The organism is Salinivibrio sp. YCSC6 (assembly GCF_004916735.1).
Taxonomy (GTDB): domain Bacteria; phylum Pseudomonadota; class Gammaproteobacteria; order Enterobacterales; family Vibrionaceae; genus Salinivibrio; species Salinivibrio proteolyticus.
In genome coordinates, this window is the sequence record NZ_CP039517.1 from 288,357 (window position 1) to 519,042 (window position 230,686).

At 49.3% G+C, this 230,686-nt stretch carries 201 protein-coding genes, 1 tRNA gene, 8 pseudogenes and 1 riboswitch (2 of these 211 only partly in view); of the genes and pseudogenes, 106 read left to right on the plus strand and 104 right to left on the minus strand.

The features are described from left to right. From E8E00_RS15165 to E8E00_RS15185, 5 genes are all read left to right on the plus strand, one after another. On the plus strand, positions 1-355 hold the 3' portion of the coding sequence (locus E8E00_RS15165) for an ABC transporter substrate-binding protein (protein ID WP_136588403.1). Its footprint begins 425 nt before the window's first position; the window shows 355 of its 780 coding nt (coding positions 426-780); its start codon lies beyond the left edge, outside the window; the stop codon is at positions 353-355. 361 nt (positions 356-716) lie between these two features. Next, positions 717-974 carry a hypothetical protein gene (locus E8E00_RS15170; RefSeq protein ID WP_096632180.1) on the plus strand — a complete coding sequence of 86 codons (258 nt, stop codon included), beginning with the start codon at positions 717-719 and terminating at the stop codon, positions 972-974. Beyond that, positions 950-1,453 carry an ABC transporter substrate-binding protein gene (locus tag E8E00_RS15175; protein ID WP_096632177.1) on the plus strand — a complete coding sequence of 168 codons (504 nt, stop codon included), beginning with the start codon at positions 950-952 and terminating at the stop codon, positions 1,451-1,453. Before E8E00_RS15170 ends, E8E00_RS15175 begins: the two co-directional genes overlap by 25 nt. 224 nt (positions 1,454-1,677) lie before the next feature. Continuing rightward, positions 1,678-2,454 (plus strand): ABC transporter substrate-binding protein, encoded by a 777-nt coding sequence (locus E8E00_RS15180; protein WP_136588404.1) that lies wholly within the window; start codon positions 1,678-1,680, stop codon positions 2,452-2,454. 112 nt (positions 2,455-2,566) lie between these two features. Further along, positions 2,567-2,974: a hypothetical protein gene (locus tag E8E00_RS15185; RefSeq protein WP_069587525.1), complete on the plus strand. Its 408-nt coding sequence runs from the start codon at positions 2,567-2,569 to the stop codon at positions 2,972-2,974. 86 nt (positions 2,975-3,060) lie between these two features. Here E8E00_RS15185 and E8E00_RS15190 read toward each other — a convergent pair whose 3' ends face one another. Next, positions 3,061-4,713, minus strand: a complete 1,653-nt coding sequence (locus tag E8E00_RS15190; RefSeq protein ID WP_096632172.1) for a phosphoethanolamine transferase — start codon at positions 4,711-4,713, stop codon at positions 3,061-3,063. Further along, positions 4,710-5,075 carry a diacylglycerol kinase gene (locus E8E00_RS15195; protein WP_096632170.1) on the minus strand — a complete coding sequence of 122 codons (366 nt, stop codon included), beginning with the start codon at positions 5,073-5,075 and terminating at the stop codon, positions 4,710-4,712. Before E8E00_RS15195 ends, E8E00_RS15190 begins: the two co-directional genes overlap by 4 nt. A 291-nt stretch (positions 5,076-5,366) precedes the next feature. Here E8E00_RS15195 and E8E00_RS15200 point away from each other — a divergent pair, with 291 nt between their 5' ends. Next, positions 5,367-5,540: a DUF6435 family protein gene (locus E8E00_RS15200; protein WP_136588405.1), complete on the plus strand. Its 174-nt coding sequence runs from the start codon at positions 5,367-5,369 to the stop codon at positions 5,538-5,540. Here the strand turns inward: E8E00_RS15200 and E8E00_RS15205 are convergent. Next, positions 5,537-7,348 carry an ABC transporter transmembrane domain-containing protein gene (locus tag E8E00_RS15205; protein WP_096632167.1) on the minus strand — a complete coding sequence of 604 codons (1,812 nt, stop codon included), beginning with the start codon at positions 7,346-7,348 and terminating at the stop codon, positions 5,537-5,539. The two genes, E8E00_RS15200 and E8E00_RS15205, sit on opposite strands and share 4 nt — an antisense overlap. A 29-nt stretch (positions 7,349-7,377) precedes the next feature. Continuing rightward, positions 7,378-7,803 carry a nitric oxide-sensing transcriptional repressor NsrR gene (gene nsrR / locus E8E00_RS15210; protein WP_046075700.1) on the minus strand — a complete coding sequence of 142 codons (426 nt, stop codon included), beginning with the start codon at positions 7,801-7,803 and terminating at the stop codon, positions 7,378-7,380. Between the two features lie 108 nt (positions 7,804-7,911). On the opposite strand from nsrR, the gene hmpA reads away from it, so the two are divergent. The 3 genes from hmpA (at position 7,912) to arfB (ending at position 10,443) form a co-directional block, all read left to right on the plus strand. Beyond that, the gene (gene hmpA / locus E8E00_RS15215; RefSeq protein WP_096632164.1) at positions 7,912-9,096 is read left to right on the plus strand and encodes an NO-inducible flavohemoprotein; all 1,185 of its coding nucleotides are present in this window, start codon (positions 7,912-7,914) and stop codon (positions 9,094-9,096) included. Between the two features lie 143 nt (positions 9,097-9,239). Then, positions 9,240-9,935 (plus strand): pirin family protein, encoded by a 696-nt coding sequence (locus tag E8E00_RS15220; protein ID WP_096632161.1) that lies wholly within the window; start codon positions 9,240-9,242, stop codon positions 9,933-9,935. A gap of 94 nt (positions 9,936-10,029) precedes the next feature. Further along, complete coding sequence (arfB, locus tag E8E00_RS15225; RefSeq protein WP_096632158.1) at positions 10,030-10,443, plus strand: alternative ribosome rescue aminoacyl-tRNA hydrolase ArfB; 414 nt, start codon at positions 10,030-10,032, stop codon at positions 10,441-10,443. A 5-nt stretch (positions 10,444-10,448) separates the two neighbouring features. Here arfB and E8E00_RS15230 read toward each other — a convergent pair whose 3' ends face one another. Further along, positions 10,449-11,546: a GGDEF domain-containing protein gene (locus E8E00_RS15230; RefSeq protein ID WP_240788877.1), complete on the minus strand. Its 1,098-nt coding sequence runs from the start codon at positions 11,544-11,546 to the stop codon at positions 10,449-10,451. Positions 11,547-11,854: 308 nt separating this feature from the next. Here E8E00_RS15230 and E8E00_RS15235 point away from each other — a divergent pair, with 308 nt between their 5' ends. After that, positions 11,855-12,856 (plus strand): substrate-binding domain-containing protein, encoded by a 1,002-nt coding sequence (locus tag E8E00_RS15235; protein ID WP_096632152.1) that lies wholly within the window; start codon positions 11,855-11,857, stop codon positions 12,854-12,856. Positions 12,857-12,877: 21 nt separating this feature from the next. Here the strand turns inward: E8E00_RS15235 and edd are convergent, their stop codons facing one another. Together edd and E8E00_RS15245 are read right to left on the minus strand one after the other, a co-directional pair. Further along, the gene (gene edd, locus E8E00_RS15240) at positions 12,878-14,671 is read right to left on the minus strand and encodes a phosphogluconate dehydratase (protein ID WP_096632149.1); all 1,794 of its coding nucleotides are present in this window, start codon (positions 14,669-14,671) and stop codon (positions 12,878-12,880) included. Next, positions 14,668-15,189, minus strand: coding sequence for a gluconokinase (locus tag E8E00_RS15245; protein WP_069587515.1), 522 nt, complete (start codon positions 15,187-15,189; stop codon positions 14,668-14,670). The genes edd and E8E00_RS15245 overlap by 4 nt, the downstream gene beginning before the upstream one ends. Before the next feature lie 152 nt (positions 15,190-15,341). On the opposite strand from E8E00_RS15245, the gene E8E00_RS15250 reads away from it, so the two are divergent. From E8E00_RS15250 to E8E00_RS15260, 3 genes are all read left to right on the plus strand, one after another. Continuing rightward, positions 15,342-16,721 carry a GntP family permease gene (locus tag E8E00_RS15250; protein WP_096632146.1) on the plus strand — a complete coding sequence of 460 codons (1,380 nt, stop codon included), beginning with the start codon at positions 15,342-15,344 and terminating at the stop codon, positions 16,719-16,721. A 9-nt stretch (positions 16,722-16,730) separates the two neighbouring features. Then, positions 16,731-17,345: a bifunctional 4-hydroxy-2-oxoglutarate aldolase/2-dehydro-3-deoxy-phosphogluconate aldolase gene (locus tag E8E00_RS15255; protein WP_096632143.1), complete on the plus strand. Its 615-nt coding sequence runs from the start codon at positions 16,731-16,733 to the stop codon at positions 17,343-17,345. Positions 17,346-17,538: 193 nt separating this feature from the next. Continuing rightward, positions 17,539-18,960, plus strand: a complete 1,422-nt coding sequence (locus E8E00_RS15260) for a diguanylate cyclase domain-containing protein (RefSeq protein ID WP_096632140.1) — start codon at positions 17,539-17,541, stop codon at positions 18,958-18,960. Between the two features lie 111 nt (positions 18,961-19,071). Here the strand turns inward: E8E00_RS15260 and E8E00_RS15265 are convergent, their stop codons facing one another. From E8E00_RS15265 to E8E00_RS15285, 5 genes are all read right to left on the minus strand, one after another. Next, on the minus strand, positions 19,072-20,208 hold the full coding sequence (locus tag E8E00_RS15265; RefSeq protein ID WP_096632137.1) for a M20 family metallopeptidase: 1,137 nt from the start codon (positions 20,206-20,208) through the stop codon (positions 19,072-19,074). A gap of 8 nt (positions 20,209-20,216) precedes the next feature. Continuing rightward, entirely contained in the window at positions 20,217-20,684 is a 468-nt protein-coding gene (locus E8E00_RS15270; RefSeq protein WP_077454942.1) for a YjiG family protein, read from the minus strand. Beyond that, positions 20,681-21,418: a nucleoside recognition domain-containing protein gene (locus E8E00_RS15275; protein ID WP_096632134.1), complete on the minus strand. Its 738-nt coding sequence runs from the start codon at positions 21,416-21,418 to the stop codon at positions 20,681-20,683. The genes E8E00_RS15270 and E8E00_RS15275 overlap by 4 nt, the downstream gene beginning before the upstream one ends. Positions 21,419-21,731: 313 nt before the next feature. Beyond that, entirely contained in the window at positions 21,732-22,979 is a 1,248-nt protein-coding gene (locus E8E00_RS15280) for an HAAAP family serine/threonine permease (RefSeq protein ID WP_096632131.1), read from the minus strand. 192 nt (positions 22,980-23,171) lie between these two features. Continuing rightward, positions 23,172-23,411 (minus strand): hypothetical protein, encoded by a 240-nt coding sequence (locus E8E00_RS15285; RefSeq protein ID WP_136588406.1) that lies wholly within the window; start codon positions 23,409-23,411, stop codon positions 23,172-23,174. A 57-nt stretch (positions 23,412-23,468) separates the two neighbouring features. On the opposite strand from E8E00_RS15285, the gene rihA reads away from it, so the two are divergent. Beyond that, positions 23,469-24,407, plus strand: a complete 939-nt coding sequence (gene rihA / locus E8E00_RS15290) for a pyrimidine-specific ribonucleoside hydrolase RihA (RefSeq protein WP_096632125.1) — start codon at positions 23,469-23,471, stop codon at positions 24,405-24,407. Positions 24,408-24,491: 84 nt separating this feature from the next. On the opposite strand, the gene E8E00_RS15295 is transcribed toward rihA, so the two are convergent. The 3 genes from E8E00_RS15295 to E8E00_RS15305 form a co-directional block, all read right to left on the minus strand. Further along, positions 24,492-26,075 (minus strand): S8 family peptidase, encoded by a 1,584-nt coding sequence (locus tag E8E00_RS15295; protein WP_096632123.1) that lies wholly within the window; start codon positions 26,073-26,075, stop codon positions 24,492-24,494. A 377-nt stretch (positions 26,076-26,452) separates the two neighbouring features. Next, the gene (locus E8E00_RS15300; RefSeq protein ID WP_077639747.1) at positions 26,453-26,956 is read right to left on the minus strand and encodes a hypothetical protein; all 504 of its coding nucleotides are present in this window, start codon (positions 26,954-26,956) and stop codon (positions 26,453-26,455) included. Between the two features lie 149 nt (positions 26,957-27,105). Beyond that, positions 27,106-28,542 (minus strand): coniferyl aldehyde dehydrogenase, encoded by a 1,437-nt coding sequence (locus E8E00_RS15305; protein ID WP_096632118.1) that lies wholly within the window; start codon positions 28,540-28,542, stop codon positions 27,106-27,108. A gap of 336 nt (positions 28,543-28,878) precedes the next feature. On the opposite strand from E8E00_RS15305, the gene E8E00_RS15310 reads away from it, so the two are divergent. The 5 genes from E8E00_RS15310 to E8E00_RS15330 all read left to right on the plus strand — a co-directional run bounded on the left by E8E00_RS15310 (position 28,879) and on the right by E8E00_RS15330 (position 34,547). Next, positions 28,879-29,220, plus strand: coding sequence for a (2Fe-2S)-binding protein (locus E8E00_RS15310; RefSeq protein WP_096632115.1), 342 nt, complete (start codon positions 28,879-28,881; stop codon positions 29,218-29,220). After that, the gene (locus E8E00_RS15315; RefSeq protein ID WP_096632112.1) at positions 29,213-30,592 is read left to right on the plus strand and encodes an NAD(P)/FAD-dependent oxidoreductase; all 1,380 of its coding nucleotides are present in this window, start codon (positions 29,213-29,215) and stop codon (positions 30,590-30,592) included. Before E8E00_RS15310 ends, E8E00_RS15315 begins: the two co-directional genes overlap by 8 nt. Continuing rightward, entirely contained in the window at positions 30,589-31,845 is a 1,257-nt protein-coding gene (locus E8E00_RS15320; protein WP_096632109.1) for an FAD-binding oxidoreductase, read from the plus strand. Before E8E00_RS15315 ends, E8E00_RS15320 begins: the two co-directional genes overlap by 4 nt. A 227-nt stretch (positions 31,846-32,072) precedes the next feature. Then, positions 32,073-33,068, plus strand: coding sequence for a chemotaxis protein (locus E8E00_RS15325; protein ID WP_069587499.1), 996 nt, complete (start codon positions 32,073-32,075; stop codon positions 33,066-33,068). A 156-nt stretch (positions 33,069-33,224) separates the two neighbouring features. Next, positions 33,225-34,547: an IS4 family transposase gene (locus E8E00_RS15330; RefSeq protein WP_096629381.1), complete on the plus strand. Its 1,323-nt coding sequence runs from the start codon at positions 33,225-33,227 to the stop codon at positions 34,545-34,547. 48 nt (positions 34,548-34,595) lie between these two features. Here the strand turns inward: E8E00_RS15330 and E8E00_RS15335 are convergent, their stop codons facing one another. Then, positions 34,596-35,978, minus strand: a complete 1,383-nt coding sequence (locus E8E00_RS15335; protein ID WP_205907458.1) for a sodium:alanine symporter family protein — start codon at positions 35,976-35,978, stop codon at positions 34,596-34,598. A gap of 411 nt (positions 35,979-36,389) precedes the next feature. Here E8E00_RS15335 and E8E00_RS15340 point away from each other — a divergent pair, with 411 nt between their 5' ends. Beyond that, the gene (locus E8E00_RS15340) at positions 36,390-37,370 is read left to right on the plus strand and encodes a rhodanese-related sulfurtransferase (protein WP_096632107.1); all 981 of its coding nucleotides are present in this window, start codon (positions 36,390-36,392) and stop codon (positions 37,368-37,370) included. Here the strand turns inward: E8E00_RS15340 and E8E00_RS17250 are convergent. Further along, complete coding sequence (locus E8E00_RS17250) at positions 37,367-37,522, minus strand: hypothetical protein (protein ID WP_158011236.1); 156 nt, start codon at positions 37,520-37,522, stop codon at positions 37,367-37,369. The two genes, E8E00_RS15340 and E8E00_RS17250, sit on opposite strands and share 4 nt — an antisense overlap. Here E8E00_RS17250 and E8E00_RS15345 point away from each other — a divergent pair, their 5' ends adjacent. Then, the gene (locus tag E8E00_RS15345) at positions 37,523-39,163 is read left to right on the plus strand and encodes a diacylglycerol kinase family protein (RefSeq protein ID WP_168174087.1); all 1,641 of its coding nucleotides are present in this window, start codon (positions 37,523-37,525) and stop codon (positions 39,161-39,163) included. On the opposite strand, the gene E8E00_RS15350 is transcribed toward E8E00_RS15345, so the two are convergent. Continuing rightward, positions 39,106-40,488: a sigma-54-dependent Fis family transcriptional regulator gene (locus E8E00_RS15350; RefSeq protein ID WP_096632102.1), complete on the minus strand. Its 1,383-nt coding sequence runs from the start codon at positions 40,486-40,488 to the stop codon at positions 39,106-39,108. The genes E8E00_RS15345 and E8E00_RS15350 overlap by 58 nt on opposite strands. A gap of 238 nt (positions 40,489-40,726) precedes the next feature. On the opposite strand from E8E00_RS15350, the gene E8E00_RS15355 reads away from it, so the two are divergent. The 3 genes from E8E00_RS15355 (at position 40,727) to E8E00_RS15365 (ending at position 42,591) form a co-directional block, all read left to right on the plus strand. After that, positions 40,727-41,302: a BON domain-containing protein gene (locus E8E00_RS15355; RefSeq protein WP_205907456.1), complete on the plus strand. Its 576-nt coding sequence runs from the start codon at positions 40,727-40,729 to the stop codon at positions 41,300-41,302. A gap of 51 nt (positions 41,303-41,353) precedes the next feature. After that, positions 41,354-41,635: a hypothetical protein gene (locus E8E00_RS15360; protein WP_069587494.1), complete on the plus strand. Its 282-nt coding sequence runs from the start codon at positions 41,354-41,356 to the stop codon at positions 41,633-41,635. A 95-nt stretch (positions 41,636-41,730) separates the two neighbouring features. Then, complete coding sequence (locus E8E00_RS15365; RefSeq protein ID WP_069587493.1) at positions 41,731-42,591, plus strand: DMT family transporter; 861 nt, start codon at positions 41,731-41,733, stop codon at positions 42,589-42,591. A 94-nt stretch (positions 42,592-42,685) separates the two neighbouring features. Here E8E00_RS15365 and glpD read toward each other — a convergent pair whose 3' ends face one another. The 4 genes from glpD to E8E00_RS15385 form a co-directional block, all read right to left on the minus strand. Continuing rightward, a complete protein-coding gene (glpD, locus tag E8E00_RS15370; RefSeq protein WP_096632099.1) occupies positions 42,686-44,227 on the minus strand; it encodes a glycerol-3-phosphate dehydrogenase in 1,542 nt (513 codons plus the stop codon). 312 nt (positions 44,228-44,539) lie between these two features. After that, a complete protein-coding gene (gene glpK, locus E8E00_RS15375) occupies positions 44,540-46,060 on the minus strand; it encodes a glycerol kinase GlpK (RefSeq protein WP_069587491.1) in 1,521 nt (506 codons plus the stop codon). 65 nt (positions 46,061-46,125) lie between these two features. Next, positions 46,126-47,004 (minus strand): MIP/aquaporin family protein, encoded by an 879-nt coding sequence (locus tag E8E00_RS15380; protein ID WP_069587490.1) that lies wholly within the window; start codon positions 47,002-47,004, stop codon positions 46,126-46,128. A 293-nt stretch (positions 47,005-47,297) separates the two neighbouring features. Continuing rightward, positions 47,298-48,020 (minus strand): riboflavin synthase subunit alpha, encoded by a 723-nt coding sequence (locus E8E00_RS15385; RefSeq protein ID WP_096632097.1) that lies wholly within the window; start codon positions 48,018-48,020, stop codon positions 47,298-47,300. A 153-nt stretch (positions 48,021-48,173) separates the two neighbouring features. Between E8E00_RS15385 and E8E00_RS15390 the strand changes: the two genes are divergently transcribed. The 3 genes from E8E00_RS15390 (at position 48,174) to E8E00_RS15400 (ending at position 51,531) form a co-directional block, all read left to right on the plus strand. Further along, a complete protein-coding gene (locus E8E00_RS15390) occupies positions 48,174-48,926 on the plus strand; it encodes a TonB-dependent receptor plug domain-containing protein (RefSeq protein WP_168174086.1) in 753 nt (250 codons plus the stop codon). 40 nt (positions 48,927-48,966) lie between these two features. Further along, complete coding sequence (locus E8E00_RS15395) at positions 48,967-50,349, plus strand: TonB-dependent receptor domain-containing protein (protein ID WP_096632093.1); 1,383 nt, start codon at positions 48,967-48,969, stop codon at positions 50,347-50,349. A gap of 168 nt (positions 50,350-50,517) precedes the next feature. Further along, positions 50,518-51,531 (plus strand): 2-hydroxyacid dehydrogenase, encoded by a 1,014-nt coding sequence (locus E8E00_RS15400; protein ID WP_096632091.1) that lies wholly within the window; start codon positions 50,518-50,520, stop codon positions 51,529-51,531. A gap of 82 nt (positions 51,532-51,613) precedes the next feature. On the opposite strand, the gene yiaY is transcribed toward E8E00_RS15400, so the two are convergent. After that, positions 51,614-52,762: an L-threonine dehydrogenase gene (gene yiaY / locus E8E00_RS15405; RefSeq protein WP_069586531.1), complete on the minus strand. Its 1,149-nt coding sequence runs from the start codon at positions 52,760-52,762 to the stop codon at positions 51,614-51,616. Between the two features lie 285 nt (positions 52,763-53,047). On the opposite strand from yiaY, the gene E8E00_RS15410 reads away from it, so the two are divergent. Next, positions 53,048-53,680: an OmpA family protein gene (locus E8E00_RS15410; RefSeq protein WP_096632774.1), complete on the plus strand. Its 633-nt coding sequence runs from the start codon at positions 53,048-53,050 to the stop codon at positions 53,678-53,680. A 56-nt stretch (positions 53,681-53,736) separates the two neighbouring features. Here E8E00_RS15410 and E8E00_RS15415 read toward each other — a convergent pair whose 3' ends face one another. Then, positions 53,737-55,293, minus strand: coding sequence for a cryptochrome/photolyase family protein (locus E8E00_RS15415; RefSeq protein ID WP_205907454.1), 1,557 nt, complete (start codon positions 55,291-55,293; stop codon positions 53,737-53,739). Between the two features lie 143 nt (positions 55,294-55,436). Between E8E00_RS15415 and E8E00_RS15420 the strand changes: the two genes are divergently transcribed. After that, complete coding sequence (locus tag E8E00_RS15420) at positions 55,437-56,015, plus strand: hypothetical protein (RefSeq protein WP_240531973.1); 579 nt, start codon at positions 55,437-55,439, stop codon at positions 56,013-56,015. 85 nt (positions 56,016-56,100) lie between these two features. Beyond that, positions 56,101-56,763, plus strand: a complete 663-nt coding sequence (locus E8E00_RS15425) for a glutathione S-transferase family protein (protein ID WP_069586533.1) — start codon at positions 56,101-56,103, stop codon at positions 56,761-56,763. A 38-nt stretch (positions 56,764-56,801) separates the two neighbouring features. Here E8E00_RS15425 and E8E00_RS15430 read toward each other — a convergent pair whose 3' ends face one another. Both E8E00_RS15430 and E8E00_RS15435 read right to left on the minus strand, forming a co-directional pair. Further along, complete coding sequence (locus E8E00_RS15430) at positions 56,802-57,413, minus strand: glutathione S-transferase family protein (protein WP_167315288.1); 612 nt, start codon at positions 57,411-57,413, stop codon at positions 56,802-56,804. A 183-nt stretch (positions 57,414-57,596) separates the two neighbouring features. Continuing rightward, positions 57,597-58,094 (minus strand): GNAT family N-acetyltransferase, encoded by a 498-nt coding sequence (locus E8E00_RS15435; RefSeq protein WP_096632083.1) that lies wholly within the window; start codon positions 58,092-58,094, stop codon positions 57,597-57,599. A 268-nt stretch (positions 58,095-58,362) separates the two neighbouring features. Between E8E00_RS15435 and E8E00_RS15440 the strand changes: the two genes are divergently transcribed. After that, a complete protein-coding gene (locus E8E00_RS15440) occupies positions 58,363-59,970 on the plus strand; it encodes an ABC transporter substrate-binding protein (protein WP_077454918.1) in 1,608 nt (535 codons plus the stop codon). Positions 59,971-60,544: 574 nt separating this feature from the next. On the opposite strand, the gene E8E00_RS15445 is transcribed toward E8E00_RS15440, so the two are convergent. Next, positions 60,545-60,620, minus strand: a tRNA-Asn gene (locus E8E00_RS15445). A 236-nt stretch (positions 60,621-60,856) separates the two neighbouring features. On the opposite strand from E8E00_RS15445, the gene E8E00_RS15450 reads away from it, so the two are divergent. The 3 genes from E8E00_RS15450 (at position 60,857) to E8E00_RS15460 (ending at position 64,210) form a co-directional block, all read left to right on the plus strand. Continuing rightward, positions 60,857-62,770 carry a hypothetical protein gene (locus tag E8E00_RS15450; RefSeq protein WP_096632772.1) on the plus strand — a complete coding sequence of 638 codons (1,914 nt, stop codon included), beginning with the start codon at positions 60,857-60,859 and terminating at the stop codon, positions 62,768-62,770. Between the two features lie 64 nt (positions 62,771-62,834). Next, complete coding sequence (locus tag E8E00_RS15455) at positions 62,835-63,074, plus strand: YdcH family protein (RefSeq protein ID WP_069586641.1); 240 nt, start codon at positions 62,835-62,837, stop codon at positions 63,072-63,074. Positions 63,075-63,088: 14 nt separating this feature from the next. Then, positions 63,089-64,210 carry a PQQ-dependent sugar dehydrogenase gene (locus E8E00_RS15460; RefSeq protein ID WP_096632077.1) on the plus strand — a complete coding sequence of 374 codons (1,122 nt, stop codon included), beginning with the start codon at positions 63,089-63,091 and terminating at the stop codon, positions 64,208-64,210. Positions 64,211-64,215: 5 nt separating this feature from the next. Here the strand turns inward: E8E00_RS15460 and E8E00_RS15465 are convergent, their stop codons facing one another. Then, a complete protein-coding gene (locus E8E00_RS15465; RefSeq protein WP_069586639.1) occupies positions 64,216-64,968 on the minus strand; it encodes a PilZ domain-containing protein in 753 nt (250 codons plus the stop codon). Between the two features lie 233 nt (positions 64,969-65,201). On the opposite strand from E8E00_RS15465, the gene E8E00_RS15470 reads away from it, so the two are divergent. After that, a complete protein-coding gene (locus E8E00_RS15470; RefSeq protein WP_096632074.1) occupies positions 65,202-66,215 on the plus strand; it encodes a glycine betaine ABC transporter substrate-binding protein in 1,014 nt (337 codons plus the stop codon). 67 nt (positions 66,216-66,282) lie between these two features. On the opposite strand, the gene E8E00_RS15475 is transcribed toward E8E00_RS15470, so the two are convergent. Further along, a complete protein-coding gene (locus tag E8E00_RS15475) occupies positions 66,283-67,122 on the minus strand; it encodes an isopenicillin N synthase family oxygenase (protein ID WP_069586637.1) in 840 nt (279 codons plus the stop codon). A 191-nt stretch (positions 67,123-67,313) separates the two neighbouring features. On the opposite strand from E8E00_RS15475, the gene E8E00_RS15480 reads away from it, so the two are divergent. Continuing rightward, positions 67,314-67,688, plus strand: a complete 375-nt coding sequence (locus tag E8E00_RS15480) for a glutathione S-transferase N-terminal domain-containing protein (RefSeq protein ID WP_069586636.1) — start codon at positions 67,314-67,316, stop codon at positions 67,686-67,688. A gap of 171 nt (positions 67,689-67,859) precedes the next feature. Here E8E00_RS15480 and E8E00_RS15485 read toward each other — a convergent pair whose 3' ends face one another. Then, entirely contained in the window at positions 67,860-69,275 is a 1,416-nt protein-coding gene (locus E8E00_RS15485) for a Na+/H+ antiporter NhaC family protein (protein ID WP_096632071.1), read from the minus strand. After that, positions 69,272-70,432, minus strand: a complete 1,161-nt coding sequence (locus tag E8E00_RS15490) for a PLP-dependent aspartate aminotransferase family protein (RefSeq protein ID WP_096632069.1) — start codon at positions 70,430-70,432, stop codon at positions 69,272-69,274. Before E8E00_RS15490 ends, E8E00_RS15485 begins: the two co-directional genes overlap by 4 nt. A 319-nt stretch (positions 70,433-70,751) precedes the next feature. Here E8E00_RS15490 and E8E00_RS15495 point away from each other — a divergent pair, with 319 nt between their 5' ends. Both E8E00_RS15495 and E8E00_RS15500 read left to right on the plus strand, forming a co-directional pair. Next, positions 70,752-71,183, plus strand: a complete 432-nt coding sequence (locus E8E00_RS15495) for an oxidoreductase (protein WP_371414256.1) — start codon at positions 70,752-70,754, stop codon at positions 71,181-71,183. A gap of 15 nt (positions 71,184-71,198) precedes the next feature. After that, positions 71,199-73,124 carry a bifunctional diguanylate cyclase/phosphodiesterase gene (locus E8E00_RS15500; RefSeq protein WP_096632066.1) on the plus strand — a complete coding sequence of 642 codons (1,926 nt, stop codon included), beginning with the start codon at positions 71,199-71,201 and terminating at the stop codon, positions 73,122-73,124. On the opposite strand, the gene E8E00_RS15505 is transcribed toward E8E00_RS15500, so the two are convergent. The 3 genes from E8E00_RS15505 to E8E00_RS15515 form a co-directional block, all read right to left on the minus strand. Next, entirely contained in the window at positions 73,121-74,479 is a 1,359-nt protein-coding gene (locus tag E8E00_RS15505; protein ID WP_069586633.1) for a hypothetical protein, read from the minus strand. The genes E8E00_RS15500 and E8E00_RS15505 overlap by 4 nt on opposite strands. 301 nt (positions 74,480-74,780) lie before the next feature. Beyond that, positions 74,781-75,272: a histidine phosphatase family protein gene (locus E8E00_RS15510; protein WP_069586632.1), complete on the minus strand. Its 492-nt coding sequence runs from the start codon at positions 75,270-75,272 to the stop codon at positions 74,781-74,783. Positions 75,273-75,399: 127 nt separating this feature from the next. Further along, entirely contained in the window at positions 75,400-76,344 is a 945-nt protein-coding gene (locus E8E00_RS15515) for a chemotaxis protein CheV (RefSeq protein ID WP_069586693.1), read from the minus strand. A gap of 402 nt (positions 76,345-76,746) precedes the next feature. Between E8E00_RS15515 and E8E00_RS15520 the strand changes: the two genes are divergently transcribed. Together E8E00_RS15520 and E8E00_RS15525 are read left to right on the plus strand one after the other, a co-directional pair. Beyond that, positions 76,747-77,676: a chemotaxis protein gene (locus tag E8E00_RS15520; protein WP_069586694.1), complete on the plus strand. Its 930-nt coding sequence runs from the start codon at positions 76,747-76,749 to the stop codon at positions 77,674-77,676. A gap of 276 nt (positions 77,677-77,952) precedes the next feature. After that, entirely contained in the window at positions 77,953-78,258 is a 306-nt protein-coding gene (locus E8E00_RS15525) for a DUF496 family protein (protein WP_069586695.1), read from the plus strand. A gap of 70 nt (positions 78,259-78,328) precedes the next feature. Here E8E00_RS15525 and E8E00_RS15530 read toward each other — a convergent pair whose 3' ends face one another. Continuing rightward, positions 78,329-80,050: an IucA/IucC family siderophore biosynthesis protein gene (locus E8E00_RS15530; protein ID WP_096632063.1), complete on the minus strand. Its 1,722-nt coding sequence runs from the start codon at positions 80,048-80,050 to the stop codon at positions 78,329-78,331. Positions 80,051-80,256: 206 nt separating this feature from the next. Between E8E00_RS15530 and E8E00_RS15535 the strand changes: the two genes are divergently transcribed. The 6 genes from E8E00_RS15535 to E8E00_RS15560 all read left to right on the plus strand — a co-directional run bounded on the left by E8E00_RS15535 (position 80,257) and on the right by E8E00_RS15560 (position 90,433). Further along, positions 80,257-82,419: a TonB-dependent receptor gene (locus E8E00_RS15535; protein WP_069586697.1), complete on the plus strand. Its 2,163-nt coding sequence runs from the start codon at positions 80,257-80,259 to the stop codon at positions 82,417-82,419. Positions 82,420-82,531: 112 nt separating this feature from the next. Then, positions 82,532-85,198 (plus strand): GNAT family N-acetyltransferase, encoded by a 2,667-nt coding sequence (locus E8E00_RS15540; RefSeq protein WP_096632061.1) that lies wholly within the window; start codon positions 82,532-82,534, stop codon positions 85,196-85,198. Positions 85,199-85,208: 10 nt separating this feature from the next. Further along, a complete protein-coding gene (locus E8E00_RS15545; RefSeq protein WP_240531971.1) occupies positions 85,209-86,528 on the plus strand; it encodes a lysine N(6)-hydroxylase/L-ornithine N(5)-oxygenase family protein in 1,320 nt (439 codons plus the stop codon). Further along, positions 86,528-87,733 carry an MFS transporter gene (locus E8E00_RS15550; protein ID WP_096632056.1) on the plus strand — a complete coding sequence of 402 codons (1,206 nt, stop codon included), beginning with the start codon at positions 86,528-86,530 and terminating at the stop codon, positions 87,731-87,733. The genes E8E00_RS15545 and E8E00_RS15550 overlap by 1 nt, the downstream gene beginning before the upstream one ends. A gap of 240 nt (positions 87,734-87,973) precedes the next feature. After that, complete coding sequence (locus E8E00_RS15555; RefSeq protein ID WP_069586701.1) at positions 87,974-88,792, plus strand: phosphate/phosphite/phosphonate ABC transporter substrate-binding protein; 819 nt, start codon at positions 87,974-87,976, stop codon at positions 88,790-88,792. A gap of 3 nt (positions 88,793-88,795) precedes the next feature. Then, the gene (locus E8E00_RS15560; RefSeq protein WP_096632054.1) at positions 88,796-90,433 is read left to right on the plus strand and encodes an ATP-binding protein; all 1,638 of its coding nucleotides are present in this window, start codon (positions 88,796-88,798) and stop codon (positions 90,431-90,433) included. 12 nt (positions 90,434-90,445) lie between these two features. Here the strand turns inward: E8E00_RS15560 and E8E00_RS15565 are convergent, their stop codons facing one another. The 7 genes from E8E00_RS15565 to E8E00_RS15595 all read right to left on the minus strand — a co-directional run bounded on the left by E8E00_RS15565 (position 90,446) and on the right by E8E00_RS15595 (position 100,183). Next, positions 90,446-92,056 carry an EAL domain-containing protein gene (locus tag E8E00_RS15565; protein ID WP_069586703.1) on the minus strand — a complete coding sequence of 537 codons (1,611 nt, stop codon included), beginning with the start codon at positions 92,054-92,056 and terminating at the stop codon, positions 90,446-90,448. After that, complete coding sequence (locus tag E8E00_RS15570) at positions 92,053-93,384, minus strand: ATP-binding protein (protein ID WP_240531970.1); 1,332 nt, start codon at positions 93,382-93,384, stop codon at positions 92,053-92,055. Before E8E00_RS15570 ends, E8E00_RS15565 begins: the two co-directional genes overlap by 4 nt. Before the next feature lie 64 nt (positions 93,385-93,448). Further along, positions 93,449-94,591 (minus strand): HDOD domain-containing protein, encoded by a 1,143-nt coding sequence (locus tag E8E00_RS15575; protein WP_096632049.1) that lies wholly within the window; start codon positions 94,589-94,591, stop codon positions 93,449-93,451. Positions 94,592-94,860: 269 nt separating this feature from the next. After that, complete coding sequence (locus tag E8E00_RS15580) at positions 94,861-95,868, minus strand: sphingomyelin phosphodiesterase (RefSeq protein WP_069586706.1); 1,008 nt, start codon at positions 95,866-95,868, stop codon at positions 94,861-94,863. Between the two features lie 164 nt (positions 95,869-96,032). Next, the gene (locus E8E00_RS15585; RefSeq protein ID WP_096632046.1) at positions 96,033-98,306 is read right to left on the minus strand and encodes a response regulator; all 2,274 of its coding nucleotides are present in this window, start codon (positions 98,304-98,306) and stop codon (positions 96,033-96,035) included. Between the two features lie 141 nt (positions 98,307-98,447). Next, positions 98,448-99,533 carry a 4-hydroxyphenylpyruvate dioxygenase gene (gene hppD / locus E8E00_RS15590; RefSeq protein ID WP_069586708.1) on the minus strand — a complete coding sequence of 362 codons (1,086 nt, stop codon included), beginning with the start codon at positions 99,531-99,533 and terminating at the stop codon, positions 98,448-98,450. Between the two features lie 305 nt (positions 99,534-99,838). Next, positions 99,839-100,183: a hypothetical protein gene (locus E8E00_RS15595; protein ID WP_069586709.1), complete on the minus strand. Its 345-nt coding sequence runs from the start codon at positions 100,181-100,183 to the stop codon at positions 99,839-99,841. 233 nt (positions 100,184-100,416) lie between these two features. Between E8E00_RS15595 and fabG the strand changes: the two genes are divergently transcribed. Further along, a complete protein-coding gene (fabG, locus tag E8E00_RS15600; protein ID WP_096632044.1) occupies positions 100,417-101,148 on the plus strand; it encodes a 3-oxoacyl-ACP reductase FabG in 732 nt (243 codons plus the stop codon). A gap of 31 nt (positions 101,149-101,179) precedes the next feature. Next, positions 101,180-101,887 carry an SDR family oxidoreductase gene (locus E8E00_RS15605; RefSeq protein ID WP_096632769.1) on the plus strand — a complete coding sequence of 236 codons (708 nt, stop codon included), beginning with the start codon at positions 101,180-101,182 and terminating at the stop codon, positions 101,885-101,887. Between the two features lie 38 nt (positions 101,888-101,925). Here the strand turns inward: E8E00_RS15605 and E8E00_RS15610 are convergent, their stop codons facing one another. Continuing rightward, on the minus strand, positions 101,926-102,615 hold the full coding sequence (locus tag E8E00_RS15610; RefSeq protein ID WP_096632766.1) for a hypothetical protein: 690 nt from the start codon (positions 102,613-102,615) through the stop codon (positions 101,926-101,928). A gap of 224 nt (positions 102,616-102,839) precedes the next feature. Between E8E00_RS15610 and E8E00_RS15615 the strand changes: the two genes are divergently transcribed. Beyond that, positions 102,840-103,592 (plus strand): ABC transporter substrate-binding protein, encoded by a 753-nt coding sequence (locus tag E8E00_RS15615; protein WP_069586711.1) that lies wholly within the window; start codon positions 102,840-102,842, stop codon positions 103,590-103,592. Here E8E00_RS15615 and E8E00_RS15620 read toward each other — a convergent pair. From E8E00_RS15620 to E8E00_RS15635, 4 genes are all read right to left on the minus strand, one after another. Then, on the minus strand, positions 103,582-104,790 hold the full coding sequence (locus E8E00_RS15620; RefSeq protein ID WP_069586712.1) for an acetate/propionate family kinase: 1,209 nt from the start codon (positions 104,788-104,790) through the stop codon (positions 103,582-103,584). The two genes, E8E00_RS15615 and E8E00_RS15620, sit on opposite strands and share 11 nt — an antisense overlap. A gap of 8 nt (positions 104,791-104,798) precedes the next feature. Then, positions 104,799-106,217, minus strand: coding sequence for a bifunctional enoyl-CoA hydratase/phosphate acetyltransferase (locus E8E00_RS15625; RefSeq protein WP_069586713.1), 1,419 nt, complete (start codon positions 106,215-106,217; stop codon positions 104,799-104,801). A 46-nt stretch (positions 106,218-106,263) separates the two neighbouring features. Then, complete coding sequence (gene fabI / locus E8E00_RS15630; RefSeq protein WP_096632042.1) at positions 106,264-107,037, minus strand: enoyl-ACP reductase FabI; 774 nt, start codon at positions 107,035-107,037, stop codon at positions 106,264-106,266. Positions 107,038-107,362: 325 nt separating this feature from the next. Next, complete coding sequence (locus E8E00_RS15635) at positions 107,363-107,950, minus strand: nucleoside triphosphate pyrophosphohydrolase family protein (RefSeq protein ID WP_069586715.1); 588 nt, start codon at positions 107,948-107,950, stop codon at positions 107,363-107,365. A 224-nt stretch (positions 107,951-108,174) separates the two neighbouring features. Here E8E00_RS15635 and E8E00_RS15640 point away from each other — a divergent pair, with 224 nt between their 5' ends. Continuing rightward, on the plus strand, positions 108,175-108,684 hold the full coding sequence (locus tag E8E00_RS15640) for an outer membrane beta-barrel protein (protein WP_096632040.1): 510 nt from the start codon (positions 108,175-108,177) through the stop codon (positions 108,682-108,684). Here E8E00_RS15640 and E8E00_RS15645 read toward each other — a convergent pair. The 6 genes from E8E00_RS15645 to E8E00_RS15670 all read right to left on the minus strand — a co-directional run bounded on the left by E8E00_RS15645 (position 108,652) and on the right by E8E00_RS15670 (position 114,139). After that, positions 108,652-109,428 carry an NRDE family protein gene (locus E8E00_RS15645; RefSeq protein WP_096632038.1) on the minus strand — a complete coding sequence of 259 codons (777 nt, stop codon included), beginning with the start codon at positions 109,426-109,428 and terminating at the stop codon, positions 108,652-108,654. The genes E8E00_RS15640 and E8E00_RS15645 overlap by 33 nt on opposite strands. Then, positions 109,416-109,964: a hypothetical protein gene (locus tag E8E00_RS15650; protein ID WP_077454887.1), complete on the minus strand. Its 549-nt coding sequence runs from the start codon at positions 109,962-109,964 to the stop codon at positions 109,416-109,418. Before E8E00_RS15650 ends, E8E00_RS15645 begins: the two co-directional genes overlap by 13 nt. 90 nt (positions 109,965-110,054) lie before the next feature. Beyond that, entirely contained in the window at positions 110,055-111,167 is a 1,113-nt protein-coding gene (locus E8E00_RS15655; RefSeq protein WP_096632035.1) for a D-alanine--D-alanine ligase, read from the minus strand. Beyond that, entirely contained in the window at positions 111,154-111,750 is a 597-nt protein-coding gene (locus E8E00_RS15660) for a DedA family protein (protein ID WP_096632033.1), read from the minus strand. Before E8E00_RS15660 ends, E8E00_RS15655 begins: the two co-directional genes overlap by 14 nt. 72 nt (positions 111,751-111,822) lie before the next feature. Continuing rightward, positions 111,823-112,569 carry an SDR family oxidoreductase gene (locus E8E00_RS15665; protein ID WP_069586721.1) on the minus strand — a complete coding sequence of 249 codons (747 nt, stop codon included), beginning with the start codon at positions 112,567-112,569 and terminating at the stop codon, positions 111,823-111,825. A gap of 16 nt (positions 112,570-112,585) precedes the next feature. Further along, positions 112,586-114,139, minus strand: coding sequence for a methyl-accepting chemotaxis protein (locus tag E8E00_RS15670; RefSeq protein ID WP_168174084.1), 1,554 nt, complete (start codon positions 114,137-114,139; stop codon positions 112,586-112,588). Between the two features lie 324 nt (positions 114,140-114,463). Here E8E00_RS15670 and E8E00_RS15675 point away from each other — a divergent pair, with 324 nt between their 5' ends. From E8E00_RS15675 to yddG, 4 genes and pseudogenes are all read left to right on the plus strand, one after another. Continuing rightward, positions 114,464-117,310 (plus strand): PAS domain S-box protein, encoded by a 2,847-nt coding sequence (locus tag E8E00_RS15675; RefSeq protein ID WP_136588407.1) that lies wholly within the window; start codon positions 114,464-114,466, stop codon positions 117,308-117,310. A gap of 234 nt (positions 117,311-117,544) precedes the next feature. Then, positions 117,545-118,008: pseudogene (locus tag E8E00_RS17510) on the plus strand (EAL domain-containing protein). 5 nt (positions 118,009-118,013) lie between these two features. Next, positions 118,014-118,142, plus strand: a complete 129-nt coding sequence (locus E8E00_RS17420; RefSeq protein WP_168189244.1) for an EAL domain-containing protein — start codon at positions 118,014-118,016, stop codon at positions 118,140-118,142. A gap of 326 nt (positions 118,143-118,468) precedes the next feature. After that, entirely contained in the window at positions 118,469-119,176 is a 708-nt protein-coding gene (gene yddG, locus E8E00_RS15690; RefSeq protein WP_305794217.1) for an aromatic amino acid DMT transporter YddG, read from the plus strand. Positions 119,177-119,243: 67 nt separating this feature from the next. Here the strand turns inward: yddG and E8E00_RS15695 are convergent. The 5 genes and pseudogenes from E8E00_RS15695 to E8E00_RS17380 form a co-directional block, all read right to left on the minus strand. After that, positions 119,244-120,004 (minus strand): annotated as a pseudogene (locus tag E8E00_RS15695) (ABC transporter ATP-binding protein); the annotation flags it as partial. A gap of 157 nt (positions 120,005-120,161) precedes the next feature. Beyond that, a pseudogene (locus E8E00_RS15700) lies at positions 120,162-120,955 on the minus strand (iron chelate uptake ABC transporter family permease subunit). Beyond that, positions 120,948-121,860: pseudogene (locus E8E00_RS15705) on the minus strand (ABC transporter permease). Before E8E00_RS15705 ends, E8E00_RS15700 begins: the two co-directional pseudogenes overlap by 8 nt. A 103-nt stretch (positions 121,861-121,963) precedes the next feature. Continuing rightward, positions 121,964-122,383, minus strand: coding sequence for an ABC transporter substrate-binding protein (locus E8E00_RS17375; RefSeq protein ID WP_240788874.1), 420 nt, complete (start codon positions 122,381-122,383; stop codon positions 121,964-121,966). Next, positions 122,349-122,879: an ABC transporter substrate-binding protein gene (locus tag E8E00_RS17380; protein ID WP_240788875.1), complete on the minus strand. Its 531-nt coding sequence runs from the start codon at positions 122,877-122,879 to the stop codon at positions 122,349-122,351. Before E8E00_RS17380 ends, E8E00_RS17375 begins: the two co-directional genes overlap by 35 nt. Positions 122,880-123,395: 516 nt before the next feature. On the opposite strand from E8E00_RS17380, the gene E8E00_RS15715 reads away from it, so the two are divergent. From E8E00_RS15715 to E8E00_RS17185, 5 genes and pseudogenes are all read left to right on the plus strand, one after another. Then, positions 123,396-123,566, plus strand: coding sequence for a XapX domain-containing protein (locus E8E00_RS15715; RefSeq protein ID WP_069586728.1), 171 nt, complete (start codon positions 123,396-123,398; stop codon positions 123,564-123,566). A gap of 22 nt (positions 123,567-123,588) precedes the next feature. After that, positions 123,589-124,298, plus strand: a pseudogene (deoD, locus tag E8E00_RS15720) (purine-nucleoside phosphorylase). An 18-nt stretch (positions 124,299-124,316) separates the two neighbouring features. Further along, positions 124,317-125,780: pseudogene (locus E8E00_RS15725) on the plus strand (lactate dehydrogenase). Between the two features lie 105 nt (positions 125,781-125,885). Further along, the gene (locus E8E00_RS15730) at positions 125,886-126,488 is read left to right on the plus strand and encodes a LysR family transcriptional regulator (protein ID WP_371414242.1); all 603 of its coding nucleotides are present in this window, start codon (positions 125,886-125,888) and stop codon (positions 126,486-126,488) included. Positions 126,489-126,887: 399 nt separating this feature from the next. Next, the gene (locus E8E00_RS17185; protein ID WP_157893189.1) at positions 126,888-127,064 is read left to right on the plus strand and encodes a hypothetical protein; all 177 of its coding nucleotides are present in this window, start codon (positions 126,888-126,890) and stop codon (positions 127,062-127,064) included. A 200-nt stretch (positions 127,065-127,264) separates the two neighbouring features. Here E8E00_RS17185 and nagZ read toward each other — a convergent pair whose 3' ends face one another. Beyond that, on the minus strand, positions 127,265-128,269 hold the full coding sequence (nagZ, locus tag E8E00_RS15735; protein ID WP_096632020.1) for a beta-N-acetylhexosaminidase: 1,005 nt from the start codon (positions 128,267-128,269) through the stop codon (positions 127,265-127,267). Between the two features lie 314 nt (positions 128,270-128,583). Here nagZ and E8E00_RS15740 point away from each other — a divergent pair, with 314 nt between their 5' ends. Next, positions 128,584-129,696: an anhydro-N-acetylmuramic acid kinase gene (locus tag E8E00_RS15740; protein WP_096632017.1), complete on the plus strand. Its 1,113-nt coding sequence runs from the start codon at positions 128,584-128,586 to the stop codon at positions 129,694-129,696. 49 nt (positions 129,697-129,745) lie between these two features. Here E8E00_RS15740 and E8E00_RS15745 read toward each other — a convergent pair whose 3' ends face one another. Further along, positions 129,746-132,322 (minus strand): EAL domain-containing protein, encoded by a 2,577-nt coding sequence (locus tag E8E00_RS15745; RefSeq protein WP_096632015.1) that lies wholly within the window; start codon positions 132,320-132,322, stop codon positions 129,746-129,748. A gap of 283 nt (positions 132,323-132,605) precedes the next feature. Here E8E00_RS15745 and E8E00_RS15750 point away from each other — a divergent pair, with 283 nt between their 5' ends. The 3 genes from E8E00_RS15750 to tkt all read left to right on the plus strand — a co-directional run bounded on the left by E8E00_RS15750 (position 132,606) and on the right by tkt (position 136,833). Next, positions 132,606-133,622 carry a sugar-binding transcriptional regulator gene (locus tag E8E00_RS15750; protein WP_371414243.1) on the plus strand — a complete coding sequence of 339 codons (1,017 nt, stop codon included), beginning with the start codon at positions 132,606-132,608 and terminating at the stop codon, positions 133,620-133,622. Positions 133,623-133,804: 182 nt separating this feature from the next. Next, complete coding sequence (gene tal / locus E8E00_RS15755) at positions 133,805-134,755, plus strand: transaldolase (RefSeq protein WP_069586735.1); 951 nt, start codon at positions 133,805-133,807, stop codon at positions 134,753-134,755. A gap of 83 nt (positions 134,756-134,838) precedes the next feature. Continuing rightward, the gene (tkt, locus tag E8E00_RS15760; RefSeq protein WP_077640904.1) at positions 134,839-136,833 is read left to right on the plus strand and encodes a transketolase; all 1,995 of its coding nucleotides are present in this window, start codon (positions 134,839-134,841) and stop codon (positions 136,831-136,833) included. A 91-nt stretch (positions 136,834-136,924) separates the two neighbouring features. On the opposite strand, the gene E8E00_RS15765 is transcribed toward tkt, so the two are convergent. Continuing rightward, on the minus strand, positions 136,925-137,113 hold the full coding sequence (locus E8E00_RS15765) for a hypothetical protein (protein ID WP_136588410.1): 189 nt from the start codon (positions 137,111-137,113) through the stop codon (positions 136,925-136,927). A gap of 97 nt (positions 137,114-137,210) precedes the next feature. On the opposite strand from E8E00_RS15765, the gene soxR reads away from it, so the two are divergent. After that, entirely contained in the window at positions 137,211-137,687 is a 477-nt protein-coding gene (gene soxR, locus E8E00_RS15770) for a redox-sensitive transcriptional activator SoxR (RefSeq protein WP_069586738.1), read from the plus strand. 205 nt (positions 137,688-137,892) lie between these two features. Continuing rightward, positions 137,893-138,105 carry a cold-shock protein gene (locus tag E8E00_RS15775; protein ID WP_069586739.1) on the plus strand — a complete coding sequence of 71 codons (213 nt, stop codon included), beginning with the start codon at positions 137,893-137,895 and terminating at the stop codon, positions 138,103-138,105. 138 nt (positions 138,106-138,243) lie between these two features. On the opposite strand, the gene E8E00_RS15780 is transcribed toward E8E00_RS15775, so the two are convergent. The 7 genes from E8E00_RS15780 to E8E00_RS15810 all read right to left on the minus strand — a co-directional run bounded on the left by E8E00_RS15780 (position 138,244) and on the right by E8E00_RS15810 (position 144,767). Next, on the minus strand, positions 138,244-139,416 hold the full coding sequence (locus E8E00_RS15780) for a tetratricopeptide repeat protein (protein ID WP_096632010.1): 1,173 nt from the start codon (positions 139,414-139,416) through the stop codon (positions 138,244-138,246). Further along, positions 139,416-140,042, minus strand: a complete 627-nt coding sequence (locus E8E00_RS15785) for an energy transducer TonB (RefSeq protein ID WP_077481514.1) — start codon at positions 140,040-140,042, stop codon at positions 139,416-139,418. The genes E8E00_RS15780 and E8E00_RS15785 overlap by 1 nt, the downstream gene beginning before the upstream one ends. Continuing rightward, complete coding sequence (locus E8E00_RS15790; protein ID WP_069586742.1) at positions 140,042-140,446, minus strand: biopolymer transporter ExbD; 405 nt, start codon at positions 140,444-140,446, stop codon at positions 140,042-140,044. The genes E8E00_RS15785 and E8E00_RS15790 overlap by 1 nt, the downstream gene beginning before the upstream one ends. Then, positions 140,446-140,991 carry a MotA/TolQ/ExbB proton channel family protein gene (locus tag E8E00_RS15795; RefSeq protein ID WP_069586743.1) on the minus strand — a complete coding sequence of 182 codons (546 nt, stop codon included), beginning with the start codon at positions 140,989-140,991 and terminating at the stop codon, positions 140,446-140,448. The genes E8E00_RS15790 and E8E00_RS15795 overlap by 1 nt, the downstream gene beginning before the upstream one ends. Beyond that, on the minus strand, positions 140,991-142,340 hold the full coding sequence (locus E8E00_RS15800) for a MotA/TolQ/ExbB proton channel family protein (protein WP_069586744.1): 1,350 nt from the start codon (positions 142,338-142,340) through the stop codon (positions 140,991-140,993). Before E8E00_RS15800 ends, E8E00_RS15795 begins: the two co-directional genes overlap by 1 nt. Beyond that, positions 142,337-143,119 carry a DUF3450 domain-containing protein gene (locus E8E00_RS15805; protein ID WP_371414257.1) on the minus strand — a complete coding sequence of 261 codons (783 nt, stop codon included), beginning with the start codon at positions 143,117-143,119 and terminating at the stop codon, positions 142,337-142,339. The genes E8E00_RS15800 and E8E00_RS15805 overlap by 4 nt, the downstream gene beginning before the upstream one ends. A 286-nt stretch (positions 143,120-143,405) precedes the next feature. Next, positions 143,406-144,767, minus strand: coding sequence for an amidohydrolase family protein (locus E8E00_RS15810; protein WP_205907450.1), 1,362 nt, complete (start codon positions 144,765-144,767; stop codon positions 143,406-143,408). Positions 144,768-144,989: 222 nt separating this feature from the next. Here E8E00_RS15810 and E8E00_RS15815 point away from each other — a divergent pair, with 222 nt between their 5' ends. Then, positions 144,990-145,799, plus strand: a complete 810-nt coding sequence (locus tag E8E00_RS15815) for an alpha/beta fold hydrolase (protein ID WP_096632003.1) — start codon at positions 144,990-144,992, stop codon at positions 145,797-145,799. Positions 145,800-145,874: 75 nt separating this feature from the next. Here E8E00_RS15815 and E8E00_RS15820 read toward each other — a convergent pair whose 3' ends face one another. The 6 genes from E8E00_RS15820 to E8E00_RS15845 all read right to left on the minus strand — a co-directional run bounded on the left by E8E00_RS15820 (position 145,875) and on the right by E8E00_RS15845 (position 147,630). Then, positions 145,875-146,201, minus strand: a complete 327-nt coding sequence (locus E8E00_RS15820) for a hypothetical protein (RefSeq protein WP_077640911.1) — start codon at positions 146,199-146,201, stop codon at positions 145,875-145,877. Further along, positions 146,194-146,424 (minus strand): hypothetical protein, encoded by a 231-nt coding sequence (locus E8E00_RS15825; protein WP_077640912.1) that lies wholly within the window; start codon positions 146,422-146,424, stop codon positions 146,194-146,196. The genes E8E00_RS15820 and E8E00_RS15825 overlap by 8 nt, the downstream gene beginning before the upstream one ends. An 8-nt stretch (positions 146,425-146,432) precedes the next feature. Then, the gene (locus tag E8E00_RS15830; RefSeq protein WP_096631998.1) at positions 146,433-146,684 is read right to left on the minus strand and encodes a hypothetical protein; all 252 of its coding nucleotides are present in this window, start codon (positions 146,682-146,684) and stop codon (positions 146,433-146,435) included. Between the two features lie 6 nt (positions 146,685-146,690). Next, positions 146,691-146,888 carry a hypothetical protein gene (locus tag E8E00_RS15835; protein WP_077640914.1) on the minus strand — a complete coding sequence of 66 codons (198 nt, stop codon included), beginning with the start codon at positions 146,886-146,888 and terminating at the stop codon, positions 146,691-146,693. A 79-nt stretch (positions 146,889-146,967) separates the two neighbouring features. Next, positions 146,968-147,225 (minus strand): hypothetical protein, encoded by a 258-nt coding sequence (locus tag E8E00_RS15840; protein WP_077640915.1) that lies wholly within the window; start codon positions 147,223-147,225, stop codon positions 146,968-146,970. Between the two features lie 99 nt (positions 147,226-147,324). Continuing rightward, positions 147,325-147,630, minus strand: coding sequence for a hypothetical protein (locus E8E00_RS15845; RefSeq protein ID WP_096631995.1), 306 nt, complete (start codon positions 147,628-147,630; stop codon positions 147,325-147,327). Positions 147,631-147,778: 148 nt separating this feature from the next. Here E8E00_RS15845 and E8E00_RS15850 point away from each other — a divergent pair, with 148 nt between their 5' ends. Both E8E00_RS15850 and E8E00_RS15855 read left to right on the plus strand, forming a co-directional pair. Beyond that, complete coding sequence (locus E8E00_RS15850; RefSeq protein ID WP_096631992.1) at positions 147,779-149,221, plus strand: transglycosylase SLT domain-containing protein; 1,443 nt, start codon at positions 147,779-147,781, stop codon at positions 149,219-149,221. A 28-nt stretch (positions 149,222-149,249) separates the two neighbouring features. Next, positions 149,250-149,606 (plus strand): DUF805 domain-containing protein, encoded by a 357-nt coding sequence (locus tag E8E00_RS15855; protein ID WP_096631990.1) that lies wholly within the window; start codon positions 149,250-149,252, stop codon positions 149,604-149,606. A 19-nt stretch (positions 149,607-149,625) separates the two neighbouring features. Here the strand turns inward: E8E00_RS15855 and E8E00_RS15860 are convergent, their stop codons facing one another. Further along, positions 149,626-150,003: a hypothetical protein gene (locus tag E8E00_RS15860; RefSeq protein WP_096631987.1), complete on the minus strand. Its 378-nt coding sequence runs from the start codon at positions 150,001-150,003 to the stop codon at positions 149,626-149,628. Between the two features lie 137 nt (positions 150,004-150,140). On the opposite strand from E8E00_RS15860, the gene E8E00_RS15865 reads away from it, so the two are divergent. From E8E00_RS15865 to E8E00_RS15885, 6 genes and pseudogenes are all read left to right on the plus strand, one after another. After that, a complete protein-coding gene (locus tag E8E00_RS15865; RefSeq protein WP_096631984.1) occupies positions 150,141-150,536 on the plus strand; it encodes a helix-turn-helix domain-containing protein in 396 nt (131 codons plus the stop codon). A gap of 76 nt (positions 150,537-150,612) precedes the next feature. Next, on the plus strand, positions 150,613-150,759 hold the full coding sequence (locus tag E8E00_RS17190; protein WP_168174083.1) for a hypothetical protein: 147 nt from the start codon (positions 150,613-150,615) through the stop codon (positions 150,757-150,759). A 49-nt stretch (positions 150,760-150,808) separates the two neighbouring features. Further along, entirely contained in the window at positions 150,809-151,282 is a 474-nt protein-coding gene (locus E8E00_RS15870; protein ID WP_136588411.1) for a hypothetical protein, read from the plus strand. Between the two features lie 128 nt (positions 151,283-151,410). Further along, a pseudogene (locus E8E00_RS15875) lies at positions 151,411-151,575 on the plus strand (recombinase family protein); the annotation flags it as partial. A 272-nt stretch (positions 151,576-151,847) separates the two neighbouring features. Next, positions 151,848-152,237, plus strand: coding sequence for a Mor transcription activator family protein (locus tag E8E00_RS15880; RefSeq protein ID WP_167315342.1), 390 nt, complete (start codon positions 151,848-151,850; stop codon positions 152,235-152,237). Between the two features lie 95 nt (positions 152,238-152,332). After that, a complete protein-coding gene (locus E8E00_RS15885; RefSeq protein WP_096631976.1) occupies positions 152,333-152,620 on the plus strand; it encodes a hypothetical protein in 288 nt (95 codons plus the stop codon). Positions 152,621-152,926: 306 nt separating this feature from the next. Here E8E00_RS15885 and E8E00_RS15890 read toward each other — a convergent pair whose 3' ends face one another. The 3 genes and pseudogenes from E8E00_RS15890 to E8E00_RS17520 form a co-directional block, all read right to left on the minus strand. Continuing rightward, positions 152,927-153,826, minus strand: a complete 900-nt coding sequence (locus E8E00_RS15890; RefSeq protein WP_096631973.1) for a homocysteine S-methyltransferase family protein — start codon at positions 153,824-153,826, stop codon at positions 152,927-152,929. An 81-nt stretch (positions 153,827-153,907) separates the two neighbouring features. Continuing rightward, on the minus strand, positions 153,908-154,327 hold the full coding sequence (locus tag E8E00_RS17515) for a CZB domain-containing protein (RefSeq protein WP_371414258.1): 420 nt from the start codon (positions 154,325-154,327) through the stop codon (positions 153,908-153,910). Between the two features lie 18 nt (positions 154,328-154,345). After that, positions 154,346-155,008 (minus strand): annotated as a pseudogene (locus E8E00_RS17520) (methyl-accepting chemotaxis protein); the annotation flags it as partial. Between the two features lie 167 nt (positions 155,009-155,175). Between E8E00_RS17520 and E8E00_RS15900 the strand changes: the two are divergent. Then, complete coding sequence (locus E8E00_RS15900) at positions 155,176-156,201, plus strand: potassium channel family protein (protein ID WP_096631968.1); 1,026 nt, start codon at positions 155,176-155,178, stop codon at positions 156,199-156,201. 131 nt (positions 156,202-156,332) lie between these two features. Here E8E00_RS15900 and thiD read toward each other — a convergent pair whose 3' ends face one another. Then, positions 156,333-157,190 (minus strand): bifunctional hydroxymethylpyrimidine kinase/phosphomethylpyrimidine kinase, encoded by an 858-nt coding sequence (gene thiD, locus E8E00_RS15905; RefSeq protein WP_096631965.1) that lies wholly within the window; start codon positions 157,188-157,190, stop codon positions 156,333-156,335. Between the two features lie 61 nt (positions 157,191-157,251). Continuing rightward, positions 157,252-157,352: riboswitch (TPP riboswitch) on the minus strand. Between the two features lie 173 nt (positions 157,353-157,525). On the opposite strand from thiD, the gene E8E00_RS15910 reads away from it, so the two are divergent. Beyond that, a complete protein-coding gene (locus E8E00_RS15910; RefSeq protein ID WP_096631962.1) occupies positions 157,526-158,047 on the plus strand; it encodes an NADPH-dependent FMN reductase in 522 nt (173 codons plus the stop codon). A gap of 35 nt (positions 158,048-158,082) precedes the next feature. Here E8E00_RS15910 and E8E00_RS15915 read toward each other — a convergent pair whose 3' ends face one another. The 4 genes from E8E00_RS15915 to E8E00_RS15930 all read right to left on the minus strand — a co-directional run bounded on the left by E8E00_RS15915 (position 158,083) and on the right by E8E00_RS15930 (position 162,870). Further along, on the minus strand, positions 158,083-159,843 hold the full coding sequence (locus E8E00_RS15915; RefSeq protein ID WP_096631960.1) for a bifunctional diguanylate cyclase/phosphodiesterase: 1,761 nt from the start codon (positions 159,841-159,843) through the stop codon (positions 158,083-158,085). Further along, positions 159,840-161,735, minus strand: a complete 1,896-nt coding sequence (locus tag E8E00_RS15920) for a PAS domain-containing sensor histidine kinase (RefSeq protein ID WP_096631957.1) — start codon at positions 161,733-161,735, stop codon at positions 159,840-159,842. Before E8E00_RS15920 ends, E8E00_RS15915 begins: the two co-directional genes overlap by 4 nt. 62 nt (positions 161,736-161,797) lie before the next feature. Continuing rightward, positions 161,798-162,064 (minus strand): DUF3081 domain-containing protein, encoded by a 267-nt coding sequence (locus E8E00_RS15925; protein ID WP_069586758.1) that lies wholly within the window; start codon positions 162,062-162,064, stop codon positions 161,798-161,800. Between the two features lie 17 nt (positions 162,065-162,081). Continuing rightward, positions 162,082-162,870 carry an HAD family hydrolase gene (locus E8E00_RS15930; protein WP_096631955.1) on the minus strand — a complete coding sequence of 263 codons (789 nt, stop codon included), beginning with the start codon at positions 162,868-162,870 and terminating at the stop codon, positions 162,082-162,084. Positions 162,871-163,293: 423 nt separating this feature from the next. On the opposite strand from E8E00_RS15930, the gene E8E00_RS15935 reads away from it, so the two are divergent. After that, the gene (locus E8E00_RS15935; RefSeq protein WP_096631952.1) at positions 163,294-165,600 is read left to right on the plus strand and encodes a bifunctional diguanylate cyclase/phosphodiesterase; all 2,307 of its coding nucleotides are present in this window, start codon (positions 163,294-163,296) and stop codon (positions 165,598-165,600) included. Here the strand turns inward: E8E00_RS15935 and E8E00_RS15940 are convergent. The 3 genes from E8E00_RS15940 to E8E00_RS15950 all read right to left on the minus strand — a co-directional run bounded on the left by E8E00_RS15940 (position 165,568) and on the right by E8E00_RS15950 (position 169,527). Then, positions 165,568-166,212: a GNAT family N-acetyltransferase gene (locus E8E00_RS15940; protein ID WP_240531968.1), complete on the minus strand. Its 645-nt coding sequence runs from the start codon at positions 166,210-166,212 to the stop codon at positions 165,568-165,570. The genes E8E00_RS15935 and E8E00_RS15940 overlap by 33 nt on opposite strands. Before the next feature lie 182 nt (positions 166,213-166,394). Further along, positions 166,395-167,267, minus strand: coding sequence for a DMT family transporter (locus E8E00_RS15945; RefSeq protein WP_096631950.1), 873 nt, complete (start codon positions 167,265-167,267; stop codon positions 166,395-166,397). A gap of 283 nt (positions 167,268-167,550) precedes the next feature. Next, positions 167,551-169,527, minus strand: a complete 1,977-nt coding sequence (locus E8E00_RS15950; protein WP_069586763.1) for a replication initiator protein RctB domain-containing protein — start codon at positions 169,525-169,527, stop codon at positions 167,551-167,553. A 1,341-nt stretch (positions 169,528-170,868) separates the two neighbouring features. On the opposite strand from E8E00_RS15950, the gene E8E00_RS15955 reads away from it, so the two are divergent. The 4 genes from E8E00_RS15955 to E8E00_RS15970 all read left to right on the plus strand — a co-directional run bounded on the left by E8E00_RS15955 (position 170,869) and on the right by E8E00_RS15970 (position 177,269). Further along, the gene (locus E8E00_RS15955) at positions 170,869-172,077 is read left to right on the plus strand and encodes a ParA family protein (protein WP_069586764.1); all 1,209 of its coding nucleotides are present in this window, start codon (positions 170,869-170,871) and stop codon (positions 172,075-172,077) included. Positions 172,078-172,086: 9 nt separating this feature from the next. After that, positions 172,087-173,061 carry a ParB/RepB/Spo0J family partition protein gene (locus tag E8E00_RS15960; protein ID WP_096631947.1) on the plus strand — a complete coding sequence of 325 codons (975 nt, stop codon included), beginning with the start codon at positions 172,087-172,089 and terminating at the stop codon, positions 173,059-173,061. 98 nt (positions 173,062-173,159) lie between these two features. Continuing rightward, entirely contained in the window at positions 173,160-175,184 is a 2,025-nt protein-coding gene (locus E8E00_RS15965; RefSeq protein WP_136588412.1) for a GNAT family N-acetyltransferase, read from the plus strand. Between the two features lie 423 nt (positions 175,185-175,607). Then, the gene (locus tag E8E00_RS15970) at positions 175,608-177,269 is read left to right on the plus strand and encodes a DUF342 domain-containing protein (RefSeq protein WP_096631941.1); all 1,662 of its coding nucleotides are present in this window, start codon (positions 175,608-175,610) and stop codon (positions 177,267-177,269) included. 24 nt (positions 177,270-177,293) lie between these two features. On the opposite strand, the gene E8E00_RS15975 is transcribed toward E8E00_RS15970, so the two are convergent. The 8 genes from E8E00_RS15975 to E8E00_RS16010 form a co-directional block, all read right to left on the minus strand. Beyond that, positions 177,294-179,411, minus strand: a complete 2,118-nt coding sequence (locus E8E00_RS15975) for a type I secretion system permease/ATPase (protein WP_096631938.1) — start codon at positions 179,409-179,411, stop codon at positions 177,294-177,296. Then, entirely contained in the window at positions 179,404-181,338 is a 1,935-nt protein-coding gene (locus E8E00_RS15980; RefSeq protein WP_069586769.1) for an EAL domain-containing protein, read from the minus strand. Before E8E00_RS15980 ends, E8E00_RS15975 begins: the two co-directional genes overlap by 8 nt. A gap of 6 nt (positions 181,339-181,344) precedes the next feature. Continuing rightward, positions 181,345-182,010, minus strand: a complete 666-nt coding sequence (locus E8E00_RS15985) for a transglutaminase-like cysteine peptidase (RefSeq protein ID WP_069586770.1) — start codon at positions 182,008-182,010, stop codon at positions 181,345-181,347. Between the two features lie 19 nt (positions 182,011-182,029). Beyond that, positions 182,030-182,638 (minus strand): OmpA family protein, encoded by a 609-nt coding sequence (locus tag E8E00_RS15990; protein WP_069586771.1) that lies wholly within the window; start codon positions 182,636-182,638, stop codon positions 182,030-182,032. Continuing rightward, complete coding sequence (locus E8E00_RS15995) at positions 182,635-183,957, minus strand: TolC family outer membrane protein (protein ID WP_084781193.1); 1,323 nt, start codon at positions 183,955-183,957, stop codon at positions 182,635-182,637. Before E8E00_RS15995 ends, E8E00_RS15990 begins: the two co-directional genes overlap by 4 nt. 16 nt (positions 183,958-183,973) lie before the next feature. Continuing rightward, positions 183,974-185,374: an HlyD family type I secretion periplasmic adaptor subunit gene (locus E8E00_RS16000; protein WP_096631935.1), complete on the minus strand. Its 1,401-nt coding sequence runs from the start codon at positions 185,372-185,374 to the stop codon at positions 183,974-183,976. Positions 185,375-185,495: 121 nt separating this feature from the next. Further along, positions 185,496-186,827, minus strand: a complete 1,332-nt coding sequence (locus E8E00_RS16005) for a sigma-54 dependent transcriptional regulator (RefSeq protein WP_096631932.1) — start codon at positions 186,825-186,827, stop codon at positions 185,496-185,498. After that, positions 186,827-188,632, minus strand: a complete 1,806-nt coding sequence (locus E8E00_RS16010; protein WP_096631929.1) for an ATP-binding protein — start codon at positions 188,630-188,632, stop codon at positions 186,827-186,829. The genes E8E00_RS16005 and E8E00_RS16010 overlap by 1 nt, the downstream gene beginning before the upstream one ends. A gap of 115 nt (positions 188,633-188,747) precedes the next feature. Here E8E00_RS16010 and pdxH point away from each other — a divergent pair, with 115 nt between their 5' ends. Beyond that, positions 188,748-189,386, plus strand: coding sequence for a pyridoxamine 5'-phosphate oxidase (pdxH, locus tag E8E00_RS16015; protein ID WP_077479657.1), 639 nt, complete (start codon positions 188,748-188,750; stop codon positions 189,384-189,386). A gap of 58 nt (positions 189,387-189,444) precedes the next feature. Here the strand turns inward: pdxH and E8E00_RS16020 are convergent, their stop codons facing one another. Further along, positions 189,445-190,152 carry a PAS domain-containing protein gene (locus E8E00_RS16020; protein WP_096632761.1) on the minus strand — a complete coding sequence of 236 codons (708 nt, stop codon included), beginning with the start codon at positions 190,150-190,152 and terminating at the stop codon, positions 189,445-189,447. Positions 190,153-190,729: 577 nt separating this feature from the next. Further along, positions 190,730-192,574 (minus strand): SUMF1/EgtB/PvdO family nonheme iron enzyme, encoded by a 1,845-nt coding sequence (locus E8E00_RS16025; protein ID WP_096631927.1) that lies wholly within the window; start codon positions 192,572-192,574, stop codon positions 190,730-190,732. Between the two features lie 540 nt (positions 192,575-193,114). On the opposite strand from E8E00_RS16025, the gene E8E00_RS16030 reads away from it, so the two are divergent. The 4 genes from E8E00_RS16030 to putP all read left to right on the plus strand — a co-directional run bounded on the left by E8E00_RS16030 (position 193,115) and on the right by putP (position 199,516). Further along, positions 193,115-193,888 (plus strand): AraC family transcriptional regulator, encoded by a 774-nt coding sequence (locus E8E00_RS16030; protein ID WP_096631925.1) that lies wholly within the window; start codon positions 193,115-193,117, stop codon positions 193,886-193,888. A 232-nt stretch (positions 193,889-194,120) separates the two neighbouring features. Beyond that, positions 194,121-197,234, plus strand: a complete 3,114-nt coding sequence (gene putA / locus E8E00_RS16035) for a bifunctional proline dehydrogenase/L-glutamate gamma-semialdehyde dehydrogenase PutA (RefSeq protein WP_096631922.1) — start codon at positions 194,121-194,123, stop codon at positions 197,232-197,234. A 27-nt stretch (positions 197,235-197,261) separates the two neighbouring features. After that, positions 197,262-197,972 carry an aldehyde dehydrogenase family protein gene (locus E8E00_RS16040; RefSeq protein ID WP_096631920.1) on the plus strand — a complete coding sequence of 237 codons (711 nt, stop codon included), beginning with the start codon at positions 197,262-197,264 and terminating at the stop codon, positions 197,970-197,972. 47 nt (positions 197,973-198,019) lie between these two features. Next, positions 198,020-199,516 carry a sodium/proline symporter PutP gene (gene putP, locus E8E00_RS16045; protein WP_069586781.1) on the plus strand — a complete coding sequence of 499 codons (1,497 nt, stop codon included), beginning with the start codon at positions 198,020-198,022 and terminating at the stop codon, positions 199,514-199,516. A gap of 74 nt (positions 199,517-199,590) precedes the next feature. On the opposite strand, the gene E8E00_RS16050 is transcribed toward putP, so the two are convergent. After that, the gene (locus E8E00_RS16050; protein ID WP_096632758.1) at positions 199,591-202,431 is read right to left on the minus strand and encodes a two-component regulator propeller domain-containing protein; all 2,841 of its coding nucleotides are present in this window, start codon (positions 202,429-202,431) and stop codon (positions 199,591-199,593) included. Positions 202,432-202,672: 241 nt separating this feature from the next. On the opposite strand from E8E00_RS16050, the gene E8E00_RS16055 reads away from it, so the two are divergent. After that, positions 202,673-203,356, plus strand: a complete 684-nt coding sequence (locus tag E8E00_RS16055; protein WP_096631917.1) for a GntR family transcriptional regulator — start codon at positions 202,673-202,675, stop codon at positions 203,354-203,356. On the opposite strand, the gene E8E00_RS16060 is transcribed toward E8E00_RS16055, so the two are convergent. Next, on the minus strand, positions 203,348-204,040 hold the full coding sequence (locus E8E00_RS16060; protein ID WP_096631915.1) for an HAD-IA family hydrolase: 693 nt from the start codon (positions 204,038-204,040) through the stop codon (positions 203,348-203,350). The two genes, E8E00_RS16055 and E8E00_RS16060, sit on opposite strands and share 9 nt — an antisense overlap. Positions 204,041-204,197: 157 nt before the next feature. On the opposite strand from E8E00_RS16060, the gene E8E00_RS16065 reads away from it, so the two are divergent. Further along, on the plus strand, positions 204,198-204,899 hold the full coding sequence (locus E8E00_RS16065; protein ID WP_096631912.1) for a fumarylacetoacetate hydrolase family protein: 702 nt from the start codon (positions 204,198-204,200) through the stop codon (positions 204,897-204,899). On the opposite strand, the gene E8E00_RS16070 is transcribed toward E8E00_RS16065, so the two are convergent. The 4 genes from E8E00_RS16070 to E8E00_RS16085 form a co-directional block, all read right to left on the minus strand. Continuing rightward, positions 204,851-205,417, minus strand: coding sequence for a DUF1415 domain-containing protein (locus E8E00_RS16070; protein ID WP_240531967.1), 567 nt, complete (start codon positions 205,415-205,417; stop codon positions 204,851-204,853). The genes E8E00_RS16065 and E8E00_RS16070 overlap by 49 nt on opposite strands. 46 nt (positions 205,418-205,463) lie before the next feature. Next, positions 205,464-205,931, minus strand: coding sequence for a CreA family protein (locus E8E00_RS16075; RefSeq protein ID WP_077454832.1), 468 nt, complete (start codon positions 205,929-205,931; stop codon positions 205,464-205,466). Positions 205,932-206,032: 101 nt separating this feature from the next. Continuing rightward, positions 206,033-206,368 (minus strand): hypothetical protein, encoded by a 336-nt coding sequence (locus E8E00_RS16080; protein ID WP_096631908.1) that lies wholly within the window; start codon positions 206,366-206,368, stop codon positions 206,033-206,035. Between the two features lie 172 nt (positions 206,369-206,540). Further along, a complete protein-coding gene (locus E8E00_RS16085) occupies positions 206,541-207,218 on the minus strand; it encodes a hypothetical protein (RefSeq protein ID WP_136588413.1) in 678 nt (225 codons plus the stop codon). A gap of 345 nt (positions 207,219-207,563) precedes the next feature. Between E8E00_RS16085 and E8E00_RS16090 the strand changes: the two genes are divergently transcribed. The 18 genes from E8E00_RS16090 to E8E00_RS16175 all read left to right on the plus strand — a co-directional run bounded on the left by E8E00_RS16090 (position 207,564) and on the right by E8E00_RS16175 (position 228,543). Beyond that, positions 207,564-207,965, plus strand: a complete 402-nt coding sequence (locus E8E00_RS16090; RefSeq protein WP_069586789.1) for a GFA family protein — start codon at positions 207,564-207,566, stop codon at positions 207,963-207,965. An 11-nt stretch (positions 207,966-207,976) separates the two neighbouring features. Next, a complete protein-coding gene (locus E8E00_RS16095; protein WP_168174081.1) occupies positions 207,977-208,489 on the plus strand; it encodes a GNAT family N-acetyltransferase in 513 nt (170 codons plus the stop codon). A gap of 305 nt (positions 208,490-208,794) precedes the next feature. After that, positions 208,795-210,552 (plus strand): PAS domain S-box protein, encoded by a 1,758-nt coding sequence (locus E8E00_RS16100; RefSeq protein ID WP_096631899.1) that lies wholly within the window; start codon positions 208,795-208,797, stop codon positions 210,550-210,552. A 95-nt stretch (positions 210,553-210,647) separates the two neighbouring features. Further along, complete coding sequence (locus E8E00_RS16105) at positions 210,648-210,908, plus strand: glutathione S-transferase N-terminal domain-containing protein (protein WP_240531966.1); 261 nt, start codon at positions 210,648-210,650, stop codon at positions 210,906-210,908. Between the two features lie 75 nt (positions 210,909-210,983). Next, positions 210,984-211,271 (plus strand): hypothetical protein, encoded by a 288-nt coding sequence (locus E8E00_RS16110; protein WP_131825055.1) that lies wholly within the window; start codon positions 210,984-210,986, stop codon positions 211,269-211,271. 302 nt (positions 211,272-211,573) lie between these two features. Then, positions 211,574-212,092: a type VI secretion system effector Hcp-2 gene (gene hcp-2 / locus E8E00_RS16115; RefSeq protein ID WP_069590456.1), complete on the plus strand. Its 519-nt coding sequence runs from the start codon at positions 211,574-211,576 to the stop codon at positions 212,090-212,092. Between the two features lie 123 nt (positions 212,093-212,215). Continuing rightward, positions 212,216-214,315: a type VI secretion system tip protein VgrG gene (gene tssI, locus E8E00_RS16120; protein WP_096631897.1), complete on the plus strand. Its 2,100-nt coding sequence runs from the start codon at positions 212,216-212,218 to the stop codon at positions 214,313-214,315. Positions 214,316-214,319: 4 nt separating this feature from the next. Beyond that, positions 214,320-214,829: a DUF4123 domain-containing protein gene (locus E8E00_RS16125; RefSeq protein WP_168174080.1), complete on the plus strand. Its 510-nt coding sequence runs from the start codon at positions 214,320-214,322 to the stop codon at positions 214,827-214,829. 1 nt (position 214,830) lies between these two features. Then, positions 214,831-218,451 carry a LysM domain-containing protein gene (locus E8E00_RS16130; RefSeq protein WP_168174079.1) on the plus strand — a complete coding sequence of 1,207 codons (3,621 nt, stop codon included), beginning with the start codon at positions 214,831-214,833 and terminating at the stop codon, positions 218,449-218,451. Next, positions 218,438-219,559, plus strand: a complete 1,122-nt coding sequence (locus tag E8E00_RS16135; RefSeq protein WP_096631889.1) for a tryptophanase — start codon at positions 218,438-218,440, stop codon at positions 219,557-219,559. The genes E8E00_RS16130 and E8E00_RS16135 overlap by 14 nt, the downstream gene beginning before the upstream one ends. A gap of 150 nt (positions 219,560-219,709) precedes the next feature. After that, the gene (locus E8E00_RS16140; RefSeq protein WP_096631887.1) at positions 219,710-220,828 is read left to right on the plus strand and encodes a tryptophanase; all 1,119 of its coding nucleotides are present in this window, start codon (positions 219,710-219,712) and stop codon (positions 220,826-220,828) included. A gap of 180 nt (positions 220,829-221,008) precedes the next feature. After that, positions 221,009-222,127 carry a tryptophanase gene (locus tag E8E00_RS16145; protein ID WP_096631885.1) on the plus strand — a complete coding sequence of 373 codons (1,119 nt, stop codon included), beginning with the start codon at positions 221,009-221,011 and terminating at the stop codon, positions 222,125-222,127. 180 nt (positions 222,128-222,307) lie between these two features. Further along, entirely contained in the window at positions 222,308-223,426 is a 1,119-nt protein-coding gene (locus tag E8E00_RS16150) for a tryptophanase (RefSeq protein WP_096631883.1), read from the plus strand. Between the two features lie 180 nt (positions 223,427-223,606). Next, the gene (locus tag E8E00_RS16155; protein WP_240531965.1) at positions 223,607-224,362 is read left to right on the plus strand and encodes a DUF2931 family protein; all 756 of its coding nucleotides are present in this window, start codon (positions 223,607-223,609) and stop codon (positions 224,360-224,362) included. 191 nt (positions 224,363-224,553) lie between these two features. Continuing rightward, the gene (hcp-2, locus tag E8E00_RS16160; protein ID WP_069590456.1) at positions 224,554-225,072 is read left to right on the plus strand and encodes a type VI secretion system effector Hcp-2; all 519 of its coding nucleotides are present in this window, start codon (positions 224,554-224,556) and stop codon (positions 225,070-225,072) included. Between the two features lie 121 nt (positions 225,073-225,193). Then, positions 225,194-227,143, plus strand: a complete 1,950-nt coding sequence (locus E8E00_RS16165) for a type VI secretion system Vgr family protein (RefSeq protein WP_096631880.1) — start codon at positions 225,194-225,196, stop codon at positions 227,141-227,143. A 28-nt stretch (positions 227,144-227,171) separates the two neighbouring features. Beyond that, on the plus strand, positions 227,172-227,456 hold the full coding sequence (locus tag E8E00_RS16170) for a type VI secretion system PAAR protein (protein WP_069590453.1): 285 nt from the start codon (positions 227,172-227,174) through the stop codon (positions 227,454-227,456). Continuing rightward, a complete protein-coding gene (locus tag E8E00_RS16175) occupies positions 227,440-228,543 on the plus strand; it encodes a hypothetical protein (RefSeq protein WP_096631878.1) in 1,104 nt (367 codons plus the stop codon). Before E8E00_RS16170 ends, E8E00_RS16175 begins: the two co-directional genes overlap by 17 nt. A 30-nt stretch (positions 228,544-228,573) precedes the next feature. Here the strand turns inward: E8E00_RS16175 and E8E00_RS16180 are convergent, their stop codons facing one another. Continuing rightward, a complete protein-coding gene (locus E8E00_RS16180; protein ID WP_096631875.1) occupies positions 228,574-229,968 on the minus strand; it encodes a diguanylate cyclase in 1,395 nt (464 codons plus the stop codon). Between the two features lie 80 nt (positions 229,969-230,048). Beyond that, a protein-coding gene (locus E8E00_RS16185; protein ID WP_069590448.1) for an aspartoacylase crosses the window boundary here: on the minus strand, positions 230,049-230,686 show its 3' portion. It continues 250 nt past the right edge of the window; 638 of the gene's 888 nt are visible here — the last part of the coding sequence; the start codon falls outside the window, past its right edge; its stop codon occupies positions 230,049-230,051.

Here is a 230,686-nt window from a genome sequence, read left to right on the forward strand (position 1 = left end):
CTGCGTGATCAACCAATTCAGTTACGGCAGCCGAATAGATACTGCCTTGGCACAAAATCAATTCGATCAGGTTTTGCGTCTAACGCTTGCACCACAGTGCCTTCGGATGTTGGAAAGTGGCCGCGCACGCTTGTGGATCAGCAACTATTTTGGGGCACGCGCCCTGATTAACCAGCTCAATATGAAGGATATGGTCACGATCAATCCTCATCCTATCGAAGATACCCCCAGTTACATTGCGTTTTCTAAAGCAAAAGAACTCTCAACTCTGCGTGACCAATTTGATCACGCATTAGCAGACATGAAAGCGACCGGAGAATATCAAGCCATCGTTGATGACTTTTTTAATGATTAATCGCTGACATTCCTGCACAAGGTTTTAGAAGCGGATGAAAAACGCTTAACCGATTGTTCTCCGAGCACCGCTGCACTCTGTACAATCTGAAAAGGCAGTTTTAAGACACACTATGAAATCTATCTCTCTCGGAGGATCTTGCCGTCGACCAACACTGCACCGTTGCTGAAACCGCGGCCGGCTTTAGTTGGCTACTACATTAATAGATGTAGCCTTTCAGATCGTAGCGTCTTGATTTAATTCCATCAATTAAGCAACAATGCCAGCAAAACTTTAGATGTCGCATACCCGATTTGATTATAATGCCATCATCTACTATACATAATAAGGAAAAATTTATTAAGGCATCGTGGATTAACTAATGAAAATATTATTATTTCTGGCGATCTTTTTTTATTCCTTAAGTGCGTTATCTAAAACCATCATAGTTGCCGGTGACGAATGGTACCCAATGAATGGAGACCCAAAAGCGGATAACCCTGGTTTTATGATAGAAATCGCTGAATTGGCATTGAAAGATAAAGGATTAACGCTTGAGTATCGAATTATGCCTTGGGAAAGAGCTATTAAAAGTGCGAGGGCGAATAGTATTCATTGTATCGTCGCGCTGGGGATTTAGATGCTCCTGGTTTTGTTTTTGGTAAAGAACCATACGGTCTATTTCAAGCCGCATTTTATAAAAATAGAGATGATGATTTCCAATATATTGATTTATCCTCTTTATCGAATCAGAGAGTTGGAACCATATTGGGATATTACTATGATGAAGAAGTAGATGCTTGGCTTGATAGAAATAGTGTGCCCTTAGCGGGGAATGATGCTCTAGAAAAAAACATAAGAAAACTTTTAGCAAAAAGAATCGACTTGATTATAGAGTCTACCGTAGTGATGGGCAGCAAATTAAAGGAAATGAATCTTACTGATAGTATCGTGCCAGCTGGTTTACTTGGTGAAGCATACTTATATATTGCCTGTGGTCCAAATAACCCTGATTCAAAAGATATTGTACAAGCATTAGACGATGGGATTAAATTATTGCGTAAAAACGGCGAGCTAGATGAGATCTTATCTAGATACGGTGTTCAAGACTGGAAATGAGTTATTCCCTGAATTTAGATAATAAATAGTGATGTTAATGGCGAGCCGCTCGGCTCGCGTTTTTTATTGATCCATATCTCCACTATTGCGATTCAACAGCCTGCAATGCCAGCCTTGGCTAAAACCGCCCTCCGTAATATCTCGCTCAGCGAAATTTTCTCCCGTCTTACTGCTTGCTGGCTAAACTTAAGGCAATGCACCAGTTTACTGAGAGTGATTAAGCCTTGCTGAGTTTATGTCGACGCTCTGTTGTACGCGTGCTATTGATGGTACTGCTGTTGGGAATGACCGGAGTAGTCCATGCTGCTACGCCAACCGTGCGCTTAGTCACGTTAGAATACCCGCCCTATATTCAAACCTCGGATGGCCCAGTGGATGGTGTGGCGGTGCGGGTGGTCAGTCGAACGTTCGCCAAGCTGGGCTATGACGTCGAGATTGAAGTGCTGCCATGGGCGCGAGCGCTCTATCAAGTCCGAACCGGCCTAGCGGACGGTATATTCACCATTTTCAAAACACCCGCGCGCGAAGCCTTTCTCGATTACTCTGAGCAGATTTTATTCCAACAAGGGATCCGTTTTGTTCATCGCCCCGATGTCAGTATCTCTGAAGACGCTATTCAATCGTTCAATTTTAGCGCTTACTCCGTCTGCGTGATCAATCAAGTCAGCTACGGCAGCCGAATGGATACTGCCTTGGCGCAAAATCAATTCGATCAGATTTTCCGCCTGACTCGCGCGCCACAGTGTCTTCGGATGTTGGAAAGTGGCCGAGCACGCTTGTGGCTCAGCAATCATTTTGGTGCACGCGCGCTGATTAACCAGCTTAATATGAAGGGTATTGTCGAGATCAACCCCCACCCGATAGAAGACACCCCCAGTTACATTGCCTTTTCTAAAATGCGTGAGCTATCGACCCTACGCGACCAATTTGATCATGCACTAGCAGATATGAAAGCCACCGGAGAGTACCAAGCGATCATTGATGACTTTTTTAATGATTAATCGCTGACATTCCTGCACAAGGTTTTAGAAGCGGCTGACATACGCTTGACAGATTGTTCTGCTGACACCGCTACATTCTGTGCCATCTGAAAAAGCAGTATTAAGGCACACTATGAAACCTATCGCTCTCGGTCTTCTACTTGCAGTGAGTCTCACGGCTCAAGCGATGGCGAAAGAAAAAACCAATATCTCGGCAGGACTTGCCGTTGACCAACAACTGAGCGCTGTCCTAGAAGTCGACGATCACTATCGATTTACCCTCGGCAATGGCGGCACCGCATTTGATTACCTTTTTCAACACGGCACTTTTGATAATCCCGATATCCCGGTTGATTGGTATGTGGGCGCCGGTGGCTGGGCCGAGTGGGATGACGACTATGGCGTGCGTTTGCCGATTGGACTCGATTGGGCCATCAACAAACAGATCAGTGCTTATGGCCAAGTGCACCCAGAGGTCAATTTCCACGGCGGTCCAGAATTGCAACTTGGTGGCGCACTGGGCGTAACCTACTCGTTTTAGATAAGCCTATTCTCATCACGCCAAGCCATGCACATCGGCGAGCCTTATCAAGGCTCGCCCTCTTTTACGAATGATGTCTCATTCGGCTATTGCATCCGGCATGAAGAAAATATGTCATTATCGGGCTGATAGACACGTGTTTCTATGTCCATCACGCCAAGTAACGAATGAAAGATATTATCGTGAGAGTAATGGCCTGTCTCCATCGCCTTTTCACGCAAACACGAGGCGTTGATAGACTTGGCTTGCTTAAAACCATCGGAGAGCCATACCATCAACGGCACTTTCTTCTGGTAATCAGGGGCGAAACGATAAGGAAGACCATGCAAGTAAACACCATTCTCCCCCAATGATTCACCATGATCAGAGACGTACATCATCGCGGTATTATACTGATCACTTTTATCTTTAAGTGTTTCAATCACTTTGCTCAACACATAGTCCGTATAACGGATGGTGTTATCGTAGCTGTTGATGATAGTTTCTCTTTCACAGTTTTCGATATCTGAGCGCGCACAGTCAGGTTGAAAATACGCCATGTCTTTAGGGTAACGCTGAAAGTACGTTGGACCATGACTACCAATCAGATGCAAGAATATAATCCGATTGCCTTGCATTTCATCGATATCGTTATTGAGGTGTTCAATCAGGGCCATATCGTAACATGTACTTCCATTACAAAATGCGTCTTTTCTTCGTCTATCGATTTCTATTTTTTTGACATGTTTAGCTACCCCTTTATCACCGCCATTATTTTCTTTCCATAAGATATCGACCCCTGCTCGTTGCAATATATCCAAAGCATTGTCTTGGTTTTCTGCTCGATGACGATCAAAGTCTTGTCGAGGCAATAGCGAAAACATACAAGGAACCGAAACCGCTGTTGCTGTACCACACGAGGTGACATCACGGAACGAAATCACATCCTGCCCAGCGGTATACGGATTAGTTGGCTTATCATAACCGTTGGCCTGATAGTTCTGAGTCCGTGCAGTTTCACCGACCACGAAAATGAATACGCTAGGTTTATCCAAGGACTGATCAATCGCCCGTTCTGATTGCGTCGCATCGTCGCCCAGCTTTACGTAAGGTATCGGCGACGAAAAGTATTGCTCTTTCACATAACCAGAGAGACTGTAGACATATTGTGTCGGTATAATCAGTTTTCTAAGGTAGCTATTATTTCTGCCTACGGATGCATAGTCTTGGTAATAAAAAACAAATATAATCGCCAGCGCGATTAACGATACAGTGATAGATATAAGCTTATCCCGTAATAATGGAAGCCACATTTTTCCGGCTGGCTGAATGGTACAACGCATTATAAAGATAGCGGGAGCCACACCAATGGCTAACACCCAGATAAGTGCATAGAAACTTAAATACGCCCTTGCCTCTCCGGTATCGGTTTCTACAATATTGGTTATCATATCAACATCAAACATGACTCCGTAATTGTATTCTGCATAGCAAACAATACTGGATAAAAGCACTAAGAAAATAAAAAATGGCTTGGTGAGAATTGGCCATGAAAATAATGAGAACACAATATTTAAAGCAAAGAATAAGAACAGAGGGATAGAAATAACAAATCCGGTCTTCACATCTTCAAGTGATGAAAAAACACTTTGCAACTCTTTATAAAAGGGAACATTTATCACGACGGAAAAGTAGATTGCGACCAACGCGGTAAACATTGTTATGCTTATTCCGCTTGTATGATTTTGACTTTTTCTCATTTTATATTGACCACACATGACACCCACACAAACAGGGTGAGAACAATTGAAAAAAGCACGGCAGATGAGCCAATATCTTTCGCTTTCTTACTATATGCATGCCACTCATCCCCAATACGGTCTATCGCAGCTTCGATGGCTGAGTTCAATAACTCAACAATAAGGACAAGCCCTAAACTCCCTATCATTAAAATGCGTTCGATCGATGTAACTGGAATAAAATAGGCTGTAATCACAAGAACAAAAGCCATCACACACTCTTGCCTGAATGCCGCTTCAGACTTCCACGCCGACTTTAACCCCATCACTGAATAACCGGTCGCATCTATCATTCGATAAATGCCGGTCTTCCCTGGTTTCATATTATTTTTACTATCTGGCTATTTGAGGAGTGATTGAATATATAGAAATAGACTTAAACACTCTGTCCATACTTTGTATGGCTGTGTCATCGTTTGTCGGTCATAGGGAAACGTGGTAAGCAAGATGAGTAATATCCCGCCATCTAAATAAACGGGCAAGATATCTATTTATTTAGCCAGATTCATTCCACGATAAAAAGTGGATACGATAAGTACTAATGCACAGTCGCTGTCATCCAATCAAGAGGTTAGGTCGTAGTGATACCCGTAACCCTCAAATAAGGACACGACATGCTCTCATTTTTAAAGCCGAATCCGGTTAAAAAGCTTAAAAAACAGTATGAAGCTAAGCAGCAACAAGCCTTTCAGGCGCAGCGCAACGGCGATATCCGTGGCTATTCACTGCTTACCGAAGAAGCGGAAAAGATTGACCAACAAATCAAAGCACTGGAAAACAACGCTTAGCCATTTGAGACATGGCTAAATTGCCGTTTTACCAAGCGCTGGTACAGCGGGCAGCGTGCCAGCAAGTCGGTATGGCTGCCTACATCAACAAGCTTACCTTGATCCATGACGACAATGCGGTCAGCGTGCTGAATGGTCGATAAGCGGTGGGCGATAATCAGGGTAGTGCGGTCCCGCATTAAAGCCGCCAAGCCTTGCTGCACCGCATGCTCACTTTCGCTATCAAGGGCACTGGTCGCTTCATCGAGCAATAAAATCCGTGGGTCCTTAAGAATTGCGCGGGCAATCGCAATTCGCTGCCGTTGGCCGCCCGAAAGCCGCACGCCTCGTTCACCTAAAAAGCTGTGATAACCATCCGGTAATTGCTGAATAAAAGCATCAGCGTGCGCTTGAATCGCCGCCTCTTTCACCGCTTGCTCACTGGCATCTGGCCTGCCGTAGCGGATGTTGCCTATCACATCATCGCTGAACAGGGCGGGTTGTTGTGGCACCAGAGCCATTTGTTGGCGCAACGCTTGCGGGGACAAGCTGCGGATATCTTGTCCGCCCAGCATAATCGCGCCTGATTGCGGATCGTAGAAACGTTGCAGTAATTCAAATACGGTGGTTTTCCCCGCTCCCGACGGCCCAACTAACGCCACGACTTCACCGGGCTGAATAACAAGGTTCAGCGTATCAATCGCTGCTTGATGGGGACGCGTGGGATAATGAAAATGCACCGCGTCAAAGCGAATATCATTGCTCAGTGATTGGGCATCGGCAATCGGTGAAGTAGAAGGAGTGCGAATATGGCTTTGCACGTGCAACAGTTCCACCAAGCGCTCCGTCGCGCCTGCCGCGCGTTGCAACTCCCCCATCACTTCCGACAAGGTAGCCATCGAAGAGGCAACCATGATGGCGAAAAATACAAAGGCACCCAGATCCCCTGCTGACATAGTACCTTGAATCACATCGCGACCACCGACCCATAACATGCCAGTAATGGCGCTAAACACAATCACGATCACGCCGGAAATAAGAATGGCTCGTTGTTTCACGCGCTCGCGCCCAATCTGATAGGCACGCTCCACCTCTTGCCCAAATGCGGCTTTAGCGTGATCTTCTACCGCGAAGCTTTGCACGGTTTTAATATTGGTGATGGCTTCACCGGCATAGCTACCCACATCCGCCATCGAATCTTGGCTTTGCCGCGACAACGCCCGCACACGACGGCCATAGATAAGTATTGGCACCAAAATAAAAGGCACGGAGGCCAGCACAATCAAGGTCAATTTAATATTGGTGGCAAACAGCATGATGATGGCGCCCACACACATCAGCGCACTACGCATCGCCATGGAGAAGGAGGAACCGATAATATTTTGCAGCAAGCTGGTATCTGTGGTGATCCGCGACATGATTTCGCCACTACCGTGGGTTTCAAAATAGCTCGGATGTAAGCCAATTACATGATCAAACACTGCTTGGCGAATATCGGCACTGACCCGTTCACCTACCGATGACACCAGATAGAAGCGGAAGAAGGTACCGATCGCGATTAATACCGTGATCAGCAAAATAAACTGTACCGCATTCCCCAGCTCAACCAGTGATTGCTGTGCAAAGCCTTGGTCGATCAAAAGCCGAACGCCGTGTCCAACCGACAGCGTTAGTGATGCGGTAAACACTAAGGCCAGCAAGGCCGCACTCACTTGCCAGCGATAAGGACGAACAAACGCAATCAGCTCCCACAGAACTGTCAGGTTTTTACTGTTGCGACTTGAAGCAGATGGTGTCGAGGCGGTGTGTGTTGAAGCGGAATTGGCCATAAGCTCTACTTAGTGCGGTCCTTGCACATTTAGGGGCGGGTTAGCAGGATCATTAACTCGCGATTGTCGTTGATAAGCGCATCGATGGTGCATGCATCCAACTCCTTTAAAAAGGCTTGTTTGGCTTTCGCTAAACGCTCTTTTAAGCGGCACGCTGGAGTGATATGACAAAACTCAACCGAGCAATTGACGAGTTCCAACGGTTCAAGATCGCGTACGACTTGCCCCACCGTGATCGCGGTCGGCGCTTGCAGTAGACGAATCCCCCCGTTCTTTCCGCGCACCGTTTGAATATATCCCAACTGCCCTAAACGGTTGATGACTTTCACCATATGATTGCGCGACACCCCAAACAAGCGTGTCACCTCGGTAATGTTGGTGAGCTCACCCTCTGGCAAGGAGGCCAGAAAAATCAACGTGCGAAGTCCGTAGTCTGTAAAGCTGGTTAGTTGCATATGTGCCTCTTGCTTCTACGCCAAATTGTAAGTCTTCTATTGATTAAAAGATATATTTGAGATACAACTTAAAACATGCATTAAATATACATGTTTAGAGAGACGCTAATGTTAAGCCAACAAACCATTGATATTGTTAAATCAACTGCCCCTGTGCTCGCCGAAACTGGCCCGAAGCTCACAACCCACTTTTACCAACGGCTGTTCCACCATCACCCCGAGTTAAAGGACATTTTTAACCTCCGCCATCAGCAAAATGGCGATCAGCGGGAAGCACTGTTTAACGCGATTTGTGCCTATGCACAGAACATTGACAACTTGCCTGCCTTATTGGGTGCGGTAGAGAAGATTGCTCACAAACACACCAGCTTGCTGGTCCAAGCTGAGCACTATCCGATTGTCGGTCAGCATTTATTGGCCACCATTGATGAGCTACTTTCGCCGGGACAAGCCGCGCTCGATGCGTGGGCTGAAGCCTATCAAGTGCTCGCGGATGTATTTATCGCCAAAGAGCAGCAGCTTTATGACGATAGCCACGCCCAAATCGGTGGCTGGCAAGGGCAGAGAGCATTTACGTTGATTGAAAAACGCCCCGAGAGCGAACAAGTCACCAGTTTTGTGTTTGCCCCTCAAGACGGACAGCCCGTCGCGCCGTTTACAGCTGGGCAATACATTGGCATTGTCGTGAATCATACCGGCTTTGAACATCAAGAAATTCGCCAGTACAGTTTGTCACATGCACCTAACGGCCAGCATTATCAGATCTCGGTAAAACGGGAGCCACAAGGTCAAGTCTCCAATTACTTACATAATGAGTTGGCCGTTGGGGGCACTGTGATGCTCACCCCACCAGCGGGCGATCTCAAACTGAACGTGGATCAAGATGCACCCGTGGTATTAATTTCTGGCGGGGTGGGCGTAACGCCAATGTTGGCGATGCTGGAAAGCCTGACCGAACATGACGCGCCCGTCACTTGGCTGCATGCTACCGAGAACGGCAAACTGCATGCTTTCAATCATTCTGTCCGCACCCTCGCGCGTCAGCACGCGCATATTCAGACGCACATTTGGTATAACCAACCTCAACCCACGGATACGCTTGGACAAGACTTTGATCACACCGGATGGATGGATCTCACTGCGGTAAGCGATACGTTCAGTCCAGCCGCGGTACAGGTGTATCTCTGCGGCCCAGTTGGCTTTATGCGCCATATTCAAGCGCAACTTCGCGAGCTTGGCGTGCCTGACGAACAGTTCCATTATGAGTGCTTTGGACCACACAAAACCTTGTAGTGCGTTTTTAAGCCAGGGTTATTCAGCTTTTTAGAACAAGATGCTCAATGTTACGCCGTGTTCGCACGGCGTTTTTGTTTCTACACTGCATCTATTGTTCAGCGTTACCGCTGTTCAACATCAAATCAGTGAGGAGAAGCATTATGATTACCATCCGTCATGCCAGCGATCGCGGTCAGGCCAACTTTGGCTGGCTACAAAGTCGCCATACTTTTTCATTTGGTAGCTATTACGATCCCCATCATATGGGCTTCTCTGCACTGCGTGTGATCAATGATGATATCGTGTCGCCCGCCGCAGGCTTTGATACCCACGGACACCGTGATATGGAAATCATCAGTCTGGTGCTGGAAGGGGAAATCGAACACAAAGATAGCCAAGGCAACCGACAAACCCTACCCGCTGGTGAGTTCCAGCTGATGTCGGCGGGGCGCGGTATTTATCATAGTGAGTATAATGCCTCGTCAACCCAAGCCTTACGCTTTCTGCAAATCTGGATTGAGCCCAATGAGCAAGGCGGAGAGCCGGGCTATCAGCAAAAAGATTTTGGTAAGCAGGCTGGCTTTACCGTTATCGCGACCCCAACAGGGGAAGATGGCACCTTACACATCAAACAAGATGCGCGTTTGCTACAGCTTATTCTACCGCCCAGTGAATCGGTCACCTTGCCATTGGAGGCTGGACGACATGCCTATGTGCATCAGGTCGCGGGCACGCTCGACGTTGAAACGACATCTCTGGCCCCCGGTGATGGCGCAAAAATTGAAGATATCCCTCATGTAACCTTCAGTAATAAGAGCAATGAAACCAGCCAAGCTCTGGTGTTTGATCTCCCCTAACGCTCGGACTCAGCCGCCCTGGCCTGCCGGTCTATTTGCGCCGCAGGCCTTATTCTGGGTACACTGCGCCCTTTCTTTATACATGAGAGGTTGTATGCTCACCCTATCGAATAAGGTAGCGATTCCCGACAATGAGATTGAGCTCACGGCTATTCGCGCCGCAGGGAAAGGCGGGCAAAACGTCAACAAGGTATCGAGCGCCATTCATCTGCGCTTTGACATCCAAGCCTCGTCACTGCCTGATGCCTACAAAGCTCGATTAATGGCTCTGGCTGATTCGCGTATCTCCAAAGAAGGCGTCGTGGTAATAAAAGCGCAAAACTATCGCACTCAAGAGCTAAACCGAGAAGATGCGCTAGAGCGCTTACAGGCGTTAATCAAAAGCGCGATGGTAGAGCAGAAAAAACGTAAACCCACCAAGCCTACCAAGGCCTCACAGCGGCGCCGCGTAGACGCCAAGAAACGCAAAAGCCAAACCAAAGCCCTGCGAGGCAAAGTGACGCCTTAACCCTTTCATGCCACCACTTTATTCCGACCACCTGCTTTCGCCGCATACAAATTCGCATCCGCTTGCCGGTTGATGTCTTGGACACCTTTGGATGCCTCGCTCTGGGTGATACCGATACTGACCGTAACAGGGATGGCGCGTTGCTGGTAAACAACTGGACTATGCTCTATTTCCTTACGGATTCGCTCTGCTACCGCCAGTGCATCATGGCGAGTAACGTTCTCGAGGAGAATACAGAATTCTTCACCCCCTTGCCGAAAGACATTATCACCTCCTGCGGCATCGACCATGGTGTTCACTACCGCCTTCAGCACGACATCACCGCCGTCGTGGCCATATTCATCATTAACCGCTTTAAAATGATCAATATCTAGCACTAACAGGTGAAACGCTGTCTGCTGATCTTGTAATGCTTGATAACGATGCTTCAACGCAAGGCGATTATTGGCTCCAGTTAGCGGGTCACACGTGGCCAGTTTACTCAGCTTGTTTTCCGCTAATACGCGATTAATTTCATAGACATGTGAAACGATGGCAATAGTGACGTAACAAAACGAAAAGTTGAGCATCATCGTCAACATATCGAAATACTGCTCGGCATAAAACTGAAAGGCGATATTGCTCATTTGAACAACAAATAGGCATACGGTAGCAATAAAACCTGCTTTATTGCCCAACAGCAAGTAATAAATAATAGGGAAAACTAGCGTCCAAAAAAATACACCAGAGGCCGTTGGCTTTAGGAAAGTTCCCACGATCACCAATAGTGTCAAGCTGGCCGACATGATGTATTTGTGGCCATTAAAAATGGTCGTTTTAGCGGTCTGTCGATATACATGCCAAGAGTAAAGCGCGTACAGCATCACAAAAGAGGCATAGATATAGCTTTGACTAACAAGAACATTACCGATCGCCACCAAAACCGCTAAACCACCCACCCCTAGGCTCAATCCTTTCAGCACTTTGAGGCGTAACTCAGAACTGCTATTGAGCTCACTCATTTCCACTTTCCATTCTCTTTGACCCAATTTTTTGACATAACCTATGATAGTCTTGTTCATATTCCATGTTAATAATAATGGTGTCAGTGAATATGTATGCATATTTAATCAGCGAATTCGTCAATTGGCTATCACAGCACCTTAGATGGACAAATTTTAAGCCATCAGTGCGTACTCGGATCGTTTCGCAAATAACACAATAAGTCGAGGCCTGTGCTCGAAGTCTGCTAGCCAGCTCGATATTGGTAAGCATCAGGTTTTCCAAGGCGCTTGAAATACACGGGCCTGGGGATTCTTTCTCCTAACCGCTTTACCCTCTCTGAACGATAACATCTCATCCCTTTTTGCTTGCTTATCCGACGTGGGATTGCTCTAATGTTACAAGTAACATTTTCAGCTAGTGCATTGAGATGAAAGACAAAAGAAATCGCGCTACTTTACAAGATATTGCCGATCGCGTTGGGATGACCAAAATGACAGTCTCTCGCTATATGCGTAATCCGGAGTCAGTCGCGCCCGCGACACGCGACAAAATTGCGGCGGTGATTGAAGAGTTGGGGTACATTCAAAATCGCGTCCCCGCGATGCTGTCTAAATCATCAAGTAAAGCCATTGGTATTGTGCTGCCCTCGCTGTCTAACCAAGTCTTTGCTCATTTAGTACAGGGAATTGAGCGCGTCACCAAAGCGCATGGTTACGACATTTTGATTACGCACGCCGGTTATAGCGAACAGGCAGAGGAAGAGAAAATTGCCTCTTTGCTGTCTTATCAAGTGGATGGTTTGATCCTCACTGAAACTAACCACACCCCACGCACGTTACAAATGCTAAAGACTGCCGCTGTTCCTGTGGTAGAGACAATGGAGCTTCCAGAAAAGCCAATTGATATGGCCGTTGGGCTTGATCATGGGCAAGCCGCTTATGATGCGGTTCAAGCCATGATCAATAAAGGGAAAACACAGGTCGTGTACTTGGCGGCTCGGTTAGATACCCGTACTCAGCTGCGGCAACAAGGGTACGAACGCGCGATGATACAGGCAGGACTCACCCCCCGCTGTGTTGCCACCGAAGAGCATTCTTCATTTAGCTTGGGCGAAACCTTACTTAACCAAACCTTGGCTCAGTATCCCAACTGTGACGGGCTGTTTTGTACTAATGATGACCTCGCCGTTGGTGCGTTACTCGCGTGTCATGCCAAAGGCATTGCTGTTCCACAAACCCTCAGTATTGTTGGTTACAATGCGCTCGATATTGGCACTGTGGTCAGTCCTACACTGACGAGCGTCGCGACGCCGCGTGATTTGATTGGTGAGCGCGCTGCGACACTGTTGATTCAAGCGTTAAGCGGCGAAACTATCTCCGAAAAAATACAAGCTGTTCCACACACCATCACAAGCGGCGGCAGCTTATAACCATCGCCGTTAACTAGGCGATCACGAGAATAAATAGCTCGCTCCCTCGTCAGCGCGTGATACCTGATGGCGCACCGCAGCAAACCAATCACGTCCCCATGTATGGCTCGCTTGAGGCGGCTCTGCTACGGGACGCTGAGATAAATCAGCATGGCAAGTCAACTCGCCAGCCTTCGCGTCCAATGTGATCAGATCGCCGTCTTGCACACCCGCCAATGCACCGCCATGCATGGCTTCAGGACAGACGTGCAACGCCGCAGGGACCTTGCCCGATGCGCCCGACAACCGACCATCTGTCACCAATGCGACCTGATAACCCATTTTTTGCACATTGCCAAGAATAGGCATGAGCTTATGCAGCTCTGGCATGCCATTCGCGGCGGGGCCATTAAAACGCACCACCACAATCACATCTTGGTTGAGCTCACCACGCTGATAAGCCTGCTCGACTTGGTGCTGACAATCAAACACCCGCGCGGGCGCACATACCACACGGTGCGCAGGATCCACGGCAGAGACTTTGATCACTGCATTACCCATATTGCCAGACAGCATGCGCAAACCACTGGTTGCACTGAAGTGTGAACCGGGCTGGGCGATGACCGCTGTATCGGTTGATGGGGTGGCAGTTTCCCAAACAAGCTGCCCCTTATCTAATCGTGGTGTGGTCAGCTGGTCGCTAAACTGGCCGATAGCAGGTACAGTGTCCGCATGCAGTAACCCAAGCGAATGCAGATGCGCCATCAGCGTGGGCACGCCCCCTGCCACCTCAAAGGCATTAATATCAGCGGGTCCATTGGGGTAGACCCGAGCCAGTAAGGGCACAACATGAGAAAGCGCATCCATATCTTCCCAGGTTAGGATGATGCCAGCGGCACGCGCCATCGCCACCAAGTGAATCGTATGGTTGGTGCTGCCGCCCGAGGCCAACAACGCGACCACACCGTTTACCACGCTTTTTTCGGTCACCACATCGGCGAGTGGTCGGTAATTCGTACTTCCCGCACATTGGGAAGCTAACGCTGTTGCCGCATAGCGGGTCAGCGCTTGGCGTAATACTGAGTTGGGGGCGACAAACGCCGCACCGGGAAGAATCAATCCCATGGCTTCAAGCACCAGTTGGTTGGTGTTGGCCGTGCCATAGAAGGTACAGGTTCCCGAGCTATGATAAGCTTGGCATTCCATGGTCAATAAAGCTTCTTTGCCAAGATTGCCTGCCGCATAGGCTTGGCGCACCGCGACTTTTTCTTCGTTACTTGTCCCCGAGGCCATTGGGCCGGAGGGTACAAATAAGGTCGGCAAATGGGCATAAGCGAGCGCTCCCATCAATTGCCCGGGTGCAATTTTATCACAGACGCCAAGCAGCAATGTTGCATCATATACGTTATGACTCAGCGATATCGCGGTTGCCTGAGCAATCACATCACGTGAAAACAAGGACATTTCCATTCCCGGCTGGCCCTGTGTAACACCATCACACATCGCGGGCACACATCCTGCAACTTGCGCCGTGTGGCCCAAAGGTTGAAGCGCCGCTTTGATTTGTTCAGGGTAGTGAGCATAGGGCGCGTGCGCGCTAAGCATATCGTTATAGGCGCTGATAATCGCCACATTGGCGGTGGTCATATCCAGCATATGTTGTTTATCTTGTTGACACGACGCCGCCACGGCGTGAGCCATGTTGCCGCAAGATAGGGTGGTGCGCGCTTTCCCTGTATCAGCTTGCTGTTGAGTCTGACGCAAAAACGCGGTGCGCGTCGGTTGGCTGCGCTGGCGTAACGCCTCTGTCACGGCCATTAAAGTCGGGTGTGTCATTTCCGATCCTCCATGGCTACTAGGGCGTGCACGGCACGTGTCACCACAGTATCGATGTCTGCATCAATGGCAACGCGGACAACATCAGGCTCATCGTCACCCGGCGCCTCCAACGTCGCAAACTGGCTATCCAGCATATGGGTTTTCATAAAATGCCCTTTGCGCGCTCTGAGTCTTGCGAGGATCAGTGCATAATCGCCGTCGAGAAACAAAAAAGTGACGTTCTGATTGCCCTCACGAATGAGATCGCGATAACGACGCTTCAAGGCAGAGCATACAATCACCCCATATTCTTGTTTGTGTTCGAGACTAAAAGCAGCGTCACGGATCCGGCATAGCCATGGCGTGCGGTCATCATCATCAAGCGGCTGCCCACTTGCCATTTTCTCGATATTTGCCCGTGGATGCAGGTCATCACCATCGATGAATTTGGCCTTCAAGCGCGCTGCCAATTTCACGCCTAGGGTGCTTTTTCCCGAGCCACTGACGCCCATCACAATCACACTGCCAATTGCCATACCGACTCCTTAGCGAGATTTTAACCAGATCTCATTTTTGATAACGCATTCAATAATTGTCTTTATCTTAGTGTGGTTACCGGTAACATGTTACCGGTAACTATGAGATTTGTGAAGTTTGACACAAACATCCTGGTCGGAAGAGGTGAGCCATGGAACTACTCGCACAAAGCCCTGAACCCACTACCCTACTCTTGATAGCATTGGGCGCTATCGCACTGTTATTACTCCTAATAATGAAGCTGAAGGTGCATGCGTTTGCATCACTTACGCTAGTCAGTTTAGGTACCGCATTGGCCACAGGGATCCCTGTCGATAAGGTGGTACCAACCATGATGAGCGGCTTTGGCGGCACCCTAGCATCGGTCGCTTTACTGGTCGGGCTTGGCGCGATGATCGGGAAGCTCCTCGAAGTCACCGGTGGTGCGAATGTGCTCGCCGATACCCTGATCGCTCGGTTTGGCGAAGCGCGTGCTCCCTTTGCACTCGGGATCGCCTCGTTACTGTTCGGTTTTCCTATCTTTTTTGACGCGGGGCTAATTGTGATGATGCCCATCATGTTTAGTGTCGCGAAACGCTTAGGTGGCTCCCCCATAAAGTATGCTCTTCCCGTCGCAGGGGCGTTTGCGGTTATGCATACCTTCGTTCCGCCACATCCCGGTCCGGTTGCTGCCTCCGATTTACTCGGCGCCGACATGGGCCTACTTCTCGTCGTCGGGCTGCTAGTTTCGCTCCCCACTTGGTATTTAGGGGGGTATTTATTTGGCTTGTATGCGGGTAAGAAATTCAATATCCCCCTCGCGAAAGCGTTTTTAAACACCGAAGTCATGTTTAAAAGCAAAAAGGATTACCCCGCCTTTTCAACTGTATTAATGATTTTATTGCTCCCAGTGCTGCTCATTTTCCTTGATACTGGCCTGAACGCGCTGAGCGTAGCGGGTATAGTCAACGGGGAGAGTGCTTGGGTCGGCTTTTTGCGTATGCTGGGTAAAACACCCGTTGCACTGCTCATCACCCTATTGACCTGTTTGCTGGTCTTCGGCCAAAAGCTGGGTAAGAGTAAAATGGAAAAGCTGTGCTCTGATTCGTTAGCGCCAATTTGTGCCGTCATTCTGGTGACCGGCGCCGGCGGCATGTTTGGGGGTGTCTTGCGCGCGAGCGGTATCGGTCAGGCACTTGCCACCATGCTATCAGACACGGGTATGCCAATCATTTTGGCCGCGTTCGTGATTGCCACCTGCTTGCGCGTTGCACAAGGCTCCGCCACCGTCGCGCTGACTACTACGGCCGCACTCATTGCGCCCACCGTGTCGCATACTGTGGGTTTATCTCAATTGGATTTATGTTTTATTGTCATTGCGATTGCAGGTGGAGCAACCGTTTTATCGCATTTCAACGACTCGGGCTTTTGGTTGGTGTCGCGCCTGCTCGAAATGGATGAAAAAACCACACTTAAAACTTGGACTGTGATGGAAACCCTGCTCGGAACCATCGCGTTTGTTATCGTAGCGCTGTTAAGCGTTTTACTGTAAGGGATCTTCATGACTGACCTGAATCAACGCCTTAAGGCGATACGTATCGTGCCGGTAATTGCGATTAATCATGCGGAAGATGCCGTACCGCTCGCCAAAACCTTGGTCGATAACGGCCTACCCTGCGCCGAAATTACTTTTCGTACTGATGCAGCCGCAAACGCTATCCGTCAAATGCGCGATGCGTATCCCGAGATGCTGATTGGTGCCGGAACAGTGCTCACACCCGCGCAAGTCGACGCCGCGATAGATGCGGGAGCGGACTTTATTGTTAGCCCTGGACTGAATCCCATCACGGTAGAACATTGCCAACAGCGTGGTATTCCTATCATCCCTGGGATCAACAATCCCAGTTTAGTCGAGCAAGCCATGTCGCTTGGGCTGGATACCATGAAGTTTTTCCCCGCGGAAGCGTCAGGCGGCATTGCGATGTTAAAAGCGCTCTCCGCGGTGTATCCTGTCAGTTTTATGCCAACCGGCGGCGTGAGTGAAGAGAATGTGAGCGATTATCTCGCCTTACCCAAAGTGCTGGCATGCGGTGGCACTTGGATGGTGCCCACGACGCTCATTGATGCTAAAAAATGGGACGAGATTGCGCGTCTCGTCCAAGCCGTAGCGGCTTAACTAAACCGATGGCCCGCCGCATTTGCGTGGGCCATCGCCCTTCCATTTCATCCTGCCTCTTTTCCTTCTGTGAATAGCGCCACCAATAAACGCCAATCCTCTCCACCAAGTATTTATTTTGTTCATATACTGTTTATAGTGCATTCATCCATGTTGTGGTGAATCAGATTTTCTTAAGATAAGGATAGGATCTATGTGGAAGCCGGGTGCTTATTTGCTGTGGTCCCAGCGCGTCGTTTTCACGTTAGTCTTCTGTTTGGCCATCTTGTCGAGCCCAGCGTCCTTTGCGGCTCATAGCGACACAGAACAGGCAAAAAAGCCAACGCTAAAAGTGGCTAACTCTCATTCATGGCGGCCATTTTCGTACCTCGACCGCAACCAAGAGCCCAAAGGTATTTTGATTGATTTTTGGCAAGAGTTCGGTACCCGCAATGGCTATGACATTGAGTTTTTACTGACCGATTGGCAAACCTCCATTGACTTGGTGCGTTCTGGGCAAGCCGATGTACACGCAGGCTTATTGCAGTCGCCAGAACGCCTCACATTCATGGATTTCGGCACGCCGCTTTTTGCCATCGACACACAGGTTTTTTTCAGTCAATCCATGATGGGCACATCCGCTGACTATGTGCTTGCTGGTGAAACAGACAATGTGATTGGCGTGGTAAAAGGTGGGTACGAGCAAGAGTTTATGGAAACGGCATTTCCTTTGGTTTCATTACGCCTTTTCCCCAACAACCAAGCAATGCTTGATGCGGCGTTATCCGGTGAGCTAAAAGCTTTCGTCGCTGATTTACAAGTCGCGAATTATCATCTTTACACCACCACCAATCAAAATCTTTTTATTCCGGTTCGCCATCTTTATACCGAGACCCTATATGCAGGATTTGCCAAAGGCAATACGGCTTTGCTCAATCAAGTAAGTAATAAATTTAACTGGCTGGATGATGATACCAAACGCCAACTCCTCAACCGTTGGGTTTACTATGACGTTGAGACCGTTTATCCCGCTTACCTGTTTCCCACACTGATCACTCTCGGCGTCTTGATCGTGGTCAGTTATATTTTGCTGCTTAAACGTAATGTTCGCCAAAAAACGCGCGCGCTACAAATCGCTAATGGCCAGCTTCAAGAACAAGCCGTCACTGACTCATTGACACAGCTATATAACCGACGCTTTTTTTATCAGTGTTTAAAAGACAAACAAGGAGAGCCCAAAAACATGGCACTGATGGTCTTTGACATTGATGATTTCAAAGCCTTTAACGACGGATTTGGTCACGCACATGGTGACGAGGTGATCTGCTTTGTCGCAGAAACAGCCAAAAGTCTGCTGCCCAATGATGCAGTCCTTGCACGTATTGGCGGTGAGGAATTTGGGGTTCTTCATCCCTTTTCCAGTGCCGAACGAGCACTATCACAAGCGCGGTTATTGTGTGATGAAATTGCGCGACAAAGCCTCGCGCGCTTTAATCATCCCACGCCTGTGACGATCAGCCTAGGCGTGGCCTATTATCCTGATGGGCTCAGCGATAGCGAGATCGTCGCAGCAGATAAAGCGATGTACCAAGCCAAAAAGCAAGGCAAGCACTGCGCCGTACTCAATGTTATTTAACCGCAAAACTGGCTCTGATTAGCCGTTACGACGATTGTCCTCATACGGTGAGATAACGCTGCTCGCAATGAGCAAAAGGCGGCCACCTGTTTGTCGCCGCCGACGGGGTAACTAGTGATTTTTTTGCTCAGCGAGCCGAGACAATACACGTGTGAGTAAACGTATTCTGGGCTCCACCGAATCCAGTTGAAGGTATTCGTCGTCACTGTGGAAATTCGCCCCAACAGGCCCAAAACCATCCAAACTGGGGATCCCAATGGCAGCGGTATTATTCGCATCAGATCCGCCACCTACCGCTTTCCAATGAATTGGAACATCTTCATCAAAGGCAGCCGCTTCGACAAGCCCCATCAAGTGCTCTGTTTCAGGCGTCGGAACCATTGCCGGTTTGTAAGCTTCACGGACCAATTCAATGGTGACATCAGGCGTGTAAGGATGAGAGGCGCGGGCTTGAATGGCCTGATCGAGCGCATCATAGGCGGTGTTATCCCAAAACCGAATATCAACCAGTGCCGATGCATGCGCGGCCACAATATTTGCTCCCGCTCCACCTTCAATCACACCCGCATTAATACTGGTGCCGGCCTCAAGATCTTTCATACTATCGAGCGTCACCAGCCAGTGAGCCAACTCTGTGATCGCGCTACGTCCTTTCTCTGGTTCATTCCCCGCGTGCGCCGCACGGCCTGATATGGCTATTTTATACCGTGCCATGCCTTTACGCGCTTTCACTAAACCGCCATCAGCCCGCGCGGCCTCTGCCACCAGCACATAACGTGCATCGCGTGCAACGGATTCCAACCAGTCACTAGAATGTATCGAGCCCACTTCCTCATCGGGATTCATACAAATGCAAATGCTGAGTGCATCACGTTCTGCTTGTGGTAATGCGCGCAATGCATACACGATATTCAACAAGCCCGATTTCATATCGGATACACCCGGGCCGTAGGCAAAGCCATCCTCCACATGCATCGGACGCTCAGCCGCCGTCCCTTTTGGAAACACAGTATCCATATGGCCAATCATCATCACATCAATATGCGGATCAGTGGGCTGGTTTCTGATCTCTAATCCAACCCCTGCCTCACCACAATCGACACGCTTAATGTGCCAGCCTGTCATTTTTTCATACTTATCAGCCATCAAGGCTGCAATCACCTCAATGCCGTCGCGCTGGAACGTGCCACAGTCGACATTCACCAGAGGCGCTAACTCATCCAAGTAGCGTTGCAAAGAAAACATCATCATGCCTCCTAAAGTAAAAGATTCATTACCCACATCGCACCAAAAGCATTCAGAATCGAAATGCCAACCATGATGGGAATATAACGGCCTTCGGTACCAATCGGGCCCATTACTCGGCCGATGTATTGCACTTGTGAGCCCATTAAATAGATAGCGGGGACTAAAATCGCAATGTGGGTGCCGGTGAGAATGCCTTGGTCAAACAAGGTGATCACCACACCAACCGCGCCTCCCATTGACATCCATGCCCCCATTAACACGGCCGCGGCTTCGCCGGGTAAGCCAAATACCGCCATCACAGGCGAAAACACCTCACCCATCAAGCCTAATAACCCGGTGATTTGCAGCGCCTTAATAATCACAAACGCCATGACCACATTAGGAACTGTCGACGTCGTTGCAATGTGCCAACCTTTTTTTGCCCCTTCGACAAAGATGTCAGTGATCATGGGTTTACTGCTGGAAGAATGAGTCATGACGCGTGCTCCTCTTGATAGGATTGAGACTTGTCTCGCTGTGGCCCTTTACCCTCGGTGATATTGAGGTAGACACGAAATACATTGGCGCCGATGAACTTAAACAAGAAGATCACACCAATCGCGAGACCAATCGACGAGGTCACGGCTAACGAGCCATCTGACAGCGTCAGCGTAAATAGCACGGCACCTGATGAGAAAAAGTTGACGATGGTTGCCCCAGCCGTGAACTGAAACATGGTGAACACATCCGTTTCCCGTTTGGTCAAGTAACCTTCATCTTTGAGTTGACGCGTCATCGCCGCCCCCGCATCTGTACTCTGCATAGAGGCAATTAATGCCAATCCTGAGTTGCCGGGAATGCCCAATACGGGTTTCAATAGTGGGGTTAAGAGTCTGCGCGCGGCATCAAGTGCCCCATAGTGCTCAAGCACACTGATCATACCGAGTGCGAACATCACCGTGGGAATAAGGGTCAGCGCAAAAATAAAACCGTCTCGCGCACCACTCCCGCCTTTGCCGCGAAGTGACGTCGTTGCCACCTCCACCGTGCCATCGGCCTCCGCTGTCGCTTGATAAGCCACCTGCCCGAAGGATCCGTTCAAAGTAGTAAAATCAAACACGCCGTACCATTGATTGGATTGCAACAACCCCGAGAAAAATACGATCGCGAAGATCAATGCCAAGTAACACCCCCATGTCACTTGTCTGTCTGTTTCGGTTGGATGTGTCATAAACCGCCCTCATGCTCAATCAACATTGGGCTTATCATCAAGGCAGACACAGAAATGAAAGTTGATAATTATCAACCTATTGTGCAAGAAGAGAAATGGGATTTACATAATATGGGCTGACTCAAAACCTAACAAATTAAGCCAAACTAAATCGTGACGATTGTGACGCTAACGGCTGATTTTATTAGTTTTATCTGTCACTACTAAAGGATGCGCGCATATCGATTCGGATAAGATATTCACTAGAAATACATAAGTAGAGCTAATAAAAAAGCGCCCTAAGGCGCTTTTCGTCGAGCGACAGCGTACTGACTCAACCCATCAGGTTATAGAGCAGCGCTGAAATTGCCAGCATACCGGTGACAAAGATAAAGTAAGTGCCGACTTTACCGCGATACTGCGCCAATGCTTTGACTTTGTAGGCCGCGACAGTGGGCATAATAAAGAGGATCATCGCAATCACAGGGCCTGATAATGCCCCCATCATGTCAAGAATGCTGGGGTTAATCACTGCACACCACCAGATGGCAAAGAACATCACCACAACACCCAGCTTATCCGCTTGCTTGTAGGTCAGCTTGCTATGTTTGGTTACCAAACCGTTCAAGCTTTCACGCGCGCCAAGGAAATGCCCTAAAAACGACGATGTAATCGCAATAAATGCGACAAGCGGGCCCAGTGTACCGATAAAGGGGTTGTGGGTGACGTTAGCAAGGTAAGAAAGCACAGACACATTTTGCGCTTTCGCTTCCGCCATTTGTGCTGGCGTGAGTGTCAGCACGCACGAGAAGACAAACAAAAGCACAAAAGCAACTAACATCACGCCCGCGCGCTTAAGAATTTGCTCTGACTTACCTTGTGCATCATTGCCATAGTGGCGACGTTGAATGTTAGCAAAACTTGAAATCGCCGCTGCATGACTAAACGAGAAAATCACCACAGGCACCGCAAGCCACAGGTTCATGCCTAGCTCGCCCATCGGCGGTAGGCTCAAGTTAGGCGTTTGCCACGATGGCACAAGATAAAACGACAAAAATGCCAAAATAGCCACCAAGGGGTACACCATAGCGGCGAAAGCGCGCAGCATGAGGCGCTCTCCACCCAGCATGATCGCAATCATGCCCGCCACTAACACACCAGATAATAAGATACGATTAGGGGATACCCATCCCAGTTGATTGACTAAAAAGCTGTCTACCGTATTGGTTAATCCGACGCCGTATATCAATAAAATGGGGAAGATAGAAAGGAAATACAACACCGAGATCATCCGGCCCGCATTGGCACCAAAATGCTCGGCGACCACATCGGTAAAATCTGCATCTTTATGGCGAGAGGAGAGCACAAAACGTGCAAGCCCGCGGTGTGCCATAAAGGTCATGGGGAAAGCAAGCACCGCCATGATGATTAACGGCCAAATCCCACCCATACCAAGGTTAATGGGAAGGAACAGGATCCCAGCACCGACAGCGGTGCCAAATAGGCTGAGCGCCCAGTGGGTGTCATGTTGGGTCCAGCGAGTGGATACACTCTTTTCGGAGACTTCTATAGTTTGGTTCACGTCAAACTCTCTTATTTATAATATTTTGTGCGGTTGCATAGTATCGAGTTCGACCGGATATATCACATAGATGTAATAGATATATGTACTAATTGTTTTGTTAAAAACTTGTCACATAAACTGGAAATATTTTTAATAACCAACATATTATTCTAAATTAATGGCTTTTATTTGGATTAAAAAACCAAATTATTACCAATGTTTAGATTGATTGGATTGTTTGCAAAATGATGTAACTACCACATTTTCGTTCATGGCATGTTGACATAATGTTACTCTAGGAATCACATTTTTGATGATATCTTTTTCATTTGTTACAAACCTCACCCAGCCAATCTCAATAGAACGAGCTAGCTCACAGTCACCAGTCGAAATCACACGTAGCGTGATCAAATCATGAAATGAGCGGCTGGCTCCAATCAGCACAATCACTGCCAACGCCAGACCGCGAAACGCAGCAACCGAACACACAATAAAAAGGAGTGTGCAATGGGTGAACCTATTATCATTGATTGCGATCCGGGACACGATGATGCCATCGCGCTGGTGATGGCTTGTGCACTCGATCAGCTCACTATTAAGGCCATTACCACCTGTGCCGGCAATCAAACGCTGGATAAGACGCTTTACAACGCTAGACGGATCCTCACCTTATTAAATCGCCACGACATTCCTGTCGCAGGGGGAGCCCATAAGCCTCTGCTGCGCGACCTTGTGGTGGCGAATAATGTCCACGGTGAATCAGGCCTTGATGGCCCTGAACTACCAGCACCCGCGATGGACGCTCAACCCGATAATGCCATCAGTGTGATGGCACGCTTGTTAGAAGCTAGCCATCAACCAATAACCGTCGTCGCCACCGGTCCGCTAACCAATGTCGCGCTATTGCTTGCAACTTATCCGCACCTCGCCAATCGCATCAAGCGCATCGTTCTTATGGGCGGAGGGGTCACCTTGGGGAATTGGACCCCCGCTGCTGAGTTTAATATTTATGTTGACCCTGAAGCCGCTCACCGTGTGTTCCACTCAGGGATCCCTATCACCATGTTTGGCTTGGATGTGACCCACCAAGCCTTGGTCAAAGATGCCGACGTCGCCACGATCCGCGCCATTGGTAATCCCGTGGCACAAACTGTCGCGGGTTGGCTGGAATTCTTTATGTGTTATCACCGCGATCCTAAGTGGCAACTCGACGGGTCGCCCCTCCACGATCCTTGCACGATTGCTTGGCTCGTCAAACCTGAGTTGTTCGATTGTGAATCCGTATGGGTGGATATAGAAACACAAGGCAAACTCACCACCGGAATGACTGTGGTTGATCGCTATCGAGTGACGGGTCACGCCGCTAACGCTGATGTGGCGATGAAGGTGAACCGTGAAGGCTTTATCTCGTTACTGTGCGATTGTTTAACCCAATACAGCCAATAGGCGCGCACAAAAAAAGCGCGGCGATTGCCGCGCTGTCTGATTAGTATGAGTCATCATGGTCGCGCCAACTGCGCGCACCAGCTACTAATATCGTGCTGTGACGCTTACACCGCTAAAGGCTGTATAACCATTTAACATGACATGATAACGTCCCTTCTGGGTGCTCTGCACCGTGCACACTTCACTGTTGCCATAGTTGTATGGACGACAGTCCCAGCTCGACAGCGTCGGTTTAGCACCATAGCGAACATATAAGTCTGCATCACCCGACCCACCGCTGATATTCACGCTCAGGCGCTGACCGGCTTCTACATCCACGTAGAAAAAGCGTTGCGCTCCTTGCCCACCAGAGATGCCCGTAACAGGCTGACCATTTTTAAGCTCACCTTCGGGACCCGGCGTCGGGCCGCAATCCGGCTCACAGCCACTATCAGCTTGGCTATAGAGCAATTTATTAACCGTTCCGCGCGTGTCACTGATCTTACCCACGCTGGCACGATTACTGATCAAGCTTGCTACTTGCGCAGGAGATAGGTTGCTGTTTTCTTGCAAATATAAAGCCGCCACGCCCGCAACATGAGGGGTCGCCATCGATGTCCCGCTGATGGTGCGATAGCCACCGTCATACCATGCTGACTTGATTTGAGAGCCCGGTGCAAACACATCGACACAGCTACCCCAGTTTGAGAAGCTTGAGCGGCTATCGCTGCTGGTGGTAGAGCCCACGGTAACACCGCTTGGCTCACGCGCTGGAGAGCTATTACATGCATCGGCATTGGAATTCCCTGCTGCCAACATAAAGCTCACACCCGATTGCACGGCACTGGCAACCGCTCTATCCAGTGCGGTTGATACACCGCCACCCAAGCTCATATTTGCCACTGACGGTCCACTGGCATTGGCTGCCACCCAGTCAACACCGCCAATCACGCCGGACGTTGAACCTGAGCCGCTACAACTAAGGACTCTCACCCCAACGATGTCGACATTTTTGGCGACACCATATTGGCTACCGCCGATAGTACCGGCCACGTGGGTACCGTGACCGTTACAGTCTGAGGCGTCATTATCGTTATCAACAAAATCATAGCCAGAGCGAGCACGACCGCCAAACTCAACATGTGACGTTGTCACGCCAGTATCAATCACATACGCTGTCACACCTGTGCCATCAAAGTTGGTACTGTAATTGTTATCCAAAGGCAGGTTACGTTGATCAATGCGATCCAACCCCCAAACTGGGTTACTCTGGTTGGCGCTTGGGGTGATCACCGGGTCCAAGGAAATCGTCTTATCTTGCTCGATAAAATCAACTTGCGAATCCATGCGCAGTGCACGTAGTTGCTCTGGAGTTAATTTGGCCACGAAACCACTCAGCGAGCGATCAAACACTTTCTCAACCTTAACCGCGTGTTGGTTGACCATGCTGGAAACCGTTTGCTGTGTGAAGGTTTTTAACGCTTGTGGATCATCACTGAGTGTCATTGGTTGCTTAAAAACCACAATGTATTGGTCCTCAATACCCTGCTTGTCTGATGCAACCACTAATGGTGCTAGTGTTTGCTGCTGAGCAATCGCTTGTTTACCCTCATCTTGTTTTGCGAGCACAGCTGGCGAAGCTGCAACGAGTGCAGATGCGATACAGCAGCTAAGAACATGCTTTAACATATTGTATTCCTTACAATGGTTAAACGTAGAAAGTCATAATTGCCTACAAAAAACAACAAGCACGCTTATAAAGCTATGCATCAAAAAGCATTTTTTCTGCAGTGGGATTTGCTTTATTTGAGCAATCAGTCAGCATTATTGACTGTATTATTATTTACAATTTATTTAACCTTTTGTTTACAATATAAATTCGCACGCTCTATGCAGATCTTTATGTCTCATATGTCAGACAAACTAGATCTATTATTTTTGACATGTTGCACAAATGAGATGAAACCTGATTCATTCTCGTATACAGACAGTGATCATTACCCAACAAAAAAAGCCAGCGACAAAGCGCTGGCGAAGAAAAAGGTAACAAATTGATTTAGAGAGGGTTAGTTTGGTTCTTCATGAATTAATACGCCTCCTTCAAGCGCGCCCACAAGAACATTGGGGACACTTGCGTCTTCAGACGTCACTGCAACACGTGTACCGGGACCAATCGCAGAGATAGGGGCAGCCATCATAAGAGGACCCAGTTCCTTGTCATAGCCCAACTTCCATGATGGTGCAGCCGCGGCATGATCATTGGCATAGAGTCGACATTTGTTCCTGTCCGGATCAATTAAACAATCCAGCCCATACTCAATGTCATCATAAAAAAACGACCATTGATAGTAGCCTGCATTAACACTGCAGGGCGTCTTGATAAAGCTTAAGGCCTCATTGGTGTCTTGAGTCAGAGTCAGGAAACGCTGCGCATCCGGCACCATCGCCAAATACCCCAACGATTGTCCGTTTACATCGGTCACTGCGAGCTTTACCTCTTGCTCAACCATCGCGCGCTCATGATCGCCAATATCTGGCAACATGGAATCGGGTTGTACTGAAAACGCCATTGTGTCGCTCCTTTGGTTGCTTCGCACCACTTTTAACAGTTATGTAACAACCAAAGATATAGATCAATTTCTTAGAAAAGTTTAGTGATGCGTTCAGTAACTGGGGAAAGTACTCATATCGCAACGCCTTGTCGTGCAAATTTGCAGGCTTACCGCATCAGCCACCAGCGCATTAAGCGTTTGTACCAGCGGTTGTACGGCGGTTTGACTAAAAAGCTGGTGTCCCATTTATCGCGGGTGAGGACGGTTTTACTGTGGCTAAAGGTATAAAAGCCTTCAATGCCGTGGTAATGCCCCATGCCGGAATCGCCAATGCCGCCAAAAGGCGCATCTTCGGCAGCAACATGAAACAAGGTTTCATTAATCCCCATCCCGCCGGCGTGAAGCTGTGTGGTAACTTGCGTGCGTTTCTTCACGTCATTGCTCATCAAATACAAAGCGAGCGGTCGTGGGCGCGCCCGAATATAACTCAGTGCCTCAGAGAAGTCTTGATAGGTAACCACCGGCAGGAGCGGGCCAAAAATCTCTTCTTGCATCACCCGCATATCATCGGTGACTTGGGTCAACAACTGGGTCGGCCAACGTCGTTTTTCTGCGGTCGGCATGGTTTGTTGGTCGAGTGCACACCAGCGACGCGCCCCCTTATCAAGGGCATCTTGGAGTGTTTCTTGTAGCCGTGTCGCTTGGGTTTGGTTAATGATCTGGCTGTAATCCGAGTTGGTTTCAAAGTCAGGGTATAGGGCTCGAAATGCCCGTTGATAGGCGTGGATAAAGGCCTCTTGGCGATGTTCAGGGCAAAGCACATAATCGGGAGCAACACATATCTGCCCAGCGTTTAAACACTTACCATAAATAAGCCGCGACACCGCGATATCTATATCAATCTGATCATCAATAATTACCGGTGACTTGCCTCCCAATTCGAGGGTCACTGGTGTCAAATTATCAGCCGCAGACAGCATGACTTGTCGTCCGACCTGAGTTGAGCCGGTAAAAAAGAGATGGTCGAACTCTAACTCAGTAAAGCGACGTGATACTTCAACTTCCCCTTCAATCACAGCCACTTCAGTTGGGCTAAACACCTCAGCGATTAACGCGCGTAATACCCGATTGGTGTTAGGCGTGAACTCCGAAAGCTTAAGCATTACCCGATTACCGGCCGCCACCGCGCAAATAAGCGGACTCAGGGCGAGCATGATCGGAAAATTCCAAGGCACGATAATCCCAACTACACCTTTGGGTTGTTGATGCACCACTAATTGGGCTCCCAACAAGGTAATCCCCGTACGCCGCTTTTGCGGCTTCATCCATCGCTTTAATCGACGACGGGTGTAATCAATTTGGTGCAGTAGAGGAAGAATGTCGGCAATTTCGGTATCGACGGGGGCTCGATAGCCATAATCATCAATGAGGGCTTGTTGTAACGCGGACGATTGACGCTTAATAGCCTGACGCAAACGTAGTAGCGCCTCTCGCCGATGAGGATAATCTAAAAATGGTGTTTGAGAGGCTTGCACTCTCTGCGCGTCGAACGTTTCGCGCATCCTTCTTACATCTTCCAACCATTGAGATCCTGACTCCGTCATTCGCGTCTCCTGATTCTCACTATTGCTGCTACTCATCACTCATTGATGACACAGCCAATCCTTCCACGCAATAGCACGTACTCGCCCACACAGAGTGTTCACTTTCACATCACTCAATAAAACAGATCGATATCATGATAATGATCACAATAGTTTTTATTTTTCCTTAATTTTTGTGAGGAATAACGAAAACGCAACAAAAAGTAACACGAAATTCACGGCTCATCTATACCATACGCCTCGCCTAACAAATAAGACAATAAGGTCCGCTCACTTAAACAGACTGAGTGGGAGTCATCACTGTCCCGACAACATACCAATGAGCAAATTAAAACGATGAAACGATCCCAAGACATTACCGATGCAGTTGGTCAAACCTTCTCGATCCGAGTCAATGGCGAGACGGTTCCTGCCATCGCTGGAGAAAGCGTGCTAAGCACCTTGCTTGCGAGCAATATCCGTGCGCTATCTAAAAATGATTATGGCCGATTAGCCAGTGCCTACTGCGGCATGGGCGTATGCCATTGCTGTACGCTGGAAATCAACGGCCGCCATAAACAACGTGCGTGTCAAGTCGCTGTGCAACCCGATATGGATGTCCGCACTGAAGCCAACATTGTGGTTGAGAGCGAGGATCTTGAAAGCAGTACCGTCGAGCAAGGAGAAACCCATGTCTAAACCTGTTGTTATTGTTGGTGCTGGTCCTGCCGGTCTGTCTGCCGCGGTCACACTGGCCAAGCACAAGGTCGCGAGTATTATTCTTGATGAAGCGCCCAAACCCGGTGGCGTCGTCTACCGTGGTCCATGGCGAGATACTGACGCGCTGCCTCATTTGGATGATAAATGGAAGGCCACGTCACAATCCCTGCGCGAACAATATCGCCAGCATCAGGATTTGATTGACCTACGTAGTTTGACGCGGGTACTGGGGCCAATGGCGGACCAACACCTCCTCACTGCCCATGAAGACACGCTATCAACGATTGACTATGAGCAGTTGATCCTCGCCACCGGTTGCCAAGAGCGCAGCATTCCCTTTCCCGGCTGGGATATGCCTGGGGTAATGCTTCTCGGGGGTATCCAACTTCAAATAAAAAGCGGCTTGGTCCGTCCCGGTCACCGCTGCGTGATCACGGGGACAGGTCCTTTGCTTGTATTGGTTGCTTGTCAGCTTCACAAAGCCGGTTGTGATATCGCGGGTATCTATGAAGCGGCACCATTCAAAGACTTGGCACGTGAAACGCTCGCCCTCCTCAACCGTCCACAGCTCGCGCTAGATGGTCTGTCCATGATGATGTATCTCAAACGCCACCATATCCCGATGCATTACGGTTGGGGCGTAGTCAAAGCCTCAGGTGACCCTCAAGTCGAGCAAGTCACGGTTGCCCCCTACAGTAAAGACTGGCACCCAGATGTTAGCCGCGCCGAAACCATAAATGCTGATGTACTTGGTGTGGGTTACGGCTTTGCGGCACGCTCTCAGCTAGCACAACTAATGGGACTAGATATGCAGTACGATCATATGAGCGGGGCGATCCCCGTGGTGGACGAGTGGCAACGAGCCAGTGTCGACAACGTTTACTGCGCAGGTGATACCGTAAAATTTGCCGGCGCAGAAGCCGCCATGTTGGAAGGAAAGATTGCGGCATATTCAGCACTGAAGGCACGCAATATTTCAATGTCGAATCTTGATAATGAGTTTAAGGCTCTGCGTCATCAGCTCGAAAAGAGCTATCGTTTCCGTAAAGGCTTTGATACGGCAGGCTACCGTCGCCCAGGCCTGCTCAGTTTGCCGGAAAAAGACACAGTGATCTGTCGCTGCGAGCAAGTGAAAAAGGCGGACATTGATAACGCCATCAATCAAGGCGTCAAGGATGTGATTACGTTGAAAATGCGTACCCGCGTTACCATGGGTGACTGCCAAGGAAAAACTTGTGCGCACTATTGCTACGACCGACTCAATGAGAGCACGACGTCGCCTCAGCCTTTGATTCGCCCTCGATTCCCACTCGACCCTATTCCTTTTGCTGCGTTGGAGGATGACGCATGAAACAGTACGACATCGTAATTTGTGGCGGCGGCGTGATCGGCGCATCGGTGGCTTACCATTTAAGCCGCGAGCGCGACTTATCCATCGCCGTTGTGGACTATAAATACCCCGGAAATGCCTCGCGTGCGTCAGCCGGTGGCCTATGGGCGATGGGCGAGTCAACCGGCCTTGGCTGTGGTGTGATTCTGTTTAAAACCCTTTCTAAGCAGATGCAGGAAAGCGGTGAAGGGGGATCACCAGAGATCAAACCGCACATTATGCCCAAGCCGTTCTTCGATATGGCGATGCTGTCTAACCAGCTCTATCCGGCATTGTATGATGACCTGATGACGCATCACAGTGTGGACTTTAAGTTTGAGCGTACCGGTCTGAAGTTTGTCATGTTTGATAAATACGACAAACTCTATGCCGAACATATTGCGTCCGCCATTCCTGATCGCCAAGAGCATGTACGCTGGGTGTCTCAAGACGATCTTCATGCCCAAGAGCCTAATGTATCGCGCGCTGCAATTGGTGCGATGGAGTTTGAGGGGGATCATCAAATCAACCCCTATCGCCTCAACGAGGCCTATTTGGAAGCAGCACGGCAGAACGGTGTCGAGCTATATCTCAATACCAAAGTCACGGGCGTGGTGAGACAAGGTAACCGGGTTGTCGCGGTTGAGACAGAAAACGGTAAGCTAGGTTGTGGCACCATGATCAACGCCGGTGGCGCATGGGCGGAAAAACTCAGCTTGTGGGCAACTGGTATGCCAATGCCTGTCTTCCCAGTCAAAGGCCAAGTGATCGTCTCCGAGAAGCTACCTAAGCTTTTAAATGGCTGTTTAACCACCAGTGATTGTTACATCGCCCAAAAAGATAACGGCGAAGTCTTGATTGGCTCAACCACCGAAGAGCGTGGTTTTGATACCACCACAGACATGAAGTACATCAAGCAGCTGGCACAAGGCGCTATGAAGTCTATCCCCGAGCTGAAAAAGATGAATATCAAGCGCTGCTGGGCAGGCTTGCGTCCGGGCTCACCGGATGAACTGCCGATTCTTGGTGCAGTACCTGGTATTGACGGTTATCTCAATGCTTGTGGGCATTTCCGTACCGGTATGTTGACCTCTGCCATCACCGGAAAGGTGATGAATGAAGTGGTCCGTGGTCTGCCAACGACCATTGATCTCGAGCCCTTCTCCTACACGCGCTTTTTGGACGACCAAGGAAAAATGATCGGTAACTATCATCTTGAAGTTGCGTTACCTTAATTCCTATTACGTGGTCCCAATCACCAAAGCCTGCCTCAGTGCAGGCTTTTTTTGTTACTAAGCTGTAACTTAGCGCTGATTTCCAAGCCGAATTTAGCGTGATAGACCACAGAACGCCGTTCGATTATTTGGCAAATATTGTCGCTTTATTGATCACAGGCTTATACTGGTTTTATCGCTGTGTTTGTCAGCAATCTTCGCTGTTATCGATAGGAAATGTGGTAGGCATGAACGACGAGCCATCAAAGAACGCAATACTGACGGAAAGTGGCACTAACGAGCTCGAGATCATCGAGTTTCACCTTATGAAACAACTTCCGGACGGCAGTACTAAAACCTGTTACTACGGCATCAACGTCGCTAAAGTCCGTGAAGTCATTCAAGTGCCTGAAACAACCGATTACCCCAATGCACAGCCTCATATGATTGGCGTGTTTTCTTCTCGTGAAAAACTCACTCCCTTGATTGATCTTGCAGGGTGGCTAGGGGTGCCAACCCGCCCTGAGAAAGACAATAAGTTTGTGATTGTCACCGACTTTAACAACATGACGAACGGTTTTTTGATCGACAGTATTAGTCGCATCCACCGTATCTCATGGGAAGCAGTAGAGTCACCCAGTCAATTCCTCGAAGCTGGAGAACAAGACTGCGTGGTCGCGGTGGTTCGTAAAAACAACAACCTCATCATGATTCTCGACTTTGAAAAAATCATCGCCGACATCAACCCAGAGTTGAGCATGGAGAAATATGATGTAACCCAAGACCGCAGCGTCAATATTTCCGAAACCAGTGCGAAAAAGCGAGAAGCAAAAACCGTATTGGTGGTTGATGACTCTGCCTTTATCCGCAGCCTGATCGAAAATACGCTACGTTCAGCGGGCTACAATATTTTGTCTGCGAAAGACGGTGGCGAAGCCTTCGAGAAGCTGATGGAGTTTGAGAAAATTGCGAAAGAAGAAGGTGTGGCAATCACTGAATTTGTGGATGCCATTATCTCAGATGTCGAGATGCCACGCATGGATGGTATGCACTTGGTCAAGCGCTTACGCGATAATGATACCTACAAAACCATGCCTATCGTGATGTTCTCCTCCATCATGAGTGAAGACAACCGCGCTAAAGCCTTACAGCTTGGTGCCAATGACACCATTACTAAGCCAGAAATTGGTCGTATGGTCGGACTGGCAGATAAGTATATCTTTGGTGCCCCACTCGACGATTGATAACGCGAGTACTCGTCTACCACGCCTGTGGCTCTCACCGCAATAAAAAAGGCTGCCGTCTAGGCATAATGCCGATCAGTTAAGCAAAAAATGATCGGTTGAACGATCCTGAGAGGGTGTCAAAATCCGAGTGTTTCTGCACACTCGGATTTTTTTATGTTCTTAAGACAAGCCCTCGACCGAATACATCAATTCTCTGCTGACCAACTCAATGGTCTATCCGATCTCCTTTGCCCTGAACTCATTCACCAATGTCTTGAGGACACAGGCGTCGCGACGATTCGTAAGCGTAGGCTCCCCATGGAATTGATGGTATGGAGCGTTGTGGGAATGTCACTTTATCGGCATCTATCGATGAGTAAGGTGGTCTCTCAGCTAGATATATTGCTACCGGGCAAGAAACCCTTTGTTGCGCCGAGTGCGGTTATCCATGCCCGTAAGAAGTTGGGGCACAAGCCAGTCGAAGCGGTGTTCAACCAAACTCAGCAATTGTGGCATGAGAAGACCCCACATCCTGACTGGTACGGACTCACTTTACATGCTGTTGATGGCGTAGTTTGGCGAACACCAGATACGGCCGACAACGATAAGGCTTTTAGCCGAACCGGTAATAAAACAACGACGTCAGACTATCCTCAAGTTCGCATGGTCTGCCATATGGAATTAACGAGTCATCTGCTTAACAGTGCTGCCTTTGACTCCGTCTCCGTCAGTGAGGTTGACCTGACCGCTCAGCTTATCGATAAAGCCCCAGATAATAGCCTCACCCTGTTTGACAAAGGCTTTTATGCCTTAGGGCTTCTCCATCGTTGGCAAAGCCAAGGTAAGGAGAGGCACTGGCTAATTCCGTTACGAAAAGGGGCGCAATATAAGACATTGAGAAAACTGGGGCGTGGTCAGGAGCTAATTGAACTCTCGCTAACTGCTCAAGCGAAAAAGAAATGGGCTGATGCGCCAGATACACTGGAGGCGAGACTCATTACCACCAAGGTCAAAGGGAAAGAGGTCAAACTGCTGACGTCAATGACCGACCCCAAGCGGTATATAGGGGCCGATATTACAGAGCTCTACAGTCATCGTTGGGAAATCGAATTAGGCTATCGAGAGATGAAGCAGTACATGCTTCAAAATAGCCTTACGCTAAGAAGTAAAACACCGGCGTTAGTTAAACAGGAGCTTTGGGGGATGTTGCTCGCCTACAACCTACTGCGTTTTATGATGTGCCAGATGGCGTATTCATTGAACACGGTAATGCCATACCAAATAGGCTTTAAGCAGGCATCAATATTTTTAGTGAGTCAGTTGCAGATGCTCCCGGCTGTCGCACCTGGAAGATACCCAGAAGTGCTCCGATATATCCTCGACATGGCAGAGAGCTTTGTACTTCCAGAGAGGCGAGAGAGGACATACCCAAGAGCAGTAAAGAAAAGGCCCAATCGCTATGCGACTAGGCCTTCTAAAAGACGTAACTCAGCTTAATTCACATGCATTATGCCGTCTAGGCAGCCTTTTTGTTATTCAATTAATTCAAAGGTTAGTGGCTTGTGAACCGCTATGCGACTGATAACGTCGGCCACTGAAATAGGCCTTTGCGGCTTGGTTTACCTTCGGCGCTAACAATAGGCCAGAGACCATGGTCGGCACCGCCATCAATCCGTAGGCACCGATCAAGAACAAGAACACCACATCCAGTGATATCACTGCCCCCAGAACGACCAGTGAGAGATACAGATACTTGTAGTACTGGCCGGCTTTTTCGCCAAACAAATACACAAAACACTTATAGCCGTAATACCAGAAGGTAAAGACGGTGGTAAAAGATAAGATCAGCACTTGTGCCGCGAGTAACCACGCGCCTGGCGCACCAAACGCCGCTTTGAAAGCCGCCATGGTCAAACTCACCCCTTGCATACCCTCAGCTTGATCGAGCACACCAGTCACGAGAATGACTAAAGCGGTACAGCTACAAACAATTAAGGTATCGATGATAGGACCTAAGCTCGCGACCAAACCTTCACGCACGGGCTCGTTGGTTTTCGCCGCACTGTGTGCCATGACTTCAGTGCCAATCCCTGCCTCATTAGAAAAGGCACCACGACTCACACCGATGATGATCACACTCAGTACTCCACCAAACATCGCATCCGGTGAAAAAGCACTGGCAAATATAGACTGGAACACACCGGGCACACGTTCCGCATTGAGCGCCAACGCGGCTACCGCCATGACCATATAGCTTCCCGCCATCAAAGGCACCAAAGCCCCAGCGACGTCAGCGACACGCTTAAGGCCACCCCAAATCACCATGCCGACGAACACGGCCAGAACAATACCCATCCCCCACGAGAAGGCACTGCTCTCTAACCAAGCGACTCCCGGAAACAGTTGAGTTTGCACCACAGCGCCAAGTTGGTTGATCTGAAATGACGGCACAAATCCCATCAGACCCGCAATGGCAAACATCACCGCCAACCATCTAAACTTCGGGCCCAACCCATGCTGAACCGTATACATGGGGCCACCGTGTACATTTCCCTTGGCGTCTTTGTGACGGTACATGACTCCCAGTGTGCAGGTGTAAAACTTAGTCGATACTCCCAGTAACGCGGTAAGCCACATCCAAAAAACCGCCCCCGGTCCCCCAGCACTCAGCGCCAGCGCGACACCCGCGATATTGCCAAGACCTAGCGTACCGGACAGTGCTGCCGCTAAGGCTTTGCGATGAGATAAATCACCATGACCGCTACCATCATCCACTTTACCGGTTAATAGCTTGACGCTATGCGCCATATAACGAAAAGGTGTGAGCTTTCCGTATAGGGTGAAAAACAATCCGCCACCGACCAGTAAGATCAGCATCGGTTTTCCCCAGATAAAGCCTACAAAGGCATTAATCCATTCTTCAATCATATCTCGCATCCTTTCTTGATGCTTGGCTAATTACTTTGCTCTCTAGACTCCGGCCTAGTCGATGCACGCCAACCAGCAAAATAATTAGACCATAAAGCAATAAATTCTTACTGGCGTGACTAAAAACCCATCCAAACTACGGCGAAATCCGTAATCTCGCGACAAAAACCCAGCAAATACGTGACCTTGATCTCATTAGTAATGCACTACGGTGAATAATTACCGCAGCACTTTGATTTGAACACAAATAAATAAACCGACCCGCACCTACCCAAAGCAACACGGGCACAAAACGTTTAACCTTACTTTTCTCCGGTGTTTAGCCCCAGTGCCATTCGCTATACTTCGCGCGTCTTTTGAACCCACAACCCATGCACTGGATTTACGCTCCAGCCAGCAAGAGGAAACAACATGTCCGCCTACGTTATTTGTGCGCTTTATAAGTTCGTCACCCTTGATGACTACCAAGATCTTCGTACCCCGCTGCAAGAGGTGATGGAAAAAAACCAAGTGCGCGGCACGCTACTGCTCGCTAAAGAAGGGATTAACGGCACCGTCGCCGCCCGCCGCGAAGGCATTGATGCCCTGTTTGCTTGGTTTAAAAACGATGCTCGCCTTGCGGACATTGACTACAAAGAGTCTTTTGAAGACAGCCAACCTTTCAATCGCACCAAGGTAAAGCTGAAAAAAGAAATCGTCACCATGGGTGTTGAGGGGATTGATCCTCGCCATACAGTCGGTACCTACGTGAAGCCGACGGAATGGAACGATCTGATTAGCGATCCTGAGGTACTGGTCATTGATACTCGGAACGACTACGAAATTGAAATAGGGACCTTTGAGCGCGCGGTTAACCCTCACACCGAAAGCTTCCGTGATTTTCCCGAGTATGTAGAAAAGCACCTCGATCCAAGCAAGCATAAAAAAGTCGCCATGTTCTGTACCGGTGGCATTCGCTGCGAAAAATCAACGGCCTTTTTGAAGGAAAAAGGCTTTGACGAGGTCTATCACTTGGAAGGTGGGATCCTAAAATACCTCGAAGAAGTGCCTGAGAGTAAGAGTCTTTGGAATGGCGAGTGCTATGTGTTTGATGGCCGCGTGGCGGTAAATCATTCGCTCGAGAAAGGATCGTACGCAATGTGTAATGCATGCCGCCTACCGATCACCAAAGCCGATATGGAAAGCGAACACTATGAGCAAGGCGTATCCTGTCCGAAATGTTATGACAAACATACCGAGGAGCAGAAAGCGCGTTTTCGTGAGCGCGAACGCCAAGTGCAACTGGCTCGCGAGCGTGGAGAGCAACACGTGGGCGGCGAAGCAAAACATATCATCGAAGCGCGGCGTGCGATGAAAAAGCAAAAGAAACAAGCACAGAAGAAAGACGTTTAATCAGTCCATAACTGATACGAGACTTTACACGGCACGCAATGATAGCGTGCCGTTTTCGTTTCTATCTCCTCTCCTGCTAGGCTATAGTCGTCATTGACGATACCTAAGCGAATCATACCGATACGCACACGGATGGCCTGCAAGGAGAACATGTGATCGTTGGCCCACTCTACGCGCTCATCGGCGCTGCGCTCGTTTTAGTGACGGTTTGGACACCTTGGCTTGCTCTCGATGTGCTGCTGCTTTGGAGTGGCATTGCCTTTATTGCCGTCAGTTTTGCATACTGGCGTAATCAACCACGCCTTTTCCGCAAGCGATACACTGGCCAACTCCCAACCCTCATCCATGGACTATTTGCGCCATTTTTCGTTTGCACGCACCTTTATAATCGCTGGGCACGTCATCGTGATACCGAGCCTGCTATTCAAAAAATTGCATCCGGGCTTTATGTTGGCGCGCGGCTGACTCGTCACGATCTGAACTACATTCAAACTCAAGGCATTGGCGGCATTTTGGACGTTACTGCTGAATTTGAGAGCTTAAACAGTTTTAGCGAGACCCGTGAAATCAGTTACCTCTCGGTGCCTGTCCTCGACCATGCGTATCCTTCCCGTAGCCAACTGATGCGAGCGTTGCAGTGGATCCATCAGCAACGCATGCGTGGCGAGACCGTGGTGGTGCACTGTGCGTTAGGCCGTGGTCGCTCTGTGATGGTGGCTGCGGCATATTTATGGGCCCTTGAGCCGGACAAAAACCTAAACAGCGTACTAAACAGTATCCGCTCAGTACGTCCCAAAGCACAGCTTAATCGGCGCCAATTTCGAGCACTGTCGCGCTTCCAGCAAGACGGTGCACTAAGACTTGATCGACCCATTGCTTGGATTATCGCCAACCCAGCAGCAGGCGGTGGTAAGTGGCAAAAGCACAAGCAGTATATTCAAGACTATTTAGGCGAAGACTATCGCGTGGTGGTCCATCACACTCGCCACAATCGGCGTACCTATCAACTCGCGTGTCGCGCCGTGGCACACCATGCCGATGTCGTGATTGCCGCAGGCGGGGATGGCACAGTCAATGCAGTGGCGCGTGCGCTGGTCAACACCGACACGCCGCTCGGGGTGCTGCCGCTTGGCACCGCCAATGCGCTTTGTCATGCACTTTGGGGGATAAAATCGAAATTTCTCAGCATTGATGCCGCTTGTGAGGTGATTCTTGATGGCATCCCTAATCGCATCGACACCGCGCGTTGCAATGGCCGTATCGCGTTATTAGTTGTAGGTGTTGGCTTTGAGCAACAAATGATCCGTTATGCGGCGCGTGAACAAAAAAACCAAAGTGGGCAATGGGCCTATTTGCAAGGCTTATTGGGTGCGGCAAATCAAAATACCAAAATGACCTTATCGATTCGTATCGATAAGCAGCCCTCTCAAACCATTGAAACCACCAGCATGGTCATTGCCAATGCCGCTCCAATGACAACCTTACTTGCCCAAGGCCGTGGTCAACCGAATCACGCGGATGGCAAGCTCGACGTCACTTGGTTGACTCCATCGGTAACCAAGACTGGAACAGTTCTCTCGCTCGCTGAGCTTGCCCTTACCAGCTTACTCGACACACCCGTCGGTCGCTTCACGCATCATCAACAGGCTACCCATGTCGCCGTGCGCTTTCCGCATACCACCGACTATGTCATCGATGGGGAAATTTATCGCGACCGTAAGCTCGATATTCGTATTCAGCCACGATCGCTATCGATCCTTTCTCCCGCTGTTGAGGACGAAGAGACTGATTGATACTGATTCAGTTTGTTGTATAGCGTTTTAGGGCTAATACCAAGCACTTCAGCCGTGCGCGTTTTATTGCCATCACAACGGGCCAAGGTTTGGGTAATGGCTAAGCGCTCTAGCGCGTCTAACGTAAGCGATTCAGGTAAAATCATCGCCGTCGGTGTATTGGTAGGCGTGCTCACCGCTTGCGGTAAGTCATCGGGCAAAATCGTCTCAGCACAAAGCAAATAGCCGTGCTCAATCGCATGCTTGAGTTCGCGAACATTGCCGGGCCAACGGTGGGCATTTAAGCGTTTTATCGCTTGAGGGTCGATCCCCTTCTGGGTGTGGAATTGATGATTGAGTTCAGCTAAAAAATGGGTCGTCAGTGCTTCAATGTCACCCTCTCTCTCCCGAAGGGGTGGCACATTGACCACAAACTGGGCTAAGCGATAGTAGATATCTTCACGCAATCGTGAGGATGCGATTGCTTGTTGTGGGTCGCGGTTAGTCGCCGCGACAAGACGAACATTGGCGCGTTGATTGTGTGTCGAGCCCACTGGGCGATATTCTCCGGATTCCAACACACGTAGCAACTTTACCTGCAGCGCCTGCGGCATTTCGGTGATTTCATCAAGAAAGACGGTGCCGCCTTCTGCTTGATGAAAAATACCCGCGTGATCTTGGTGTGCCCCTGTAAATGCGCCTTTCACATGACCAAACAACTCACTCTCTATCAACTCAGGACTCAGGGCTCCGCAGTTAATCGCCATAAAGGGGGCGTTAGGGTCACAACCTAATCGATGTAAGGTTTTCGCGACATGCTCTTTACCCACCCCGCTCTCGCCAACAATCAATACATTGGCACCGGTCGGACCCAGCCGTTTTAAGACTCGGTACAAATGCCGCATGGGCGCTGAACTGCCAAGCAAGTATCCGAACTGGTTCGCTTGACTCGTCAATATCGGTTTACTCGCTCGAGAAGATTGTCCTTGCTGCATCAGCGTGTCATCAATAAACGCCTGAACCAACTCGGGATCCACGGGCCGACGAAAAACCGTCGCGACACATTGTTGCGCCTTGGCATTCCAGTCAGGATGCGGGTCGCCACGGCTGAGTAAAAGCCACTCGGTGTCAGGCGATTGTTCCATCCGTTGCCAGATAAACTCCGCATCGTCTCCCAATTCATCAAGATCACACACTACCAGATCCGCAGGCGCGGCATTCCACGCCCGAAGTCCCTGCTTCACGTCCGTAACTCGTGTCGTGTCGGCATCTGCCTGACGCAGTATGTCGCTAATCCAGTTTATATCTTGCTCGCTTAACAAAAGAGCGACAGAAATCCGAGACATCACCGAGCCTCCTTGATGGGTGTTTCGTTACCGTGCCATAGGCGGTCGGCTCTCTCAATAATAAAAGTCATTTTTACAGGTTTATATGTAAAAATTACAGCTCGCTTGACTTAGCCCTCAGCAAGAAAAATAAAAACTATATATTTTTCAGGCAATTAAAATGTTGGCATAGCCTTCGCAACAGACTCTTTTAGCAACACCACGAGGTTGCTCAAATTCATCAAATAAGGAGGGTTCAATGAAGACGACTCCGCAAGGTCGATTTCATCCTTTATTTGTCGCAATGGGGTTTGCACTTGCACTGGGTGCCACAGGCGCGCATGCAAGCAGCAACAATCAATGGCAAGATCAAGCCAAAGACGCTTGGATTGACGGTAAAGCTGAAACCATGCTGTTAGTGAACACAAACCTCAATAATTTCGATATCGACACAGATGTAGAGCAAGGTGTGGTGATACTCACAGGTCAAGTGGATACTGAGCTGGATAAAAGCTTGGCCAGTGGATTGGTCGAAAAAATAGACGGCGTGTCCGGGGTTAAAAACGAACTCACTGTCTCGCAACAAGCAAGCCAAGCCGCTGATCTCGGCCAGACTGTGGTCGATACCAAAATTGCGGCGTCACTGAAGACAAGCTTGCTACTCGACCCAGACATCAGCGGCACCAACATCGAAGTGTCTGTTGATGATGGCGTTGCCACACTCTCTGGCGAGGTGAAAAGCGATGCGGCCCGCGATTTAGCCATATTAATGGCGGAAAACGCACAAGACGTGGAACGTGTCGTTGATAAGCTTGAGATAACCGGAAATGCATAAACAATGACGTTAAGCGTCACCAAATGCCACTGACTTAACCGAGGAGGTGTTATGCGCCGCCAAGAGATGATTGATAAGTTCCATGAACGCTTACACAGCTGGAACCAAGAAATTGATAAACTTGAAGCAAAGGCTGATGTTGCCTCCGCGCATGCAAAAGCGGAATATCGCGAAACCATAGAGCATTTACGCGCCCGCAAAGCACAAGCGAAAACGCGCATCGATGAATTGCAAGATGCAAGCGATGAGGCATGGGATGAAATAAAACAAGGGGCAGAGCAAGCTCTCGGTTCGCTAAAAAGCGCCTATGACTCTGCCAAGCAGAAATTCTAACTCTGCCATGAAAGCAATAAACGCCGCTCCTCGGGGGCGGCTTTTTTATGTCGCTATGTTAAGGTGAGCCTTGTTGAGGGCAAGGAGGAACAATCATGCAGGCTCCCGCACTGTTCATAGCGATTTTAAGCGTATTTGGCGCAATGTGTGCCATTCAATTTGGCGCTTCGTTTGCCAAACAGCTATTTCCTCTGGTAGGTCCGGTAGGCACATCTGCATTACGTGTCGGCTTTTCGGCATTGCTACTCTGCCTCGTCTTTAGGCCTTGGCGCCAATGGCCGCGAGGCCGACATTGGCGAGCCATCATCGTCTACGGCAGTTGTCTTGGCGGCATGATGTTACTGCTCTATCTTGCCATTGAGCGGATCCCGCTTGGCATTGCGGTAGCACTTGAATTTACTGGCCCGTTGCTCGTGGCGTTGCTGTCCATTCGACGGGCGCGTGATAGTCTGTGGGTTATCTTAGCGGTGGGCGGGGTTATCACCCTCTTACCCGATCTTTCTGGTGTGGATGCACTTGATCCGATTGGCGTCGCCTACGCGCTTGCTGCAGGAGGTTGTTGGGCAGGCTACATCCTTTTTGGCCAAAAAGCAGGCAACCTTGCGCCCGGAGGTGGCACGGTGGCATTGGGCATGAGTATTGCCGCTTTGTATCTGGTACCAGCCGGTTATATCGCGACCGATGGCGCCATTTTGCAATGGCATTTATTGCCTTTAGGGATTGCTGTCGCGTTGATCTCTAGCGCCATCCCTTATTCGTTAGAGATGATTGCCCTTCGTAATATGCCCAAGCAAACCTTTAGTGTCATGATGAGCTTAGAGCCTGCCGTGGCAGCGATGGCGGGCTTGTTGGTGCTCGACGAACAGCTTGCGCTTCGTCAGTGGCTCGCCATTGGTATGGTGATCACCGCATCACTCGGCAGCACATTATCTGCAAGACGCTCACGCACCCATTAAACAAATAGGCAAGCCGACAGGTGGGTAAACTAAAAAAGGTGCCGTTATGGCACCTTTTTCATCTTAGTTCGAGTCTTGTTGCAATCCGGTCGTGTTAGCTCGCTTCACTGAGGGGCACGGTACGCAAACTGCCTCGCTGTTGCTCAATATAATCCGCAATCGCGGCTTGTTGTTCTTCGGAGAGATACAAGCCAAGTTTGGTACGACGCCATAATGCATCTTCGGCATGCTGAACAAACTCATACTTAATCAGATAGTTCAGCTCCGCCTGATACACACCGTCTGCAAATCGACGACCCATGTCCGCTTCGCTATGACAGCCAGCGAGCATTTGGTGTGTACGTGTGCCATACGTATCTGCAAAACGTTGTGCCGTCACTTGCGCTAACCAAGGATAACGCTGCATAAACGATGCTGCCAACTGTTCGCGTGTGCAGCTAAAGTCGCCGCCCGGTAGCGCACCATTTGCGGTCCAAGGCTGACCCATCTTGTCAAAGAAAGGCGCCAGTTTACGCATGGCTGACTCTGCCAACTTCCGGTAAGTGGTGAGTTTACCACCGAAAATCGATACGAGCGGCGCTTGATTGCCCTGTTGCTCCAGTTCAATGGTGTAATCCCGTGTGATCGCCTGCGGTGAATCAGACTCATCATCACACAATGGACGCACACCGCTGTAGCTCCAAACGACATCGTCTCGAGACAATTGTTTGGTAAAGTGCTGGTTAACCACATCGACCAAATAATCCACTTCGGCATCATCAATTTTCGCCGCACGCGGATCGGCTTTGTGTTCCACGTCTGTGGTGCCAATCAGCGAGAATTTATCCAAATAAGGGATTACAAACACAATGCGACCATCGTTGTTCTGCAAGATGTACGCCTGTGGGTCTTGATGAATGCGTGGCACCACAATGTGTGATCCTTTAATCATACGAATACCACGCGGTGATTTCTCGTGCAGGCTATCATCATAAAACTGCTTAACCCACGGGCCTGTCGCATTCACCAAGGCTTTCGCTTTACGCTCGAATCGCTCTCCCGTGTGGGTATCTTCCAAGGTGACACGCCAAATCGTATTCTCACGCTCTGCCGCGACCACTTGGCAGTAGTTACGCACTTCGCCGCCTTTCTCGCGGGTGTATTGCGCATTTAGCAATGTCAGGCGCGCATCATCCACCCATGCATCCGAATATTCGAAGCCAATCTTCATTTCGTCTTTCATATACCCAGTTTTGGCCAGATTCACTTTATGGCTGCTGGGCAACGTAGAGCGTTTACCAAGATGGTCATAGAGAAACAGACCACAACGAATCATCCACGCGGGACGCAAATAGGAGCGGTGCGGCAAACGAAAGCGCATTGGGAAAGCAATGTGCGGCGCTTTGTTGATCAAGACTTCGCGCTCAGCCAAGGCTTCAGACACAAGGCGGAACTCGTAATGCTCCAAATAGCGCAAGCCGCCGTGGATTAGCTTAGAGCTTGCAGAAGACGTCGCTGACGCAAAATCTTTTGCGTCGTACAGGCCGACGTTCAGACCACGGCCTGCTGCATCGGCAGCGATACCCGCACCATTGATGCCTCCTCCGACGACCAGAATATCGAGTAAAGTTTCGTTATGAGTAGTTGGCGTAGTCATTGTTAGTCGACCTTGTTCCTTTTTGAGCGAACGAACATTTATTTATGGATTTAACTGTATATCAACTTTCGTTTTCGGTCACTAAAAATGTTCGAAAAAAACCTATCGTCTGTGACTAATGTAGAATAATAGTTAATAGCCTGAATGATATGTAAACTAAATACTGGCTTATTACGTAGCGTCGAGCGCGTTTTGACGGGAAGGTTGTCTATATCAGTCTGTTTTTGTAGACGTTAAGACATGCATGAAAGCGACAGCTAGAATGATAAAAAAAGGGCGCGAATGCGCGCCCTTGAGGAGAGGTAACGAGGATTAATCTTCGTCTTCGTTGTGCAGCGACGCCCAAGCTTGCGCACATTTCACCGCGCGTTTCCAGCCACGGTAGCGACGGTTACGTTTTTCTTCGTCCTGATGAGGCTCAAAGCTTCGATTCAGTTTTGCTTTGTCTTTTAGCTCGTCCAAGCCGTCCCAGAAGCCTACAGCCATACCCGCCAGATAAGCGGCACCCAGTGCGGTAACTTCGGTTACTTCAGGGCGATGCACTTCGGTATCCAAGACATCGGCTTGGAATTGCATCAGAAAGTCATTCGCCACCGCACCGCCATCAACGCGCAGTGCTGCAAGCTTGATACCCGAATCTGCTTGCATCGCATCCAACACATCACGTGTTTGATAAGCGATACTTTCCAAGGTGGCACGGATAATATGGTTAGAGTTAACACCACGTGTTAAGCCAACGATAGTTCCTCGAGCATATGCGTCCCAGTATGGCGCGCCAAGACCGGTGAAGGCAGGCACAACATAGACACCGTTTGACGTATCGACTTTGGTCGCGAAGTATTCAGAGTCATGAGCGTCTTCTAACACTTTTAGCTCATCACGGAGCCACTGAATCGAGGCGCCGCCCATAAACACCGCCCCTTCTAGCGCATAAGCAGGTTCGCCTTGTGGACCACATGCAACCGTCGTCAGCAAGCCGTGATTGGACGTGACTTTTTCCTGCCCAGTATTCATCAGCAAGAAACAGCCCGTCCCGTAGGTGTTTTTCGCTTGGCCAGCCTCAACGCACATCTGACCAAACAAGGCCGCTTGTTGATCACCTGCGATACCTGCAATCGGGATCCGCGTGCCGCCTTTACCCCCGATGTTGGTTTGACCATACACTTCGGAAGAGCGGCGTACTTCTGGCATCATTGATGCGGGGATACCCAGCTCGTCCAACATTTTTTGGTCCCAACACATATCGTTAATGTTAAACAACATGGTTCGAGAGGCGTTGGTATAGTCGGTAACATGAACACGGCCTTGCGTCATCTTCCAGACCAGCCAGGTATCAACGGTACCAAACAATAACTTACCGGCTTCAGCGTCTTCACGGGCCCCTTCAACGTTGTCCAAGATCCACTTCACCTTGGTACCAGAGAAGTAAGGGTCAAGCACCAAACCCGTATTATCACGGATATAGGACTCAAGCCCACGACCACGCAACTCTTCGCAGATCTCAGCGGTACGACGACACTGCCAAACAATGGCGTTGTAGATAGGCTTGCCCGTTTCCTTATTCCATACCACCGTGGTCTCACGCTGGTTAGTAATACCGATACCGGCGATTTCATCACTGCGGATCCCGGTCTTACCTAAGACCTCAATCAGCGTTGAACTTTGCGTCGCGTAGATCTCCATTGGGTCGTGCTCAACCCAACCTGCTTGCGGGTAAATTTGGGTAAACTCGCGCTGAGAGACACCGACAATGTTCGCATCATGATCCATCACTACAGCGCGGGAGCTAGTGGTGCCTTGATCAAGGGCGACGATGTACTTTTGCTCAGACATAATATGATCCTTTTGTTCTCTGTTATTTTAGTCGGTTTGGCGCCAATCGGCGCCATCCGTATTGTTTATGCATTCACTTCACGGGCGTCAGTTTCTTTTGCCTGCACCAGTGCTTCTTCATCGTCTTCACACTGATTTGGAATCGTGCAGCCGTGACCCGCTTGAGGCAGATAAGGCGCGATCGCTTTTGGATACAACCAGCCACCGAAGCAAGCACCTAGGATTGGTGCAACGATGGGAACAATAAAGTAAGGAATATCACGCGCACCGGTTAGGGCGTAATCCCATCCTGCTAGGTAAGCAAAGAATTTCGGACCGAAATCACGCGCGGGGTTCATGGCAAACCCGGTCAATGGGCCTAGTGAGCCACCAATAACCGCAATCAGGATACCAATCAGCAATGGGTTCATTGGCCCACGCGCGGCACCGTTGTTTTCATCACCTAACGCCAAGATGCCAAACATCAGGACTGCAGTAATCACAAATTCAACGGCCATCGCGCCCATAAAGGAAATAGCAGGATGCGCATAGGTTGAAAAAATCCCCGCGGTGGCTAGCGCTTCAGGGCTACTGCGTACAATGTTATTGGCCAGTTCATACTCGACAAAGAGGTTGCTATAAAGGCTGTAGACCAGTGCCGCCGAGGCAAAAGCACCGAGCATTTGTGAAACGATATAAGGCACGACCTTGCTTTTTTCAAAGCCGTGAAAAGCAGCCAGTGCAATGGTGACAGCCGGGTTGATGTGCGCACCCGAAACGCCCGCGGTACAGTAAATGGCAATCGCGACCCCGAAGCCCCACACAATACTGATTTCCCATTGGCCGAAGTCGGCGCCTGTCAGTACCAGGGCGGCGACACAGCCCACACCAAAGAAGATGAGCAAGCCCGTGCCGATAAATTCGGCAACGCACTCTCCCAATAAAGTCGACGCTTTTTTGTTCATGATGATTATCCTTGTCACTGTTAATAGGGTTACACGTTCAAAACCACACTAACATTTTGCATACTCTCATCATCTCGAAAACAAAATAACAACAAAAATGAGCGTTCGAGCATATATCGATGAATTGTTGCTGACATTTTTGTTAAGCACATCATCATTTGAGCAGGTTCGCGCACAATTTGAGCAGATCGGAGGAGTGGATGACGTTAACGCCACGTAAAATCGGTCAACATCTCACCAAAAGAAAAGGAGAGCCTCGGCTCTCCTACTAACGGTGCGGAAAACACCATGGTTTATTGGTCGTCCGACTTGGACAAGGCTTGCTGCGCCGCATGGCCAATCGTATCGATATCGGCGTTGTGCGTGGCTAAAAATCGCTCAAACAATGGCATCAACGCGCCCATCTTTTCGTCAATGGCATCTCGCACGGTATCAACCACCACTTGCGTGCCGCGTTCAATTTCAACATTGATCGCTGTTCCCGCCTGTTTGGCCTCGAATGTTGTCATCCTGCGCGTCTCTGGGATCAGCCACACCTCGAACCAACCATCGTTTTTATTGACGTCAGATACCGTCAAACTAGCCCCATTGAGCGCAATGTAGCCTTTCGGGAAGATGTACTTCATCCATTCATGCGGCACAGAGACGCGAATGCGATAGTTATCGTCAATCTGTTGAACGTCTAGAACGGTAGTATTGAAATCAATATGGCCAGATAACGGGTGCCCGCCCACTTCTGCCCCTTCTTTGGCCGCGCGTTCAGCATTAACCGTGTCGCCCACGTCTACCGCTTTTAATGTGGTGACGGCAAGGCTTTGCAACATCACATCAAACCGTACCAAGGTTTCATCAAGCTGCTCAGTAACCGTTAAACACACACCATCGATAGCGATGCTAGCACCAATTTCAAGCCCCTCGCAAAATCCAGCGGGGAAGCGGATATCCAGAGTTCGTAATCCACCCTGATCGCGGCAGCGCTCAATGGTCGCAACCGCTTGAATAATCCCAGTAAACATAGCCGTTCCTATCGTTAATTTTGGCTCATCATACTGCGAAGTCGCTGTATTCGCCACCCGCTCAATAAGTGATAATCACTATCATTAGCATTGCCAGATTGACGAGTTAGGCGTATAGTGCGCGCTTTTATGCGTCAGTAACGTTTTATGAGCATGCAGTATCCTCTTTTACGCTTTGCCATCTTGGCAGCGCTTCCCATGAGTGCCCAAGCCGCGAGTATCGACGACACATCGGTTCCCAAAGAAATTGAGACCGTCAAAGTACAAGGCGAGCAACTAAAGCACCCAATTACCCTTATCTCCCCGGGAAAATCCACGTTAGAGCTGGATGATATTCAACGCGAACAAGCCCACAATATCGGTGAGCTGGTAATGAAAATGCCGGGCGTATCACTTGATGGTGGCGCGCGCCCAGGTAGCGAACGCATTAATGTCTGGGGATTCTCACACCCTTCCGCGCTCTCGATCCGTGTCGATGGCGCCCCCGTCGGCTTTCAACAATATCGCTATGGTAGCTTTTTTCTTGACCCTCAACTGCTACGTTCGGTACGCCTTATCAAAGGCGACCATAACGTTCGCGCCAGCCTTGGCGCTTTCGCAGGCAGTTTTGTGATGGAAACGAAAGAGGCCACTGACTTTCTTGATCCAGATTCGTCGATTGGCGCCATGGCGCAGGCGGGTTTCAACAGTGTGAACCATCAATGGAAGCGCAGTGTCACCACCTATGGTGCGTCTGACTCTGGGTGGTCCGTGCTATTGCATGGCTCTCGACGTGATGCCGATGATATCGAACTGGGCAACGGTGATGTTTTTACCTTCTCTGGCTACCGTCAACACAGTTTGCTGGGTAAAGTTCGCTACCAATCCGACGCGCACAATATGATTGTTCAGCCATACGCGCTATGATGACCAAGGGCGAAAACCGTGGGCAAACAGACGGGGAGCCATGCCATCGGTAACGCCCTACAAAATTAAAAAGTATGGTAGCTACGATGCCGCGCTATTTGCCGCCTCAGTGGATAATCATTATCGCGAATATACCAGCACCTTAAATTACCACTACCATCCTTATAATGATTACATTGATACCAGTGTCGTCATTGCACACTCACAGAATCATCGCTATTGGGAACGCCCGGATAGTACCTATCAGTCTTACATCACATCAGGCCAATATGGCCACCAAGTCTGGTTGTCCTATGAGCGCTGGTTTGCCGAGCTAACCAACACTAGTCACTTCGGTGATCACGAAGTCACGGTGGGGGCGCAATATCAGAACCAAGACAGAAACTCGCACGTTTACAACCATACTTATCGCAAAAAGCCAGAAAAGAACTATGGCTACTTTACGCCATCCTTTGAGCCCTCGGGCGAACAACAAACCGCCAGTGTGTTCGTTCAAGATAAGTACTTTATTACCCCAGATCTCGAACTCACCGCATCGCTGCGCTACAGCCATATTTGTTCCGAAGGGGTACCAAACGCCGCGCCAGACTATAATGACCCATCCGTTGGACACGATTACAGTGCGGTCTCACATCAAGGTTGGGAGCCGCGTATTGCATTGACCTACGATCTGAGTCCAGCCACGCAAATAAAAGCGGCTTATGCCTATGGTTTAAAAGCACCGACCATTGATGAGCTCTATACAGTGCAGTTTTCGAGAGCGTCCAAGCGCGCTGCCACCAGCCGCGATCTCTCAGTCACTCGTATCAATGCCTATTTATTGGGCGTGTCTGACAAGCGTCAGAATGCCTTGTTCGAAGGGGATCACCTAGCAACAGAGGTGACACTGTTTTGGAATGATGTCATTCATGACGTTGCGCAGCGTCGTGGGGTCAATGCGACCAAACAGAAAGAAGGCTACTACACCAATCTCGACGGACTCTATACTTACGGGTTTGATGCGCAAGTGCAGTATCGTCTCAACGATTGGTTTACAGATGCCTCTGTCTCTATGGTGCGCGGTAAACACAAAGGCTCGCTACGTGACAGTACCGGCGACGACGAGTATTGGTATGACAACCCGCCCCTCAGCGCCTCAGTCAGCGTGGGCCATCAACTAACCGATACGGTTGAAGTTGCGTGGCAAGGCCAATACTGGGATGAGCAAGACCGTATTCCAGAGAACCCCTCACTGCATACAGCCAATGTGGCGAGTGACGCCTACTTCTTCCAAAACCTCTATGGAGAATGGACACCGCGTGACGACTTTACGCTACGCGCTACCGTCGCTAACCTGACCGATCAGTATTACACACCCTATCTGTCTGCCGGTGTGCCCGCTGCGGGACGCGATGTACGTATAAACGCCACCATTAAGTTCTAGCCTATCCTTCACTGCGAGATAACCGAATAAAAGCCGCCTGCGCGGCTTTTATTCGGTTGGACTAACATCAACACCTTTAACCTGATAAATCTCATGGTTTATTTTGGATCCAAATCACGGTATTTATAACGCTTCTTTACCTCCCCCCGACTTATTCGGAGGCAACACATGACGACCATTGCCGTATTTAGTGCCAAATCTTATGACAAGGCCGCCTTTGCTCATGCTAACCAAGCGTTTGGTTACACACTCGAGTTTCATGATTTTCAGCTCACCGCCAAAACCGCCAAAATGGCTCAAGGGGCGGAGGCGATTTGCGCGTTTGTTAATGATGATCTTTCCCGCCCAGTGCTAGAGATTTTAAGTGATGCCAATATCAAACTGGTGGCGTTGCGATGTGCTGGCTACGATCGCGTCGATTTGGAGGCCGCAAAATCGTTGGGGATCACCGTCGTTCGCGTGCCTGCCTATTCTCCCGAATCGGTCGCGGAGCACACGGTGGGCATGATGATGTGCTTGAACCGACGCTTTCATAAAGCCTACCAACGCACACGCGATGCCAACTTTGAACTCGATGGCTTAGTCGGGTTTAACTTTCACGGCAAAACGGCTGGGATCATTGGTACGGGTAAAATTGGGATCGCAACCCTACGGATCCTAAAAGGGCTTGGTATGCGTTTGTTGTGCCACGATCCATATCCTAACCCCCTTGCGATTGAACTCGGTGGCGAATACGTCTCGAAAGAAACACTGTTTGCCGAAAGTGATGTGATTTCTCTGCATTGCCCGATGTCCAAAGACAACTACCATCTACTCGGCGAGCGTGCTTTTGCTCAAATGAAAAAGGGAGTGATGGTGATCAATACCAGTCGCGGCGAATTGCTCGATTCAGTGGCTGCCATTGAAGCCCTCAAGCAAGGCCGTATCGGTGCGCTTGGTCTTGACGTGTATGACAATGAACGGGAGCTATTTTTCCAAGACAAGTCTAATGATGTAATTGTTGATGATGTATTCCGTCGCCTCTCTGCATGCCATAACGTGTTATTTACCGGACACCAAGCGTTTCTCACCAAAGAGGCACTGCACAATATCGCAGATACCACGCTCACTAATATTCATACCGTCCTAAACGACGAGTGTTGCGAAAACCAAATTACAGACGTCGAAGATCGCAGTGACTAACTTGTTCTAAACGTCTACCGTATAGAAAGAAAAAAGGCCTGAATAATCAGGCCTTTTTAGTGTTGGTGTGATATCTAGGAAACTACATCGCTTCCATAAAGATTTTGGCGATTTCCTCGTGCGTCGCTTGCTTCGGATTAGTGAAACCACACGCGTCATTCAAGGCGTTTTTGGTCAACACATCAATGTCTTCTTCTTTAGCGCCAAGTTCGCGCAAACCCGCTGGGATCCCAACATCGGTCGCCAATGCTTGAATGGCTTGAATGGCGGCTTTTGCGCCTTCTTCGGCATTCATACTCTCTGTATCGACGCCCATTGCCGTGGCAACATCCCGCAAGCGCTCGGCACACACTTGCGCGTTGTAGCGTTGCACATGGGGTAATAGAACGGCGTTACACACCCCGTGCGGCAAATCATAAAATCCACCCAGTTGGTGCGCCATCGCATGCACATAGCCCAAAGACGCATTGTTAAATGCCATACCAGCCATAAACTGTGCATAGGCCATCTGCTCCCGCGCCTCTAGGTTTTGGCCTTCAGCCACTGCGGTGCGCAGGTTTTCTTGAATCAGTGTCATTGCTTTCAGTGCAACTGCGTCAGTGATCGGCGTAGCGGCGGTCGATACGTAAGCTTCAATCGCATGGGTTAATGCATCCATGCCGGTTGCCGCCGTTAATGACGCCGGTTTAGCCAGCATCAGCTCAGGATCGTTGACGGAAATAATCGGGGTGGTGTGTTTATCGACAATCGCCATCTTAATGTGGCGCGCTTCGTCTGTGATAATACAAAAGCGCGTCATTTCTGATGCGGTGCCCGCCGTCGTATTGATCGCAATCAGCGGAAGTTGTGGCTTGGCAGACTGGTCCACGCCTTCATAATCACTAATATGACCGCCATTGGCTGCCACTAGGGCGATACCTTTGGCGCAGTCGTGCGGCGATCCACCCCCTAAAGAGATCACACAGTCACATTGGTTCGCTTGTAAAAGCGCTAACCCTTGTGCCACGTTTTCAGTGGTTGGGTTAGGTTGTGTGCCATCATAGACCACACAATCGACTTCTCGGCTATCAAGCAAAGCGGCGATTTGCTTTACCACACCAATTTGATTAAGGACTTTATCTGTAACGATAAGGGCTTTTTTAAATCCATGTGATTGAATCGCGTCTGCGGCTTCAGAAAGGCAACCTGCGCCCATAAGGTTAACAGCAGGGATAAAGAACGTGCTCGACATGACCATTTGCTCCTTTAGTCGGGATCATCGCGGCCCAGACATGACAGGGCCTTTTATGGTTTTTGTTGTAACACGCTGTTTGCTCATCACATTTTGATCCAGCGCAATTTGCACGGCAGGATGCAGTGAAAAGAAGACAAAACTGAGAACTCTGTCAGTGGTCTTTCGTTAAGTGTTTAAAACACCATCACTAATTCATAAATTTGACACTTTCTTGAAGAAGAGTGTCTAAGCTGAAGTAAATTAAACTGACCTCCGTTTGGTTATAGTGAGAAAACAATGGGAATGAAATGCAAACTAACTGCGGTTGCCGTATTGACCGCATCACTGGCCCTCACCGGTTGTGAGTCGATGTCGAACACCCAAAAAGGCGCGACAATTGGCGCGATCACTGGGGCCATCGTGGGAAAATCGACATCGAACCATAAAGGTAAACGGGCCTTTATTGGCGCGGCTATTGGTGCCATTGGTGGTGCAGCTGTCGGTAATTACATGGATCAGCAAGAGCAAGCATTCCGCGAAGAATTGGCGGGCTCGGGCATTCAAGTTGTGCGTGAAGGCGACAATATTCGCTTGATCATGCCCTCGAACATTACTTTCGGGTTAGATCAGGATGCGATTGCGGCCGATTTTTATTCTAAACTCAATGCCATTGCCAATGTGATGCGCAAGTACGACAAAACCTTCTTGAGCATTGAGGGTCACACTGATGACACGGGCGCCGCGGCCTATAACCAGCGTTTGTCGGAACGCCGTGCCATGAGCGTTAAACGCTACCTCGCCAGTCAGTCGATCGACAATGCACGTTTGTACACGTCCGGTTTTGGTGAGACACGTCCACTGGTTGCGAACAACAGCGCGGCAAATCGTGCGCTCAACCGCCGTGTTGAGATTCAAATTGTGCCAAACACGCAATAAGCGCGACGCGATTTATGACCGCCCTCACGCTCCTGTTGAGGGCGGTCATACCGGCATCAAAGCGCATCAAGATTGGCAAGCAATTCATCCGCATGCGCCAAAATCTGGCTTTGCTGCGTCTCTGACATCTTATCCCAATTTCGATACGGCATGGCTGTGCGTGGGTTACGGGCGAATTTGTCGCGATGACGCGCCATGAAATGCCAATATAGCGCGTTGAATGGACACGCCTTAGGACCAACTTTCTCTTTCACATCGTATTCGCACCCAACGCAATAATCGCTCATCCGATTGATGTAGGCGCCACTGGCCGCATAAGGTTTCGTCCCCACAATGCCGTTATCGGCGAACTGCGTCATTCCGCGCGTGTTCGGCATTTCAACCCACTCGATCGCATCGACATAGATTGAGAGATACCAATCGTCCACCTCATCAGGGTCGACACCTGCGAGCAAGCAGAAGTTTCCTGTCACCATGAGTCGCTGAATGTGATGGGCATACGCTGTCTCTAACGATTGCGTGATCGCATGCGAGAGACAGCGCATTTTGGTCTTTCCATGCCAGAAAAATGCCGGCAATGTGCCTTGCGCACCAAGCGCATTTTTTTGTGCATAATCAGGCATGTTCGCCCAGTACACACCACGAACATATTCGCGCCAGCCTAAGATCTGTCGGACAAACCCTTCAATCTGAGCGAGGTTGATAGCCTCATTTTGGCGGTAATGATCAATCGCAGATTGGATCACTTGCATGGGGTGAAGCAACTTGGCATTTAACGCAAAAGAGAGACGGCTGTGGTACAAGCTCCACTGATGAGGGCTTTGTCCTGTCATTGCATCTTGAAACTGACCAAACAACGGCAGGCAGTAGGTGCAGAAATGGTTGAGGAGCGCTTTCGCCTGCTGACGTGTCACCGGCCACATCAAGGCTGACGCCGCATGTCCGATGGTTTTAACCTGATGGCGCTCAATACGGGTGAGAATATCGCTGACATCGTTGGCGAAAATCAATGGCGCGGGAATCGCATCGAGATCCGCGCTTTTTAGCTTATTACGATTTTGCTGATCATAATTCCACTTTCCCCCCTCAGGCTGATCCCCCTCCATTAAGATATCAAACTGCCGACGCATATCGCGGTAGAAAAACTCCATTTTTCGGTGCTTACCGACGGTGAACTGGGTGGTAATCTGTGAAAAGGGTAAGAGAAAATGTTCCGTCTCAACACATTGGGATGCAACCTCATTGGGTAAACGCAATTGTTCGAGTTGCATCGCGAGCCGATACTCATCAGGACGCTGATATTCGAACTGATCGACTTGATAGTGCTCACAGAGAGCGTACAGCAATGCGGGTAAGTCTTGATAGGCTTGCGTGTCATCCAATGTGAGGTATTTGACATCATGCCCCGCCTTTTCAAGCGCATTAGCAAACTGTGCCATTGCAGCAAAAAACGCACAAACCTTTTGGACATGATGGGTCACATAGTCGGTTTCTTGTTTAAGCTCGGCAATGACATATAACACGCCCTGATCGTGCTGCTTAAACCATGAGTGGCTGGCATTCAGTTGATCTCCGAGAACCAAACGCAGGGTGTGATAACGAGATTGAAGCACAGGTACCTCAGTCAGAACTAGTTGGAATAATGGCTAACATACGTAGAAGATAACGTTTTCGATGACAGAAAACCGAGAGGGGCTTGAATATTCGCCGAAACGCTCTACATTGAAGCAGACGTTTTGACCACGCAGACCTTTTCATGCCAAAAGCCATCATTCAACTTTGGATTCTTGTCGGCTATTTTATGATGGCAGTGCCCACGCATGCGATGAACGAACCCCTTAATACATTCGTGCAAGACTTACGTTTTCACGGCTATGTGGACAACTACGGCAATGTGAAACTCCGCTTTTCCCCCATCACGACCTTACCCGCGGGGTTAAAAACGCAAGGATATTTAGATATCGAAGCCAGCGATATTTCGCGACTGCCTCGCGGACTGGATATCGGCGGTTACTTAAATGCTGCAAATACGCCGCTGACACGGCTACCGCGACTCAAAGTCGGTGGCTACATCAACCTCACCAATACCGCTGTAACCGCATTACCGCCAAACCTCGTCGTGCGTGGCGACCTCAGTCTGGTCAATACGCCTCTCACCACCTTGCCAAGACGCTTGTACGTTGAGGGCAACCTTTATCTTACTAATTCGCCAATTAGCGCATTACCCGACGATATTTACGTGGGGGGCAATGTATACATTCGCGGCACGAACATTTCGTCTGTGGACCCCAAATTACGCATTCAAGGCCGAGTACTCCCACCGCCAAATCAATGAATTGAATCACAAGGACTGATCGAAATAGCAAGACTATCGTATCGATAGCTGAGCCTTTTTAAACTTACAGTCAAAGATATTCCTTATGATTATTATTCATCACCTTGAACAATCGCGTTCTCAGCGTATTGTTTGGTTGCTTGAGGCACTGGGTGTGCCATATCAAATCAAGACCTACTCGCGTGACCCCAACACCAAGTTGGCGCCTCCCGAACTCAAGCGCGTTCACCCTCTGGGCAAAGCACCTGTAATTGAAGATGAAGGGACGGTCATTGCAGAGTCGGGCGCGATTATTGAGTACATTTTAGAAAAGTATGGTAACGGGCGCTTAGCGCCACAAACACCAGAGCAGAAAGGTCACTATCGATACTGGATGCACTATGCCGAAGGGTCTTTGATGCCAATACTGGTCATGTCGTTGATTTTCAGCAAAATCCCAGAAGCACCGATGCCCTTTTTTGTACGCCCCTTGGCGAAAAAGCTGATGAAAGGCGTCACCGACCAGTTTATTGCACCCCAACTGCGAGACCATCTTGCCATGATCGAACACCACTTAGCGGCGCATGATTGGCTGTGTGGTGACACACTCACAGCAGCAGATATCCAAATGAGTTTCCCATTAATCGCAATGCGTCCTCGCCTAGACCCACAGCAACACGGTCACATTGTTGCGTATCTTGAGCGCATTGAACAACAGCCTGGCTATCAAAGCGCACTGTGTGTCGTGGGGCCGCTAAAAACGCTTTAAGCCCGCTAATGCGGGCTCAATCTTAATAAAAATTATGGTTACGCAGGTTGGGTTTGACGAGCCTGAACGACCCAGCGTTGATAACCTGATGATGATTTTAGTTGCTGGTACCATTGCGACACGTGCGGCGGCAGGGTCATTGATGGCGCCACGGCAAGAGAGTGGACCACAGTGCCAATTGCAATATCGGCGAGCGTCATCATGTCAGAAATTAAATAGCGACGCTCAGCAAGTTCATTGTCCAGCTTCTCTAAATCTTGGCGGCACTGCTCAAGGGCCGCTTCTCTCACTTTTAGATCGCTCGATGCTTCCAAGCAAGCGGTTTTAACCGCAGGCTGAAACGAAGAGAGGCACCAATCCATCCAACGCTCATAGCGCGAGCGTTGGAACGCGCAATCTGGGTACCACATTTTATTGCCATAGCAGGCAACCAAATAGCGCAAAATGGTGTGCGATTCCCACACACTGTTCGGGCCATCTTCTAGTACCGGCACCTGACGCATTGGACATTTTTGTGCCAGTGCATCAGCGTCTTGGGCATTATGATGAATATCGACCTCATCCAATTCGATACTTAAATCTAACTCATCAATCAACCACATCACTTTTTGAACATTAATGGCAGAAGGGTGGCCATAAATCTTCATCATTACTCTCCTTGTTAAACGCAATACCTCACCCGACTCGACGCATTTCTTGGGCCGATGAATGTCACTTTTCATCCCACCACAACGCCAGTCGTATGGAGATCAACCGCCAAGCATGATCCCTGCTTATCAGTGATTTTACTTGAGCGTCGCACAATCCTTCTTTTTTAGCAAGTCATCGCGGATTTAACCCGCATCACCCTCCGGACTGACTTTATTGTCGACTTTTCTCAACATAATATGCTGAGGTCCTGCACTGCCGCCATGATACAACTCGCCCGTATCGCTGAAACCTGCGCGTTGGTAACACGAAATCGCGCCCGCATTTTTGCAGTTTACGGTCAGAACGAGACGCTGCGCCCACGGGTAGCGTGGTTTGACATAATCCGCCAAGGCCATCATCGCGCGGCGCCCTAGTGCGTTACCTTGGTGGTGCTGATCGATAAACACCGCACGAACTCCTATATCACCCGCATGGGCAAAGTCGTATTGCGACGCGTAACCAGTATCAAGAATAAACCCGCCCACAATCACGGTCTCTACCTCAATCAGGTGTAGATGAGCAAATTCATTGGCCGCCGCCAAGATTTCCTCTGGGCGTCCGACAAAAGGCAGCTGTTCATGCGTGATAGAAAGAGATAAAAATGAGGCTAAGTCGGTGGGAGAAACTGGACGTAACAGCACGAAACATCATCCTTGAGTCTATGAAAAAGTGGCTAATCTATCATAAAACCGCCTAGGTTGTCCGAGGGGATTATGCCGTATGAATACGCCGCGACCGGCAACCGCCATGCAGGATTAAATCGATATAAAAATAGAGGTCACGATTTCACACTTTCCCTGTCGTCTATTTGTCATCTTTTTATCACATCGCTTTTCTTCTCTTACCATTTGTGGTTAATCTATTGATTAACAAGGCTTATTAACAAAACACTCAACCAAGGATGGAAAGATGAAATTAAAACTATTGGCAGGTTCATTGGCACTCGCATTGTGTAGCTCAGCGTTTGCAGCTCACGTCCCAGAAGGCGTGGAGCTTGCCGAGCAACAGACTCTTATTTGGGGGGTTTCTGGCGAAGTGCCTACGCTGGATCCGACCAAGTCCAGTGATACCGCCAGTAACAAAATTATCTCAGATTTGTTCGAAGGCATTACATCGCGCACGCCAAGTGGCGATATTGCACCAGGTTTAGCAAAAAACTGGGAAGTCAGTGAAGATGGGTTAACGTATACATTCCATCTACGCGAGGCGACATGGTCTGACGGTGAGCCCATTACAGCGGAAGATGTTGTCTATACACTACAACGTGCCGTCGACCCAGCAACCGCTGCACCATACGCTTGGTATTTAGGCACCGCGAACATTCTCAATGCAACCGAAATCACCGATGGACATAAGCCAGCAAGTGCATTAGGCGTGAAGGCGGTGGACGACCATACCATCGAGTTTACATTGGTGCGACGTACTCCTTATTTCCCCAATATGCTCACCCATTCTTCGACCTACCCTGTACCAAAACATGCGGTAGAGAAGTATGGCGATAACTGGACACGCCCCGAAAATATGGTCAACTCCGGCGCCTATAACTTGACCAACTGGGTAATTAATGAGCGCATCGATCTTGAGCGTAATCCCATGTACTGGAACGATAAAGAAACGGTGATTAACAACACATCGTATGTAACCTCCAGCGATGCCAACGCGGAGTATAATCGTTATCGCACCGGTGAGATCGACGTGACCTTTAGCTTCCCGCTTGAGTCCTATAAGAAAATCAAGCAAGAGCGCCCCGATGAATTCCTAACCATGCCGTCACTTGCGACTTATTACTATTTATTCAACACAGAGCGCGAACCGTTTAACGACGTGCGCGTACGCAAAGCACTCGCCTATGCCATTGATCGTAATGTCGTCACCGACATTATTCTTGGTCAAGGACAGCAACCTGCGTACAGTGCAACACCACCAGCCATCAACAACTTCGAACCGCCGAAATTGGCTTGGGCGGAAATGACCCAAGAAGAGCGTTATCAAAAAGCAAAAGCACTCTTGGCCGAAGCGGGATACACTAAAGACAACCCTCTAGAGTTTGAATTGGTGTATAACACCATGGAATCCCACAAAAAACTTGCATTGACAGTAACGTCTATGTGGAAACGCCATCTACCGGTTAAAGTCAGCTTAGCCAACCAAGAGTGGAAAACCTTTTTGCAAAAGGTGCTACAAAAAGACTTTGATGTGGCTCGCGATGGATGGAATGGTGACTACAATGAGGCCTCAACTTTCCTGAGCTATTTCAGTAGTAAAGGTATGAATAAGTCCAATTGGAGCAACCCTGAATACGACAAGCTGCTTGACCAAGCACTCTCCGTTGTCGACCCAGAAAAGCGTAAAGCCTATTATCAGGAAGCGGAGCGCATTTTCGCCGAGGAGATGCCTGCCATTCCAATGTACTTTTACACGCGTAGTGTAATCAAAAGCCCTAAAGTAGGCGGCTATAATACGGAAAATCCGAACAACCTACGTTACACACGGAACCTTTATATCACTAAAAATTAATCGACCGTGATATCAAAAACGTCACGCCTTGCGCGTGGCGTTTTTGTTTGACGCGAGCAAAAAGTGGGAGGCGATCCGCATTCAAACTGGTCAAGCACGCACTCCGAACCCAAGAACGATAGATATAAAAAAAGCGCCAACCTCTCGGCTAGCGCTTTTTCTAAATTTGGCTCCCCCAACTGGACTCAACGGGGGCGCCCAGCTCAGTGACATATTCCGCGAAGCGGAACAGTTAAAAATTTAGAGAGCATTGAGTAAGCACCTATCTATACAATAAGCAGGCTCGAGGGAAAGCCTCATTCATCAGCATTCTTTGATACTAACACCATAAAAAAAGCGCCAACCTCTCGGCTAGCGCTTTTTTCTAAATTTGGCTCCCCCAACTGGACTCAACGGGAGCGCCCAGCTCAGTGACATATTCCGCGAAGCGGAACAATTAAAAATTTAGAGAGCATTAAGTGAGCACCTATCTATACAATAGGCAGGCTCAAGGGAAAGCCTAGTTCATCAGCATTCTTTGATACTAACACCATAAAAAAAGCGCCAACCTCTCGGCTAGCGCTTTTTCTAAATTTGGCTCCCCCAACTGGACTCGAACCAGTGACATACGGATTAACAGTCCGCCGTTCTACCAACTGAACTATGGGGGAAATGTGTTTCGTAACAACGAGAAGGATGGTAGGCGATTGCAGCAAAGGGTGCAACCCCTTTTACGGTGATTTCTCGCTTTTCATATTCAAATGGTTAAAAAGACGCCAAAACAAGTGATTATCGCATACGTTTTGCATCCTGCCCCCAAAAAATGCCAAGATGACAAACAGACAGAAAAAGGAAACGAACATTGAATCCGGACGCCTCTTCCCTGCCCCGTTTTATTGCTGGCCCCATGTTACGGCGAACCACTCAACATGAAGTCGTCGTATGGGCAGTATTATCAACGCCGCCAGACGAAGGCACATTATCCGTTTTTGATGATCAGACTCTCCTTGCCGCGATACCACTCTCCTCGGCACAGCAATTTCGCGCAGGGAAACATGCGTGGGTGGTGCTGGCTCATCTCCGATGTGCGCACGGCTTTCCGCTCGATGTACCATTGCGTTACGACATCTTACTCGATCAAAAGCCCTTGTCTGAATGGATACCCGATTTACTCTATGAAGGTGAACGTTCACCGCACTTTGTGATCCCCTCCCAAGCGAACCATTTAGCGCATGGCTCGTGTCGGCACCCGCACCATCAGTGTGATGATGCACTGGTCACACTCGACGATAAACTCGCCAATGAGGAGATGTCACAATGGCCGGACATGCTCATTATGAGCGGAGATCAGATTTACGCCGATGATGTCGCCACACCAATGTTGCAGCGGATCAGAGCCTTGATTACTCGGCTGGAGCTCAAAAATGAATACTTTGACGCCGCACCGATTGCACATTGCCGAGAACTCGATACGCACCCTGATGGCTACCTCAACCGAACAAAATTGTTACCCGCACAGCGCGCACGGTATGTTTCTCTGTTCGAGCGGTTAAAAGGGCGTGCGCTGCCGATCTTCACCTCCCAGACAACCAGCAATCACCTGATTAGCTTTGCCGAACATTTCGCCATGTATTTACTGGTGTGGTCGCCAGAAGCGTGGCGCATCACAAATGCAGCCTCAGTCGCACTCAACCGCACGTTAACGCCACAACAGCAATCACGGTATCAGCGTGAAGAGCAAGCCCTGACTGAATTTCAACACGGTCTGCCCCAAGTCAGGCGTCTGTTCGCCCATCTCGCCACCTATATGATTTTTGATGACCACGATATCACCGATGACTGGAACATCACCGTAGGCTGGGAGCAAGCAGCCTATCAACAGCCCTTTTCACGGCGCATTATTGGCAACGGCCTGTTTGCCTATTGGCTATGCCAAGGCTGGGGAAATGACCCTAAACAGTTTGATCCCTCGTTTATTGCGCTTGCGACAGCTAGCCAGTTTGGTCAGTCTGGCGATGATCCAAACAATAGTGCGCACGACGCAATGATTGAGGCACTACTTCGCTTTGAGCATTGGCATTACAACGTACCGACAACCCCCTGTGTAGTGGTACTCGATACTCGAACTCGTCGGTGGCGCTCGGAGTCCAGCATGAACCGCCCATCCGGCTTGATGGACTGGGAAGCTCTGATGGATTTTCAGCATGACTTGCTTAAGCATGATAGTGCGGTCATTGTCTCGGCCGCGCCTATGTTCGGGGTAAAATTTATTGAAGTATTACAACGTATCGCAATTTGGCTCGGCAAACCTACCATTGTCGATGCTGAGAACTGGATGGCTCATCCGGGCAGTGCTAATACCTTACTGAGTATTTTCCGCCACCAGCGTACGCCAACCAACTACGTGATCCTATCGGGTGATGTGCACTACTCATTTGCCTACGACATTCGTATTCGTTTTCGTACCAATAGCCCGCGCTTATGGCAGATTACCGCGAGCGGCTTTAAAAACAATTTCCCAGAGCCGCTGCTGAGTATTTGTGAATGGTGCGATCGTATTTTGTTCAGTCCTCGCTCACCATTTAATTGGCTAACCAAGCGAAAGCGCATGCGGATTGATAGGCGTGATCCCGACACCGCAGGCCCTAAGCGCTTGGTGAACGCCAGTGCTGTCGGGCTGGTCACCTTACAACCGGACGGTTCGCCACATACCATCAGCTTATTGACAGCTGACGGCAAAACCATCCATTTCCCCGATAAAAAAGCGGCGAAAGCCGTCGAGCCCAGCATCCCGCCTCTCGACCCGAATCAAGCAGACTGAAACTGGAGAGATCGGCAAAGCACGCCTAGCCTTAATAACATCACAAGGTGAGAAGGAGGTGTTTATGCAAGGCGAAAATCATGCGCTTATCTTTGAGTTTCCAGAGTACCGTGAACGCATTCATGATTTGAAGGCGAACGATCCTGACTTCCAACTTGATGCCAAGCGTTATCATCAGCTCGATCATCATATTCGTGGCCTAGAAATGAAGCAGATCCCAACCAGCGACGACATTTTTACCGCGATGAAAAAGCAACGTGCACACCTTAAAGATCGCCTCTATCGTAAACTCAGCGTCCACTGATCAAGGAGTTCGTCATGCACCGGATATCGCCGATTGTTTTGTTGATGTTCGTATTGTGCACGCCGTTGAGCGCGCACGGGGTGACTGTCGAGACGGAGACGGTCACTGTGAATGTCGAGGAAGTGAAAAGTGGTTTCGACCACCCATGGGGGATGGCCGAGCTACCTAATGGCGATATCCTGATCACTGAACGGAACGGCACCTTAAAACGCCTAACGCCTAATGGACTGACAGTGAACATATTAGGAGTACCCAAAGGCGTGTATCAGCAGGGGCAAGGAGGGCTATTTGATATTGCGTTAGCGCCTGACTTCCCCGCGACCGGCACCCTATACCTTTCTTATGCTGCAGAAGATGAACGCGGTCAAGCGGGAACAGAAGTGCTCAAAGCAACGCTGTCACAAGATGTTCTCATCAATAGCAAGGTCATTTTTACTGCATTGCCCAAACGCGGCGGAACCCGTCACTTTGGCAGTCGCCTATTGGTGACCCAAGAGCACCTTTACATCACGCTGGGCGACCGCGGCCACCGTGACCGCGCCCAGTTTATTACCGATCATTTGGGGAGTTTAGTGCGGTTAAACCTCGATGGCAGTTTGCCTGTCGACAATCCGTTCTCTGCTCACGATGCAAAAAAGCCCGAGATTTTTAGTTACGGTCATCGCAATGTGCAAGGTATCACACTCGATAATAATGGCAGCACTGTCTGGGCGCATGAACACGGCCCTCAAGGTGGCGATGAACTCAATATCATCGAAAAAGGGGTTAACTATGGCTGGCCGATCATCACTTATGGGGTGAATTACGGATTGGGCACACAAATTGGTGAAGGCACCGCGAAAGAAGGTATGCAGCAACCTGTCTATTATTGGGATCCGTCAATTGCACCGTCAGGCATGATCATGGTGGACAGTGATCGCTTCCCGATGTGGCAAGACAACCTACTGCTTGGATCGTTAAAATTTGGTCTGTTGGTGCGCCTAACCCTCGAAGACGGTAACGTGGTGAGCGAAGAGCGGCTATTTGATGGTCAGTTCGGGCGTATCCGCGACGTCATTCAAGCCAATGACGGCAGCATTTTGCTTCTTACAGATAAACGAAACGGCAGCTTACTGAAAATGACCCCGCGCATGTAAGAAGATTAAGACCAATTCAGAGACGTTTCACCTTTATTATTGGTCACCGCTAATCGGTAATAGGTGCCATCGAAGGCAAGGTTGGTGATTAACCACGTACTGCGTGCCTTGCTACGATCGTCAAACTGAAAGCCACACAAGTAATCATCGCTGAGTAATCGGTGTGAGAGTATCGAACCATTAAGCGTGAGATCTTGATTCGGGGCGATATGGTCGAGGTTCAACGTTGCCTTTTTTTCTGGTGCTAATTTGGCGCCCATTGAACGGTAAGCAAATAAACATCCGCCAACCGACAAATCGCGTATCTCCACCTCAATCTTGCTCATTCCCTCTGTGGCAAGCGTCGCTGATAGCGCCACTGGAAAGCGCTTGTCTTGTCGCAACGGCGTGGCTGTCGCGCCTTCACGAAGAAGCTCAATGCACACAATACTGCAGTGGCTCTCGAGCACGCCTTGCACCTTGCCACTGAATCGGACTAGCGACCCATCTGCTGCCACACCATGCAATCGCACTTGAAAGCCTGGGTTTAAATATTGCCCTTTTTGCTGCGCAGATAGAGACGGGATTTGGGTGTAGCAGTAACGTTTTCCGTCTGTACCAAGCATAATGGCATTAAAGCGAAATAACCCTTTCATCGGCGTGTGCACATGCATACGCACTAGGGCTGCGCTTCCCAGCTTTAAAGCCGCTTGCGATCCCGACAGGGCGATTACATCATCTTGTTGTTCAATGGCGTTGAGCTGTTCTTGGCGTGGCATGTAAGGTTCCTCGACAATCAGTCATCAAAGCAAAGGTGCGACGGCAACGCGCTCAACAACTTGTACGGAGGCGTACCACTAGCGTTTATAACGAGCGATATTAACCTAAAGATCAAAAAATGTGTTTTTAGATTGTGATTCAGCACCTTGCGCTTCAACCAGTATAGACCTTGTATCAGACGCATGTTACGTTTTGGTTTTGACCTAACACTAGCGACTTTCAAGGACGATCTATGCGACCCCTACTCTGTGCGCTCCTACTTTCTCCATTGTTTATCTCGACGCCAAACGCCTACGCCGATGAGCCAGCCTGCGGTGATGTCACGATTGCGGATATGAATTGGAATTCGGCCACGCTGATGGCACATGTTGATCAATTTATCCTCGCTAACGGCTATGGCTGCGACGTGCGTTTGGTCCCCGGTGACACCATGCCAACAGGCGTATCGATGACAGAAAAGGGTGAGCCGGACATTGCACCTGAGTTCTGGACCAACTCGCACAAAGCAATGCTCGATAAAGGGGTGGCTGATGGGCGACTCAAATACGCCGGCAATGCATTTAGCCAAGGCGGAAATGAAGGCTTTTGGGTGCCAAAATACATGGTGGACCAATATCCAGAGCTTGCTACCATTGAAGGTATTAAGTCACATCCAGAATTATTTCCACACCCTGAAGACCCCGACAAAGCGGCGTTTATGGGCTGCCCCGCCGGGTGGACTTGCCAAATTTCTGCCAAGCACCTTTTTGATGCACTTCAACTGGGTGAAGCCGGTTTTGAGATGATCGATCCCGGCTCTGCCGCTGGCCTGGCTGGAACCATTGCTCGTGCCAATGATCGTCGTGACGCGTGGTTTGGTTATTACTGGGCACCGACGCCGGTGATGGGCAAATATGAAATGGTCGAAGTGGACCTTGGCGCAGAAGTTGATCTTGAGCACTATAAAAATTGTATCACTCAAGCGGAATGCCAGACCCCAAAAGTCACTGCATTTCCCACCTCTCCCGTGCACACACTCACAACAGCGTCATTTGCGGAGCAATCGCCGGTCGCCTTTCGCTACGTTCAGCAACGTGAATACGATAATAGCGTCATGAGCGAGATGCTCGCTTGGATGGATGATTATCAAGCTGATGGCGAGATCGCTGCCGATGAGTTCTTACGCCGCTATCGCGACCTTTGGCACCAATGGGTGAATGAAGAGGCCGCCGAGCGCATCGAAGAGGCCTTGGGGGATGACGCTTAACTTGCAATACGCGAAACGGGTCTAAATAAAAAGCCGAGGGACATATCACCTCGGCTTTTGTTTTCGCTTACAGAACACCTAATTCACGTAAACGCTCAGTCAGATAACTTTTCGCCGTATAGCGAGAAGACAGCACCACATCTGGTTTCGGATGTAAAAACAGCGGTAACGAGATCCGTGCTTTGGTTTTATCAGCGCCTTCAGGATTAATCACGCGATGGGTGGTTGAGGGGAAGTAGCCGCCCGATGCTTCTTGTAGCATATCGCCAATATTGACAATTAAATTACCGAAGTCACACGGCACATCTAACCAATGCCCATCTTTCGCTTTCACTTGCAGGCCCGGCTCATTCGCTGCTGGTAGGATGGTCAACAGATTAATATCTTCGTGGGCGGCAGCACGGATAGCACCTAGCTCTTCATCGCCTTTTAACGGCGGGTAATGTAATACGCGCAACAATGTCTGCTCACTCCCTGCAATCATGCTAGAAAGTGATTGTGAGTAGTGCTCACTGACGCTATCCGGTGACTGACGCTCAACCCATGACAACAAGGTCTCAGCCAAGCTGGTCGCTTGTTGATAGTAAGATTGCAGGTTGTCACGGAGGGCCGAAGGACACTGCCCCCAAGGGTAGTAGTGAAAAAATTCCTTTAAATCGCGCTTCGTGTGGCCTTTCGCCGTTTCCGCAATTTTAGAGGGGAAAAAACCATCTTGGGTATCAGGCTTAAAGGTAAATGCGTGTTTTTCCTCGGTGTTAAAAAAACCTTCCCATTGGTTGTAAATATCAGCCACGAGCTGCTGTTGTAGTGGGTGGTTTTTAAGCACGCCAAATCCCGTTTCGCGTAAGGATTCAACAAAGGCTTGCTCCGCATTGGGCGCTTGAAAGTCAATGGCTTGCAGTGTCATAGGGTACCTGTAATCGTTTGCTTATTATCGTGAGGTTGCAGGATGGTTAGTTTACCAGCCAAAAGGCGCCATACAACGCCACTGTGTTTCACATCAGAAACACATTGTCACCATTTAGAAACAAACCCTGATATAGGGTCACGTGCGCTGTCGTGTTAAACTCTGCACTTTGATACACACAGGGAGTGAAAATGGGTGTTATTCGTTGGATCCTTGGCCGGATCATTCTCGTTGTTGAAGCGCTCACTAAGCCTAAGCCACCAAAGCTGAACGCAGATCAGCACCAAGCCATGGTCGCGTTTTCAAAGCAAGTGACCTTATATCAATTTCAAGCATGTCCATTTTGCGTCAAAGTTCGTCAAGCAAGCCGAAAGCTTGGACTGCCACTAGCGGCAAAAGACGCCAAGCGCGATATGGCCGCCCGACGTGAGCTGGAACAGGGAGGCGGAAAGATTAAAGTCCCCTGTTTGCGTATTCAACAGGGCGATGAGGTGCAATGGATGTATGAATCAGATGATATTATTGCGTATCTCAACCAAGCCACAAGCCCTATTACACAGGCTTGACTGGGTAGGTAACTAGACAATCCTAGACTCGTTGTCTACATTTTATTAGACAACAAGATCAACCTTCGCTTGCCCCTTTTGCCCGAAAAGACTGACTCCATGGACTTGGGCATTAACAAACTGTCCTTGCTAACTCGCAAGGACAGTTTCTTTTTCTAACCGAGTGTGCGCTTAAGCGCTTCCCAATATCGCAAATAAGACCGCGGTCACTCCCCCCACCGCAAAGACATAAGGGAATTGCGTACGGATATGGTCGACGTGATCGTTACCCGTCGCCATCGACGCGACAATGCCTGTATCACTGATCGGTGACGTCATATCGCCAAAAATGGCCCCAGATATCGATGCGCCAATCATCAAGTGCGGGTCAATGCCTGTCGCTGCACCAATCTGAATACCAATCGGGATCATGATTGCAAACGTGCCCCACGAGGTCCCAGTCGCCAATGACATAATCGCGGCAATCACAAAGACAAAAGCGGCTGATAATCCTGCAGGCAAAATGCCATCAATCACTTCAGTGATGTAGTGTCCCGTATGTAAGTCTGCCGATAAATCCCCCATTAAAAATGCCAGCGACATAATTGCCCCCAGAGGCATCATATTCGCGTATCCGGCTAACAGGTGGCGGAAAAAGGCATCTAACGACAAGACGCGCGTGCCGATAAAGAAAGCCATCGCGACCGCAGTCCCTGCCATCACCGCCCAAAAAACAGCGGTCGAGCCCGACCCAGAGGCAATATCGCCATTACCCGTGATAAACAGGCCCACCGGCACCATTAAAATGGTGCTCAGTAACGGCAAAACAAAATAGCTCACTTTGCCTAGCGGCTCATCATCGCGCTGATGATCGCCAGCAATAGGAAAGGCGCCCTCACGCAGTACTTGTCCAGCTGCCGCACGTTGGTCAGCTTTCGCCATTGGCCCCCAACTCGCCCCAGTGAGCACATAAAACAGCACCGCGAGCAAGGAGAGCCATGCCATTAAGTTGTAAGGGATGGCGTGCAATAGAATGGTGAAGGGCTCGCCTTCAACATATCCTTTGCTGACTTGCACGCCGATAATCGCCATCATCGCGGCGCCCCAACCATTGATCATCACACTGGAGCAAGTCGCAACGCAGGATGACTGGATCACATAGGCGAGCTTCTCGCGAGAGACGCGATAATGATCGGCTAAATCACGACTCACCGTCCCCGCTGACATAATAGAAATTGAGCTTTCAATAAAAATCAGCATGGTGGTGACCATCGCGAGCAACTGCACCGCAATCGGGTTTTTCACCAATTGAGCACGCTCGGTGAGCGCATGAATCACAGCCCGCGTGCCGCCTGTGACTTGGATAAGACGAATTAGCCCGCCCACCATAAAGCAAAACAGAATGGTGCGGGTGTTCCCCGCGCTGGCAAACACACCAATATAACTATCCAGTGCCTTCGCCACGCCTGCGAATGGATTGAAATTGGCGATCACGGTATAACCCACCATCGCACCTGCCAGCAGCGACAGAATCACCTGGCGCGTGACCACAGCAAGCACAATCGTGACCAGTGGCGTCACCACCGTCCAGACGCCATAATCCGTCATGACGCCTCCTGATCAAGCGCGTGCAGAAGATCATCAATTAAGTCACGGCTATCTTCAATGCCAACTGAAAGCCGGAAGGTGGTATCGAAAACCCCCATCGCCTCGCGTTCCTCTTCACTCATGGAGCCGTGAGACATGGACGCCGAATGGTTGATCATACTCTCCACACCACCGAGCGATTCCGCCAAGATGAAGTAGCGTAAGCGGCTTAAAAATCGCTCGCTTTCCACCCGCGTGCCTTTTAGCTGAATGGTGACCACTGCCCCCCCTGAGCGCATTTGCGTTTGACAAAGCGCATGTTGCGGGTGTGACGGTAAGCCCGGATAGAAAACCGCTTCAATGGCAGGGTGGTTTTCCAGCGCGGTCGCGACTTTTAGCGCATTATCGCATTGGCGCTGCATACGCAGATCGAGCGTTTTTAATCCGCGTAACGCGAGATAAGCATCAAACGGCGAGGCAATCGCGCCGACCGTGGTTTTCGCAAAATCAATTTTTTTCGCCAGCGCTTCATCAGCGGTGACCAGCGCGCCGCCAATCATATCAGAATGCCCACCAATGTATTTGCTGGTCGACAACATCACAATATCCGCCCCTAAACGCAGCGGCGTTTGGTTCCACGCAGTCGCAAAGGTGTTATCCACACAGGTTAATAACGCATGCTCGCGGGCAAACTGGCAAATAGCGGTAATATCGACAAGTTCCAACAAGGGGTTGGTTGGGGTTTCAATCCAGATCATCGCCGTGTTCGGCTTAAGCGCAGCTGCTACGGCATTGAGATCGTTGAGGTCGACATAATCGACACTGAGCCCATTATTGGTGGCGCGGAGTTTGTCGAACAAGCGATGCGTCCCCCCATACACACCGCGCATCGCAATAATGTGCGCGCCTGCCGGCAGCAGTTCTAAGGCCAAGGCTGTCGCTGCCATCCCCGAGGCCGTCGCGGTCGCATAACAACCTTGCTCGAGCGCTGCCAATGCACTCTCGTAAGCGGAGCGAGTTGGGTTCGCAACCCGCGAGTAACCAAAATCGGCCTGATGGCTAAGGTCAGATTGAATGAAACTGCTGGCTGTGTAAATCGGCGGGAAAGCCGCATTGTGCCCTTTATCCGTTTGATCACCACCGTGAACAGCTAACGTAGAAAAGTGGGGTTGTTTCATACTTTCACCCATTAAAAGAATATTGGTTTAATAATTTTTTTATTTTAGCCATTATGACGACTTATAAACAAACTGGCATGATATTGTATGACTATGATGATTTATAAATAGAATTATATTCTAGCATATAAGAACAAGTTACTTTGCTAAGCCTACCGAATGCACCCTCCACGCCCACACTTGAGTAAGCCAGTGCGTGCAACTACGTTTAAAAGGAAGCTCTTGGGAGGCGCATATCATGACACACTGCACCACAATTGGCCGAGCACAGTACGGCCGCTACTTGCAATGGATATTGCTGGTTGGTTGGGTGATCGCAATGACAGCCAGTCGTACAGTCATTGCCAGTCCGATGCTGACGATTACCAGCTCAGAAGGAACAGAGGCTTTTACGCGCGAACAACTCGTCGCGATGGCAGATCGTACTATTGAAACAGCCACGCCATGGACCGATGGCCAACAGCGGTTTTTAGGTGTCTCTGCACAAAAACTACTCGCTCAGCTCGATATTCCGCCCAGAACACTCAAAGTCTATGCGCTAAATGATTATTGGGCTCACATTACGGTTGAGGATATTGAGCGGTATAACCCCATATTTGCGATAAAAAAGAACGGCCAGTGGATGCGTGTTCGCGATAAAGGGCCGATATGGGTCATCTACCCGTTATCGGAGAATCATTTAATGGATAACGAAATAATACACAGTCGGATGGTGTGGCAAGCGAACCGTGTAGAGGTGATGGATGAGTAGCGGTGTGACACACTCATGATGCTTAAGCGCCCGATCACTTGGTTTATTGTCTTTGTCTTTTCGATCCTTATTTTTGCGGTCGTAACGCTTTATCAGTTCAATCAAAGCTACTCTCGCCATGCTGTGCGTACCCAATTGTCAGCATGGGCATTGGCCCAAATGGAATTAGAAACCCTCGAGTTTCGCCATGAGCTCGCCTTGTATCTCCACACTCAACGTCAAGACCGCAGTGCACTCATTTTAAAGTACGACATTCTCTGGAGTCGCTACGACACCTTTTTACGAAGCAGCGAGACAGAGAAGTTGAGACAAGCCTTTAGTGCCACTCCCCTAGTCAAACGTGCATTTCAAACCATCAGACGTTATGAACAAGCGGTATTAGAAGGTCAGAGGCCACGCTTACAGCTGTTGCTTGGCGAAATGGACACCCTACTCCCTGCGCTGCGTGATTTAATGATCAACAATTTAACCGGCCCTGCTGCTATCAAACAGCGCGAATACCTTGCTAACCAATTAAAACATATCTACCTCACCGTTGGACTGATCCTTGTCCTACTTGGATACTTTTCTTGGCGCATGTTTAGAGACAGCCTCACGCAACAGAAAATGGCATGGATGGACAGCATCACACAGCTTCCAAATCGGAATTATTTATTGTATGCCTTACAAAAAGCTGCGAGCAAACATATCATACACACCTTACTTGTCATCGATATTCGCCGCTTTAAAGACATTAATGACTTGTTGGGGTATGAGCAAGGGGACCAAGCACTCACTAAAATCGCGCAAAAGCTTAATAGTATCTGCTCACCTTATGGCTATACTTGCGCGCGTTTAAGCGGCAACCGATTTGCAGTTTTAACCACGGCCGATGGCCATTATTTAAGCTTTTTCACCCAACCACTTCGCGATACATTGCGCCACGCCCTCGACGATATCTATCCTGATATTCAACTTACCGTCGCGCTTGGGATTGCCAAAAGCACAGATCTTGATGCAGCACTTCATAAAGATCCGGAGGTCTTTGCGAATACCCTATTGAATAATGCCGATCTGGCCTTGCTCAAGGCCAAAAATGCTTCTCCCTCAAAAGACAGTATCGTGGTCTTTAAGCCTAAGTTCGAGGCCGATGCCCGTGAACGCCGACAATTAAAGGATGACTTAAATGCCCTGCTGCTGGATGAAAGTCAGGATGAATTGTCTCTTGTCTATCAGCCGATTATATCGTCAGAGCCTAACAAACTGAGCTGTGAAGCATTAATTCGCTGGCAACATCCAACCTTGGGCCAAATCCGTCCGCAGTTATTAATCGATGTAGCGGAAGAAGCCGGTCTTGGACAGCGGCTTGGTACTTGGATCCTACGCCAAGTTTATGCGGCGATGAATACCGAGTGGCAAACCATCAATCAGTATATCGATATCGCGATCAATTTGTCTGATTCTTTCTTTAGTGAGGCCTTGCTCTCAGACGTGGTGAATATTTTTATGCATCACCCTGAGCAACGTAAACGGTTGGTGTTTGAAATCACCGAAACCATGTCCATTGATGATATTGGTCGATTTAGCCTACTCATGAACCAGTTGCGAGACATTGGCGTTAAACTTGCCTTGGATGATTTTGGCACCGGATGGTCCTCAATGGCGGTGCTGAATCACTTGAGCTTTGACAAAGTGAAAATAGATCGTAGCTTTGTCGAGCATATGGCCACCGTTTCTCGTCAGCAAATACTGGTCGATACCATTTGTTATATGTCACATCAGCTCGGGATCCGCGTGGTTGCCGAAGGGGTGGAAACGCAAGAACAGTTGCTCAGTTTACAGCAAATGGGGGTCGATGAGTTTCAAGGCTATTACTTTTCTAAGCCACTCAGTGCCATTGATTTTTATGCTTTTTGTATCGACTACCTCAGCAGGCAAAATACGTTTTCATTGAAAAATTAGTCGAGGATTTCTTCAATATCGACCACTTTCGACCGGTTTACAGTGATTTTCCAACGCTGATATACCGTGGGCTGGTCTTTGATCTTTTGACAGCTCACCAAATTGAATTGGTGGCGCTTTTCAACCGAGTCTTTTAATACCTGTCCATCGTTTAGACGATACAAACGCTGACTTCCGCGATCCATTAAACGTGAGAAAGAACGAAAATCGAGCTTCCAAACATCTCGGGTCGTGTCATAGCCTGACAAAAAGCGAGTCGTCTCTAGCTGGGTTTTGACCTTTAGACGCACCACAGCCTCTTCTTGCTGACGCAACTTACCACGACGCAGCTTTTTAACTTCCTCCGGCAGCGCAGTAAAGTCGATGTAATCGAGCCACTCCAACTGCCGACCAATCTGTCTATTCGAGGTGGGGTCAATAAAGCGTTTGCGCCATTTGGGCCGTCCTTTACGAATCCATCGCCACAGCGCGTCACGCAAATCATCTTTAAAAATTTCACGCAACGCATAGATCCCAGCCATCGCCAAGACAAACGACAAGGTAATCTCACCCAAATACTGCCGCGCCTGCACAATCACAGTCGTGACAAACAGCATCACAAACGCTGTCGCCGAGGCTTTCGCGAGTTTGTTGAGGTTCTTACCCAAAGCTTCCGGTTTTTGGCGAATGGTGACAGGAAATTCAATCAAACGACGTAACAGGCGCATTTTGTTAACCATGCGGGTCGGATCGCTGATAGCTTTGTCGGAATTGTAGCGATTGACCAAACGATGGGCTTCTTCCGCTTCACAAAGCTCCACCAGTTGTTGGCGGATGGTTTTATACACCGAGCCGCGTGGCATATGCGCTAGAAGCGATAAAAATCGTTGCTCGGTCAGCCATGACAGATAATTATCAATATTGTTGTAATACTTCACCAGCTTAGTATCTTGCGGCTGGTAACGGCGCAAACGGCGCAAGATTTCCACCGCCATTTCGATGGTATCTTCTAGTTGCTCGAGTGCTTCTTCGTCTTCCAACCCTGAGACCGACTCAAAAAAGTCGTGCGTCGCTTTCTCTAACGAGAGCGCGTACTGATAAGCATACAAACTCAGGCTGACCCGATATTGCTCGGTGGGTAATTTCTCTCGGCTAGCTAAACGAGAGTGCACCAAAGGTAAGTGGTAGCGAGAGGTAAAATAGGTGCGGCTATTCGACAGCACGCGGTGGTAGAATTCATCTTCGTTCAGGACATGCTTACCAAACTTCAGCTCTCCGGGGACAAACAAGTAGAAGTCGACTTCTTGTGCACTGATTTCCTCGTTCAGAATGGCAACGCGAACCGATAAGCCTTCATGTTTATCTACCGTGATCAATCCTACTCTCCTACTACTCAATGGAATGCTGATGCGACAGTGTGCAAGGGCTGCCTCAAGGCGGCACTATTATTCCACATCATCGGTCGATTGCGTCATCATAATGACAAATATATGACACGTTATTGATGGTTAATTTATCGCCACTTTTTTGTTTTTCCTGCTCACCCCTGATGAGTACAGGGCTCAGAAGAAAGGTAACAAAGAAATTAACGGGGTTATCCACAGTTTTAGTAGATAACTTTTTCCCCTCTCATCTAAATGTAGTTTGTCTTCAACTAGATATAGTGCCTATTATGACTTAACTCACTTGACGCTTTGGCCAATCAAGGTAAATCAGCTGCGCATCCACCTCGTTGATCGCTTGCCACGATGTCGTCTCAAACGTCACCACGGCTATTCCAGACGTGGGTAAATTCTCTTTGTACATGCCCACCTGTTGGAGATAAAGGTTCAACGCAGGATTATGACCAATGATCATCGCGGTTTGATGACGATCATCCAACTGTTTCGCTACGGCAGTAATCGCACCACTGTGCTCGGTATATAAGGCGGTGTCGACGAGGATAGGTGGCTTGTCATTAAGGGTCTGCGCCACCAATACCGCGGTATCTTTCGCTCGCTGCGCTGAGCTGGTTACGATGGTTTGAGGCTGCAATAACCAAGCATTGAGGCGCTCAGCCATCAAAGGGGCTTGACGAAACCCTCTTGGATTCAAAGGCCGGTCATGATCGTCTAAGCTAGGGTCATCCCAGCTGGATTTCGCATGTCGCATCAAAAACAGGTATTTCATTCTACCTCCTTAAACCGGGTGCACTTTTCACATCAACATGGCTTTTTATCCGTCACCCCACCCCGTTAATCAACAAAAAAGCGAGCCAAGGCTCGCTTCAAAAGGCACATTGCTGTCACGCGTTGCCTTAGCTTGCCACCACTTCACGGAGCCGCTCTTGGACAACGTTCACGAGCAAATCAGGTTGAAACTTAGAGATAAACTGATTACAACCGACTTTTTCAACCATGGCCTCGTTGAAACTACCACTCAGTGAGGTGTTAAGTGCGATGTAAAGGTCACTCATTCGGCTATCAGAGCGCACCTCATGCGTTAGTTTGTAGCCATCCATCTCAGGCATCTCAGCGTCGGTGATCATCAATAGGATCTCATCGCTGACATTTTTGCCTTCATCACACCAACTTTTAAGTAATTGCAGCGCCTCGGCACCGTTTTTTTTCATAATACATTCGACACCAAACTGAGACAGGGTATCACTGACTTGTGCGCGTGCTGTTGACGAATCATCCACTACTAAGACACGCTGCCCTGCCATATAAGGTGTGAGTTGAGGATCGAGCACGTCTTCTGATATCCCAATTTCGTACGCGACAATCTCGGCCAAGATTTTCTCAACATCAACAATTTCTACGAGGCGAGTTTGGCCATCAAAGTCTTGGCGGGTGATCGCGGTCAGGTAGTTATTTCGGCCGGTGCCTTTAGGCGGCTCCATAATCTCATCCCAGCCCATGTTTTTGATATTGATGACTTGGCCAACTAAGAACGCCTGAATCGTCCGGTTGTACTCGGTGACGATCACGTTGCAATCGTCCGACACCCCGATCGAGCCCATACCAATCGACTGACGCAGGTCAATCACTGGGATTGACTTTCCTCGGATCATCGCCACGCCACGCACATTCGGATGCGAGCCAGGCATTTGGTTGAGTCGAGGCACTTTAATGACCTCACGCACTTTAAAAACATTGATGGCAAAAGGTTGCGTGGTGCCAAGATAAAACATTAACAGTTCTAGGCGGTTCTCCCCCACCAGCCGCGTACGCGAATCTACCGAATCTAAAATATTGGTCATAGTTTGTTCAACCGTTGGTTTACTTCTTAAAAGCGTATATCCGATGCGCGTGATAGCTCGAGGACGAGCACCTAATCATGCACTTTTTGTCATTGATGTAACACGGTGACAAAAAAGCTATTACCTTTATTTTAGGTAAGAAATGACGACAGGCAACCTACTGCCCTGCGTCATGGCTATGTCTTCGTGTTTTCTGCGCCATTAGCCTAGCATGACTGCTAACCGGAAAGCGTGCGAAATCGCTCATTTAATTCACACTATCAATAAGTTTCAAATATGAGACAATAGTACGGAAAAATTTTATGTTCTGTCTAATCCCCCCTATCATAATGGGGAGATGTGTCTTACGCATAATGCTGATAAAATACACACCGATATTACGATTACACGCAGAGTGATGCTATGAAGAGCAAAGCCAATCAATCACAAGGCATGTTGATGTTCCGCCTGACCCCGACGCAATCTTTTGCGATTGGGACGCTTAAGGTACGGGAGATCATCCCTTTTCAGCCGCTAACGGATTTGCCCGGCTCTCACCCCACAGTAATAGGAACTACCAGTTTCCGTGGCATCGCCACTCCCGTCATCGATATGGCTAAAGCGATTGGTTATAAGCCAGTCGATAAGTCAGAATGGGAGTCGTGTTACATCATCGTCACTGATTGCCAACGACGTGTGATGGGCTTTTTGGTGCGCGGCATTGAAAAGATCAGCGAGTGTGACTGGCGCTCGATCGCCGAGCCCCCTCAAACACTCGGCACGCGTGCGTTTCTAACTGGCGTAATGAAAATCGACGAAAAACTGGTTCAGCTGCTGGATGTCGAATACATCATGGAGCATATTTTCCCATCCGATCCCGATAAACTGCACCCTGTTTTGTCGGATGTCGATCGTGAAAAGCTCAAGCCGATGAATATCTTGCTTGTGGATGACTCCTTAACCGCAAGAAGGCAGCTTTCTGAAGCGTTGGACAGTATTAATATTCCCTATTACGTCACGAACAACGGCTCAGAAGCACTGCAAATGATGAAAAACGCAGCGTCCGCGGGTAAGCCGTTTGACATTATTGTTAGCGATATCGAGATGCCTGGCATTGACGGTTATGAGCTCGCCTTTGAAATCCGTAGTGATGATAAACTGGCCGAAGCGTACCTGATACTCCATACGTCACTGTCGAGTGATATTAGTGTGGATCGCGCCAAACAAGTCGGTGCGCACGAAGCACTGACAAAATTTGATGCCACCGAGCTCGTGCAAGCCATGTTACGTGGCGCGATGCTAAAAACCTCTGGCTCCTCCGTGAAACTTGAGGGGACGCCAACCAACTACTGATCGCTATCCCGAGCCGGCTGGCTTTGATATGTGTCATACCACTGTCAATGCCAGTCTGCTATCTTTGCCAACATCACGTTCTAATCGGGTATAAGGTGGTTTGGGCATGTCTTTCGCCAGTCTCTCCGCAATGGCACATCCTTGTGTATCCCAAATCAGATCCTTTATCGGTTCAATTGATGAAAAACTCCTCACTTCAAGCGCGAAAAGGCTGGGTTTGGTCGTGCGCTTGTGGTTTAATTTTTTCATACTTCAAAAAAATAGAAGGCGACTATGATGACCAGTGTATTTGAGATCGTTAAGCACTCACGACAAAAGAACAAACTTAAACGCGAAATCCAAGACAACGATAAGAAAATCCGCGACAACCAGAAACGCGTTGTATTGCTGGAAAATTTGCTCGATTACATCCAGCCTGAGATGTCCTATGAAGATATCGTCGAAATCATCAAGAATATGAAAGGTGATTACGAAGACCGCGTGGATGACTACATCATTAAGAACGCAGAAATCTCCAAACAGCGTCGTGAAATTAGCCGCAACATCAAAGAGCTTACCAAGCAAAGTAAAAGCGGTAAGTAAGCTAAACCACTCACGCTAACTTGAGTGTTAATACCCGCCTATTGCGGGTATTTTTCGTTAAGTATCCGCATTACGCCTCAGCCAGTGGATTGCGAATCGCCTCACCAAACATGGGAACAGGCCGTTCGTTGCTATCATCATAGCCGATGTTAAATCTGACCCGATTGATACAAATCTTCTCTTTCGTCTCACTCAGCACATCAAACAACCTAAAGCGTTCGTTCAGCTGCGGATGTGCCTGTTGATAGCGACGAAGGGTGTCACCTAACTGACGATAAAATTCAGCCTCGCTTATTCCAAGCGATACAAACCACGGCGAAATAAAACGCAGCGTAGTCACAAAGTGTCCCGTATATAAATCATGCACCAAATAGTGTGGCGGCAAGTGCTTGATCGCCGCTCGCACGCGTTTATCTAAGCTGTCCAACTCTGGAAACGGTTGATCGACAAAGCGTAAATCACCATGAAAATCTTTGATCATGCAACCTACAGGGATATCGTCTTCCAGCACCACGGTAATGTTTTGCCCATGCGCAACTAACCCAATCCCGTATTGGCATAGCAAGTGATAAAGGGGGACCACAACGTGATCAAACAAACGCTGCAACCATTCGCTAGGTGTTAGCACGGTACGCGCAATCAGCGCTTCGACACAGCTGACCCCATCGCCACCCGCTTGCATCAGAGTCGCCATACTCATGGGTCGCTGATGAGACGGTAACAGGCTTTCGGCACGCTCACGCCAAACGCATCCCAACATTTCATGATATTTGTAACAGCTGTCTATTTGTGCCTGATAAGGCTGCGGGCAGTACACACCGGCGACTTCCTGCTGCACATGCATGCCAAGACGCGACAATAACGCATCCTCGCGTACACAGGTTGACAACCATTTTGACAGCACTGGGCCATGGGCAATAAAGCTCCCCGGTACGCCGCGATAGCAAGAGGTATTGAGAATGGTTAACGCTGTTTTTACGTCGTACTTGCCTTGTTCATCCGCCCGACTCAAGGTACGAATGGACTGCTGTGGACGCCACTGTTCCTCACTCGTGCCCAGATCAATGATTTCACCAGAGGCAAGTAATGACGCATATTGGCTGTAAATATAACGCTGCATCTGCCACGGATGCACCGCCATAATCAGATAATCATCCCGTTTATCGACCGCTAAGCGCGTTATGAGTGCCTCATAAGCGGCTGGTGATAGGGTCTCCGAGAGTAAAGAGGCCTGCTCGATCCCATCCCCAAAGCCATAACGTGCGCACGCTCGATGTACAGCGAGATAATGCAACGCAAATGTGTTGCCATACTCAGGCGCATACTGTTGGCTATCGTGCTGACCCCAGCCTAATCGCCCTTTATTGGCGAGCGCCTTGGGATGGGCATCCAAATAGGGCTGGCGATCGGTTTCTGATAACGTCACGAGTTTATCGGCTGGCAGGGTGCTAAGCATCGCGAGATGCTGTTGTTCCGCAATGAGTGTTTCTTGATACTCCTCGATAAAACCGCCAAGGTGCAAAGGCGCCATATCGATAACAGGCTGCAAGTCCATCACTAATGCAATCAGTTCTGGATGGTGGTTGTCGCCCCGTGACACGCTGCCACTGTCTACCATCACCATTCCCCAAATGCTCATCGTGCCCGTAAATCGCCACTCTGTATCAGGCAGCGTCAACCTAAACTGACACCCTTCAAGGTGGTCAACCGTAATCGCATTTTCGAAATGAAGCTCACTGATCGCTTTTGCGAGCAGTTTCTGATTGGCTGCTTGCCAATAATTCCCCTGCATTTGTTACGTCCTTTATGCGTTATTTTTCACCGAATTAGATGAAATGTGGCAATTCGGTTATCAATGTATTGACAACAAGGACAAATATCAATAATCATAATGATATCTATTATCATTTGATAATAAATAATTAGGTAGTGACGTAGACGTACTGCAGGGACGCAGGCTCACTGAGCCCTGCAGCTTTATGTTGTATAAGGATAATTATGAAGTCTAAAAAAGTAGTTGGCCTCTCACTGACCCCACTGGCCTTAGTGATTGGCGCACACCTTGCCCATGCCGCCCCTTCTGCGGCCAATACTGAAACCATCATCGTAACTGGCAGTAAAATTCAGACTACGATCGCCGATTCCGCCAGCACCAACTGGGTGATCACCAATGAAGAACTAACCCGTGAAATTCAAGGCGGTGAGTCATTAAAAGGCGCGCTCGGGAAGCTGATCCCAAGCTTTGACTTTGGCAGCACTAACGCGCGTACCAATGCCTCACAGAATTTGCGTGGCCGCAGCGCACAAATCATGATTGATGGCGTCGCACTGAATGCCGCTCGCACCATCAGCCGCCAACTGGATAGTATCGACCCCTTTAATGTCGCACGTGTTGAGGTACTATCAGGCGCGACCTCCATTTATGGCGCGGGGGCAACCGGCGGTATTATCAATATCATCACCAAACGCGGTGAAGCGGGCGATGCGCAACTTGAGGTTCACACCGGCGTCACCACTGGGTTTAACAACAGCGACGACCTGACAAAGAAAGCCGCGGTCGCAGTATCCGGCGGCAGTGATAGCTTGCAAGGGCGCTTATCCGTGGCGTATGAAGGTAAAGGTGCGGCCTACGACGGTAATGGCGAGCCTATTCTGCCCGACGTCACCCAAACCGATACCCAATTCAATGACAGCATTGATGTGATGGGTAGCTTAGATTACAGCCCTGATGACGAACAGCGCCTCTCCCTGACTGCTCAATACTATGACAGTCAGCAAGACAGTGATTACGGGATCTGGTTTGAAGATACGACCGATCTAAAAAGTGATGTTGAGCGTCGTAAAGGGCTCAAACTTGATGAGCAACCATTCACTGAACGTTTGATGCTCAACACCCAATATAGCCATACCAATGTGCTGAATCATGCCTTACTCGCACAAGCCTATTATCGAGAAGAAACCTTCGGCTATTTCCCGTTTCCGCGTAAAGGTCTATTTAGCGGCTCAGAGCAAAGCAACGATGTTTACGGCCTAAAAGTCTTACTGGAGAAAAACTGGGATAACCTCACGCTGAACTATGGGTTGGATTACAGCAAGGAAGAGTTCCGCGCCAAGCAATACGTCTATGATTCAACAACCAGTGCAACAAGTCATGGTTTAGAGTTTGAGAAAAAGGGCACGATCGGTCGTTATCCTGACTTTGATACCCAAAATGCCGGTGTGTTTGCTCAAGCAGACTGGGCCGTTAACGATAAGTTAAATGCCTTTGCCGGATTGCGCTACCAGTACACCAAGTACAAAGGCAGTGATTTTATCGGCTTCACCCAGCAAGCCTATATTCTACTCGGCTTATTGCCAGATGCGGATGCCATCCCAGGCGGCACCACAGACAAGGATATTTGGCTTGCGAATGCGGGACTCAAGTACGACCTAACCGACAACCAACAAGTTTGGGCTAACTTTAGTCAAGGCTTTAACATGCCCGACCCAGGTAAATTCTACGGCAAAGGCAAATATTCAGGCGGTACCCTCACCAATAGTGTGAGTGTTCAAAACACGGAATTGGACGGGGTGAAAACCAATTCCTTTGAGCTAGGCTGGCGCACTCAGCAACAAGACTACAATGCTCAAGTCGCCGCGTACTACTCGATTTCAGACAAGTCGTACAAGTACAACAACGATCTCGATGTCACCTTAGATAGTGACAAACAGCGTATCTATGGCCTCGAAGGGCAAATCAAATACTACCTCACTGACACTTGGTATAGCCGCGCGCAAGGTCACCTCGTACAAAGCGAAATTAAAGATAATGGCCATTGGGATGAGCTGAGTATCTACAATGCGAGCCCATCCACCGCGATGGCGGCAGTAGGTTACGATAACTTCGATTGGGGCACCGAGCTAAACCTCCAACACGTTGGCGATCTATCTGATGAAGATGGCGACCGCCTTGAGGGCTATGAGCTTGTCGGCCTTAATGGTTACTACACGTTGCCGGTCGGCCAAATTAATTTCGGCATCCAAAACCTGTTTGATAAAGACTATCAAACGATTTGGAGCCAAAAAGCGCAGAAAGTCTATAGCGGCCTCGCTAGCGCCGACATGTTTGACTACGCCGGCGTAGGGCGCACCTTTAGTTTAAGCTACAGCGCCACGTTTTAATGATATTCCTTTTCGCGCCCAGCCCTCGCTGGGCGCCTTTTCTCCTAATTTGTTTCACCCATAGTTGCGCCACAACATAGCCTTAGTAAGCCCGTGTCTGTAAGGAGTTGTCATGACACATCCCCTGAGTTTGAATGCGTTTTTCAATGCGTTGTTTGTCGAGCACCCACACACGCGTGTGATAAAAGGTCAGCCTGACCACGCCAGTTTCCCGTGTGAACAGGGCGAATTATTATTACCGCTCACCTACACCTCAGCAGCCGGCCGTCATCGTTATCAAGGTGACATACTGTGGCGCGGTAGCGACGGTGAAACTGTCCCTACTACCTTTGCCGATGCGGTTTACCGTATCGCGCAATCAGTGCCTGAGGTTAGTGGCGAGCGTCTCGACCGCTTTGCATCACGTGTTAGCCAGTCTGACGCCTATGTACAGCGAGCAGAAGCACATTGGCAACACAGGTTCGCTGACCGCTGGCCACAGCGTTTTATCGAATCGGAGCAGTCTCTGACCGGCGGTCATAGCATGCACCCTGCCCCCAAGAGCAATGAACCACTGACGCCCGAACAGCAAGAGGCGTATCTACCCGAATTTGCGCAGTCATTTGCGATTGAATGGTTTGCGGTTGCGCCGGGGCAATGGACAGGTGAAGGGGTTAACCACGATGTACTCGACACCTTGCAATCCTTGTTTGTCGATAGCGTGGGCTTAACCCATGCGGCCAATTTGCCGCAAGGCTGGCTTCCCTTGCCCATGCATCCTTTACAAGCGCAAGCATGGCGTGACAGTGATGACGCACGTGCACTCAAAAACAGCGTGATTGATTTAGCCTTGACCAGCAGCGGCTGGCTGGCCACCTCATCGTCACGCGCCATCTATCATCCCGACCATCCGTGGATGTTAAAAGTCTCTCTGCCTGTCAAGCTCACTAACTCGGTACGGCTATTAACCGCCACCGAAGCCAAGCGTGGTTCCTTACTGAGTAAAATGCTCAACGCAGCCCCCGGACAAACGCTGCAGCAGCGAACCCCCACGACGACCTTTATCGAAGAGCCGGTCTGGTGCACCATTTTGTCCGAGCAAGGTGAGCCTTTATCACTGCCTTTGGTGAGCTTGCGCGACAATGTTTTCGCCCACCAAGCCGATCAAGATGTCCACCTGCTCGCCAGTATCAACCAGCCACATGGGCAAAGCAGCCAAATTGGCGCGCTGATCGCGCAAGCCGCACAACATCATCAATGGACACAGCACGACGCCGCACATCATTGGTTAGCCTCCTTCTTGGACCATATTCTGTATCCCCTGTGTTTGGCGCGCAGCGATTATGGCATTTTGTTACTGGCCCACCAGCAAAATATCTTGCTGCGTACCGCGCACGGTTTGCCTAGTGCCATGATGTACAGAGACTGCCAAGGTATTTGGGTCACCGACCCTGCCCCTGCGCTATTCCCAGATGCATTCAGTGAAGGGTTACCAAGCTGTTACGTCCCAGCCGACAAGGTTGACCCGTATCTGAGTTACTATCTGATTGGTAATACGCTAATCAATACACTTTCCGCGATCAGCGAAGCCACCGGTGTCACCGAGCAGCGTTTGTGGCAGGTCTGCCGTCAAGCTTTCGCAACGTGGCGAGCGAGCCACCCTGTGGATAGCCGCCTGTATGACTATCTTCTCGACTCGCCGACCCTACACTGGAAACGGAACTTTAACACCTTCCTCGCCGATCACAACGAAGCGACACTGGCCGATCCCAGTCAAATTTACACGGATATCGATAACCCATTTTATGGTGATAACGCACTGGGCTCATGGGTATTTAAACCGGTCAATCTTGATCGCACCGTGGGACTTCGCAGCCACTTGCTCGACGCGTCTTATCACCTCATCGACGTGATGGAGCATGGTCAAGCCAAAGCGACCTTCGTGCTGCACCAACCGGACAATGAGACCGCGACGCTAACCACGCGCTATTGCAATGATGAATCACTCTGGTGGTCGGCCGTTGAGCACGCCTTTTATCAGCATCAGTGCCAAGCACTGCATGCCAGTGATTACCCTCACGCTCTGCAATCCGTCGTCGCCCCCGGCACACCGCTGACACTGTCGCAGTTTAAACAGCACTGCCCGATTTGGCACCAAGCTCAGGCCCCCGATAATGAGGGATACCAAACAGCAGACAACGGCTTAACCCACCCAACGCGGCCTGAAAAACCACAAGGTGTGTTCTATCGTCGCTACTTTTATCATCTCAAACGCACCCTGACGCTACGTCCGGTGGCAATAGACCGCGATATCGCATGCTTTCACGCCTGGCATAACCATCCGGATATCGCCCCGATTTGGGAATTAGAGGGCTCGCTCGCTTTTCATCGCCAATATCTGCAAAAGGCGCACCATGACGCACACCTTATCCCCGTGATTGGCGAGTTTGATGGCCAGCCTTTCGGCTACTTTGAAATTTATTGGGTCGCCGAAGACCGGCTTGGGCCTTACTACGATGTCGCTGCTTTCGATCGTGGTATCCATATGCTGGTCGGTAATCCTCACTTTTTGGGACGTCAGTTTTTTAGTACTTGGGCGCAATCGATCATCCACTACTGCTTTTTGGCCGAACCTCGCACCTTAAATGTGATGGGAGAGCCGAATGCGGCAAATTGGCGTGTGGTACGCATTAGCCGTGGCGTAGGCATGAAAAAACAAAAAGAATTCGATTTCCCGCATAAGCGCGCCGCACTATTGCAATGTGAGCGTAACGACTTTTTCGCGCAGTATGCGCAATAAGGATGTAGTTATGACAAGGCATTATTCTGTTTTAGGTGTCGGGCTTGGCCCCTTTAATCTCAGTGCGGCGGCACTGCTGGCTCCCCACACTCAAACGATTTCAAGTTTGTTTGTTGAGCAAAAGCCACGCTTTGCATGGCATCCCGGTTTATTGCTGGATGATGCAAAAATGCAAACCTCGTACCTGAAAGACATGGTAACGGCGGTTGATCCAACAAGCCCTTATACCTTTATTAATTATCTGGTTAAAACCAAGAAATTCTATCCTTTCACAGCGCGGGGCGAACAAACGGTTTCGCGGTTAGAGTTTTCAGATTATATGGCTTGGGTGGCTCACCAGCTTCCCAATACCCAATTCGACACACCCGTCGTTAACATTACGCCACACGGCTCAGGCTTCGCCGTGAATACGCCACACGGACAATTGACCTGTGATCATCTGATCCTTGGTACCGGTACTCAGCCGTTTATGCCTGACTGTGCTGAACCATTTGTGGGTGAGCAGGTCTTTCACGCCAGCGAATTGGCACTTCGACAACCGGACCTAAGGGGTAAAAACGTCGCCATTGTTGGTGGTGGCCAAACCGGTGCCGATGTCTTCCAGCACCTCTTTGATGGTGAATTTGGCAAAGTCGCGCACATTGATTGGGTATCTCGCCGCCCTAACCTACAAGGGCTGGATGAGAACCCGTTCACTGATCAGTACTTTATGCCTGATTATGCAGAGCAGTTTCACGGTCTCGACCCCAAAGTCAAACACACTCAACTTGCACAGCAAAAGCTGGCCAGTGATGGGATCACCGAAAACTGCTTACAAGGGCTATACCAGCGCCTCTATCATGATAAATATGTACGCCGGTCACCGCCGTGGTGGCGACTGCTTCCGGGACAAACACTCACGGGTATGCAATCGCATGCATCCGGTTACCAGTTAACCACAACGTCGACGTTGACCGGTGACATCGCAACAATCGATGCAGACGTGGTTATCTTGTGTACCGGCTTTTCTCGTGCCCTGCCTCAGTGTCTCGATACCCTGCGCGATTGTCTTGACCTCGATGACAAAGGTCGGCCAAGTGTGAATGCGCACTACCGAGTAAAGATGCGTGAAGGCTACGCACAGGCGTTATATATGATGAATGTCGGCACGCATTGTCACGGCATTATTGAGCCGCAACTAAGCCTTGCGGCATGGCGAGCCGCCACCATTATCAATGCGATTAACGATACACCACTGTACGATATTGCCCATCATCACGGTCTGCTTGATTGGACACTGACGGCATCCTCCCCTGCCACGCCTAAAATGCAAAAAGTAGCAGGTTGGTAATGGCCCACGTACACACACAAGCGGCGAGACAAACCGAAAGGTGGCAACCGATCACCTTGACCTTGATTGCTGCCTTGATGGGAATTGGTCAGAATGGACTCTTGGTCTCGCTCCCCCTGCTGGTAGCACAAGGTGGCTTTTCACTGTCGACATGGGCAGTGATTATTGCCGTGGGGAGCGTGTTGTTTCTCCCCGCCGCGCCATTTTGGGGACGAATGAGCGACCAATATGGTCCCAAGCTTGTGGTCCTGCAAGCGCTAATCGGCATGGCGATTAGCTTCGCGTTATTGCTTACTGCAACATTGGGTGCGCAAAGCAGCGCTATCCAATGGCCTTGGTTATCGCTTGCGGTACTGGCACGGGTGATCTACGGCTTAACGGTCGCAGGGATGGTGCCGGCCAATCAGCATTGGGCCGTGTTACTCGCCGGTGAGGCGCGTCGTATGCAAGCGATTACCTCCATCAGTATTGGCTTAAGCCTCGGCCGATTAGCTGGCCCGTTGATTGCCTCGGCAGTACTAGTGATCAGCCCCTACGCGTCACTGACGCTGATGCTATTACTGCCACTATTAGGCGCAATCGCTGTCAGTATGATGCCTCACTACGCCGGTAAAAAGGACGAACCTCATTCATCCGCCCGTCTATGGCTCGCGCCAAAAGCCATTTGGCCCTACATGGGTTACGGCCTTGCTGTATGTGCAGCGATTGCTCTATTGCAATACAATCTCACCCCTATGCTCAATCACCTCACCGAATGGTCCGCCGATAAAGTTAGCCAAGCCATCGGCTATTTGCTGACGTTAAGCGGTATCGCCACCTTAGCCGTACAAGTGTTAGTGGTAAAAAGACAGCGTCTGAGCACCGAGCGTATGCTAAGCCTTGGCGCAATCAGTATGGTGATAGGTTATGCCTTGCTATTAGTGCCACATTTTGCTGCGTTATTGATGGCAATGCTGGTCATATCAGCTGCTTGTGCACTTCTTATCCCCGCCTATACCAGCCAAGCGATGCAACGGCTCGACCATGAACCGGGGAAAGTCAGTGGTTATATCGCGATGGCCCATACGCTGGGTTATGGGTTCGCCTCTCTGTTAGCAACGCTCACGTTAAATTATCCGCCCCTGCCTACGTTAACTTGCCTGCTGCTTTCTTGCACCGTTGTCATTGGGGTACTGGTAATCAAACCTGCAGCTTCGACTCGTTAACTCACTCATAGAGCAGAGACACTGCCACTGCGCACACCTCCTGCCACTTTTCTCGCCCTCGGACGTGAACATCAGCTTATCACCGAGGGCGAACAATGCTCTGAGATTAGAAAGAAGACAATAGTTCTCAGGTTACAATCTGATTTCATTGAGTTAATCACACGGAATGGCGTGGCAAGGATAGATGCAGCTAACTACACTGTCTAATAGATCGTCAGCTACTGGGTGAGAGATGCGCAAATGAAAGGAATCTTGTTGTCACTGATACTGGGCATTGCCTTTACCAGCCATGCACACGCGAAAGACATTACCTTTGGTATCGTGCCACAACAATCTGCGATTACATTGGCCAATAACTGGGGCCCGATTTTAGAATACGTCTCTCAAAAATCGGGGTACAACCTTGTCTTTCGCACTGCCAAAGACATTCCCGAATTCGAAGGACGTGTGCTCACCGGTGAATACGATGTCGCTTATATGAATCCTTATCACTACACCGTTTTCCACCAAAAGCCTGGCTACCAAGCATTTGCGAAACAAAAAGATAAACGGATTCACGGTATTTTAGTCGTCAAAAAAGAGGCGTCCATTTCCTCCCTTGACGAGCTTGATGGCAAGCGCTTAGCGTTTCCCTCCCCCGCCGCGTTTGCCGCCAGTGTGGTGCCACGTGCCGCGCTGAAGAATCAAGGTATCAGCATTACGCCACAATATGTCTCGTCTCATGACTCGGTGTATTTGAACGTTGCACGAGATTTCTTTATTGCCGGCGGCGGCATTGAGCGCACCTTTAACAATACCAATGCTGAAGTGAGCGAGCAGTTACGCGTGTTATGGAAAACGCCCGGCTATACGCCTCATGCATTCGCGTTTCATCCCGACCTTGACCCTCAAGTAGCCGACGCGATTAAAGCCGCCTTTCTCTCCATGAATGACAGTGAAAAAGGCCGAACGCTGCTGGGTAATATCAGCTTCAAAGGGATAGAATCCGCGCAAGATGAGGATTGGGACGATGTGAGAGCGTTAAACATTACGCTGTTGCAACACTTGCTGAGTGAATAACCCATGTCCTTGCGATTAAAGACCATCTTAGGTGTCGCCCTGATTGAGGCGATCCTGTTGGCGATTCTGCTGACATTAACTCTCAATTATTTGGAAACTACCAACTATCAAGGGCTCAATCAACGCGCGAGTTCCACCACGCAGTTGTTCGCCTCCACGGTAAAAAATGCGGTGTTATCGTTCGATCTCGCCACCGTCGATTCTTTTACGCAAGAGCTACTCCATAACAGCGATATTATGTATGTCGCGGTTTTAGGCGATAACGGGAGAGTCTTATCATCGGCCGGTAACCTTCCTGAATCTTTCAATACAGCCATTCTTGAGATGAATGCCCAGTCCGTCACGGATGGGCTGTATGATGTACGCGCGACCATTTCTGAATCTGGCATTGAGTTTGGGTCGGTCTGGATTGGCTTTGACCTGACCGGCCTGCTTAGCCAAATCAAAGACGCGAAAAATTGGAGCATGCTGATTGTGCTGGGCGAAATGTTATTAGTGGCATTGTTTTCTTATCTTTTGGGAAGCTATCTAACCCAGCGCTTATCAGAACTTAAAAATGCTGCCGATACCATCGCCAGTGGCGAGCGAGACGTACACATTTCAACCCACGGGAAGGATGAACTGGCCAGTGTGGCCGCCGCGTTTAGCAATATGATTCAAGCATTACGTGACTCCGAGAACAAAACTGCGACCTACCAAAAACGCCTAGAAGAGGCCAACCAGACACTAGAAAGCAAGGTGGCGCGACGCACGGCCGATTTGGTGCGGTCCAATGATCAACTCCGTGAGATAAACCATCAACTCAAGCAAACACAAGAAAAGCTGGTCGAAAGCGAGAAAATGGCCTCTATTGGGACCATGGCGGCAGGGGTTGCCCATGAAATCAATAACCCCATCGGCGCAGTGAAAAGTAACCTAAGAATGTGTCAAGAATATCTCGACACCTACCAAAAGTGGACAGACATTGCCGAGCGCGTCATTCACCAATCAGAGCCGCTCGAAACCCTCACGCACTGGAAAAAGCGTCACTATACCGATGACCTTTATGATGATTTTAGTGATAGCCTTGCTGATGCCAACGACTGTGTACAACGCGTGATCAATATTGTTTCCGCCTTACAGCAGTACTCCAGCTACAGCCAACAAACACGACAACACTTTCAAAGCATTGAGATCTTTACGGTGATTGATGAGGCGCTGAATACTCTCTCACCACCGACGAGTCTCAAGATATCGATCGCCGCTAACGTATATCAACTGCCCCCAGTCATGGGACGCTATGAGGAGCTGGTGATGCTGTTTAAAGAAGTGCTCAAAAATGCGTTGCAAGCCTGTGAGCGGGGCAATCCAGACGTTGCACACCGTATTGATGTGGAGGGGGAAAACAAGGGTGACTCGTGCACCCTCACCGTGAAAGACTCTGGGCCTGGATTACCGCGTGATCAGGGTCATCGTGTCTACGACCCCTTCTTTACCACCTTGCCGGTTGGACAAGGCATGGGGCTCGGGTTGACGTATGTTTATGATATTGTTCGTCATCACCAAGGAGAAATACAGCTTACCTCCTCAGCCCACGGCACTACAGCCGCTATCACCTTACTCTGTCAGATAGATGACGCCGCTGCGAATCATGCCTCATAACGACCATCCGATTTAGGAAGGTGTTTTAAAATTCGCTAAAAATTCGAAAATATTATCTAGACTCAACGGTGCGCCAATGCCATAACCTTGAACTCGCGTACACCCTTTTTCTCTCAAAAAGTCGATTTGGTTTTGATTCTCGACCCACTCAGCCACCACCTCAACGTTCATCAGCCGCGCACTCTGACCCACTGAAGTCAGGATCACTTCATCCATCTCACTCTGACCAATATTACGAACAAAGCGGCCATCTATTTTTATCACATCAAAGGGGAGGTCGCACATGGACTCAAACCCCGCAAAACCAGTCCCAAAGTCATCTAGCGCACAGGAGATCCCGAGGGATTTCAAACGTTCCATTTGCTGGCGCGTTAATGAAAAGTCATCAAGCCGGTCAGTTTCTACCAACTCGACTTCAAGGTGTGCAATCTCATCGGGGTAGTGCGGCGAAAGGTGCTGGATAACATCAACCACAAACCCGGTCTCTAGTTGTTTTGCAGTGACATTAACACTCACCGTTTTCGCGTAACCTGCCTGACTTAGTCGCCCAATCGCTTCCAGTGCCTGCTCAAACATCGAGGTGGTTAGCACATCTTCAAGTCTATATTGACTCAATAATGGCAAAAACTCCGCAGGGCTTTGGTAGTGTCCCGATGCGAGTCGACGCCTCACCAATGCTTCAAAGCCATCAATTTCATTGGTTACAATATTTAACTGAGGTTGAAAGAACGCCTCGAAGTGCTTGGCCTCAATATCGCGAATCAAGCTAACCAAACTGGCATCGTCTTGATGATCCTCAGGGCACGGTAGCCAATAGAGCGCATCGTAGAGCGGTACTTTGTCGGCTTTACGCGCCTGAATGGCCTCGAAAGACAATTCCTGCCAAGAGCGAAGCGCACTGAGCATTAATTGCATTGAAAGGCCTTTTTCCTCTTTTGCAGCATGCAAATGTTCAATCAGTTCGCTTAACAACCGGTGGCCTTCTGATGAATACTCAAACAGAGCAATAAATTTGTCGGCGATCCGATACCATTCGAATACCTCCAACTCATGCAAGTGTTCACTCACCCTTTGCAGACGTTGATTCCCCAGCATCACCGACTCAGTGTCATTAAGATTGCTCGTGCCTTGGTTATCAATGATCGCCACAAGCCACGGTGTTTTTGCGTCTACCGCCATACCTTGAATTTTCTGGTTGAGCGCCTCTTTTGATAAGCAAGTAGTCAGGGTGTCGTTAGGCAAAGACGCGTGTTTATGAGTCAAAATGGTTTTCACCGTGTCGCACAACACATCGCGGTCCCATGGTTTGCTCACATACTGGCTCAACGCACCAGCATTAATCGCTCGAGACACACCCGGTAGATCGGCTTGGCCGGACAACATAATGGTGGCGATATCGGGATAACGCTGATGGATGTTAATCAGTAACTCTGCGCCATCCATATTCGGCATGCGGTAATCGGAAATCACAAGGCCAATGTGATGTTTGGATAAAATATCGAGTGCCTGCTGGCCCGACTCTGCGGTATGAATATAGGCTACAAAACGACGTAACTCTCGCTTTAACGCACGCAAAATATGTGGCTCATCATCAACCAATAGAATTTCCGTGTACGCCATCATGCGCTATGGCCTCCTCTTATCGCTTCTTCATCAGACGAGGTAATCTCTCCGGCACATTTATCTGAGCAAGGCAACACTATGGTAAACGTAGTCCCTCTTCCCTGCTCACTTTTTACCGTAATCTGGCCACCATGAGCAGCGATAATATCGCGTGAGACAGACAACCCAAGCCCCGTTCCCTGCCCCACAGGCTTGGTGGTATAAAACGGTTCGAAAATCGTCGTCAGCGCCTCATCAGGGATCCCCTGCCCGTTATCTTTAATTTTTATCATTAAGTGCTCATCATCAAGAGGCGCAACAAGGATGTTAATTTTTCCCTCGCCCTCGATCGCTTGGGCTGCATTAATCAACAGATTGAGAAAAACCTGATTGAGTTGCATGGGCTGACAAATAATGTCGGGCGTCTGTGGCGAATAGTTTCTCTCGATCTCAATGGCATACTTAATTTCGTTGTGGATAATCTTTAGTGTCGAGTCGATACCGCGACGAACATCGGTTGACACCCATTCGCCATTATCAGCACGGGAAAACTCTTTGAGATCTTTGACAATCGTCATCACTCTCGAGATACCCTCTAACGACTCTTCAATGAGATCGCTGGCATCTTCGAGTAAATAATCTAACTGAATCTTATCTTTTAGCGCCTGCCTATCAGCGCTCAACACCTTGTTCGCCGTAGCATCAATCTTTTCATCCAACTGATGGACGTAAGCGGAATATTTCTCTAAGTAGTCATACAAGGTGCGGATGTTAGACGAGATAAAAGCGATAGGGTTATTGATTTCATGGGCAATCCCCGCCGATATTTGCCCAATCGACGCCATTTTCTCAGACTGAAGCAATTGGCTTTGCAGCTGCTTAAGCTCTGAAACCACTTCTTGATAGGCATCCGAGCTTCGTTTGAGTCGCTGACTATCCGACATGGTGGTGACTGAGTCTTGCTTCGGGGCCGCCAACATTGTGGGTCGGTAAAAACAAATCGCAACCTGTGTTACCACACCACACGCTGACGGGATGGGAAGAAACTCAATGTCTTGCCACTTATGTGCGGCGTCGCTCCCCACTTCCAAAGATGTATCAACGATGACAGAGCCGGAGGACAGTAATGGCGTTTGCGTCGAGAAAACCGAATCGATGTTTTGCTGTAAAAATTGACGATGGACTGGAAAGCATGCCAATAGTGAGCATCCAACCACTGTACTTTGGTTTGCTGGTAAGCGATCAAGGAAGCTCGCGTTTGCACTCTCAATGGTGTACTCATGATCGACGATACATATCGCTATTGATAGTTGATTGAACAATGCTAGTGACATGTCGCTATTCTTCACGTTTTCCCTCCCTATTCAGTCGACAGGGAAAACCTATAGTAACGTCGAATACCAACCCGTACACTCAGATCGTCTCCTGATACGATTGAGTAAAAAAAGCGCCAATATTCGCCGACCAAGACTGTAAAAGTTTCGCTTTCTCGATATCGTTCGCCCGAATCCACTGACGGCAGTAATGTAGGAGTGCACCATCACTGGCCTGCTCACTGTCAGATAGCAAAGACGCCTCACCGCTAGCTAAAACAATTTCTGCCAATTCATAATCATAGCCCCACAAAATAATGATATAGCTGGAGACCACGAGCGCGGTATCAAAGCGAGAAGGCAAATCACAGATGGGGTTTTTACCACTGTCACGACAACCGAGCTCTCGTGCCATTAGCTCACCCAGCGACGACAAGACAGAAGCAAGGTATAAGCGCTCAGCATGTGCTTTGTCATGCCCTAAAAAAGCACCCAGTGATTTGCTTAAATTAGCCAGTTCGATATGTTCGTCGACCACCGCATAGTGCTCTTTGGTCGACAAGTGCTGAAACGCATTGTGCCCAACCATAGTGGCCGCAATGGATTCCACTGATTGAATACCCAATCGATTGATCGCCGTTTCTATGGACCAAGTTCGGTTGCGAAAGCCCAGATAGGCCGAGTTAGCCAGCTGCAAAAGTCGAGCAACCAGCGGCGGCTCTTCACTCACCACCCGTGCAATTTGTTCCATGTCAGAGTTTGGATTGTTAATCGTGGCACGTAGCCGGCGGACACAATCAGGCAGAACGGGAAAATCCTCGATACCGATGAGGCGATTGCGTGTTTCACTATCAATCGGCAATTTGTAGAGGCGCTCAACACTGTTGAGTACATTGGCAAAATCGTCTTCCGAGAAAGGCTTGGGCAAAACAAAGTGTACGCTAGGGGTTGCCAGTTCGGTGATCTTTTGCCGTGTATCTCCGGTGATCAGTGCTCGCACCGTCCCCGGATAGTGCTGACGAACCTGTTCTAGAAGTGCATCGCCCTTCAGTTCTGGCATCAGTAAGTCACTGATAACTAAAGATAGCGATTGGTTCTTTAATACCCCTTTCTCCCACTGGATAGGATTTTTTACCAGACTAATCGTCCAGTCAGGTTTTAAGCGACGAATAACCCGACCAATTGCCTTCAATGTGAGTTCGTCATCATCAACATAAATGATGTGGAAACGCGGCTTATCCATTCTTCCCTCGCATTTATCCTCAAACTGCTTATCGTGACAGTCAGGCGGCAAATGGACGCATCACCAACGCCGCAATTCTGCTCCTCGGAAGACTATCCAAGGCCGGGAGTGCTATCGAATCCTTCCTTAAGCGTAGCGCATGATGCCAAATTTTCTTGGTATACAAAGAGAAATCAATCGTCTATTAATGGAAGGGAGGATAAGGAGCAAGGTGATGGGGGCTCAATATGATTGAGCCCCCTATGACGGTGAACTACCGTGAGTCCATGTTACTCAAATTCAAACTTTACCATCACCGGATAATGGTCGGAGAGCTCATTGTAATAACCATCATGGTAGGTTTGTCCGGCTTCTTCTGGCCACTCACCCTCAAGGTAATCCCAGTACCATTGATCCTTTGCGGTTAATTGCACCACCTTCATCTCAGGTTCATTAGCTGGCATGGCATGATCGCGGCTCCACAAGATATAATCTAACGTGGTGTTATAGTTAAGATCATAGTCAAAGTGATAAGCGTTCGCTTTTGTGAACCAATTATGTTTAGCAGAAAAAGACGTTACTTCCGGCTCTGTGAAGCGCAGTGCACCACTTAAGGCTGCTTTCATGTCTTTAATTTCATCCTGACGGCTCCACTCCACATTCATGTCACCACCAATGATCACAGGCTCGTCAGCGGAAATCGCTGCTTGGTCGATAAAATGTTTGATTTCACCTAGCTGACCTAGCCGCACTTGATGCTCTTCATCGGACATCCCATCATGTGTGGCTTGTAAATGGGTGCCAATCAGGTGAAAGATCTCACCGTTTTTATCAATCTTGGCATACGCAAAACCTTTGTTAGCTTGATAGTCCCAGCTGCCCTTTAAACTGTGATGATAAATATGGGCCTTTTGGGTCAAAATGGGGTATTTAGACAAGATTGTCACGCCACCACGCACGACAAATACTGAGTTGGAACAATCCCCGGTGAGAGCGTCCCAGCCTTCGCCACTGCAGTCTTGCCCAACGTTGGGCGTTTGATAAGGGTATACACTTGCAAGCTGATTCATCGCTTGCTCGGCCTCAGCATTGAAGGCTTCACTGATCAGAATCACATCTGGTTGAGTGTCCATTGCAGCAATGGCTTTCGGCAACCGAGCCGCACGCTCTGCTTGATCCCAATCTTGAAGGTTACTCAGCTGCATAATGTTGTACGCCATGACGTTTAGCTGGCCCGCTTGAGCGCTAAGGCTTAGCAGCAACGCCGCTGCCGCTGAGAGCATTTTTTTTATTTTCATGTTTCCTCTTTTCGTTTTGCTTTCTAATTATTACGGAACAAGATTCCGATAAAACATTAGAAGCCTAACGAATAGAGGTTAGACCACTCTAAAAATCCGTATGATTTTTTGATAGTTTTGTAACTAAGATCACAATTGCGACTCACTTCTCAGTTTTTTTAGGGTTATGACTTAGTAAGAAGTTGAGTCTCGCTGGTAAAGGTATGTTTTTTAAGCATTGTTGCGAGATCGTCTTTACGAACCGGCTTAGCAATATAGTCATCCATGCCCGCTTCTAGGCACGCATCTTTATCCTCTGCAGTCGCATTGGCTGTCAGGGCCACAATAGGGGTTCGATTAAAGCGTGTTTCCTGCTCACGGATACGTCTCGAGGCTTGGTAACCATCCATAACGGGCATTTGACAATCCATAAAGATCAAATCAAACGGCTGCTTTTGCCAATAATCTAAAGCCTGTTGACCATTCTCAGCCACGGTGACACGTACCCCCAATTTGGAGAGCATGGCCTCCGTCACCCGCTGATTCACTTTGGTATCTTCGACTACCAAAACGTGCAACCCGGCTAACGACGAACTTTGTCCTGTGGACCGTACGACGCCCAATGTTGGTTGACGCTGTTGCAGAATACGCACAAGGTGGCTCTTCAAATCATTGAACTGATAAGGACGCCCGAGGTAGCCTTCAATACCAGCACGTTCAATGCGCGGTTTGTCGAGGCCATCGGGCGCAGCGGTTAACATCATGATGGCTGGACTTTCCTTGCCAAACTGCGCCCTGATCTTGGTCGCCAGTGAAAAACCATCCGTTTTGGGCATCAACTTATCTAGAATCACCACTTTGAATGGATACTGACTACTGATGCGCTCTTCAATCAGCGACATCGCATCGTCTGGATGCATACAGCAAGTGACTTGACAACCCAAGTTACTGAGCTGTGCCGTGGTTATGCGCATATTTAAACGGCTATCGTCTACCAGCAGCATAGGCGCTCCGGCAAATAAATAGGCCTCTACCGGCGTGGCGAGGGGGACGTTGCTTTTGCTAAATCGAACGGTGAAAAAGAAACGGCTACCTTTGCCCGGCTCACTCTCCAATCGCAGTGTCCCACCCATCAGATGCACAATTTGCTGAGATATCGCGAGACCGAGTCCCGTTCCTTGGCTCTGTGCCGTTGGGTCATCGCCTTGCTCAAATTTATTAAAGATGCGACTTTGCTGCTCAAACGGCACGCCTGGCCCGGTATCTCTGACTTCAAAGCGTAAGACACAGCTATCGTCGCTTTCACTGACACTCGAGACCCCCACTGCGACTTCACCGCTCTCGGTAAACTTCACCGCGTTCCCCACAAGGTTAATCATCACTTGTCGAAGCCGAGGTGCGTCGCCGATCAGCAAAGGAGATATATCTTTGTCGATGTCACAGTGAAATCGCAGGTTTTTTTCTTTAACCCGTAACGTGAACAAGTTTTCGATATCTTTTCCCAACTCAAAAACATTGAGCTCTAAAGGTTCCAGTTCTAATTTTCCAGCTTCAATTTTAGAGAAATCGAGGATGTCATTAATGATATCGAGCAATGAGATTGACGAAGTCTCAAGCATTTCGACAAATTCTTGTTGCTCGTCATTGAGATCCGTGCCTTTTAGCAGTGAGGCCATACCAATAATGCCGTTCATGGGTGTGCGGATCTCATGGCTCATATTGGCCAGAAATTCACTTTTTTTCTGACTCGCCTGCTCCGCATACCGGCGGTCGTCATCCATGCAGCTCAAGCGCTCTCGGCAACGCGCAATCATGGTGTTGTAACGCGTTTCTAAATCACTCCACGCGTGTCGATTCTTGGGCGTGGAGAGAAAAACCGGTTTATTGTCAGCGTCCCAGACATTGATTTGGTGGCGCATTTTCGCTAGTGGGGTGGTAAGTTCTCGGCTAATGATCCAAAGCGATATAGCAATACCGGATGCGCATAGACACAGCCATGCTGCCACTGTCCACATTAGATGTTCACTCATACTCGCTTTTGTTGCCGTATAGTTCGAGGCAATGTTCAAATTCCCCAGCATGTACTCGTTGCCCGCATCGCGATAAACCAAAGGCCATGAATACTCGAGAGCTTGGTCAGAAGGAGCAACGCCACGCTCTACTCGGGTCCCGTCGCTATCAAAAACGCGCAAATAATCGATGTGAGGTTGCGCAATCAAGCGCTCGACTTGCCGCTCAAAGGCAGTGCTCTCTTCCCACCAAAGATGAGAGGCCATCACACTCAAGTCTTTTTCCGCAGTCATCAACAACGCACGCTCAACATCCGCTTTATGCTCTCGATAATCGACATACAGTAGCAGCGCGGCAACCATCGCGGTTAACAACGCCCAACACAGGGTTAGTTTGGTGATCAGCGCAACCGATAAAGAGCTACGAGCAACGGCGGTATCTGCCTTCATAGTCACCTAGTCCGTTTAAATCTCCATTAAAATTAAGCATAGAGGCATTTTCCGCTTTCAGCGAAAATTGTCATGATAAGTAGACAAAAAAGGCGCCCTTAAAGAGCGCCTACAGTAGAAAGTTTAAATTTACCTGTCTGGTTAATCCAACACGCCGCGACGCATTTGATCCAACTCGATAGATTCGAACAAGGCTTTGAAGTTACCCTCACCAAAACCTTGGTTACCCTTGCGCTGAATGATTTCAAAAAACACAGGGCCGATAACCGTATTGGTGAAAATCTGCAGCAAGATACCGCTATCAACATCACCATCAATCAGTACTCGAGTATCACGAAGCTCGTCGATGCTTTCTTCATGCCCTTTCACGCGTTCATTGATCTTTTCATAGTAGGTATCTGGCGTGTCCATAAATGCCATACCACGTTGACGCAACGTGCGGACTGTCTCGTAAATATTGTCTGTCGTCAGTGCGATATGTTGAATGCCTTCACCGTTGTACTCTTTTAAGTATTCCGCGATTTGCGATTTGTCATCGCTTGATTCGTTGATGGGAATACGGATTTTTCCACATGGCGCGGTGAGAGCACGTGATTTCAATCCCGTCTTTTTCCCTTCAATATCGAAGAAGCGGATTTCTTTAAAGTTCGCGATACGGTCATAAAAGTCGGCCCAGACATCCATATTGCCGATGTCAACATTATGGGTTAAGTGATCAATCACTTTTAAGCCAGCGTCAGCTTCTTTGAGACGTGATTGCCAGTCGTTGTAGAAATCAAAATCAACTTCATAGATGCTTTGATCGCCATAGCGATCAACAAAGTAAAGCAGCGAGTCACCAATGCCATAAACCGCTGGAATGCTTAACTCCATCGGACCAATGCTTGGTTCAACCACCTTGGCGCCTTGCTTTGCAGCATAGGCAATCGCATGCACGGCATCTTGGACACGAAATGCCATTGCATTGACACTCGCCCCGTGCTTTTTGGCAAAGCCTTGTGCTTGTGACTCGGGCTCACCATTGACAATAAAGTTGGTGTCGCCTTGACGATACAGCCAAACCTGCTTGTGCTTATGTTTGGCGATTTCCGCAAAACCCATCAATGAAAATAGATTTTTCAGTGCATCAATGCCCGCTTGATCCGGCGCCGTGTACTCAACAAACTCAAATCCGTCCGTGCCCAGTGGGTTAATGGTTTTGACGGGCGCTTGCATAGTGGTCGTCATAATTGCTTCCTCCTTGTTCATGCCAATAGAAATAGCACCGTCAAAGAGGAAGCACTAGCATGACACCACCGACAAAAGGTTACTCAAATGTTAACCAAAGTTGTCATCTTTTATGAACAGTCATGCGCCAATGCGATAATTGGCGGTTTATCTGGGTGATACACTCTCTTTAAAGTGTAAAGAAACCCACCCACGCAAACATTTCATTTACATTTATGCAAACTAAAACGCAAACACCGCTGTCCTAAAAAGCAAAAAGGCCGCTCATGTAGCGGCCTTTGACAGCAGAAAAGAGATGAAGAGTGTCACACTTTCAAACTGTAGCTTGTTTGTTGCGCATTCGGCGTGATCGTCTTTTCAACTTGCTCCATTAGCGCCTGCTGACGCTGGTTGTAAGCGTCCATTTTTGACTTTTGTGCTTCTTGCTCAGCAACGCGATCGATCAGCGACTGATAATCACGTTTTTCTTCGCGTTGCTCGCCGGATGCAGCGGCTTCTTTTTGTTCTTCACGCTCTTTGCGGATCAGTTCAGCACGCTCTTGCACGCTCATTGAGTTATTGAGACCGCCATTGACCTGATCGTCCTGACGATCGCGCTGACGCTGCATATATTGCTGCGCCAAAGGTTGCGAATTGATTGACGTCGGCATAGGTCCTCTCTCAAACAAGGTGACATCTTGATTAAATTTTAGCCTATCCGCCCACAAATTGATATGCCAATTTATCATAGACAGAGTAGTGCATGGCCTAGTTGTTGCAAGCTTATCGAATGTAAGCAGGGCCTTAGGCAATACAGATGCCCAAGAAATTACTGATCGATTCCTCACCGCTTTGCGTTGTAGTTATAGAAGACGTGGGGTGTCACCCAAAAAGGAGCACACAGATGCTAGCAGGAAAACATTGTGTCATTACCGGCGCCGCCCAAGGAATTGGGCATGCGATTGTTGAAACCTTCATTGCACAAGGTGCGGAGAAAATCTACGCCATCGATCTCAACATGGATGCAATGACCGATTGGCAAGACCATGCGATTATTCAACCCGTCGCACTCAATGTGTGTGATCGTGACGCTGTCGCCAGCTGGGTGCAAACATTGCACCAACAAAATACGCCTGTCGATGTATTGGTGAACAACGCTGGGATTACCCGCGACAACCTACTTACCAAAATGACAGAAAGTGATTGGGATGCTGTCATTGATGTCAATCTTAAAGGGGTATTCTCCATGACCCAAGCCATTGCTCCGCTGATGCTAGAGCAAGAAAAAGGCGCGATTGTGACACTGTCATCTGTGGTGGGGACAGACGGCAATATCGGTCAAACCAATTATGCGGCCTCAAAAGGGGGTGTGATCGCCATGACTAAAACATGGTCCAAAGAGCTCTCTCGCCACGGTGCAAAAATACGCGCCAACTGTGTCGCGCCTGGTTTTATCGAGACACCGATGACAGCCAACCTGCCCGAGAAGGTGATTGATATGATGAAAGCCAAGACACCATTGGGCCGAATGGGAACGGCTCAGGATATTGCTGACGCTATCTGCTTTTTAGCCAGTGATAAGGCGAGCTTTATTACCGGTCAAACACTTAAAGTCGATGGCGGATTGGTCATATAATGGTGGCAACGCCAACCATTTAGAGGTATGCATGACGCCAACACTTTTCATTACGGGCGCAAACCGGGGCATCGGACTCGCGTTAACAGAGTTGTACCTAGAACACGGCTGGCAAGTGATTGCTTGCTGCCGTTTTCCCGGCTCTGCCCCTCATTTAATGACACTTAAAAACCGCTATACCACGCTCTCAACCCATGCACTCGACGTGACAGACCACGCCGCCGTGCAGCAGCTCGCATCAGAGCTGAGCGACATCTCCATCCATTTGTTGATCAACAATGCTGGGCTCTATGGTCCCAAAGGCTACGCATTCGGTGAAGTCGATACGGCCGCATGGCGCGATGTTTTAGAAGTGAACACTATTGCACCACTCGTCATTGCCGAGCACTTTACGCCACATCTCATCAAGGCTCGTCACAGTGGTCACACACCCATTTTTGCTTTTCTTTCCTCCAAAGTTGGCAGTATGAGCGACAACCAATCAGGGGGCGGTTACATCTATCGAAGTTCGAAAGCAGCGCTGAATGCAGTGATCAAAAGTCTTTCCATCGATCTTCGCGATCAAGGTATTCGTGCGGTTGCGTTGCACCCTGGCTGGGTACAAACACAGATGGGTGGACCCAATGCGCTGATTAACGCTCAAGAGTCCGCTCAGGGATTGAAGCAGGTGCTGGATACCCTGACCGATAGCCAAAACGGCAGTTTTATCGATTATCAAGGCAAAGAGATTGGCTGGTAAGGCTTTAGGCGGCGCCAAAGCCGCCTTAGACAATCCCATTAAATCGGAAAGAAAGTCATGGATGCCATGCTATGCACGACTTGATTGATATGGCGATTGGTACTGTCGGCGACCATGACCGCCATCATGTCCTGAATGAGGATCATCTGACTAAACAAGCGCTCATAGCTGTAATTGGGCACACCATTTTTACCCACACCGTTACTCAGTAAAAGCAGCTCGCCATGACTGTCTTTCTCGTTGTTCAATAACCAAGCCACTTTTTCGAGATTGCGCGCACAGTTATAAAGTTTTTGCTGATCAATATCGTCAAGCAAGAAAAATTCTAGTTGGTGATTGTAACTCGCACTGATCATGCCGGTAACACCCGCCATCAACGCAAATACCCGGTCGCCTCTAAACTCGCTAGAAAACGCCAGTGGTAACAGCGCAATCCCATCCATGCCACCCAGCTCACGAAAGCCGTTTTCAGGACGTTTCTCAGCCATGAGCTGAGCAACACGCTTTTCGATCGTCATTCCCGGTACTTTTCTAAGCTCTCGCGGATTACGCTTGTAGAGTTTTACGATTAATTGCTCAGTCAGATCGCGAATTTCCGCTATATGGATATCCGTGATCAAATCCATGTCTGACTTAGCGAGATTTTTAATATCGAAGGGTCTGCCCAGTTTTTGCGCACACCCTGTGAGGCTGAGCACCACTAAGCTCATCCATACCCAGCGCATCATAAAAAACATCCTTGCGTTCTTTGTCCGGCGATAGAATACCGATTTAATTTTACACGGTGCGCATCAACAAAAAATCTTGTATGCAATGTCACATTTTGGTGTGTCTTGCAGACCCTGTTGTGATTAAATCATCTAAAAACAACTAACTATCGCAGGCTTTACATAGGCATCCATTAGGCATCCATTGACTATACTAATAGAAATATCAAAACGTAGTATCCCTGATGAAGTACCTACTTTTTGCCGTCCTCGTCGCTATGCAACTGATACATGGGGCGGCGGCCAACACAGAAAAAACACTAACCTATGCGGTCCCACACTGGCCGCCTTGGACAGATACCCAGACCTATCCCTACCAAGGTATTGATGTCGAGATAATCACTGCACTCGCGGACAAGGCAGGATTTAAGATCAACATGCTGAAGTGTTCGTGGAAACGGTGTCTGAAATTGCTCGAACAGGGCGAAGCGGATATTGCGACGAATGTGCTCAGAACGGCGGATCGTGAGGGCTATTTGCATTATTTAACCCCCGCTTACCGCACCAACCTTGATTATGTCATTTACACACACAAGGGGGATATGCGTGCCATAACGACAAAACAGCAGCTCTATCCCCTTCAAATTACGATTGAGCGCGGCGCGCATTTCCCAGACGAGTTCAGTCAAGATAAGAACATTCAGACACGTCCTGTCAGTCAAACCTTGTTTGCGATTAAACAACTCATCAATCAACGCGCCAATGCAGTCATCGGTGAGGAATACCAACTCGATTATTTGGTTAGCCGCCTCGATACCAATCGCGTGCTCGAAAAGCAGCCACTCCTATTTTCTGAGCCGATTAACGCCTACATAGTGCTATCAAAAAAATCTCACCATGCGGAGGCAGTCGCTCAGCTCAGTGACACAATTGCACAGATGATGGATTCTGGGCAGATTGAATCGATGAAGCGTGATTATTTACGTCCTAATGAGTGAGCGTCTTTTGATACATGGTGAGGCAGTCTTCCGCGATCACTTGCTCTTCATCGGTCGGGATCACCCAAATCCCGACTCGACTCGTGGTGCTCGAAATACAAGATTGGTTGGCTTGATTCGCCTCGCCATCTAAATCCACTCCCAGCCACTGGCAATGGGCCGCTACCTGCTCTCGTACTGGCGCGGCGTGCTCGCCAATCCCAGCAGTAAAGACAATATGATCCAACCCACCTAACGCTGCCGATAAACTGCCAATTTCACGCGCAATACGATAGCAATAATGTGTGACCGCTTGCTGCGCTCTGGGTCGGTCACTATTCAGCAAGGCACGCATATCACTGCTAATGCCAGACAAGCCTAGAAGCCCTGACTCCTTGTAGAGTAACGTCGTTACCTCGTCAATCGTCATTCCCTCTTGCGCAATCAAATGTAGCACCAAGCCCGCATCGATTGACCCACAGCGTGTCCCCATCGGTAAGCCTTCCAGCGCTGTGAACCCCATGGTAGAAGCAAGGCTAGTTCCGGCTTGGATAGCACATAAGCTTGCACCATTCCCCAAATGTGCCACAACCACACGCGCGTCATGATTAAAATCAGGGATAATGGTTGGCAAGCGCCGCGTTATATAGTCGTAGGAAAGACCATGAAAGCCGTAACGCTGAAAGCCTCGATCGAACATCGCGTAAGGTAAAGCGAATTGTTTTGCTTCGAGCGGCTGATGAGCATGAAACGCTGTGTCAAAACACGCAATTTGTACCAGTTCAGGCAATCGCTCGCCGAGTATCTTAATCGGGGCAAGACTGTAAGGTTGATGCAAAGGGGCAAGCGGCGTTAACGCTTCCAACAACGCCACTTTATGCTCATCCAGCTGAGTCGCTTGATGAAAGTGCTGACCGCCATGCACGACACGATGCCCAACCGCGACAATATCGTCCAGCAGCCCTTGGCGTTCTAACCAGATAAGTAACGACGCAACGGCAGCATGATGGTCCGGCGCAGAACCCGGGGAGACCGCGCTGATCCCCGACTTATGACGGGTCATGGATACATCATAGCGATCGGTCCCAAGCCCTGAAAACTGCCCCTTTACTAGCGCGTGAACCGATGAACCGGGCCCCGAATCCACGGGGCCCGCTGTATCAAACAATGCAAACTTTAAGCTCGATGAGCCACTATTAATCACTAATATTTTACCCATTGCACCGCCTAGACTCGGGTCTGTAATGTCTTTCTTTGATGCTCAGCCAATAATAAAGCTAACGCACTTGATGCAATTCGGGTGAGTGCATCATCCGCACGGCTGGTGAGCATAATGGGCACACGTGCGCCCACGACGACACCCGCGCCGGTAGCATCGGCAAGATAGCTCAGCTGTTTCATCAACATATTGGCCGCTTCGAGGTCGGGGGCCACGAGAATGTCAGCACAGCCCGCCACGGTGGAGTGAATATTCTTGGTCGCACGGGACACTTCAGAAACCGCACTGTCAAACGCCAGCGGCCCGTCTAATTCGCCCCCAATAATCTGGCCGCGCTCTGCCATCTTGCACAGCGCCGCCGCGTCCAAGGTGGAGTTAATTTTCGGGTTAATGGTTTCAACCGCGGAGAGAATGGCCACTTTGGGGTTGGTGTTGCCAATTGCATGGGCTAGCTCAATCGCGTTTTGAATAATATCGCGCTTTTGGGCAAGGCCTGGATAAATATTAATCGCCGCATCGGTAATAAATAGAGGACGCGGGTAGGTCGGCACATCAAATGCCATCACATGGCTCAGGCAGCGCTCCGTTCTCAGTCCACCTTCACGCTTGACCACTTCATGAAGTAACTCGTCAGTGTGCAACGCGCCTTTCATTAGGGCTTCAATTTCACCAGAGCGCGCCATCGCCACGGCTTTTTCGGCTGCTGCATGGCTGTGCGGTGCGTCGACAATGTCAAACTCACTGATATCCAGCTCGGCTTTGTCCGCCGCGGCCATGATCTTATCGCGAGGGCCCACCAAGGTAGGAATGATTAATTGCTGTTTTGCTGAAGCCACTGCGCCACGGATAGCACTGTCGTCCACTGGGTGGACGACGGCCGTGCGCATAGGATCCGGATGATCTGCCGCGGTTAAGATAGCGTGCAGTTGTCCGCGTTCCGTTAAACGGATTTCGGGGAGCACAGCTCGCTGGCGCCGGACCTTCTTTGTGGGCGCAAGCACACGTGCCTCGCCATCAATCACTATATCACCACGTTGGTTTTCACATCGGCAAGCAAACACAATGTGGTGACGTTTATCGTCCATTTGATCAACACGAACGGCAACGCGCAGCACGTCTCCCAGCATCACTGGTGCTTTAAATGCCAGTGTTTGGCCAAGATATACGGTCCCCGGCCCCGGCAACTGTGTGCCGAGCACCGTTGAGATCAGTGCACCGCCCCACATCCCATGAGCGATGATCTCTTGGAAACGGCTACTTTTGGCAAAATCATCATCCACATGGGCCGGGTTGACATCCCCTGACATAATGGCAAACAGCTTAATGTCTTCCATGGTCAGGCGCTTTTCTAAAAAGGCTTCATCGCCTACTGAAATCTCATCGTACGTCTTATTCTCGATGACCTCCTCGTTATGTGTCCCTGTCATAGTGGACTCCTTCAATGAATCGAATCAGTCAAATCGTAAACGCTAATTAAAAACGTAAGTGGTGTCCCGCGTCTACGTAATGGGTGAGCCCGGTCAAAGCACGTCCCGCATCTGATGCAAGGTAAACCACCGCGCTCCCTACATCTTGCACCGTGGCTAAACGACGCAATGGTGATCGCGTTTCACCGTCGACGGCTAAGGCCTCGAATTCTTTAAGTCCAGATGCTGCACGGGTACGAATCGGCCCCGGTGAAATGGCATGGACACGTATACCCTGCGGCCCCAACTCAGCCGCCAAATAGCGGGTAGCAGACTCTAAGGCAGCTTTTACCGGCCCCATCATGTTGTAGTTATCCACCGCCTTATCGGCCCCATAGTAGGACATATTAAAGAGTGCGCCGCCTTCTGGCATCAAAGGCTCCGCGCGCTTCGCCATCCGAATAAATGAGTGACAAGAAATATCCATCGCCAGTGAAAAGCCATCGCGCGAGCAATCCACCACACGACCATGTAAGTCCTCGAGCGGTGCGAAGGCGATAGAGTGAACCACAAAATCTATCCGCCCCCATTTTTGTTTAGCGCGCTCAAATAAGGCATCGAGTTGGGCATCGTCTTGGACGTCACAAAGCATCAACTCCGGATCCCCCATCTCGCTGCGCAAAGGCTCAACGAAACGCTCCGCTTTCGGTGTACCATAGCTCACCAGCACTTCTGCGCCGGCTTGCTGCAATGCTTTTGCACAGCCAAACGCGATACTGTTCTCATTGGCAAGCCCAGCAACAATGCCGACTTTACCTTCAAGTGAGAATAGATTGGTCACAGTGTTCTCCGTACCTTTGTGTTGCAAGATTGGTTTAGTGCTCACCCTGCATTGAGTGATTGCACTAAACGGACTGAAAGATTTTATGTCAGTCGCAAGTTTTCAATTTAGACCCAAATCAGCGGATGTAGCAAAAGTCACGAAGGGAATAAGACGCATTTTACGCTAGAAAGGCAGACACCTTTGCTAATTTTTGATGACAAACAAAAACGGCCATGTATTAGAGCAGAGTCAATGCTCTAGTCAGATCAAGGATACACAATAGGCTAAATACAAAAACGCCACCGACAAAGCGGTGGCGTAATAACGATGTGCTTAACAGAATTTAGGCTAGTTCTGCCATCACACATTTTGCGAGATCGGCAGGACGGTAGTAAACCGACTTCATGACCTTACCTTCACGGATTAATTTACCTTCGACCGTGACATCTTTGGCACACTTGGCAATAATGCCATCGGCCTTAGGGCTGGCGACCACATCAATGCCTTTGTTGGCATAAAATGCTTGGGTATCTGCAAATTCACCTTCGTTACGGCATACCTTACTCATGTTGCTGCTGTGCACTTCATCCCAACAGGTCACAAAGTCAATACCGAGACGATTAGCGATTTGCAATAATATATCAATGAGGTAGCTCACCTCTAACTGGTCACGGTATCCGCGTGAGCCCATCTGTACTGCACGGCCCATCAGTACATACACGCTATCAACAATGGCATCTACCTGTTCAACCAATGAGTCCGCTTCCGCGAGCTCTGTCATTTCTTCCACCGCTAACGCGGTGTGCAGATCGTCCGCTTTCTCGTCCAATGACGCAGCATCGTTACAAGGAAGATCAAACGTGTTACGAAACGCTTCGATATCACGATAAAGGTGGTCGTATAGCGCTTGATCAAGAACAGCAAATTTCATTTCTCGGACCCTTTGATAAACAAATACGCATGATAGCCATGCCCGTACACAAGGGGCCATACAATAGCACTGCTTGCGGATGGATAAAATCGCTTGATCGGAAACTTTACGTTCGTCCTCACCTAGCGCACAAAATTCATTCAAGGTTTCGATACGATTGCCGTTAGCTTCTTATAATGGTGACAATCAGGCTTAGGCTTGCAACCTGTTAAAAGGATCTGACGATGAAAAAACTGATGCCGCTTGCCGTGCTATGCACAAGCGCGCTGATCGCAACCAGCGCAACCGCTCAAACCTCTCCGCTTAGCGTCGGTGCGAGCGCCAGTATCACCGACGTAAAATATGCGGGACAGACAGAAACCGGCCATACATGGGAAGCGAACGGGACGCTTAGGTTGACGGATTACAGCAGCTTGTATACCGGATACGGTCAAACTACTGCTGATTTTGAAGACAGTAATGGTATTGAGCGCACCTTAACCTCATCGTATATTCCCGTTGCCCTCCAGTTTACTGTGCCGGGCGAAATGGGTAGCCTCTATTTGCGCGGTGGCGCCAACTATTACCGCACAGAGTTTGGCAGTGAAAAAGACATTGGCTGGGGAGCTATCGGAACGATCGGGGTCAAGCTCAATACCACTACTGGGCCAGGGCTAGCCTTCGAACTGACCTATGCCGACCGCGGTGATGCTGAAACCAGTTCAGTGACCGTCGGTACCAGTATTGGCTTTTAAATCATAGTTTCTCGCAAGCGGTAGATACGCCGCTTGCGGTGTCTCGACCAAGCATGGCGCTCCGTCGTAGTAATACATGGTGATACCATCGGCGCCGATGTGTATATGCGTCAAACTCACTGTGCTGGCATCCTCCCTGTGCATGCACACTGACGCACTACCGCGCTCGGGCAAATGGCTGCGGTGATACGCCAACAGTTGCTGCCGGGTCGGTACTGTGCCACCCATTTGCCTTAAATAGTAGGTTCGCGTGTTCGTGGTGGTATCAATATCAATCGCAGAGGAAACCACTGGTGGCTGACAGTCAACACACCGCAACGTCTGACCGTTCCATCGCCAAGCCCGAGGAACAACCTCCGAGCCGTGTGTCTTATCTGATAGGCCATCGACTGCAAAACCGAGCAGCAAAAAGGGAGCAAAATCGCGCAACGCATCGATTGGCAACGCGTTCGCAATGTCATCCAGATCGGTGCAAACCGCTAACGCTTTGACCAACTGCCCTCGGCTTAATCGTGGCGCAACCGTTTGGGCATGCTGGTAATCATTCAGTAGACAGACAATCACGCCAAACTCGTTGGCTGCAATCCATGTCCCCGTACCGTCCGGGTCGATAGGCATCAATACCTGAGTCTGATCCAATTGATAGGTCTTGGGCGGTAGCGCACGACTGCGGCCTCGCGCTTCATCACGATTGAAGAACAGGTCTATCCCATCCTGTGAAGCCTGCCAAGTTAACGTGCACATCGAAGCTGATCTCGCTCGTAACTTGCGGTCGCGGCCGCGACACCTATATGTTCATCCAAAACTTCACCAAGTTCATAGGCAGCACTGCGGATCATAGCAAAATGATGCGTGGCATGACTGGCTACCACAATAAGCTCGCGCATCACTGTGGTAGAAAGGCACACCGTATTGGTGGCATATAAGGTCACTTGGGTAGAAATATGCACGGGGCGATGCAGTTGTTGATGAGAGAGAGACTCTAGCCACTCGGCAAGCCATTGCCACTCTTTGCGTGCCATCTGCCGGTCGTGCTCAACCAGATGCCCACGCCGACGCCTATCGGCATCGATATCACCACAGGCTTCCCCTTGCTTGAGTGCCACATACACATCAAGCGCATGACGCATATGCTGACCGATGGTGCTAGTAAAGCCATCTGCTTTCTTCTGGCTGTACGTGGTATCAGAGAGGCTTTCGAGGAGCTTCAGCGCTTGGCCAATCACGTCTAAGTTGCCGCGAATCACGGCGCGATCTTCTTCGTTAAGAGAACAATGCATACTCATTACCTTAGTACAGTTTGACAGTCAGTGGGATCTGTCATCCTGCGCTGTCCTGATCCCATCCATACCTAGCAGAAGTCATGCCGTTTAATCAGTTTGTGGATAGCGCGTCATCCATTGTCGTTCTTCACGCCAAGCGTTCAGTAGTACCCGTAACGAGGGCGGTGTGTAACCTTGCCGCCGCCACACCGCGCCAATCCGGTAAAGGTGACGATACTGGCTCATCAAGGCACGTACTGCTTCGCAATAACTGCTGTCACTGTCCCAGATATGTACTGGCTCGCTACTGGCACCATTGATTTCCACGATGCACAACGTCTCTCCTTTCATTAGCGACGAAATGTCACGAAACTTGATATCAAAACGGCCAAAGTAAAAACCATCAATGTCGTTGGCAATCTCGTCCATCTTTGCCCGCAGTTCAGGTGTCACATAGTGTGCGCCCTGTTTAAATAGCGCACCTCGACAGTGGCTACCAGAAAATGCCAAGGTCACCCGCTCTCCCTTTGCGATCACCGTATCGAGTCGGTGTTGATGACGAGCATGGTATAAGTGGGCACGTGTACCAATATCAGTATGCTGTTCAATCAGCGTTTTTAGCGTAGACACCCCATCGCCTATTACTGATGGCAAATACTTTAGCCCCAGAGAGATAATCTCACCGGTCGCCTCACCGGGATAACGCAGATAAAAGATCCCCGCCTCGGCAGGATAAGGGGCAAGCGCTTGAAAAATAATCTTACGGTGGGTCGGGAAGGCCTCAATGTAACGGTGCAGTTTGTGCTCACTATCGATGTATTGCACACCGGCGCCTCGACATCCTTTATCCGGTTTAGCAACCAATGGAAAACTAATCGCTTGTTGCGCTAGCTTGTGCTGCAGTAACGACAGACTTGTTGAATCCACACCTTCAGGTTTCTGCCAACACATATAAGGGGCGATATATTGGTGCGCCACGTCCCCTGCGAGTGCAAAAATATCTGATTTCGCCTCCCCCACCATGCCAGATAAAAAAATGCCAGGGTTGGCCAATAAAGGGACAGTTACACTGCGGTAGTAGGCAGCAAGTACGATAGATTGCGCGACGACAGGGGTATAAAACGCCCAAGCGGGTAAGAATTCAAACCACCCCGACGTACGTATAACAGGGTAATCTGGCATACCCGTTTGTCCGGTCAGTACCGATTTAGGCTTGGTCATACTGCCTCTTTGTTAATTTTGGCAATGCTCTGCGGCGTAAAAATCGGTTCACCAGCACCAGTCCAACGACTGCGACTAAAAACGCCCAGCCAGTCAGCTGCCGCTCTGCCAACCAAGGATTATGCTCAATCTCAAACGCTCCCCAGAAAATCAATCCGGTCCAGCACGCTGTCGCCACACCAACCGCGAGGGCAAATATCACCACCGAAATAGAGAGGAAACCACTGAGGCTATAAGCGACGGTCCGTAAACCTGGGATAAAGCGGATTAGGAATAAGTTGAGGAACAGTTGACGGCGGAGTGCATGGCGCGCTTTTCTTACCCCTTTTTGCGTCAGTAAGCGAGCCCGTAAACCTCGATACCGCCGCGCATAAAGACCCAGTAAGTACAAAGCCATATCACCGCTGGCAATGCCAATAAAGATTGCCAATAACGCAGAAGGCCACGGCAACAAGCTCTGTACCGCAATATATGCCGCCAACGCGATAGCAGCGTCTTCTAGTAAGTATGACGTGGCAATAATAAGAAAAAATAAACCCAGCGGCGACCATGTCGCCAAACTGGGTATCAAACTCTCGATCATCGGCGAACTCCTCTCTATTAAACATAGACAGCAGATAGACACGCTCGCCGACAAATGATTAGAAAAACGTGATTACATACCGCCTGCAACATCAAAGAGGCTGCCAGTTGAGTATGAGGCGCTGTCCGACAACAGCCAAGCAATCATCTCGGCCACTTCCAATGTTGAGCCCCCTCGCCCCAATGGAATATTGTCCGCGACGCGGGCGACGCGATCAGGCTCACCGCCGGCGGCATGCATATTGGTATCAATCGGGCCCGGGCGCACAGCATTAACACGAATACCTTCGCGTCCAACCTCTTTCGCCAAGCCAATGGTTAACGTATCGAGTGCAGCTTTCGTCGCCGCGTAATCAACATACTCGTTTGGCGAGCCAGTTTTTACCGCAGCAGACGATACATTAACAATCGCCCCGCCACGTCCGCCACGCGATTGCGACATACGCAAGACGGCTTCACGGCAACACAAAAACGCACTGGTCACGTTGGCCTGAAACATCGCGTTGATGCGCGCCGCATCCATCCCACTGACCGAAGACTGAGGCTGCATAATACCCGCGTTATTGACCAGCGCTGTGACATTACCTAAGCGGTTATCCGCTTCGCTGAACAAACGTGTTACGCCTTCCTCGGTCGAGACATCGGCTTGAACCGCAATTGCGTTTACACCAATGGCTTGGAGTTCATCAACCAACTCAAATGCAGATTCACTGTTGCTTAGATAGTTAATACAGATGGCATAGCCACGCTGTGCTAACAACTTTGCGGTCTCTCGGCCGATGCCGCCGCTTGCCCCGGTTACAATCGCAACTGGATTCATTGCTACTCCTTTTCGCTTAATCCGCAGACACAGGCGGATGATACCCCATTCTCACCGCTCCCCAGTGTCGACCACCGACAAAAAGAGGAACAGACAAATCATGCATCACTTCACCTGTGTCACGTTTATAGGTCTGCAACAGCATGGTATCAGTATGTTGCCCACAACGCCTACCTGTTCGGTCGTCAAATAAGCGTTTTGTACGGTTACCGGCGATATCTTGCGCATAATCACCGGTAAGAGGCTGACAAAATCGCTGATTATGTGTAGGTACATAGCCATTGGTATCATTCGCAATCACATAAACAATGTGGTCATCTTGCTCTAAAATCGGCTCTTGAATGGGGGGTAAGAGGCGATCACAAAAGGCATCAAAACGCGTGGTATATTTTTGCGGATCCGTATTGGCAATGGGTTGATACTGACGGTCGAACAGATCGGATTGGCTAATCGTGCCACTGCGAACCGCCTCCTCAAAGGCCTCTTGAATACGATCACGACATGCACAGGCGGCAGCGAAGAAACGCTGGTGAGGGCTGGCATCCGATAATTCTGCAAATACTGCATTGGTCATCTCGGCAGTATCCATCAAGCTCTCCGCTTCTTTGGTCAATGCACTCACTTGCTGATCACTACTCTCCAATCCGCTTCGCACTTGCGTGAGTGATGCAGCGATTTGCTCTAAGCTAGCACTGTTAGTGCTCGATCCCTCAGCAATTTGTTTCACCGCCTCTTCTACAGTATCGGCACTGCTAGAAAGCTGCTGTAATAGCTGACCCACCTTTTCGACATTACTGGTTCCGGTATCCACATCTGTCGAGAGCGCTTGGATGTACTCCATCACCTCACCAGACTCTGTCATGATCTGACGAATGATACTCGCCACTTCTGTAGTACTTTCAGAGGTGCGTTGCGCAAGCTGGCGGACCTCATCGGCGACTACGGCGAAGCCTCGCCCCTGCTCACCGGCACGTGCGGCTTCGATGGCTGCATTGAGCGCCAACAGATTGGTCTGCTCTGCAATTGCATCAATGACGTTGGCGACATCACTGACCTTATTCACGTTGGCATCTAACGCTTGAATGCGAGTAAGTGTGGTCGCTGTTTTTTGGTTGATTTGGCGCATTTCATCAATCGACGCGCTCAACTGATGGTATCCCTGCAAGCTTTGCTCACGCATTGCGCTAACTTGTTCCACCGCATCGGTTTGCGCTTGGCAATTTTGTGCTAAGGTTTGCTCGATATGCTGTGCTGTATCAGTAATTTCCACCACAGCCGCGTACTGCTCCGCGAGGTGGGTATTGAGAATATCAACCGAATGCGACACTTCCGCCGCTGCCATCGCATTGGTCGTGGCACGATTGGCTAAACGTCCGATAGTTTCCACCGGTAAGGCATGCGTTTCAGACTCTTTCTCCTTATCCGTTGCCTTTTGGCCATGCCGTCTTTCCAACCAAACCACCAGCATGCTGAGTAATGTTTGTAACCCCAAGGCAACGATCATCTTTGCGGTGGAGATTGGCGCTGTTAGCCAGAGTCCAAACGCAATGATCACCGTTATCATTGCCATCGGGACGATCATCTTTATCAGCGGAACTGTTTCCTTGTTTGTCATTCGTCACCTATCCCTGTTAAGTCACTTGCCATCTGTGGCTATGCTTATATTGACATGACTAACACATCGCCACTCTGCCTTGCTTTATTTTTGTACACAATTTCATACTAATTACATGCTTTTTTGGCAAAGTCGGTGAATGAGATCAAATTTAGACCAAAGCCGTATAGGCCAAAATCGCAGAGTCCTCACTACAGTTCGAAAAACCTTGTGTTCCCATCTTAATCACGTAAAAGTGGGCTAAGCTGACCATAGGTTGTTGTTATTAGCGAGAGGCTCATGATTTTTAGTCGGCGAGTACGCCATTCCACCCATGCATTTTTGGCGCTTGCAGTCACTGGCTTTACCCTCGTGTGGTTTTCACTTGCCGTCCTCCCCGACAGCGAGCAATTCGCCATCATCTGGTACGCCTCCGCAGCCGGTGCTTTTGTGCTCACTTGCTTTCCTCGCTATGCGTGGCCAATTGGCCTGCTTGGCTTTATCGTTGGCATTTATTATGCCGATACCTTGATGGGCATCCCCTCATCACTCAGTATCAGTCTTGCCTTAATTAACGGCTCGACAGCCTTACTGGGCTGTTTTCTTTACCGCTCCATGCGGGTGCGCTTTGGTAATGCCTTGGAAGGTATGTGGCCGTTTATTCGCGGTATCGGACCCACTATCGTGCTGTCACCATTGCTCGGTGCGGTTTTAGGTGCCAGCGTACTCTCCTTTCACGACGCGATGCATGTCGACTACGCCTTGGGACGCTGGTATCTAAGCGAATTGATCGGCTTTGTTGCCCTTTTTCCACTCTTGTTAGTGATCAATGCCGAACGCCGTTCTAAACGACAAAATGCACTGATTGTTCACACATCACCCAGCTATTTATTAGCCAGCTGTGTGGCCTTATTCGCACTGATCACTGCGGTGCTCTACGCTATTCCTTATCCATTTATCGCATTGACTGGGCTATTTTTCCTCGCCGCCACCTTACAAAGCCGCTTGATTGGCCTGTGTACGATCGCGTTGGCGGTATTGAGCTTTGACGTGCTGAGTGCAATGGGGGTATTGACCTTTCACCTAGAAAGTAGCTACCAAGCCTCCATCCCCATGCTAGCCACTGCTGCGAGCACGCTCGTTATTGGGGTATGTATGACCCAACTGGCTTATAGCTATCGCCAGCATCAACGCCAACATACTCAGCAACACTCCTTATTGACTCAGGCCATGCACAATTCATTAATTGGGATGGCGATACTCGACTCTCGCGGCTATATCCAAGATATCAACCAGAGCCTTGCAACCTTTTGGGGCTACCGACAGCCCAAGCTACGCGGCGTCCATGTTTCTCGCTTTACCCGAGAGGAAGATCAAGATGAGTTGAAAGCCTACTTAAACGACTTGATCATTGGAAAAATTGATAATAAGCGGATGGAAAAACGCTTTGTCCGCAGCGATGGTTATGTTGTTTGGGGGCGGCTCTCTGTCACTGCAGTACGTGATAAACACGCCGGACATGTTACCCATCTGATCAGCCAAGTCGAAGACATCAACCAACTGAAAGCGGCACAGCGTGAACAAAAGCGCTGGCTCGCACGCTGGCGGTTTGCACTTGATATCAACAAGCTCGCGGTATTCGAATTAAACACCCAAACAAGTTTACTGATCTTTTCTGATTGGTCTGCGCCCTTACTCGGCATTCAAGCCAAGAAGATTCGCACCTATCAAGCTTGGCTCGCACGGATTCATCCCGAAGACCGCCCTGCGCTTGAACAAGCCATGAAGCTGCTTGTTGATGGCCATACTGAACGTGTCATTGAAGTATTTCGTTTTCAAAACGCATCAGGTGAGTATCGTTACCTTCGCCAATCTTCCGCACGCCAAGACGATGACGCCCAAACTGTGCTCAGTACTGCGATTGATATTACCGAGCAGTACTTAGCAAATGTGCAAAACGATACGCTACGACGACGGCTAGAAGCCGCCACACAAGCGGCTAACATCGGGATTTGGGAATATCACGTGCAAGAAGACCGCCTCGAGTGGGATTCACAGATGTATCAGCTCTATGACATACCGACAGGCGCCGGTTGCGAAACACTCGCCACCTGGCAGCAACATATTCATGGTGACGACTTTCCACGCGTTCAGGATGAACTCACGCAAGCCTTAGCCAATATGGCACAGCTTGATACGCAATTTCGTATCATCGATCGGCAAGGGCACACGCGGTATTTGCGTGCCTTAGCGACGACGCAATTTGATGATAACGGCCAACCCATCCGCATGATTGGTGCCAATTGGGATAATACCGAAATTAATGAACTGAACGCGACGCTTGCCACCGAGCGTGAACAACTCAATGTGGTAATGAATTCTATTAATGATGGCGTAATCACCTTGGATGAGAAAGGCCATTTGGTCTATCTCAATAATACCGCCCTAAAACTTGCCAATTATCGTGAGCAGGCCCCGATTGGCCAATCGGTCGATGATGTATTTTATCTTTTCCATCATGGAGAGCCAGTTCGCTTGTCGTACCTCAGTGAACAACAGCTCAACACGCATTTCGAAACCCATATTCAAGATGCCTATCGGCTCGTGCTCAATGACACCAAACAAGTGTATGTTTCTGTCGCCATCTCTCCTTTGTTAGGCGATAACGAGCAACAATCACATCGTGGTTATGTGGTTGTATTGAGAGATGTCTCAGAGCAGCACGCCTTAATGGCACAGCTCGATTACAATGCCAACCACGATCCTTTGACACAACTGCCCAATAGACGCGCATTTGAAACCTTCATGGAACAGCACCTCGTGCAAGCGCGAGAGCTGGATATACCCTCCGTATTAGCGTTTATCGATCTCGATTTATTTAAGATCATTAACGACTCGGTGGGTCACCACGCTGGGGATGAAGTGTTGTGCCAAGTATCCCAAGCCTTAGCCGATAACATTCGCAGTGACGATGCGGTCGCACGCCTAGGCGGGGATGAGTTTGCGGTACTGCTGACCAATTGCAATCTGCATGATGCTAAACGCACGATCAAAGCGCTTATCCATCGCTTAGAACAATTATCTTTCCCTTATGGGGAACGTATTTTCTCTATCAGTGCCAGTGTTGGACTTGTCAATCACCGATAATGCTCTGTCCCTTTCCGATTTGATGAGTCGCGCGGATGTGGCGATGTACTCAGCCAAATCCACAGGTCGCGGTCAGATCGTGGAATACGATGATATTTCAGGCTCGGCACAAGGACGGCATAATGATTGCAATGGTCGGTAAAATCACCCCGCGTTGGCCGAAGACCGATTCACACTTTATGGTCAGCAAGTTGCTCCGGTTGAAGGGCCGACAGTCGAACACTGGTACGAGTTATTGGTCCGTATGGTGGACACCGATGGCAGCATTGTGAGCCCCGGAGAGTTTATTCCCGCGCAGAAGCTTTTGGTCATATCCGCGATATTGATGAGTGGGTGGCGAACTATGTCCTGACTACTCGCGCACAAGAGTTGGCAGACTCTGGACTAAGATTCAATATTAACCTGTCCGCCCATTCGATCAGTGACCCCAACTTCCAGGCCGACTCAAGCAATTGGTCGCCGAGTCCGTCTTCCCCGCCGATAGGCTATGTTTTTGAGATCACGGAATCGGCACTGATCAGCCACCTTAACTCTGCGATTTCTTTCGTTGACGAGCTACGTGCCTATGGCGCCCATGTGCGCTTGACGATTTCGGCTCAGGACTATGCTCCTTCCACTATCTCAAACTGTTTAATGTCGATGTGGTCAAAGTTGATGGTCAATTTGTGGCAAACTTGGCTGATAAGGAAATAAAATAGATCGCGTGATTATCGAATCCATCGTCAATATCTGTAATACCATGCAGTATAAAACCGTGGCTGAATGGGTCTCTGATGAAGAAAAACTCGCTTTGGTCAAAGACATTGGTATCGATTATGTTCAGGATTCTTAATCGATCATCCCACGCCACTCGATACATTACTTGCCAAAAAAGCATTGAAGAAACAAAAAGATGTTTGATGGGTTGCGTGATGCCGAAAAGATAGGCAATTTGAGCTTTTTTGCTTGGACTGCCTGTTATGAATCAATACACGCTTGCGGGGTGTGGAGCGATCCTGCTGTGGAGCAGCAATGTCGCCCTGATTCGCCACGTAACCGAACTGCTTGGCCCTTTGGGTGGCGCTGCTGCCATTTACTCTATCGCAGCGCTCTGCTTAGTACTTTTGTCGGACACCTAAACTCAGTGACTTTCCGCGTCGCTACCTGATTGTTGGCGGCGTGTTATTCGTGGTCTACGATTTATGCCTTTCGTTGTCGTTAGCGTGGGCCAATACGCGGACACAAGCGATCGAAATGGGCGTGATTAACTATTTGTGGCCATGTCTAACCGTTTTTTTTCCGTGCTCATCACGCGTCAAAAAGTCAGTCTTTGGCTTTACCCAGCTTGATGGTCGCCTTTTTAGGCGTCGTTTGGACCGTTGGTGGCAAACAGGGGGTGTCTTGGCAACATTTAGTCGCCAATATTCCTCTAATCCATTGAGCTACACACTAGCGTTCAGCGGTGCCATCATTTGGGCCATATACTGTAATCTGACTCGCATGAGTGCGCAGGGAAAAAATGGCATCACTTGGTTCTTTATCGCCACCGCCATCACACTCTGGATCGGCTTCGCGCTCTCCGACGCGCCAGCATTTTCCGCTGCTTGGTCAGACATCGGTTATGTCCTATTAGCCGGTGCGGCAATGGGGGGCGGTTACGGATTATGGAACCTTGGCATCCTTAAGGGCACTTGGTGTTTTTTGGCGACCTTGTCTTATTTCATTCCGATTTTATCGACATTTTTGTCCGCCATTCTTTTGTCGACCGAACTAACGCTCACCTTCTGGCAAGGCGTGGCGATGGTGACACTCGGCTCACTAGCCAGTTGGTGGCTGACTCGTGCACCAACCAGCCACAACACACCGAGTACCGCAAAATCGCACTAATCACACGGTAGTCTCCAGTCGCGTTCGTGACTGGAGACCGTTTACTGAGCCAGCGCCAACGCCGGTGTCGGGCGCCGTAATAAAGGCAAATACGTTGACCATTGATGTCTTTCACATCAAATTCAATCTCATAAATGCTTTCCATCACCGGCTTCGTTACCACCTCGTTCACCGAGCCACTGGCAACCACTTCACCGTTTTTCATCGCAACCATATTGTCGGCGTAACATGCGCTAAAGTTAATGTCATGCATCACCACCACCACGGCTTTATTATGGCGGTGCGCAAGTCACGCACCGTCTGCATAATGGCCACAGAGTGGCGAATATCGAGGTTATTTAACGGCTCATCCAAAAAGATGTAGTCGGTATTTTGCGCTACAACCATCGCAATGAAGGCCATCTGGCGCTGGCCCCCACTCAGCTCATCGATAAAGCGGTCTTGAAGCTCCTCCAAACCAAGCTGCGCGATGGCATCATCAATGATCCGATTATCGTCGCCACTTAAACGGCCTTTTGAGTGAGGAAAGCGACCAAACGCGACCAATTCACGAATGCGAAAGCGCATATTGATATTATTGGACTGGCGCAACACCGCAAGACGTTTCGCCAATGCTTCATTGCTCCACTCGGCCAACGGCTTTTCACCAATTAAAACCTGCCCCGCATCACTGTCAGTCAGTCGACTGGCCATCGATAACAAGGTACTTTTCCCTGCGCCATTGGGCCCTATGATTGCAGTCACTTTTCCCGGTGGAAACAGCACGCTGGCTTGGTCAACCACCTTGGTTTGCCCATAGGATTTAGAGAGTTCGATCAGTTCAATCATAATGGTTAAAACTTATTTTTAGTCAGCAGGTACAGGAAGTAACTCCCGCCAACAAAGTTGATAATGACACTGACAGTGGTTTCAAAACCAAACCACTGCTCGACAACAAACTGACCGGTTAGCAACAAGAACACGGCCAAAATGCTGGTAGCGATAATCAAAAGCGGTGCTGATAGCTGATGAACATTTGTCGCGCGAGGCTAACCACAATCAAGCCAAAGAACAGCACTGGGCCGACAAGCGCCGTTGATACTGCAATCATCACCGCGATAATCATCATCACTTTAAGAGTAAGATGGCGAATATCGACGCCAAGACTAATCGCGTTGTCTTCTCCTAGCCAGCACACGTCCAATTGATTGGCATAGCGATAAAGCGCGAGCAAGCACAATGCGAGCACCGGAACACACATGTACACCAAATCACGGTTCGCATTGTTAAAGCTTGCGAACATCGCATCTTGCAGCACCGCAAACTCACTCGGGTCGACCAGCAAGGTAAAAAACTGACTGATGCTGCCAAACACACTCCCAGCACGATACCAATCAAGAGTAAGGTGTAAATGTTCGCGCGTCGGCGTCGAAAATACAGCGTAAATAAAACCGTGGCGCTAATCGTCATTAAGATCACGCATACCACAAAATTTAAATACGGATTAATCAGCAATACGCTGGATGCGCCAAATACCACCAGCAAGGTTGTTTGCAACAACATGTACAAGCTATCGAAGCCAAGAATCGACGGTGTAAGAATGCGATTATTGGTAATGGTTTGGAACACTAACGATGACGCCGAAATAGCCACTGCTGCGAGGGCGATCGCCAATACTTTCGGGGTACGACGCGAGAGAAAATAGGCGTAGTTATCCGCTGTAAGGCCATGACCCAGAAAGTATCCAGCGACGGCCAACGTACCGAGGAAGACAAGAGAGAGTTTAACCACATCACGCATTGGCTTTATCCCTCATGACTAAATAAATAAAGACCGCGCCCCCAAGAATGGAAATGATCATTGCGATCGGCACTTCGTAAGGGAAAATCAACACTCGACCTAAAATGTCACAGCTCAACACCAGCACAACGCCCCAGAATGCAGTCCATGGCAGATTGCGTTTAATATTATCGCCCATAAATAAGGACACTACGTTGGGAACAATCAGGCCCAAGAAAGGGATGACCCCTACGATCATCACCACGGCCGAAGACAAAAGCGCCACGACCATCACGCCGAACAGCACCACTTTTGGTAGTCCAAGCCAATATTTTTAGCAAAGCTTTCGCCAATACTGGCGGCGCTGAATTGACTAGCATAGGCGTAAGCAATGGCACAAACAGGCACAGCGACAAACAGATTTCGTAGTTACCCGACAGCACGGACGAAAAGTTAGCGACCGTCCATGCCTGCAAGGTCTGAATCAGGTCGTATTTGTAAGCAAGAAACTGAGTGAGCGAAGACACCACGTTGCCGTACATGATGCCTATCAGCGGTACCAGCACCGTGTTTTTGAATTTGAGGCGCTGAAGAAAACGAACGAATAACCATGTGCCCGCCATGGCGGTCCCGACAATCATGGCCAAGTCCAACCACTGGCTCGCGCCGGCAAAGACCACCAGCGTCAACACATAACCCAGTAGCGCACAATCAATGGTGCCAGTAGTATCAGGCAAATCGGTTTGACAAATCTGCTGCATGATTAAGCCGGCAACACTGAGGCCGGCACCCGCCAAACAGATGGCCAATAATCGCGGAATTCGACTGGTGGTAAAAATGGTCCACGCTTGCGCATCGCCTGCGAGTAGATTTTCAATCGATACGTGCGCCACCCCTATCGAAATCGATAACAGCGCGAGAATCACGAGTACGGTATAGAAGGTATTTCACAACACAACTACCGTTGAGACGCTTACAATCACAAAGACCCGGGGAATGCCCGGTCAATATTAGCCAGTTATTTGGCGGTTAGAGAACGCGATTTACATCGTCGATCATCTTATCCATCGCTGTCATACCCGCCATGGTGATGTACCACGCCGTTGGGTCTAGATAGCTAATACGGTTGTTCTGATGGGCTGGCGTTTTGTTAACCAGTGGATTATCAAAGCGCGCTTTCGCTTTACCCACACCTTCCCCAATGGCTTGCTCACGATCTAGCACAAGAAGTACATCTGGGTTGGCATCGGCAATATACTCGAAAGAAATCAAGTTGCCATGAGAGCCGGCGACCTCGACATCGTCGCTTTTCGCAGGTTTTAGGCCGAGCTCATCAAACACCATACCAAAGCGGCTTTTCTCGCCGAACATTGCCACTTTGCTACCGTTGCTCATCACCATCAACGCATTAAAGTTATCCGCAGCGGCTTTTGTTACGTGTGCTAGCAATTTTGGCATCCATCTTTGCGATGATTGCTTCCACTTTGTCTTGTTTGTCGAAGACTTGACCTAGCATACGCCAGTTTTTCTGCACGCTCTGCCAGTATTGGTTGTAGTCTGCTTGGAACATAATCGTCGGGGCGATTTCTTCCAACTCTTTCATCAGGGAGGCCATACGTGCTTCAGCAATAATCAGGTCCGGCTTGGCCATGAAAATAGCCTCATAGTCCGGCTCTTTTACCGTACCCACGGCGACGTACTTTTCATCTTGGTACTTGTCCGCAAGATAGTCGGGCATCAGTGACTTGACCACACCCACAGGCTCAACACCAATACGATCTAACACGTCTAAGCTACCTTGGCCCAACACGACCACACGTTGTGGCACACCATCTATCTCGATTGTACCCATCGCATGCTCAATGGTTTTTGCCGCGACTTGGCTACCAAATAGTAAAGATGTCGTTAAGATAACAAGTTGAAAAATTGAACGAAAAGCTCGCATCGCTAGTTCCTCATCAAGGTTGATGGCAGCATGCTAGCGCAATTAAAAAACGAAGTCACGAATAGAAGTGAGAATCGTTCATATTTATAATTATATTGATATTGCGCAAGATAAGAGACATCAATCTGTGTTTGCTATCCGAGCAGCGATCAACAGCAAAAGTGACTCAGTGACGGCTGATGCCTACCTTGATCTGGCGCAAAAGAACTGTTTTTGTTTGCGCCACTATCCCCTCACACACCATCAAAAAGGCCTACGTGATCACACGCCATGCTCTGAATGACCAAAAAGCAAGCGATTGCATCGACACAATCAACATATTTGGTAACCATTAGGGGGTATTCGCGGTAATATGCAGATAGTTTGATCGGGATCGCGCGTTATTAGGGCGTTGTTACATACACTGAGTCCATCTCATCCGGCGCCAGAGCAAAGACAATAAAGACAGTTAGAACTGTCGCAAAATCGGCACCGACATGAGCTTGACTGCATCTAATAAGTTGTTTGAGGGTTACAATGAACGAGATTTTACTTGCGGTCGTCGCTGGTGCCATCGTTGGCTTTTTCTTCAGCGCGATCAAGCTACCACTGCCTGCTCCCCCAGTACTATCGGGGATCATGGGCATTGTTGGTATCTACCTTGGCGGCATGGCCTATCAGGCCGTGATCGAACGCTTTTTCTCTTAACTTAAGATAATTGGAGCACATTATGGCTACCCCACATATCAATGCCGCAGATGGCGCCTTTGCTGAAACCGTCCTGATGCCAGGTGATCCACTTCGTGCGCAATACATTGCCGAGAACTTCTTGGAAAACGCAGAGCGTGTCACTGACGTACGTAACATGTTTGGCTACACCGGTACCTATAAAGGGAAAAAAGTGTCAGTGATGGCCACGGTATGGGTATTCCATCTTGCTCAATCTACGTGCATGAGCTGATCAAAGACTACGGCGTGAAGAATATCATTCGCGTTGGTAGCTGTGGTGCTGTGAAAGACGATGTAAAACTGATGGATGTGATTGTTGCACAAGGTGCATCAACCGACTCTAAAGTGAACCGCACGCGTTTCGCGAACCACGATTTTGCTGCGATCTCTGACTTCCATCTGCTGGAAACGGCAGTAGGTGAAGCGCGCAAACAAAACGTTTCTGTTCGTGTGGGTAACGTCTTCTCTGCAGACTTGTTCTACAGCCCTGAAGCGGATCTGTTCAACACCATGGACAAGCTTGGCATCCTTGCGGTTGATATGGAAGCGGCCGGCATCTACGGTGTGGCCGCTGAACTGGGCGCGCGCGCACTGACCATTTTGACTGTGTCTGACCACATCATCCGTGGTGAAGCCTTGAGCTCAGACGAGCGTCAGAAATCATTTAACGAAATGATGACTGTATCGCTTGAAACAGCGATCAACCTGTAAGTGTTGATCGGAGGAAACGTGTCTAGCGGCAAACTGCCCCCAGCGGCCGGTGACTTGCAGCTGAACTTTTGTAAAACGCTCACTTGCCCAAATTTTGGGTCCACTGATGAGCAGCATTACTTGGTTCAGCACACCAATCCGGCACGCCCAACCTTGGTATGCCGCGAGTGTGGTGCGTTTCCTCCATTGCTCAACAATCACCAAGTGCATGCAGAGCTGATCACTCAGCGACAACTGCATGCCGATGGTTTATGCGCCTGCACCAACCCAGATTGCGAGCATCTGGGCAAACCCGTACTCACCCACCGAGCCTGCTACCATGCATTTGGCTACAGCGGTGATAAACAACGCTATCGCTGTAAAGGGTGTCAAAGCACCTTCGTCGATCGCTGGTCGGGGGTGAATAAAAAAAGTGAGCTACAGCAAAAGTTGTTGGCCTACCTGTTCACAGGCCACACGGTGCGAGAGATTTGTCGTCGTCTAACGCTGAACCCCAAGACCTTTTACGATCATCTCAACCATATTGCCGCTCGCTGTCGGCAAAAACTTGCGGCCTATGATACCCGCTTTTTAGGCGAAACCACCCAAGGCCACCTTGCTAGCGTACACGCACCTTTGCAGCCACACAGTCAAAATGGCGTACAATGGCTTGCCACGGGGGAAGCACATAGCGGTTATGTGTTGCTGCAAGACGTAAATTATCATTCGTACGATCACCCAGTGGTCAATGCGCAGCACGACCCCTATCAAGATCATTGTCGATTTATCGCCAGTGCGCCTGATGTCGACCGAAGCGAAACACTCGCGACGCCCGAGGGATTACTCGGTCGCGTGGATGCAAAATATCGCGCGGTTTTCGCCCGCTCGAATGTGGAAGACCCGTATACCCAACCACTGCATTTTATCTATCCCAACCGTGGCACCTTGATACGTCCACAGTACACAACCTATGCACACTACCTAAATCTCAAGCCCTTATTGGCGCATTGGCAAAACATTGTGGTGTTTTCACCGCAAGAGCCTTTGCTTCGCTCTGCCTGCTTATCCGTCTTTGAAGCTGACATTCGGGATAAACGCGTTAGTCACGTATACGTGAACAGGACGCATACTGGCAACCCGGCGCAGAGCCTGAGAAAATCGATATCGTATTACTCAGTTGGTGGCGCGATCGCTGGGCGTTTACGCGCAGTGGTGAAGGCACAAAAGCCATTTGCGATCATGGCCAAGCAAAAGGCAAAGAAGCGTACTGGTTAACCCATGCTAGCTGCGATGCATTGAAGAAGTATCAGCAACATTTTCATCAGCAATTTGCGCTGTTAGTCAATGAGCCTCGTCGACGCTTACGTCCGGCGGCCTGCTTCCCTGCTTGATATTTACCGCGCGTGGCACAACTTGTGTTGGCAAGACAAGCAGCACCAAACACCGGCTCAGCACCTTGGTTTGACCGACCGACCGCTAACATTGGCCGATCTGCTCCTTTAACCGCGGCTTCCTTTCCATTCCCTTGATAAATCACACGATGTGACTTGACGCGTATCACTTTTTGTTGCCTAAATAAGACTGTGGTTTCTTTACAGGGTGTTTTATTTGGATATTCAACTTCTTCGTACCTTTATTGAGGTCAGTAAAACACGTCATTTTGGCCACGCGGCCGATAACCTCTATTTGACGCAATCGGCAGTTAGTTTTCGAATTCGTCAGCTCGAAACCCAACTCGGTGCCCCTTTATTCATTCGTCAACGCGGGAATGTTCGGCTCACAAGTGCCGGAGAACGCATGCTGCCTTATGCGGAAACCTTGCTACAAACATGGCAACGTGCTCAGCAAGATGTCACCTTGACGCAAGCCGCCAACGAGCAGCTCACTATTGGAGCCTCCCCAACGCTTTGGGAACTAGAAGGGGTCAGTGACTGGATTAATCGTATATGTGCCAATCAACCTGATTGGGTGATCCGCGCTGAAGCTACGCCTCGACAAATGCTGGCGCGTCAATTGATTGAAAAGCGCATTGATGCAGGTCTGACGTCTGAATTACCCAAACTCGAAGGATTGCACTCCCATCAACCTCGGCGATTATCAATTGCAATTGGTCAGCCACCTGCCCGATGTGACCATGGCAGATATCCAAGACTTAGCGATCGTCTATTTGGATTGGGGAACCCGCTTTGCTGTCGAGCAAAGTCGTATTGAGGCATTGCAGCGTCCACCCGTCCTCCATACCCAATCGTGTCACCTTGCGCTTAATTATTTACTCACCCACGGCGGCGTTGCATTTCTACCGTCCTCTGGCTATTCGGCCATACATCGACCGTGGACAACTGCATCTGGTAGGCACCAGCCCAGCATTGGTTCATCAGCTTTATCTTGTCTGGTTAGATGGCAGCGATAAGTCACATTTAATCAATGAGTTTACAAAGCTCTACTGGCCAGCTTGTCCCTGAGTAAAAAAAACACGTTTGCAATGATAATTTCACTAGTCGGCGGTGAATTTTTGGGCTATCTTAACCCTTAAGGGTGACGCGCGCGTTGCCTGAATATCCGGCTGCAAACACAGCCACGTAAATACATTAGCGTTAGGAAAGCACCACCATGGCACAGTGGGATCAATGGTTAAAACATGGCTCTCAACACAAAGAGAAGTTCAAGTCCCGACACCACGACTATTTTGATGACGAGGCACCACGCGGTAAAAAAGGTAAGAAACGTCAACAGAACAAGTCGCGCCGTCAACAACACGATGATGGCTTTTTCGGAGATGACCGTTGACAAACAGTCGCTAGCCCCCAATCAGATTGCATGACACGTTGGCCACACCGCTCAACGGCAACAAAACGGGTTCAGGCACATAGCGAGATAGCACACGCACAGCTAAATAGAATATAAGTAAAAGGGCAACGTCTTCCGGCGTTGCCCTTTTGTGTACGGCAAGCCACAAAGGCTTTCAATGGCGTACTGAGTAATATGTATTACGCCGTTGCCGCCTCCCACTTGGCCTGATGAGCAGTAACCTGGGTTCTGGCAGACTTCCAACGCGTATCAAGCTGCAAATCTGTCCAATCAATCGTTTTTGCTACACGCAATTGGCTGGCCGCAGGGACATCTGTGATGGGCAAGGTATCGAGAACGGCAACCGCGCTATCTCGGTCATTACAGACCAACACCATATCACAGCCTGCTTCCAAGGCTGCGCAGGCGCGAGCCGGTGCATCGCCTAATACATGTGCCCCACCCATACTGAGATCATCAGAAAAAATCAGTCCTTTAAAGCCCAGCTGCTGGCGCAAGATATGGGTCAACCAGAACGCGGATGCACTGGCAGGCTGCCCATCATGATGCGGATACACCACATGAGCCGGCATCATGGCATCCAGTAAGCCTTCCTCGATGAACGCTTTGAAGATGGCGAAATCCGACGAGTGCAACATCTCACGCGGATCATGCGGCGTCACCAGATGAGAGTCTTCCTGTACCCCTCCGTGACCCGGAAAATGCTTGCCCGTACTTGCCATTCCCACCGCGCGCATGCCTTGGGTGAAGGCACGTGCATAACGAATAGCCTCCGCGGGATTGTCACCAAAAGCCCGATCTTTAATCGCTGCGCAAGCAAATCCTAAGTCCAACACTGGTGCAAAGCTTAAATCAATCCCATGCGCGATAAGCTCGGCGGCCATCAACCAGCCGGCTTGCTCGGCAACGCTGACATCCGCCTTAAGAGCCCCATAAGACTGTGCCGCTGGAATACGCGTGAATGGCGCTTTAAAACGCTGTACACGCCCCCCTTCTTGATCGACACCAATTAGAATATCGCGCCCCGCTGCTGCACGGATCTCTGCAGTGAGCGCCTGCAGTTGCTCACTATCATGATAATTGCGTGCAAACAGGATGACACCGCCCACACTGGGATGAGCTAAGATCTCTTTTTCCTCATTGTCGATACGCTCTGCGTGAACATCCAACCATACTGGCCCCATCATATCTCCTTCATCCCGTTGTCAGCCGACTGCCACGCCGGCACGTTATACTGGTGCCAAGGCCTTACGAGTACGTGACTTGCTTGGCAACTGAAAACCTTGTGACGTATTGATACCGTGCGTATGCCACGCTGGCAGCCACTATCACAACAGAATAATCAAGCACTTTGCCTAGATTCGCAATCTGTTTATACTCGTGCCATGGAAGGGATATTCAACTAAACAGCTCCCTATTAGGGGTCCCCTCATCTGTCCGCGCAGGGTGTTAATAACGCCCAGTGGTTGCGCAATTTGTGCATTGATAAGGAACACACATGCCTCAACCCGCAGCAGATATATACATCGGTGTGATGTCTGGCACCAGTTTAGATAACATTGATGTAGTGGCAGTACGCTTTACACAAGCTGGGCACGTTGAGCCCATTGCGCGCCACAGTGAGCCCATGCCGCAAGATATTAAAGCAACCGTGATTAGTTTAAGTCGCGGCCACCCTATAGCGATCACTGCGATTGGGCAGTTAGATCGCCGTCTCGGCGAGTGCTATGCCCATGCCATCAATACCTTGCTAGAAAACGCAAGCTTGCGCCCCAAGCATGTTGCTGCAATCGGTTGTCACGGACAGACCGTGTATCACCAACCCAGTGGTGATTATCCGTTTACCATGCAACTGGGTGATGCCAATGTGATCGCAGCGCGAACAGGCATTACCACGGTTGCCGACTTTCGCCGCAAAGATATGGCGTTTGGCGGCCAAGGCGCGCCACTCGTGCCCGCATTCCATAACGATTTATTTTCCGATGCCAAGCAACCGACCGCGGTGGTCAATATTGGCGGTATTGCCAATGTCTCCATGATATGTCCCGACCAACCCTTATGCGGTTACGACACGGGGCCGGGGAATATGCTGATGGATGCATGGATACAGCGTCACAAGCATCAGGCGTATGATAAAGATGGCGCATGGGCAGCCAGCTGCTCCGCCTACCAGCCATTGCTGCAGCGTTTGCTCTCAGACCCTTATTTTTCACGCCCCGCGCCAAAAAGCACTGGGCGAGAATACTTCAACCTTGACTGGCTGGATCGCCACTTACTGGCGTTTTCACTCTCCCCGTCACAGGTGCAAGCCACACTACTTGAACTGACGGCACAAAGCATTGCCATGGCGATACAGCCTCATGAGCAAGGTCGCGTGTTTATCTGTGGTGGCGGCGCACACAACCAAGCGTTGATGGCAGCACTGCAGGCGGCGCTACCTCAGTGGCATATTGCGCGTTCAGATGACGTGGGGATCAGTTGCGACGACATGGAAGCCATCGCGTTTGCATGGTTAGCCCGCCAAACCCTCTATAACCAGCCGGGCAATGTGCCCGCTGTCACCGGTGCTAGTCAAGCCTGCTGTCTGGGTGCCATTTATCTGCCCTTCTAGGAAGGGCATCAAGAAAATAGAAGAGTACAACTTTTCCCGTTGTATGGGGTTAGCCGGATGAGCTTAAGCGACCTTGCCGTAAAATCGTGACAGGTTGGACATTGTCCATACGCTGAACATACGCCTGATATTGATTGAACGGTAAGGGACGCGAGTAGTAAAAGCCTTGGCCAACGTCAACGCCATAGCGTCGCAATAGCGCTTCCGCTTCTTCACACTCCACCCCTTCAGCAACCACCATGACCCCAAGTGAGCGTGCCATATCCGTCGTCGCACGTACAATGCTTTGATGGCGACCACTTTGGGGTAAATTGCGTACAAAGCTACGGTCAATTTTCAACTCAGTAAATGGCAGCTGTGAGAGAAAATACAGCGATGAATAGCCGGTGCCGTAGTCATCAATCGACACCTCAATACCACTTGCCGACAGCTCACTGATCAAACGCTTCAGCCAATCGTAGTCTTCAACCATCACCGATTCGGTCAGTTCAAGAGAAACCAGATTCGTCGGAACATCGTATTGGCTTGCCAGATCAACCACTCGCGCCGCTAAGTTCGGGATATAAATATCGGACGCACTGATATTAATGGACAGGCGTCGACAGTGACCGCTAGCAATTAACTGTTGCTGCTGTTGGAAAGCACGTCGAATCACCCATAGGGTCAAGTTGTTGATAATACCCACATCTTCAGCCATGCGCACAAAAACATCGGGGGAAATCTGTCCAAAGCGTGGATGCATCCAGCGTGCGAGCACTTCAGAACCATGAATGGATCCTGTTCGTAAGTCAATTTGAGGCTGGTGATAGAGTTCCAGCCCATCGTTTTCAATTGCCTCACGCAGATCAGCCACTAACGAAACATGAAGCTCGTGATACTTGTGTTCATGGTTGTTAAAGTGAGTATATCCCCCGAGCACGGAACGGTGTTGCTGCAGTGCTTGCATGGCGCGGTTTATCAATAGGCTAGGGTGCGATCCATCAGACGGATAGTGACATACGCCGATTCGCGCATTGATATGGGTAATAAAAGACCCAATGGCAAGTTCACCGTTAAGCCCCTCAATGACGGAATCTAAAATATGGTTACATGTCTCTAAATCTGCCTCCTCAATCAAGAAGGTAAATACCCCCTCTTTGAGACATCCGAGTTGTTGGAAAGGGGTGTCTGATTCCGTATCAATCTGATAAATCTGCTCAACATCCAAGGCCTCTAGAACACGTTCAACAATGGTATTAATGTAAGTTTCGCGTGTATCTTCATCAAGGTAGGGCAATAGATTATTGTAGTTGTCAACGGTTACACAACATAGGTTGAAGCTGACATTACGAGCAATGAGATCATTGATCGCGATGTGAACCACATTGGTATTGGGCAAGCCGCTTAATTTATCATGCGTTAAGGCGTCCATGGCGTTCATTCGCTGGAACCGGAAACGCTCGGCTAAGGCAACCGAAAACAACATCATGGTGAGGCCCATGGAGAGCATCAATGCATAACGGCTCATTAAGGTGTATTCGCTGTAGCCGAGCAGCAGCGCATAAAACGCTAATCCACCCACCATTGCAGGTAGCCACGACAACCCAAATAACAGTAACCAGAATTTACCCGGTTGCCACTGCTTGATTAAAAAATAGATGACTAACCCGTAAATGGGCACTTGAGACAGCAACACTAACGACGCGGAAATATACGGTGGAGTGATAAATGTAAGCAGCGCCAAGCCAGCTAAAGCACCTGTCGCCATCAAGAACATGGAACGGACACGTTGGTAGTCGCGACTACGCTCAAAATCGAGGAAGAAGTAGGTAAACCACAGCGCAATGGTCAGCAAGCATACAGCGAATGCCAAAATATGGTTACTGACAAAAACTTGGGCCCAATCCGGTAAAAAATAGCGACTGAAACCATGATTGGCACTGATCACCACTGTCGCCATCAGTGTGTTCAACACATAAATCAAATACACACGCTGCCGGCTATACACATACACCCCAACACTATACAGGGTGACTAACAGCATAAAGGTGATAAAGCCGCCCCACAGAAGATGAATCGCTTTGGCGAGTTGATCGTACGCTTGATGTGACATCACCCATAACGGCATGGTTGGCATATCACTCGACGTCACTTTGATTAGCAACGTATTCGCTTTATCAGGCAGGAGCGTGACCGATACTGAGGCAGGGAGAGACATATTTGCTAATCGCGATTGAGTTACATCGCCTCCCTCATACTTAGTCACGATCTGATCGCCATCAACCAGGTGATACGCATCCAAGTAATCAATCGTCGTATTATCGGTCAGAATATGGAGATGACGCTCAGTTAACCCTTTATAGTCAAACTCCACTTGTATCCAAAAGGTCTGATATTCGAGCTTCCAAGGGATTGCTTCAGGGTTTTGTACAGTGGCAAACGGCGCATGCTCAATCACGTAATCGAGCGGTAACTCGTTAGTCTCGTCAATAAAGTAACGGTATTCCACATCGAGTAAGGGATCATTGAGCTGTGAGACACGGGTCAGGTTAGCGATGCCATAAAAAACAGACGCCACAAAGGCAACGGCGAGCGCAATAGTGGTCCAAATGAGTGCCTGTCGCGATTGCAGAGCCTGCATTTGCATCTTCACTCCAATTTTTATCGTGATTGACCCAGCAGACCAGTCCAACTCTGCCTAACTGTCATGGTTTTTCCGACACCGTGAATAACTTTCAAGGCGATCATTTGTAAACCTAGATAGATATGGCTAATTTTTCAAACACAGATCTCATCTTTGTTGCCTCGTTAACCCACAACAAGTGAACACTTAACTTATCTATGAACATTTGTTCATCGTAATGTTCGGCGCTATACTGCAATCAATTCCATTCAGGGTAGTCCCCAAGTAGTCAATGAGTACGCCGATAATGACGATGCCAACCACACCAGACGCGTTGCAAGAAGACACCGATTTATTGACTGAAATCGCCATTCTTTACTACCAACAAAGCGCCACACAAGAAGAGATCGCGCGTAAGTACAAAATAAGTCGTCCCAAGGTCAGTCGATTGCTGCGACGGGCACGAGAAGAAGGGATCGTCGAAATCACAGTAAAGTTTCACCCCGTTCATAGTGCGCAGCTTGAGCAACGTTTAATGGACAGGTTTAATTTAAAGCGCGCACTTATCTCTCTCGATCAACCCAGTGCCCAAGAGCAACGTATGCAGGTGGCGACACTCGTCTCAGCTTACTTGGATGCCAACCTGAACGACGGTATGGTGGTCGCGGTTGGTCAAGGACAAAATGTCGCGGCAGTCGCAGACCACCCAGGTGTGGTATCTCATCGTCAAGCACGCTTTGTCTGCGCCATTGGTGGTACACACCGCAGTGGAGATGCATTTAACGCTGACCATATTTGTCGACGTCTCGCCAAAAAGTTTGGTGGAAGCAGCGAAACCCTCTATGCCCCTGCCTACGTCGACAACGAAACCATTCAACAAGTCTTTGTTTCTCACCCCAACATCAGTGAAACCTTGAACCAAGCCAGAAAAGCAGAGTTTGCGCTGGTGGGAATTGGCGATATGGATGAAAATAGCCACATGGTAAAACTTGGCTGTTTTAGCGCTCGCGAATTTGTAGAAGCACGGGTTAACGATGGTATTGTCGGTGACATCGGCGGCTTTGATTTTTTCCGCATGGACGGTCAACCGACCGATAATCTGATGCGAGGCCGTGTAGTGGGTCTAGCTATGCCAGATTTGGCGCGCATTCCTAATGTGATTGCTATGGCAAGCGAGAGCCGCAAAGCGTTGTCCATCTTAGGTGCACTGCGTACAGGTGTCATTGACGTGTTAGCAACCAGTGCCAGTTGCGCCATGGCGCTATTGAATATGTCAGAGCCAGCACCGAACGAGAAGAAGATCACATTTCAACAGCCAGAGTAAACCACACACAAAGAAGTGAGATGTATCGCGGGTTTATTTCGCAATACAATTGACAATCGATGTGAAAAACACAAAGATCGTCACATCATTTGCTCAGGCGCGTTGCATCTGTTCATATTCAGAGCAGGCGCTAACCCGCAAATTTGGCGTCTGAGCCTATCACGCAGAAAAGGTGAGTGAAGATGAGCAACAAACTGGACCAACTCCGTGCCCTGACCACCGTTGTCGCTGACACTGGTGACATCGAAGCGATCAAAAAGTACCAACCACAAGATGCAACGACAAACCCGTCGCTGATCCTGAAAGCGGCGCAAATCAAAGAATATGCGCCGCTCATCGAAGAAGCGATTGCTTACGCCAAATCACACAGCAACGACGCTGATCAACAAGTGGCAGACACGTGTGACCGTCTTGCCGTCAATATCGGTAAAGAAATCCTCAATGCTATCCCTGGCCGTATTTCAACCGAAGTGGATGCACGCTTATCTTACGACACTGACGCCAGTGTGGCGAAAGCACGCAAACTGATCAGCATGTACAACGAGGCAGGGATCAGCAACGACCGTATCTTGATCAAACTCGCCTCAACGTGGGAAGGTATTCGCGCCGCAGAGATCCTAGAAAAAGAAGGGATCAACTGTAACCTGACGCTACTCTTCTCGTTCGCGCAAGCGCGCGCCTGTGCCGAAGCTGGTGTTTACTTGATCTCACCATTCGTTGGTCGCATCATGGACTGGTACAAAGCGAAAGAAGGCCGTGATTTCACACCAGCAGAAGACCCAGGTGTGAAATCCGTCACCACCATCTACAACTATTACAAGTCGCATGGCTACAATACTGTAGTCATGGGCGCAAGCTTCCGTAACACCGGCGAAATCTTGGAGCTGGCAGGCTGTGACCGTCTAACCATCAGCCCACAACTGCTGCAAGAGCTTAGTGACGCAGAAGGTGACGTGCCAGTGAAATTGCAAGACACTGGCGCCACAGAGCAGCGCCCAGCGCGTATGACCCATGCTGAGTTTATGTGGGAACATAACCAAGACGCGATGGCCGTTGAAAAACTGGCTGAAGGCATCCGCAATTTCGCGGTTGACCAAGGCAAGCTCGAAGCCATGATTCGCGAGCAACTGTGATTTAACACAATAAAAGCGGCTTAGGCCGCTTTTATGATTAACGTCGATACCGTATTCAACCTGTTCAATCTGTAGGTATACACATGGAACGCAAAATGCTAGCCAACGCCATTCGCGCCCTTGCGATGGACGGAGTTCAACAAGCTAACTCGGGACACCCAGGTGCCCCAATGGGTATGGCTGATATCGCCGAGGTTTTGTGGCGCGACCACATGAACCACAACCCACAAAACCCAGACTGGGCAAACCGCGATCGCTTTGTGCTATCAAACGGCCACGGCTCAATGCTGATTTATTCACTGCTGCACCTTACGGGTTATGACCTTGCCATTGACGATCTGAAGCAATTCCGTCAATTGCACTCAAAAACACCGGGTCACCCAGAGTACGGTTATGCCCCTGGCATCGAGACCACAACCGGTCCGCTTGGCCAAGGTATTACTAACGCCGTCGGTATGGCCGTGGCTGAGAAAGCACTGGCTGCTCAATTCAACCGTGACGGCCATGATATTGTCGATCATCACACTTACGCGTTCCTTGGTGATGGCTGCTTGATGGAAGGTATTTCTCACGAAGCCTGCTCGCTAGCCGGTACCTTGGGCTTAGGTAAATTGATTGCGTTTTGGGATGACAACGGCATCTCAATCGACGGTCACGTTGAAGGTTGGTTCTCTGACGATACGCCAAAACGTTTTGAATCTTATGGCTGGCAGGTTATCCCTGCGGTCGACGGCCACGATCCTGCTGCGATTCAAGCAGCTATCGAAGCGGCAAAAGCTGAAACCGGCAAACCAACGCTTATTTGTACCAAAACCACCATTGGTTACGGTTCGCCAAACAAGGCCGGTAGCCATGACTGCCACGGCGCACCACTGGGCGAAGACGAAATCAAAGCGGCACGCGAATTCCTTGGTTGGGAGCACGGTCCGTTTGAGATCCCACAAGATATTTATGCACAGTGGGATGCCAAAGAGGCCGGTGCGGCCAAAGAAGCAGCATGGAACGAAAAATTCGCTGCCTATCAGGCGCAGTATCCAGAACTCGCGGCGGAATTTACGCGTCGTATGAACGGTGACCTGCCTTCAAACTGGGATAGCGAAACCCAAAAGCTCATCAAAGACCTACAGGCTAACCCAGCGAAAATTGCCTCACGCAAAGCGTCGCAAAACGTACTAGAAGCCTTCGGCAAACTGCTACCTGAACTGCTCGGCGGTTCGGCGGATCTGGCGCCATCAAACCTCACCATGTGGTCTGGTTCAAAAGCTATTACCGCTGACGATGCCAGTGGTAACTACCTACACTACGGTGTACGTGAGTTCGGTATGACGGCCATCATTAACGGTATTGCGTTGCATGGCGGCTTTGTACCTTACGGCGCAACCTTCTTGATGTTCATGGAATACGCGCGTAACGCGATGCGTATGGCGGCCCTGATGAAGGTGCAAAACATTCAGGTTTATACCCACGATTCCATCGGCTTGGGCGAAGACGGTCCAACTCACCAGCCGGTCGAGCAAATGGCTAACCTGCGCCAGACACCAAACATGAGCACTTGGCGTCCATGTGATCAGGTAGAATCAGCCGTTGCTTGGAAGGCAGCTGTTGAGCGTAAAGACGGCCCGAGCGCGTTAATCTTCTCGCGTCAAGGCCTTGCCCAACAAGAGCGTGATGATGCACAGCTTGCTAACATTGCCAAAGGCGGCTACATCCTGAAAGATTGTGCGGGCAAGCCAGAGCTTATCTTAATTGCAACTGGCTCTGAAGTTGAGCTAGCCGTTGATGCGGCGGCACAACTGAGTGAGTCTGGCAAGCAAGTGCGTGTGGTTTCCATGCCAAGCACGGATCTGTTTGATAAGCAAGATGCAGCCTATCGCGAATCTGTATTGCCATCAGACGTGACAGCGCGTATCGCGATCGAAGCCGGCATTGCCGACTACTGGTACAAGTACGTGGGTCTAGACGGTCGTATCATTGGCATGACATCTTTTGGTGAATCAGCACCGGCTGGTGAGCTATTTAAGATGTTTGGTTTCACCGTTGAAAACGTTGTAGAAACCGCTAACGAACTACTCGCCTAGTTCCTTATAGCCAGCGATTAGCACGCTAACGCGCACAAAGGCCAGTCTTAGACTGGCCTTTTTTATGTCCTTTCGCCACGGTTCAGTAAAGTCAGTAAAGAAAGCGACTGGCTGATGGACGAGTATGATACGCAGACCTCACACCGAGATCGTGGCGAAGATATTCAGATAGCTGATCCATTGAACAAACGTTCAACATTTTATCGGCTCGCGTAATGCCAACCGTGATAGTGACAACCTTCATCATAGTGACGGTAAAACCTTGTTTCGTAATTGCCATCAGTGACTTTCCTCTCATTGTTTTTTCAACATACTCGCCATCATAAAACCTCAAGTTATATTGAGGTAAATGAAAATCACAGCAACGGGAGCAAAAAATGACCATGAGTGTCGGGCAAGTGGCTAAGCGTGCGGGGGTAAAGGTCTCTACCCTGCATTTTTACGAGCAAAAGGGGCTGATTGTGAGTCAACGCAACGCGGGTAACCAACGTCGTTACGACCGTGCAGTGCTGCGTCGCCTTGCCGTGATCAAAGCGGCGCAAAATGTTGGCCTGTCACTGGATGAGATTGGTAAAGCACTCAGCGAGCTTCCTTCACATCAAGCCCCCACTCAAGCGCAATGGCGTAAAATGGCAGAGCACTGGGATCAGACCCTGAATGATCAAATTGCGCGGCTTCAACAGCTACAGTCAAACCTCAGTGGCTGCATCGGCTGCGGCTGCCTCTCCATGAAATCATGTGCGCTCTATAATCCCAATGACGTGGTGGGCGAAGCCACGAAAGATGACAACGTGCTCAACCACCCAAAAAAAAATGTGTCTGATCTTTTAAAACACTGGGGACAAAATAAGTAATAAACGCTTTACATGAACTGGGATTGCTGTATGGTGGACACAGCTCTGGAACATGGAGCATCAATGATTCATCAAGTAAAAGTCGACATAAGCTACGCTATTATCAATATTATAGAGTTTCTAACGTTACCCACTTTCGCTTTTAGACATTTCATCGACTCCGTTCAAAGCTACCCTATTTATTTTAATTTAAGAGAGAATGATTATGTCTAATCAATCAACTGGTATCGTAAAGTGGTTTAACGAAGAGAAAGGTTTTGGTTTCATCACTCAAGACAGCGGCGAAAAAGACGTGTTTGTACACTTCCGCGCGATTGTTGGTGAAGGCTTTAAAACCCTTACCGAAGGCCAACGTGTAAACTTTACCGTTGAGCAAGGCCAAAAAGGCCCACAGGCATCTAACGTTTCTGTTGCATAAGAAACCTTGTCTGACTGATTGTAGGGCGCCGTTGGCGCCCTTTTTTGTGCCTGTCGATCAGACACTCGCGATAATAAAAAGGCCCCACAAGCACTTGCTGTGGGGCCTTTTTTAACCTTGACCATCAATGAACATTGATTAGCTTTGTTGCATCTTCTGGCGTTTTTTCAAAAAGGTTAACCAGCTTTCTACTGCGTCATCCGGCGAAATACGTTGCGCGACTTTAGCTTGTTCAAGGGCATGGTCAAACTGATTCAACTTGTAATACGCTTGTACTTTCGCTAGCGCAATATCCTTCTTAGAAGCCCCTTTTTCCGCTCTGTCTAGCGAAGTGAGTGCTTGCTGATAATCACCCTGCTGAATTTGCATCAAAGCCAGCTGCCAGTGATATTGGCTCTCTTTCTTAGCTGCTAGTTGCCAAGCTGAAATGGCCTGAGGCCATTCACGCGCTTGTTGCCAAAGGCTGGCTTGCTGAGCAAGTGTTTGCGCATCTTGCTCGCTCTCAGGCAACCCCTTCAGCCACTTGGCTGCGCGCTCAGGAACACCGACATTGGCGTAAAGCTGTGCCACTGTCCGTTGCTCACTCGGCTCTAGGGCTATCCCTTTGCGCTTGGCAAGTAAATAGGTGCTAATCGCGTTTTTCGGCTGTTCTAAGCGCACATAGTTGGCCGCCAATTGACGCCACCACTGTTTATTATCTGGCTCAAGGGCAATCAAGGCTTTTAAAGTGGGGGTCACCCCGCGCCATTGCTCCAATTGCAATTGTGCCCCAAGCTTGAGTGACAATGCCGACACAGTGGCCGTGTTATTCATGGCGCGCTCATAGTCCGGATACGCAGCCAACACTTTCTGCCATTGCTCGCGTTGATAATGCGCTTGCATGATACGCAGCCACACATCTTCTGCCTGCTCTGCTTTCTCTTTGGGTACCGAACGGGCGAGCGGATAATAATATTGCAATGCCGCCGCGTATTGGCCATCAATCAGCAGTAAATCGGCTAACATCCGCTTGGTTTGCCACGCTTGCGCATCTTGCAATTGCTCGCTATCTACCGCGCGCTTGATATGAACAATCGCTTTATCATTGTTGCCATATTGCCAGTAGAAAACCCCCAGCGCACGGTCAACAAAGGCTTTGTCAAAATCACGTTTCACATTCAGCTTGTTGAGTAGCGCAATGGCTTCGCCCAACTTAGACGCTTGCTCTAACGCTTGTGCCTTTTCAATCGATAAGGCAACCGAGGGTGACAACTGCGCCGCGGCGGGCAGCGCAAACATCAATGCCAAGCTAAAGATAAGTCGTTTCAACATTAGCGTAAGTTAAACTCCAATTTGATCTGCTGACCCGGCTGCGCCACGGCTTCTCCATTCACCACTTTGGGCTCGTACTTCCATTTACGCAGCGCTCGCAGTGCTTCACGTTCAAACACACGGGGCGGATTTGCTTCAACCACACTCAAATCTTGCGGTCGACCGGAAGGACTAATGGTAAAACGCACCACTACATATCCTTCTAAACCACGACGCATGGCCCGTGGTGGATAATTGGGTTCCACCCGAAACAGCGGCATAGCCTGCTGATTATTCGGCCCCTGCATGACACTTAAATCACCCAGTGAGGGAGCTTGCACCATGACGCCTTGAATGTTGGTCTGCAAATTCAGCGTTGGCATATCCGGCTGAGCGGAAGCTGTCGATTGTGTTTGTGTCACCGGCGTCGGCGTATCTGGCATTTCCGGTGGTTTCGGCCGCTCTGGCACCGTGCGCTGACGACGCTGCACATCGGTGTCTGGCTCCTGCATAAAAATATCGATGCTCATCGAGGTCGACTTTTCTTGCGGGCGCTGGGTACTGTGACCCACCATCAGAGCCATCAGCATAAATAAGCCTAACGTGAATACCAGCGCGACCGGCATTGAAATCAGCCATCGCTTCATTATGGCGACTCCGTAGCCAAGGCAATACTCGCGATCCCTGCTCCCTTGGCGGCGTCCATCACTTTTACGACGGTACCATTGTACGCCAGTTCATCGGCTTGAATCACAAGGGACGCATCCGGCTTATCCAACAGTACATGCTCTAACGTCGCTTCGACACGCTCTACATCCACCAAACGCTTATCAATATAGATTTCGTTCGATGCGGTCACTGCGACAAAGATACCGGCATCTTTTTGGCTGGTTGCATGGCTCGCCTCGGGACGGTTCACTTCCACCCCGGATTCGCGCACAAACGAGCTAGTGACGATAAAAAAGATCAACATGATGAACACAATGTCCAACATGGAGGTTAAATCGATTTGCGCTTCTTCGCGCTGCTTATGAGGTCGAATCAATCGCATTACTGACTCCGAAGCGCCTGTTCAAGCGCAACTTCTCGGCGCTGACAGGCTTTAACTAAACGGGCATGGGCAAACATGCCGGCAAGGGCCGCCACCATACCAGCCATGGTCGGCAGCGTAGCCATCGAGATCCCCGATGCCATCAAGCGTGGCTCACTGGTCCCCTGGCTGGCCATCACATCAAATACCGAGATCATTCCAGTGACTGTGCCCAACAGGCCCAACATCGGGCAAATGGCCACCAGCGCTTTAATTAAACTGAGGTAGCGCCCCAGTTCATGCTGCGCTTCAAATAGCCACCCTTGACGAATAGCGCGTGCATACCACGAATGGTGATCAGTGCGTGCTTGCCAAGCTGATACCCACGCTTGCCGTTGTACCGGAAACCGTGAGTATAAGTACAACAAACGTTCGATCACCAACACCCAGCAAAACAGCACTACCAGACCCAGCCACCATAGCACTGGCCCACCTTGCGCCATAAAATGGCGCAAGATAAACCAAATATCTTGGTGATTGAATTGGGAAAGTAGCTCTACATCCATCATGCTGCTTGTCCAGTGGCCGCCGTATTCGCTGGTTGCTCGGCTTGTTCTGCAACAAGACTAATACTTTGTTTTTCCAACATGCCGCGAATGTGATCGGCCTGCCCGCTCAAAATATTATGCGCAAGAAGCAGTGGGATCGCCGCGATCAAGCCGAGTACCGTGGTCACGAGAGCCATCGAAATACCGCCTGCCATCACTTTCGGGTCGCCATTACCAAACTGGGTAATCACTTGGAAAGTTTCGATCATCCCAGTCACTGTTCCTAACAGACCCAGCATTGGCGCCAGTGCTGCCAGTAGTTTCAACATAGAGAGGCCTTTTTCACAGCCTTGCTGCTCATCGACAACCGCTTCCAGCAAACGTAACTCCAGCGATTCAACATCACGTTGTGGCGCATCGTGATACACCTTGAGGACACGGCCAAGTGGGTTATCCTCTGGTGACTCTGGATGTTTAAGCTGACGATGCATTTTGGCATGAATAGACAAAAGGACCGCGCCACGATAGAGCGCAATTAACAGACCAACCGCCAACAACGCCGCAATCACTTTGGCCACAAAACCGCCTTGGCTAAAGCGATCCGCCAGACTTGGCGCTTTCTCCAATTGACTGAGGAGAAAACCGCGCGACGGATCAACCAGTACAGGCTCACCCACCGAGGTGATCGCTTGCTCGAGCTTGGATGTAGTCAGGGTATTATCAGGTTGCGCACGATACGGGATCGCCACCTTTCTGTCCGACTGCCAGTTCAAATAGCCCTGCGGGCTAATCAGCCCAAGGTTACCGATGCGCACCACCGACTGCTCAGACGACACGCCTTGCGCATCCACAACCGGCAGCGTTAACGCTTGCAGTTCGCCGCTGGTTTGCATTTGGGTGAGCATCCCTTGCCACAAGGTATTTAGCTGTTTGAGTGACGGCAATGTATCGGCGGCAACGATCTCTGAAACGGTTTGATTAAAGGTCGGTTGCGTGATGCCTACATAGCTGGAAGCGCTGTCGGTTTGAATGGTTTTGCTCGCTTGGCGCACCACGCCAAATAGCTCTCCCAAACTGCCCGATTCTAAGCGAAGTTTATCTTCCAACGACGCCAGTTGTTGCTCGTTGTCACTAAAGGTGTCACTGAGTTTTTCGGTTTCCGCCTCAAGCGCATTACGGGTCGCTTTCAACTGATTCAGTTTGGCGCGCAGCTCCCGCTCCGTCATCGCAAACTCCGCTTCACGCGCTTGGTTGTGTTCACGGGCTTGCTGCTGCGCTTGTTGGGTTTGACCCACAAGATCGTCAGCATGGGTCAAAGGCGCGACAGCCATAAAACAGGCTGCGGCAATCAGGGTTTTCCAGCTCATGATTTTACCCCTTGGTTGGCACTTAAAGGCAGAGATAACAACGACGGCGCCACTTGTTTTTGTGCAACCGCGAAGGCTTTATCCACGGCTTCGCCCGCACTCGCATCCAAGGATACCCACTGCTTATCTCGTGTGCTCCAGACCCAATGCTGCTTGCCATCAAGGCTACGGGCCACCAGCGACACGCGACCAAGATGCAGCACATCCACTTGATGTGCCCGACCATCCAGCGCAATGGTGTCTTGGTAAGCATCTAGCTTAGTGCCATAGTCACGCTCAATTTGATAGGCCTCGAGAATACGGCGAAACTTCTCCGAATCCGCCACATCGGCGCGACCCATCATCGCTTGAAGTTTTTCTAGGCGTGCTTGTCGCTGCTCCGCTTTCAGTGGCATGTCTTTAGCAATCCACTGTTCCAATCCGTCGAGCATGCGGTACATCAAAGGCACAATGCCTTGGCGCGTTTCCTTGATCTCGATGATTTGATCGCGAAGACTTTGTGCTTCTACCTGTTGGTTGCTCACCAAGTTTTGTAGGTGATCGCGGTAGATTTCTAAATTACTGATCTGAGTTTGGATTTGCTCAATTTCTTGACGCATAGCCAAACTGGCATCGGCGCGGCGATTAATGCGTGATTGCGACTGTGCCGCTTCTTGGGTGGTTTTACCCTCGATGGCTTGCGCCTTTTCGAGCTGATCCGCACTCACCGCTGGCGTGAACGCCAAACAGGACGCAACGCCCAGCACGAGCCGAAATGAAGACGATTTTATCATGGTGATATCTACAAACATGCTTGGTGATATGGCTTCCGCCATAAACAAAAGTGAGAATAGTTTCTATTTGCGTGTAATGTACCGAGTTTGGCGGCAAAGATCTAGCCTAGCAGCATAGGGAGCGGAGAATATTGCGGCTTATCAGTAAAGAAGAAGTGACAATAAAAACTAAAAACACATCAAGTAGATAGCGACCAACTGAGTGTTGGCCTAAGACTGCACTTGGCCGATTAAGCCCAAAGTCGATGGCGCACGCCATTACTCTCTTTTAATCGCGTGCACTCATTTGCTATCAATACCCTGTTGTTTCCGAGGTGTTTTTATAGATTTTGCCGTTTTTCATGATCACAACGAAGTGCGCATCAGGCTCGGCAATCAGGTCAAGGTTTTCCAGCGGATTACCCTCAACAAGGAGGATGTCAGCGATAGCGTCCTCTTCTATCAACCCTAATTTCCCTTGATATGGACTCCGCTTGCCAGACAGCGCAAGCAAGGCTGCATTCCCAGACGTTGCCATCGATAACACTTCAGCCGGTGTGTACCACTTTGTCATCGTGGTTAAGATCGCGCCCTGGTTTTTGGTCATGGCAGGGTTGAATAAAATATCTGTGCCCCAAGCCACCTTAAGGCCATATTGCTTGGCAAGCTTAAAGGCGTTGTCGGTGCCTTGGGCGACCTGTTGCTGTTTTACTTTCGCCTCTCCTTGCGTCGGATTCGAGTACTCGTTAGCAAGGAAGGCTTGGCCGCTCAGCCATACGCCTTTTTCCGCCATTAATTGTGCAGTTGCTTCATCCATGAGCTGTCCATGCTCAATCACTTTCACACCCGCGTTGATCGCAGTTTGAATCGCTTTGGGCGTGTAGGCATGTACCGTCACATAGGTGCCCCAGTTATCTGCCGCATCTACCGCGGCACGGAATTCTTCTTCCGAGTATTGCGCCACATCAATCGGATCATACGCAGAGGAGACGCCTCCCCCCGCTGCGAGTTTGATTTGCGAGGCGCCTAACATCAGTTGCTCGCGAACGCGCTTCCTTACTTCCGCCACCCCATCCGCTATCACACCACCATTGAGCGATTCACCACGGCTCAAACCAGCATTGTTAGCGGCAGGCACCTCATAACGCATCCTAAAATCACCATGCCCGCCCGTTTGGGAGATCATCGCACCGGAGGGCCAAATGCGCGGTCCAGCGACTATACCCTCGTCAATGGCTTTTTTCAGACCAAATACCGGCCCACTAAGATCACGTACACTGGTAAAGCCACGCATTAACGTGCGTTCAGCTTCTTGTGCGGCCCGAAGATTGATGTAGCCGACGTCTGCGGTAAGCAGTTGTGGGACGGAAACAGTCGCCAACATCGCATGCCAATGTGCATCAATCAGCCCCGGCATCAGCGTGCGTCCCTCACCTTGGATCACTACAGCGTTCAATGACGGCACCACGTCAATCGGCTGACTCGAAATCCGTGTGATCTTGTTTCCCTCAACTAAAACATGTTTGGGGGTAGAAAGCTGCGCAGATTGACCATCGAAAATACGCACATTTTCAAACAACACACTTTGTGGATGCGGCGCCAACTGCGCCTTAACAGAGACCACCAACAACAAGCCGCCCACAACGAACGCCATCCATCGCATCAACCTCTCCATCCCACACTCCTTGTACTCAGTAACAAAAAGCGACTCAAACCCCATCCACAGCGCCTGCTCCTCACTCATTTAACAAACCACAGGACGATGAGGTTCTGACCGCACTGTCTATTAAATTAGCCAACCACACCCAAAAGCCCAAATTTTTAGAGAGTTATCGCAATTTTGTTGATCTTGCTGTGGCACGCTCTACGGCCCATTGAATATGCAATTGAAACAGCCATGAATAAAGTCGTCGTATCAACCGACCATTCCCATTGTAGCTATCATATTTATCAGCCCAATCAATCCGACTGCCCACTGCTCCTGTTGCATGGTACCAATAGTGATGGCTTGGCAAGTTATAGCTCCGTTCTCGATGCATTCGATCATCGCGAAATCATCGTTCCAGATTATGCCGGGTGTGGGGACTCCAGCTTACCCAACCATGAGCTGACAGTATCCGCTCTCGCCGATCAGGTGAGCGCCATCATTAACGAGAGAGGCAGTAGGAAGGTTGATCTCGTTGGTCACTCACTCGGGGCTACGGTCGCCGCTTACGTTGCCGCGCAGCATCCTGATTTTATTAACCGATTAGTATTAAGTGCGCCTTGGTGCCATGGTGATGACCCACGCCATCAACTGGTGTTTAATACTTGGCAGACACTCGAAGAAATCGCGCCGCAACAAGCAACTGCGTTCGGACTAAGCCATGTATTGAGTCCAACATTTCTGTCCAACATGGATCCAGAGCTGATAGCGCGTATATGCGCCACAAAGGGGTTGCCTGATACGCATCGAAGAATCGCTCTCGGTAAAGACCTAGACATCCGCCAGTATTTATCGAAAATTCAAGCCCCGACGCTCGTCTTAGCCATGGCGTTTGACACCCTTGTACCGCCTTACCGAGCCCAAGAAGTACAAGCCGCAATACCTCACAGTGAGTACGATGAAATACCGAGCGGTCACGCCGTTCAACTCGAACGTCCTTATCCGTGGGCAAATCGCATTAAGAGGTTTTTAACGACGAGTCATCTGGAGATAAGTTATTAATTTATCGTTTTGATAATAGCCGAGAGAAAAACAGATAACTGGCATAAGTGACGTAACTTATGCCAGTTATGCTTTTTATGACGAGCCAGACTCATCCCCACTCTTCTCTGCAGTGTCAGCATCCGTCTCTGACAGGCAGTCTTTTTGCCGGACCAGATCGAGCGCGTAGGTATACGCCTGCTTCACTTCCTCTTTAAAACTTTTCGCCCCAATTTGCGCCAGAAGTTGCGGGTAGTCTTTATTGTCTGGCTCTTGCAGCCATTTCATCATCACTTGGTTTTTCAGCATGATGTTGCTAAGCCGGTCATCTCGCAGTGAGTCGGAGGCACCTTGCAGCATTTGCAGGCCTTGCAGCTCAACGGCGTTGCGCACAATTTCATCAGAAATGTTGGTTTTACTCATCGCCATCGTCCTCGCTATTAGCCTCGTCCTCTGGCTCAAAGCCGGTTTTCGATAAATCTGAGAACGACTCAGCTAGGTTATCATTCACTTCGCGGCAGCTTTTTATAATCGCATCGCGAAGCTCTTCGCCCATGGCCGCATCGGTACCATTGGACTCAATCAGTTTGTCGAGGTATTGGTCAAAGTCATCCGGTAGACCAAAATCGAGTGTCGGTGTGGGCATGATTCCTCCTAGCGTATGAGTTTAGAGAGCAGCACCATTAGCAGCCCTTGAATAATAGCGATAAAAAGCTGTACATGGGCGACCACGATGATCAGCAAGAACATGAGATTGAACGGGTTGCCCAACCATTTTTGAAACGCCTTGCCCGCGACAGTCGTGGTTTGTAGTGCCGTATCCCGTAAGTGGTCAACGGTGTTTTGCACCAATATGGAAGACGACAGACGCTTACCATCGCTCGCCACGTCTTCCTCCTCGTTCATAGTGACTTACGAATCAGCAATTTTATTGAGCTGCTTAGTCATCAGCAGCATGCGTTGATTGCGGGCATTCACTTGGTCTTGCAAGGTGGTTTCAACTGAGTTGTTGATAGAGCGCTGCAAATACGCACTCGACATCACATCGACCAAGCGACCTTTATGTTCGGTTTGCTCACGCAGGCTGATCACATCGGGTTTGTCGGCCACGGCGGTCTCCTTTTCAGTCATGGATAAGGCATCGAGGCAGCACATCGGCTGCCTCGACACGTACACAGATCAGCGTGGCTTAATTGCCGCCGTCCATGATGTAGTTCACCGCTTTCGCGCCTGCCGCAGCCATTTGTGTCATGGCGTTGGAGGTCGCTTGCATTTGCGTGGCACCAGTGTGGGTAAACTCACGCACTTGCAGTTTTGAAAGCGCTGACAAGTCACGCAAGCCATCCAGGTTCAGGCTTTGCGCCGAGGTGCTTGTGGTTTGATCCGCCACTTTTGGATCAACGCGGTCACGATAAGGTGATGGGGTAATACCATTTTCTTCAGGCATAATGCTTTCCTTTTTCAGTTAATATCTGCCACATGGCAGAGGGTTACTTTATGAAGCGACACACCCAAACAACATAAGGCAGTGCTTCCTTTGAGCGGGTTATTTCTTTCCCGCCATCACGTAGTTCACCGCTTTCGCGCCAGCTGCAGCCATTTGTGTCATGGCATTGGCGGTCGCCTGCATTTGCGTGGCCCCAGTGTGGGTAAATTCACGCACTTGCAGTTTTGAAAGCGCCGACAAGTCGCGCAGACCATCCAAATTCACACTTTGTGCAGACGAACTGGTGGTCTGATCGCCGACCTTAGGATCAACACGGTCACGATAAGGCACTGGCTCAATACCGGTTGCCGATGCTTGCGTGTTTTGTGCACCGCTTTCTGGCGCTTGATCTCCTGATTCAGACATAGATAGTCTCCTTTGCTTAGTTACCCTTGATTGGGTCTGCTTACTCTAACTGCGCCCATATCACGCTGTAATAGTGAAAACTTTCACGCTTCGGACAAAAAAGCGCTCACCGCTACGCTCACGGCTTATTCATTACGCCGGAGAGACCATGCACTATCTAACTTTTACTCGTACTTCACTGCTGGTAGCGCTGACCTGTTTTGTGCTGCTGGCCTGTAAACCAAACGATCCACCTAGCGACCTTGCGCTGATTCAAAGCCGTGGCGAATTAGTGATCGCCACGCGCTTAGATGGCGTGGGCTGCTATTACGTGCAAGATAAGGTGGCGGGGCGAGAATGCGCGCTGCTAAGCGGCTTTGCCGAACATCTAGGCATCGCACTGACGATAAATAAACAGCCAACGGTCGCGGCAATTATCGACCGTTTGAATCAGGGGCACGCCGATATTGGTGCCGCCGATCTCACCCAAACTACGCAGCGCGAGCGGCAGGTACACTTCTCAGCCCCCTTGTTTGAGACCCGTGAAGTATTAGTGCAGCGCAGCGACAACCCCATCGGCCGTATTGCTGACTTGGTAGGCCATACGGTGTCGCTGCGTAAAAGCAGTGCGTATGTCGGCGAGCTAATGCGTGCCGCCAAACGGGCAGGGGTGAACATTGGCCCAACCGCCGATGCCAACACCATTGGGCTGCACTATGTCGATGAGCACACCGCTACCTTGGCACTGGTTGCCGATGTGGCTGAAAAAGAGATCGACTTTACCGTGGCCGATGAACACATTGCCCGCAACGCCAACGTACGTGACAATAATTTAGATGTCAGTTTGGTCTTTGGGGCGCCGCGGAACGTTGGCTTTGTGGTGAGTAAATACGGCGACGGCTCATTGCTCGATGCCTTAAATTGGTGGCTACAAAGTGATGCGGCACAACGCATTCACGATACCTATCACCAACAGCAAACTGCGCCCGACACCACCCAAACCCGTACATTTTTATCCTCATCCAGCACCCTTAGTCCTTGGGACCCGATTTTTCAGCGCTATGAAAATGCCCCGTTTGATTGGCAGTGGTTAGCAGCACAAAGCTATGTAGAATCGCGGTTTCGCGCCGATGCCGTCTCACCGGCAGGCGCCATGGGGCTGATGCAACTGATGCCGCCGACCGCCAAAGAAATGGGTGTTACCCAACCGTTTGATCCAGCGATGAACATTCGTGGCGGCGCCCGCTACAACCACCGCATGTATAAACGCTGGCACCACCTCCCCGCGCAAGACGCACTCGCGTTCTCGCTGGCCTCTTACAACGCAGGACTAGGGCATGTCTTAGACGCACGCGCCTTGGCCCGTGCTGACGGCGCCGATCCGGATAACTGGTTTAGCTCATCGACTCAACGCGGCGTGGAAGATTACATCACCGAGCTCGAGCACCAAGCTGTCTACCAACGCCCAGACATTCGCTACGGCTACTGCCGAGGCAGCGAGCCTAAGCACTATGTGCAGCGCATCTTTCGCCAGCGCAAGCATTACGCCGACTTAACCGGCGACGGGGAGTTATTTCCCGATGCCTCTACGCCCGCCCACTCGGCACCCTAAACACTCTTTTTTGTAGAAGGACATTTCAATGAAACAAGCACTGAGTTTTTACTTTAGTCTTAGCGGCACCGTCAGCCAGCGCCAATTTTGGCTCTGCTTTGTGCTGCCATGGTTTGTTATTCAGTCTTTGATGGGAATTGCCGTCCAACACGACAGCATTCAATTGATGGATGGCATTTGGACACCACCCGAAGTGGTGTTTTCAGTACTGGGCTTTTTTATCCAACTGTTTGTCACTTGGGCCACCGTTGCACTGAGCATCAAGCGGCTGCGTGAACTCGGTTATCCAGCGCGCACCTTGCTCGCCATGATCCCGGGCTTAGGCACCCTTTGGGTGTGGTTCGAACTGCTCTTCTCTTCCCCTGATAACGGCCATCCACTCTAAGCATGCTGCGCCTGCTGCACTATGCAGTAGGCGCGGTCATCCACCATACGTTATCGGCCAACTCCGTATTTAACGCCACCGACACCCCCTGCTCGCTATACCCAACCCGACTGAACAGCACCGCAAAATCAAAATGGGGGGAGTTATCGACATAGTGATGCACCTGCACATGACTGAGCCGCGCACACAATTCAGCAATGCCCGCACGCACCTTTGCCGTCGGCTGATTAAGCCAAGCGGCTAACTCATCAATTTGAAAATGATACTTGTGCTGCACCGGCGGACATTCCATCGCCTGCGCACCAAAAACGATCTGATGCTGAAAACGGATCCGCGCCATGATGTGCTGTGCCAGGGTATGAACCTCTTCATCCTGAAGGGGGGAGATGATCCCCACAATAAACGCTCCTTTGATTAAGAGCCTTCATCCTGCTGGATTTGGTGCGCAAAGCCACAGAGCAAAAGTTCTCTATGCCGTTTTAAAACCCGACCTGCGTAAGCTCAATGCATACCTTACTTGACATGGAAATCAGTATGCCGTATGTCTCAAAAACAACACTAAATCATGACAATATCAATATTTCGCTTCTGTCTGAAAAAACTCGAGAACTGATCGACTTGATAGGTTTTCCAGACACTTACTTGTTGGTCTCGACATTGGGAGGACAGGACGTCTACATTCCCAAATATCCCGATCGCAGCAAACTAATAAAAATACTGCCTCATGAAAGCGTTGAAATACTCAGCCAGATATACGGCGGAACCTATCTTGCCCTTCCCACCTCACGCCAAATAGATATCCAAGAACGCAACAAAGCCATCGTCAAAGCCCTGTTAAACGGCGACTCACGCGCCAAAGTCGCCCACCAGTTTGGGTTAAGCGTTCGGCAAGTGGCGAATGTGAAGACGCTGTATGAAGGAATGAGGTAAGAGGAAAATTTTCATTATTATAAGTTGAAAGAAAAAATATTAATCTCTTATCTCCATTAACCCAAAGGAGATGAAAATGAAATACAAGTCTGAAATTGGCGTAAATATCGAGCGAGTAGAGCTGGTATTAAGTCACTTTGCACAAATGCAAGCTGTTCACCTTGTGATTGTTACAGAAGGAACCGGTGAGAAACCATTTACAGTTTTCTATCCGGAAATCTAATGATTAAGCACTGCACTTCAATAAAGTGCAGTGCGTTTTGGGGGTGATTATGTGTAATAAAAGTATTAACGATGAAAAAATAGCGCAAGGAGCTAGTTTTTTGGGGTCATCATATGGTTATCTCAATAGTGTATTAAAGAACAAACTGCCGCCAACTAGAACACTGGATGTGTACCAAAAATATATAAATAGAACAAAGATATATCCTCTAACGTTTACTTCTTTTTTATTTCAATATTGGCATAAAAAAAATAGTACCGACATGTATGAATCCTTAGCATACGCTTCTGCCAATATAGGTATTAGCACAGGTTTAGGGCTCTTTTCACCGGCTGCTGGCTTAGGCTATTCTATAATACAACCGTTCCTCCCTAAGTCTGTGGATCTTATTGACTCAGGGAGTCGTTTTATAGGAGAGAAAGGAGCTCCATATCTACAACAACTCCATAACTTTGCAGATAAAGGTTTAAAAAGGATGGAATCGTCCTCTCTTTCAGGCCCTTTATTTTTTCCTGCACTATGAGTATCCAGATTAGGCTATACCTAAACGCGACTCCCGAGGGAGTCGCCCATTCTTGCTATGTGACCACTTAAATGCGACACTCCTTTGTGCGACCATCCAAATGAGACGTTTACACACAAGGGGCCTTCATGTTTATCCGCGCTTATCTACGCGCCTCCACCGACGAGCAAAATGCCGCGCGCGCTAAAGACAGCCTGACCCAATTTGCCAACGACCATGGCCAACGCATCGCCGCCTTTTATACCGAGAACATCAGCGCTACCCAGCTGGAACGTCCCGAGCTCAACCGACTACAGTCTATCGCAAATGTGTCGAATTCTGGCTAAAAATAGCAAAGACTAAAAGCGCCATTGCTACCACTCAATTCGGGAAACCTCCTCCGCCTTCAGCGCTGAACGTATTACCTTCCTAAAAATGAAAAACCTTCCATAAGCAACACATCCCAAATTCTAATCATGTTCTGTTACCTCAAGTGCTTTCACTCCACAGAGCAAAAGTTCTCTATGCCGTTTTTATGGTTATCTAAGTAACCTCAATGCATGCTTTACTTGACAGGGAAATAAGTATGCAGTATGTCTCAAAAACGACTATAAATCATAACAGTATTAATATGTCTCTTCTATCAGAAAAAACACGAGAGCTGATCGATATGATCGGATTTTCAGACACCTATTTATTGGTTTCTAAATTGGGTGGGCAGGACGTTTACATTCCCAAATTTCCTGATCGCAGCAAACTGATAGAAATACTTCCCCGCGAGAGCGTCGAAATTTTGAGCCAGATGTATGGCGGTACTTATCTCGCGCTGCCGACTTCACGCCAAATCGATATCCAAGAACGTAACAAGGAAATTGTGAAAGCACTTTTAAACGGCGACTCTCGCGCTAAAGTTGCACGCCGTTTTGGATTGAGTGTTCGTCAAGTGGCTAATGTCAGGAAAGAGTTTCCCTGTTAATGCGGCACAAGCATTCAGAGATGATAGCTATGGCCATCACCCAAAACATTGATAATGGAATGGTCTTTATAACACTGTCATGAAAGGAGAATACTATGACGATGACATACGCAACTCAAAAGTTGAAAGAGGCTTGTGAAGCTGACATCAACATATTAAATAAATTGACCGAAGTTAAAGACCGGGCTCCGAATTATGATACTCCTGGCCCTCGAAACTTAGATCAACATGCCAAACATGCTCACATTACCAATAACACTGGTATTGCTTGGGTTTATACTAATGACGGTAACGACCAACATATCCTCGCGTTAGGAAGAAAAAGCGATGGTGCCGGGAGCGGTAATAGTGGCTATATTTGGGACAAAAATGGCAATCCCTAATACTTAACCTAGATCTTTCAAACAGGTTTTATTCACTATTGACTCTTTTACGCGAAAAATGAATTTAGACGCTGTATAAGTATTACAGATCATCCTAAAATCGTTTATTTGCAGAACATAAATGCGACTCCTGAGGGAGTCGCATTTATGTCGCTGGCTACTTATTGTCTTACTTTTTCTACCAATGCAGATATCCCCAACCTATCGCATAAGACGTTATCTCAGAGGTTTGGCATTAGCGTCACCTATGGTTCAAGCACCGTATGCACTCCCACGCTTCCGCGTGGGAACGAGTTAAACTGTCCCCTAACCCAGCTGCGAAAACTTGATGATCTCGTGAGACTGTTCAAGGGTTTGCGCGAGGTGTTGGATGTGGGCGGGGGTGATTTCACAGCAGCCGCCGACAACGAGGGCACCGTCGGCAACCCATTGTTGTACTCGCTCGGTGTGCACTAGCGGTGAGAGATCTTCACGGGCTTCTAGCGCATCGGCTTTGCTGCCTTTGGCCATATCATCCACAGATTTAAAGGCATTGGCATAGCCACCCACGGTGTGATAGTTCCGTGCCATGTGTGGCATTGCAGTGGTCAATACGGCTGGATCACAGCAATTGAGCATCACCGCTGTGGGGGCGTAGTCAGCCACGGCACGCATTGCCTCGTTAAGCGACTCGCCAGAGCGTAAGTTGCCATCAGCCTCGAGACGAAATGCAACCCCATAAGGCTTACCTTGCTCGCGAGCGGCGGCACAGGCTGCGCGTGCTTCGAGTGTGTTGCTCATGGTTTCGATAAGAAAGACATCCACGTCTGGCTGCAGGCGCGCAATATGGGCAAACTCCGCTTTCATGTCTTCAAAGCTACGCTGGGGCTGACCGAGATAGCTGCCGACTAGAGGGGGTAAGCAACCGGCAATATCAACGTCCTCGCCGGTTTCGTCGATGGCTTGTTGCAATGCAAAAAAGGCCTGCCGATAGATGGTGTCAATGCTATCGAGCAACCTCGCCTTCGCCAAGCGTGTCGGGGTGGCCGGATAGGTATTGAGAGTATGCGTTTTGGCGCCTGCTCGGATAAAGTCTTTGTGGACGTCTTTAACAATATCCGGATGCTCTAACATTACCGCCACCGACCAAAGCCGTGAGCTCACTTGTGGCGCTCGCTGATAAATTTCTTGCCCTAGGCCACCATCGAGTAATGCAATCAACGTCATGGTAACTTCAGCCTCCTTCGGCTTTTTATCCTTGATTTAGGATGAGATTACCATCTGTGTCGCTATTTCACACTCATCGCGTTACGCAACTTCTTCGCTGCCTTCAATCGCCAGATGTTCAAGCTTATCAATCACCGTCATACTGGCATTTTCCATCCCTGTTAGCGCCGCGACCATCTGCTCGGGTTGCTGTGCATGAAACGCGGCCACCGCCGCTTTCGCGTGGGTGTGTACTTGCTCATGAGGGGCGGCGATGGCTTTAAAGTTTTGTAACTGGGCGAAGTACTGTCGTCCTTCGCCGCGGTCGTACCACTGCCCTAAGCGGCACTGGGTATGATCAGTCACGTCGTTGGCACTCATGCTATCTTCACCGAGCACCACACGATAAATCGCAAACTTAAAACTGATATGGTCGAGTTTCGCCAGTTCACAAAAGGCACGCAATGCCGAGGCTTTAATGGTGGTTCGGCTGTGCTGCGCTTGCTCACTTTGCGTCGCCATCGCATCAGCCACCTGTTGGCCTTGCTCGCTATATTTGATCGCTTCACTGGCAAGCTGATCGGTTAGCGTACACGCATGCCCACTCCCGGCGCGAATCTTCTCCACCAGCTGAGTGATATCTTGCGTGGCGGTGGAAGTGCGTTCGGCGAGGTTACGGACTTCATCAGCCACCACCGCGAAGCCCCGCCCTTGCTCGCCGGCTCGGGCTGCTTCAATCGCCGCATTCAGAGCCAACAGATTGGTTTGGTCAGCCACATCGCGAATCAAATTCACAATGCCACTCACTTCCTGTGCGTGCTGATCGAGAGCACGAATTGCTTCCGACGATTGCTGACATTGCGCGGATAATGACTGCACATGGCGAGCGAGATCATTGACTTGTTCGGCACATGACGCCGCCTGATGGCTCACCTCCGTCACACGCTCTTTTTCACCATTAATGGTTTCTGCTAAGGTCGCCAGCGAAGATTGGGTCGCGGTAATTGAATCACCAAAATGGCACAGGTTAGCGTCGATCGCTTTACCGGTTTGCCGTTTTTTCTGTACCACGGCCAGCTCCGATTCTAACACCGCTTTTTCGCTGTGTAGCGCGTCTATCTGGGCATTGACTTGCTCCAGTTTCAGTTGCAATTCAGTACGTTTTTGTTGCTCTTGTTCGAGTTGACGACGAGATGTAAACACGCGAAGTCCTCCTAGTCGGTAATACCTGCATTGTACGCCTTATGCATATGTATGCGCTTGTAATCGATTAAACTGTGATCCTCTCAACGCCAATGAATTGATTTACACTGTAAACCCATAAAAAATCCCTTCATACTGGCGTTTCTATAGCGAATGAGCGAGACACTATGACCTTTTGGTTGCTTTTTAAACGTTGGATTATCAGCCACTTCGCCCATTTAAACGGGCGTATTCTCGGATTGGTCGTACTCGCCTACGGCGTTATTGGCTGGCTGCTTTTACAATCGGCGGGTGAAACTGAGATGACTCAGTCACTCAGTCGCTACATCTATTATTTAGTGGTCACCGCCTCTACCGTGGGCTATGGCGATTACTCGCCCGCGACCGAGGCAGGACAGTGGATTACCGCCTTTTGGATCATTCCCGGTGGGCTCGGTCTGTTTGCGGTGGTGATTGGGCATGTGACCAGTGCCCTAGTGGATTATTGGCGACGTGGATTACAAGGAAAACGGAGTCTTACTGTGAAAAATCATATTTTAGTTTTGGGGTGGAACGGCCAGCGTACCATTCAGTTAATCCGTTTGTTGCAAAGCGGTATTCATGGCGAGCGCCCGATCGTGCTTTGTGTGCGTCCTGAAATGGAAAATCCGCTGCCTGGCGAGGTAGAGTTTGTGCGCGTGACCAGCTTTACCGATGCAGAGGGCATAGCGCGCGCCGGCATCGACAGCGCCTCTAGCATTATTATCGATAACCCAGAAGACGATATTACGCTTTCTGCGGCTCTGTTCTGCGCCCACAAAAACCCTTCCGCTCATTTACTCGCGTATTTTCAAGATGATGCACTCAGCCAAATATTGAAGCAGCACTATCCGCACGCTGAATGTGTGCCGTCTGTGTCGGTGGAAATGCTGGCAAAAGCGGCCGTTGATCCCGGTTCAAGTCAATTACATCACGAGCTATTGAGCACGGCTCAAGGGATGACCCAATACTGTGCCCGCTACCCCACCGATGCAAGTGCAACGGATGTCGGCACCTTGTTTAATCAATTAAAGCATGAGCACGATGCAACCTTAATTGGTCTCGACAAAGGCGATGGGATCACTCTGAACCCTCGCCTACACACCGAAGTGGCACCGGGCGATCGCGTCTTTTATATCGCCGCCGAGCGTTTACCACATTGGTCTGCCGCCTAACGGGCGCGTCCAACGCATCTTTGTGTTTTCTTTTCGATACCGCTGCCCCACTTAGGTTGCAGCGGATCGTTTCCCTCTTATCCTTCAGTCATAGTGCTTTCTGATCTCATCCCTCACAGCGCGCGCTCGTCTCAGGGCAACTCCGCGACACCATGCTCTGCTGGCGACAGACACAAATTATCAGGGTAAGCGTAAAAATGATGCACCGGCCCAGCCCCTCTTCCGACCGTTAGCTGCTGACTATGCGCTAAGGCCTCCGTCAAATACTGCTTAGCCGCTCGCCCGGCCTCGATAGGCGTCATCCCTTGAGCATAAAACGAGGCGATCGCAGCAGACAGTGAACAACCGGTGCCATGAGTGTTGGTGGTTTCAACGCGGCGTGCGCGCAAAGTTTGACAGGTGTCTCGGCTAATCCACATATCGACACTCTCGGGCGTCTGGCGTAGATGGCCCCCTTTGAGCATCACGTAAGGACAGCCTAGATGGCGAAGTGCCGGCACCAGCTCATGCATTTGCTCGATAGAGGTAGGAACAGGCTGGCCAGTTAAACGGGCGGCCTCCGGCAAGTTGGGAGTGAGCACGGTTGCGCGTGGGATAAGCTCTTCAATCAACGCCGTCATGGCCTGCTCGTCGAGCAAAGGATCGCCGCTGGTCGCGACCATTACGGGATCTAAAATCACCGGCAAATGTGGCGACCGTGCCAGCACGGCAGCGACTTCACGAATAATCGCTTGATTGGCCAGCATGCCGATTTTCACCGCACGCACCGGCATGTCGTATAACACCGCATCTAATTGGGCGCGCACAAAATCGGGGTCAACCGCCGAGACGGCCTCGACACCGCAAGTATTTTGCGCGGTCAGCGCGGTGATCACCGAGCAAGCATAGCCGCCGGTCGCTGAAATCGCTTTAATGTCGGCTTGAATGCCCGCACCACCACCGCTGTCTGAGCCGGCAATGGTAAGAATAACAGGTGGAGATAGGTTCATATTGGCCCCTTAATCATCAGGGGCGGAAGGAGACAAAATGAGGCAGTATGCGTCACTTTGTGCGCTGATCGTGTCAGTTCCCTCCGCCAGTGCTAACTGGATCAGGTTCTACGGGTCCTGCTTTCGCAGTCTCAGCAATTACTTGCTCCCCGACTAACTGTGTTCAGGATATGCATCCTACGGATAAAGCGCAAGCCTTACGCATACCGTGCCGTCACGCATTTCTCATTGATTTTCACCCAGTATTGACCTCAACTAATATTGAGGTTTTAAAGTAGCACTTACCTGATGATTGCTCAGTGACAACTACAAGACTTAACTTAAGAGGATAACCAATGAAAGTACTGGCCTTTGGCGCAACGAACAGTCGCCATTCAATCAATAAACAACTGGCCCATTACGTCGCCAAGCAGATCCCCAACGCTGACATTTCGCTTCTCGATCTGAATGATTTTGAAATGCCCATTTATAGCGAAGATCGTGAAAACGAGCAGGGTATCCCAGCGCAGGCGCAGGCATTTTTCCACGCCATCGGTGAGGCCGATTTGATTGTCGTTGCCTTTGCTGAGCATAACGGCAGTTACACGGCAGCTTATAAAAACCTATTTGATTGGGCCTCGCGTATTGATGGTAAAGTCTTTCAACACAAGCCGGTGATCATGCTTGCCACCTCACCCGGCCCGAGTGGTGCACAGAGTGTTCTTACCAGCGCCCAGCACTCTGCTCCCTATTTTGCTGCTGAGGTTAAAGGGACCTTATCGCTACCGAGTTTTCACCAGCATTTTGACCCCACGTCAGGCTTGGTGGCCGACAACGAGTTTAATCAGCGCCTCGATACCATTATCAGCCACCTCTAACGTATGACTCATCTCTAATCCGATGATGGCCACGGCTATCCAGACACGGGCGCACTGATAGCCGTCGCTGGGCACTCACATCCAGTTTGTAGAAGCTGTTCAAACTGTTCTGTTCCCAGCGGTTTGGCATATAAGAAGCCTTGCGCTTGATCGCAGCCAATACGCTGCAAAATCTGTTGCTGACCAACTTCTTCCACGCCTTCAGCCACCACACCGTGGCCAAACCCATGCGCTAGGTCGATCACGCTACCAACAAGATGTTTGTCACCGGCGTTGGATGCAAGATCTTGAATAAAGCTACGATCAAGCTTCACCCAATCCACAGGAAGCTGTTTCAAATAGCTCAATGAACTGTAGCCTGTGCCAAAATCATCAAGCGCAATGTGCATCCCCGCATCACGGAGCTGTTGTAACTCTTTAAGCGCCACCGACATATGTCGAATTAACGCCGATTCAGTAACCTCAAGCTGAATGATTTGGGTGGGTACTTCCAGCGCTTGGCAGCGGGCAAGAATGCTGTCGGCAAAACCGTGGCGAAGTTGCTGGGAAGAGACATTGATGGCTAAGTGAAACGCCTCAGGCAAGGTGTATTGCTCTCGCCAACGGACCAGCGCGCGCAACGCCATAGAAAAAACGGCATCGCCGAGTTGGATCATATCAGCACTTCGCTCGGCAATGGGAATAAACTCGGCCGGGCTGATCGCTCCCAGTTGCGGATGACGCCAACGCAATAACGCCTCAGCGCCTACCATGGTGCCGGTATTGAGATCCCATTTGGGCTGAAAGACCAAAGACAACCCCCCTTGTTCAAGGGCCGGGCTAAGTCCATTGCGGATCATATGCTCACGTTGCGATTGCGCATCCAACTCTTGGCGATAATGACCCACTTCAGTGTCATCGGTCGGGATAGCTAGAATCGCTTGGCGAAAGAGTTGCTCCACATCATGATGCTCACCTTCCGCTTGGGCTATTCCCACATGGCAGTGCATCGACATCAAACGGCCATCAAGGGTGTGATGACCACTCAATAATCGACAAATCCGCTTAGCAAGTGCGTCAATGGCGGTGATATCTCCTTCCACTAACATCACCAAACGTGTGTTGTCCCACACACCAATACGCCGCCCTCTTGCGACCGAGCTACTGGCTAAGAGCCCCGCTAGGTGCTTATACAGCGCTTCTGTCATTAAGTGGCCTTGATGCTGTGTGACCGCCTCCATCCCATCCAACGCGATCATAAACACGGTCACCATCCCCTTTGCGAGTTGACGTTCAGCCGCATCCACCAGCGCACGTCGATTGGGTAAATTGGTTAAGGGATCGGTTAAAGACAGGGTACGTAATGCCGCGGTTTGCTTATTCACTAACATCTGCAAACGCGCCGCTTGATCTCGCTCTTTCAGGGTTTTGAATTGAAAATGGAGAATATTATGGATGCGCTGGAGCACTTCATGGTGATCAAACGGCTTGGTGAGATAATCAATGGCCCCACGGCATAAGGCTTGATTGCGCAGATTGTTGTCACTATCGGCAGTAAGCACCATCACGGGGGGACAGTGCTCGCCGAGCGTATTGTTCAGCAAATCGAGAACATCTAGCCCCGAGCGTTGAGGCATACGCATATCAAGCAACACTAAATCGGGGATCGGTGAGAGGTAATCGGTCACAAGGCGTGGATCGTTAAGGCCTGTGATGTGTTGATAGCCAGATTGCAGCAACATGGCAGTCAACAAGTCGACATTTTCCGGTCGATCATCAATGATCAGGATCTGCGCTTGGGATTTTTCTCGTGTCATGCCCTGTCCTCCAAAAGTGTTTGCATCGCTCGGCCCAACGCCGCACCCGATACCGGTGACGCCAACGTCACAATGCTATCGCTGTGCGATTGCATAGACTCGGTGTCCGGCACGTTAACCACGATCATGGGCCGTTCACCGAGTCGCGACTGAACCTGATCTGCCGTGTCATCAAGCACCGCATGACTGACCATGAATAGCGAGGGCGGTGTGGTATGCGCCATCGCGGCTGCTAACGATAAATCATGGACACAGGTCAAGGTCAGTAACGGCCAATCTTCGAACCAATCGGCCATTAAGCGTTGCTGTGCAACGTCTGGTTCAATAAAAAGCACTCGATGCGGCTGGGTAAGGGTGAATGGTGTGGATGAAGACGCTATCTCGGTCAACGACTGGCCACGATAGGGAAAGGTGACGGCAAAACAACTCCCTTTTCCGACTTCGCTGCTCACGGTGATCTCACCTTGCATTTGCGCGATCAATTGCTGTGTGACCGCAAGCCCTACGCCTGCCCCTTCAATATGGGTTTGCTCGGCCGCTAAGCGATTAAAAGGCTCAAATAACGCGCTCAGCTTATCCTGTTCAATGCCAATGCCTGTGTCCGTCACCGCGATCGTTATCGTTTCGGCTTGCTGACGGGTCGATACCGCGACACGTCCACCTGCATGGTTATATTTAATTGCATTGCTAATGAGGTTGATCAGCACTTGCTTAAAACGGGTCGCATCGACGTAAATATCGCCGTTGAGTGTGTCCGGTAGAGTATGGCGCAAACTCACCGTCTGGCGATGGGCAAGAGGCAACAGCGAATCGATAGCCTCGCAAATCATCGGACGCAAAGGTGCCCAGCTCGGGTTGAGGGAAATTTTTCCCGCCTCGATTTTGGCAAGATCCAGCACATCATTAATCAGGGCGAGTAAATGACGGCCACTTTGGTGTATTTGTGCCACGTATTGTTGCTGAGTGGCCTCTAACGCCGGCGAGGTCGCATTCATTAATAATTGTGCATAGCCAAGCACACAGTTAAGCGGTGTGCGTAATTCATGACTCATTGCAGAAAGAAAGTCACTTTTCGCTTGGTTCGCTCGCTCCGCGTCTTTCATGGCATTAAGAAGTGGGGTGGCATCGTACGCGACGGTAACAATGGCATATGGCTCACCTTCGAGGTGATGGATGAGGGTTTTCGCCAGTTTAAAGGTGCGGCCATCGTTCAGAGTGACATCGGTATGCACCGGCTCGCCATTCATGGTCAGTTGATGATCCAGCGCGTTGAGTGTCTCTCGTCCTCCTTTGGGCAATAACTGGGCAAAGGCATCAGCTAACGCCTCCACATTATCGACCCCAACGGCCTGCACACACGCATGATTGGCCATGGTATATCGCCCACCTAGCTCGCGGACAAACACTGGATTGGCAATCGCATTGATGATGGTTTTTAGCTGGTTGCGCTCATGTTTTACGCTCGCTTGCGCCTGCGTGAGCGCGCTAAGATCGGACATGATGCCGATAAACTCACGCCGACTGTCTATCTGTACTTCACTGACCGCGAGGTGTACAGGGACAAGGTGCCCATCGACATGACGGGCCTTAACTCGCCGCCCAGTTCCAATCACTTTTGCTTCGCCACCGGTAAGGTATTGCATCAGATAATGCTGATGCTTACCTTCATGCTCTGGCGGCATCAAGCATTCCACATTTTTGCCCACCAGTTGCCGATGGTCATAGCCCAGCAATGTACGGGTGTAGGGATTGGCATCGATAATCACACCTGATTCATCAATCACCAAAATGGCAGCGGCTGCACTCGCCACGAGTGCTTGATAGTGAGCATCCGTGCCTGTCACTACGCACTGTTTGTCGGTACGGCTTTTCTTAATGGTTTGATTATCCATAACAAATCCTGATCATCGGCCAAAAAAAACGCCCCAGAACGGGGCGTTTATCGAATGTTTGGTCACGACTGTCGATAGTTTTTCACCAAGGCATCGACCTTATTCAAGAACTGCGTTTTAAGGTTTTCGTGCTCATAATCCAGGTGATATGTATTGTGAAACCCCACCCGTAACTGTACGCCATTTCCGGCTAAATAAATGGTGTAGCCGTCATAATCTGAGAAGGCTTCAATGCCATCTAGGCGATGTCCTTGTTCGGTTTTTTCTCCAAACTGAGTCACTATCTCGTAGGCGCGAAGTAGATATGCAGGATCTAGTTCGTTTTTCACGCTTCCCTCCTGACCGTTTATCGGAATGGCGCATCACCTCCCCGGCGCAAGGTGTGAGACGGCAAAGGCGACGCGATGACCGGATGCGATGGAACAGTGGTTGCTGGTCCCTGTTCGCGTGAATGCATCGGCTTCTCTATGATATTGGGCAGCGTCGCGAGTGTATCAAGGGTCAGATCGGGACGCGCTTTCTCTATCTCTGTTCCGTAATTATAGCCGTAAGTCACGCAAACAACAGGGGATCCGACCGACCGTGCGGCCTGAACATCATTCACGGCATCCCCAACAACCAATAGCTCCGTGGGCGCAACGCGTAAAATCGCCGCGGCTTCATAGATGGCATCGGGGCCAGATTGCAAGGCAGCAATCGCATCAGCGCCTACAATCCGCGTGAAAAAGTGACTCACGCCGAGTGCTTTTAACAAACTATTGGCGTGAACGGTTTGCATGTGCGTGGTACAGATCATGGGCAGCTGTCGACGTGCCAGTCCTTTCAAGCACTCAAGGACGCCCGGATAGAGTCGTGTTTTTGGCGGTTTTTTGCCCAGATAGGAGGACAGGAAAAGTGTGCGCGCCTGATTCAAGACCGCATCTGACACGCGGCCATTGATCTGGCGTGTTAACACCCGGTGGATCAACAAATCTGCGCCATCACCGATCCAGTCTTTGATCGTATTCGGATCTTCAGGTGGTAGTTCGAGCCCTTTCAACATGCCCGATATCGCGTCAACAAGGTCGTCAAATGGGTCCGCTAAGGTCCCATCTAGATCGAAACATACCGCAGAGACATTCTCCAACTTTTTCATGGAACTCCCCCACAATCAATGTGTTATTACTCGGCAGGAACAGAGGTGTTGTCGAGAGTGTGTCATCCATCGACTCACTAAAAGTTAGCAGAGAAGGTCGTGATCCCCTATCGAAAGATCAGGCATAATGTATCGAATCTGAGCAAGAAGAATGAATAATCAACCACCCTTTTCAAAAGTTCGTTTCCTAATCAAGCCACTAACCAACGAGTGATTTACATCACATTTTTGCGTTGTTGCGTCCAGTGATACCGACCTGCTGACTGTATAAAAAATACGTCATATTTTTGACGACGCCGAGTACCGTCAGCACCCAGTGTTCAAACAAGCGTTCACGGAAATGACACAAAATCCCATCAAAACTGTCATCGAGGCACCTTACCCTTATCGCCTCATTGGTTGTCACACATTGTCTTCTTGATTATGCGCTTTTTGCGATCACAGCCTATTTGGCGATTCGGCGTAGTTATTGCGCTGGCGGGTTTATCCAGTTGGCTGGTTTACACGCTAGACATACAGCGTCAACACGGTTTGTTCTCAGTACAAGTTGAAAAACAGCGTCATGTGCTCAGCAAAGCCTTTTCACATATTTATCAGCTACAACTTTCTGCGCAACTCTTTTTACAGCAAGAAGCCGGTCCCTCCCAAGCAGCGTTTCACCGCTTCATTGATACCCATACCCATGACAATACCGGAATTGATAGTGTGATGTGGTTGCCTCGCGTGAACCGCGCTGAGCTTAGTGATGTTTTTGCTCAGCGTCATCCGGTTCAGCCTTATCCGCCATTAAGCCGAAAAGCGTGCCAATGGGTAATGCATAACGACACCTTCCCCGCACTATATGTATCGCCTAAAGCAAAAGAAAATGGCTATCTAGGTTGGCGTGCCGATGCGCAATGTGACAACACAGTGACCATGGAGCGAGCCTATTTCAAACGCCAACCAGAAGCTATGCTCATCAGTGATCAGCAAGGGCACGGTGTGCGCTGGTTTTCCGCGATTACCAAACCTGATGGTCAGTTGCGGGGCTATCTTGCGACGACGTTGTATTTCGACACCTTTTTCCCAGCACTTTGGCAAGGCGACACCCCAGCTCCAGCACTGGCAATGACAGCCAAGGAAGCATTTGGGCATCAGCAGCTTTTTTCCACCCATTCACTCGCGCATCTGCATCCTTGGCAAAATCAACGCACAGATACCGATCTTATTACCATTCCCGGTAGCGAAGAGGGGCTGGTGGTTCAGTTCTTTGATATTCAATCTCGAAGTGCTGCAAGTCGCTATGCCATTTTAGTCGGCATTTTAGTGCTTGCGTTGGGGCTATCTATTTTGGCGAGTTTCTGGTCCTATGCGAACCGACTCACGCTGGCACAGGCACTGGTAACCAATCAAACACGCCAACTGTATCATCAAGCTCGGCACGATAGTTTAACTGGGCTGTCCAATCGTGCGGCGCTCGATAGCACGCTGGAACGTATGCTGGCGATGTTGAAAGCCCAACGCGCGACAAGCTTTACGTTGTTGTTTATCGATCTCGATCGTTTTAAGGCCGTTAACGACTCCCTCGGGCATGTGGTCGGCGATACCTTACTTAGACGTGTCGCGTCGCGATTAACCCGTTACATCCCCGATGAGCGTATCTTTCGCTTTGGTGGCGACGAGTTTATTGTCTTGCTCGAGCAAGATTGTGCATTGGCATTGGCACAAACCAAAGCCAAACAGTTGCTTCGCGCATTGAGTCAGCCTTATTCCGTTGACGAGCATGTTCTCAATATCAGTGCCAGTATCGGCATCGCGACAGTGAATAACGCCAATGCCTCGTTGCTTGATATTATTCAGCAAGCCGATATTGCCATGTATCACGCCAAGCTTACGCGAGAGCGGCTCGCGATATTTCAACCCGCGATGCTGGCCAAAGTGCAACATCGCTTTATTGTCGAGCAAGATCTTAAAAAGGCCCTCGCCGAACATCAGTTCACGCTCGCTTATCAACCTATTTTCGATGGACAAAATGAAACGCTTAGCCATGCCGAAGCGCTACTACGTTGGCACCACCCAACCCTCGGGACCATCTCGCCCGCTGAGTTTATTCCTATCGCAGAGGAAACCGGCTACATCATCGAATTGGGCGAATGGGTATTGGAGCAAGTCGCGCGTAAACTTGATAATTGGAGTGAGCGCTTGCCTACCGGCCAGTGCCCAGCAATTACGGTTAATGTTTCAGCTAAGCAATGTCAAGCAAGCTCCTTTGCGGATGACATTGCGGACTTGCTCGCACGCCATCAATTTGCACCTCAGTGCTTAGCTTTAGAAATGACAGAAACCGCCTTGCTGGAACACTCCGAGTGTGTCGCGACAAACCTCCATCGTCTCCATCAGTTGGGCGTGAAGCTCTATCTGGATGATTTTGGTACGGGCTACTCGTCGTTATCGTTATTGCGCCAATATCCGTTCAGTGTGGTGAAGATGGACCGCAGCTTTATCATGGATATCGATCAGCCGACCGGCAAAGCAGCCCCTTTGTGTCGTGGGATTATTGCCATGGCCCATGCGCTTGATTTGCGTGTCGTCGCAGAAGGGGTCGAAACACGGCAACAACTTGCTTGGCTGCGTGATCATCAATGCGATTACTTGCAAGGCTATGTGTTATCACGCCCGCTTGAGAGTCACGCCATCGACAAACAAGTGATGCCAGCATCATACCAACGTATGATGCTTGTGCATGGTTGATGCTGCAGCAAGCGGAGCGGGTTGGGCGTCTATAGAGACATTGTTGATACCAAGCTGGGTAGAGGCGTGATGTAACCCATACCACTCTTCGCGAAGCACACCGAAACGTAACGCATCATAGTACTCTCCTTGAAAGAAGCGCACCGAACGCAACCGGCCTTCTTCTTTCATGCCTAACGCCTTCGCGCAGCGCATCATACCCGGATTCCCTGACCAAGTAGTCAACCCAATTCGGTTGAGTGTTTGGCAGCGAAATAACTCATCCACCCACAAGATCAACGCGCGGCGGCCGATTCCCTTACCCCAATCGGCGGGATCAAAAATAGTGATCCCCACTTCAAGCCAACGTGTGCGTTTGTCTTCCCAGTAGAAGGTCACATAACCAACAGGACGCTCATCCACACAGATGACTTTGGCACTGTCTCCAACAATAAAACGTCGGAACAAGCCAAACCGAAAGGACCAAAATGAGACAGGTTCGAGGGGAATATAGGGCGCGTCAAACTGCTTCCACGCCCGAGAGTGGTAAATCTGACGCCAGAAATAGGCAGCTTCACGACGAAATGCAGGTCGAATCGTTACCCGCGGCGTCTCCATTTCCTTCACTTCCATGTTCGTAACGATTTCTCCTTGGGTTCACTACCAAATAATCGGTGATGAGGCCGATGACTTCACGCGGCCTTGCGCAGGCGTCACCCATAACGGCATCCAATCTAACTCAATTAACCACCACATCGCTCACCTCCTATCAACACCCTAGGTTGATACTACGCTCATTTATCAAGTGTAGACGGTTATCCGCGTGTTGGATGGGTAGCTCGTTGCGATAATCCAACGCCGAGAAGCACTAAACTACCACCGATGAGGTGATAGTGCGTTAATACTTCATCAAGCCATATCATGGCAATGCCAGCGGTGAGTACGGGTAATAAGTTCATGTACATCGCGGTACGGCTAGCGCCATTGAGCGCGATCGCTTTAAGCCACAATGCAGGCGCTAATACCGACGCGCCGACGGCCGCAAAGCCCACCAAGGGATACGCATCGGGCACAATATCAGCACTGGGCGCGGCGTAAAGCACAGGCAATAACATCAATACCGCAAACAACGCTTGTACATACACAGAGACCCAATTAGAAATCGACATCGGCCAGCGTTTGAGTAATACACAATACAAGGCATAAGCAGATGCGCAAATCAACATGAGTCCGTCACCGACAGTGACACCGCTTTCAAACAGCGCCATGGGCTGACCTTGAGTGAGCATATACCCAAGCCCAGAGAAGGACAATATCGCGCCAGCGATTGCGATACGTGTTAGCGGTTGGTGCAGAAACCACACGCTAAATAGCAAACTGAGCATTGGGACCAACGACATAATTAACGCCATATTGGTGGCGGTAGTCGTTTGTGCAGCAAAATAGGCGACCGATTGGTTGATCACCATACCCAGTGACGCCAACACTACAAGACGAGGGGCTAATTTAAACACCGCACGCCTCTGTCGCCATAAAGGCGGCAAACAAAAGGGGGTAAGCACTAAAATCGCAAAGAACCATCGATAGAAAGCCATGGCACCGGGAGCAATCACCACCACCGCCATCTTGTTGACGATGGTATTCATTGCCCAAATGGACACTGCCGCAAAGGGCAAGAAAACAGGCATAGATCTCCCAAACAGCAAAATCAATCAAGCAAAAGCAGGCAGTTTACACTGTAAACTCACCAATTAAACGCCTAATTTGCTGGACTTTGACGGAGAGAGATTGTTCAGACAAAGAAAAAGCGGGCAAAGGGCCCGCTGGCGAGATAAGTGCCAAAGGATGTCGACGAGGACATCAAATAGGACAAAGGTATCTATCGAGATTGAGTATATCGTCCCTACTTTAGCAATTGTCAGCGCTTGGTTAACTTACTGCCAAACCTTATTGACATGAAAAACGGTAAGGTCAACGCCCTGAGGCGATCTCATCAAGTACACTTAATACTTGCCCATCTAAATGGCCTTCATACACGCGCTGACAGACTTTACGACGTACGGCTAAGCCAGAGATCAGTCGCTCGATGGAAAGATGGCGCTCTTGCTGCTGTTGGTTATAAAACTCGATGGTACGGCTTAGCGTCTCGTACGGCACCACATTCTCACCCACCATCAGCCAATCCAGCTTCTCTAAATAGCCTTGGCACTCTTCGGTGATCACAGACGCGGGATGCCCCGTCATTGCTGATAACGCCGTAATACTGCGTTGTAGGGCTTCTTCCGAGGTATATTTCGACAACACGATCGTAAGCTCATCCGCGTTCACTTCAACCAAGTGCTTGCGTAACTTCACACGCCGCCCTAATCGACCGCTGGACTTTTCTTTGCGCTGAATGGGTTCAAACTCTCCATCAATGATCCCGGAAAGCTGATCAAGGTCTTGTTTGGGTAAAATCTCATTGCGCAGTGGGTTCGGCATGGTCGGTGCCAGCGATCGTTTACCTTCGTTATACATCTTGGCCCGTGAGTAGCGGATCACTTCATCCACATTGCACTTAATATCCATCCGATAGTCAGGATACTTTTTATCATCCTCGCGAGTGAGGGTCAGATGATACCCCCACAGATTGACTGCAAACACATCATCCGTCACCTTTCCATCAGCCAGTTTTTTAAGCTCTCGAATGAGATCGCTCGAAAAACGGCGCCATTCGATGTTTCTCGCCATTTTCTGGTTTAGTTCGCTCAACAACAAGGAATCTTCTAAACGACGCGACAGACGGCTTCTGAAGAGCGAATACAGCTGGAAGACCAAGGTATGCTGACGCAAGATCTCGGGGGGGAACAAGAAGAAGTAGTCTCTTGTCATTAACTCTTCGAAAAACGACGGTTCCCACACCAAAATATACAGGTTCGGTTTGATTTTTACTTCACCATCCTCCCCTTCTTTTGGGGCTTCTTCTGACGCTGTGATGGTGCGGGCCAGGAAGCGGAAACGGTCACTTTTAAATCCTTCCGGCATGTTTTCGCTCAACCAACGTCCCGTCAGCTCGTGCAACTGAAAATCAGTGAATTCAATCCGATCGATACTTTCACGGATGGCATCTCGCGCTGGGCCACTGTCTTTCTTACCGCGCAGCTGCAGGATGTCCGTAATATAGATTGGCGTTTTATTGCCGATGGTCTGCGTCTGCAGTTCATAACTGGGCAGATGATGATCATGGTATTGCACTGTCAGTGTAAACAGCGCAAACAAGGTCATCAGATCGTCCACCGTCATGATAGACTTCGCTGAGCGTGTCTCGATGATCGCTTTGGTGCCACTGATCGCTACCATCGACTTTTGGTAGCTTTTTTTCGTTCGCGGCGGTGCCAATGCTTGGTCAATGATCCCAGCCCAACTGGTCGGCGATACCAAGATCTGATCTTTCTCATCCGGCATGGTAGGAGGCGTGCCTAGCCCATGCTCACTGAGCAGTTGGCGATTCACTTGATTTTGTGCCAATGCTTTCGAGCGTTTTTGTTTGACCACATCACGGCTTTTCTCTGTCATTAACCCCGCACTACCAAGGGTAGAGATTAAACGGCTAGGATTAACGAAGCGATGAAGCATGGTTTTGCCTGCTAAGCCTTCCTCGAACCGCACCGGTTGTTGGACGAATAACCCTAGGCTGACAGCTGCTCGCAGTCGTTGCTGAATCGCGGCACGGGTGAGTTGGCCTTCAGTGGCATCGACCAATTCTGTGGTTGACACATAGCCATCTTGGGAGGAAAAGCCACGAACTGAAATCAGATTCAGTAACTCAAGAATACTTTTGGTTACTCCTTTAAAATGTTCATATTGAGCAAGCCAGTCCACAAGTTGAGCATGCACTTCAAAAAGATGCCCATCTTTGTGCGATCGTGGGGCTTTAATCAGTATTTTTTCTGGTTTGGTGCTGCTCATGTGCAGTTCGTTCCTTTCCCGATAGCTTGCTCATTGGAGAGCGAGAATAGTCAAATAAGCAAAGACCGTAAATTGACCATACTTCCAGGTAAATCCTAATAAAAAAAAATCATAAAAGAAAGATCTTTTTTATTGGCGCTTTTAACTGATCTTTATGATTTAACTGATCTAATTTGATGATCTGATCTATTGATCCATGCGGCGAATATTATTTAAGTGTTTGTTTATTAGCATTTTATTTTTTGACACCCCCGAAAGCATGATCAACACAAGGTCGGAGGCATGATCAACATACTTTACCAACGATGATCATGTAATGCCCGTATCAATGATCATCAATGGCGCGAAGCGATGATCACCAATCAATTGAAACGATGATCATGGCTCACACACACTTTATCCACAGGCAAGTATTACCTTGTGTGGTTATCCTAGCCAAAATCTGCTGGATATCGGCTGTTTATGGTATGGAACTATGATCAAGCTAGCGTCATTTTCAGCTTTTCCAGTCAATATTGGTGAGATTGTCACCAGGTGATGAGGGAAAAGGAGCGCTTGGGCTTAAAGTTGAAATGACATTCACAGTAGATTAGCGAAGCCGAGATATGTGTCCGACTTACGGAACAATGATCATGATGGCGATCGTGCTGTTGGATCGTATGCGTAGCGATAACTGCGAGCCTACTGTAGCTGCGGAATGGTGAGACGATCCTTTGCGATCCCTTGCTACATCGGACATTCACCGTATTTTAGCCAACTGGTCTCATCGTTCCGGCCTGAATAGGGAAGAGTCCGCTTGTCGCGGTTCACTTGATCATTTTTCCGTATTCACTGGTGTCAGTGAGCGTCCATTTGCTGACAAATTCAACGGATATATTACTTGATCATCGTTCCTTAAAAGGGATACCGATAGCGTAAGCATGATCAAGGTTACTACGCTTTACATCGCATCTGCCTTGATCATGTTTTCGGGATAAATGATCAAAAGCCATGTTAAAGGTTACTAATAGCATCAAGCGAGGTAGAAAGGTGACTCGTGGAGTATCGTCAGACAGACAATTAAGATTGAAATGACACCATCCGTAATTTGTCCATCATGAAATAGGCTTCCGTGAAGTGTTTCCGTTTACATTGTAAATAAGTGACACTGTGACATTCTAAATGTTTGGCGTTTGTCCTACAATCAATCGCAAAATTATGGCGGCAAAACTGCCCTTATATTCGCTAGAATAACAATTGTGAGCAGGATCTTTATTTGATTGCTATCTGTTCAGCTTTTTATTGTATTTACTTCTTAGTGCTGTACAATCGCCAATTATTCCTCATGATGGCGAAAAGAAGATGGATAGGGAAAAGACGATTGAAAACCTTCGCAATATCGCTGCGCAGACGAAACAAGTTCAGTCTGATCGCGTCGAAATTGTGATGGAAGAGCGACATGATCAGTTGTTTCCACCAATGTCAAAAGCGTTGATGGAAACCCGATCTGGCTTAACCCGTCGTAAGCTAGATGAAGCAATTTCTCGTATGGAGCAGCAAGGGCATCAGTTCACCAAGAACAATGCAAACCACTACTCGATTACCTTAGATGAAGCTCATAAAATCATGGATGCGGCCAATGTCCCCTCTTTTCATGAGCGTAAGGGAAAAGCCCATAAGCCTTGGGTGATTAACATCCAGAACCAGAAAGGCGGAACGGGTAAATCAATGAGTGCGGTGCATCTCGCGGCCTGTATGGCATTAAACCTGGAGAAGCGCTATCGCATTTGTTTAATTGACCTTGACCCTCAAGGATCGTTGCGTCTATTCCTCAATCCACAAATCAGCCTGACGGAACAGGAAGGGATTTATTCGGCGGTCGACGTCATGCTGGATAATACCCCCCAAGCGGCAGATAAAGACTTTATGATGCGTAATGTCTTGTTGCCGACGCAATATCCAAACTTAAAAACCATGGCTGCCTTTCCTGAGGATGCCATGTTCAACGCAGAAGCTTGGCAAGCATTGGCAAGCAGTCAGTCGCTCGATGTCGTCGAATTACTCAAAGAGAAGGTTATTGATCCTATCAGTGATGAGTTCGATGTGATCATGATTGATACGGGTCCGCACATCGATCCCCTCGTTTGGAATGCGATGTATGCGTCAAATGCGTTGGTGATCCCGTGTGCCGCCAAGCGCTTAGATTGGGCGTCAACGGTGAACTTTTTCCAGCACTTACCTCAAGTGTATGAAATGTTCCCTGAAGATTGGCATGGTCTCGAGTTTGTGCGCTTAATGCCAACCATGTTTGAAGATGATAATAAAAAGCAAATTTCAGTGTTGACTGAAATGAACTACCTTTTGGGTGACCAAGTGATGATGGCGACGATTCCTCGAAGCCGCGCGTTTGAGACTTGTGCAGATACGTATAGCACTGTCTTTGATTTGACCTCGCAAGACTTTGAGGGAGGTAAGAAGACGCTATCAACTGCGCAAGAAGCGGTGCACCGTGTTGGGCTTGAGCTTGAGCGTGTGCTACATAGTCACTGGGCATTGCTCAATCAGGAGTGATAAAGAAGAATGGCGATTAAAACTTCCGATTTGAATGCACGCTTGTTTGCCAAAGCCGACAAGCGTCGCGCCACCACCACGCAAGAAGCGCAAAAAGCGGCTAGCGAAAAAGCGGCGGTGATTGAGCTGGCCGTGGCCGGCGAAAATACTGTTGAATTTGAGCTAATTAAAGTACCGGCGGCAGATATCGCCGAGAAAACCACGGTATTTGATAAAAACGCCCGAGAGCAGTCGTTTCTTAATGAGCTCGCGTTATCAGATATTCTCACTACGCTCAAAGACCGTGGTCAGCAATACCCCGCGGTGGGACGTTGGTTAGATGATGGACGCATTGAGGTATTGGACGGTAGCCGCCGTCGCATGTCGTGCTTGATTGCAGAACAAGACTTCCTCGTTTATGTCGCGAAAGGTATTAGTACGCGTCATGCAAAATTTCTTTCTGATGTCGCCAATGCGCATAAACCTTTGTCGTTGTATGAGCGAGGCAAAGAGATGCAAGCCATGTTGGATAGTGGCGAAGTGGCTGATCAAAAGGCGTTGGCAACCGTCTGCCAGTGCAGTGAAGCACTGGTCAGTGGTGCGCTGAAGGCTGCTGCCCTACCCTTGCCATTACTGCAAGCCTATCCGAGTGTCGCCGAACTTGGCCGTCCGACCATTGTGAAGTTGCATCGTTTGTTCTTTGGCTTAGACGACAGTCAACAGCAGGCACTATTGGATAAACTGGGAAATACGCCGTTGTGGCAACAAGTGGATGCACAAGGCGTGACGCGTATTACCCGAGAAGTGACCTTGCACATCGAGCAATTTAAGGATGAGTTAGTTACGCCAAAAGCGAAGCAAAAAGAGCAATCAACGACCTTAGTAGAAGGCCGTGCGGCGTATCGACGCAAAGGCAGTAGTTTAAGCATCAACCTTAAAAAGATTGATGATCAGCAAGCTGAGCGTATTCTCGCATTAATTAAAGAGCAGCTTGATAACGTGTAAGCCTCGACCTCGTGATTGAATATCGGCACGCATTGCGTGCCGTTTTTTTTGCTTTCAGTTATGATCAGCCTATTGTTTGCTACTCGATTAGGCGCTTCATGTTGGCCACGTCTCTGTTGTCCCAGTTTCTCTCTCAGCTCATTGAAACAGCCCAAGCCCGCTCGCATCGTCAACTGGTGGTCTCTGAGCGGTCGGTGGCTGACATCCTCTTGGCGTTAGGAGAAGCGCCAGTGCGTCGCGTAGCAAGTCAAGATGTACCGGATGTCATCAGCTGGCGGCAAGCCAAACAATGGTTAGGGCAAGAGTGTGGCCATCTGTTAGTGGACGTTGATGGGGCATTTAATAGTGAGGCCTTCTGTGCGATCAGTGGTTGCTGTCGAGCCGGCTCTCTGATCATCTTGCAGGTGGCGGCCGATGTGGCGACCTTACCGTTATCGGTCAGAAGAATGCTTCGGCTTTTGCAAAATACGGACAGTGTGGCTTGGATTTCACATCAAGGTTGTCGGGCGCCCACCCTTCCGCCTTTATCCGACGTATCTCATCTCGTTTCACAACAAGATGCAATTAACGGATTAAAAAAAGTAGTGACTGGGCATCGCCGTCGACCCTTATTGCTGACCGCGGATCGTGGACGTGGCAAATCCGCGGCGATGGGAATAGCGGCAGCGCAGTTAGCCTTACAAGCGCCGCGACAAATTGTGGTGACGTCGCCAACTCCCGCCAATGTCACTACCTTGTTTGCCCATGCCAAACAGCAGCTGGGCACAACGGATGTGAATGGGCTTGATGTTGGTGTTGAAGGTAGTCGTATTCGCTTTGTCGCGCCAGATGCGTTGCTGCGAGAATGCCCCGACGCCGATCTTCTTCTCGTTGATGAGGCGGCAGCCATTCCACTGCCCATGCTTAGTCAGCTCCTTCGCCAGTATAGCCGTGTCGCCATTGCCAGTACCGAGCATGGTTATGAAGGAACGGGTCGCGCCTTTACGCTTAGATTACGCGCGCTCCTCGAAGAAGAACAGCCACAGTGGCGCTCTCTCACCCTAACCGAACCCATGCGTTGGGCCGAAGGCGATCCGGTAGAGACCTGTCTGAATCAGCTTTTCCTACTCAATGTAGCTCACGATGTGATACCACCAAAGGTGGAGCCGTCTGCGGATAGCGTTTTGCAGTTTAAAACGCTCAGCGCTGAACATCTATTCCATCATGAACAAGAGTTGGTCACGCTATTTTCTTTATTGATGACGGCCCATTATCAAACATCGCCAAATGATTTAGCCTTGTTGCTTGATGATGATAGTTTGCATATCGTCGTTGCCAAGCAAGGTGAACACACGATTGGCGTTGTGGTGGTGGCGGAAGAGGGAGGCTTTTCAACTCCGTTAAGTGAGGCAGTGATTGCAGGCACTCGCCGTATTCGCGGGCACTTACTGGCACAATCATTGGCGACTCACCTTGGATACGCAACGGTGTTAGAGAACAAGCTATGGCGTATTCAGCGCATTGCGGTCGCTCCTGAATGGCGTCGGCACGGTGTCGCAAGTGGACTACTGACGCATCTTCAACAGCAAGCCGCGAAAGAAAATATAGCCTGTATAGGCACCAGTTTTGGGACGACAAAAGACCTTATCCTCTTTTGGCAGAAGCAGGGTTTTGAACCGGTCAAACTTGGCATCAAGCGCGACCAGGCTAGCGGATGTTACTCATTGCAGTTAATTAGGCCGGTAGAGACGATGACATGGATGAAAGAAGCCGTGACGCTTTTTCAGCAAAGCTTCCCCCTTTTATTGATGAGCGCACACCAGAATTTGGAGCCGGATATTGCGGCGACACTGGTCGCATTCATGCCCGCTCGTCCGCTAACCAATGCGGAGACTCGTCAAGTGCAGGGGTATGCGGCCGGCGGTGTTGGCACTGAAGCGGCGATTGGGAGTTTGCAAGCCTGGACTCGGTGGACATTTCAGTCAACGTCGCCTGTCGAGTGGGATTGGCGCGAGGCGCTATTAACCAGTAAAGTCCTACAAGGCCTTTGTTGGCAAACTGTCTGTGCTCGGTTTAATCTGTCAGGTAAGAAGGCGGCAGAGAAAGCCCTGCGTGATTACGTGGCTTTTCGATTGGATAATTAGCCTCTATTTACAGTGTAAATTTGACGTCCTATCGCTGCCCCTATTTACACTGTAAATTATTGCCAAAACGCAATGCCTACGCTCAGCTTTAACGGTGACGAAGATATAATCGTGTTAGATAGCACGCATTCTAACCGGAATGCGTGATATGCAATAAGATGTACGCTTCTCACTGCATCCTCACACTTTTTTATGATAAACGCTTACTACCTCACGATTTTAGACGTGACCTCACTTCCATGTGTGCCAAAACCCCTATAATTTATTATTAATGAGACAATTGCGCGCGATTGCGTTCAATGTCAGCTAATTTATAAGAAACTACCCAAAAGATTTCGCCTCGATAAAGGTTTAAACTCATGACGAGGACTGTTTCGCGTTGACGATATGGTTTTCAAAAGGACCGAATAGGCAGGGACCAAGATGCTAGACGAAATCCTACGTATATCGCAGGATGGACAACGAGTATATCTATCAATCGGCGGACATCATCAAGGCGATGAGCCGGTTGATAAACATCAGATTAAAGACTGGTTGGTTGCCAACAAGGTCGGAAGTTTCTTTTGCTTTGATGATACGATTCAATCTGCGCTCGCCAAGCTGAATGACAGTGCCGAACATGATGAGTCCGAAGAAATCATCATTGCCGAAAGCCGTGATGCAACAGTCGAAGCACGTATTGCTGACGATAAAATGACAGCCTACTTAGTCGTGAATGGTGCCTGTGGTGGCAGTGGTCTTAAAGCCAATGATATTCTCTCGACCTTGCGTGAAGCCAACATTGTGCGTGGCATCAAAAAGCCAACCTTACAAAAACTCCTCTCTGCTTCTGGGCGCTTAAAACCAGGCGAATATTTGGATGTACCGGTTGCGTTTGGTCGCCAGCCAGTGCCGGGTGAAGACGCCCATATCGTTTATTTAATCGAAGATCCCGCCGATCGCGTTCGCCGACCGAGAGAGCGTGATGACGGGCGAGTCGATATGCGTGATCTCGGTGAGATGGTGATGGTGAAAAATGGTCAGCCACTCGCCAAGCTGGTGCCTGAAACTGCCGGTTACGAAGGCTTCACTGTGACTGGGTCGGTATTACCGACCACACCAGGTAAACCCATGGCGCTGAATGCACATGATGGCAGTGAATTCAGCAATAAAGACCCTAATATCTTAGTGGCAACCATGGCGGGTATTCCGCGTTTATTGGATGACGGTGTCGCGGTAGATGATGCCTTGAGTTTGGACGCGGTCGATGTGGGGACAGGGCACGTTAATTTTGAAGGGAGTGTGGTGATTAAAGGCGACGTCGAAGTCGGGATGAAAGTGACTGCGACCGGCACAGTTACTGTCGGCGGTGTCGTTGAGTCATGCACCATCACGGCAGGCGGAGACATTATCATACAAAATGGTATTATCGGCCGCCAAGTAGCCTCTGACTCCGAGATCAATTGTACCTTGGTGGCGGAAGGCAACATCGTTGCTAAGTTTGCGCAGTATGCCACCTTGTGTGCTAACAACAACCTCGAGCTCACGTTGCATGCGATGCACTGTCAAACCCATGTGGGTAAATCACTGATGATTGCCGATGCCACGAAACGAAAAGGGACACTGGCGGGGGGTAAACACGAAGTAGGTGAAAAAGTGGAGGCGGTGATCATCGGTGCGAGTGCAGGGGCACACACATATATTCATTGCTTCTCACGCTTGGCGTTGTTGAAACGTGAAGTGGTCGATCTCAATAAACAATGGGAAGAGAAAAAAGCGCAACTTAACCGCATCAAAGCCGCAGAAGCGAAGCTTGAAGCCTTACCGGCTCAAAAGCGTGATGCAGCGATGGTAGAGCGTATTACCACCACGCGCGATCATCTTTTTGAAGAGATAGACAACATTGAACACGAGATTGAAGTGACGGATGCACAAATTGCCGCGGGCTACCGGGAATCGACGATTGTCGCGACCAAGTCTCTTTTGAGCCGAGTGCATTGCACCATCGGGGAAGAAAAGCATTCGGTCGACTCGGAGCACGGTCCGTCCATTTTGATGTATGAGAATGCAAAAATTCAGCTTAAACCCTATCAAGCGAAAGCTTAATCGCGAGTTTACACTGTAAACTGATTAACTGACTTTCCTTATTTTCCCTTCTTTTAATGCTTGTAACACCGCTTTTTTCGGCCCATCCGCAACCACACTGCCTTGTTCCATCACAATGACACGATCGACCACATCGAGCATACCGGTTTTATGGGTATTCAGAATTAGCGTCTCCTCTCGGCGAAGGTCTTTGAGCTGAGTCTTAATGAACTGTTCAGTACGGTTATCCATCTGACTGGTGGGTTCATCTAAAATGATCACGGGCGGACGTCCTAATAAAGCGCGAGCGAGCGCGACAGCTTGTCGCTGACCCCCTGACAACAAAACGCCACCTTCACCCACTTGACGCTCTAAACCGGCTGAATCGTATTGGGTGAACGCGAGAACTCCGGCACGGGTCGCTGCATCCATAATATCGATATCATCCGCCAACGGCTGACCAAGGGTAATATTGTCACGAATCGAACCAAAAAAGAGGGTTGGTTCTTGAGGAACAAAACCGACATTACGACGCACATCAATGTAATGGAGCTGGGAAATGTCGGTGTCGTCAAAAGCCACGGATCCTGACGTGGGTTGATAAAGCCCTACCAACAAGCGTGCAATGGTCGTTTTCCCTGAGCCTACTCGGCCGATGATTGCGACTTTCTCTCCGGGATAAATGGTAAACGAGACACGACGCAGTGCTTGAGAGGTGGCATTGGGGTAATGGAAGTCAACGTTATCTAGCTCGACTTTACCGCGCATCATCGGACGATGAATGTAGCGTTTGCCCTCCACTTGCTCCGTGGGCAAGTCCATGAGCTGTTCGATAATATCTAAAGCAGATTTGGCTTGGTGATAGCGCGTTGAAAGTAAAGAAAGCTGAACCAAGGGCCCAACTGCGCGAGAGCTGAGCATGCTGGCCGCTATCAGTCCACCCATGGTCAAGGCGCCTTCCGCGATTTGATAGACACCAAACACTATCATACTGACCACGACAAACTGTTGGACAAAGCTCGCGGAGTTGTGGACGGAATCGGTCAAGCGTCGAGTTTTGATGCTCCAATTCGCCATATGCGCCACGGCTTCTTCCCAGCGGTATTGAAACTGGCTTTCGGCACCAAAAATCTTAATCGTTTCTAGGCCAACGAGGCTTTCAATTAGGTTGGCATTTTTTTGGGACGATAAACGCGTGCCTTCTTCAATTGTGCGCCGTAGCGGTTTTTGAATCAGCATGGCATGGATAATAAGCAAGGAGACGGCAATCAGGGGCACAATCACCAGAGGACCTGCGACCAGCCAAATGACGAAGAGAAAAATCAACGCAAAGGGGAGGTCGATGAGCGTTGAAATGGAGGCAGAGGTAAAGAATTCGCGGATAGACTCAAATTCTTGCATATGCCTTGCAAACGCGCCTACGGACGGCGGCCGTGCTTCCATCTTAATCCCAATCACTTTGGCGTAGATACGTGAAGAGATCAGCAAGTCAGTTTTCTTACCCGATATATCAATAAAGTAACTGCGCAGGAGTTTGAGCAAGAGGTCAAAAACGAAAATGACGAAAATGCCACTGGCCAGCACCCAGAGGGAATCAAACGCAAGATTTGGGACTATCTTGTCGTAAACCAACCGCGAAAATAGCGGCACACTGATGGCAAATACATTGATAAATAATGAGGCAATCAGGACATCGCGATAGATGTGGCGAGATTGCCAAAGTGTGCCCCAAAACCAATGGCCTTCATCTTTGACTTGCGCTTTGGGAGAGCGCTCATCATATCGAAATTGCTTTTTAAGTAAGAAAAGCCGTCCGACATAGGCGTCATTAAGGTCATCCAGCATGACCCACTGGGGCGTCATATCCGCGTGAGGCAGGACAATTTCTGCTTGGCCAGCTGCTAAATCTAATCCTAGCAAGACGCACGCATCGTTATCTTTCATCAACAAAATGGCAGGGCAAAGTAACGGCGAGACCTCTTTGATGGCCATGGTTTCTTCTTTGGCAACAATACCAGCGCGCTCGGCGGCGCGCGGAAGGAGAAAGGGCGATAGATAACCATCGGAAATGGGTAGGCCTGACACCAGTGCGTCCGGAGAGTTCGCGTTACCGAAATAACGCGACACATAGATGAGAGATTGTAGCAGCGGATCTTTAACCATTGCTGTCCTTAGATTTCTCAAAGATATAGCCTTGGAAGCCGTTCACGAATAACTCCGAGAGGCGAGCAAGCTGTGCTTCGGTTTCGACCCGTGTTGCGATGGTGGTGATATTGAGGTTATGGGCCGTACGACACACCGACGCCAACACATGTCCCTGAGCATCGTCATCGATATTATTGGTATAGGCAAAATCGATTTTCACGTAATCAGGCTTGAAGCGTTGCAAGTAATCGAGTGACTGGAAGTTACGCCCGTAGTTATCCACACCAAATTGGAAACCCGCCTGACGAATTTGATCCGTGAGCAGACTGGTGTGGTCGGCATGGCGGACAAACGCCACTTCCGGGATTTCAAACAACAGACGACCGGCAAGTCCTCTGTTTTGGTACATGGCGCTGCCTAACCAACGGATAAAGGATGCATTCGTGATACTGCTTAGGGTTAAGTTCACCGCGAGTGGGCCGGCACTCTTATCTTGAGCGAGGGTTTTCATAATGTGGGTGATCACATATTTATCTAAGGTCTCACCCAACTGAAGTTGCTCTACTGCCCCTAAGAAGTGGCCGGCGCCATAATACTCACCGTCTTTTTCAATCGCCGAGAAGACCTCTTGGTGGAGCAGTTTTGAGGTGCTGTCACTGACAGACTGAAACTTAAATACAAAGAGCTCTTTCGCCACCGCTTCATGAAGGAGTGCTTTCCATTGCTGTTTACCCATCGCCGCATCGCCCATCGACTGGTCAATCAGCACCACTGGATGATCGGGAGTATTCCGCGCTTGAGAAAGCGCATTATCGGCTTGCGAGAGCAAGATACTGGCATCACGATTCCCTCCACCATTCACGGCTAAACCGACAGCCACTTTCGGCGGCGTAAGCCCCATGGGATCGGCTTGCATATCGACTACCATTGCCAGCACACTTTCACCGAGTAGTCGCAGATCATCAGCGTCGGTATTGGGAGCTAAGATCACAAACTCGTCCTTGCTCAAACGGGCCGCTGTCATGCTGTCATCGGTAATAATGGTGTGGGTGAGATTATTGGCAAAACGTTCCACCAAGTTATCACCCGCTTCGAACCCTTGTTTTTTGTACGCTTCACTGATCAGATCAACCTTAATCAGTGCCATCCCGCCAACGCCCGATTCGGTGAGCCAAGATTTAAGTTGGCCGACGTAAAAGCTGCGGTTGCCGAGCCCAGAAACGGCATCGCGATAAGCGGTTTTGCGTAATCGGTCGGCTTCTTTGGCTTGTTGCTCAAAATAGCTTTTCAGCTGTTCGGTCATGACATTGATGGCCCTGACCACGGTTTTTAATTCAATGGTCGGGGGAAGCGGAATAGGGTCGCCAAATCGGTTTTTAGCAATCTCGCCTGCTTTTGCGGTGATACGGGCTAAGGGCTTGAGAGAGCGGCGCAATTGCCAGCCGATCACGACCGATGCGATCAGAAAAATGACCGCCATACTCGACCCCAATTGTACAAACGACTTCCACAATTGTTTGTAGGCATAGCCGGGATGGGCCACGACCTCTACTTCTGCCAATTGCATCCAGCCACTGGTAATGGTTTGCTTTTCCGTGATCACTGGGAAAATATCGAGGTTGATAAACCATTGCGGAACACCTTGGATTTTAACTGGATATTCGCGCACGATTTCACTGTTATCGGACAGCAGGGTGAGGTTGACTTCACGGTAAAAGCCACCGTCAAAAAACGCATTGATCACAGACTCGGCCGCCACCTTATCGTCTGATTCCAAGTAAGGGGCGAGGGCCAAGCCCATCGAGTTCACGGTATTGTTCACATCTGCGGTTTGCTGGTTGAGCAAAAAGTTGCGCGTGGTGTTGAGCTCGATACCGAACACAGACAACACCAAGAAGAAGAAAATGACCAGCATCCAGGTGAATATTTGGTTGAATAACGTCATAGGTCGTTACCTATCAAAAAGTTTAACGGGTTTTTGCATTTTTAACGTGTCGACGCGGTTACGTAAGTCATTCCATAGTCCGAGTCGTGAGGAGTTACCGGCCAGCTCCCCTTGGCCTCGCTCTTTCATCAGCCACAATCGGCTACCATTAAAGCTGTAGATAGGTAGCAAATCTCGCCGCAATGAAGCGCGCTTTATTTCTGGGTCGAGGTTATCGAGCAGCACAGGTTCCGATGACGGTGTCGGATAGTAAGCGACAACCATATGGAACTGATCCAACCGAATCGCTTTGACATACACCAACCGTAGCTTCTTATCATCGACACCGAGTTCTCGCAGTGAGAAATACTTGGCGATACTAAAATCCTCACAATCGCCTGCGCTGGTGCCGAGAAACTCAAGGGGCGTCGCCCAATAGTCTTTTTTTCCCCATAGCTCGATATCATCAACAAAATACAATTGGTTAAAAAAATCATTTACCTGGCGCAGCTTTTCTTGCTCCGACAGACTCTGTGTATTCGCGACCATATTGCGCCAGGCCAATACACGTTTGCCCGCACGCTCACCGTAAAACGCGGAAACCTGCTGGATCCAACGCGATTCAGTGGTGGTCAAGCCGCCGACACTCATCGACAGCAAAATGGCCAATATGGCGACGCCCCATCGCTTCATAGACATACGGCTCGCTGTACTACTGGGGCCGGCGAGTGAAGATTGTCCACGCTTTCTCTACATCTCCTTTAAAGTTCAACAGCTCTGCACTCACGCGCCGGTCTTGTGGCGCGTTAGGATCGGTGTGCGTGGCATTCGCTTCCCCCAGCGCATCAATCTCAATGCGGCTTGGAACAATGCCGGCGCTGACGAGCTCGGCCCTAACCGCACGTGCCCGCTCTCGCGATAAGCGTAAATTATACTCGGTCGAGCCAATGGCACTGGCATGACCGGTTAAACGTACTGACACGCCGGGGTACTGGGTAAGGAAGTCTGCCATAGCTGTTATATCAGTGACATAGTCGGGGCTGACTTTTGCGGTATCATTGGCAAATAGCACCCGCAACGATGTGGCTGGCGTCTCTGACGCTTGAACGGCGGAGTCAGGCTCCACATAACTGGGACACCCTTGATTATCGACTATGGCACCGATTGGCGTTTGTTCACAGCGGTCACGTGCATTGATCACGCCATCCTTATCCGCATCGGCAACGTCGTGTTCTTGCAGGGCCACCGGCGGTGCCATAATGGCATAACCACAGCCATTGAGGAGGCTGATACACACAGCGTAAAATAGGACTCGCATCATTTGTGGTCCTCCGCGTTGACTTGCCATTCGGCAGGTATTGTCACTCGCAGCGCATTCAACAGATTGCCGGTATTATTCAACAGTCGGTATTGCGCCAAGAGATGATCAAAATTCGCGTCAAGGTAAGCGCGACGTGCTTCGAACAACTCGTTTTCTGTGTTGAGTAAGTCCAATAAAGTGCGTCGGCCAATACGAAACTGTTTTTCATAGGCCAGCACTGTGTCTGACGCTGCATCTACTTGTTGTTGGAGAAACACTTTTTGTTGGGTGGTTAGCTGGTAAGCACTCCACGCTAAGCGCGTACTTTCTTCCAATTGCCGATAGGCATTGTCAAAGATGTCTCGTGCGCGATTCAGCTCGTATGCGCCTCTGCGAATGGTGGCCTGATCGCTCCCTCCATTAAAAAGGTTATAGCGAAAGCGCACCATCGCGCTAAATTCATCACTGGTATCGTTCACGCCACTGACTTGATCAGCCCACGTTTGACTGACTTCCAAACTAACATTAGGCAGATGATTGCCTTTAAACTGCTCGTATTGAGCGCGCGCTGCCTCAATGTCGTAGCGTGCCAGTTTTAACAATGGGCTGCGGCTGACGGCTTGCTCTAACGCTGTATCAATGGAGGGCGGTAAGGCAAGGTTATCGACAACGGGTTCAATTGGCTCGTTGGCTGGCTCCCCCACGACACGGAAAAACGCAGTAAAGGCGTCTTCGAGGTTGGTTTGTGCCGAGAGTAAATTTGCGTTGGCACGCGCGACACGTGCTTCGACTTGGGATAAGTCAGCCGTTGACCCAATTCCAGACTCCGCGCGGCGACGAATATCAGAGAGGATTTGTTCATGCACGGCCATATTGGCCTCAGAGAGATCTAACACTTGTTCTGCCTTAAGCACATCCAGATAGACCTCGGCGACTTGCAGGGCCTTGTCTTCCGCATCGGAGAGCAGTTGAAAGCGCTGACTGTTGGCTTCATAACGTGTGCGCCTCACATTGTGTGAGGTTTGCCCATCCCATAACAACTGGCGCAGGCTTAGTGTGGCATCTTTGCGATCAAAGTCGATATCACCTTGTGCGCGGGTGGAGTCGTTTTCGATACGCTCATAGCCAATACCTGCGTCTAAATCGATGTCGGGAAGGTAGTCGCCTTCACTGTTTTTCATTTGCTCATGCAAGCTCATCAGCTCGTGAAACCCGCCACGCAATTCAGGATCGGTGGCGAGTGTGAGCACCACTGCCTGTTCTAACGACTGGCTGTGGGCGGCGGGGAGCAAACTGAGTACCGCTATTACAGCCGCACTCATACGTGTCCAAACTGGCATCATATTTCAGTCATCCCTATTCCCGTAATGCCGTGTTTTGTGCCCTAACAATAGGATTAATCAGATAATCAAGGACGCTTCGCTTCCCGGTAATGATGTCAACAGACGCGGTCATCCCGGGAATAATCGGCAGTGTTTCTGCGTCACCGATATTGTTTTTCTCGGTGCGTACCTTAACCAAATAAAAACTGTTGCCTTCCTCGTCTTGAATGGTGTCTGCACTGATGGTTTCTAACTGACCGTTCAGGCCACCATACACGGTAAAATCGTAGGCGCTAAACTTCACCACCGCTTCCAACCCGGGGCGCAAAAAGGCAATGTCTTGTGGCGCGATTTTGGCCTCAATGAGCAGGTTGTCTTCCGAAGGAACAATTTCAATAATGTCCATCCCCGGCTGAATCACGCCACCGACGGTGTTGACATGTAACTTCTTCACGGTGCCGTCAACTGGGGAGGTCACCACGGTGCGTGCGACTCTGTCTTGTAGGCTCACTTTTCCCTCTGTCATCGATGCAATTTGCTGTTCGACTTGGTTAAGGGTTTCTTGTTGTTCTGTTCTGAACGTTAACGCGACATCTAAACGCTGGAATACCGCTTCTCGCATTGATGACACCACGGAAGGCAACGATAACTGTGCAGAGGATAGTTCACGTTGGGTATCGTTGAGTTGGCGCTGCAGTTTAATTAAGTCAATTTGAGGCACCACCCCTTCTTCGGCGAGAGGGCGAGTAATGTTGAGCTCTTCTTGTGCGAACGCCAAGCTTTGCTCGAGGTTGTCGATGCGTGACTCGAGCTCGATCAGTTCTTGCTCTTTTTGGCGAATTTTTTGTGCCGTCACGTACAGCTGGTTTTGAATGTTCGATAGCTGCTCTTGATAACTGGCTTGTGCTTGGTTCACGAGCCCCGGACGCGCTGCGGCCAAGTCGCTGGGGACTTGGAGCGGTTGACGATTGAGAATGATGCTGTCGCGCCACTCTTCCAGTGCAGCGGTGTCATTAATTTGTACTGACTCGAGCAATGCGCGAATGCGAATTTCATCGGCGCGCAAGCCATTGAGTTCCTGCTCACGCTCTCGAAAATCCGACCGGAACAGGGTATCGTCGATAAGGATTAAGCGTTGGCCGCGGACGACCGTATCGCCTTCTTTGACCAACAGCTCTTTAACCAGCCCGCCTTCAAGGTTTTGCACCACTTGCAGTTGCGAGGAGGGGATCACTTTTCCTTGCCCGACCGTCACTTTATCGAGTTGCGCTTGGGAGGCCCAGATGGCGGCTGCGATCAGAAACAAAGCGATTGTCCACAACAAGATACGCGCACTTTTTGGCGCGTTTAAGAGCAAAGCCGCTGTTTTATCATCGATGTAATCGAGATGCTCGTCTCTGGGCAATACTGCATGAGACTTATCGCGCCAAGCCATGTCTCTCCCCATGTTAGAAACCGCTCTTAAAAGTCTAGTCTATGCTGCTGATTTTTTACTTTATTTGTCGGTTTTTATGCGAAGCTATGTATCACTGCGCGACGATGATACGAAAGAACCGCTAATGTTGGCTACGTTTGAAATTTTCTTTATCTAACTGGTGTTTGCGCATTTTGTCGTAAAGGGTCTTTCTCGCGAGGCCCAATTCTTGTTGTACGTCTTTTAGTCGACCACCATGTCGTCGCAATGCATCGCTAAGGATCTCAAACTCAAATTGACTGACACGGTCCGTCAGTGTGGGCAATTTAGACTCTGTGGTCGCGGAAGGCGCTTCGTTGTCTAGCCTATCTTCGCCAAGTAGGACCAATCGCTCGGCATAAGCGCGAAGCTCTCGCACATTGCCCGGCCAGCTGTGTGCGCATAAACGTTGTTGTTGTGGTGAAGACAATGTTGGGGCTTCGATGCCATAGCGTGACGCAATGGTTCGAGTAAAGTTCTGAAATAGCGGGATAATGTCATCACAGCGGTCACGCAATGGCGGCATCAAAACGTGGCCAGTCAGGAAGTGTTGACATAATGCGGGATCGAATTGCTCACGTTGTACCCGCTCGGCCAAATCAAACCGTGATGTGACAATAAGGCGAACCTGACTGGTTTGGGGATGCTCAGGATTATCACGCAACTGAATATAGCGATATAACCGTTGCTGAAGAGGGATCGGTAGCGCCTCGATGCCGTCAATTAACAAACAGCCACCGTCTGCAGCATGCAATTTTCCAGCTTTGTTAGCCCAGTGAGGCAACTCGCCGCCAAATAACGTTTGCTCCAGCAAATGGGTAGGCAGCAAGCGGCATTTGAGGGTAATCAAGGGCGTGTTTTGCCATTTGCCATGGTCGTGAATAAAGCGAGCAGCCAGCTCTTTCCCGGTGCCTTTTTCTCCGACTAGTAACACGTCATCGTCTGTTTGCTGATAGTAGCCCAGCTGACGACGGGCGGATTTCACTTGCGGATGGTTGCCTAAAATGCGCGGCCCGGGGCCACTTTGCGCTGCAAGCTCCTTGCGAAGTTCGCGGTTTTCGAGCACCAGAGCACGCTTGTCATACGCGCGTTTTAACACGTCCAACAGATGATCGGTTGAAAAAGGTTTTTCGATAAAATCGTACGCTCCCAGCCGCATGGCTTCGACCGCGGTAGAAATATCACCGTGGCCGGTAAGCATGATCACTTGCATCTCACCATCGAGCGCTAATATCGCTTGCAATAGCTGCATACCGTCCATGACGGGCATATTAATATCGGCGATGATAACGCCTGAGAAGTCGGTGGTCAGGGCCGCTAATGCCTCTTGTGCGGTCGCAAACGCGTTGACCTGCCAGTCATCAAGGCGCAGTGTCTGCGTTATCGCATCGCGGACTGCAGGCTCATCATCGACCACAATCACTGTCGGCTCCATTATTCACTCTCCTTAGTCGGAACGGGCAGACGAATGATCATGATGGTTCCGCCTGTTGGGTTGGTGTTAGCGATAAGTTGACCATGTAGGCTCTCGATGATCCGCGTCGAAATCGTCAGCCCAAGCCCGAGTCCCGTTTCTTTAGTGGTAAAAAAGGGCGTAAAAACCTGTGCCAGTGCTTCACTATCCATGCCTTTACCATTGTCTATCACACGCAGTTCAAGGCGGCTTGCATCGTGTTGAGTCTCAAACCGAATGCAAGGGTCGGGAGTACTCGATACAGCATCAATCGCGTTGGTGAGCAAGTTGACTAATACTTGCTCAAGCAAAATGGCATCAGCGATAACATAAAGAGGGCTTGAGTGTGAGGGAAGCTGTACCGTGATGCCTTGACGAAGCCAGCGGCTTTTGGTCAACGAGACAGCGGCATGAAGTAATGGCACGACATCGAGGGTACCTGTTCGGGTTTGTGATTTTTTTGCGAAGATCTTAAAACGCGCCACAATGTCACTGATCATTTGAATCAATTCGAGCGTTTTCGCCAAATTAGCTTCCACGTCTTGATAGCGTGCTTTGGCCAGTAAGCGCTGACTGTTTTCTGTGTAGGTGCGCATGGCCGCAAGTGGTTGATTGATTTCATGGTTGATCCCTGCAGACATCTCTCCAAGGGTCGCCATTTTGGCGGCTTGTACCAATTCTGATTGTGTTTGTTTGAGCACTTGTTGCGTGCGCTCGTATTGATGAAGGGTGTCACGCAATTGCAGGTTGGACGCTTGCAAAGATTGTGTACGGCGTGCGACTTTACGTTCAAGATTCTGGTTTAATCGTGCAAGCTGGCGCTGAGCAGCAAGACGCTGCCACCATGCTAAGACAATCACAGTGACCAAGAAATAAAACGTGATGAATAGTACGACTGCCTGAAAAACATAAGGGTAAAGGGTGCTGATCGGCGTGAGTCCATAGAGCTGCCAATCTGCTTGGCTGATGGTGTGTGTGGTCATCAGCATTGGCAGACGTGCAGAGGCATCTAGCCCGAGGGAAACCACCGCGTTATCTCCTAACTGGCGAGGATGCTGAAACTGGCTCAGCGGGATAAGCGGGGTGTCGCCATAACGCCTCGAGCGTTGAATACTTTGCTTTTGAGGCGTGGGCAAGGTAGTGAGTGTTTGGTACACCCAGTCTGGGTTAGAGCTGTAAAAAATAACCCCTTGCGGATCGGTCAATAGGTAGTCAAAGGTTTGATATTTCCATACTTGTTCGATAATCGACAGGTCAACCTTGATGACGAGCACTCCCAGTAAACCCTGTTGATTTGAGTCACGGACGGGATAGGAAAAATAATAACCGCGCTTTCCTGAACGACTGCCCAAGGCATAATAAGCGCCTTTTCCCCCTTTTATCGCTTGTTGGTAATAGGGCCTGTACGCATAGTTTTGACCCACAAAAGAGGCTTGGCTCTGCCAATTACTGGCCGCCATCGTGGTCCCTTGTCTGTTCAACAGGTAGACGGTGTCGGCTTCAAGACGCGAGGCCCACCGAACTAATAAACGATTGATCTCTACAACTTGCTGTTTGGGCGCCGAATCAGCTAATAAGGCGACTAAGCGTGGATCGGTGGCGAGGACGGCGGGTAGCTCACTGTATCGAGCCAGCTCGGCAGACAGCTTATCTTCGAGTTGTCGAACATCCTCGCGCATTTGCGCAATTAACTGAAACTTGGTTTCGTTGAAGGTGACAATGCCAACGATCACGGATAAGACCGTGCCGAGTAGGGTCGCCGACAACACAAATTGCGACTTTTTCACCGTCTTGCTCCTTGGCCATTGATCGGAGTCGGTTTAATACCGTACCCGAGAATATCCTTGTCTATCTGGCGCAACCTGCGCAAAATAACGAAAAATGAATGAATTGGAGAATGCAATGGATCTGTCTGACATTCGAAGAGAATATACGCGAGGCGGTCTACGCCGCAATGATTTGCCTGATAGCCCACTACAATTATTTGAACATTGGCTCAAACAGGCCATAGAAACTCAAGTTCCTGACCCTACCGCGATGACGATCGCGACAGTGGATGAAAACGGTCAGCCTTTCCAACGTATTGTGCTGTTGAAAGACTACAGTGACGATGGGTTCGTGTTTTACACCAATCTAGGCAGTCGTAAAGCCTTGCATTTAAAGAACAATAGCCAAATTAGCCTACATTTCCCTTGGCACTTTATTGAGCGCCAAGTGCATATCACCGGCGACGCTGAGCCATTGACTAAAAAAGAGGTGTTTAAATACTTTACCTCCCGTCCCAAGGAAAGCCAGATCGCTGCATGGGCGAGTAAGCAAAGCGAGCGTCTGACAGCGCGCTCCGCCCTTGAAGGTAAATTTATGGAGCTCAAACAGCAATTCGCAAAAGGTGAAGTGCCAGTGCCCACATTCTGGGGTGGCTATCGTGTGAAACCAAAAAGCATTGAATTCTGGCAAGGCGGAGAGCATCGGCTGCACGACCGCTTCTTATACCAGCGCAACGATGACGATCAATGGGATGTTGAACGCCTTGCGCCCTAAGCCAATGTAAGCAATGAAAAGTGCTGCTTTGTGTAGCACTTTCTCTATTCTCAGTACGTTAATCTCGCAACACCACAGATACTTGCTTAGAGAGCAACCGCTCTGGGATCGCAGAGCCGAACCCCAACGCCAACGCGCGTTCAATTAAAGCTGCCTTGGACTCTACACCAAACTTTTCTCGCAGGTGTGCAAAGTGGTTTTCAATCGTCTTTACCGATACCCCTAAAGTTTGCGCAATTAATTGCGGCTTTTTGCCATATAGATGCAGGAATAGCACTTCAGACTCTCGCGCGGTTAAATGGATGTCGGGACGATGTGATGGTGCGTCGAGCGGATGATCCTCTGGATGTGTCACTGCGCGGCATATCCAGTGTCCGACTTCCAAGATCGCCGTGTCACTCAACTCTTGGCCACAAAAAACGACGCCACAGATATTCCCCGCTTCATCGTACCAGGGCGTTTTGGTAAAAAGATGGGCGTACCATCGGCCGTTTGCGTAAGGATGAATATCTAGCACCCGTAGACGTTTGCCTGTTTCCATCACTTGTTTGTCTTGCGCCTGAAATTGATCGGCACAGGCGATGGTTGGGCAGGGCATGTCGTGATCCGTTTTACCAATACACTCTTGAGGGTGCTTGAGCCCCACGAGCCGGCAGTATTCACTATTTGCGTAAACAAACACGGAGTTTTTATCTTTGCATCCCCAGCACCCTGGCAGCTGTTCAAGCATTGAGAGAGAGGGAGGCAGCATGGAAACCGGTTGCATCATAAGGCCTACACGATCGAATGTTATTATTATTGGACGCCATTGTCCGTTTGAACATAAAAAAACAGGCAGGCTTATTTGAGCACAAAAAAATGCCGGCATAAAGCCGGCAAAGACAAGAGTCGCCCTTTCGGGCTGTATCCTGTACGACGTGTAGAAGAGGTTGTCTAAATAACCGAACGAGTCATGAGGGTTGTTGACCGCCCTAGTTATCGTTGACTGCACCTAACAGTGTTAGGATTTACGTAAAAGCATTTATCGGGACAAATACTGTTTACGTTTGCCACTATATCCAGAAGCCTAGACGTTGGGTAGGGGGGATTTGACCCATTGACACAAGATAAAGTGACTTTACTTAAAGATTGTGGTTAAGATCAATCTATGCTGCAAAGTGTAAGTAACTGATAAACGCTTTCTTAACCAGTGTATTGTTCTGCTGTTGATTCGGCTGGGTTATGGACAGTCGTGGTACGTCGGCAAGTCGTACCGTGCGGATGATGCTTACCGATAAAGTAAGCAGAAAAAAAGCCGCTTGAGAAAGCGGCTTTAAGGGACTTAGATACTATCGCTTGTCAGACTAGATTTTTCTGATCACGCGGAAACCAAGGTAATTAGCACTCATGTTTTCGCCGACGTCCAAGCGCTCTGATGCGCGAGCACGTTGCGGTGAAAAGTTCCAAGCACCACCACGGGCAATTGGCTCTTCACTGCTTACCCATTCCCAGACATTTCCGGCTGTGTCATAGACACCAAAGGGGTTGGGCGGGAAGCTTTTAACCGGTGAGGTTCGTGTGTTTGACCATACGGTACCGCTCCAGCCTGTGTTGGCGTTGCCGACACCAATTTCGTTGCCCCACCAGAAATCGCTGTTTGTACCGCCACGGGCCGCCACTTCCCACTGCACATCGTTCGGCAGTGCGTAGTTATGGCCGGTCTGTTGGCTGAGCCATTTGGTATAAGCATTGGCATCTTTCTTGTTCACACAAACAACGGGTGAATCTGCGGCTTGGTCAAAACCAGGCTGACGCCAGTCGGATTCCAAGCTTTGGCTGATCTCACCATTAACCAACATATTACAACCATTACCTTGTTCTGCAGCGGTGACATAACCAGTCGCATTCACAAAAGCATCAAACTGCGCCACGGTGACAGGCGTCGAGCCAATCGCGAACGAGTGGCGTACCGCAACGTTTTCTCGTGCGTCTGGGCCGACTTTGTATTCACCTGCCCCAATAACCACCATTTGCGGGGCTTCAAGGTTATTAGATACAGGGTCAGTAAACTTTTTTCCCGGGCTAGGTGGACGGTTAGGTTGCTCTTCGAGCTTGGCCCAAACGACCTGATCTTTGCCCAGATAAACTTCGCGATTGTATGAGACAAACCCAGGTTTGCTCACCGTCAGTTCATGGGTGCCAACAGGAAGCATCAGTTCAACAGGTGTGCTGCCATAAGACACGTCGTTAATTTTAACGCTGTCGTCATAACGGTTAGAGCGAACAGTGACATTGACCCAGCGTTTTGCTTGTTGCTTATGCTTGGCTTGTTGCTGCGCTTGTGTGGTTTCAACACAGTAGCGATCTTCCAGATCTAACAAGCGACAGGCTGCTGTTTTACCCGGTCGACTGACAAGCTCCGCTTTAATGCGGGTGGTATAGTCGGTGCCACCGGTAAAGCCTGCATCAACCACTTCACTGTTAGTGACGTGAATGTTGAAAGCAACTTTATCGATGTTTTGCTTCACCGCCGCCGATTCGGTGACAAAGTCGGTGACTTGGCCACGGAATTCGCGAATGGCTTGTTGCATTGTCAAGGTCTTACCTTGATTCGCACAAGCGGCAAGCGTCATATTGGGCGCACAGGTGACACTATGGACAACCTCAATGGTGTCTTTTTGTGTCAACTCTTTACGCAAGCGTTCAGCCCGAGCTTCACGCATGGCCTCGTGCAGGTTTTCCAACGTAGTGGCTAATAAAGCCTGCTGGCGTTCTTGCTGCGCGAGCAACTTTTTCTGCTCGATAATCGCTGATTCGTTCGCAGCTTGTTCCTGTTGATGGTTATTAACCTTTTGCCAGGCTTGTTGGTACGCCTGCTGATAAGGACCAATGTCGGTACTTGGGTCAGCAATCAAGTCTTGAAACTTGGCGTCCAGCTGGGCTTTAGCCTCACTGCGCTCGCGTTGCAGTTGACTTAGCTCGTCATCTAACGTGGCGCGTTTAACTAAAAGGTCATCAAGCTTCGCCTGCTGCAGGGCCAGCTCATCGTTTTGAGACTCCAGCACATCTTCTTTTGCGCGAAGTTTCTCAACCAACTCACTGACCGGATCGATGTTATCCGCGGAAGACGCGTTTTCAGCGAACGCCAACTCGGTTAGCAGTAGGGGAGGGAGCGCTAAACATAGCGCCTTTATGTATTTCGTTGTCATAGTTCCCTTGCTTACGCATGTGTCGCAATAATAATACCTATGTCCAAAAAGTAGACTATCACGGAAACCAGTGTTGCCACGCAAACCGTGTTAATTATTTGACGGCAGTCAGCATTCTGCGACGTGATCGGTGCAACTGTGTTCATTGTTTTTAATATCCACGCGAGATTACCTTAAGCGCCGCCGCGCTTCAAATAAGATTGTGTGACGACGCGTGTGACGGAACCATGATCAAGGCCAAGATCGCCATTGATCGCCTCGAAACGATGATCAAGCAAAGAGGTTTTTCATCGCATCGCCTTTAACCGCTTTATAGACAGTAGCTTAGCAGCTGACACTGTCATTGTTTTGTTGTCTTTTTTGTTCTTCTACGCTGATCTATTAATCAAAAATGAGGGATCTTCCGCATTTTTTTAGTCCAAATGACATCGGCCGTAAAAATAGAGGTTCTTGATCATAGTTCCGAAAGATGATGATCGCGTGCTACTGATAATCGTGACAAAATAATGCGACATAGGTTAACGGTGATAGTGACGGTCAATGGTAAAGACGCCGAAAGTGTCTGAAGTGATAGCGTTACCCAGCCAGCAATTGCACCATAGCCATGATTACAAACAAGTGGTGATAGGGCTGCAAGGACAAACGGAATTTGATGTCGGTGGGCGAGGAAGCCTCGTTGGCCCGGGACAGGGGTGCTTGGTAACCGAATCCGAAGAGCACGCCTTTACCGGTGTGGGACGCAATGAAATACTGGTAATTAACTTACCGTATCAAGAATGGGTTGGGCATGCGTCGATGCATGACAATATCGCTCGCCTTTTTGAGCGTGATGCGTATTTTCAGCTCGACACTCAGGCTCAGACCTTAATTAAAGCGTTAACGGCAGAAATGATTGCCAATCCAACCGATTTATTGCTCAGTCGAGCGTGTGCCGACACCCTGATGTGTGTGTTGCACCGCCATTTTCGTGACCACATTTCACCACGACGAGACGGTCATCGGCTCAACATGGATATCATCGACCGCTATATTCACCAACATATGAGTCGCAAGATTACCGTCGCCCAGCTGGCTGGTAGTGTTTTTCTTGCAGAAAGCCAATTCCATCAACTGTTTAAAGAACAGGTCGGGATGACTCCCCACCAATATGTGTTGGAAAAGCGGTTCGCGTTGGCAAAGCAACTGATTAAAGAAAGTGATTTGACGATGGCACAAATCGCTGACAGCTGTGGCTTCTCCAGTCAAAGTGGATTTACCAATGCGTTTTCACGCTATTTTGGCGTCTCGCCCGCAAAGTTTAAGTTGACTCCTTAGCGTTTGTTCACAACGCGATCTCGTGCCTATTTTTATCGTCGCCATGCGTCCTATTTGTTATGGAGGCATGGCGATCGACAGCTTTATTTGTTAATTACCGGAGGATTTTGCAATAATGCCGGAGCTTTTTGTAAGACCCTGACGATAGACCCCGCATAGAATCGATCGCCAAGTAACAATGACGTAACATTTTCCTGCCCGAGTTGGGAAGGACGTGAGTGAGGATACCACTATGTTTAAAGCCATCGATGCTATGCAGCCATCGTTTATCGAGCGTCCGCTAGCGCAGATTTGGTCTGAAATATCGCCACTTTACTGTGTTGATGAAAGTGAATGGCTAACCCAATTGATCCCTCTTGCTGAGCCGTCAGAGACAGAGCGTGAACAAACACGCCACCAGGCGACCAAGCTCATTGAGCAAGTCCGTGCGGATAAGAAAGCCGTGCAAATGATTGATGCGTTGTTGCTGGAATACAGCTTGGACACACGCGAGGGCATTTTGCTGATGTGTCTAGCAGAAGCACTGATGCGCATTCCTGACGCGCATACCGCCGATGCACTCATCCGTGACAAACTTAGCGTTGCCGATTGGAAAGCACACTTGCGTCATTCTGACTCGCTATTCGTTAATGCCTCAACGTGGGGGCTGATGTTAACGGGCAAAGTGGTCACTTTGGATGAGAGCACCGAAGGAAAACCTGCGTCTGTGATCAATCGTTTAGTGAATAAGCTCTCTGAGCCTGTGATTCGTCAAGCGATGCATCAAGCGATGAAAATCATGGGTCACCAATTTGTGTTGGGCCGTGATATCGACGAGGCGTTAAAAAACGGTGAGACGCCGCGTAGCCAAGGCTTTACCTATTCCTTTGATATGTTGGGAGAAGCAGCCCTAACGGCCGACGATGCGCGCAAGTATCTCAATGATTATTTAGAGGCTATTGATGCAGTTGGCGCAGCAAAATCAAGCTACTCAGGACCGTCGCCGTCTGTCTCTATTAAGCTTTCTGCTCTGCATCCGCGTTATGAAGTTGCGAATCAAGATCGTGTGATGACAGAAATGTTTGAGACGGTATTGGTCTTGCTTAAACGTGCACGAGAAAAAGATGTCGCCATCACCATCGATGCAGAAGAAGCCGATCGTCTCGAGCTGTCTCTGGCCTTGTTTGAAAAACTTTATCGCGACGATGCCGTTAAAGGGTGGGGCAAGTTTGGTCTCGTCGTGCAAGCTTATTCTAAGCGTGCGTTACCTGTTATCACTTGGCTAGCGGCGCTCGCTAAAGAACAAGGTGATTTGATCCCAATGCGATTGGTGAAAGGTGCGTATTGGGACAGTGAAATCAAACTGTGTCAGCAAACCGGCCATCATGGCTATCCGGTATTTACCCGTAAAGAAGCCACCGATGTGTCCTATTTGGCGTGTGCGCGTTTCTTACTGAGCGATCATGTGCGTGGCCTCATCTATCCCCAGTTTGCCAGTCATAATGCGCATACTATCGCAGCGATTGCGGCGATGGCGACCCATCAGGATTTTGAATTCCAACGCCTGCATGGCATGGGCGACGCCTTGTATAACCATGCCAAAGGCCTATTTAATAGTGATGTACGTATTTATGCACCGGTGGGAAGCCACAAAGACTTGCTGCCCTATCTTGTCCGCCGTCTGCTAGAAAACGGTGCCAACAGCTCTTTCGTTCACCGTCTCGTTGATGCACGTTGCCCTATTGAGGATCTGATTGCCAGCCCTGTCGATATCTTGCGAGGGCATGCGACGCTGCACAATGATCGCATTCCGCTGCCGAGTGAGATTTTCGGAGCGACCCGTCAAAACTCCCAAGGCGTTGCGACGGATATTGCGTCTGAATGGCAACCATTCACCGATAGCGTTGCGCCCTTTATGGGAGATTACCAATGGCAAGCCGGTCCGATTGTGAATGGTGAACGACCATCAGGCGATAGCCACGCTGTGCATGCTCCTTATGATCGCAACGAAGTGGTAGGGCGTGTGGATTGGGCTACGGCTGAACAGGTTAACCAAGCGCTGGATAATGCGGCGAACGCTTTCCCTGAATGGCAAAAAACCGATGTAAGCGAGCGTGGTAAGTACTTACTAGACCTTGCTGATAAACTAGAAGCGAATTTAGGCGAGTTGGTGGCTATATGTCACCGAGAAGCAGGGAAGACTATTCACGACAGTATCGATGAAGTGCGCGAGGCGGTTGACTTCTTGCGTTACTACCCGCAGCAAGCGATGGAACTCCAGGCGGCTCCGTTTAGTTACCAAGGCTTTGATGGTACCCAACAATCGGTGAGTTATCACGGACGCGGTGTCTTCACCTGTATCAGCCCATGGAACTTCCCATTGGCGATTTTCTTGGGGCAAGTGAGTGCCGCTCTGGTTGCAGGAAATACAGTGGTTGCTAAGCCTGCAGAGCAAACCTCGATCATTGCTTACCGCGCTATCGAGTTGTTGCTTGAAACCGGGCTCCCTGCGGGCGTTATTCAACTCTTGCCGGGTAGTGGACCTGTGGTGGGTGCCCCCTTGACGCAAGATGCGCGTATCGCGGGTGTGGCCTTTACGGGCTCGACGCCAACGGCGCAGCGTATTACGCGTACCTTGGCAGAGCGAGATGCCGACCCTGTGCCTGTGGTGGCAGAAACCGGCGGTCAAAATGCCATGATCGTCGACAGCACCGCCTTACCCGAGCAAGTCGTTCGTGATGTATTGCGTTCAGCATTTGCGTCGGCGGGTCAGCGTTGTTCGGCACTTCGCGTGCTTTATATCCAAGAAGATATCGCCGATCGAGTGATTAGCTTGATCAAAGGCGCAATGGCTGAACTGTCTGTTGGACGCCCAGAATTGCTGTCGACGGATGTTGGTCCAGTCATAGATCAGACCGCGAAAGACAAGTTGTTCGCGCATATCGAACAAATGAAACGCAGTGGCAAGTTAGTCACGCAAGTTGCGCTCTCTCCTGAGTGTGACCAAGGAACCTTTGTGCCGCCAACGGCCTTTGAGATCCGGAGCATCGATCAGCTCAGTGAAGAGCACTTTGGTCCCATTCTTCACATTGTGCGCTATCGCGCTGAAGAGTTGGACAAGGTGATTGATGACATTAACCGTACGGGCTTTGGCCTGACGATGGGCGTACATAGCCGCAATGAAACCACCTGTGCGCATATTGAACACCGTGCACGTGTTGGCAACTGTTACGTCAACCGTGACCAAGTTGGAGCTGTGGTTGGTGTTCAGCCATTCGGCGGTCGTGGTTTATCAGGCACTGGCCCGAAAGCCGGTGGCCCGCATTACTTGTATCGCTTCACTCAAGCGACGGTGAATGCCCAATAAGTCGGTTGAAAGGATCAGGAGAGAAAAATGAACCAATTAAATAGCATCATTGAGCAATCTGAAGCGGTATGGGAAGACTGGAACGATCAAGGTGTCGCAGGCCGTATCGCGCTATTGCAGCGTTGGTCTGACACAGTGTCAGCACGAGGTGAAGCCTTTGCAGACGCAGCAAAAATGATTCGATTTCAGTGTGATAGTGCCGAGCGTTTGCTCGATAAAGTACACGAGTTACCTGGCCCAACCGGGGAAACCAACGAGCTGTATACCGTTGGTCGCGGGACGTTTGCTATCACAGGTGATGCGTCGTTGACGCATGTCGCACTGTGTGGGCAGTTAGCGGCTGCGTTGGTGGCAGGTAATTGTGTGGTGGTGAGTGTAGAGGGCACTCACACCGATATGGCGGATGCCGTGTTGGCCGATTTGGTCAAAGCAGGGTGTCCGGACAGGGTGGCCATTCGTGTTGACCTTGATACCAACGCGCCGCTCTTGGCGCATCCCAATATTGTGGGTTTAGCGACGACAGGCACGCTTACACACGTACGTGATGTCAATCGTCAGCTTGCACAACGACAGGGTGTGATTGCAGCACTGGTCGCAGAGTCCGATACCCAGCTGTATCCGGTTATCGGCGCGCCTGACTATGTGCTGCGCTTTGTGACCGAGCGCACCCGCACAATTAATATCACTGCTGTAGGTGGTAATGCCACGCTTCTGGAACTCGGCAGTGGTGAACATTAACTTTCCAGAGATGGCCCCGGAAGGGGCCATGTAATTGAGGGACAGATATGATAGACAATAGCTATGCCATCAGTGCCACGTTTCTTGCATATCTCATACTGATGCTTGTCATTGGTATATATGCGTATAAACGTACCTCCGACTCCGAGGATTATTTTCTCGGTGGCCGCTCATTAGGTCCTTGGCCTGCGGCACTGTCGGCCGGTGCGTCAGATATGAGTGGTTGGTTGCTGCTTGGCCTTCCTGGCTATGCCTATGCGGCTGGAATGGAATCACTTTGGTTAGCAGGCGGTTTGCTGTTGGGGACCTACCTCAACTGGCTGATTTGTGCCAAGCGCTTGCGTACGTACAGTATTGAAGTCGACAATGCATTGACATTGCCTGAGTTCTTCTCGCGTCGCTTTGAAGATAAGTCAAAGCTTCTGCAAACGATCTCGGCCTTCTTCATTTTGCTTTTCTTCCTTTTCTACACCAGTTCAGGCTTGGTGGCGGGTGGTAAACTCTTTACTACCGTCTTTGGCTTTGATTACACCACCGCGGTTGTGATTGGCACGATTTGCGTTGTGTCCTATACCTTGTTTGGTGGTTTCTTAGCCGTCTCTTGGACCGACTTGGTTCAGGGGCTATTAATGGCGGCAGCCCTACTGATTGTGCCCTTTGTTATTATGGATGGCAGTGTCTTCAAACTGGGCAATGATGTGGCCGCGATCAATCCTGAGCTGATGACACTCTGGCGCGATGTTAACGGTGAGCCGCTGACGTGGATTAGCATCATCTCATTAGCTGCTTGGGGCTTGGGTTACTTCGGTCAGCCTCATATCTTGGCCCGTTTCCAAGCGACGCGTTCAAACAAAGACATCACCACAGCGCGTCGTATCGCGGTGGGTTGGTCTGCGTTGTCGATGTTTGGTGCGGTGTTGATCGGTTTGGTTGGGATTTTGTACGTACAAAATGACATGACCGGTGATTTGAAAGACGGCGAGAAAATTTTCATGCTGTTGGTGAATGCTGCTTTCCATCCCGTCATTGCGGGTATTCTGTTAGCTGCTATTTTGGCTGCGATCATGAGTACCGCCGATTCACAGCTACTGGTTTCTTCATCGGCATTGGCAGAGGATTTCTATAAGCAAGTATTCCGTCCTGACGCGTCCACACAAGAAGTGGTGATGGTAGGTCGTGGTGCTGTGATCTTGCTTTCTGCGATTGCGCTGGGGCTTGCGATGGATCCAGAAAGTTCGGTACTCGGCTTGGTCTCATATGCGTGGGCAGGCTTTGGTGCTGCCTTCGGTCCGGCCTTGCTCCTGAGCCTTTTCTGGCGTGGAATGAACCGTAACGGTGCACTTGCTGCCATCTTGATTGGTGGTATCACCGTGGTTGTTTGGAAGCAGATGTCGGGTGGCATCTATGATTTGTATGAAATCGTCCCAGGTTTCTTCTTGGCTGGTCTAGGTGCGATCATCATCAGTAAACTGACCGGTGGTCCAAGCGAGTCTGTCTCTAAGCAATTTGAAGGATACGAGAAAAGCCTAGATACCATGGCGTAATCGTTGACGGCATGAGGCTGTAATGAACCATGAACAAGGGAGCGTCAAACGCTCCCTTTTTTGATCTCATCGCTCTACCGAGCAACCGGCTCACTCTTGCTTTGGCGGACACAATTGCGGCCATCGCGTTTCGCTTTATACAGCGCCTGATCGGCGCGTTTTAGACCATCGACATAGTCACTGGCTTGCTGATTACCCGCCATGCCAATGCTGACCGTAATCGAGAGCGTGGTGTCAATATCAGACAGGTCTAGCGCTGCGATTTGGCGACGCAGGTGGTCGAAATAGCTGAATCCGTCGGCAACGCTGCCAGCAAACAGCAGAGTAAACTCCTCGCCTCCCCAGCGTGCCACATGGCGTAAGTGTTTTTGTTCTTGATTTAAAAACGCACCAACACGTTGAATAATCAGATCGCCCACTAAGTGGGAGTAATGATCATTAATCCGTTTGAAGTGGTCAATGTCCAGAATAGCGACCTGCAATGGCTCGCCAGATTCACGTGCTTGGTCAAAGGCATGATGCCAATATTCATCAAACGCACGACGATTCGCCAGCCCGGTGAGAGGGTCTTCTTTGGATAACCGCTCAAAGTCATCGGCTTGCGCTTGAAGCGCCTGCGTTTTCTCTTTGACCAGGGCTTTCAGCTGCAATTGCTTTTGTTGTAAGCGTTGAATACGCCATAAAAAGATGCCGTACGCTGCGCTCACAAAAAGAAAAAAGCCAAGTGCGCGTATGTCCGAACGTTGCCACAACGAAGGCTCTAAGGTGAACTGGTAACGCAATACATCGTCACTCCATTCCCCATAAGGGTAGCGAGCACTTACTTTAAAGGTATAAATCCCCGGTGACAGGTTAGTGTATTCCGCATCATGACTCTCGTGCCGGTAGGCCCAATCAAGCTCAAACCCCTCCAACTGGGTACGGTATTGGATTTGTTCTGGCATCGAATAGCCGAGCGCAGCGTAAGAAAAGAGGACGCGATTGGTACCCGCTGGCGCAATATCATTGGCTTCGGGGTTAATATCTTTACCATCAAATTGGACTTGCTGCATCACAATAGGCAGTGGGCGACTGAGCAATCGCGCAATTCTATCCGGACTCACACTGGCCACGCCTTTGGCGGTTGCAAACAGTAAGGTGCCGTCTGGTGTTATCGTCGCTGCGGGTGACGAGCCGCCATTGGCTTGGTTATTCGCCATGCCATCGCTTTGATCATAATGCTCAAAATCGATGCGTTGGCGCGTACCGTCGGCCACTTGATGCGCTTGTTGATAGTTAATGCGCCAAATACCACGGTTACTCGACAACCAAAAATTATCGCTATCATCTTTGATGATTTGGAAAAATTTATCGATCGGTAAGCCCTGTGGACGACCAACAAGCGCAAGGCTTCCATCGGCTTGCGAGTAACGAATCACGCCCCGGTCGGTTGCCATCCAAACAAATCCCGGCTCAATATAAAAGCCAAAGACATACTGAGCTTGCTCTTGTTGTGAGAGATCAAGTGTGTGGAGTTGACCCGCTTCAATATAGCTAACCCCGCGTCCGGTTCCTACCCAGACTTTACCTTGTTCGTCGCTCGCCAATGCCATGACATAACTGCCGGGCATATCGCTATTCTGGCTATCATAAAGCTGGGCTAGGGTCCCCTGATTGAGCTTTGCCAATCCGCGAGGAGTACCAACCCATAAGGTGTTATCAGGCCTTTCTAAAATCGCTCGGACTTCATCATCGGGCAAGTGGCCATTGATGCCGCGCGGCGTATGCAGCGAGCCGTTTTGCCAAACCTGAAGTCCATGCTGATAGGTTCCCACCCAGAGTCCACCTTGACGGCGATGGGCAAGACTGAGCACCGACACATTATCTGTTAGTATTCGAGCACTACCATGCTGTGTATCTATCTGGCTAAGCCCCTCACTCGCGCCTACCCAAACGTGATGGTCTTGGCCTGCTAAGACGGTACGCACGTAATTTCCTGCCAACCCTTGGTCTGCGGTCAGGGTGACAAAGGGGGCATAGCGTAAACGCATGACCCCGCCGTTAGTGCCAATCCAAATACTGCCTTCGCTGTCTTCAAACCAAGATAAAATGCGATTGTTCGGCAGCCCTCGATGATTGTCGAGAAAGTCGAGTTCGCCATCGCTCAAGTGGGCAACACCACGGCTCAGCGTGCCAAACCAATAAGCCCCCTGACTGTCTTGTTCTACCAGAGTGACGGCTTGGTTAAGCAAGGCGCCATCGAGAGGTGTCCACCGCTGTTGTTGATAGCGCCAAGCGCCATGCTCAGAGCCGACGAGAAGAGCACCATCGTTAGCCGTGGCGACGTAGAATACTTTTTCGAACAGGTTATGATGAGAGATGGGCGTGGCACCCTGCTGCGCCGACAAGAGATAAACCCCTTTCTCTGTGGCGGCATAGATGTGCTTGTTGGGCGCTAACGCGAGACGATAACTACTGATTGTCTCGATAAAGTGTGTGGGTTGGGGAGTAGGCATTTGCAACTGTTCAGCCGAGTAATAGACAACGCCCATGCCTTCGATAGCGAGCCAGAGGCCGCCGTCAGCGTCACGCAGAATATCGTTCACTAAACTGGGTGCAGTCGGTAAAGCGTGCCATGAAAACCCTTGTCGCATCACCACACTGCCGCGTGCGCCACCCGCGTAGAGTTCATTTTTGGGACCAACCGCGAGTGCGCGGGTGCCGGAATCTTGCATTCGGGTTTTGGGACCGCGATCGAAAAGAACAAACTCTAGCCCGTTATAACGGGCAATACCTTCCCACGTTGCGAACCACAGGTAGCCATCTGTGGTTTGTTCAATCGCGTTAATGCTATTGTGAGGCAGGCCACTTGCAGAGGTCCACGTTTCGATAAAATAATCGGATAGCTGGTTATCATCGGCGTGACTTTGGGTCATCAAGCTGAGAGAAACGAATAGCCAACTACACACGAAAAGTGTGAATGTGTGGCATGGTCTAATCCTTGATAAAGCCTGCTTAATCCGTTGGCACATCTTTTGTTCTTGTTTGCAATTCCGAGTAGACTGGCGATTCTATCTTAACCTATGTCTAGTTCTGGCACCTTGAGGTCAGGTTTTAATAGGCAAGTTGAGAAAGATCACATAAGAAACGCAAACCTTGGCTAGGCGTATTAATTCAATGATGCAGTTTATGGCGATCCGCCAGCAACTCTTAGAGCAAATCAACAGTGGTCAACTTGACCCCGGGCAAAAGCTGCCTTCAGAGCGGCAGTTAGCGGAAGCCTTCCATACGACGCGCGTCACTTTGCGTGAAGCACTCGCGGTTTTAGAAGCAGAAGGGCGTATCTACCGGCTTGATCGGCGAGGTTGGTTTATTGCGCCGAATCCTTGGCGGTATAACCCCAGTGACTTGATAGACTGGACGACTGATTTCGCCGCACAAGGCGGACAGTTTGCGATTCAAAAAGAAACGACGACGCTAGCCAGTGCAGAAATGAGCCAACAGATGCACTTGCCACCCTTTAGTGCGATCTATCAAGCAGAAGGCGTTGTCTCGTCAGTGGGCGTACCTGTGGGGTATGTTCGCACTTACTTACAACCTGACTATTACCCACAATATCAGCAGCAGACGATGAGCGAGAAATTGTCTGCCAATGTAACCATTCATCAATGTCACTGGACCAGCCGTTGGGAAGCCTTAGAAGGGGCGCCGATGGCGGCACTCAATGTAGCGGTTGGTACACCCGCATTGAAATTGGAGCGGCATTGGTTGATTGAGCGCGCGGGTCAATTACAGGCCATTCGTGTCGACGAAGAATGGTGGCGCCAACATGCAATTGCGCTGAGCAGCCATTCACGGTGAGATCGCCACATACGCCTTTGAAAACAATTGCCTAAGCCCTTCGGCTGAATATTCACGATGCACCAATGGGTGGGTTGTGGTGAGTGCGTTTGGGTTAGCGTTAAAGTGTATGGTGCGCATGTTGGCGTTAATACCCGCTTGAATGCCGCGATTGGTATCATCAATAAAAATGCACTGTTGAGACGGGCATGCCATATTCATGGCAGCATAATGAAGCAAGTCCGGCGCAGGTTTCCAGCTGTTGGTATCAAAGGCGCTAAAGAGTCGGTTTTCAAAATAAGGCATTAAGCCGGTGAGGGTTAGTGCATGCGCCATCTTTTCGGTCGGCCCATTGGAGGCAACACACATCTCGATGCCTTGGGTGGCCAGCGTTTTTAGCACTTCTTCAATGCCTGCAGTGGGCTGTAAAGATTGTTCAAACAGCTGGTGGCATAAGGTACGGTACCTGGGTTCTAATTGGTCGATAGGGAGTTGCACGGCATAGCGCTCACAGGTTTGACGCAACACGTCGGTGAGTTTGCCACCCTCAAAATGATCCAATGATTCTTGCAAGTCAATTGCCACGCCGAAAGACGCAAATGTAGCAACTAAGGCTTGGTGAGACAGTTGCTCTGAATCAACCAAGGTGCCGTCGCAGTCAAAGATAATGCAGGCAATTGGTTCTTCTAAGGTAAAGTGCTCCATATTGGCTCCCTTGTGTGCCTTGCTTTATCGTTAGCGCTGAGTTGAAAATCAACAAGTCAGCGACCTTTGAAATGCTAACTCTGTCTTGCAATCTGTATTAATTCGTTATCAAAATTGGTCAGGGATCGACTTTTAATCGCCAAGGAACCACAAGGACATGGACTATCAACACCAATGGATAAACGGGAATGTGATCACACTCCCAGTCGGACAGGTTTATTGTGTCGGGCGAAATTACGCGGCGCATGCGGCGGAACTCAATAATCCGCTTCCAGAACAACCGGTGATTTTTATCAAGCCGCCAAACACGATCCAACCGCTCGGTCACGCTCTGACGTTGGCAGAGAAGTTTGCGCCGGTGCATTTTGAAACCGAGCTAGCAGTTCTGATCACCCAGCCGTTGTATGAGGCAACACCGTCGGAGGTACAATCAGGTCTGGGGGCGATGGCGTTGGGACTGGATTTAACACGACGTGACCAACAAAGTTACCTAAAAGCAAAGGGGTTGCCTTGGGAGAGGGCAAAGGCATTTGCGGGCAGCGCGCTGATAACCCCCTTTGTGGCAACCCCAAAGAACTGGGACGATGTTTTCTTTTCACTGGCGATTAATGGCGAAATTCGGCAGCAAGGCCATACGGCACACATGCTGACATCAGTGGTGCCACTTATTGCACATATAAGTGATACCTTCCCGCTACGTCCTGGGGATGTGGTGTTTACTGGCACCCCTGAAGGGGTTGGTCCCCTTGCTAATGGGGACGAGTTAACCTTGCGTTTAGGGGAGTGCGATTTGGGTGAAACGCACGTCGTTTATGCGTCTTCGTCAGTGGATAACCACGGAAACAACGCGGCTCGCTGAGAGGCAGTGAGTGCAGAGACACAGGCGATATTGCGCGCCGGAATCGTCTCTGGATCCTGACCGTAATGTGCAAGTGCTCGCGACATACTGTCTTCACGGATCAAGTGAAAGCACGGATAAGGCGCACGATTGGTGAGGTTCTCTGCATCATCAGGTTCACAACCATCAAAGCAATATTGCGGATGAAAGCTGGCGAGCTGGAAAGTCCCTCGCCAACCAAAATGGTCGATAAGATTCTCGGCCATCGACAGCACATCAAGATAATGTTCAAAATCATGGAGTGCGTTCGGGACGACGAGAACGGTCGTGTCTGTGATCGCCGGATCCGTCTGCGCCAAGTCGGTGAGTGCTTGGTATACGGCTTCAAGAATATCTGCATCGTCACATGCGGTGCAGATATCTATTTTGATTTGTTGATTTCGGCGCGGTTTGGCAGCAAAGGGACACAGGTTTAACCCGATAACCACTTCATCTAACCACGCCGCGATACGAGATTCTACCGTTTTCATCGCGAGCATCTTTAGTCTATTGGCCCGCTATGGTAGCCGCTTATTCAGTGAATTGTTAGCCTTTTTGAGGCGATAACTGATACGCCTTGGTTCCCCATAATGGGACGGTCGACAAGCTATGCTTAAAGCTGCCAGAGGTTTCTTTGGTGGAATAGGACAGGTACATCAAAGTTTGGTTTTTGGCATCGTAAATACGACGGATCTTCATAGACTTAAAGAAGATACTTTTTGATTTACGGAACACCACTTCACCGGAGTCGCTTTTATCAATTTGCGCGATCATCTCGGGCGTAATCTCACCGGTTTGTCGACAAGAGATCGCACTGTCGCTGGGATCAGCAAAGCTGAGGTCGGCTTCTACCGAGGCGACATGGCAGGTGACGCCGGTAACGATAGGATCAACCAAGTGATTGAGTTTGATATCTTTCATGGTGAACATGCCTAAACTCACATCGCCCACCTCGCTGTTATCACAGCCGGATAACATCACACTAAATGCCACGAGGCAAAGTACTTTTTTCATAACTGTTTTGTGTTTTGCCTGAATAAATGTTGGCAAACAGTCTAACACAGTCTGGTTTCTGTGTGTTTTTACGCCAAATGAATAAGGTGGGAAATGATGACTTACTCTCGAAATTGCGCGTCACCATCTTTACTGGATAGCGATTTGGGCTCAAAGGTGAGGAGCACATCTGCGGCGTCACAGTAGCTACCGGTTTCCGCAAAGGCCTCTCGTGCCGCCGCAATTTTGCGTTCAGCAATACGGCGGACTTTTTTGTCGTTGTCCTGATCGCTAAATGTCATCTGCTGATTGAACATCTCGCGACTAAAGGTGGTTTTACAAATAGACTCGTTTTTTTCGGTCACCACTTGGCCCGTGTTAGCTGGGGTGTCGGACTCGGGTTGGGCATACACACAAAACGATAACAACGCCAACAAGGCGAAAAACGACTTAGCCATATATGAGTTCCTTAATCTATTCGCTCTAATAATAGCATTAAGCCGGGATGTCGACTATCGCCGACATGTTCGTCTAGCTAGTTCATCAGTTTGGTGTTTGAGCAAACATAAAAAAAGCGACCCGTTGGCCGCTTACATTTTGTGTCGCTTATTCCGCTTAGGTTTATTGCGGTTACAGCGGGAGATCGTTCTCAGATACGGGGTGAGATAATTGCGTCTCGTCGATCGTTTGGGCGCGACGTGCTTCAAACCAATAGCCGAGTGCCGCGAGCCAAATCATGGCATACGCCATCAGCTCAGTGCTTTCTTCCGCAATGCTTTTCACATCACGCACGTAGTTGGCGCCCATTGCTTGCTCCCAAAGCTCGCCCATGCCAAACAAACGCGAGTAAACGAGTAACAGCGCTAAGGCGACCATCAGTACGGGAGCGAATTTAGATGTGACGATTCTTGCCAGACTCTCAGCCGTTTCACGCCAGTTTTTGGCTGCTGGCCAAAGAGCGAGTGCCGTGACGGTGAGCGCCGGGATTTTCCAAAAACCGTGGAAAACCATGTCTAATGTTGCATCAAGCTCACGGATCATCAGGACTAAGAAAAAGGCGCTCATTAGCGACGCTGCCGAGTTGTATGCGCAATGTACATGGGCGATTCGCCGAAAAGTAAATACGGACGCGGCGAGTAATATAAGCTGGGAAAGCTCAATCAGTGACGCCTCAGAGGCAACGTTATGGGCGGCGACGCTGTAATGAATAATGCCAGCGATAGCCGCAAAATAAAGCGCAATGGCTAGGAATTGCCCGGCACCATGAAACACGGTCCGAACGGGGGATGAAACCTGTGCCAATTTCATATCAACCTCAGATGCTCGAATACAAGTAGTCCGTCCGATGGGAAACGCTAGCGGCACAACTGTGACGTTAGTCTCATTAATTTGTCCGTCGCGACGGATATTACGGCGGGATTCATAAAATCGCAATAATTATGTGAGCAACGTCACTTTTTGTTCAGGGTCTAGACAGGTGATGAGCGTTATTTACAGTGTAAATAGTGTTATGTTGCCAAGGCTCACTTGCGAGAAAAGAGTAAGGAGGACATTAAATAATTGTTTTATATCAGCATTATCAGGAATAACGATCGCTTTGTTTCTAGTGTTTTTATACACTAGCGTTAAATTCGTTGGACAAGGATAAAGCTGATGAAAACGCTTAAAGCGAGTTGCCTGTGCGGAAAAATACACCTCTCTTTCCCGGATGAATTTCTTTATATGGGGAATTGCCATTGCTCTGAGTGCCGCAAATTTACTGGCGCTGATTATTCATCCGTGGGTGGCATTGAAAAGAGTAAAGTGGCTATTGTGTCGGGCGCGTCAGATATCCGCTATTACCCCAAAAGTGACGAAACCGAACTCGCCTTTTGCGCGCACTGCGGAGCCAGTTTGTTTTCACACAAAGTGAAGAAAGGGCTTTTCAATATTCGGCTTGGCATCCTCGATACGGCACCGCGCCATGCCCCGGACTTTCACATTCATATCGCGTCCAAAGCGCCTTGGCACTCGCCTAATGAAGCGTTGAAACAATTCGAACATGGCCCTGACTGATGGGAGAGACTATGCAACTGTTAGTGCGTCGACTGACGAGCCACGACCGAGAGGCGTTGCTCGCGTTTGAACAGGTTAATCGAACCTATTTTGAAACCTTCGTTGATAGTCGCGGTGACGCTTTTTATAGTCTTGACGGAGTTGCTGAGCATATTGAGTCACTGCTTATGCTTCACGCGCAAAACGAACACATTCCCATGCTGATTACTGATGCGAGCCAAGCCATTATTGGTCGCGTTAATATCAGCCAAATTGATGTGGTATCAGGGACAGGGTCGTTAGGCTATCGCATTGCTGAGAAGCAAACTGGGAAGGGCGTGGCCTCTCGTGCGGTCAAATATGCGTTAGATGTTGCACGTGAGTATGGGCTAAATACATTGCATGCGCTGGCTGCGACCACCAATATTGCTTCTCAAACCGTACTAACACGCAATGGCTTTATTGAATGTGGCACGGTATCGAATATCGCCCGTGTCGCTGGGCACAATATCGATGGTGTCTGTTACCAAAAAGCGCTGAGGTAGTATTAGACCTGACGGTGCGGATGACATGACGGTAAATATCATAATATGACTACAACTGGATACATTCGCACGCCACTCTCATCGGACCTCTAACAAGGTGATAACACGCATGTGGAACGGCTGGCTTGATTATGATGCATAGGTCATTAATTTAAAAAGGCAATTTTATTGGCGAATGTTTATATACTCATACTCTCTTTGAGATACTCATTTTTTTTACACCTCCTTTTACCAATAAACGAACTAGTTTTACCCTCACATTAGTAATGATATTTGTATTAATAATGTTAATGGGAGGGCTTGCCATGTTTAAGTCAAAGTTACTAAGAAAGGGTGAGGGTGCACTACAGCAAGTCCTCGATCAAGCCATCGATGCGATTGTGACGATTGACCACCACAATAACATCACCTACTACAATCCCGCCGCTGAGCGTTTGTGGGGATATCGTCCCGATGAGGTCCTCGGTAAAAATGTGAAAATGCTGGTGCCGAGAATGTATCAGGCGAATCACGACAGCTATGTGAATAACAACCGAAATACCGGTGAGGACAAGATTGTTGGCACATCGCGCGATGTTCAGGTTGAACGTAAAGATGGCAGTATCGCATGGTGTAACCTTTCGTTATCGAAAGTCCAAGTTGGCAAGCACATCCACTATACCGCGTTTGTAAAAGACATCAGCAAACAGAAAGAGTCGCAAGAAATCATTAATCAAACCCTCGAACAGTGTATTGATGCAGTCGTCACGATTAACAGCAAGAATGAAGTGATCTTTTTCAATAAAGCGGCTGAAGCATTGTGGGGATGTAAACGAGACGAGGTGTTAGGCAAAAATGTGAAAATGCTGGTGCCTGCTGAGATCCAATCTAGACATGATCAATTTGTGAACGCCAACAGGGAGACCGGCCAAGACAAAATCGTGGGCACGTCACGCGATATTGAATTACACACTTTTGACGGCCAAACGATATGGGCAAATCTATCTCTATCTCGGGTCAAACTCGACAGCGGTGATATTCTCTACACCGCGTTTGTGAAAGACATCGACGCGCAGAAAAAGCAGCAAGAAGAATTTAAGGTACTGTCACTGGTGGCTAACGGGACGGATAACTCAGTGATTATCACCGACCCCAATGGCTTGGTTGAGTATGTGAACCCTGGGTTTACCAACATGACGGGCTATACCTTGGAAGACATGGTTGGTAAAAAGCCTGGGCATGTATTGCAAGGCAAGAACACAAGCCCAGAAACCGTGGCGCGCATTCGGCATAATCTTGATAATAACCAGCCTTTTTACGAAGAAATACTCAACTATACCAAAGCGGGTGAACCTTACTGGATCTCGTTATCGATTAACCCAATTTTTGGTCATGATGGTCAAGTCGAGCGGTATATCTCGGTGCAGGCGAATGTTAATGCAACCAAATCTGAAGCGGTGGAGAATGATGCCCGTCTAAAAGCGATTTCCGAAAGTAACATCGTGATTGAGTGCGACTCGCAAGGACACTTTGAGTTGATCAATAGTCATGGCTTAAATGCCCTTGGGGAAAAGAGTCTGGACGCATGCCAACGCCGTTACCGCGACTTAAAAGGGTTAGTCGGCGATTATGATCTAAAACGTCTCCAATCTGGCCAAGTCATTCAGCAGCATTTTACCTGTGAACATGAGCACAAGCGTGTGACGGTAGAAGCTGTAATGTCACCTGTGTTAGATGACGAAGGAAAGCTTTCCAAAACTATCGTTTATGGCTCTGATGTGAGTGAACGGAACGCGGTGATCAGCGACACGCATGGATCGATGGTGCAAATTCTAGATAGCATTGGCACCATTACAGGGACGATTAACGGTATTTCTGACCAAACCAATTTACTGGCTCTTAATGCGGCGATTGAATCTGCTCGGGCTGGGGATGCGGGCCGAGGATTTGCTGTGGTAGCGGATGAGGTGCGTGCGCTGGCACAAAAAACCACCGCATCGGCGTCAGAAATCAGTGGCCTCATTGATGAAACCCGTACACTCGTCGAGCGGTTGTCGCAATTTAGTGCCAACAAAGCGAGTTGATGACTAGCATCAATACCGTCTTCAATGCCATCATTAGGGATAAACAATGACAGTAAACAGCGGCACACCCATGGCCGCTTTTTCAAAAAGGAAACATGATGGCTGATTTGAACGCACTAAGCTTGTATCACAAAGAACACTGCCCATTTTGTCATAAAGTTCGTGCGGTGATGGCGGAGTTAAAGCTCGATATCCCGCTGGTGGATATGAATGCGAATGCACAAGAGTGGCAGCGCCTGCAAACCGAAGGCGGCAAAGGCATGGTACCTTGTCTGCGTATCGACCAAGGCGGTGAGACGCACTGGATGTATGAGTCAGACGATATCATTGAGTACTTGCGCGACAACTTCGCGTAAGTTGCTGGCTTGATACTGAAAGGGACGTCGCTTGGGTGATGTCCCCTTCATTCGTTGTGCAATCACGCGATGCCAATGCCTCCACCTTCTTCAACCCCCTGTGTGATTTGTCAGCACCAACGCCCGCTGACCTTCCATCACCTGATCCCGAAAACCTGCCATAACAATAAGTGGTTTACCAAACGCTTTTCCCGCGCCTACATGCGCGAGCATGGTATCTGGGTATGCCGACGTTGCCACGCCTTTATCCATCGTCAATTCAGTGAAAAGCAGTTAGGCCGCTCCTACCACACGCTTGATCTGTTGCTCGCAGAACCTGTCATCCAAGATTATGTGACTTGGGCTCGAAAACAGCGATCTTGATGATTTCCTGACAATCTCCTCTAGTCGTTTGTCGACAATATAGTGTTTCTCGACAATACAATCTGGCTTCAATAATGCCGATTTAGATATGACAACCATGTTGACTCATCGTTAATCTGACCGTAAAGCAACTTCTTGCCTCGCCGAGCAAAAACTTGCTTGTGGCGTGCAAAAAATTGGTCAGTGAGAGAGTAAAGCACTGAATTTTAGGGCTAAAAAAGCTGGCATGCATTTCGCTATATGGGATAGCGAACAGAGGCACCGACTGGAAAGCCTCTTCCATTAATAAGAAAGGAGCGATTATGCCAACGCCATGTTATATCTCGATTGAAGGTGAAACTCAGGGTTTGATTACTGCCGGTGCCTGCACCGCGGATTCTATCGGTGATGCCTTTGTAGAAGGCCACGAAGACGAGATGCTGGTACAACAGTTTGACCACAACGTGACGGTACCGACTGACCCTCAGTCAGGTCAGCCATCAGGCCAACGTGTGCACAAGCCATTTAAATTCACTGTTGCGCTCAACAAAGCGGTGCCGTTGCTTTATAACGCACTGGCGTCAGGTGAGAAGATGTCAACGGTTGAGCTGAAGTGGTACCGCACGTCGATTGAAGGTAAACAAGAAAACTTCTTTACCACCAAGCTGGAAAGCGCCTCGATTGTGGACATTCACTGCGAGATGCCTCATTGCCAAGACCCGGCGAAGTCAGACTTTACGCAGAACCTGACGGTGTCGATGTCTTACCGCAAAATCACGTGGGACCACGTCAACGCAGGTACTTCAGGCTCAGACGACTGGCGCAAGCCTATCGAAGCCTAATCTTTCATGGCGACATGAAGACACAAACAGCCTGCCTTTACGGGCGGGCTGTGGTGCGTTGAGCCAGACGGCAGGGTCTGGCTGAACGTATCAGGGTAAACAAGCAGGGCGAAGGATACACAGATGGCGACATTGCAAATAGCGTTAACCGTGGCGGGGCTGGACCCGCAACCGTTCGTGGTGGTGGACTACCAAGGGGACGAGTGCCTCTCTCACCAAGCTGGCCTAAATGGCAACCCGGTGTATGGGTTCCAGTATGAGGTGGCCTTGGCGAGCCGCCATACCGACATCACGCCAGAGCAAGTGGTCGACAAACCGGTGCAGCTGACATTGTGGCGCAATGGTGAGCTGGTCAAACGGGTGCAGGGTATCGCTAGTGCCTTTAGCCAAGGTGACATTGGTCATCACTTTACCCGCTACCGCTTAACCTTGGTGCCCGCCCTGTATCGTCTGTCGCTTCGCCAAAACAGTCGTACCTTCCAGCACCAAACCGTGCCGACTATTCTAGAAACTCTGCTCACGGAAATGGGGGTGACGGAGGTTAGCTTCTCGCTAACCCGTGACTATGCCGAGCGCGAATACTGTGTGCAGTACCGTGAAAGTGACTTAGCGTTCTTCCACCGCTTAGCGGCAGAAGAAGGCTTGGTGTATCACCATGAGCACGATGCCAACACCCATACCCTGATAGTGACTGATGCGCCCGACAGCTTGCCCCAGCTTGACAGTCCTGTGCCCTATAATGCTGTCAGCGGCGGTCGCACTGATACCCCGTATATCTATGGCCTGACACGCCACACCGCGGCACGCCCTAGTCACACGGCCTTAAAGGACTACAGCTTTAAAAAGCCAAGCTACAGCTTCCAACAAGCGGCGCAAGCCGATGGCATTGATTACCAGCGTACCGACAGCTACGAGCACTTTGACTTCCCGGGCCGTTTTAAAGACGACGCCACTGGACAGGCGTTTAACCAAACCCGCTTAGAGTTCTTACGCCGTGAGGCTGAACACGCCAACGGGCAAAGCAATGAACCCGCATTACGGGCTGGCTATCGCGTTACCATCAGCGACCATCTGGATGAGAGCGTGAACCAAGCGTGGCAAGTGGTGCGGGTGCATCACCAAGGCAGCCAACCGCAAGCACTGGAAGAAGAGGGCGGCCAAGGCGCCACCACCTACAACAACCAGTTTATGCTTATTCCTGCCACCACCCCGTGGCGCGCCACCCCCACGCCCAAACCTCAAGTGGATGGTCCCATGATAGGCACCGTGGTGGGACCGGATGGCGAAGAAATCTTTTGTGATGAACACGGGCGAGTGAAAGTCCACTTCCCGTGGGACCGTTATTCCAACGGCGATGACAAAAGCAGCTGCTGGATACGGGTGGCGCAAGGCTGGGCAGGCAGCCAATACGGCATGATGGCGATTCCCCGCATTGGCCATGAAGTGATTGTGTCCTTCTTACACGGTGACCCGGACCAACCGATTATCACCGGGCGCACGTATCATGCGACCAATGTGCCGCCTTATACCTTACCGGCACACAAAACCAAGACGGTTTGGCGCAGCGAGAGCCACCAAGGTGAGGGCTACAACGAGCTCACGTTCGAAGACCAATCGGGCAGTGAGCAAGTGTATTTACACGCCCAAAAAGACTGGCACACCGAGGTAGAAAACGACCGCGTGACCGAGATAGGTCATGACAATCATCATCAGGTACACAACGATCAATTTCATCGTGTGATGGGCAATGCGCATCATACCGTGGAGGGAGAGAGTCGCCAGTACACCCAACAAGACCAAACCCTGATTGTCGACGGCTCGCTGCATGTTAAAGCTGGCCAAGTGTGGGTGAATGACGCCAGCAATGAAATTCATATCAAAGCCGGTCAAAAAGCGGTGATTGAGGCAGGGAGTAGTATCACGGTCAAAGCCGGCGGCAGTTTTGTCAGCATTAATGGCGGCGGTGTCCACCTTGTGGGCCCAGCGATTAACCTCAACTCAGGCGGCAGCCCCGGTGCAGGCAGTGGCTATGCGGGTAAAGTCGCCGCCCTCCCGTTTGGGGTGGAGTCGCCAGAGAGTCCGGATCCTTTACCCCTGCAGCTTTCGCCTGCGACCTTAAAAGTGGCATCGGTGGCAAACCTTCCTGTGCTGAAATTGTGTCAACGACAATTCGATGGTTCATGTCCTCGCCAAGATTGTCCTTGTTTGCGAGAAGAGGGATAAGTGTATGGCAACGCATTATTGGCTTCTCGTTGATGCAGTAAGGATCAGTGATGCCGCGCAACTGATTCAAGAACACTTTAGTGTCGTGCAAATACTGCCCTTATATGCAGGGACTCCCTTTGATTATCTGCTTGAGCAAAGCCCTTATTTGGTGAATATGGGACCGGATATCGCTAACGTCGAGACATGGCGCACACTGCCTTATTTTGATACCAGCTCGGTAATATTTGCAGTGGATGACAAAATCTGTGCAGATGACTTTATTGTGCACTTACAAGCGATGTTGAAGATAGAAGTTGCCGGTCAAGTTTTATGTTTGCGTTTTCAAAGCCAACGACTTTGGGATGCCGTTTTAGCACAAGCCAATACGGACGATATCGCGCAATGCTTGGGGCCTAGCAAAGGGGTGTTTTGGTTTAACTCAGACGATGTGCCTGTGTGCCTATACAAGCCAAATCCATTTACGCCCGTGGAGGGCGAACAACAAGATTCCGTTTTTAAGCAGTGGGTGTGACATGAAAGAATATAAAATAACGAAAGGTGACTGCTTAAGTCTGATTGCTGAAAAGTTTGGTGTTTCTATCGAGGACCTTCTCAAGCTGAACAGCACGCAAATCAAAGATCCCGATTTTATCTATGCTGGAGATACGCTAAAGATAGAGCTACCGGAACCTGCCAATACGGATACGTCTCGTACACCACTTACACCGCCCCCCACGCAGCCGGCAACGGAAGAAGAGTGCCAGATCGCCGATTTTGTCGATGTTTTATACGTCCCCGCTCATCCTGAAACGGGTGAGAGATGCTGGTATGCCATCACACAAGAAGCCAAGGACCTTATCGAAGAAGAAAGCGGTCTGATGCGAGATGCGGTTGTTGAAGGTGACAATGAGGCAACACTGGCAAACATCAACAAGCTCGGTATCTTGTCCAAGTTTGCTACACGTCCTCATGAAGCGTTTATGGCTGAGGACGAACGGGAAGACTATAAGAGACTGCTTTATTTACGTTTAGTGGTAGAGCGTGATGTTTACAAACGTACTGATGATCCTAAGATGTTTTTAGTGGATGCGGCTAAAGATTTAGGGCTCAATCCGGACATACTAACTATGCGTGCTGACCGGCATAGTCACAGTTATTACGGCAGTGAATATCATGCAGCCGCGTCGATGGCGAGCAATCACCACACCACACTCTCTAACGCTATTATGGCGCGCCTAAAGGCTGCTGTACTAAATGCGATTGATGAGCGTGCAAAAGAGCTCGAGGGCGCGGCAGAGAAGCGGGCGGGTAAAGTAAATACTGATGATGGCACGCGATTTGTCTATCGACACGATCTTAAGTATTTCACGTCGAGACGAGAAGAAACAATAGAGCGTTATATTAGTGACTACCAATATTCGTTGACACGGCAAGATCTCTACCAATCCCCACCTAGTCGAGCGAGCTATGTCTTACAGAGCGTCAGCGAAGATCCGAGTAAAGACAACCGTATTAACGCTGGTTTATCGTGGACGATTAAACAACTGAATAATCATGGCTTTGCCTGTAAAGAACAATGCTTAACCCAGCAACAGCTTGTGGGTGAAGACGGTGATATTTCAGCAGGGCCGCAAGTATTGTGTCGTCAGGGAGAGTCATGGCGGACGTCGCCTGAGCCGATATCAATCGATCAAATCGATATCATTAACAAACTCTACGAAGAGATCACTGGCTCTGCTGTCCTCAACAATAGCCTTGATGAAGAAAGCCTCGCTAACGATATTACCAAAGCGGCATGGGCGTATTATCCCGCTAAAGCCGTTATCCACCTTATGGATATTACCCTAGAGTCGCACAAAAACGCACTTAACCAAATTCTAGGACAAAGCGCAGGCACGCCTCTGGATGAGTTATTTAACAAGCTTCTCACTATCAAATCTGTGGCTAAAGCACGAATTGCGCTATTAAGAAAGCTAGCACTGGCGAACGTTAACCAAGGGCCGAGTGCATTGCCTTTCTTTTTTGCTGACAAGAAGAGTGAGGCGCTGCCTCCCACTTTGACGATGGTGTGGGACGATGATAAATATCGCCCCAAAAACAAGAGTACTAGCGCGTTTGCTAACGATGCCGGTTACAACGATATACAGCCAGTAGAATGTAGCCTTCTCTCCACAGGTAAGGTTTTTTATCTGCGTGGTCCTGAGTGGTATATGCCTAAGGATGAACAAGATGACTTCTACGCCAAGGCATGTAGGCATGTGGAGCCCATCACTCGTCACATCACCTTCATCTCTCAACAAACCGAAAGCTCGAATATTATCGAGGCGAATAGCTTAGATGACGTGCTCGACGGCATAAAAAATAAAAAATTTACGATTAACCTCCTCCCCCTAAAAGCCGAATCTAAATTTGATACTGTCTTTTGGCAAGACAGTTATCATATACAGGGCGGCCAAGTGGAGGGGATAAACGAGCCCGCCTATTCTGCCGACGCCGGCGCACAATTTTTACGTTTTACATCTGCGGCCCAAGGCGATGTTGCTCTAAATCAGCCCTTAGCAAGCTACAAAGGGCAGCTTGAAAACCCGCAAAAAATGGGGGCGTCAGGCAATATCTCTGCATCGCTAGGCGTGTTGCAAGGTCAAGTGAGTGTTTGTCTTTGGTTGCCCCAAAACGATAACAACAAAGCACTCGACGAAAAATCGACAGCTTCCGAAGTGACAGGGCATCCTGTGATTTTAGATTATGTCGATGAGAGTGGACGCACATTCCACTATGATGCTGGGAAACTAATGGCTCGCATCAGTGGTGCGCTATATGGGCTTGTCGGGGTGACATGCCAACTGGGGACCAGCATTACCGTAGGGCCAGCGGACTATGGAAAAGGCTTTGGCATTCGTGGCAGTGTTATCAAGCATGACGATCCTAATATCTACCGAAACGCCACCGAAAATCTGACCGAAAAAACGGAGAAAAAGCTCCAAAGTAGCCTAGTGGCGACTCAGGCCGAGGCAACAGTTGACGCCTTTATGGGCGTAGAAGTTGGCGGATCGCTCGGTTCGGATATCTATTGGATCCCTCCTAAGCAGAAAAAAGCCAAGCCGTTAGGTAAAATTAACGGGCAACTGTCTGCGGCTTATGGGCTTGGCGCGCACCGCGACTTCAGCATCGTCTTTCAAGGTGGTGTGCTGATACTAAAAGCGTCTGGCGGTATTGTAATGGGACCAGGCTGCCGAGGCACCTTTGCCATCGAGGTTCATTCTGCCAATGCCGATGATTTTATTGACTGTTTGCTGGGCGTACTTAAGCGTAGTAACTTCCGCCGCTTATCTGTGTTTGGTGAGGTGGATGAAAACGGTGTGAATGACACCTTTAATATACTAAATGATCTGGCAACTCTCGCAGTGGGTTTAGGGTTATCGTTTTCCAAGGTATTATTGTTGCCTCCCAACTTAATTGAGGCATATAAGAAGGATGTTACAAGTAAAGAGTACGCGCCAATTTTGGCAAAAAGATTGACAGAAGATGAATATATATCGCAGTCAAGAAGTTGGGTGATAAAACTACCTACTAATACACTGAGTAATTTATTAAAAACATTGATAAAAAGCCAAACAAAAGATACTTCAGAAGGAAGTACTAAGTCTATAAATCAACGCCAAGCACAGGCAATCTTAAACATCATGAGCTGGTTAAGTCACGATAAAACGAACCAAGATGAGCATGGCCCTTTTGCCAGTCAGCGGCAGTGGAAAGAAGCCTTGATTGAGATGGCTGATCTACACGCAGGAGCGGATAAACCTCAACAGTGGGAAGCATTCAGAGAGAGCTGGTACAAAATAGCAATATTCGTAGTCAGAGCAACAGCTGGCGGACGAAGTGTAAGCATGATGCGTAATAGCTTTGATGAATCCTCCAAAGCTTTGTGTAATACGATGGTGCTAACCAATTACACCAAAACAGACAATACAAGACGGCTAGGTCCGGTTACCAACACGAAGTATCGAGCCTATGCGCGTTCAGTGGTGGCCAATGCTAGTAACCGAGGTAAAGAAATTAAGCTTAAAAATGATGAAGATAATAATTACATTAAATTAGTACCCGAAGAAAATGAAAAGATCATCGATTGGAGCCTGAAAGATGTCGGTTTATAAAAATATTAGAAAAATCGCTTTTTTGCTATTTGTAGTGATAGCTATTAGTGCTTGTAAGGAAAAAGAAAAGGCGATCAACCCTGAAGATGACATTCCTTTATTCAAAGACTTCATTGAGGAGAACATTAATAAAGTTGCCGATGATCCCTATATATCAAGCACGCTCAGGCCTGATGATGAAATGTATGAGGTTCTCCTTGATTTACAGCGTGGAATTCCGTGGGATGACAAAATACAGCAGCGTTTTTCTAAGCTTATGTCTAAAGGTAATGAACATGCCATGATCATCAAGGCTCGGTCTGGATTATTAAATATCGAGAAACGCAGCTATTGGGCATCAGTACTAACAGACTTGATGGAGAAGGGAAACCCCTATGCAGCCTACTGGTTGTCAAGCAAGAGTAATATTTGTCATATGTATCTTGGCTCTCGTAATTTAGGGAATAAAGTGGCGAAAGATCTTGGCTTAGATACCTCTTACGAAAATAAATATTGCACCGAAGAAATCTATCAAAAAGCGGTCGAGGGGTTTAAAAAACTAGCAGCACAAGGCGATCTGCGCGCTCAGTACTTTTTATTAAAAGATAAAGGCCTCGATACATCAGTAGAAAAACGTGAAGAATACATTAGGGAAGTAATTAGATTTGCAGAACTTCACTATTATAGGCCTCTAATAGATTACTACTTTAATATAACTAAAGTAGAAGATGGAAAGACAGTTTTTTATTCGCCTAGATCAGAGGCTCAGGTGAAAAAATTGCTAAAAATAGCAGCTAATAATAACTACATTCCGGCTTTTGTTTTTTTGATTGATAAAAACACTCCGAAAGATGATTTTCTTTATAATAGATTAAAAATGCTTGGGGCATGGCATTATTTTTGGTCTAGACCTTATTATAAGGAAAAATCTTTGAGTCCAAAGGAACAATATTGTGATGCCAAACTATACAAGTCTATTTTCGGTGATCGATTTTTTGGTGGGAGTTATGAAGGGAAAATAGATATGAGTAATCTAACCTGTAATATTAGTGAACAATTGAATAGCATCGAACCAATGATTTACATTGACTACTTTACTAAAAGTGATGACTGGAGTAGAGGCTACTAATATACTAGAGTCGTCTTTTTATTATTTTCATACTACTTGTATATCCCGCCCAGCGAGTGATACAACACTCGCTGGGCGGTAGCATTCCTTTGCTTTGAAACGTTATGCTGTCTCTTGGCCAAAACATCACTATCTGTTGGGCATAGCACTATGATAAGTCATAAAACGATTATCCAAGTTATACTATTAAGCTTATCGATAAGTATTCTTACCGGTTGCAAAGAAAAGGCGATCAACCCTGAAGATGACATCCCTTTATTCAAAGACTTTATTGAAAGAAACATCGATAAAGTAGCCGATGATCCTTATATATCCAGCACAGTTCGTCCTGAAAGTGAAATGTATGAAGTTCTCCTTGATTTACAGCGTGGAATTCCGTGTGATGACAAAATACAGCAGCGTTTTTCTAAGCTTATGTCTAAAGGTAATGAACATGCCATGATCATCAAGGCTCGGTCTGGATTATTAAATATCGAGAAGCGCAGCTATTGGGCATCAGTACTAACAGACTTGATGGAGAAGGGAAACCCCTATGCAGCCTACTGGTTGTCAAGCAAGAGTAATATTTGTCATATGTATCTTGGCTCTCGTAATTTAGGGAATAAAGTGGCGAAAGATCTTGGCTTAGATACCTCTTATGAAAATAAATATTGCACCGAGGCAATCTATCAAAAAGCGGTCGAAGGATTTAAAAAACTGGCAGCGGAAGGCGATTTACGCGCTCAGTATTTTCTGTTGAAAGATAAAGGCCTTGATAAATCAGTAGAAAAGCGTGAAGAATACATTAAAGAGGTTATTCGATTCGCGGAGTCGCATTGTTATAAGCCATTGATGGACTATACATCTTCATTAAGGAAACAAACAAAAGAAGGAAGAGTGTTTAGTACAGAAAAACTAAAAATTTTATCACTTGATCTCTTCAGAGTAGCAAGCAACAACTACTATATACCTGCGATGAGTAAGTTAGTATATTATGAAAGAGATAATACTGTTCTTTTTGATAGATTAAAAAAATCAGGAGGAAGAAACTATTTTTGGGCTATGGCATTTGATAGAAGTAATGAGTTAACAACCAGAGATAAGTACTGCCATGCTTTGTTATACGAGAAGATATATAGAGATGTTGACTTCTATAGTTTTGACAGTGATTGGCCTAAAAAAGATGATTTCGATGAAGAAATCTGCGAAATAGATAAAGAAATCGATGAGATGAAGCCAATGATTTATATTGATTACTTCACTAAAAGCGATAATTGGGGACAAGGCTGATTTTATGTTCGGTTAAAGTTAGCACTTTCTTAAACTGAAAGGCCTCTCGTATTGATTTGATGTCCTAAATATTTACCGCCCAGTGAGTGATACAACACTTGCTGGGCGGTAGCGTTGCTTAGCTTTAAAACGTTATGCTGTCTCTTGGCCAAAACATCACTATCTGTTGGAAACAGCCCTATGATGCGTCATAAAACGATTATCCAAGTTATACTTTTAAGCTTATCGATGGGTATCCTCACCGGTTGCAAAGAAAAGGCGATCAACCCTGAAGATGACATTCCTTTATTTAAAGGCTTCATTGAGGAGAACATTGATAAAGTTGCCGATGATCCTTATATATCAAGCACGCTCAGGCCTGATGATGAAATGTATGAAGTTCTCCTTGATTTACAGCGTGGAATTCCGTGGGATGACAAAATACAGCAGCGTTTTTCTAAGCTAATGTCTAAAGGTAATGAACATGCCATGATCATCAAGGCTCGGTCTGGATTATTAAATATCGAGAAACGCAGCTATTGGGCATCAGTACTAACAGACTTGATGGAGAAGGGAAACCCCTATGCAGCCTACTGGTTGTCAAGCAAGAGTAATATTTGTCATATGTATCTTGGCTCTCGTAATTTAGGGAATAAAGTGGCGAAAGATCTTGGCTTAGACACCTCTTACGAAAATAAATATTGCACCGAGGCAATCTATCAAAAAGCGGTCGAGGGCTTTAAAAATTTAGCAGCACAAGGCGATCTGCGCGCTCAGTACTTTTTATTGAAAGATAAAGGCCTTGATAAATCAGTAGAAAAACGTGAAGAATACATTAAAGAAATTATTCGATTTGCAGAGAGTCACTATTATAAACCATTGATGGACTATCTGCATACATTAAAGAAACCAAGTCGTAGAGGACTAGAGTTTCGCACTAAAGAATTTAGAGAGCTCGGCCTAGATCTGTATAGAGTTGCGAGTAATAATTACTATACACCTGCAATGAGTATATTGATGGCTTATGAAACAGATAATCATACTCTTTATAATAGAATGAAGCAGTCCGGTGGCCGTTATTACTTCTGGGCAATGGCTATAGACAGAAGTGACGAGTTGACCGAGAAAGAGAAATATTGTCATGCAGTATTATTCGAGAAGATATATAAAGATATTGACTTCTATGGTTTTGATAGTGGTTGGCCTGAGAAAGGCGATTACGATGAAAGCATCTGTAATATAGATAAGGAAATCGCTGAGATGAAGCCAATGATTTATATTGACTACTTCACCAAAAGCGATAATTGGGGACAAGGCTGATTTTATGTTCGGCTGATACTGGAGTGTTCCGAACTCAAAGTTTTCTCCCCGTTTTGATTTGACATCCTAAATATCCCGCCCAGCGAGTGATACAACACTCGCTGGGCGGTAGCATTCCTTTGCTTTGAAACGTTATGCTGTCTCTCGGCCAAAACATCACTATCTGTTGGACACAGCCCTATGATGCGTCATAAAACGATTATCCAAGTTATACTTTTAAGCATATCGATGAGTTTCCTCTCCGGTTGCAAAGAAAAGGCGATCAACCCTGAAGATGACATTCCTTTATTTAAAGACTTCATTGAGGAGAACATTGATAAAGTTGCCGATGATCCTTACATATCAAGCACGCTCAGGCCTGATGATGAAATGTATGAAGTGATGTTAAAGTTACAACGGGGTATACCTTGGAGTGATAGCCGAGAAGAAGAATTCAATCGCCTTATCGAAAAAGGTAATACTCAGGCGACAATTTTACATGCTAGGATGGCGATCATAAACATATTGGAACGCAGCTTGGCAATATCACGACTGGCTAAGGCAATGAGCGAAGGTAATCCTTATGCAGCGTATTGGCTATCAAATAAAAGTAGTATATGCCTTTCATACATAGGCTCAAAAAATTTGGGCAATAAAGTAGCGAAAGATCTTGGCTTAGACACCTCTTACGAAAATAAATACTGTACCGAAGAAATATACCAAAAGGCTGTTGAGGGGTTTAAAAAACTCGCAGCACAAGGCGATCTGCGTGCTCAGTATTTTTTGTTAAAAGACCAAGGCCTTGATAAGTCCGTAGAAAAGCGTGAAGAGTATATTAAAGAGGTGATCCGATTCGCGGAGTCTCATTATTATCAGCCATTGATGGACTATACATCTTCATTAAGGAAACAAACAAAAGAAGGAAGAGTGTTTAGTACAGAAAAACTAAAAATTTTATCACTTGATCTCTTCAGAGTAGCAAGCAACAACTACTATATACCTGCGATGAGTAAGTTAGTATATTATGAAAGAGATAATACTGTTCTTTTTGATAGGTTGAAAAAATCAGGTGGCCGGAATTATTTTTGGGCTATGGCATTTGATAGAAGCAATGAGTTAACAAACAGAGATAAATACTGCCATGCTGTGTTATTCGAGAAGATATATAAAGATATGGACTTTTATGGTTTTGACAGTGATTGGCCTAAGAAAGGTGATTACGATGAAAGTATCTGCGAGACAGATAAGGAAATCGCTGAGATGAAGCCAATGATTTATATTGATTACTTCACTAAAAGCGATAATTGGGGACAAGGCTGATTTTATGTTCGGCTGATACTGGAGTGTTCCGAACTCAAAGTTTTCTCCCCGTTTTGATTTGACATCCTAAATATCCCGCCCAGTGAGTGGTACAACACTCGCTGGGCGGTAGCATTCCTTTGCTTTGAAACGTTATGCTGTCTCTCGGCCAAAACATCACTATCTGTTGGACACAGCCCTATGATGCGTCATAAAACGATTATCCAAGTTATACTATTAAGCTTATCGATAAGTATCCTTACCGGTTGCAAAGAGAATGAGCCTCTCCCAGGAAAACCTTGGCGTGTATCTGTGGTAATGCCTTCATTCTATCCCATTAAAATCACACAAGCCTATGGCGTGAATGAAGAGCAAGATTGGACAATGCCGCTCCATGGTCTGGCTCAATCGATGAGTACAAGTAAGTTAGAATATGTCCGTACTGTGTTTCCTGATTATGATGGTTTTGGCTTCCCTATATCGCCTCTGACTGCTCTAGGTGGGCGCCAATTAGGTTCATCAAATAAACACTTACCGGATAGTATTTATATATATTGGACATCACTCATTAATATGCGTTTTTTTGTGACAAAATATGACCTTTCTCCAAAGTTGAAGGAGTTAATGGCAACAGAGTTAAGCTATACGAGACGTGATGGCACTATTGATGCGTCTTGTTATAGAACTGAATTTTTCTTTGGTATGTTACCTAATGGAAAAGCCAAAGTATGGCTGTGGGGTTGTGGGAAATTTATCTATTTGGCAGAGCTGGATCCTGTACGAGAGAAAGATCGTGACCAAAATGGTACGACTGCCGACGAGTATAGACAAGGTTCCACACCGCAAAGAGTTAGGCAGCGTGGAATAGATGCAGGTGTATCGACTGTCCCAATCCCATGGGAGAAAGTGGGTAAAGTTTATAGCAAAAATACAGTCGAGTTGCTCAGTGAGCAGTAAAAGTGGATAACTCGAAGCAACTTCTTGCCTCGCCGAGCAAAAACTTGCTTGTGGCGTGCAAAAAATTGGTCAGTGAGAGAGTAAAGTACTGAATTATAGAGATAAAAAAGCTGGCATGCATTTCGCTATATGGGATGGCGTACAGAGGCACCGACTGGAAAGCCTCTTCCATTAATAAGAAAGGAGCGATTATGCCAACGCCATGTTATATCTCGATTGAAGGTGAAACTCAGGGTTTGATTACAGCCGGTGCCTGCACCGCGGATTCTATCGGTGATGCCTTTGTAGAAGGCCACGAAGACGAGATGCTGGTACAACAGTTTGACCACAACGTGACGGTACCGACTGACCCTCAGTCAGGTCAGCCATCAGGCCAACGTGTGCACAAGCCATTTAAATTCACTGTTGCGCTCAACAAAGCGGTGCCGTTGCTTTATAACGCACTGGCGTCAGGCGAGAAGATGTCAACGGTTGAGCTGAAGTGGTACCGCACATCGATTGAAGGTAAACAAGAAAACTTCTTTACCACCAAGCTGGAAAGCGCCTCGATTGTGGACATTCACTGCGAGATGCCTCATTGCCAAGACCCGGCGAAGTCAGACTTTACGCAGAACCTGACGGTGTCGATGTCTTACCGCAAAATCACGTGGGACCACGTCAACGCAGGTACTTCAGGCTCAGACGACTGGCGTAAGCCTATCGAAGCCTAAGGGCATAGAGTTGAAGCGCTGGCTTGGAGCTGGCGCTTTATCACTTGTGTAGCACGCTTTCACTGGTCAAGGATTGCTACACAAGTGTTCACTTTGGTTGAAACAAGATTTAGGAGACATCATGGCTAGGTTGCGGTTTGAATTTAACGTTGAGGGGCTCGATCCTGAAACGTTCGTCGTAAGAGAATTTCAAGGCCATGAGTCCCTCTCTAGTGCCGAGTTCGACCAACAAACCTGTAACGGTTTTCGTTATAATATTGCTTTAGCAAGCCGTGACTCCTCCCTAACGCCGGAACAATTGGTAGATTGTAAAGGCACCTTGCTGTTGTACCGCAATGGGGTTTGTGAACGCAAAATTTGCGGTGTGATCAACCAGTTTTCACAAGGCGATATCGGCCATCATCACACATACTATGATGTGCAGATGGTGCCCGAGTTGGCACGCCTTTCTTTGCGTCAAAACAGTCGTATTTTTCAACACCAAACGGTGCCGCAAATTATATCCATCTTGCTCCAAGAAATGGATATCTCGGATGTTGGCTTTGGATTAACAAAAGACTACGCAGAGCGTGAGTTCTGTGTGCAATATCGCGAGACCGATCTCGCCTTTTTAGAGCGTATCGCGGCAGAGGAAGGCTTAATCTATTGCTTTGTTTGGCAGGACGATAAACAGCACTTGTATATCACAGATGCACCTTCTGCACTGCCCTCGCTAGAAACGCCTATCGCCCATAATGCACTCTCGGGGGCGGTGATTGATGCGCCATTTATCAGTCATATGGAAAAGCACACGCGCGTTGTTCCTTCCTCGTCCGTGATGAAGGACTATAGCTTCAAAAAGCCGGCTTATAGTTTCCTGCAGCATAACGCGGTATCGGGAATAGACTATCAGCGCCAAGATTATGAGGTGTACGACTTCCCCGGACGTTTTAAAGACGATGCGCAAGGGCAGCACTTAAGTCAGGTCCGCAAAGAGTTTTTGGTTCGCGAACAAGTGACAGCGATAGGTAAAAGTAACCATATGCACTTGCAAGCGGGCTATGGGTTTGAGCTGCAGGATCATCTTAATCGCGAGATGAATCAATGGTGGCAAGTGGTGCGTATTCAGCACCGTGGTACGCAGCCACAAGCCCTTGAAGAAGAGGGTGGACAGGGTGCGACCACCTATGCGAACCAGTTTATGGTTATTCCGGCCACCACCCCTTGGCGGGCGACCCCGCAGCCCAAGCCTCAGGTGGATGGCCCCCTTATTGGTATGATTGTGGGCCCAGAAGGCGAAGAAATCTTCTGTGATGAACACGGTCGGGTGAAAGTCCACTTTCCATGGGATCGCTATTCCAACGGCGATGATAAAAGCAGTTGCTGGATTCGTGTTGCTCAGGGCTGGGCGGGTAGCCAATACGGCATGATGGCCATTCCCCGCATTGGCCATGAAGTGATTGTGTCTTTCTTACACGGTGACCCGGATCAACCGATTATCACCGGCCGCACCTATCATGCGACCAATGTGCCGCCTTATACCTTACCGGCACACAAAACCAAGACGGTTTGGCGCAGTGAGAGCCACCAAGGCGAGGGCTACAACGAGCTCACGTTCGAAGACCAATCAGGCAGTGAGCAAGTGTATTTACACGCTCAGAAAGATTGGGAAACACGGGTTGAGAATGATGCGATCACACAGGTGCGCCACGATCAGCACAAAAAAATTGATAATGATGCGTTCTCAAAAGTGGCTGGCGATAGCCATTTGACCGTCGAGAAACAGCACCGCTCGCGCATCAAAAAAGATGCGACCCTAGAAGTTGGTGGCAGTATTCATGAAAAAATTAACAATCGCTTTGCCGCAGCGGCAGGACGTGAGGTTCATCTCAAAGCAGGGACAAACGTCGTGCTTGATGCCGGTACTGAGATTACCGTATCCGCCGGTGGTAGTGTGATGAAAGTCGACGCAGCGGGCGTCCACCTGATTGGTCCAGCAATCAACTTAAATGCTGGAGGCAGTGCAGGGAGCGGCTCAGGCTATCAAGGTAAGTCGCCAACATCGCCTCGCCCCGCGTATAAGCCAGAATAGTTAACGAAAGAAAGAGTTGAGGATTCGTATGCCAAAAGCTGCACTTGTCGGTCATATTGGGACAGCCCATGATGGTTTCCCGCCGACACCGATTACCGCAGGATCATCGACAGTTAAAATCGATGGTATTCCCGCGGTGCGTAAAGGTGATCCGTTGGCCCCTCACAGTAAACCCAAACACCCGCCACATGGGCGTGCCGTGAATGGGGGATCCGGTAGTGTCATGATTGACGGCAAGCCGGCCGCTCGTATTGGCGATGCGGTAAGTTGTGGTGGGGTGATTGCAGGAGGTTCAAGTGTCAATATTGGTTAATAAATCAACACTTAGAGCGAGTCTGCTGGGCTGCTTTCTGGCGGTTAGTAGTCATAGCTGGGCTGAACAGGTTGAAGTAGAAGCGACGCCTTTTGCCACCATCGAACCGGTTGAGAAAATCGCTGACGATTATGACATTGAGGCTATGACGCCGCAGGCGCTGTTTGAACATGGACGCTTATCGCGTGCGCAATTTCATTACCAGCGTGCGGAAAAATATCTTAAAGCCGCAGCGGATGAGGGGATTGCCCCTGCCGCGTATTTATATGCTGTGTTGCTGAGTGATGATGCGCAAAAGCTTGAGTATTCTCAGGAAGCACAGGACTACCTGACTCAAGCGGCGAAAGCGAATTACATTCCAGCCATGAAGTTACTGGTCGAAGAAGGAACTTGGTTGTCGGCCACTCACCGGATTATTTGGCGGCACAAGTACGAAGAAGTCTTGCACGCTTGGTATGAAGAGGCGCCAGAAGAAGCCGCTTTTAGTCTGTATGAATATTTACATCCTACCGATAAAGACAAAGCAGAAGCCTATTTAGATGAAGCGATCGCCGCGAATGATGTCGACGCTTTGCTTCACAAAGCGTCGCAAATCGAGCTGGGGCAACGAGGCTTTTTCCTGTTTCCAAGCTCTCGACTGGATGCTGCCGCTGAAGTGAAAAAGCAGATTGCCAATGCGGGCGGCATTCCTGGTACCAAAAGCTTATATCGTGATTTTATCCGTCGCGGTGAGAGCCCCAAAGCGGTTGAATGGAGAAAAAAAGCCATCGAGCAAGGTGACTTGATGTCGTTGGCGGCGCTGGGGCGTTATTACACCACCTACTATGAGCCCGCTGACGAGGAATACATCGAGGGTTTGGTCTATTTATCTGCGTATCTTGATGTTGTCGGGCAAGGTAAATTTAAAGAGCTCCGTCAGCAAGCCATGGACCAGTTTGAGTTGGCATCTTCTCGCGTGTCGGCAGAGCAAATCCAAGATATTGAGGAAAAAGCAGCGGCGCTGAGAAAGGCAAACACGTTTTACCATTATGACCGTTACTGGCAGAGAACTGCTGCTAACGTTGTAGCGGATAAGCCTGCAAGCTAATCGATAAGGGACTACATGGTTGGGATCGGATCACGCCTGCTCGATTCGGTTCCGGCCATTTCTCTTTGCTTTATAAAGTGCGGTATCCGCGCGTTGAATGATCGTATCTTGTGTATCGTGTGACACAAAATGGGTGTAACCGATACTGATGGTGCAACGTATCGTTTGCCCATCCACATGGATGACTTCGGCGTGAACGCGCTCGACGAGACGTTGGAGTACCACTTTCGCGCCGTCTATATCGGTCTCCGGTAGCACACATAAAAACTCTTCCCCGCCCCAGCGACCATATATGTCGTTGGTTCGCGATTCTTCCCTGACAATATTTCCAAAGCGCTGTAGCGCGATATCACCAGCTCGGTGACCATAGGTGTCATTGAGATTCTTGAAATGGTCAAAGTCGACGACTGCCAGTGTCAGTGGGTTTTTGTAACGTTCACATCGTGCCAGCTCCTTGGTCAGTGCATTAGTCAGATAGTGGCGATTGTAGAGCTGGGTGAGCGAGTCAGTATTGGCTTGGATCTCAAGCAGTTGCTGTGCATGTTCTAACGCTTCCCAGTCACGTAGTCGCGCCAGCTCATGACCCACCCACTCAGCAAATAGTCTCAACAGTTCGAAATCTTGTGGAATAAAGGGTCGAGTGGGCTCTGGGCTAGAAAAATTCAGGGTGCCATAGCGCTCCCCATCAATAAAAATGGGGGCGCCAATATAAGCTTCTAAACCAAAATGTTGGTAACAGGGATGTGAGCGGATGTCACTGGCGCCAACATGATGAAAGCCTTTGACCTCATTGGCTTGATAGACATGACTACAATAGGTGGTTTGTAAATCAAATACCTGACCGGCTTGGAGCACACATTCGGGATGAATGGCTTGTTGGACGGTATAGCGTTGACCGACGATTTGGCTAAGAATGCCAATGGGTAGCCCGAAGTGTTTGCAGCCCAGCGATAAAATGCGCTCCACACGTTTGCTAAAGTCGAGATTACGCGCTGACGTAATGGAATGCAGTTGGCTGAGAGCTGATTCTACTTCAACACGTGTGCTGATATCTTGGATAAAGGCCACGTACATAATAACGTCTTGGTTATCATCGCACACTGGACCACCGTGAGTTTCTCCCAGAAATACATGACCATCGGCGGTTTTGTATCTTACTACATAGGCATTGTGATAATAGGGCTCCGCCTCGGGATTAAAGCGTTCACGCCCCTTAGCATCGAAGTCTTCTTGCTCGGCGTATAGCACTCGCGTGCTGGTATTTTTCACACTTTCCAGTGTACAACCAAACAGGGCTTCTGCTTCGGGATTTAAAAACTGGATGCGCCGTTGCGTGTCGGCTATTACAACGGCGGTATCTAGATTACGAAACAGCGAGGGCAGTATCGTCTCAACGTCTTTATGATGTTCAATTGCCTTGCTCACAACTGGGCTCTATACGTCTGCCGGAAATAGCTTAAGCGTAGTACAAAACCCAGTGCTTGTTCGTGTTATTGATGGATTTGTTACTTGGTGTTGATCTCAATACGTTCTGCCATCGACATGGCGATGTTATTGTCGTAATACGCGGCTTCATTAATGAAATGTGGGTACGCTACATAGTCGCCTTGCCATGTTTGCTCACTGCCATCAAACAAGATAAAGAGTGGATCCCCCGGATTCACCGGAACAAAGTCTTTGTCTTGCACATGTTGATGCACCATACCAATACGTTCTCCAGATGCATCCTGAGGCAAGTGCAGTGTTTCTGTGTAACGGAATCCAGTGATCTTTTCCGGCAACTCAGGCACTTGGTCAATGTTAAATAAATGAACAAAGTCAAGAATATGCGTGGTCATTTCATGCATCGACTCCATCACATCATGGCGCAGCACCGATTGAGGTTGGGGGCCAATTTCAACGATCACACCTTGTTTGGCTACCGAGCACAAGAAGGCTTGCTGAATGGGCTCTATATGATCTTCGACTAAGATAACCGCATCGGGCATGCGTTCGCTGACATAGGCAGCAAGCTGAGTATTAAAGGTATCTAGGGTCAATAAAATTAGCGTCGGGCCCATATTGCTGGTGGTATTGTGCAAATCAATAATTAAATCTACTCGCGGATCGCCTTTGGGGCCGAGTTGCTGGTTGAGTACCTTGG

Bases quoted from the DNA above. Each gene is read 5' to 3' on its own strand.
- glpK (WP_069587491.1), bottom strand. From the start codon at position 46,060: ATGTCTGAGCAAAAGTACATCGTCGCCCTTGATCAAGGCACCACTAGC.
- E8E00_RS16030 (WP_096631925.1), top strand. From the start codon at position 193,115: ATGGTAAAGACGCCGAAAGTGTCTGAAGTGATAGCGTTACCCAGCCAG.
- putP (WP_069586781.1), top strand. From the start codon at position 198,020: ATGATAGACAATAGCTATGCCATCAGTGCCACGTTTCTTGCATATCTC.
- E8E00_RS15945 (WP_096631950.1), bottom strand. From the start codon at position 167,267: ATGCCTGTTTTCTTGCCCTTTGCGGCAGTGTCCATTTGGGCAATGAAT.
- E8E00_RS15910 (WP_096631962.1), top strand. From the start codon at position 157,526: ATGAAAGTACTGGCCTTTGGCGCAACGAACAGTCGCCATTCAATCAAT.
- E8E00_RS16140 (WP_096631887.1), top strand. From the start codon at position 219,710: ATGATAAGTCATAAAACGATTATCCAAGTTATACTATTAAGCTTATCG.
- E8E00_RS15965 (WP_136588412.1), top strand. From the start codon at position 173,160: ATGTTGGCCACGTCTCTGTTGTCCCAGTTTCTCTCTCAGCTCATTGAA.
- E8E00_RS15840 (WP_077640915.1), bottom strand. From the start codon at position 147,225: ATGCCTGAAGAAAATGGTATTACCCCATCACCTTATCGTGACCGCGTT.
- fabG (WP_096632044.1), top strand. From the start codon at position 100,417: ATGCTAGCAGGAAAACATTGTGTCATTACCGGCGCCGCCCAAGGAATT.
- E8E00_RS17190 (WP_168174083.1), top strand. From the start codon at position 150,613: ATGAAATACAAGTCTGAAATTGGCGTAAATATCGAGCGAGTAGAGCTG.
- E8E00_RS15655 (WP_096632035.1), bottom strand. From the start codon at position 111,167: ATGACCAAGCCTAAATCGGTACTGACCGGACAAACGGGTATGCCAGAT.
- soxR (WP_069586738.1), top strand. From the start codon at position 137,211: ATGACCATGAGTGTCGGGCAAGTGGCTAAGCGTGCGGGGGTAAAGGTC.
- E8E00_RS15300 (WP_077639747.1), bottom strand. From the start codon at position 26,956: ATGGCGTTTTCAGTACAACCCGATTCCATGTTGCCAGATATTGGCGAT.
- E8E00_RS16100 (WP_096631899.1), top strand. From the start codon at position 208,795: ATGTTTAAGTCAAAGTTACTAAGAAAGGGTGAGGGTGCACTACAGCAA.
- E8E00_RS15900 (WP_096631968.1), top strand. From the start codon at position 155,176: ATGACCTTTTGGTTGCTTTTTAAACGTTGGATTATCAGCCACTTCGCC.
- E8E00_RS15560 (WP_096632054.1), top strand. From the start codon at position 88,796: ATGTCCTTGCGATTAAAGACCATCTTAGGTGTCGCCCTGATTGAGGCG.
- E8E00_RS15880 (WP_167315342.1), top strand. From the start codon at position 151,848: ATGCAGTATGTCTCAAAAACGACTATAAATCATAACAGTATTAATATG.
- E8E00_RS15335 (WP_205907458.1), bottom strand. From the start codon at position 35,978: ATGATTGAAGAATGGATTAATGCCTTTGTAGGCTTTATCTGGGGAAAA.
- E8E00_RS15820 (WP_077640911.1), bottom strand. From the start codon at position 146,201: ATGAGTAAAACCAACATTTCTGATGAAATTGTGCGCAACGCCGTTGAG.
- E8E00_RS15920 (WP_096631957.1), bottom strand. From the start codon at position 161,735: ATGGATAATCAAACCATTAAGAAAAGCCGTACCGACAAACAGTGCGTA.
- E8E00_RS15325 (WP_069587499.1), top strand. From the start codon at position 32,073: ATGAACGACGAGCCATCAAAGAACGCAATACTGACGGAAAGTGGCACT.
- E8E00_RS16050 (WP_096632758.1), bottom strand. From the start codon at position 202,431: ATGACCCAAAGTCACGCCGATGATAACCAGCTATCCGATTATTTTATC.
- E8E00_RS16145 (WP_096631885.1), top strand. From the start codon at position 221,009: ATGATGCGTCATAAAACGATTATCCAAGTTATACTTTTAAGCTTATCG.
- E8E00_RS16075 (WP_077454832.1), bottom strand. From the start codon at position 205,931: ATGAAAAAAGTACTTTGCCTCGTGGCATTTAGTGTGATGTTATCCGGC.
- E8E00_RS15170 (WP_096632180.1), top strand. From the start codon at position 717: ATGAAAATATTATTATTTCTGGCGATCTTTTTTTATTCCTTAAGTGCG.
- pdxH (WP_077479657.1), top strand. From the start codon at position 188,748: ATGGATCTGTCTGACATTCGAAGAGAATATACGCGAGGCGGTCTACGC.
- E8E00_RS15230 (WP_240788877.1), bottom strand. From the start codon at position 11,546: ATGCATACATATTCACTGACACCATTATTATTAACATGGAATATGAAC.
- E8E00_RS15465 (WP_069586639.1), bottom strand. From the start codon at position 64,968: ATGCCACGCCAAGAACAGCTCAACGCCATTGAACAACAAGATGATGTA.
- E8E00_RS15430 (WP_167315288.1), bottom strand. From the start codon at position 57,413: ATGATGAAGATTTATGGCCACCCTTCTGCCATTAATGTTCAAAAAGTG.
- E8E00_RS15775 (WP_069586739.1), top strand. From the start codon at position 137,893: ATGTCTAATCAATCAACTGGTATCGTAAAGTGGTTTAACGAAGAGAAA.
- nsrR (WP_046075700.1), bottom strand. From the start codon at position 7,803: ATGCAACTAACCAGCTTTACAGACTACGGACTTCGCACGTTGATTTTT.
- E8E00_RS15645 (WP_096632038.1), bottom strand. From the start codon at position 109,428: ATGTGCACGTTAACTTGGCAGGCTTCACAGGATGGGATAGACCTGTTC.
- E8E00_RS15380 (WP_069587490.1), bottom strand. From the start codon at position 47,004: ATGAACAAAAAAGCGTCGACTTTATTGGGAGAGTGCGTTGCCGAATTT.
- E8E00_RS15535 (WP_069586697.1), top strand. From the start codon at position 80,257: ATGAAGTCTAAAAAAGTAGTTGGCCTCTCACTGACCCCACTGGCCTTA.
- E8E00_RS15960 (WP_096631947.1), top strand. From the start codon at position 172,087: ATGGCGATTAAAACTTCCGATTTGAATGCACGCTTGTTTGCCAAAGCC.
- E8E00_RS15800 (WP_069586744.1), bottom strand. From the start codon at position 142,340: ATGAGCTGGAAAACCCTGATTGCCGCAGCCTGTTTTATGGCTGTCGCG.
- tkt (WP_077640904.1), top strand. From the start codon at position 134,839: ATGGAACGCAAAATGCTAGCCAACGCCATTCGCGCCCTTGCGATGGAC.
- hcp-2 (WP_069590456.1), top strand. From the start codon at position 224,554: ATGCCAACGCCATGTTATATCTCGATTGAAGGTGAAACTCAGGGTTTG.
- E8E00_RS15295 (WP_096632123.1), bottom strand. From the start codon at position 26,075: ATGTTAAAGCATGTTCTTAGCTGCTGTATCGCATCTGCACTCGTTGCA.
- E8E00_RS16105 (WP_240531966.1), top strand. From the start codon at position 210,648: ATGATGGCTGATTTGAACGCACTAAGCTTGTATCACAAAGAACACTGC.
- E8E00_RS15575 (WP_096632049.1), bottom strand. From the start codon at position 94,591: ATGGATAAGCCGCGTTTCCACATCATTTATGTTGATGATGACGAACTC.
- E8E00_RS15410 (WP_096632774.1), top strand. From the start codon at position 53,048: ATGAAATGCAAACTAACTGCGGTTGCCGTATTGACCGCATCACTGGCC.
- E8E00_RS16090 (WP_069586789.1), top strand. From the start codon at position 207,564: ATGAAAACGCTTAAAGCGAGTTGCCTGTGCGGAAAAATACACCTCTCT.
- E8E00_RS15660 (WP_096632033.1), bottom strand. From the start codon at position 111,750: ATGATCGAGAGTTTGATACCCAGTTTGGCGACATGGTCGCCGCTGGGT.
- E8E00_RS16150 (WP_096631883.1), top strand. From the start codon at position 222,308: ATGATGCGTCATAAAACGATTATCCAAGTTATACTTTTAAGCATATCG.
- E8E00_RS16155 (WP_240531965.1), top strand. From the start codon at position 223,607: ATGATGCGTCATAAAACGATTATCCAAGTTATACTATTAAGCTTATCG.
- E8E00_RS15500 (WP_096632066.1), top strand. From the start codon at position 71,199: ATGATGCTTAAGCGCCCGATCACTTGGTTTATTGTCTTTGTCTTTTCG.
- E8E00_RS15825 (WP_077640912.1), bottom strand. From the start codon at position 146,424: ATGCCCACACCGACACTCGATTTTGGTCTACCGGATGACTTTGACCAA.
- E8E00_RS16125 (WP_168174080.1), top strand. From the start codon at position 214,320: ATGGCAACGCATTATTGGCTTCTCGTTGATGCAGTAAGGATCAGTGAT.
- E8E00_RS15305 (WP_096632118.1), bottom strand. From the start codon at position 28,542: ATGACGGAGTCAGGATCTCAATGGTTGGAAGATGTAAGAAGGATGCGC.
- E8E00_RS16040 (WP_096631920.1), top strand. From the start codon at position 197,262: ATGAACCAATTAAATAGCATCATTGAGCAATCTGAAGCGGTATGGGAA.
- E8E00_RS15930 (WP_096631955.1), bottom strand. From the start codon at position 162,870: ATGAAAAAGTTGGAGAATGTCTCTGCGGTATGTTTCGATCTAGATGGG.
- E8E00_RS17185 (WP_157893189.1), top strand. From the start codon at position 126,888: ATGGCACAGTGGGATCAATGGTTAAAACATGGCTCTCAACACAAAGAG.
- E8E00_RS15765 (WP_136588410.1), bottom strand. From the start codon at position 137,113: ATGGCAATTACGAAACAAGGTTTTACCGTCACTATGATGAAGGTTGTC.
- E8E00_RS16055 (WP_096631917.1), top strand. From the start codon at position 202,673: ATGATGCAGTTTATGGCGATCCGCCAGCAACTCTTAGAGCAAATCAAC.
- E8E00_RS15355 (WP_205907456.1), top strand. From the start codon at position 40,727: ATGAAGACGACTCCGCAAGGTCGATTTCATCCTTTATTTGTCGCAATG.
- E8E00_RS15220 (WP_096632161.1), top strand. From the start codon at position 9,240: ATGATTACCATCCGTCATGCCAGCGATCGCGGTCAGGCCAACTTTGGC.
- E8E00_RS15780 (WP_096632010.1), bottom strand. From the start codon at position 139,416: ATGTTGAAACGACTTATCTTTAGCTTGGCATTGATGTTTGCGCTGCCC.
- E8E00_RS15495 (WP_371414256.1), top strand. From the start codon at position 70,752: ATGACAGCCAGTCGTACAGTCATTGCCAGTCCGATGCTGACGATTACC.
- E8E00_RS15265 (WP_096632137.1), bottom strand. From the start codon at position 20,208: ATGATGTTTTCTTTGCAACGCTACTTGGATGAGTTAGCGCCTCTGGTG.
- E8E00_RS15255 (WP_096632143.1), top strand. From the start codon at position 16,731: ATGACTGACCTGAATCAACGCCTTAAGGCGATACGTATCGTGCCGGTA.
- edd (WP_096632149.1), bottom strand. From the start codon at position 14,671: ATGACACACCCGACTTTAATGGCCGTGACAGAGGCGTTACGCCAGCGC.
- E8E00_RS16165 (WP_096631880.1), top strand. From the start codon at position 225,194: ATGGCTAGGTTGCGGTTTGAATTTAACGTTGAGGGGCTCGATCCTGAA.
- thiD (WP_096631965.1), bottom strand. From the start codon at position 157,190: ATGAACCTATCTCCACCTGTTATTCTTACCATTGCCGGCTCAGACAGC.
- E8E00_RS15635 (WP_069586715.1), bottom strand. From the start codon at position 107,950: ATGAAATTTGCTGTTCTTGATCAAGCGCTATACGACCACCTTTATCGT.
- E8E00_RS15540 (WP_096632061.1), top strand. From the start codon at position 82,532: ATGACACATCCCCTGAGTTTGAATGCGTTTTTCAATGCGTTGTTTGTC.
- E8E00_RS15675 (WP_136588407.1), top strand. From the start codon at position 114,464: ATGATTTTTAGTCGGCGAGTACGCCATTCCACCCATGCATTTTTGGCG.
- E8E00_RS15385 (WP_096632097.1), bottom strand. From the start codon at position 48,020: ATGTTTACTGGGATTATTCAAGCGGTTGCGACCATTGAGCGCTGCCGC.
- E8E00_RS15915 (WP_096631960.1), bottom strand. From the start codon at position 159,843: ATGACACGAGAAAAATCCCAAGCGCAGATCCTGATCATTGATGATCGA.
- E8E00_RS15395 (WP_096632093.1), top strand. From the start codon at position 48,967: ATGCCATCGGTAACGCCCTACAAAATTAAAAAGTATGGTAGCTACGAT.
- E8E00_RS15330 (WP_096629381.1), top strand. From the start codon at position 33,225: ATGTTCTTAAGACAAGCCCTCGACCGAATACATCAATTCTCTGCTGAC.
- E8E00_RS15530 (WP_096632063.1), bottom strand. From the start codon at position 80,050: ATGCAGGGGAATTATTGGCAAGCAGCCAATCAGAAACTGCTCGCAAAA.
- hmpA (WP_096632164.1), top strand. From the start codon at position 7,912: ATGTTAAGCCAACAAACCATTGATATTGTTAAATCAACTGCCCCTGTG.
- E8E00_RS15450 (WP_096632772.1), top strand. From the start codon at position 60,857: ATGTTACGGCGAACCACTCAACATGAAGTCGTCGTATGGGCAGTATTA.
- E8E00_RS15320 (WP_096632109.1), top strand. From the start codon at position 30,589: ATGAAACAGTACGACATCGTAATTTGTGGCGGCGGCGTGATCGGCGCA.
- E8E00_RS16025 (WP_096631927.1), bottom strand. From the start codon at position 192,574: ATGACAACGAAATACATAAAGGCGCTATGTTTAGCGCTCCCTCCCCTA.
- E8E00_RS15360 (WP_069587494.1), top strand. From the start codon at position 41,354: ATGCGCCGCCAAGAGATGATTGATAAGTTCCATGAACGCTTACACAGC.
- E8E00_RS15975 (WP_096631938.1), bottom strand. From the start codon at position 179,411: ATGGTTAAAGATCCGCTGCTACAATCTCTCATCTATGTGTCGCGTTAT.
- E8E00_RS15950 (WP_069586763.1), bottom strand. From the start codon at position 169,527: ATGAGCAGCACCAAACCAGAAAAAATACTGATTAAAGCCCCACGATCG.
- E8E00_RS15270 (WP_077454942.1), bottom strand. From the start codon at position 20,684: ATGACTCATTCTTCCAGCAGTAAACCCATGATCACTGACATCTTTGTC.
- putA (WP_096631922.1), top strand. From the start codon at position 194,121: ATGTTTAAAGCCATCGATGCTATGCAGCCATCGTTTATCGAGCGTCCG.
- E8E00_RS15420 (WP_240531973.1), top strand. From the start codon at position 55,437: ATGCCAAAAGCCATCATTCAACTTTGGATTCTTGTCGGCTATTTTATG.
- yiaY (WP_069586531.1), bottom strand. From the start codon at position 52,762: ATGTCGAGCACGTTCTTTATCCCTGCTGTTAACCTTATGGGCGCAGGT.
- E8E00_RS15650 (WP_077454887.1), bottom strand. From the start codon at position 109,964: ATGCATTGTTCTCTTAACGAAGAAGATCGCGCCGTGATTCGCGGCAAC.
- E8E00_RS16135 (WP_096631889.1), top strand. From the start codon at position 218,438: ATGTCGGTTTATAAAAATATTAGAAAAATCGCTTTTTTGCTATTTGTA.
- E8E00_RS15670 (WP_168174084.1), bottom strand. From the start codon at position 114,139: ATGGCAATGATAACGGTGATCATTGCGTTTGGACTCTGGCTAACAGCG.
- E8E00_RS15620 (WP_069586712.1), bottom strand. From the start codon at position 104,790: ATGGGTAAAATATTAGTGATTAATAGTGGCTCATCGAGCTTAAAGTTT.
- E8E00_RS16170 (WP_069590453.1), top strand. From the start codon at position 227,172: ATGCCAAAAGCTGCACTTGTCGGTCATATTGGGACAGCCCATGATGGT.
- E8E00_RS15830 (WP_096631998.1), bottom strand. From the start codon at position 146,684: ATGAACGAGGAGGAAGACGTGGCGAGCGATGGTAAGCGTCTGTCGTCT.
- E8E00_RS15955 (WP_069586764.1), top strand. From the start codon at position 170,869: ATGGATAGGGAAAAGACGATTGAAAACCTTCGCAATATCGCTGCGCAG.
- hppD (WP_069586708.1), bottom strand. From the start codon at position 99,533: ATGACGACCACTATGCAAGCGCCCGTCAAAACCATTAACCCACTGGGC.
- E8E00_RS15935 (WP_096631952.1), top strand. From the start codon at position 163,294: ATGCGCTTTTTGCGATCACAGCCTATTTGGCGATTCGGCGTAGTTATT.
- E8E00_RS15890 (WP_096631973.1), bottom strand. From the start codon at position 153,826: ATGACGTTGATTGCATTACTCGATGGTGGCCTAGGGCAAGAAATTTAT.
- E8E00_RS16080 (WP_096631908.1), bottom strand. From the start codon at position 206,368: ATGGCTAAGTCGTTTTTCGCCTTGTTGGCGTTGTTATCGTTTTGTGTG.
- E8E00_RS15995 (WP_084781193.1), bottom strand. From the start codon at position 183,957: ATGCCAGTTTGGACACGTATGAGTGCGGCTGTAATAGCGGTACTCAGT.
- E8E00_RS15885 (WP_096631976.1), top strand. From the start codon at position 152,333: ATGACGATGACATACGCAACTCAAAAGTTGAAAGAGGCTTGTGAAGCT.
- E8E00_RS15565 (WP_069586703.1), bottom strand. From the start codon at position 92,056: ATGATGGCGTACACGGAAATTCTATTGGTTGATGATGAGCCACATATT.
- E8E00_RS15490 (WP_096632069.1), bottom strand. From the start codon at position 70,432: ATGAAACAACCCCACTTTTCTACGTTAGCTGTTCACGGTGGTGATCAA.
- E8E00_RS15865 (WP_096631984.1), top strand. From the start codon at position 150,141: ATGCCGTATGTCTCAAAAACAACACTAAATCATGACAATATCAATATT.
- E8E00_RS15205 (WP_096632167.1), bottom strand. From the start codon at position 7,348: ATGGCCAATTCCGCTTCAACACACACCGCCTCGACACCATCTGCTTCA.
- E8E00_RS15940 (WP_240531968.1), bottom strand. From the start codon at position 166,212: ATGGAAGTGAAGGAAATGGAGACGCCGCGGGTAACGATTCGACCTGCA.
- E8E00_RS17250 (WP_158011236.1), bottom strand. From the start codon at position 37,522: ATGTTCTCCTTGCAGGCCATCCGTGTGCGTATCGGTATGATTCGCTTA.
- E8E00_RS15795 (WP_069586743.1), bottom strand. From the start codon at position 140,991: ATGGATGTAGAGCTACTTTCCCAATTCAATCACCAAGATATTTGGTTT.
- E8E00_RS15785 (WP_077481514.1), bottom strand. From the start codon at position 140,042: ATGAAGCGATGGCTGATTTCAATGCCGGTCGCGCTGGTATTCACGTTA.
- E8E00_RS15400 (WP_096632091.1), top strand. From the start codon at position 50,518: ATGACGACCATTGCCGTATTTAGTGCCAAATCTTATGACAAGGCCGCC.
- E8E00_RS16085 (WP_136588413.1), bottom strand. From the start codon at position 207,218: ATGAAATTGGCACAGGTTTCATCCCCCGTTCGGACCGTGTTTCATGGT.
- E8E00_RS15475 (WP_069586637.1), bottom strand. From the start codon at position 67,122: ATGACACTGCAAGCCATTGACTTTCAAGCGCCCAATGCGGAGCAAGCC.
- E8E00_RS15245 (WP_069587515.1), bottom strand. From the start codon at position 15,189: ATGGCAATTGGCAGTGTGATTGTGATGGGCGTCAGTGGCTCGGGAAAA.
- E8E00_RS15640 (WP_096632040.1), top strand. From the start codon at position 108,175: ATGAAAAAACTGATGCCGCTTGCCGTGCTATGCACAAGCGCGCTGATC.
- E8E00_RS15390 (WP_168174086.1), top strand. From the start codon at position 48,174: ATGCAGTATCCTCTTTTACGCTTTGCCATCTTGGCAGCGCTTCCCATG.
- E8E00_RS15250 (WP_096632146.1), top strand. From the start codon at position 15,342: ATGGAACTACTCGCACAAAGCCCTGAACCCACTACCCTACTCTTGATA.
- E8E00_RS16000 (WP_096631935.1), bottom strand. From the start codon at position 185,374: ATGGCTTGGCGCGATAAGTCTCATGCAGTATTGCCCAGAGACGAGCAT.
- E8E00_RS15665 (WP_069586721.1), bottom strand. From the start codon at position 112,569: ATGAATCCAGTTGCGATTGTAACCGGGGCAAGCGGCGGCATCGGCCGA.
- E8E00_RS15425 (WP_069586533.1), top strand. From the start codon at position 56,101: ATGATTATTATTCATCACCTTGAACAATCGCGTTCTCAGCGTATTGTT.
- E8E00_RS15745 (WP_096632015.1), bottom strand. From the start codon at position 132,322: ATGCAAATGCAGGCTCTGCAATCGCGACAGGCACTCATTTGGACCACT.
- E8E00_RS15340 (WP_096632107.1), top strand. From the start codon at position 36,390: ATGTCCGCCTACGTTATTTGTGCGCTTTATAAGTTCGTCACCCTTGAT.
- E8E00_RS15985 (WP_069586770.1), bottom strand. From the start codon at position 182,010: ATGAAGCGATGGGGCGTCGCCATATTGGCCATTTTGCTGTCGATGAGT.
- E8E00_RS15310 (WP_096632115.1), top strand. From the start codon at position 28,879: ATGAAACGATCCCAAGACATTACCGATGCAGTTGGTCAAACCTTCTCG.
- E8E00_RS15870 (WP_136588411.1), top strand. From the start codon at position 150,809: ATGTGTAATAAAAGTATTAACGATGAAAAAATAGCGCAAGGAGCTAGT.
- E8E00_RS16095 (WP_168174081.1), top strand. From the start codon at position 207,977: ATGCAACTGTTAGTGCGTCGACTGACGAGCCACGACCGAGAGGCGTTG.
- glpD (WP_096632099.1), bottom strand. From the start codon at position 44,227: ATGACTACGCCAACTACTCATAACGAAACTTTACTCGATATTCTGGTC.
- E8E00_RS15585 (WP_096632046.1), bottom strand. From the start codon at position 98,306: ATGAAGGCAGATACCGCCGTTGCTCGTAGCTCTTTATCGGTTGCGCTG.
- E8E00_RS15980 (WP_069586769.1), bottom strand. From the start codon at position 181,338: ATGACGTTATTCAACCAAATATTCACCTGGATGCTGGTCATTTTCTTC.
- E8E00_RS15260 (WP_096632140.1), top strand. From the start codon at position 17,539: ATGTGGAAGCCGGGTGCTTATTTGCTGTGGTCCCAGCGCGTCGTTTTC.
- E8E00_RS15200 (WP_136588405.1), top strand. From the start codon at position 5,367: ATGCTCTCATTTTTAAAGCCGAATCCGGTTAAAAAGCTTAAAAAACAG.
- E8E00_RS15810 (WP_205907450.1), bottom strand. From the start codon at position 144,767: ATGGAGAGGTTGATGCGATGGATGGCGTTCGTTGTGGGCGGCTTGTTG.
- E8E00_RS15350 (WP_096632102.1), bottom strand. From the start codon at position 40,488: ATGTCTCGGATTTCTGTCGCTCTTTTGTTAAGCGAGCAAGATATAAAC.
- E8E00_RS15550 (WP_096632056.1), top strand. From the start codon at position 86,528: ATGGCCCACGTACACACACAAGCGGCGAGACAAACCGAAAGGTGGCAA.
- E8E00_RS17515 (WP_371414258.1), bottom strand. From the start codon at position 154,327: ATGGCGACGCAAAGTGAGCAAGCGCAGCACAGCCGAACCACCATTAAA.
- E8E00_RS15615 (WP_069586711.1), top strand. From the start codon at position 102,840: ATGAAGTACCTACTTTTTGCCGTCCTCGTCGCTATGCAACTGATACAT.
- E8E00_RS16060 (WP_096631915.1), bottom strand. From the start codon at position 204,040: ATGGAGCACTTTACCTTAGAAGAACCAATTGCCTGCATTATCTTTGAC.
- E8E00_RS15440 (WP_077454918.1), top strand. From the start codon at position 58,363: ATGAAATTAAAACTATTGGCAGGTTCATTGGCACTCGCATTGTGTAGC.
- E8E00_RS15715 (WP_069586728.1), top strand. From the start codon at position 123,396: ATGAACGAGATTTTACTTGCGGTCGTCGCTGGTGCCATCGTTGGCTTT.
- E8E00_RS15610 (WP_096632766.1), bottom strand. From the start codon at position 102,615: ATGATGCGCTGGGTATGGATGAGCTTAGTGGTGCTCAGCCTCACAGGG.
- E8E00_RS15315 (WP_096632112.1), top strand. From the start codon at position 29,213: ATGTCTAAACCTGTTGTTATTGTTGGTGCTGGTCCTGCCGGTCTGTCT.
- E8E00_RS15185 (WP_069587525.1), top strand. From the start codon at position 2,567: ATGAAACCTATCGCTCTCGGTCTTCTACTTGCAGTGAGTCTCACGGCT.
- E8E00_RS15845 (WP_096631995.1), bottom strand. From the start codon at position 147,630: ATGTCTGAATCAGGAGATCAAGCGCCAGAAAGCGGTGCACAAAACACG.
- nagZ (WP_096632020.1), bottom strand. From the start codon at position 128,269: ATGGGGCCAGTATGGTTGGATGTTCACGCAGAGCGTATCGACAATGAG.
- E8E00_RS15525 (WP_069586695.1), top strand. From the start codon at position 77,953: ATGACCAGTGTATTTGAGATCGTTAAGCACTCACGACAAAAGAACAAA.
- rihA (WP_096632125.1), top strand. From the start codon at position 23,469: ATGGGTGAACCTATTATCATTGATTGCGATCCGGGACACGATGATGCC.
- E8E00_RS15815 (WP_096632003.1), top strand. From the start codon at position 144,990: ATGAATAAAGTCGTCGTATCAACCGACCATTCCCATTGTAGCTATCAT.
- tal (WP_069586735.1), top strand. From the start codon at position 133,805: ATGAGCAACAAACTGGACCAACTCCGTGCCCTGACCACCGTTGTCGCT.
- E8E00_RS15460 (WP_096632077.1), top strand. From the start codon at position 63,089: ATGCACCGGATATCGCCGATTGTTTTGTTGATGTTCGTATTGTGCACG.
- E8E00_RS15520 (WP_069586694.1), top strand. From the start codon at position 76,747: ATGAAGAGCAAAGCCAATCAATCACAAGGCATGTTGATGTTCCGCCTG.
- E8E00_RS15510 (WP_069586632.1), bottom strand. From the start codon at position 75,272: ATGAAATACCTGTTTTTGATGCGACATGCGAAATCCAGCTGGGATGAC.
- tssI (WP_096631897.1), top strand. From the start codon at position 212,216: ATGGCGACATTGCAAATAGCGTTAACCGTGGCGGGGCTGGACCCGCAA.
- E8E00_RS15625 (WP_069586713.1), bottom strand. From the start codon at position 106,217: ATGACAGGGACACATAACGAGGAGGTCATCGAGAATAAGACGTACGAT.
- E8E00_RS15750 (WP_371414243.1), top strand. From the start codon at position 132,606: ATGACGATGCCAACCACACCAGACGCGTTGCAAGAAGACACCGATTTA.
- E8E00_RS16065 (WP_096631912.1), top strand. From the start codon at position 204,198: ATGGACTATCAACACCAATGGATAAACGGGAATGTGATCACACTCCCA.
- E8E00_RS16110 (WP_131825055.1), top strand. From the start codon at position 210,984: ATGCCTCCACCTTCTTCAACCCCCTGTGTGATTTGTCAGCACCAACGC.
- E8E00_RS15235 (WP_096632152.1), top strand. From the start codon at position 11,855: ATGAAAGACAAAAGAAATCGCGCTACTTTACAAGATATTGCCGATCGC.
- E8E00_RS15470 (WP_096632074.1), top strand. From the start codon at position 65,202: ATGCGACCCCTACTCTGTGCGCTCCTACTTTCTCCATTGTTTATCTCG.
- E8E00_RS15480 (WP_069586636.1), top strand. From the start codon at position 67,314: ATGGGTGTTATTCGTTGGATCCTTGGCCGGATCATTCTCGTTGTTGAA.
- E8E00_RS15790 (WP_069586742.1), bottom strand. From the start codon at position 140,446: ATGCGATTGATTCGACCTCATAAGCAGCGCGAAGAAGCGCAAATCGAT.
- E8E00_RS15365 (WP_069587493.1), top strand. From the start codon at position 41,731: ATGCAGGCTCCCGCACTGTTCATAGCGATTTTAAGCGTATTTGGCGCA.
- E8E00_RS15605 (WP_096632769.1), top strand. From the start codon at position 101,180: ATGACGCCAACACTTTTCATTACGGGCGCAAACCGGGGCATCGGACTC.
- E8E00_RS15850 (WP_096631992.1), top strand. From the start codon at position 147,779: ATGCACTATCTAACTTTTACTCGTACTTCACTGCTGGTAGCGCTGACC.
- E8E00_RS15195 (WP_096632170.1), bottom strand. From the start codon at position 5,075: ATGAAACCAGGGAAGACCGGCATTTATCGAATGATAGATGCGACCGGT.
- E8E00_RS16020 (WP_096632761.1), bottom strand. From the start codon at position 190,152: ATGCAACCGGTTTCCATGCTGCCTCCCTCTCTCTCAATGCTTGAACAG.
- E8E00_RS17380 (WP_240788875.1), bottom strand. From the start codon at position 122,879: ATGCGAGCTTTTCGTTCAATTTTTCAACTTGTTATCTTAACGACATCT.
- E8E00_RS15970 (WP_096631941.1), top strand. From the start codon at position 175,608: ATGCTAGACGAAATCCTACGTATATCGCAGGATGGACAACGAGTATAT.
- E8E00_RS15595 (WP_069586709.1), bottom strand. From the start codon at position 100,183: ATGCCGACGTCAATCAATTCGCAACCTTTGGCGCAGCAATATATGCAG.
- E8E00_RS15275 (WP_096632134.1), bottom strand. From the start codon at position 21,418: ATGACACATCCAACCGAAACAGACAGACAAGTGACATGGGGGTGTTAC.
- E8E00_RS15190 (WP_096632172.1), bottom strand. From the start codon at position 4,713: ATGAGAAAAAGTCAAAATCATACAAGCGGAATAAGCATAACAATGTTT.
- E8E00_RS15555 (WP_069586701.1), top strand. From the start codon at position 87,974: ATGAAAGGAATCTTGTTGTCACTGATACTGGGCATTGCCTTTACCAGC.
- arfB (WP_096632158.1), top strand. From the start codon at position 10,030: ATGCTCACCCTATCGAATAAGGTAGCGATTCCCGACAATGAGATTGAG.
- E8E00_RS16005 (WP_096631932.1), bottom strand. From the start codon at position 186,827: ATGGAGCCGACAGTGATTGTGGTCGATGATGAGCCTGCAGTCCGCGAT.
- E8E00_RS15580 (WP_069586706.1), bottom strand. From the start codon at position 95,868: ATGAAAATAAAAAAAATGCTCTCAGCGGCAGCGGCGTTGCTGCTAAGC.
- E8E00_RS15855 (WP_096631990.1), top strand. From the start codon at position 149,250: ATGAAACAAGCACTGAGTTTTTACTTTAGTCTTAGCGGCACCGTCAGC.
- E8E00_RS16130 (WP_168174079.1), top strand. From the start codon at position 214,831: ATGAAAGAATATAAAATAACGAAAGGTGACTGCTTAAGTCTGATTGCT.
- E8E00_RS16070 (WP_240531967.1), bottom strand. From the start codon at position 205,417: ATGCTCGCGATGAAAACGGTAGAATCTCGTATCGCGGCGTGGTTAGAT.
- E8E00_RS15740 (WP_096632017.1), top strand. From the start codon at position 128,584: ATGCCTCAACCCGCAGCAGATATATACATCGGTGTGATGTCTGGCACC.
- hcp-2 (WP_069590456.1), top strand. From the start codon at position 211,574: ATGCCAACGCCATGTTATATCTCGATTGAAGGTGAAACTCAGGGTTTG.
- E8E00_RS15455 (WP_069586641.1), top strand. From the start codon at position 62,835: ATGCAAGGCGAAAATCATGCGCTTATCTTTGAGTTTCCAGAGTACCGT.
- E8E00_RS15990 (WP_069586771.1), bottom strand. From the start codon at position 182,638: ATGATGCGAGTCCTATTTTACGCTGTGTGTATCAGCCTCCTCAATGGC.
- E8E00_RS15485 (WP_096632071.1), bottom strand. From the start codon at position 69,275: ATGACGGATTATGGCGTCTGGACGGTGGTGACGCCACTGGTCACGATT.
- E8E00_RS15545 (WP_240531971.1), top strand. From the start codon at position 85,209: ATGACAAGGCATTATTCTGTTTTAGGTGTCGGGCTTGGCCCCTTTAAT.
- E8E00_RS15515 (WP_069586693.1), bottom strand. From the start codon at position 76,344: ATGACCAATATTTTAGATTCGGTAGATTCGCGTACGCGGCTGGTGGGG.